Source organism: Ochrobactrum sp. SSR, assembly GCF_030067775.1.
GTDB lineage: Bacteria > Pseudomonadota > Alphaproteobacteria > Rhizobiales > Rhizobiaceae > Brucella > Brucella teleogrylli.
This window is the reverse complement of record NZ_CP125971.1, coordinates 1,152,459-1,347,070: the sequence shown is the minus strand read 5'-3', so window position 1 is coordinate 1,347,070 and position 194,612 is coordinate 1,152,459. Positions and strand designations below refer to the sequence as shown.

Genomic DNA, 194,612 nt, shown 5'->3' with positions numbered 1-194,612 from the left:
CACAAGCGGGCAGCCGCCCTTGTCGAGCGGACGGAATGCCTCGTCACCGGGGATGGTGCGCAGAACTTTGTAATAGTCCCACGGACCTTTGGATTCCTCAGGTGACTTGACCTGAACGAGATACATGTCGTGAACCATACGACCGTCGGCGCGCAGCTTTGCATTGCGGGCGAAGAAGTCGTTGATATCCATCGTGCGCATCTTGTCGAGCACGGCCTTGCCGCTGGTGGATTTTGCCGCTTCGGACGCCTTGAGGTAATTCATGACAGACGAATAAACGCCTGCATGAACCATCGTCGGCATTTTACCGTTCATCCGTTCCCCGAAACGCTTCGACCAGGCACGGGTCTGGTCATCATAATCCCAGTAAAAGCCGGTGGTCAGTGTCAGGCCTTTTGCAGTTTCGAGACCAACGCTATGAACGTCGGAGAGAAACAGTAACATGCCTGCGATCTTCTGGCCGCCCTGGGTAATGCCATATTCACTGGCTTGCTTGAGGGCGGTCATCGTATCGCCCGACGAATTTGCAAGCGCTATCACATCGGCACCCGATGCTTGCGCCTGTAGCAGGAAGGAGGAAAAATCAGTGGTTTCACGCGGATGACGCACCGCGCCCACCACTTCGCCACCGCTTGCCTTGACGGCTTCCGCTGTATCGCGTTCCAGCGCATGGCCGAAGGTATAGTCAACGGTAATGAAGTACCACTTCTTGCCCCCCTCCTGCGTCATGGCGCGACCGGTGCCATTGGCGAGCGAATAGGTGTCCCAGGTCCATTGCGCCGTCGTTGGCGAACAGGCTTTGCCGGTCAGGTCCGAGGAACCTGCCGTGGACGCCAGAAACGCTATGTCCTTGTCACGCGTGATCTCTTGAACCGCCATGGCGACCGATGATGTCGGCACGTCGATAATGGCTTTGACGTTCTTCTCGTCGATCCAGCTGCGCGCCAGCGTCGAACCGATATCCGGCTTGTTCTGATGGTCGCCGACGATGACCTCGATGGGCTCCCCATTCAGCTTTCCGCCGAAATCCTCCACCGCCATTTTTGCGGCCACGACCGAACCTTCGCCTGCCAGGTCGAAGTTCATGCCGGACATATCCGTCAGCACGCCCAGCCGAACCGGTTCTGCCAAAGCCGGACTTGCGAGCATCATGGTGGCAAACACACCCGAAAGCATCATTGATTTCATTTTCATGTTTTCCTCCTCCCAAATTACAACGGTGTCAGCCCGACTGGCTGCTGCTTTCCGCAATCAGTCTCGCCAGATAAAACTGGTCGGCTTCACAAGGCGCAGCCCAGTTGGCGCGGTGTTCTTGATCAATGGCTCTTTTCGTCATCCGCAAGGCCAAGGGTGGACATTCAGCGATGGTCTGCGCGAAGAGTTTGGCGGTTTCGACCGCGCCGCCCGCAGGGGCAATCTTGTCACAAAGCCCCAGATTGAGCGCGTCCTGCTCGCCGATCCGTTCATTGGCGAAGAGCGCCCGCTTGGCGCGCGTCGGACCGATTAGCGATGACAGGAGGGGCAGCCCGCCCCAACCCAGCGTCATGCCCAGACGGACTTCCGGAAACTGAAAGAATGCTCCGTCCGCCATAACGCGGAAATCTGCTGCCAAGGCCAGGATGCCGCCACCACCAACTGCCGGACCTTCAACCGCTGCAATGGTGATCTGCGGCAACAACCGCCACCGATCGCACATGACGCCGCCGAGCGACATGGCCGTGTGGCGTGCAACGGCGCCCGCACTGGTGCGCCACAGGTTCTCGTCCTTCAAATCGACGCCGCCGGAAAAGCGGCTTTCGGTTCCGGCGATGATAACGACCTGAACACTGTCATCCGCCGATAACTCGTCCGCTGCCTGGATAAGCGCCTTGATCGATTCTTCATTGAGAGCATTGGCCTTGCCGCCACGGTCATAGCGCGCCACCGCAATCGGTCCCTCGCGCTTGATATCGACTATGGCCATTTCCATCCTCCCAGATGTTTTCGCTTTGACATACTACCGAGTATGTTGCATATTCCAAACAGGTTTGCAACTGCCCTCTTTTGAAGGTTTAGTTGTGGCCGGGTAGGAGGAATTCAGAACATGACGCCAGACCAGCGCGCGCTCAACCGTAACCATTCCGTGTTGCGATATCTTCTCGATCAATATGCAGCCGAGCGCCCCACGGCACCATTCGTGCATTTTTGGCCGTCGACGGAGTGGGATTACAAGACGACCCGCGACCGAGTTCGCCAGCGCGCGGCAACGCTGCAATCCCATGGCGTAAAACGCGGCGATCACGTGCTTTGTTTTATGGGCAACGGCCCGGATCTGCTCACCACCTGGTTCGCGATCAACTATATCGGTGCAGTCTATGTGCCAATCAACACCGCAGCACTCGGTCGCCCTCTGGAACATATTCTGGACGATGCGGATGCACCGTTGATGATCGCCCACGCCGATCTGGTGGAACGATTGCTGGATGTCGCACCCGGCAAACTGCGCAAGGTTCTGGTGGTCGAAGGCTCTGTTAGCTGTGCAGTCGATGGTGTGGAAATTCTGCCTTTGTCTGACGTGGAAACAGTCAGCGAAACCGAACTTGTTCTCGACAAGCCGATTGAGCCGTGGGACACGCTTGCCATCATGTACACCTCGGGTACGACGGGCAACGCCAAGGGCGTCGTAACCTCTTATGTGCAGCTTTATACGATGGGCCCGGACGCCTTTGACTGCGTCGATGAAACGGATCGCTGCATGATCTGCGGTCCGATCTTCCATTGCGGCTCCACCCTTTATGTCTATGCGATGCTGGCGCGTGGCCTTTCCATCGGTATGATGCGCGAGTTCAAAACCCAGCATTTCTGGCAGGCCGTTCGGGATACGAACTCGACCTATTGCCTGTTGCTGGGCGTCATGGCGAGTTTCCTTCTGAAACAGCCGGTTTCATCGGATGATCGCAACCACCCGCTGCGGCGCGCCTTCATTACCCCGTTCGGCGAGGATGGCCCATTATTTGCGGAAAGATTCGGCGTCGAGGCATGGACCATCTACAACATGACCGAAATCGCCAGCCCGCTTGTTGCTGGACCCGGCATCACGCAAAAGGGAATCGCCGGAAAGCCGCGCCCCTGGTATCAGCTGCGCGTAGTTGACGAAAACGACATCGAAGTGCCGGATGGCACGGCTGGTGAACTGGTCATCCGCTCCGACCGCCCCTGGGCGTTGATGAAAGGTTATTACAACAATCCGAAAGCTACCGTCGAAGCCATGCGCAATGGCTGGTTTCACACTGGAGACAGCTTTCGCAAGGATGAAAACGGTGTCTATTTCTTCGTGGATCGCCTGAAAGACGTCATCCGGCGGCGCGGTGAAAATATCTCGTCCTTCGCTTTGGAGGCCGAAGTGCTTTTCCACGACACCGTCAAGGAATGCGCAGCTATCGCAGTCCCGAGTGAACTGAGTGAGGATGAAGTTCTGATCGCCGTAACCCCTGTCGAAGGGCAGGAAATCGTTGCGGGGGAACTGCTGGAGTTTCTCGCAGGTCGTCTGCCCCGCTTCATGGTGCCGCGCTATGTACGAATTTTGGAATCTCTTCCAAAAACCTCGAGCGGTAAAATTCAGAAACATGTACTACGCAGCGAAGGCATTACCGGAGATACGATTGATCGCGAGCTCAAGGTGAAGCGCGCGAGTTGATCTATCAAAATCGAAAGACCTGGACATCATGGAAAATTTCATCTTCAACACAACGCCATCCATCGTGCTGCAAACCGGCGGGCTGGCGAAGATTGTCGATATTGCCGGACACCTATTGGGCAAGCGCGTTGTTATCGTCACCGACAAGGGATTGCGTAAGCTCGGACTGCTGACCCCGGCCACAAACGCCTTGGAGCAGGCGGGCATTGCCATCTCGATCTTCGATGATGTGCAGGCCGACCCGCCGGAAAGCAATGTTCTCGCGCTGAAAGACCAGATCGTCGCCCACGAAGCGACTGGCGTTCTCGCCATCGGCGGTGGCTCATCAATGGATGTTGCAAAGGTTGCCGCCCTGTTGGCAAAAAGCGGTGAAACGCTGAACGACATTTACGGCGTGAACATCGCGCGCGGGCCACGCCTGCCGCTCGTGTTGGTACCAACGACGGCGGGCACGGGATCGGAAGTCACACCGATATCAATCATCACCACGGGAGCATCGGAGAAGAAGGGCGTTGTCTCCCCGCTGCTATTGCCTGACATGGCAATCCTGGATGCGGATTTGACTGTCGGCTTGCCAGCAGCGGTAACCGCTGCCACCGGCATCGATGCGATGGTCCATGCCATCGAGGCTTATGCTTCAGCTTCGGCCAACAACAATCCTTTGTCGCGTTCGCTGGCGCGCAACGCCCTGCAACTGCTCGGCGCCAATATTCGCACTGCGGTCTTTGAGGGCGGCAACCGCGACGCACGCGCCGCTATGTTGCTCGGATCGTTGCTTGCCGGTCAGGCCTTTGCCAATTCTCCGGTTGCTGCTGTGCATGCACTCGCATACCCGATTGGCGGGCATTTCCATGTGCCGCACGGCTTGTCCAACGCGCTCGTGCTTGCGCATGTATTGCGCTTCAACTTGCCGGAAGCCAGCCACATTTATGCGGAAATTGCAGCAGACGTTTTCCCGGAACTGAGCACCGTGTCGGCAGAAAAACGTGCTGAAGCCTTTGTCGAAAAACTGGCGGATCTCAGCCGTGAGCTCGGCGTGCCGCAGACATTGCGCGAAGTGAATATTACGGAAGACGATCTGCCCCTGCTTGCGCGCGACGCAATGAAACAGACGCGGCTTCTGGTCAACAATCCGCGCAAGGTCACTGAGGCGGATGCCTTGGCGATTTATAAAGCCGCTTATTGATAGCGCCGCTGGTAACATCATGAAAAAGGCCGGTTTGACCGGCCTTTTTCGTATCTATCAGCAAATTTCGAACAGGCCCGCAGCGCCCATGCCGCCGCCAACGCACATGGTCACCACCACGTAACGTCCATTGCGCCGCTTGCCTTCGATGAGGGCATGCCCGGTCATACGCGCGCCCGACATTCCATAAGGATGGCCAATCGAAATAGCGCCGCCACTTACGTTCAGTTTTTCATTGTCGATACCAAGCTTGTCGCGGCAATAAAGCACCTGTGCCGCAAAGGCTTCGTTCAGTTCCCACAGATCGATATCATCGACCGTCAGGCCATGCTGTTTTAGCAGTTTCGGTACGGCATAAACCGGGCCGATACCCATCTCGTCAGGTTCGCATCCGGCGACCGCCATTCCGCGATAAATACCAAGCGGAGATAGGCCCCGCTTTTCCGCTTCCTTTGCTTCCATCAAAACAGATGCCGAAGCACCATCAGACAATTGCGAGGCGTTGCCAGCGGTAATAAAGCCACCCTGCGCTATTGTCTGCCCCCCGGAAAAGACCGGCTTCAACCCGCGCAAACCTTCCAGTGTGGTTTCGGGGCGATTGCCTTCGTCCATGGCCAGCTCAACGCTTTTTGCGGAGACCTCGCCCGTGGCCTTGTCCTTGACCAGCATGGTGGACTGGATCGGGACAATCTCGGCGTTCAGGCGGCCTGCGGCCTGTGCAGCCGCGGTGCGTTGCTGCGATTGCAGCGCATATTCATCCTGCGCCTCACGCGATATACCATAACGCGCTGAAACGATCTCCGCCGTCTCAATCATGCTCATATAGGTGGCGGGCAGATGCTCCGTCAGCCAGGGATCACGCCAGCGATAGACATTCATATGCTCGTTCTGCACGAGTGAAATCTGCTCCACACCACCGCCAATAGCAATCGTCATACCATCGCCGGTGATCTGCTTGGCTGCTGTTGCGATAGCCATCAGCCCCGACGCGCATTGACGATCCATAGACTGACCCGGAACTGAAACCGGAAGGCCAGCCCGCAACAAGGACGTGCGGGCGATATTCATGTGGGTCGTGCCTTGCTGAAGCGCAGCACCAAGAACCACATCCTCTACTTCCGCGCCATCAATGCCCGCGCGCTCAACCGCAGCGGCAATCGCGTGACCCGCCAGCGCTGGCGCAGACGTGTCGTTAAAGGCTCCGCGATAGGCTTTGCCAATCGGTGTGCGCGCAGTTGATACTATGACAGCTTCTCTCATCAAAACTCCTCCACTGACGCCGAAACGTAAAGCCTGTCGGCCAATTCTTTCAATTCCGGAGTCAGCGGAACCGGCCGTCGCGTGTCTCGGTCTACATAGACATGCACATATTCACTTACAGCGGCGGTCAACTCTTCGTCATCCTTGAAGATGCCAAAACCCCACAGCAGACTGGTATTGCCGATATGCTCGACGCGAACCCCGACAACGACATTGTCAGGATAGGAAATTTCGGAGAAATAATTCGTTGAATTGCGCGCAACGATACCAATGGGTGTAGAGCCGTTCAACTCCAGAGCACCAGACGCAATCAGCGACCGGTTCAATGCCGCATCGCAATATTGCATATAGACGACATTGTTGACGTGGCCGTAAATGTCCATGTCGCTCCAGCGCGTCTGCATATCGTAGAACTCCCGATAGGCTGACCGGGGTTCAGCCTTCGGTCGGGGTTTTGACGCCGTCATTCGATAACCTCATTGGCGCGGGACGTCGCGATGATGCGGTCCACATGCGCCAAACCGGCATCCGTCTCGATGAAATTAGTCATGTCATCGATCTTTGAGAAAGCAGCCGCAACGGCTTCCGGTGTCCGCTCGCCTTTCGGCAGATAAACGCCTTCACTTTCCACAATCGCCATACGGGCCACAGTTCCCGCACCAGCCAGAAGCACAGTGCGGCTTGGCGCCTGTTCACTGACGAGGAAGAGAGCAGCCGGAACGACGTTTTCGGGTGCGAGGCGCACCAGCATCTCGTCATCCAGCACATCGCCGGTCATGCGCGTTGCAGCAGTCGGGGCAATCGCATTGACATGAATGTCGTATTTGTCGCCTTCAAAATGCAACACATTCATCAGGCCGACGAGGCCTGCCTTGGCCGCACCATAGTTGGACTGGCCGAAATTCCCATAAACGCCAGACGTAGAGGTCGTCATCAGGATGCGGCCATAGTTCTGGCCTTTCATGACGTCCCACACCGCCCGGCTGGCATTGGCCGAGCCAATAAGATGCACGTCAACCACGGCGCGAAAATCGGCCATATCCATCTTCGCGAAGCTCTTGTCGCGCAAGATCCCGGCATTGTTGATGAGAATATCGATGCGACCGAATTCTTCGACCGTGCGCTTCGCCAGCGCCTGCATGTCTTCGAACTTCGTGACGTTGCCAGCGTCGGCAATGGCGACACCGCCCTTGGATCGAATTTCCGCAACGACCTTTTCGGCTGCCTCCGATGCCCCCCGGTGCCGTCGCGGCTGCCACCGAAATCGTTCACGACGACCTTTGCGCCGCGCGCTGCCAGTTCGAGGGCATAAGCGCGCCCAAGCCCGCCGCCCGCACCCGTTACAATTGCAACACGATTTTCAAAAGAAATGGCCATGTGATCTTCAACCTACTGTCAGTATGAGCCAGTCAGCGGCGAGTGCTGGCTTGGTTTCGTCTTTGATTTCAACGGTCGCTGCAAGAGTCTGGAGCTGACCGTTACCCTTCGGCTGCACCGATTTGGAACTGAATACGCCACGGATGGAAGACCCCACCTTCACCGGCGCAAGGAAGCGGACTTTGTCGAAGCCATAGTTGATTTCAACCGTACCGGCTGCAACTTCCGGCAAAACCTCGCGGCTGAGCTTGGTCAACAGGCCGAGCACAAGAAACCCGTGTGCGATGGTGCCACCGAACACACTTTCAGTCGCTGCGCGTTCGGGGTCTGTATGAATGAATTGATGATCGTCGATCACATCCGCAAACCGATCCACAAGCTGCTGATCGATCTTGATCCAGTCCGAGTAGAGGAACTGGCTTTCCGCGTCTGCGGAGAGCGCAGACGCAGCAGAATTAGGCTGTATTTCCAAATTTATGTCCTCCAAGCGCTGAAAAATGGAACGCGGTCGCATTAATCAACAACATACTGAGTAGTATGCACTTGAACATCGCTTTGTCTAGTGGCATTTTCCTTACGAAATTTGCTAGGCTTGGTTGCCGCTTACCTACGCATAAATCGGAGTAGCAGATGGCTGACAGCCGCCGATCTAACCGCACGGACAGTACAGGGAATGTCGTGATCCTGGAAACAGCCGCCCAGTGTTTCATGGAACAAGGCTTTTCGACCACAAGCATTGATGATGTGGCGCGCAGGATGGGCTCCACCAAGGGGCGTATCTATCACTACTATTCTTCCAAGACGGATTTGTTCTTCGACGTGCACCGCGAAGGCATGGAACGACTGTTCAAGGCCGTTGAGCCGGTTATGACGCTGAATGGCTCAGGCCTGTACCGGCTTGAAGAGATGCTCACCGCTCACGCGCTTGCCATGATGAACAACGTCGCTTTCGAAGCGGTGGTGGTGCAAGGCGTTCACATGCACAAGCTCGCGGCGACCACACCCGACCAGCGCAGAACGCTCAACGAGCTGATCTCGATCAGACGCCGGTTTGAGGATTTGTTCAAGCAGGTCATTCGCGAAGGCATCGAGGACGGCAGCATTCGCCATGTCGACGTGTCGATAGCGGCCAAGGCCGTGCTCGGCGCCATCAACTGGCTGTCGATCTGGTATCAACCCAGAAGCGTCGATACCGACGCCGACAGGATTGCCCTGGCCAAAGAAATTGTGGGCATACAGATCAAAGGGCTGCATTCGTAAGAGACGACCGACCGCCTCCCACGAATGCGCCATCAATTGCTTTAAGAGCTGAACTGGCGAATTTCATTTCGTTGTGACAAAACGATCCAGTTTGCCGAGTGTCTCCATCCCCAGCTCGATCGCTCCGAAGCCCTTGGCATCCTGGAATTCAGCCGCTGTACTGAAGACCATTCCCAGGGTCACTTTCGTAAACCCGTCCTGATCCTCGAACGCGGCCCATGCATCGGCATGTTTCGGCCCGTTCTCACCCCACAAAAGCGTATAGCCCAGCCGTTCCTCCGGCCTGACCTCACAATAGCGGTGGTGGTTCGGATAGGCTGTGCCGTCCGGGCCGATCATGTCGAAAACCCATTCGCCGCCCTGACGAAGATCGATCCTCTTTGTGCGACACGAAAAACCTTCCGGCCCCCACCAAAGCGGCAACGTCTCGGGGTTCATCCATGCCTTCCAGACAACCGCTCGCGGTGCCCGTATGATTTTCTGCAACACCATGGTGCGCTCGGCGGCTTGTGCCAGATTGTCTAGACCCGCGCCGAAGCCTTCGCTATAGCCCGCCTCCATATTCCCGGCCAGCGAAGACAGCTGAACCGTCACCGCCACACTGCTGCGTTCGCCCTTATCGGCAAAGGTAGCAGTAACCAATGCTGCCGATTGCTTCACGCTTTCGCTTGAGATCACTTCATAATTCACGCTGCGCAACGCGGGCTGCAATTCGAGCCAGCCACATTCGCAGCGAATGTCGGGCTGACCTTTCACCCTGCATAGAGAAACCTCGCGACCGCCGATCCGGGTGTCGGCTTCCAGAAATTCCACTTCGACGGCAGAGTTTGGCGCAGCCCAGACCGCCCGCGCGGCGGGAGCGGTCCACGCCTGCCACAGAACGGATACCGGCGCCGCCACGTTCCGCTCAAAGGTAAGCGTTGCAAAACGACTGTCACCTGTTGCCGCTACGCCCATGCTACCGGGCTTCTCAATCCGTGTCATTCTTGCGCTCCTCCATCACATTCATCACAAACGCATCCAGCCGATCCAGACGTGCTTCCCAAATGGCGCGCTGTTCATCCATCCAACTGCGCGCTGGCTCCATAGCTTCAGGGCGGATAGCGCAAGTACGTATTCGTCCATCCTTCGATGACACGATCAAACCAGCCTCTTCCAGCACGGAAAGGTGTCGCATCACCGTCGGCAGGCGCAGCCCCGTCGGACCAGCCAATTCCGTCACCGCTGTAGGCCCACCGGCCAAACGGGTCAGGATCGACCGTCGTGTCGGGTCTGCCAACGCGTGGAACAATAATGAAAGATCTGGATCATGCTTAGCCATATTGCTAACTATTCAGATATCGGAACAATGCGCAAGAGAAAACTTAGCTGATTGGCAAAGTTTCTCTTGCGCTGTTAATTTGCTTCCCAGCTATGAGAAACAGCTAGCCGCAATATGCACGACTGATTTTGCCGGTCGTGGTGTCTGTTTCGATAGTTATGCGCTCCTGCCTGAAATCCATTGTAACCGGGTCGCCGGGCTTCACTTGGCGGACGATGGTTGCGCCTGTCAGCTGCATGGCGGCGTCGTCGGTAAGTCTATCCTTGCCAGCGAGGGTTTCTGCGACATCTTTTTTTGCAAATTCCAGCCTGAGCTTCGGGCGCAGCCGGGACTTGTTCTTTTTGACATGCGGATACCGCAAGCACCAGCACCGCACCGGACAACAAAAATGAGCGACGCATGAAATCCATGATCAAGATATCCTTTCAGAACAAACCATCTGCCACCGGAATAGCGCTATTGCGAAACACCAGCAGCCCTATGACCGTTGATAATCTCGCTCAGATGACTGGAACCTGAACGCAGGACGATTTCCTGTTGGCGCAGCAAATCAGTATCGATATGTTTTGCCGGAATAGCGATCGGTATCAGGATGGAACTATGAACCTGCATAATGGAAGCATATGGGCGCGGTTCCGCTCTGCCTTGCTCCCATTTATCATATGGCTTCTGCTCAATTTTCTGGTGATCAGCGGCCTTGCAGTCTATCAGCGATCCGAATTGTTGTCCGAACTCCAGGCGGCCAGTTTCACGTTACATCGTGAAGCTTCTCAACGTGCGGTTCAGCATGATGCCCATTTGACTGCGCTTTCGACGATTGCGCAATCCAAGGTGCGGACTGCCGAACTCTCACAAGACGACGTGTTTCTCGAAGTCGCTACGACCATCACACGTTTCTATCCACGGATCGATGAAATTCAACTTGTGCCGATCGACCCGTCAGCGCCTGTTACCGGCACAAGAGAGCTGGAACCGGAGCTGACCGCAACCATACGAGCGGCGGCACTCTCATCGAGCGGCGTTCCGAAACTGATCACACCAGCGGCGCGTCCCGGGCATTACCTGATTATAAAGCGCAGCCCGAATAACGACGATCCCCACGATGGGCTGGCGCTATCGATCAATGCTGACGCCCTGATCAGCTCGGACGATGCATTCTGGCGCCGTAGCGGTGTTGCGCGCCGTCTTCTGATGCCGGATGGAACAATTCTTTTCAGCAACCCAGTATCATTTGGCGCAGCGCTCTTTTCCAAGCAATTGGGAAGCGCCTCTCAGCCGCTTCTTTTCGAAACCGCCATGAAGGTGGGATGGGCCGCTCTGCTGCCTCTGGACCAGTTGATCCCGATCCTCATTCTCATAAATCTGCTTTTCTTCGGGGGCTGGTCATCATTCGCCAAATGAAACGCACACGCCATGCGGAGCGTCGCGCAGAACTGAGCGGCCTTGAAGCCCGCCTGGCCCATGCGTCGCGCGTCAACACGATGGGGGAAATGGCAAGCGGCATGGCGCATGAATTGACGCAGCCGCTGACGGCGCTTCTCGCTGGGGCGCAGGCCGGACGCCGCCTGTTGAGCCGCAACAACACAACGGCGCTTGCGAGTGCGCTTGACGATATGGTGGATCAGGCGCGCCGCGCTTCGGCCATTCTGGATCGGTTGCGCAACTGGTCGCGTCCGCAACGCAGGGAAAACATCAAAGCCGACCTGCGCCTTTCACTGCAAAATGTACAAACCTTGCTGGCCTCAGAAGCAAAACGGCAAAGTGTCGGGTTAGACCTCCTGATGCCTGAAAGCCCTTTGTTGGCCGCAGTAGACCCGGTGGAAATGGAGCAGGTAATGTTCAATCTTCTGCGCAATGCCATCGAGTCTTTTCGTGACACCGACGATGATCGTGATCGGCACGTAACAGCGTCGCTTAAAACGGAAGGAACCATGGCGGTTCTGGAGGTTCAGGATAACGGCCCAGGTGTCGCGCCCGAGCTGCTGCCTCGCCTTTTCACGCCGTTTACGACAAACCGTCCCGAGGGAACCGGCCTTGGACTTGCGCTGAGCCAACGTCTCGTTGAACGCTTCGGCGGCGAGATTTCCTATATCCCACAGGAACACGGCGCGCTATTTCGCGTGGTGCTTCCGATGGCTGCCGACAGAGAAAGTTGAAATTAATGGTTCAGCCTGTTTACCTCGTCGATGACGATGCAGCAGTCAGAAAGGCCCTCAGCCTTCTACTCTCGACCATAGATATCGAGGTTAAAACTTTTGCAGATCCGTCTGCATTTCTGGCGCAATTGCCACGACTGACGCCCGGATGCCTGATTTTCGACATTCGTATGCCGGTGATGACGGGCCTTAAACTGCAGGAGGTTTTGGCTGCGCAGGAAATCGACTGGCCTGTGATCATTATTTCCGGCCACGGCGATATCGAAGCCTGTCGCCGCGCTTTTCGCAATGGCGCTGTAGATTATCTATCCAAACCCGTCGATGAGCAGGACCTGATCGATGCGATCCAGAAAGCCCAGCAATTGCTGGACCACAAGCTGGGCAGCAAGGCGCTGAGAGCCGAAACGCTTGCCTTGCTCGATATGTTGACAGCACGCGAGCGCGAGGTGCTGGACCGTATTGCGCAAGGCTTCACCACCCGGCAGATTGCGGATGGTCTTGGGTTATCTCCACGCACCATCGACAGTCACCGTGCAGCCATTGGCGTAAAACTAGGCACCACATCGCAAGCGGAAATGACTCGCCTGTGGCTCGAAGGAAGTGCAAATCCGTAGAACTACGGATAAGATCGCAAAGGCTACGGATTCAGTTTCAGGGCGGGCAGAGTTAGATCACACCCATCGAAACCGAGGAACGACCATGATCCGCAAACTTGCTATTATCGCTCTGTCGCTGGCTCCGGCTACCGCTTTCGCTCAGACCCTTCCCACGACGCCCTATCTGCCGCTCGATCTGGCAACCAAAGCCGCTCAGGCTGCACTCGATGCATGTGTCGCCAAGGGCAACAATGTGAGCGTCGCAGTTGTTGCGCGTGATGGATCGACGAAGGTGCTGCTGAAAGCCGATCTTTCCGGCCCGCACACTGGCAACAGCGCCACAGGAAAAGCGTTCACGGCGGCAGCTCTTGGCCGTGACTCCGGCGAACTCGCAGAATTTATCGCGTCGAAGCCAGCCAATAGCGGCATGCGGGATATGGATTCACGCTTCGTCATCCAGGCGGGCGGGCTGCCGATCAAGATCGGCGATGCGCTAGTGGGCGGAATTGGCGTCGGCGGCGCACCGTCGGGCGCAACGGATGCCGAATGTGCACTCGCCGGCATCCAGGCAATCGTTGCTAAATAAAGAACAGTCGGGGCCGCAGCTAAGCGGCCCTAATCTTTTCTGGCAGGTGAGCCATTGTTGCCTTGAAACGAGGTTCCTTTTCATAGATGAAGGCGGGATAATCCGCGCCTACGGACTCTGAACGGGACGGCGAACAGATCACCTATCAAAGAAAATAACGGTGAAGCGTTCTGATCAGACGTTGGCGAAGCTATGCCAGTTGCGCGCGACATTTCACCCGAGCACTTGATTAAAAAAGCCACTTTGGTACTAAAAGAAGGCCATTACGCAATCAGGATGTGATCCAGAATTTTGATATGACGAATATTTTTCAAATCTTGCTCAATATTTCCAACGGTTTGAAGAATGTGTCGGCATTTCCTCTCATGATGGATGCCAGATCAGACGATGCCATCGGGTTGCTGCACACATAAGTTTGCAGCGACCCCGACACTCCCATCACTACGAAACACCTAGTTCGCACTGGCAGGGCCAGTCGTTCTTTTCAACGTTTGGGTTTTTAAATGGCTATCTGGACTGAGTTGGCGCGCGCCGGCAATGACGCTGGCGACGAAATATTGTTGCGACAAAGAGGCGATATCTATGAAATTCGATATAACGGGTTGGAATTGATGTCGAACGTCAATTTCCAATCGGAGATTGTTCTCGCTGAACGTTCACTGCGCTTCTTAAATCACACGCCCAAGAGAATTCTCATCGGTGGGCTTGGCATGGGTTTCACGCTTCGAGCAGCGCTCGATTTTGTTCCGCAGGACACGCAGATAACCGTGTGTGAACTCGTTCCTGAAATTGTCGAATGGAACCGTTCCGTCATCGGTCATCTGGCCGACCATCCAATTCGGGATCATCGTGTTGAACTTCAGGTTGGCGACGTCATGGAGACGTTACGACAGCGGCCTGCGGCATATGATTTGATTTTGATGGATACCGATAATGGTCCTGATTTTCTCGTAAGAGAACAGAACAATGCGATTTACTCTGGAAGCGGCCTCGCCGTCCTGGGAAGAGCTCTGATCCCGACAGGGGCGGCAAGTTTCTGGTCTGCAACCACATCGTCAAAGTTCGAGAGAATGCTTGATGCGGAACGATGGAACTGGAACCGTCACGATATATGCCTGATAGGTGGCAGAGCCGATGCATTTCATTATGTTTATTCTGTCAATCGAAGCGCAAAAACGGTTCTTCAATCCCAAAAGAATAGCAGCCCGCGCCAACCAGTCAGTGCCTGACAACTCCATGGGGAGGAAGGCGGCTTACCGCTGTCTTCCTTTCATCATCTGCATATCTCGCACTGCTGCAAAGGCGAGGTCGGCGAGCGGCCCGGTCGCAAATTCTACTTCCACAGTATAATACGCTAGGCGTTCAGCGCATCGGATGCTAAATCCTCCATAGAAAGACATGACGACCACGGAAGCTCGAGACGCAGCGATGATGAATCACGAATCCCATGACCCAGGCGGCAAGGTTCGCTTGAAGGTTAAACCGGAGATCAGAGGCGACGCAATCTTTTCCGAATGCGGTCGATACCGTCGTCTTCTGACGCGCGAATGGGACGGTGGAGATAAAGACGGATATGTGCTCTGGATCGGCATGAACCCCAGCACTGCGGCCTATGATGTGGACGATCCAACGGTTTTCAAAGAGCAGAAGTTTACGCGCCGCTGGGGCTACAGCCGCTATGTAAAATGCAACGTGATGGATTATCGCGCCACGCATCCAAAAATGTTGCTGGAAGAAGGTGTTGTTCCTTGCACCGAGGAGAATGTTCAGACAATTCTCGAACAGGCCAAACATGCAGCAATCGTGGTGATGGCCTATGGATCACTGCACAAGAAGTTTGCGCATCATGGCGAGCTCATCACGAATGCGCTGCGCAACAACAATATCAAGCTCCATGCGCTGAAGATTACAAATAATGGCTCGCCCGGCCACCCGCTTTATTTGAAGGATACGAGCGAATTGATCGCTTATTGAAACACGAACGATGTTCGGCTGGACACAAAAAATATTATCGATCCGGGGAGCGGTTGATGCGCAAAACCGGCACCACAGACCAACGATAGAAAGACGGAAAATTGGCCAAGAACCTTCCCCGCAATCAGGCTGGTTTTGCAACGCGCGCGATCCATATCGGTCAGGAACCAGATCCTTTGACCGGAGCCGTGATCCCTCCGATCTACCATGCAACGACATATGTGCAGGACGGGATTGGAGCGAGCAAAGGTTTCGACTACACCCGCAGCGGCAATCCAACCCGAAATGGTCTGGAACGCTGCCTCGCAGACCTTGAAGGTGCAGAAGCGGCGTTCGTTTTTCCGAGCGGCCTTGCTGCAGCGGCGACATTGATTGAAGCGCTCCCGGCGGGATCGTCGATATTGGCGCATAACGATCTCTATGGCGGTGTCTATCGACTGCTTGCCGACGTCAAGCCGATCACGGCGGCGCATAATGTCAGTTTCGTGGATTTTTCCGACGAAGCCGCTCTTCGCCAGGCCGTCGCCGATCACAAGCCCGCTCTGCTCTGGTTTGAAACACCATCCAACCCAACACTGCGCATCGTTGATCTTTCTCTGGTCGCGGAACTCGGCAACAAGGCTGGAGCGATCACGGTTTGCGACAGCACCTTCTCCTCGCCAGCTGGCCAGCGCCCGATCGACTACGGAATTGATGTGGTCGTCCATTCGGCAACGAAAATGCTGAACGGGCATTCCGATCTTCTCGGCGGCGTGGTTGCGGTCTCTTCGAACGCTCCCGCCGGGCTTGCGGAACGCGTCAAATATTTGCAAAACGCGCTCGGTTCCGTGATGTCGCCGACCGATTGCGCTCTTTTGCACCGCTCGCTGAAAACCTTGGAAATTCGCAGCATCCGGCAATCGGAAACCGCGCTGAAGCTTGCAACCCATCTCGAACAAAGAGCTCAAGAACTGGGGCTGACCAAGGTTGTATATCCCGGTCTGGAAAGCCACCCGCAGCATAAACTGGCGGCGGATCAGATGATCAATTTCGGTTGCGTCATCTCCATAGAAGTCGCAGGTGACCTTGCACGCGTCGAAAGCATTTTGACTTCGACCCGCTATTTCCACTTCGCTGTCAGCCTTGGAAGTGTGGAAAGTCTCATTCAGCATCCGTTTTCACTGACACATGCGGTTGTGCCAGAAGACCAGAAGAATGATCTGGGCATTGGCGCGCAGCTCATTCGCATCTCTATCGGTCTGGAAGACCCGGAGGATCTGGAAGCCGACCTTGTGCAGGCATTGATAAATAACCGCTGATCGGTTTTTCGAATAGAAGCAAAGTAGCGAGGCGGCCCCAGCAATCCGCCCGCCATTTTGCTTCACTGACAATTAAAACCCGCATCAGCGACTCTGTGGGTGCATCGCACCTGTCGGAACATTATTCCAGCGAGACTGTTGATCTACTCATCTTGCAGCGATGAGGATAGAGCAATGAAACAGTTCATTATCGCGTTAGTTTTTGCAGTCGCCTCGACTGCAGCGTCTGCGCAAACACCCGGCATGCCGACCCAATCGGGTGGACAGGAACCTGAGGTGCCGGGAAACCCGCCGCCTTCGTCCAATCAGCAGCCTGCTGCACCAGAGAACGTACCCGTTCCTGAAAAAGCGCAACCACCAAAACATGATCGTAAAGACCGGATTGAGAAGCACACAAAGTGTGTGCCAGGTCAGGACGCGAAGAAATGCAGGGACGAACAGCGCGGTCGCAAGTAATCGGCTATCTGTCGTCATTCCTTTTGGAACAATCTCCGTATCGCGCGGTTTGGTAGGGCTATTTCGCTTCGCGTCTGTGCGTAGCGGACCAAGCACTCCATTCCAATGAGCGCATTGATGCCGGAGGAAAAGACATGCCCGCAAAATCGAAAGCACAGCAACAGGCCGCCGGGGCGGCCCTCGCCGCAAAACGCGGAGACAAAGCCAAAAGCAGCTTGCAAGGCGCGTCCAAGCAAATGGAAAAATCCATGAGCGAGACGGAACTCGAGAAAATGGCTTCCACCAAGCAAAAGGGAAAGCCGAACCACGCATCCAAGTCCTGAACGTCAACCTGCAAGAATTATCAGGACGATGAAACATTTAGCGGCCTGATGGGTTGGGCAGGCCTGTCGCTGAACGGAGCGGCATCAACGTCTGAAACCCCAAAGGGAGAGTTGGAAATGGCCAGAACCAAGCAACGCACACTTGAGGATCTCTTTTACGATACGCTGAAAGATATCTACTATGCTGAGCGGAAGATATTGAAAGCGCTACCGAAAATGGCGCGCGCCGCCGAAGACGAAAAGCTCAAGAATGCTTTCATGAAACACTATGAGCAGACGGAAGGGCATGTCGAACGCTTGCAGCAATGTTTCGAGATTCTCGGAAAGCGCGCGCAGGGCAAAACATGCGAAGCGATTGAGGGTATCATTGCCGAGGGCGAAGAGATTATGGATGAATTTTCCGAGACCCCCGCTCTGGATGCAGGCCTGATCTCTGCCGCACAGGCGGTTGAGCACTATGAAATAACCCGTTACGGCACCCTGAAGCGTTGGGCACAAACATTGGGCTACAATGATGTGGCCAAGCTGCTCGATCAAACCTTGCAGGAAGAAGGCCAGACAGACAAGGACCTGACCCAGCTTGCTGAAACGTCAGCCAATCGTCACGCCGAAGCTGCCTGAGTTTAATGGACAGCTACGAGAAAATTTGCGTCGTCAGCCAGTCTTCCGACAGTCGGCATAATGTTGCCAGTGTCGAGGCCATCGCTGAACGGTTGGCGAAACTGACGGGCATCCGTCTCGGTTCCACTGTGCAGCATTTCGACGACGCAGACCGGACATTCTTTGTTCCGACTTTCTCGCTTATCCGACAAAGCCACCCCGAACTCGATGCCGATCAGTTTTGGGGTGGCTGTGTGGATCAGGAATTCATGACGACCAAACTGGCGACACACCCCGCCTGGACCGAAGAAGACGCTCTGCCGACCGGCTGGATGCCCCAATTCGCGAAGGATCTGGAAGGTTCTGCCCTCTCCGGTTACTCCGTTTTCTCGCATGACCATGCTGCGCAAGCGGGTGCGTTTCTTCTCGACAAGCGAAAGATCCGATTGAAAGATCCCTATGCATCGGGCGGCAAAAAGCAAAGTGTCTTTCAAAACAATCACGAACTGGACCTGTTTCTTCAAACGCTTTCGGAAAGCGATATCGCTAGAGGAATGGTAATTGAGGAAGATATTGAAAACTCATCGACCTATTCGGTCGGGCAGGTCAGTCTTGCCGGTCTGACCATGAGCTATCTCGGTCGCCAATATACCGCGAGCGACCTCAACGGCGAGACCGTTTATGCGGGAAGTCGGCTCTATGTGGCACGCGGCGGCTGGGATGCATTGCGAATTCGACTGCGCATGCCTGTCGCCCATCGAATTATCGAAGGCGCGCAACGCTACGATACCGCAGCCGAGCAACATTTCGGCCTCGTCGCTTCGCGTAAAAACTATGACGTTCTGGTCGGACCCGTGACGGAAGATGGCTTTTGTTGCGGAGTGCTAGAGCAATCATGGCGAGTGGGCGGGGCTTCTCCTGCGGAAATCCTCGCTCTGGAGGCGATGACTGCGGACAGTTCCGTCAGCGCCTTGAAGGTTGCCGCACGCGAGACTTACGGTGCAGAACCGCGGTTCGCAGCCGATGATTTTGTTGTGTATGCAGGCGAGGACGATATCGGCCAGCCGCTCTATAAATATGCACGAATAGAGAAACTCTATCATGATCCGTAATGCTACCACCATTGATGTAGACCAAGTCCAACTGGACGCCACGGTCATCTCACCGGACACAACCATTCCAGGCGTTTTGTTTCTCCACGGCTGGGCTGGGAATCAGGAACGCGATATCGAACGGGCTAAATCAATTTCGGAACTCGGTTGCGTTTGCCTGACATTCGACATGCGCGGTCACGGACATACAGTCACCAGCAACAAGACCGTAACGCGCGGAGAGAATCTCGATGATGTCATTGCCGCCTATGACCGGCTGGCAAGCTTAAAGATCGTCGAGGATGGTTCGATTGTCGTCGTCGGAAGCAGCTATGGCGGTTATCTGGCGACGCTATTGACGGAATTTCGGCCCGTCAGGTGGTTGGCTCTCAGAGCCCCTGCCCTTTATCGCGACAGTTATTGGCAATTGCCGAAAGCGCAACTCGATAGGGTTGATCTCCAATCCTATCGCTCGGCGTTGGTCGGAGCGGAGGACAATCGGGCGCTCCGTCAGGCACGGGAGTTTCGCGGGGACGTCCTGCTCGTTGAGTCCGAACACGATACAATTGTACCTCATCCAACCATCGCCAGTTATCAAAGCGCTTTCATCCATTCTCATTCACTGACCCTGCGTATGCTGGATGGTGCAGACCACGCTCTTGAGGACGCTGTTCACCAGAAGACTTATAACCATCTTCTGACACGTTGGATCAGGGAAATGGTTCTCGGCGCCCGTTAGAATACAGCGTAAAAGCAGAAACTTACGGCCATTATCCAACTCTGTTGGATCAAAACACAAGGCAGTGGAACATCCTAGCCTCTCGCTGGTTAGGACACCTCTCACGATGAAGGGAGGAATTCCATGAAAAGCTCAGTCCGATATCCAGCAGCCGCTGCTTTTGATCTTATTGCCACCACTGCCTTCGCCCAAACGGCGCCCTCTGATGAGCCGCAAACCCCTGCGGTTACAACGCCAGGCGAGACCAATCCGAACGCACCCGTTCCGGGCAAGAACAGTTTCACCGAAGAGCAGGCAAAGCAGCGTTTCACCGACGCAGGTTACACCAACATCATGAACCTCAAACTGGGCGAAGATGGCATCTGGCGCGCCGAAGCGGCGCGTGATGGACAGCCCTTTAAAGTTCAGCTCGACTTTCAGGGCAATGTAACCACGCAATAATAACGCAGCCCTAACCGAACGAAGGAGATGACAATGGTACATGTCACCGGTCTTTTCGATAATCATGACGAAGCGCTCGACGCTGTCCGGGCACTGCAAGAAGCAGGTATTTCAGCTGACGATATCAGCCTGATATCCAACAATACCAACGGCCAATATGCCGATGATGCTGTCAGAGAAGATCAATCCACCATTGCCGGGGTGGAAACTGGCGCTGGTGTCGGAGCTGTTGCGGGTGGTGGAGCCGGACTGCTGACGGGGCTGGGACTGCTTGCAATTCCCGGTGTCGGGCCCGTCGTTGCTGGCGGCTGGCTCACAGCCACCCTCGTCGGGCTGGTCGGTGGTGCCGCCGCAGGCGGTGTTGCAGGCGGTATCGTTGGCGCGCTGATGGAAAGCGGCATTCCGGAGGAAGAAGCGCAAGCCTATTCCGAAGCGATCCGCCGGGGCAGCACGCTGGTCGTCGTTCGGTGCGACGAAGAGGACCGTCCGAAAGTGGAAGCGATTTTCGACGAGTGGGCGCGTGTGGACATCCGGAAACGGCGCAATGCTTATGTCGATGAAGGTTGGGAAGGATTCAGCGCTTCTGGCGCGCCATACACATCCGACCAGATCGAGCAAGAACGCCGCCGATGGACATAATTTAGAAGTGGAGCAGCCAGCATGAAGGAGGTTACTCCCAAGGATGCCCGGCAAGGCCGGAAGGGAAGCCGGATTTTCCTGATCCTTATTGTCAGTCTGGTGCTGGCGATGATTGTCTGGGCAGCGGTCGAATTTTACGGCCAGTTGACCCCCGGCAGGGGTTTCATGGATGACAACAGCAAGCCGCCCGCATCCACGGAATCGAAACCTCCTGCTTCTGCAACGGGGGCGCAATGACACGCCCGGCGACAAAAATTACGGAGGCTACCCTGGCCTCCGTTCGGCATGAAGCGCTTAGCTGTCGGCGTTGCGAGCTATACAAAAATGCGACGCAAACAGTCTTTGGCGAAGGGCCGGTGGGAGCCGGTATCATGTTCGTTGCAGAACAGCCGGGAGATAAGGAGGATCAAGGGGGGCGCCCCTTGATCGGTCCGGCAGGGCAGATGTTTGAACGCTGCCTCGCGGAAGCAGGCCTTTCACGCGATCGTTGCTATCTCACCAACGCGGTCAAACATTTCCGACATATTCAGCGGGGCAAGAAAAGGCTCCATCAGCGCCCTTCGACCAGCCATATAGAGGCGTGTCGCTGGTGGCTCGAGCAGGAGATCGAACTGGTCCACCCGCAACTTATTGTGGCGCTGGGAGCGACCGCCGTGCAATCCCTGTTGGAGAAGACAGTTCGGATAGCGGACATGCGCGGGCGGTTGCTCGCTTACGGTGAGAATACCCAATTGCTCGCCACCATCCACCCTTCTTACCTGCTGCGGCTACGAAGCCGACCGGATTTCGAGAAAGAACGCGCCTTGTTCCTCAAAGAGCTCGCGATGGCTGCGGATTTTGCCAATTAATCCGGACTCTGGACAAACGTGAAGTTTGTTACACCAATAGCGCGGAACATCGGCGCGCCGGTCGGGTTAGGCTTATGTCACGCGCGACAGATACCTTGGAAAGCATGAAACCCACCGGAAGGAAAGATAATGGCCCAGAGTCATACACCAAGCCATACCCAGGGTGGCACCCACGAACAACATGTCAAGGCTGGTCAGCAAAGCCATAAGAACGACGGCAAGCAGGCTAGCGGTGGCAATAATCAGCAGTCTTCCTCACGCGGCGGCTCACACGAGAAGCATGTGAAGGCGGGGCAGCAAAGCCACAAGAACTCGTGACAAAAAAGGGCGGCATAAGCCGCCCCACACTCAAACCGAACCGTGGTTCGGAAAGGTCAGACTGATGTCTTGCCCCCTCCATTCCGACTACACGTTGGAACCGGACGAGCTTGTTGATATGATCCCGGCATTGCGCGCATTTGCGCGCACTTTTTATAGCCAACGGGAAGATGCCGAAGATCTCGTACAGGAAACGCTCGTTAAAGCCCTAGCAAACCGGGAGAAATATATCCCTTATTCCCCGCTGAAATCCTGGCTTTTCACCATTATGCGCAACACATTTTGCACCCGCATCCGGTTGCAAAAGCGAGAAGCGCCCGGTGTTGCCGAATGTATATCGCCGACCGCAAGCGTCGGTGCTTCACAGGAATATACGCTCGAAGCACATGATGTGCAGATCGCGCTTGAAACCTTGCCACAGAAATATCGCCGTGTGCTTTCGCTGGTGGTGCTGGAAGGTAAAAGCTATGAACGTACAGCTGAAATTTGCGCTTGTTCGATTGGTACAGTGAAAAGCCGTCTGCATCGCGCCCGCCATAAGCTGCACGATATCGTCGATAGTTGATGAACGAAAAACTGTCGAACTGCCTATTCATAGCGTTTTGATTGAAGCGCAAAACCATCGCCCGATATCTTGCGTTTTGCCTTCGGACATGACTAACTAACTACTTGTTATGATAAGTCTAAATGATAGGGCCATGTATTCATTTTCGGGCAAGCGCATTCTCGTTTTCGAAGACAGTTTTCTTCTTTCGGAGGAAACCGGTCGCAAACTTGGTGCGATTGGTGCTGTAATTCTTGGCCCCGTCAACACGACCGAGCAAGCGCTCCATTTTCTCCAAAACGAAGAAGTCGACGCCGCTATACTTGATGTGGCGCTGGAGCCGGCAACTGTATTGCCGCTTGTCGATGCGCTTGAAACGCGATCGACGCCGTTCATTTTCGCCCTGTCCATGAATCCGGCGAGTGATAACAAGGGCTTTACCGGCTTCGTGCTGAGTAATCGTGACAATGATCTGTCGGTCATTGCCGAAGCTCTTTTTCGTCGTCGCGGTCTGGAACAGTAGTCCCGAACGTCACGGACACATTCTACGCCACATGATGGGAACACCGGAGGATTCCGGTGGTTAGATCCGAAGCGATAATAATGCTGAGGAAGGACAACCCTTTATGAATAAACAATATCCCACCCCTCCCTTCGATACGCCGCATCAGGCCATGCCAGGCTTGACGGAAAAGATGAATCCCAAGCCTGATCATGGCGAAGCAAGCTACAAGGGTTCCGGCAAGTTGGAAGGACGAAAAGCCATCATCACGGGCGGCGATAGCGGGATCGGACGCGCCGTAGCTATCGCCTTTGCACGAGAAGGTGCTGATGTTCTGATCGCCTATCTTCAGGAAGAGGCCGATGCGCTTGAAACGCGGTCGCTGATCGAGGCAGAGGGCCGCAAGGCCGTTTTGATGAAATGCGATATTCAGCGTTCCCAGACCTGCCGGGAAATTGCAGAGCGCGCCGCCAAAGAATTTGGGCAGATCGATATCCTGGTCAATAATGCCGCGCATCAGGCCAGTTTTAACGCGTTGGAAGATATCAGCGATGAAGAATGGGATCTGACCTTCCGTGTGAACATCCATGCAATGTTCTATCTGACAAAGGCCGCCCTGCCTCATATGAAACCGGGATCCGCGATCATCAACACGGCTTCGATCAATTCGGACATGCCCAACCCGACCTTGCTGGCTTATGCAACGACAAAGGGCGCCATCCAGAATTTCACTGCTGGCCTTGCGCAATTGCTGGCTGAAAAAGGCATTCGCGCCAATGCGGTTGCGCCGGGGCCGGTCTGGACGCCCCTGATCCCTTCCACATTGCCGGAAGAGGCTGTTGCATCATTCGGCAAACAGACGCCGATGAAACGACCCGCCCAGCCTGCGGAACTTGCCTCCGCCTATGTCATGCTGGCAGATCCACTATCGAGCTATACGTCAGGCGCAACCATTGCAGTCACGGGCGGAAAGCCAATCCTCTAAAAGAAAGCGCCCGCTTTAAGCGGGCGCTTCAATCGGGAGGATCTGTCTGTAAAGAATGGGGCGAAGGCTGCGTTCCAGCATCGTCATCGGTGGAAGGATAAAAGAGAGACCCTACCACCAGAAGCAACACCACACCGATGGCCAATAGAAGGAGCGTTCTCATTTGTCTGGCACGCGTTGCGCGTAGAGCCAATGCTCCTTGTCACCGCGGTCCTTCGGACGGTCGGTAGCCTTCTGGTCCTTCGACTTTTCTGAAGTCTTATCAGGCATTGTTGATGCCTTTCTATGCTCTTGTCGGAGTTGCTTGGGGATATGATGATCGTCCATCTCGTTCTCCTTTGGGCCAGTTTTTCGGGCTCAGACCGGCACCTAACCGACAAGCGCAGTTTATGTTCCCACAAAATTAGGCTCGATGATCGGTATCGAGGGACGCAATGAGGCTTATCAATTGCGGCTCGTCCACCAGCAGACCCGCCTCATCCGGCGAAAGCCATTTGCGCTGGCGCTGCTTCTGTTCTGGCCAACGGGCGTTTTCGCATTGAACATGCAACGGATAGACCCTCACCTTAACCGGGATGAAAACTCTTTTCAGGCGCTTCCAATACAGATAGTGGCCGATCGTAGAACGGCTGACTTTTCCTTCAATCCCCGCTTCTTCGAGGGCTTCAATACGTGCAGCGTCGGCGAGACTGCGCTTTTTCATCGGCCAGCCTTTCGGCAAGGTGAAGCGATGTGTGCTGCGCGACGTGACCAGCATGATCTTGAGGTGGCCATTTTCAAACCGATAGGGAAGTGCTGCCGCCTGCTCCAGCTCGTGGCCAGCCTTGGCCCGACGGATTCGCTTTTTCCATTTTCCACTAGCCATCGGCTCTCCTCCTGGAGCATCCCGATGCATAACCGCAAAAATACGCTTCTGTTCCATTTGAAACAATAACGCCATTTCATGGTTTGGGGTTCGAACATGTCAAAGGAGGAACGGGAAAATGCACGACGCAAAGCAGACTGAATGCATCACCGCCTGTCTCGACTGCTATCGCATCTGCACCGAAATGGCGTCCGACCATTGTCTGGAACGTGGAGGCGCACATGTCGAACCAAAACATTTCAGAACCATGCTGGGCTGCGCCGAACTTTGTCGTACTGCGGCGCACGTGATGATGCTTAAGAGCCCCATCCACAATGAGCTATGCAGGCTCTGCGCCCGGATATGCGACGACTGCGCGGAAAGCTGTCGCGCGCTGGATGATATGGAAGAATGTGTGGCGGCTTGCCAACGCTGCGCCGCATCCTGCAGGGAGATGGCAAATCATCCTGTGGAATGAGTGGCCTCTACAGCGGCTTCTCCTGCGGTATCCAGTGGATCGCGTCGGGATTAATCCCCAGAAGCAACGCCACGGCTACCGCACGGGCCTTCAGTTCCTCGGTGAGAACTGTGGATCGGGAAAGCACCCAGAAATAGTTGCGGCTTGACCCGACGATGATCGCCCACTCGTAATTCTCATCGAGATCAACAATGTTATAGCCGCCATAAAATGGGCCGAAGAAGGACACTTTCAACGCACCTTCGTCGGACGCGCCTACAAATTTTGCAGTACCGGTCGCACTTGTCGTACGACCTTTCCATGGATCAAACCCGCTATTGACGACGCGGACGGTTCCATCAGCGTTCAGAGAATATTCCGCCGTTGTGCGCGTGAGACCGCGTTCGAAGCGGTTTTCAATACGGCCAAGCTCAAACCATTTTCCAAGATAGCGGGAAAGATCGAACGGTTTCACCGGCACAACGCCTTTGGGCACTTGCGGCGATGCTGCCCTTGCCAGAGCAAATCCCAGTGCTAGCCCTGAAATTCCGAGCAGAAACTTGGCCGTTTTCATAATTGCGTCCTTCCTTGTCAGTTCATGACTAACCAGATGCGGGAGAAATAGTTCCGTTATTCAGGCATTCGCCATCAGCCATTTCAGCGTATTGCGTTCGGCTTTGCTCAGCCGAGGCGCCACAAGCCGGTTCGCTCCGGCGGCCTCCACTTCGCCAGCCAGCGTTCCCCGCTCCCAATGCTCGATAACGCCCGGATGAATATAGGCGCTGCGGCAAACCGCACGCGTATTGCCAAGCGATTGAGCGATACCGTCAATCACTTGATTGAGCACGCGCTTTCTGGCCGCTTCGCTTTCAGGTAATTCCGTCGAGCAGAGTGCTTCAACTGCCTCTGCGGTCGCAGCCCAGGTGCGAAAATGCTTGGAGGTAAATTCTGCCCCCATGGCGTCTCGCAGATAATCGTTGATATCCTGCGAGCAAACGGCGCGCCGGGCTCCCTCGTCATCGATATATTGGAACAGTTGCTGCCCCGGCAGCTCCTGTACTGACCGCACAATCCGTGCAATCCGCCTGTCGGACAGTTTCAGGTTCCAGCTCTTGCCCGACTTGCCCGTGAAAACCAGACGCAAGCCTGCTCCGTCGTCCTTGACATGGCGATTGCGCAAGGTGGTGATGCCAAAACTGTTGTTCTCCCGCGCATAGTTAGGGTTGCCAACGCGCAGCAACAGTCTGTCCATCATCCAGATGACGGTTGAGACCACCTTTTCCCGACCGAGGGAACGTCGCCGTATGTCTGCGTCGATCTTTTGCCGGAGACCGCTGAGCTTCTGACCAAAAGCCTGCAAGCTTGAAAACTTGCTCTGTCCGCGCTCTGCCATCCACGCAGGATGATAGATATACTGCTTCCTGCCGCGTGCGTCGCGGCCTGTAGCCTGTATGTGGCCATGCTGGTCGAGACATATCCAGACGTCCTTCCATGCGGGCGGAATGGCCAAGGCCGCTATCCGCACCTTTTCCCCCGCACTGACCGCATGTCGATGGCAATCGAGATAACGAAAGCCCGTGCCGCAACGAATGCGCTTTAGGCCCGGCTCGGTATCAGTGACATGGATCAGGCGATGCGGGATCGGCGATTTTTCGAGCAATGGTGCTTCCCCGAAATGGCTGTGGCGGAATCTCCTTCGCTGATAACCACCCAAACGCCTAACAGGTTCCAGCGCGGCCCTGAACCGGAACCTTCCAGCCTTCAATTGGTTATCCTCCACCTGAAAGGGGATGAAACGGTGCCGCACGCATTCTGGAAAGGCTATCTGAAACTGTCGCTCGTCACTTGTGCCGTCGAGTTAATGCCGGCGACCAGCGACAGCGAGAAAGTGCGCTTTCACACGCTCAACGCCAAAACAGGCAATCGGGTCATCAGCCGCTATGTCGATTCAGTGACGCACAAGCCTGTGCGCGATCAGGACGAGATCAAGGGCTTTGAGAAAGCGGAAGGCGACTATATCCTCCTTGAAGATGATGAGCTGGAAGCGGTGGCCCTCGAAAGCACACGCACCATCGATATCGATAAATTCGTAGAACGCGATAGCATCGGTTGGATCTGGTACGACAAGCCCCATTATCTCTCACCCGCTGACAAGGTTGGGCAGGAAGCCTTTGCAGTCATTCGGGAAGCGATGGACAAAAGCGGCGTCTGCGGCTTGGCGCGACTGGTAATGTACCGGCGCGAACGAGCCGTCCTTCTGGAGCCACGTGGTCCAGGTATTGTCTTATGGACCTTGCATTTCGGCGATGAAGTGCGAAAACCTGAGGATTATTTTTCAAATATCGGGGGCGAAAAGCCCGATAAAAAGCTGTTTTCCATGGTTCGTAAGCTGATCAAGGACAAGACGGAAGACTGGAATCCGGATTTGCTGAAGGACCCGGTTCAGAGGAATCTGAAATCGATGATAGCCGCCAAGAAGAAGAAAACAAAAGCACCCGCAAAGGCCAAATCCAGCGCCACGCCCCCGCCGACCAGCGGCAATGTTATCAACATCATGGATGCTTTGCGCAAAAGTCTCGCCAACGAGAAAAAACAGCGCTAACTGCTTATTTTGGCGCGTTCTCTTACCACTTCGGCAAAGGTTTTGCCGCTTTGCGGAAATCCTCCCATGGATCGTTCTTTAAAGCCGCAAGCCGCGTCGGCGTGTTCACTATGGTGAAATGGGTCGGACCGATTGCCGGGCTTACTTCATTCCATGCGAGCGGCATGGAAACCGCTGCACCCGGACGAGCGCGAGGCGAGTATGGCGCAACCGCAGTCATACCGCGTTGATTGCGCAAGTAATCAATGAGGATTTTGCCTTTGCGTTTGGCTTTGGAAATGGTTGATACGTAGCGATCAGGATTATCCGCCGCCATCTCGTCGGCGATTGCCTTGGTGAAAGCCTTCAGACTTTCCCAGTCGGCCTTCGGTTTTAACGGCACAACGACATGCAGCCCCTTGCCGCCCGACGTTTTTACAAAAGTGGTGAGGCCGTGTTTCTCAAGCCGCTCCTTTGTTTCAAAAGCGCCTTCGACGACGCGCTCCCAGGCCACACCGTCTCCGGGATCAAGATCCATGGTCAATATATCTGGCAGTTCCCAGTTTTTAAGGGTCGATCCCCATGGATGTATTTCCAGCGTGGCGGCCTGCACCAGCCCGATCAGACCGTCGAAATCCTTGATTGCTATGTACGGTTCTTCATCCTTCTCAGACGGATCATCAACCTCAACAATATGTTCGTTCAGACCCTTCCACGCGTGTTTCTGGAAGAAGTGCTGGCCGTCGATGCCTGTGGGACAGCGCAGCAAAGCCAGTGGCCGATTGATGATAAACGGCTCAATGCGCGGCCAGACCTCGGCGTAATAATCCGCCAATCCCTGTTTGGTGATACCCTCTTTCGGCCAGTATACACGGTCCGGGTGGGTGAGCTTCACATCGGCTTCTTCGGGAGCTGCTTTTTCGGGCCGGGCTGGCATGGCACTTTTCTCCAAGATGACCTCCTTCGCGGCCTTGTCGTCCCGCAAGCCGCGGAAAGACGCGTGGCGCAATCTCCTGTCTGCGGTCCATGCGCGAAACTCGATCTCTGCGACGAGCTGCGGTTTGACGAATATCGCGCCGCGCTTTTCTTCAGCTGTCAGCGTCGTGGCAAAGGGGCTTTTCTCCTGACGCATCGCGTTGAGCTTTTTATAAAGATCTTTGGCCAGTTTGACCGAAAATCCGGTTCCGACCCTCCCGACCGAAACGAGACCTTTCTTTTCCTGAACGCCCAGCAAAAGCGAACCGATTGCATCGCGCGTTGCGCTGGAAGGTACAAAGCCGGCAATGACAAATTCCTGTCGTCCGATGCATTTCGATTTGCGCCAGTCTTTGCTGCGTCCCGAACTATAAAGGCCCTCGCTCAGCTTCGAGACAATGCCTTCCAGCCCCAGACCGCAGGCATTGTTCAACACAGCTTCCCCGTCGGCATCAAAAGCCTCGCTATAGCGTAATGTGGCCATCGAAGGGGAGATAAGCTTTGCCAGCAGCGCCTTGCGCTCGACCAACGGCACCTGACGCAGATCGTTGCCATTAAAATAGAGGAGATCAAAGAGATAATAGGCGAAGCGATCCGAACGCCCCTCGCTCAAATCGCTTTGCAACGCGGAAAAATCCGACAAGCCCGCGCCGCTTTCCACCACAATTTCGCCGTCCAAAATGGCATTGTCGACGCCGGTCGCCAGAATATCTTTTGTGATCGCTTGGCCGAATTTTTCGGTCCAATCCAGCCCACTGCGCGAATAAAGCACGACATTGCCGTTTAAAACGTGCGCTTGAATACGATAGCCATCAAACTTGATTTCGTGAATCCAGCGGCTCCCTTCTGGAGCAGCGGATACCAACGTCGCCAATTGCGGTTCGATGAACTGCGGCATCGCAGCCTTTTTGGCGAGCTTCGGCAGAGGTTGCGCCTTTTCTTTGGCAACGCGGGTTTTAGCGATAGGCCCGGTTTTGGATGACCAGCCCGGCGCTTCATCTTCCACCTCGGCAATAACCCGCCCGGTTTTTACCGATTGCGGTTCTTCCTCGAGAATATCCGGATCGTTTGCCTCCCGCGCAAACTCATCCTCCCCCTTTATGAGCAGCCAGTTTTCGCGCTTTTCACCGGGCTTTCCATGCATTCGAACGAGATGCCAACGGCCCTTGAGCTTTTCGCCATCCAGTTCGAATTCCATGTGCCCATTATTGTACTGTTTGTGTGGATCGCCGATTGGCTTCCACTGCCCATTGTCCCAGACAATGACTGTGCCGCCGCCATATTCGCCCTTGGGGATTGCGCCTTCAAAACCGGCATATTCGAGAGGATGATCCTCCACATGGACAGCCAGACGCTTTTCACCGGGCACCAGACTTGGTCCACGCGTGACCGCCCAGCTTTTCAACACGCCGTCCATTTCGAGCCTGAAATCATAGTGCAACCGGCGCGCGTCGTGTTTCTGCACCACAAAAAGGTCGCCCTTGCTCCGCCCCGCCTTGCCGCGCGGCTCTTTCGTCAGGCTGAAGTCGCGTTTCTTGTTATAGGTTTCAAGCGGCTGTCCCATCATCCGGCCTTTCGGGGCTTCGCTTTGCTTGTCGCAGTTTTCGCCGGTTTTTTCTTCGGCGCGCTCATGGCTGCGCTCTTACGCAAGGCTTCCTTCAGATCGATCACGTCAGCAGTCTTTGGAGCGGCAGGCTTTTTGAGCGGCTTGCCTTCGATCTTCGCTTTTATCAGCTCGGCAAGCGCCGCGTCATAACGGTCGTCGAAGCTTGAGGGATCGAAACGGCCCATCTTGGTGTCGATGATATGCTTGGCCAGATCGAGCATTTCCCGGTCGAATTTGAATGCTTCGAGATTTGAAAATGCTTCGTTCGCAGAACGAACTTCATAATCAAAATTAAGCGTCGTTGCGATCAATCCATCGCCCTCCGCCCGGATAAGAATTTTGCGCGCGCGGCGGAAAAGCACCGCCTCTGCAACCGCCGCAACGTTTTCAGCTTTCAGGCCGTCGCGAAAAAGCGAGAAGACCTCGTCATCATCAACAGGCGCCAGATAATAGGGGCGGTCCAGATAGACATCATCGATATCACCACATTTGACAAAATGGGTGATGTTCAACGTTTTGTTGCTGTCCGGGATGGCCGACTGGATTTCATCATCATCGAAACTCACATAACGACCGGAAGAGATTTCATATCCCTTGATCTGCTCTTCGCGCGGAACAGCTTTGCCTGTATCGCTGTCGACAAATTCGCGGCTGAGACGATTGCCCGTTTTGCGATTGACCAGATGGAACGAAACCCGCTCGGAGGTTGATACCGCCGTATAAAGGCCGACAGGCATCAAAAGCTGCTCGACTTTCAACTGGCCTTTCCAGTTTGCGCGGATAGCCATGGCTTCCTCATTCCGTGTCAGATTACCTGCTCGGGTAAACTCGCAGAACCGCGAACTTGTTCCAGACAGCCGCTTCCCGAAAGCTGCACTAGCTCTCCGCCTTGAACTTTTTGGCCTCTGCGAGAAGCTTCTGCCGGTCACGGTGTCCCAAACGTTCGATCAATTCCCGTGCCTGTAGCGGCGAAAGATCCGAGTTCTCGGCGAGAAACTTGATATCCTCATCTTCAGTCAATGGAGCCGGGTTTTGCTCTTGCTCAGTCATGATGGTTTCCTCAATCGATTGGCTTTTGATAAGCTTGTGCGGCTGGGCTTCCTCGTCATATCCAGAACGTAGTGGCGTAACCGATGCAGATGATCGCGAGAATGACCATCCACCAGATCAGATAGATACGGCCTTCCTGCAATCCACGGCGCCGTTCAGATTCCACTTTCTGACCGCCCGGCGCTCGATAGACACGGGCACTATCGGTGGTTTTGTTGGGTGTAATCATCGCCATAAACCTCCCTGGCCCAACGATCTCGTAGAGCAAATGTTCCGGCGACCTCTTGCTGATTTCTTCCGGAGCCTCGGAATTCGACAACGCCGTTTTACTTTATAGACTTCGCCACGAAGGAACCGATCCCAGTCAAATAAGTTTCAATGGAGCGCTGTGTCGGCTTCCACTATCCTGGAGGAGGAATTGCCATGGAAAAGTTCTTCACTCGCCTTTCCCAGACTATCGCTGAACTGGCAGGGACATCCTATGCGTTCGGTGTTGCTTTGGGGTTCATACTCATATGGGCCTGTTCGGGTCCGATATTTGGCTTTTCCGACACCTGGCAGCTTGTCATCAACACAGCCACAACGATCATCACTTTCCTGATGGTCTTTCTGATCCAGAATTCGCAAAACCGCGATTCCACGGCAGTGGAGGCGAAGCTGGACGAAGTCATTCGTTGTCTGGAAGGCGCGCGTTCACAGCTTATCGGCATTGAACACCTCACCGAAAGCGAAGTCGAAGCGATACGGACGGCAATTGAGGACGAAAACGGAGATCAAACTACCAAAGTGAATGTTGAGGAATTGCTGCGTAGTGCGACCCGAAGAGCAAAAAGACACCGCCCGAAATAGACTGCGTTCCCGCAAGTCTTTCGACAGAAACCGATTTGGTTCGAAACATATGTGGTTTTGAGAAGTTAGACCTCCCTAATTAATGGAGGCTGAACAATGGCAAATCCTTCACCGAAGCCCGGAACGACCGATCAAAAACCGAAATGGGAAGGTCCACCGGAAAATCGACCGCGCGGTTATGAACCGGCAGAAGATAATCCCGACAAACAACGCGATGCAGCGGGACACAGCCTGTCAGATCCCGACCGCAAAAATCTCTCCGATGCTTTAAGCGAGCCAAAGTCCAACACCACGAAGAAAAAAGGAGATACGTAATGACGACGACTTCTCCAAACCCTATCCCCCTCAAGGCTCTCGCGCTGAATGCAACATTGAAAGGCAACGCGGATCATACGCCGTCCTCGACAGATGAACTGTTACGCTATCTGGATTCTCATCTCATTTCATATGGGGTAGAGACCGAACATCTGCGACTGAACGCATTCAATATCGAGCCGGGTGTGACATCCCGCGAAAGAGACGAGGATGAATGGCCCATTGTGCGGCAAAAGATTTTGGTATCCGACATTTTTATTCTCGGCACCCCGATCGGGCTCGGACAGCCATCCAGCATCTGCAAGCGTGTTTTAGAACGCATGGATGCCTTTCTTTCCGAAACAGAAGACAAGAACCGGACGCCTTCCTATGACTGTGTAGCTGCGGTCGTTGTGGTTGGTAATGAGGATGGCGCCCATCACGTATCCGCAGAGCTATATCAGGCTTTGAACGATGTTGGTTTGACCTTGCCAGCGAATGCCGTCACCTATTGGGTGGGCGAGGCGATGCAATCAACCAACTTCGTCGATCTCAACACAATTCCCGAAGTCGTTGTTTCAACGACGAAAATGGTCGCTGCAAATTGTGTCCATCTTGCCCATCTATTGAAGAACCACCCCTATCCAGGTAGCCATTAAAACATCATGGGCTGACTTGGGTTGTCCGGTTCCGGCGAAGGTGGCCCGGGATCGGGAAGCGGCGGTATTTGTTCCGGTTCGTCTGGGCCAATTGGATCACCATCGGGCTGGGGTATGGTGTCCGGTGGCCGTTGGGGGACTTTTTTCGGGCTCAGGCGATGGTATCTCCGGGGGATCGCCCGATTGCAATTCCAGAGCGTTCTTCTTGAATTGGGCAGCGTTTGCGGTATTGGGTTGCAGCGTTTTCATCGGATTTCCTTCCTCTTTTCCAGAAGGGCCGAACCTGTCGCAGAGGCGATTGTTCCGCCAGCTGTCTAACGTTACTCCGGCTTTCCGTAAGCACTGCGCAATTCAGTTTTCGCCAGCTCCAATATTCGTTTGCGCTCTTTCGGCAGCTTTGTGCCAGCGCGATTGATATAAAACGTCAACATCGACATCGCCGATTGGAATGGAGTGGTTTTGCGCTTTCGACTGTGATCGGCGGAACGTTTCAGGGAAAGCGCGATCTTCTTCGGATCATTATCTTCGAAAATATGCGGTTCCAGTGTCAGCGCATCGCTATGCTCGGTCACTTCTGCAGACCACTTTTTGGACTTGGTCATGCGTGCTCCTCGATGATTTTAAGGGAACTGTTTGCCCTCAAAACCTATTACCATGGCAGATGTTCCAGCTTTTTTAGTCCGCGATCAGATCAATGGCTGCCGCAAACGCTTATAAATCCCGTTCTCAAGTATCATTGGAGGAGATTGTTCATGGCAGATCATGATGCTGCAACCCGCAAAGACAAATTGCGAACCGGAATCCCCTTCTGGATAAAAACTCCGAATTCCACGGTGCAAGCGGACCGGCATCTTCCCGATCAGTCTTTTGACGTTATCGTCATCGGCGCAGGCATCTCCGGGGCTTTGATGGCGGAAGCACTGACCCGCAGTGGAAAAAGCGTGTTGATCGTTGACCGCAGGCCTCCTGTACGCGGATCAACCTCGGCGTCCACATCGATGATCCAGCATGAAATCGACATACCTCTCACGCAACTGCGCAGGAAAATCGGCGCCGCACCAGCCAATGCGGCCTGGATTCGGTCAGCACAAGCTGTGCAGGACTTGATCGATTTGTCCGCCCGGCTTGAGATCAACTGCCAAATGCATCGCAAGTCAGCGCTCTATCTCGCAGGCAACGAGATGAGCGCACAAGCATTGGCCAAGGAGGCGGCGGCGCGTAACGAGATCGGCATCAAAGCCGACTATCTCAACCGCGCAGCTCTGACTGCGCGCTTCGGACTGGATCGTCCCGCCGCGATTTTGTCGGATGTTTCCGCATCTGCCAATCCAGCACAGCTGACCGCCGGGCTTCTGCACAAGGCGCTGACGCGCAATGCCCATATTGTTTCTCCTGTCGAGATCACCGATATGGCTGAGTTGCCGTCCGGCGTGGCTCTGGCAACCCGCAAGGGCGAAGTTCTGGTTGCGGAACATGCCGTGTTTTGCACCGGTTATGAATATCTCCCCCAGATGGAAACCAGATGGCACAGCATCACATCGACCTGGGCAATCGCTTCGAAGCCTTTGCTTGATGTGCCCCATTGGATGCGCAACATGCTCGTCTGGGAAGCTGCGGATCCCTATCTTTATTTGAGAACTGATGCATTTGGGCGCATCATCGCCGGGGGTGAAGACGAGCAGGCGCAAGAAAGCAACCACGATCCAAAGAAGCTGGCATATAAAGCGGCCATCATCGCGAAAAAGCTGAAAGACCTCACCGGAATTGCGATCGATAAGCCAGACTATATATGGTCTTCGCCATTCGGAATTACGCAAGATGGCTTGCCGATCATCGACCGTGTACCGGGATATGAACGCATATTCGCAGCCATGGGTTTCGGTGGCAACGGAATTACCTTTGCCATGATCGCATCGCAAAACATCACAGCCGCGATAACCGGCAAGCCGGTTCCTGATGGTGAACTTTTCCAATATCGCTGACGCGCGGACCTACAAAGGTATATCATAACGGAAGTGGGGAACCGAGCATTGTCAAATTAAAGGCAGGCGAGACCGTTGAGTGGGCAAATAACGACCCGATGGCTCCTACCGTTGCAGTTCAAGGTGGATGGGAAATCATGATACCACCCGGGAAACGGGCGAGTAGGGTCATCACGGACAAAGCCAACATTGATTACTATTGCCGGTTTCATCCCAATATGAAGGGGCGAATTGAAGTCGTGTAGCTAAAACCCGCTTGTGCCAGTCCCTTTGATATCGTTGAGTCTGTTTAAATATAACGAGGGTGAACACAGTGCTGGAAACAGGCTGCGTTTACCCAAAAACTGTCCCGTATAGAGGTTATTCTCGGCTTTCCTGCCCGCCGATTTGCGGACGGCGATTTTACCGTAACGTACTTCCCGTTCCGAATTTCATCATGCAGCCTCGGGTGACCGACCATAATCCCAGTGTTTGAACGCTCCCTGCATTTAGCGATGAAGTCAAGCAGCCTATGTTCTGGACAATTGGTTTTTTAAACCGCCGCTCCAATAGTTCAACTTTCAACATCTGGCAAAAAGCCAAGCGCAATGAATCAAAGTGAAATGCGCCGGGTAATACCGGCGCACCTGTCTCTTAGCTGCGAATAAAGGCGAGCAAATCGGCGTTAACCACATCTGCATTGACCGTTAGCATTCCATGCGAGAAACCCGGATAGATGATCAACTTGCTGTTTTGCAGTAGCTTGTCTTGCATAAGCGCGGCAGTTTTATAGGGAACGACTTGGTCATCATCGCCCTGAAGCACAAGCGTTGGAACTGTAATCGCTTTCAAGTCCGCAGTCTGATCAGTTTCCGAGAAGGCTTTTATGCCCTCATAATGCGCCTTGGCACTGCCCATCATGCCCTGCCGCCACCAGTTATCTATCACGCCTTGTGAAGGCTCCGCTCCCGGGCGGTTAAAGCCATAGAAAGGGCCGGCGGGCACGTCGATGAAAAACTGAGCGCGATTGGCGGCGAGAGCGGCGCGAAAGCCATCGAACACCTCGATCGGAGTACCCTCAGGATTATTCTCTGTCTTCACCATCAGTGGTGGAACAGAGCTGACCAGCACGGCTTTGGCGACACGACCTTGTGGCTGGCCATGTTGCGCGACATAACGAGCAACCTCGCCGCCGCCGGTTGAGTGGCCTATATGAATGGCATTGCGAAGATCGAGATGCTCCGCGACGGCCGAAGCATCGGCGGCGTAGTGATCCATATCGTGTCCTTCACTGACCTGGCTCGACCGGCCATGGCCACGACGATCGTGAGCAACAACGCGGAAGCCTTCCTTTAGGAAGAATAGCATCTGATTATCCCAATCGTCGGCGCTTAATGGCCAACCATGGTGGAAATGAATCGGCTGCGCATCCTTCGGGCCCCAATCCTTATAAAAAATCTCTGTTCCATCCTTGGCTTTAACAAAAGTCACAGCAATTCTCCTTTGTTGTCGGGGATGATAAAGACGCATGCTATTCAGTTTTATGCACTGCACCGCAATTCAAACGTCAACCACCAACAAGTCGCGGATGAATAGAGCTCAATGATTGTGTTGGTGCCAGTTAGTGCGTACGCTACCCGCCCGACGGCGAACCGTCAGCGAAACTCTCAAGCCGATTTGAACCAATTATCTGTGACGCAAGCTCAGTTTGAGCTTTCATGCTTTGGTCCTCCGGTCAGGTGTATACCTTTGATATAGAGCGGACAGATGCAGCATTCCCTTATTTAAGCTACACCACATAAATTGAAATTGGCAAGAGAGACATTAATTAATTGCAAAACTAACACACCAACGAAGGCTTCCGTCTTCATCACGCAGTAATTCAAATATATTTTATAGATTCCAACAAAATATATTTAAAATATAATATTTGATGAATAAATATTACACTTACTTCTATTTCCAGAAAAGCAAATATATCGGAATATGTATGTCTGGAGCAGACGCGGCAGAAAAATCCGCACTCAATGCGAACTTACGACGGAATTCACCCGAAACGGTCGATCACTTCACATATAAGTCGCGTGAACGCTTCAGATGGGCCAGCATTGCCGCCTCGGCGCCTTCAGCGTCATTTTCGGCCAAACGGTCTAGAATTTCGGTGTGCTCGGCAAGCGTGTATTTTTCCTTGCCGGTCCAGATCAGCATGTGTGTGTGGTATTCCTTCAGCCACGCCAGCATGGCTTCGCTGACCGCCACAAAGATCGGATTATCCAGAATCTTTGCTATGCGAATATGAAACTCCATATCCGCAGCGATGAACGCATCGGCATCACCCAATGACTGCCGTTGCCGTTCAATAATATCCCGCAATTCCGAAATATCGCGCGCAGTCACCTTTTGCGCCGCCTCACGTGCAACGCCGCGTTCAAAAAAGATACGCGCGCTCTTCAGATGCTCGAGCGTCTCCATCGACTGCGCGAGCATGATCTTCGCCGTGGGGTCCACCTGTTGAAATATCGACCTTGCGGTGAGCTTGAGAACCTTCGCGCGCTCTCCATGCGAAATGCTGACCAAACCCATTTTTGCAAGCGACTGCATTGCCTCGCGGATCGCCGGACGACCTACGCCGAAGCGTTCCATCAAAACCCGTTCGGATGGCATTTCATCGCCCGGCAGCAATTCACCCGACGTGATCATGGTTTCAAGCCGGTCAAAAACTTCGTCTGACAATTTACGGCGAACGATAGGTTCGATTGGCTGGGTCATGGCATCTCACTAGTCATGAGCTTTGTTCCCTTATGCATCTTCAACGGCGCAGATGAAAGCCGTTACCCACATCCATGTGCAGGGGCTCACAATTTTTCCTCTTGCACATATTGGAATACTCATTATACCAGTTTGCATTCAAACGCCATGCGCTTTTCGCTGGCACGAGTAAAACAGCGAGTGACGGCAATTCCGATGAACATCCGCTTGACCTATCGCATAGAAAGCACCGGCAACATTGAGAAGATGGCGGCCAAGATCGCCAGCGATCAATCCACCGGCACTTTTGTTGCTGTTCCCGGTGAAACGGAGGAATTGAAGGCCCGCGTCGCCGCCAAGGTGCTGGATATACGCCCTCTGGAAGACGCGCAGGTTCCAGCCTGGCCAGAACTGGAATGCGATCACGGCCCGATCAGGCGCGCCGATGTTGATATTGCTTTTCCGCTTGATGCGGTCGGCACCGATCTCGCCGCTCTTATGACCATCGCCATTGGCGGGGTCTATTCGATCAAGGGCATGACCGGCATTCGCATCGTCGATATGAAGCTGCCACAGGCATTCCGCGACGCCCATCCCGGCCCGCAATTCGGTATTGAGGGAAGCCGCAAGCTCGCCGGCGTTGAAAAGCGTCCGATCATTGGCACCATCGTCAAGCCCGCGCTTGGCCTGCGTCCCCATGAAACGGCGGAATTGGTGGGCGAGTTGATTGAATCCGGCGTGGATTTCATCAAGGACGATGAAAAACTGATGAGTCCTGCTTACTCCCCGCTGAAAGAACGCGTTGCGGCAATCATGCCGCGCATTCTCGATCACGAACAGAAGACCGGCAAGAAGGTCATGTATGCCTTCGGCATCTCGCATGCCGATCCCGACGAGATGATGCGCAATCATGACATGGTGCTCGAAGCGGGTGGCAATTGCGCCGTGGTCAATATCAACTCCATCGGCTTCGGCGGCATGAGTTTCCTGCGCAAGCGCTCGGGTCTTGTCCTGCATGCGCATCGCAACGGCTGGGACGTTCTGACCCGCAATCCGGGCGCCGGCATGGATTTCCGCGTCTATCAGCAGTTCTGGCGCCTGCTCGGCGTCGATCAGTTTCAGATCAACGGCATTCGCGTGAAATATTGGGAGCCGGACGAAAGCTTCGTCTCGTCGTTCAAGGCGATCAGCACACCGCTATTCGATCCTACCGATTGCCCGCTGCCGGTTGCAGGCTCCGGTCAATGGGGCGGGCAGGCGCCGGAAACCTATGCCCGCACGGGCCGCACCACGGACCTCCTCTATTTGTGCGGCGGCGGCATCGTCAGCCATCCCGGCGGACCCGCAGCAGGGGTTCGCGCCGTGCAACAGGCATGGGAAGCCGCAGTGGCCGACATCCCGCTTGAGGTTTACGCAAAAGACCACCCCGAACTCGCGGCCTCGCTGGCGAAATTCGGCAATGGAGGCGAAGGATGACCAGCCTCGCTCCGCTGCTTTCCTATTACGGAGATGATCTGACCGGTTCCACGGATGTGATGGAAGCGCTCAGTTCGAATGGCATCGAAACTGTCTTGTTCATGAACAAGCCGGATGACGCTCTTCTATCGCGCTTTGGACATTGCCGGGCCATTGGTCTTGCAGGCACCAGCCGCAGCGAAACCCCGGATTGGATGGATGCGCATCTGACCCCCGCCTTCGCCTGGCTGCGTAGCCTCAATGCCGCAATTTGCCACTACAAGGTCTGTTCCACTTTCGATTCCGCGCCGCATGTCGGCAATATCGGCAAGGCGATCGAGATCGGCAAATCGGTCTTCCAGCAGGCTTATGTTCCGCTGATCGTCGGCGCGCCGCAACTCAAGCGCTACACATCCTTCGGCAATCTCTTTGCCGCCTATCAGGGTGAAACCTACCGCATCGACCGCCATCCAGTGATGAGCCGTCACCCTGTGACGCCTATGCATGAAGCCGATCTGCGGCTGCATCTGGCCAAACAAACGACATTGAAAGCCGAATTGGTTGATAGCGCAGCGCTGGCCGCATCTGAAGCGGATAAGCGTATCGACGCGATCACGCAAAAGGCGACCGGCATGGTGCTGTTCGATGTGGATAGCACCGAAAGCCAGTTGCGCGCAGGTGAACAACTCTGGCGTTTACGTGCCCGCCAAGGCTGGTTTGTCGCCGGTTCGTCCGGCATTGAATACGCCCTGTTATCCGCGTGGCGGGAGGCGGGCCTGATCGGCGCTCGGAAAGATTTTCCCCTGCCGGGCAAAGTGGATCGTATCGCCGTGGTGTCGGGCAGCGTTTCGCCGACAACGGAAAGACAAATCCGCACCGCAACCGCAGCCGGTTTTGACGGCATCAATCTCGATCCGCTCGAACTCCTTGGCGAAAATGCTGCGCAGGCGATGGAAACCGCCGTCGCACATGCGCAAAAAACCTTGCAGGCTGGCAGAAGCGTCATTCTCAACACGGCGCTCGGCCCCTCTGCTGATCGCGGTCGCGAAATCGACCGTATCGCCGGGAGCCGCCATCGACTGGCGCACATTCTGGGCTCGATCCTGCGCAGTCTGGTTGAGCGCGAAAAACTGCCGCGCGCCGTAATAGCTGGTGGCGACACGTCCAGTCACGCCCTGCGCGAGCTGCATGTCGATGCGCTGACCACGCTGCTGCCGCTTCCGCAAACACCCGGCTCGCCGCTTTGCACGGCGCATGGTGGCGATACTGCGACCCATGGCCTGCAAATCGCACTGAAAGGCGGACAGGTCGGCGCTGACAATTATTTCAGCCAAATACGCGACGGTTTACCCAACTGAAATCTGGAATACTCATTGACTGGTTATACCAGTTAAGTTACCAAAGACACCGGAGGAAAATTCAACCATGACAGCAATCGCTTTGTTCGGCGCAGGCGGCAAGATGGGTTACCGTCTGGCCAAGAACTTGAAGGGCTCGCGCTTCGACGTCCGCCATATTGAAGTCAGCGATGCAGGCAAGGCGCGTCTGAAGAACGATCTGGGCATCGACACAGTCGATGCCGATCAGGCCTTGCAGGCGCCGAGGTTGTCATTCTGGCCGTGCCGGACACCCTCATCGGAAAAGTGGCCGCAGGCATTATCGACAAGCTGAAGCCCGGCACCATGGTGATCGCGCTTGACGCGGCAGCTCCCTTCGCAGGTCATCTGCCCGAACGCGCCGATCTGACCTATTTCGTCACCCACCCATGCCATCCGCCGATCTTCAACGACGAGACCGACATGCAGGCAAAGAAGGATCATTTCGGTGGTCTTTTCGCCAAGCAGCATATCGTTTCGGCGCTCATGCAGGGGCCGGAAACGGATTACGCGCTGGGCGAAGAAATCGCAAAGGTGATCTGGGCCCCCGTCATGCGCTCGCATCGCGTCACGGTCGAACAAATGGCGATGCTGGAGCCGGGTCTTTCGGAAACCGTCTGCGCCTCACTTCTCGTCGTCATGCGCCAGGCAATGGACGAATGCGTGCGGCGTGGCGTACCGGAAGAAGCGGCCCGCGACTTCCTGCTCGGCCATATGAATGTTCTGGGCGCGGTCATCTTCAAGGAAGTCGACGGCGTATTCTCGGATGCCTGCAACAAGGCAATCGAGTTCGGCATACCCGCGCTGATGCGCGACGACTGGAAAAACGTGTTTGAACCGCAGGAGATCGCCGAAAGCATTCGCCGTATCACCTGATAATCAACGGGAGGGTCAAGCGCCCTCCTTCACTGCCCTGCTGGGAACAGGGCTGAACACACTGGGAGGAAATTATGGAATTCACACGCAGGAAACTGACGCGCGGTATCGCGCTGGCCATCGTCGCTGGTGCGCTGTCGGCAGGCACAGTCATGCCAGCCTGGGCGGCGGACCTCATCGCGATCATTACACCCTCGCACGATAACCCGTTCTTCAAGGCCGAAGCCGTGGGCGCAGAGGCAAAAGCCAAGGAACTTGGCTATGAAACGCTGATCCTCGTTCACGACGACGACGCAAACAAGCAATCTCAGCTCGTCGATACGGCAATCGGGCGTGGCGCCAAGGCGATTATTCTGGACAATGCCGGTTCCGAAGCGTCTATCGCTGCCGTGCAGAAGGCGAAAGATGCAGGCATTCCATCCTTCCTGATCGACCGTGAAATCAATGCGACCGGCATTGCCGTCTCGCAGATTGTGTCCAACAACTATCAGGGCGCCCAGCTCGGCGCGGAAGAATTCGTCAAGCTGATGGGCGAAAAAGGCAATTACGTGGAATTGCTTGGCCGCGAAGCCGATCTCAATGCGGGCATCCGCTCCAAGGGCTATCACGACGTTATCGACGACTATCCAGATATGAAGATGGTCGCACAGCAGTCGGCCAACTGGAGCCAGCCGGAAGCCTTCACCAAAATGCAGAGCATTCTGCAGGCCAATCCGGACATCAAAGGCGTGATTTCAGGCAACGATACGATGGCGATGGGCGCTTGGGCGGCTCTCGAAGCTGCCGGTCGTAAGGACGTGATCGTCGTCGGCTTCGACGGCTCCAACGATGTACGCGATTCCATCAAGGCTGGCGGCATCAAGGCCACCGTCCTGCAGCCAGCTTACGCGCAGGCGCAAACCGCTGTCGTTCAGGCTGACGAATTCATCAAGTCGGGCAAAAAGCCTGCTGAAGAGAAGCAGTTGATGGATTGCGTTCTGATCAACGGCGACAACGCGGAAAAGCTCGAAACCTTCGCTTTGAAGGATTGAGCCCCGGAAAGTTGAGAGCCGGGAGCCGTAATGCTCCCGGCATATTCCCCATACCGAGGATATCTTCATGTCAGTGCTGAAGTCAGCGTCCCTTGTTGTGCTGGCCTGTGGTGTTGCGCTTTCGGGCTGCAAGATCATCAAGACGCCAACAGCTGAGGAAGCCGCAGCTGCCCGCGGTGACAATTTCAACCCGGACCGCTCGGTTGCCGACATCTGGGATTCCAAGGTCAAACCGTTCTTCGCGGAAAAGACCGTGACGCTTGATGAAGTCATGACGGCAGCCAATACCGACGCTGACGCGGCGGGAAACAAATTCGGCCACCGCGAAAAGCAGGGCAACGCGCCTTGGACCTTTGCAACCAGGCTGGAAGGTACGGTTGTTGGCGCCGAGACCAAATCGCGGGCTGCCTATGTCGATGTGGACAGCAATGGCGATGGCAAGGCGGATGCGCGTGTTCAGATCGGGCCAACCGTTCGCGGAACGGCCATTCGCGACAGCTTGAGCTTTGTGAACTTCAATGAATTCCGCAACCAGATCGAATGGGCGCAGTTCGGGAAATCGTTCAATACCCGCGTCAACGACGAAGTTTTGTCGAAGCTGCCACGCGAAAATCTGGTCGGCATGAAAGTAAAGGCCAGTGGCGCCTTCGCCATGCCATCCAAGGGCCAGTTACCGCTTTTCACGCCCGTATCCATTGCGCTGGAGAAGTGAGCCATGGAAACGGAGCAGCCAATCAAAAACGATATCGTCCTCAAGCTTGAAGACGTATCGAAAGTCTATTCGGGGATCGTCGCCGTCAAACGCGCCAATCTCGAATTGCGACGCGGATCGGTCAATGTGCTGGTGGGCGAGAACGGCGCTGGCAAATCCACATTGATGAAAATCATCGCCGGTGTTGAGCGTCCGACCATGGGCAAGATCATTCTCGACGGTGAACCGGTTGTTTTCGACAGTCCTGCCGATGCGCAAAAGTGCGGCATCGCGATGATCTTTCAGGAACTCAATCTGTTCGCCAATATGTCCGTGGCCGAGAATATTTTCGCCACCCGTGAGATCATGCGCGGAGTACGCGGCATCGATCACAAGGCGCAGGTCCAAAAGGCCAACGAATATCTCAGGCGTCTGGATGCTGGCATCGATGCCAATATGCTGGTTTCCGATCTTCCCATCGGCCAGCAGCAATTGGTGGAAATCGCCAAAGCCATTTCGCTCGATGCGCGCATCGTTATCATGGACGAACCGACATCCGCGCTCTCAGCCGCCGAGGTCGATATTCTCTTCAAGGTCATCGCCGAGTTGAAAAGTCAGGGCGTCGCTATCGTCTATATTTCGCATCGTCTGGAAGAACTGATGCGCATTGGCGATTACATCACTGTGCTGCGCGATGGCAAGATCACCGGCCAGGAAGAAGTCAGGAACATCGATACGCAATGGATCGTGCGTTCCATGATCGGCTCCGATGCCAAGGATTTTGCCAAATCGGTGAACCACACGATAGGCGAAGAGCGGTTCCGCGCCGAAAACATCACCCTGCCCCGCGCCACAGGCGGCCTTGCCGTCGATAATGTGTCCTTGTCGGTCCACGCCGGTGAAGTTCTGGGAATATACGGCCTTATGGGTGCGGGCCGTTCCGAGTTTTTTGAATGCGTCATGGGTCAGCACCGCCATTCGACCGGCCAGATTTTCATAGACGGCCAGAAAGTGACCGAGCGCGATACGACACGCCGCATAAGGCGTGGACTTGCGCTTATTCCCGAAGACCGTCAGCGAGAGGGTCTGGTGCAGGTTCTGTCGATTGCCAGCAACCTGACGATGGCCAGTCTCGACCGGCTTGCGAAACTGTTCCACATCGCGCCGAAGCTTGAGAAGGAAGCCGTCAGGCAGGCGATCAAGGATCTCGCCATCAAAGCCCCGAACCCGGATTTCGAAGTGACTTCGATGTCGGGTGGCAACCAGCAGAAGGTTGTGATCGGCAAAGCGCTGATGACCAATCCGAAAGTTCTTTTGATGGACGAGCCATCACGCGGCATCGACGTTGGCGCAAAGGCGGATGTTTTCCGCACCATGCGCCGCCTCGCTGGCGAAGGACTGGCCATCCTGTTTTCAACCTCCGATCTGGAAGAAGTCATGGCCTTATCCGACCGCATCGCCGTGCTCAGCAATGGCAAGCTGATTGCCATCTTTGACCGCGAGCATGCGACGGAAGCCGATATCATAGCGGCCTCGGCCAAGGGCCACGGCCATAACCACGATCTGCAAACCAAGGAACTCGCGTCATGACAGCCAAAACCGCCACGGCAGCCACTGACCCAACCTTTTCGAGCGGATCGGCCTTGCTGACGCTGATGAAGCTGCGGACATTCATTGCGCTTTTTGCAGTTTTCATCTTTTTCTCCTTCGCCGCACCGAACTTCCTTTCGACAGCCAATCTCATTTTGATGTCGAAACACGTGGCGCTGAACGCCTTTCTCGCCATGGGCATGACTTTTGTCATCATCACGGGCGGGATCGACTTGTCTGTCGGTTCGATTGTCGGCCTGTGCGGCATGGTCGCTGGTGGTCTTTTGATCTACGGCATCGATCTGGGGATCGGTTATACGATCTATTTCAATGTGATCGAGATATCGCTCATCACACTGGCTGTGGGTGTCGCGGTCGGCTTCATCAACGGGCTCCTGATTACCAGACTCAACGTGGCGCCATTCATCGCAACACTTGGAACCCTATATGTCGCGCGCGGCCTTGCTCTGTTGTCGTCTGACGGCCAGACCTTCCCGAACCTCGTCGGGCGAGAAGATCTCGGCACCACCGGCTTCGGCTTTCTCGGCGCGGGCAGCATCCTCGGCTTGCCGGTTTCCATCTGGCTTCTGATCGTCGTTGCATTGGGCGCAGCCTATGTCGCCCGGTACACGCCGTTGGGACGACAGATTTTCGCGGTGGGTGGCAATGAGCGCGCAGCGCGCATGTCCGGTATCCGCGTCGACCGCGTAAAAATGTTCGTCTACATGTTTTCGGGCTTTTGCGCCGCCATTGCCGGACTTATCATTTCGTCTGAACTGATGGCTTCGCACCCGGCAACTGGAAACTCCTTCGAACTCAATGCTATCGCGGCGGCCGTTCTGGGTGGAACCTCCATGTCGGGCGGGCGCGGTACCATCGGTGGAACGATTATCGGCGCTTTCGTGATCGGGATTCTTTCTGATGGTCTGGTCATGATGGGGGTATCGTCCTTCTGGCAGATGGTCATCAAGGGCCTCGTCATCATCATCGCCGTGGTTGTAGACCAGGCACAGCGCCGCCTTCAGCAGCGCGTCACGCTCATGCAAATGGCAAAGGCAGGATAATGGCAGAATTCAAGGGCGCGCTCATCGGCTGCGGCTTCTTCGCAATCAATCAGATGCATGCCTGGAACGATGTTTCCGGTGCAAAAATCGTGGCGATCTGCGACCGCGACCCCGAGCGACTGAAGATCGTTGGCGATCAGTTCGGGATCGAACGTCGCTATACCGATGCCGAGGCGCTGTTTGCCGATGGAAATATCGATTTTGTCGATATAGCCACGACAGTTGGAAGCCATCGCATGCTGGTTGAAATGGCCGCTGCTCATAAAGTACCCGCCATCTGCCAAAAGCCTTTTGCCAAGAACCTCGATGACGCCAAGGCCATGGTGAGAACGTGCCAAGATGCCGGTATTCCCTTGATGGTTCACGAGAATTTCCGCTGGCAGACACCGATACAGGCGGTGCGAAAAGCACTCGATAGTGGTGCGATAGGCGATCCCTTCTGGGGGCGTTTTTCCTTCCGGTCGGGCTACGATGTCTTCTCGGGCCAGCCTTATCTTGCGAAAGGCGAGCGCTTCATCATCGAAGACCTTGGCATCCACACGCTCGATATTGCACGCTTTATTCTCGGTGATGTAGCAAGCCTCGTCGCACGGACCAAACGCGTGAACCCGAAGATTAAGGGCGAGGACGTCGCGACCATTTTGCTCGACCATGAAAATGGCGCCACATCCGTCGTCGATGTCAGCTATGCTACCAGACTTCAGGTCGACCCCTTCCCGGAAACCCTCATCGAACTGGATGGCACGGCAGGCTCAATGCGGCTTCATCAGGGATACCGTCTGGAAGTCATCAATGCTGGAGGTACAACCGTTTCGGACGTTTCACCCAAACTGCTGTCCTGGGCATCGCGTCCCTGGCACAATATTCAGGAGAGCGTCTTCGCGATCCAGCAACACTGGATCGACAAACTTGCCTCCGGCGCGGAAACGTCAACGTCGGGTGCCGATAATCTCAAAACCTTCGCGCTGGTGGATGCAGCTTATGACAGTGCGGCCAGCGGCAACCGCGTCGATGTGAAGGCTATGCTGGGATGAGCAGCGTCGATCCGTTTCTGCTTTATGGCACAGAAGAAACCGCTGCCCGGCCACTGCACCTGCAAGCTGGGCGTCTCGCAGTCGATCTGAGCGATGGTAATTTGCGCACTATCACCTATGATGGTGTCGAGGTGCTGCGCGCGGTGTCTTATCTCATACGCGACCGCGACTGGGGGACATATGCCCCTTCTATCCGCGACCTGACCGTAGAGAGAAACGCAGCTGGTTTTACTGTCGCCTATCAGGCCTATGTCAACGGTCCCAGCGATAGCGAGCTAATGGTTGCTGTGACCATATCGGCGAATACTGGTGGCACACTAACATTCGACGCTGTGGCTACAACGACAACCGGCTTCGAAACCAACCGCTGCGGCTTTTGTATTCTGCATCCGATTGTCGGGCTTGCCGGTTCGCCGGTTACGGTGGAACATGTCGATGGAACGCATGTACAGACCCATCTGCCCGATCTCATCGAGCCGTGGCAACCATTTAAGGATATGCGCGCCATCACCCATGAAGCCCTTCCGGGTGTGTTGGCCGAATGCCGTATGGAAGACGATGTCTTCGAGATGGAGGATCAGCGCAACTGGTCCGATGCCTCCTATAAAACCTATGTGCGCCCTCTCGCGCTGCCTTGGCCCTATCGGATTGAAGCCAACGAACCAATCAATCAGCGGGTCGTATTGACCATCCACGATAAGCGGTCGAGTGCATCCACTGCCGTCACTTCAAACACCGAACCAGTGTTCATTACGCCTGACGACGCGCGCGGCATCATGCCAAGTATCGGCATCATCATCACGCCGGAAGAAGCCAAGGCGAGCCTTGCTTCGTCCGGCCTGCTAAGCGAAATCTCTCCGCAGGATTTGCTGTTCCATTACGATCCACATGCCGGACATGACGCAACAGCATTTGCAGACTTTGCTGCTCTTGCCGCTGGATATAAGGGGCGCACATCGCTGGAGATCGCACTTCCCTGTGAAGGGTCACTCATCGACGAAACCACCCAGATTGCGACGCAAATGAAAGCAGCAGGCTTTGCGCCCGACGCTATCATTGTCTCACCGTCAATAGATCGCCAGTCCACGCCGCCCGGCAGCGCTTGGCCGCCTTGCCCACCACTGGAAGAAGTCTATAACGCCGCGCGCACCGCTTTTCCGGATGCTAACCTCGGCGGCGGTATGCTGAGCTATTTCACGGAATTGAACCGCAAGCGCGTGCCGGGCGCCCTGATCGATTTTGTGACGCATTGCACCAATCCAATCGTGCATGCCGCCGACGACCTGAGCGTCATGCAAACACTGGAGGCGCTGCCCTTCATTACGCGTTCGGTACGCGCCATTTATGGCGACAAACGCTATCGCATCGGCCCATCGACCATTCCCATGCGCCAGAATCCCTATGGCAGCAGGACGATGGACAACCCAAACAGCAAACGTATCGCCATGGCCAATCGCGATCCGCGCCATAACGGTAAATTCGCGGAAGCATTTGCCTTTGCCTATGCAGCGCGGGTGCTAGATGCAAATCTCGACTGTCTGACGCTATCAGCATTGACCGGTCCCTTCGGGCTGGTTGCGCATGAAAACGAACCAACGCCTGCGAGACAAACACGCCCGATTTTCAACAGCGTGAAAGCCTTGTCCGCGCTGGCCGGAAAAGAATGGCGCGCCTATCGTTCTACTTGCCCGAGCCATGTTCTAGCGTTTGCAGTGGAGAGTGGACTTTGGCTCGTGAATGTCACGCCAGAAGAGCAGAGTGTCAGCATAGAAGGTAAGAGGGCGTTTTCGCTCGAACCCTATAGAGTTCTATCAATACCGCTTTAAGCCAAAGCGCGGAAAGCAGCGGATACGCGACATCCTCCCGGTCGCGTATCTCTGGAAAGGTTCAGCGCCGCTTTGCGGGCCTCTCCGCCAAAATGACATTGTGACGCTTGGCGAGTTCTGCGGTCACCGCTTCAATTTCCTCAGCCTTGCGCGCTTCGTCCCAACCCAGTTCCAGCGCCAGAATATCCGCAATCGCAGCCAGATTATCGGCGGTCAGCGCGCCGTCAATGGCAAGCGTTGTGCGACGCAGCACGACATCAGCCAAATGAACCACCAGTTCGTTGCGAGCGATCCAGGCAATCTCGGTGCGGCTCACCGTATCCGTTTCGGGCAAATAGGTGACACCGACTTTGGCTTCGTCCCTGATGATGGAGCCCGCTGTCGTGCCGTAACGCTTGAGCAATAGCTCGACACGCGCAGCTTCAAGGCCCGTTGTACTTGCCTGTTTTGCGACCCACGCACGGCGCGCATTGTCATCCAGCGGGTAATCCTTACCGCCGCCGATTGCGAGATTGCGCGTCGAGCGGAGGCGCGTGCGTTGCAACCGTTGCAAGACCGTGTCCGCAACCTCTTCGGCAAACCCCCGGAACGTCGTCCATTTGCCCCCTACCAGCGAGATGATTGCGAATGGACGCGCCGGATCGGGCTCAATCACCGGCGCCGAGTGATCGCGACTGATCAACCCCGGTTCTGAGGCATTGGACGCAGGCAGCGGGCGGATGCCGCTATAGGTGTAGACAATCTGATTGCGGTCGAACTGCAATTTCGGCAGCAGTGAACGCAGGCTTTCAATGAAATAATCCGTTTCATCGTCCTCGCAGCGCACATTGTCCGGATCGTCGGAAGGAATGTCGGTCGAACCGACCAGCGCAAGACCATGATAGTCGTAAACAAGGCAGATACGACCGTCATCGGCCTCGAAATAAATCATCCTTCCAGCAAGGCTTTTCACCAGTTCGGGATGGTCGATCAGAATATGCGACCCCTTAGTGCCGCCGATCATCTTAGTGGGTTTACCAAGCGCAGAATTCACCCGGTCAATCCACGGGCCAGCAGCGTTGATCACAAGCTTCGGCCTCATTGAGAACGCCGCGCCGTCTGGCCCCTCAAAGCTAATTGCACCGTCAACGGCATTGACCAAGGCGGTGAAATTCGCAGCTGCACTTTTTGAATTGGCCTGAAGTCCGTCACTGACCAGTTCATAGACCAGCCGCTCGGGTCGGCTGACCTTGGCGTCATGATAGATACCGCCTGCAACAATCGCAGGCGTTATGTACGGCATTTCCTGCGTTGCGGTCTTCTTCAGGAGAAAACGGTGGTGCGGCATAACGCGCTCACGCGCACCGAAATAATCATAGAGGCCAAGGCCGATCTTGATCAGCACGGCACCGCGACTGCGCGGCGCAGTCGTGGAACCGAACAATGTGCGCAAGGCCGCGGTGATCCCTTTGGTCCACGAGAACACAGGAATAAACGTCGGCAGCGGCTCAACATTATGCGGCGCGTTTTTCAAAAGCAGATTTCGTTCCAGCGTGGATTGCGCAACCAGACCGAATTCCCCGGTTTCCAGATATTTCAAACCACCATGGATCAGCCGCGACGGTGCGGCACTGGTGCCCGATCCAAAATCGCCTTTGTCGACGATAAGGCAATTCACGCCTTGTTCGCACAAATCCCGGTACAGCCCCGCACCGTTGATGCCCGCGCCAAGAATAAGGACGTCAACACCATCCGCTTCCAGTTGGGCGATGCGGGTCTTCATTTCGGCAGGGCCTACGAAACTGTTCATTTCACCGTCTTTACATCTGTTGTCTGCGCAATCGCGCAACATGCGTTCGTTCTGTCGTCAATCCGAAAGAGCTTCAATTTTCGGCCATAATGGCCCAAGCGCCGAGGCAATTTCCTTGAACAGTGCGAAGCGTTTTTCATATTGCGCGCTGCGCTCCGCATCTGGAGTATAAGTGCAACCGATGGCATCGAGATCGCGCGGATCGCTATAAACGTCAGCAAAAACACCCGCACCTTTGCCCGCGCAAAGCGCTGCGCCCCAAGCTGCTGCCTCATCCGTCTCAGTGACGGTCACCGGCATCCCAAGCACATTGGCAAACATTTGCGCAAAGGCCGGGCTGCGCGATACACCGCCCGTCAACCGCGCAGCGGAGATGGCGAACCCTTCCTTGAGATGATCGACATGGATGCGGTGATTAAAGGCAATCCCTTCCCATACGGCGCGCAGCATATCACCGCGTTCCTGCCAGCCGCGCAGACCAAAAAAAGCGCCGCTTGCCAGTGGCGCCATAAGGCGAACCAAAAAGATAAGGATGGAACAATGCTGTTGAGGGCTTTGCCAGTGCAGCATCTATTTCCGGGCGCAACATGTCGTGGATCGAGCGACCTGTCTCTTCCGATAGATGCCGCTCGGATGGGCAGAGCTTATCGAGAAACCAGTCGTAATTCGCCGTTGACGCTGGCGAGATCGACATGTTGTTCCATTCCCCCGGCGCGATACCGTTGCGGCAAAACCAGTTCGGATTCACATGCGGTTCGGAGGATAGTGTCTCGTTGATCGAATAGGTTCCCGCGACCACCGCCACAGTGCCCATCTTCAGCCCGCCGACGCCAAGCGCCGATGCCGTAACATCATGCAGACCACCAACAACCGGCGTACCGGCAACAAGACCGGTGCGCGCCGCGCAAGCCGCAGAAACGCCACCCACGATCTCGTCCGAACGCGACATGGGTGGCAACGCGTTCCAAAGGGCTTCCAGTCCGAACAATGCAAGCGCGTCGCGTGAATAATCCTGTCTCTGCACATCCGTGAAGGAGGTGGACGCTTCAGTCCGATCCGTTCCGACCTCGCCGGTCAGGCAGAACCGGAGCCAGTCCTTGCAGGCGATGACATGTGCGATACGACTGAAGCGCTCAGGCTCGTTTTCTTTCACCCAGGCGAGAATGGCCGAAGGTGCGGAAGCATGCGGCAATTGTCCGGTAATGGCGATGGACTGTTCTGCGACGGCACCGTTCACCCAGTTTTCCGCAATATCGACAGCGCGGCTATCCAGCGACAGAATGCCCGCGCCGAGCGGGCGGTGTTCACTGTCGAGCATATAAATACCGTCGCCATGAGCAGTGGTGGCAATGGCCAGAATATCGGAAGCAGGCCTGCCGCTCGTGGCAATCGCTTCGGCAATCGCGTCCGCGGTGGCATTCCAGAATTCGTCCATGTCACGCTCGACGTGACGGGGATGCGGAAACGACTGGGCGACACGGCGGCGCGCGACTGACAGCGTCCTGCCGTCAATGTCGAACAATACGGCTTTCGTGACGGTCAGTCCGCTATCGATTCCCAACAGGCAGGGCATGGATCGTATTCCTGGTATGTAAATGCAGGCTCGGCAAAACGCGTTCGCCGCGATTTTGTTATTCTTTCTGACCGCCCGAACGGGCGATGACGACATTTATTTCCTGGGACTGCATATGTTCGATATGCGCCTCGGGCGTGTTTTCATCGACGATAACCACATCGAAATCACTCAGGGCGCCGAAATTATGCAAAGCGCGCCGTTCGAATTTTGTGTGGTCGGCCAGAAGCACACTTTTCGCCGCGCATTCGCGCATCGCTCTTTTGGTTTCAACCATTTCTGTCGATTGATGAAACAACAGATCGTCGGTGATTGCGGCGATCGAGATGAACGCCACATCGGCACGCAGGCGACGGATTTCATGGATCGTCATGCCGCCGACAAAGGCGTTGCACCAGTTGTAAAGCTGCCCACCCAGACCGATCAGCGTGATGTCCTGCATATCGCGAACTTCGTTCATCAGGATCAGCGAATTGGTAATAACGGTCAAAGGCGTCTTGGCCTGAAGATGCGGCACCATTTGCAGAACGGTGGTCGAGTCATCCAGAAAGATGGCTTGCCCCGGTTCGACAAATTGCATCGCGGCTTCCGCGATCAGTTTCTTTTCTTCCGACTGTCGCGACACCCGGTAAAGATCGCTTGCTTCGATCAGGCTGGTAGGTGCTGCGGAAACGACCCCACGCGTCTTGCGAAAAAGTCCCCGGCTGACAAGTTCATCGACATCACGATGCGCCGTCATCAGGCTGATGCCGAAACGCTCCGTCAAATCTTCGATCCGCATCGACCCCTCGGCCATCACAGTCTCGGCAATCTGCTGGCGGCGCACCAGCTGACGCGCATGCCGACTGTCGTTCGGCACTTGATCTGTCATCAGATTGTCAATGCTTGCCTTGTTGCTCACCGTCATGCCTGCCATCCGTTCCCAGCCATTATTTCGTTGTCACTGACAGGTTCTGGCGGACTACGCCAGACAAAAAGGGGAACGATATCCAGAGCGCCGGTTAGAGCCGGCGCTCCGGTCTATGCTCTTACTGCTCGAGAACGAACGGAGCCGTATATTTGTCGACATTATCCTTGGTGATCAGGAAGCAATCGAAAAGCTGCTTTTCCTGCTCAACACCGGTCTTGCCGGTCTTGATGAAGCTGTCAGCCTGCTTGACGGCAGCTTCCGAGAAAATGGCAACCGGCTGCAGCACGGTGTACTGAAGCTCACCGGCCTTGATCGCAGCGACCGCATCCGGCGAACCGTCGAAACCGCCAACCTTGACCTGTTCCAGCTTGCCAGCCTTCTTCAGAGCAGCGATTGCACCAAGAGCCATTTCGTCGTTACCGGAGATGACACCGATAATGTCGGGATTGGCCTGCAACAGGGCCTGCATCTTGTCGTGGCCCTGGGTGCGGTTCCAGTTGGCAACATCTTTACCGGCCTTCACCAGATCCGGATACTGCGACAGGACCGTTTCGTAACCATTCGAGCGGGTTGCCGCATTGTTGTCCGATGGTGCACCGAACAATTCGACATATTTGCCCTTGTCGCCAACGCTTTCAACCCACTGGGTTGCGCCGATTGCAGCGCCCTGCGCGTTGTTGGAAACGAGCTGTGCCTTGGCAAGACCTTCCTGATTGATTTCGGCGTTGACGAGGAACACCGGAATGCCTGCTGCGACAGCGCGCTTGACCGCCCCAACCGAGCCGTCAGCATTGGCCGGATCAAGAATGATCGCAACCGACTTGTTGGTGATCGCAGTGTCGATCAGGTTGCTTTCGGTGTTGGTGTCGCCCTTGTGACCGCCAACGACAGCCGAATAGCCCAGGCCTTCAGCCGTCTTCTTGGCGATTTCACCTTCGGTGTACCAGTATGGGTTCGAAGGGTCGTTGACGATGATCGTCATCAGACCTTCAGCCCAGGCAGCGCTGGCGATAAGCGGCAGTGCCGCTGCAGCAGCGAACAGAACGCGCATACCCTTCTTAAACATGTCTCACTCCCGTAACATTATTGTTTGTGTTGTGCCGGTTGCCCGGCGGGTATCATTTCCATTGGGCGAGGCTTTTGAGGTTGATCGCCGTCTTGGAACCTTTCGATACGCCCTTGGAATACGGCCCATCCGCAATCGGACCTGGCCCTATTCCTATCGTCGGGAGTATTGAATGCTGTTGAGCAGAACCGCGAGCACGATCACCGCGCCGGTAAAGACGGTCTGCCAATAGGAGGATACGCCGATGATCACCAGACCGTCGGAGAGGAAGCCGATAACGAAGGCGCCGAGCAGCGTACCCTGAATGGTGCCGCGTCCGCCTGTCAGCGCCGCGCCGCCGATGACGACAGCCGCGATTGCCGTCAATTCGTAGGTTGTACCGGCGGTTGGACCAGCAGAGGTCAGCTGCGACGACAGGACGAGACCGGCAATGGCAGCGCAGATGCCCGAAATCACATAAACGGAAATCTTGACCCGCTTGACCGGAACACCTGAAAGTTCTGCCGCCCGCTCGTTTCCGCCCGAAGCATAGAGCCAGCGACCGAACGCAGTGCGATTGAGAACGACCGCGCAGATGATCGCCAGCACAGCCAGAACCAGAACGCCAATCGGAACGCCGAAAAGCGTGTTGAAACCGAGCCAATCAAAGCCGGTATTCCCCAGTTCCGGACGGCCACCAAGATTGTTGTAGGTCAGACCATTCGTCATCAGCAAGGCGACACCGCGAGCACAATAGAGCACGCCAAGCGTGGCCACGAAGGCTGGAACCCGCAGATAGGCAATCAGCACGCCATTAACAGCGCCGACAAACGCCCCCAATGCACAGGTGATGATGACCACGGCCCAGACAGGGAAATACAGAATGATGCCGAATTCCTGCAGCGTCACGCCCTGCATCAGGAAACCCGCAACGACGCCTGCAAGCCCCAGTGTGGAACCGACGGAAAGATCGATGCCACCATTCAGGATCACCAGCAACATGCCAATCGCCAGTAACCCGAAAATGGCCACATGCGAAGACATGATGAGGAAATTGTCGACCGTGAAATAATAGGGCGATAGGAACGAAAAGGCAGCGATGATTGCGATCAAAGCAAAAAATGCACGACCTTCGAGCAGCAGATGCACGATATTGGTTTTCCGCTTCGCCCCGCCTGGGGTTGCCGCTTTGTCTTTTGTGCTCGTGACTGACATTCTATCAGTGCTCCATAACTAAAGCATTCCAGCGATCTGGTAACATCAGATCAGGTGCTCGAACTTTTCGACTTGCGCATGCCCGCTCGAAAACCGAAGACATGCAGCAGTTTCTCAATGACCAACCATGGCTTCGCCCGAGGCGGCCATGATCTTCTCCTTGGAGACATCCGAACCAAATTCGGCTGAGATGCGCCCGCGATGCATGACCATGATGCGATGAGCAATGCTGAGGCATTCACCAACTTCGGAAGTCGTATAAATGACCGCCAGCCCCTGCTTGGCTTTCTCGGCCAGCAACTTGAACACCTCGGCCTTCGCGCCGATGTCGATGCCCCGGCTCGGTTCATCCAGCAGGATTACTTCGGGCTCGGTGGCCAGCATCTTGCCGATCACGACCTTCTGCTGATTGCCGCCGGACAGCGAGCCAATCGCCGCATCACCGCCATCGGTCTTGATATGAACATTCTTGATCGACTGATCGATGATGTTCTTCTCGCTCTTTCGGGACGTGAAGAGGCCTTTGGTGATCTCGGCTATGCTGGCCAGTGACAGGTTCTTTCCGACAGTCATCGTCTGGACCAGACCATCACGCTGGCGATCTTCCGGAACCAGAACCAGCCCCTTTTCGATGCGTTGGGCGATGGAAAGACCCGAGACGTCGGTGCCCTTGAGAAGCACACGACCGTCACTGGCCTTCAAACGACCGGCAACCGTTTCCAGAAGCTCGGTGCGGCCCGCACCCATCAGCCCATAGATGCAAACGATTTCGCCTGCCCGCACATCGAGCGACAGCCGGTCGACCAGCGCGAAATCCGCGCCAGCAGGATCTGGAACCGTCAGGTTCTCTACGGAAAGGGCAACGTCGCCCAATTCATAGCCGTTTGGAGGAGACCCAAGATCGAAGTTCTCACCCACCATGTTACGAACGATCCATTCCAGATCGATTTCGTTGCGAGGCGCATAGGCCGTCATCGTTCCATCGCGCAGCACGACGGCATGATTGGTGATCTGCAGTGCTTCTTCGAGATGGTGCGAGATATAGACAATCGCAACGCCACGCGATGTCAGATCGCGGATGACCTTGAACAGCACCTCGACTTCCGATGCACTCAATGCGGAGGTCGGTTCATCCATGATGAGAATGCGGGAATTGACCGAAAGCGCGCGTGCAATTTCCACAATCTGCTGCTGGCCGAGACGCAACTCTTCAACCGGCGTCAGCGGGTCGATATCCTCTTCCAGTTCCTTCATGAGTTCGCGCGTGAGGCGTTCTTCTTCGGCGAAATTTACGCCAGTCGGCGTGCGGATTTCACGCCCCATGAAGATATTGTCACGCACATTCATGTTGGGTGCGAGGCTCAGTTCCTGATGGATGATCGAGATGCCTCGGTCACGCGCTTCCGTCGACGAATTGAATGTCACCGGTTCGCCGTCCAGCACAATCGTGCCGGATGTCGGCTGAATAACTCCCGACAGCACCTTCATCAAAGTCGACTTGCCGGCGCCGTTTTCGCCGAAAAGCGTGGTGACCTGGCCGCGACGTATCTCGAAATTCACACCCTTGAGAGCGTGAATGCGACCATAAGATTTGGCGACATTCTGCGCGGCGAGAACGACATCACCGTTCTTGCCTTCAATTCTGGGATTTTCGATTGTTGCGGCGGCGCTCATTTGACTGCGAACTCCACCGGCGTGACGAGCCAGTTCTTTGGATTGACGAGCTTGAACACGCCGGTCACCGAAACCGTCTTGCCGACGAGATTGTCGGCATCCACGCCTTGCAGAACCTGCTTCTTCATTTCGTTGTTGAGCGCAGAACCTGCATTTTGAAATTCGATCTGGTTCTTGAACTGACCAAATTCAATTGTGCCGGTCGCATCGCGCAAATCCGTGCCATTGACGGCGGGACCTGTCTGGACCCGGATCGACATGCCTTCAGGCAAGCCATCGACCTTGATCACATTATAGTTCGATTTGCGCTCTTCAACGACGCCGATGAACTTCACAGGAATGACTGGATTGACGCTGCCAACACCATATTTCTTGCCTGCCGCAGCCTTGTCGGCTGCAAGCGCCGTTCCAACTTCGGCTGCATCGGCGGCACGTTCGATAATGCTCGACTTCACCTTCGGAAACTCTGAAGCGCCATAAGCCTCAGGCGAAAATGCTTGCTGACGCACATCGGAATCAGAACCGATCTTGACGATCTTCGTATCGAAGCCAATCGCGCCTATAACGACCACAGCCGCAATCACACTCCAAAGAATGGCGCGGTTTTGCTTGGGCGAAGCTCGCGAAACTTGATTAGTCTGTGCACTCATTATTCAAACCTGCCGAATTGTCGGAACGGATCGCGCCCAGTACTGGCCGCCGTGAACACTCACCTGTTTGCGAATAGCCCTGCCGTCAGATCGGGCCAGCGAAATTCTCCACTCGCGCGGCAACCGGGACAACGGACAAAATCATGACATCCTCCACGCGGTCCCAGGGCTCCGCTCCTCCGTGCCTACTGGAAACAGGCATCGCCCCATGCATTATGATAGCGACGTGTTATTAACTCCAATTATGATGTTATAAACATAGATAACTGTCAATCCGATGTTTTGGAACAGACGGGGGAAGTTCGTTTTTCGGCGAGAAATCCGCCCGTTATGGCACCAGAAACGACTGTTTCAATCCACATATTTAAAAGCCATCGCGGCTGTTGACGACCGGATTGAGGCTTAGCTCTCTCGTAGAGAGATTCAATAAAAAAACATGCTATTTCAATATATTATATCATAAAGCGCGAACGATTTCCCGCTGCCAAAGGGTCAAAAATCGCCTCACTTCTTGAAGTGGCTTCCTCTCGGCTAACAAGTTTGTGAAAAATAATTCGTACACATAAAAATTTTACAGACATTGCCGAGCCGCTATGTTATCTCAGTTACACGCGAATGCCCGATTTCATTAAAAACAGGGTTGCGGCGACGCATTTCAGTCGCGGGAGGAATCCAGATGTCGATAATTACGTGTAGCGGCCATGCGTCATAAAGGTGATCTCATCATCGGAATCGATGCTGGCACGTCCGTTCTCAAAGCAGTCGCGTTTGATTTCAGCGGACGCCAGATCGAGTCTGCGGCCGTACGCAACAAATACGATACCGGCGATCACGGTGCCGTGACCCAGTCCCTGTCACAAACCTGGAAAGATTGCGCCAGCGCCCTGCTCGGCCTTGCAGAAAAAGTTCCAAACCTGCGCGAGCGCGCGGCGGCGATCGCCGTCACTGGTCAGGGTGACGGCACTTGGCTGGTCGGAAAGAACAACCAGCCCGTAACTGACGCCTGGATCTGGCTCGACGCACGCGCCGCCACAACTGTGACGCGGCTTGCCGCTGGCCCCATGAACCGTGCGCGCTTCGAAGCGACAGGCACGGGACTCAATACATGCCAACAAGGCTCGCAGATGGCGCATATGGATAGCGTTGCGCCAGAACTGCTCGACCAGACCGAGGTCGCGCTTCACTGCAAGGACTGGCTCTATCTGAACCTCACCGGCATTCGGGCCACCGACCCATCGGAAGCAAGCTTCACCTTCGGCAATTTTCGCAACCGCCAATATGACGATGTCGTCATTGAAGCACTGGGCCTGCAAAAACGCCGCAAGCTTCTGCCTGAAATCATCGACGGCACACAGACCATGCATCCGTTGAGTGCAGAGGCGGCAGCCGCAACCGGCTTGCTGGCCGGAACGCCCGTCAGCCTCGGCTATGTGGACATGGCCATGACTGCACTCGGTGCTGGCGTTCGTGGCGGAGCCTCCGATGCTGGCTGCTCCACCATTGGCTCCACAGGCGTGCATATGCGCGCAAAGCGGGTCGCAGACATTCACCTCAATCGGGAAGGCACCGGCTATGTTATCGCATTGCCAATTCCCGGCATTGTGACGCAAGTTCAGACCAATATGGGCGCGACGATCAATATCGACTGGATATTGCAGATGGCCGCCGACCTCATGTCCACACCGGACAAGCCTGTTTCGCTGAATGACCTTATCCCGCGCCTCGACGTATGGTTCAATGCAAGCCGCCCGGGTGCAATCCTCTATCATCCGTATATTTCAGAGGCAGGAGAACGCGGACCTTTCGTCAATGCCAGCGCGCGCGCAAGCCTCATCGGTCTTTCGAGCCGTGATCGTTTCCCCGAACTGGTGCGATCCGTGGTCGAAGGACTGGGCATGGCAACGCGCGATTGTTATGCCGCCATGGGCGACATGCCAGCCGAACTGCGCGTCACGGGCGGCGCCGCGCGATCACGCGCTTTGCGCAGCACACTCAGCGCTGCCGTCAATGCGCCGGTTCGCGTTTCCTCCCGCGAGGAAGCTGGCGCCGCCGGTGCGGCGATGATGGCGGCTGTCGCCATTGGGGCCTATGCGACGATGGATGACTGTATCGCCGAATGGGTGGAGCCTCTGCTTGGAACCCCGGAAGCACCCGACGCTTCCCGCGCACGGCATTATGAAGAGCTTTATCTCGCCTATCGGGAATCCCGGCTGGCGCTGGCGCCGGTTTGGGACCAACTGGCCGCCGACAGGTAAGGCCGGGCGGATTGGCGCAATATGATGAGACGTGCCGAAACATCGGCATTCCAAGGAGCATGCAATGGCTGAGACGGAAACTTGTGACCTGTTTGTGATTGGCGGCGGCATCAATGGCGCAGGCGTTGCGCGCGATGCTGCCGGGCGCGGTCTCAAGGTCGTTCTGGCCGAAAAGGACGATCTGGCGGAAGGCACTTCGTCACGTTCCGGTAAACTTGTCCATGGCGGCCTGCGCTATCTGGAATATTACGAATTCCGTCTTGTTCGGGAAGCGCTGATCGAACGCGAGGTGCTGCTCAATGCAGCACCGCATATCATCTGGCCGATGCGTTTCGTTTTGCCCCACAGCCCGCAGGACCGTCCGGCATGGCTCGTGCGGCTTGGCTTGTTTCTCTACGATCATCTCGGCGGACGCAAGAAACTTCCCGGCACCCGCACGCTCGATCTCAGGCGCGACCCGGAAGGCACACCGATCCTCGACCAATATACCAAGGGCTTCGAATATTCAGACTGTTGGGTCGATGACGCCCGGCTTGTCGCGCTCAATGCGCTGGGCGCCGCTGAAAAAGGAGCGACCATCCTCACCCGCACGCCGGTTGTGTCGGCGCGCCGCGAAAAAGGCGGCTGGATCGTTGAAACGCGCAACCGCGATACAGGCAAAAACCGCAGCTTCCGCGCCCGCTGCATCGTCAATTGCGCAGGCCCCTGGGTAACGGATGTTATCCACAATGTGGCCGGATCGAACTCAAGCCGGAATGTGCGTCTGGTCAAGGGTAGCCATATCATCGTGCCCAAATTCTGGGCCGGTTCGAATGCCTATCTCGTTCAGAACCACGACAAGCGCGTGATTTTCATCAACCCTTATGAAGGCGACAAGGCGCTGATCGGCACCACAGACATTGCCTATGAGGGCCGCGCGGAAGACGTTGCCGCAGAGGAAAAGGAAATCGATTATCTGCTCGCTGCGGTCAATCGTTATTTCAAGGAAAAGCTGCGCCGGGAAGATGTGTTGCACGCATTCTCAGGCGTGCGCCCATTGTTCGATGACGGCAAGGGCAACCCTTCGGCTGTCACGCGCGACTATGTCTTCGATCTGGATGAAACCGACGACGCGCCCCTTCTGAATGTGTTCGGCGGTAAAATCACGACATTCCGAGAATTGGCCGAGCGCGGCATGCACCGCCTGAAACATATTTTCCCCAATATGGGGGGCGACTGGACCCATGACGCGCCGCTACCCGGCGGTGAAATACCCAACGCCGATTACGAAACCTTCGCCAATAGCTTGCGCGACAGCTATCCCTGGATGCCACGTCAGCTTGTGCACCATTACGGTCGCCTTTATGGCGCGCGAACCAAGGATGTCGTCGCCGGTGCGGTTGGACTTTCAGGTCTTGGCCGCCATTTTGGCGGCAATCTTTACGAGGCCGAAATTCGCTATCTGGTCGCAAAAGAATGGGCGAAGACGGCACAAGATATTCTCTACCGCCGCACCAAGCACTACCTGCATCTGACTGAAGCCGAACGTGCTGCCGTCACGGAGTGGTTCGACAACAAACATATTGCTGCCTGAGGACGACATGGCCCTTACGCTCTCTTTGAACACCAACCCGCTGGTCAATCGCTTTGCCGAGCCTGATGATCTAATCGAAACAGTGGCCCGCGATCTCCGCCTGCGCGATCTTCAGCTGACCCATGAATTCATCAATCCCAGCTGGCAGGCCTCCACGATCCGTCGCCTGACGCGCACGATGGACAAAGCCCTGCAGCGAACAGGCGTTCGCGTAACATCGGGCATGACAGGGCCCTATGGTCGCCTCAATCACTTCGGCCATCCCGACAGCGAAGTGCGTCGCTATTATGTCGATTGGTTCAAGACCTTTGCCGATATTATCGGCGACCTTGGCGGCAAATCGGTCGGCACACAGTTTGCGATCTTCACCTATAAAGACTTTGACAATCCCGCGCGTCGCGAGGAGCTTATAGACATTGCAATCGACTGCTGGGCGGAAGTGGCCGACCATGCAGCCGGTGCCGGTTTGGATTATGTGTTCTGGGAGCCGATGAGTATCGGTCGGGAATTCGGCGAAACCATCGCCGAATGCATGAAACTTCAGGATCGCCTGACCGCTGCACATATGACGATCCCGATGTGGATGATGGCGGATATCGACCACGGCGATGTCACATCGGCCAATCCGGACGACTTTGACCCCTATGCCTGGGCACGCGCGGTGCCAAAAGTTTCGCCGATCATCCACATCAAGCAGAGCCTGATGGATAAGGGCGGCCATCGTCCGTTCACCGCGGCCTTCAACGCCAAGGGTCGCATTCAGCCGGAACCTTTGCTGAAGGCTTTCGCCGAGGGCGGTGCCCAAGACAATGAAATCTGCCTTGAACTTTCATTCAAGGAACGCGAACCGAACGACCGCGAAGTCATTCCGCAGATTGCGGAAAGTGTGGCTTTCTGGGCCCCGCACATTGACACCGGCGTCAAGGATTTGAAGATATAAAGAACGCCAGAATCCGACCGAAGCACCACGACGTTCGACAGGATAATGCTTCAAGTGAAAAACCTTAAGGCGCGCGCCTCTGATAAGATCAGATTAAAACGCGCCTGACCTGCGAAGGGACCGGACAGCTCGAAATGGCAGATGCAGACGATTCCCTCGCCCTTCGTGCAGCCTGGCTCCACTTTGTTGCAGGCATGACCCAGTCGGCTGTTGCCAAGCGCCTCGGGCTACCTTCCGTGAAGGCGCATCGTCTCATCGCCAAGGCGGTTGCGGATGGTGCCGTCAAGGTCACCATCGACGGCGACATTACCGAGTGTATCGATCTGGAGAACCGTCTCGCAGATCGATACGATCTCGATTATTGCGAAGTCGTACCCGATATCGGTGAGGAAGGCCTGCCCCTCACCGCGCTTGGCCACGCGGGCGCGGATTTTCTTCGCCGCGAAATCGAACATGGCGACCATGAGGTAATCGGTATCGGCCATGGCCGCACCCTGTCGGCTGCGGTCAACTATATGCCGCGCGTTGTGGCAAATGATTTGCGCTTTGTCTCGCTTCTCGGCGGCCTTACACGCAATTTCGCCGCCAATCCCCATGACGTGATGCATCGCATCGCGGAAAAACCGGCATGCCCGCTTATGTGATGCCGGTGCCGTTCTTCGCCAACACGGCTGAAGATCGCGAAGTGCTGCTTGCCCAGCGCGGCGTCACCACTGTTTTCGATATGGGATGCCGGGCAGAATTGAAAATAGTCGGGATCGGCACTGTGGATTCGCAGGCGCAACTCGTGACATCCGGCATGATCGAACTCGCCGAAGTCGAAGAAATCGCCTATCTCGGTGGCGTCGGCGAAATGCTCGGACATTTCTTCGATGCTAATGGCAAGCGACTGGAAACCGGTCTCACCGCACGCACCATCGCCGCGTCGGTTGAAAACGCGGATATGAGCCGCATTATCGCCCTTGCGGGCGGCTTGCCGAAAGCCGAAGCCATTCGAGCAGTCCTGAAAAGCGGGCGTCTTTACGGGCTGATCACCGATGAGCGCACAGCCAAATTCCTCGTCGAATAGCGAACGTGAAAATGTCACAAAATCACATTTATTGTAGATTTTTTTGTGATTTTGTGATTTATCGTCGTTGAATGTTTCGCGAGACAGATCGGACACAAGCGTGAAGCGCGACGACAGAAGACAGGCGATCATAAATTTACTGATTGAAAATCAGTCCGTCGATCTTGACGATCTGTCGGATCGCTTTGCCGTGTCCAAAATGACAATCCATCGCGATCTGGATTCGCTGGAAGAATCTGGTGTTTTGCGCAAGGTTCGTGGCGGCGCGACAATGGATGCAGGCTCGCAATTCGAAAGCGATTTTCGATTTCGCGTGCGCCAGGACAATGAAGCCAAGCTTCAGATGGCCAGAGCGGCACTAGAACTGATCGAGCCGGGCATGACCGTCATGATCAATGACGGTTCCACGGCTGCGGTTCTGGGCGGGCTTTTTCCCGAAAAGCGGCCGCTGACCGTCATCACCAATAACGCGGTCATCATCGATGAGCTGAAAGGCGAAAGCGGGATCAATCTCATTGCTCTCGGCGGTGTTTTCTCGCCCAAGTTCAACGCTTTTTTCGGCCTGCTGACGGAAGAGGCACTGTCGCATCTGAGTGCCGACATCGCGTTCATTTCGACACCCGCCGTCAATGGCAGGCTCGTCTACCATATGGACGAAAATGTTGTGCGCACCAAACGCGCAATGACCGCTTCGGCGACACGCACCTGCCTTCTGGTCAATCATCAGCGCTTCGGGCGTCCCGCGTTACATGTCATGGCCGACCTCGCCGATTTCGATGCCATCATCACCGATACATCCCCTGGCCGCGAAATCACAGCCGAGCTGGAACAGGCTGGGATCAAACTGACAATAGCAGACTAGGAAAGAGCATTTGGGCATGGCCAGATTTTGGGTTGGAACGAGCTGGAAAATGAACAAGACGCTGGCGGAAGCGCGGGCCTTTGCCGACGCGCTGAAGGCCGCTGACGGCGAACGATCTGCTGATATTCAGCGTTTCATCATTCCACCGTTCACGGCTGTGCGCGAAGTGAAGGAAATCCTGTCCGACACATCCGTAAAGGTCGGCGCACAAAACATGCATTGGGCTGATAAAGGCGCATGGACCGGTGAAATTTCTCCGCTGATGCTCAAAGACTGCAATCTCGACATTGTGGAACTCGGCCATTCCGAGCGGCGCGAGCATTTCGGCGAGACCAACGAGACTGTTGGCCTCAAGGTTGAAGCTGCGGTGCGCCACGGGCTGATCCCGCTGATCTGCATCGGCGAGACCTTGGAGGACCGTGAAAGCGGTCGGGCGGCAGAGGTTCTCGCGGAAGAAGTGCGCGGCGCGCTGTCCAAATTGTCGGACGAGCAAAAGCAGGCCGAAATCCTGTTCGCTTATGAGCCCGTCTGGGCCATCGGCGAAAACGGCATTCCCGCTTCCGCCGACTATGCCGATGCCCGACAGGCAGAAATTATCGCCGTCGCTGAAGGCATTGTCGGTCGCCGCGTTCCCTGCCTTTACGGCGGCTCAGTCAATCCCGGCAACTGCGAAGAACTGATCGCCTGCCCGCATATTGATGGCCTCTTCATCGGACGCTCCGCCTGGAACGTCGAGGGCTATCTCGACATTCTGGCCAAATGCGCAGCCAAGATTCAAGTGAATTGAGAATTCAGACTAGTTAAGGAGTGAGATCATGAAAATTGCAGTAGCAGGAGACAGCGCTGGCGAAGGTCTGGCCAAGGTTCTCGCCGACCACCTCAAGGACCGTTTCGAGGTTTCGGAAATCTCGCGCACCGAGGCTGGCGCCGACGCGTTCTACGCCAATCTTTCCGACCGCGTTGCATCGGCTGTTCTGAACGGCACCTATGACCGCGCCATTCTCGTCTGTGGCACCGGTATCGGCGTCTGCATCGCGGCCAACAAGGTTCCCGGCATTCGCGCAGCGCTGACGCATGACACCTATTCGGCTGAACGCGCCGCCTTGTCGAACAACGCCCAGATCATCACCATGGGCGCGCGCGTGATCGGATCGGAAGTCGCCAAGACCATCGCCGATGCATTCCTCGCCCAGACCTTTGACGAAAACGGTCGCTCGGCTGGAAACGTGAACGCCATCAACGATGTCGACGCCAAGTACAACAAGTGCTGATTTATTCGTCAGAACATGACAAAAAAAGCGGACGGGAAACCGTCCGCTTTTATTTTTACAGCAAGCTAAAAGCTTAGCTGAATTTCGGATCGAGAGAACCATCAAGATAGCGCTTCGCCATATCGGCTAGCGGGATCGGACGGATCGAAGATGCATGTCCGGCGGTGCCGAACTGCTCGAAACGATCCTTGCAAAGCTTGGTCATCGCGGCCATCGCTGGCTTCAGATATTTGCGCGGGTCGAACTCGCTTGGGTCTTCCTGCAGGATGCGGCGGATCTGGCCGGTCATTGCCATGCGGTTATCCGTGTCGATATTGATCTTGCGCACACCGTGCTTGATGCCGCGCTGGATTTCCTCGACCGGCACACCCCAGGTCGGCTTCATCTTGCCGCCGAACTTGTTGATGATTTCCTGAAGGTCTTCCGGCACAGACGACGAACCATGCATGACAAGATGCGTGTTCGGCAGCTTGCGATGAATTTCTTCGATCACATTCATGGCCAGCACGGAACCGTCCGGCTTGCGGCTGAACTTATATGCGCCGTGCGAGGTGCCCATGGCAATTGCCAGTGCATCGACCTTGGTTTCGCGGACGAATTTCACCGCTTCATCCGGATCGGTCAGAAGCTGATCGTGCGAGAGCTTGCCTTCCGCGCCGTGGCCGTCTTCCGCATCACCCATGCCGGTTTCCAGCGAACCGAGAACACCCAGTTCACCTTCCACCGAAATACCGCCGAGATGCGACATTTCGCTGACGCGGCGGGTGACCGAGACGTTATAGTCCCAATCGGCAGGCGTCTTGCCGTCAGCTTTAAGCGAGCCGTCCATCATCACCGAGGTGAACCCGGCCTGGATGGCCGTCATGCAGGTAGCAGCTTCATTGCCGTGATCGAGATGGACGCAAACCGGAATATGCGGATAGATTTCCGTCACTGCATCCATCATGTGGCGGAGCATGATATCATTGGCATAAGAACGCGCACCGCGGGATGCCTGCAAGATAACCGGCGCATCGACGGCATTTGCCGCTTCCATGATCGCCAGCGCCTGCTCCATATTGTTGATGTTGAATGCCGGAACGCCATAGCCTTTTTCGGCTGCATGATCGAGCAATTGACGCAGTGTGATGCGTGCCATTTTTCAGTCTCCCTACCAGTCGCGGTCAGATGCGCTCACGCGCGTAATATTCACCCAGAACATCCACCTCTTCAGCAACGCCAAACACGAGCGCGCTTCGCTCATGGTAGGATTGCGGCAGAATATCAAGAATAGCGGTCGAACCGTTGGTTGCTTTTCCGCCTGCTTCCCGGCAAAGGAAAGCGATCGGATTTGCTTCATAAACGAGCCGCAGGCGGCCCTTTTCGTAGCCCGCACGGCGATCATCCACATAGAAGAAGAGGCCACCGCGCTGCATGATGCGATGCATGTCGCCAACGGCCGCGCCGAGCCAGCGCATGTTGAAATTGCGACCGCGCGGCCCGTCCTTACCGAGGAAGACGTCATTCACATAGGCCTGCATGCCCGCAGAAAGATGCCGCTGAACGGATGCATTGAACGCAATATCCGACGCGCGTTCCGGCAGAGTCACGTTGCGGCGCGTAATCTGGAATAGTTCGCTCGCCGGATCGAAGGTGGCGAAAATCACGCCATCGCCAACCGAAAAGCAGAGATCGACAGAATTGCCGTAGGATACATATCCTGCTGCAATCTGCCTGTTGCCCGGCTGCAGGAAGGGTTCGTCCGTATCAGCGGGGAAGAACGAGAAAATCGTGCCAAGCGGCGCGCCGAGACCAACATTGCCGGAACCGTCCAGCGGGTCGATGGCAACCGCAATCAGACCATCAGCCTTGCCTGCCACGGGCAGATCGGCTTCTTCCGATAAAACGGAGGCCGCACCCGCTTCGATCAGCAAATCAACAAACAGATTGTGCGAACCGACATCGATGCTTTTCTGCTGATCCTGATCGCTGTTGACGCCAACAAGCTTTCCCGGATCACCCGGCAACGAACCGAGTGCAATGCGCCCAGCGAGCCTGCTCGACCCCGCGAGAATGGCCTTGATCGCATTGGCTGTCGCCAGTCGCAGAACGTCTTGCCCTGCCCAGCCATCGAGATAGTCTCCAACGGTATCAGCCTCGACGCGGTCATTATCGCCAGCCAGAACCAGCGGCGCAAAATTGCCAGCCATTATTATTCACCTTGCTCCAGAAGAAATTTCGCCGAGCATCGACGCGGAAGCGCCGAAGCAGTTCGTGCCAATCACTTTCTCTCCGATGCAGTTTGCCAGTTGCAGCATGTCGGATAAGGGCGAGCCGAAATTCATGGCGGCAACCTCCTTGCCAATCACTGATTTTTTGCCTGCCGCACGCATATTCGTGAGAAAGGTCAGCAGGCCTGAGCCCACTAACATCATCCTGAGATATTAACAACGTGGCTATAACATTATAACGATTTAAATGTGATTTTGTGTTCAATTTTTTTATTTCGTGATCGTTGGCAATTAGCCATCTCCTTGTAATCATTATGTTTCGGCGACACCGCTCCTTTCCGGAGATTCCGGGCCGCATCATGTTGCAAAGCGATTCGCCGCCTCATTGCGCCCGATACCGCCTTTGAAAGAAGTCATGTTCCATTCCATGCCTGAACAAGCGTCCTGCCTTTGCGAAACTGGCCGGTTGCCAGCATTGATATGCCTGCTATGAGTGGAGATACTGTTTCGAGATAGATTGCAGCTGAAGGCGCGCGCAATGTGCAAGGCACGGAAATGAACGAGGATTTCGGATCGCTGGATGACGAGCTGGAGCGCGCGCGCGTTGCCTGGCTCTATTTTATCGGTGGGCAGACCCAGCAAGAAATTGCACAGCGGATGAACATCACCCGGCTCAAGGTCAACAAGATCATCGGGCATGTGCGCGAGTCGGGACAGGTGCAGGTCAACGTCAACCTGCCATTGACCGACTGCATTGAACTGGCTGAGAAGGTTGCGGCGCGATACGATCTGGTCGAGGCGGTCGTCGTGCCCGATCTCAACGATTATATCGAGCAGAAGCGGGTTATCGGCGAAGCCGCAGGCACAATGGCGTCGGAACTGATTGAAGGGCGCGACATGGGCGTCGGGATCGGCTCTGGCAGAACCTTGAGCTTTGCGGTTCGCAGGCTCCATCTGCGTCCCAAGCCCGAGAGCTGGGTTGTCGGATTAACAGGCGGCGTCACCAGCGGTTCAGCGACAAACACGTTCGAAGTGGCAACGGATTTTGCCCGCGCATTGGGCGTGGAATGTCACTACCTGACCGCGCCGATCTATTGCGCAAACCCGGAAAGCCGCAATGCGCTGCTGCTCAATGATGAGCTGACCGATGTTCTGGCCAGAACTGAGATTGCCGATATCGGGCTTGTTTCGTGCGGCCCGCTGACGCAAGAAACGTCGCTGACACATATCCGGGTTGTCAAAGATAATCTCGATACGGTGCTGAAACTTGGCGCAGTCGGAGAATTCATGGGCTGCTTTCTCGACGCTCGGGGACGACCGATCGAACATTTTCTCAATGATTCAATTATCGCTCTGCCGCCGGACAAGCTGAAACTCAAACCCGTCTCGGTTCTTGTTTCTGGTGGTCTCAATAAAATTCCAATCATCCGCGCCATATTGCGCGGCGGATATGTCAATCGCCTCGTCACCAATGAAGGCGTCGCCCGGGCTTTGTTGCAGGGGCCGCGTTAAGCAACCCCTGCAAGCAATTGCTTATTTCTTCGCGGTGCTCTGCAAGGCTTCCGTCATGGCGCGCAGCGTCACAAATGTCGATGCTGCGCCGGGGTCGATATGGCCAACGGAACGCTCACCGAGTTTTGCGGAACGACCGCGACGCGATTCCATGGCAGCCGTCGATTGCATACCAGCCTCTGCACCCTTGCGGGCCGCAAGGAGGACATCCAGCGTCGAGCGGCCCTGCTTTACGGCCTCCGCAGCGGCAGCGACAGCCGGAACCCATGCATCGATCATGGTCTTGTCGCCCGGTTCCGCGCGACCACGATCGCGAATGCCCTGACACGCCGCTGCCAGCCAATCGGCCATGCCCGCACCATCAAGATTCAACCGGTTGCTGACCGCAGTACCAGCGCGCAGGAATGCCGTCGCGTAGAGCGGCCCCGAGGATGCGCCCACTGCATCGAGAAACGCCTTGGCCATGCGCTTGCAGATGGCTTCGATGGTTTCGTCTTCCGGCGCGTCTTCCAGCGCGTGCTGCACTGCCTTCCAGCCGATTTCCATCGTGATGCCATGATCGCCGTCGCCGATAACGCCGTCCAGCTCCGATAGCCAGTTTTTCTCGGCGATGATTTGCTCGCCGACATTGGCCATCATGATCTTGAAAATGGCTGGCGTCACATCACCATCCTTGATCAACTCACGCGGCGCGTCTTGGGCAGGATCGCGAGTTTCTGCGGCATGCTCCACCTTATGGCTGCGACTGGCCAGACGCTCCTTGGGCTGCACGGCACCGACCGTCACCGCAGGCGTATGACACGGATGGTCGAGCAGCGCCTGCAATGTATCGTCGAGCTTCATCAGCGTAATGGAAGCGCCAGCCATTTCGAGCGATGTTGCATATTCGCCCACCCAGGACGCGTGGATGCTCACGCCCTTGCCATCCAGCAACTGCTTGACGCGGCGGAAAACCAGATAGAGCTCGATCTGCGATGTCGCACCAAGTCCGTTGACCAGAACCGCAACACGGTCACCACGCTTGAGAGCCAGTTCCTCCAGTATGGACGCCATCAATTCGTCAGTAACAGCATCGGCAGGCGCAAGTTTTTCGCGACGGATACCCGGCTCGCCATGCAGCCCCATGCCGATTTCCATATCCTCGTCGCCGATGGTGAAATTCGGCTTGCCGGTCTGTGGCAAGGAACATGGGCTCAGCGCAACACCCATCGAGCGTGTCGCTTCGTTCGCCGCCTGCGCAAATGCTTCAACGCGCGCCAGAGGTTCACCGAGATCCGCGGCAGCGCCTGCAACCTTGAATACGAAGAAATCACCCGCAATGCCGCGCCGTTCCGTCTTCCGTTCAAGCGGTGCGGAGGCCACATCGTCGGCAACAGCCACATGGCGCACATCCATTCCGCTTTGCGCCAGCTCTTCCGCTGCCATTGTGAAGTTGAGCACATCGCCGGTGTAATTGCCGTACAGCATGAGAACACCGACACCACCATCCGCCGCGCGCGCCGCTTCGGCAATATGCGATGGCGATGGCGAGGCAAAAATATTTCCAACCGCCGCGGCATCGGCCAGTCCGCGACCGACGTACCCGGCAAAGGCAGGCTCATGTCCCGAGCCCCCACCCACAACGATACCAACCTTGCCGTCGCGGGGACCATCAACGGCCACTACGGCACGTCCGGTCTCGCCTTCGACACGCAGCATATCCGGATGAGCGCCAACCATGCCTTCAATCAATTCCGCAATGATGTTTTCCGGCGCATTAATCAGCTTTTTGGTTCTGACCTGTTCATTCATTTTCGTATCTCTCATCAAACTTCAGCGGCGGATTTAGTTGGCATCGCGTCGCAGATAGCGGCGCGAGATTGCATCAAAGGAAATAGCGAGAACCACAATCGCACCGGACACAATCCCCTGCCAGTACGGCGAGACGCCAAACAGCACGATGATGTTTTCGATGATGGCGATGATACCCGCGCCAAGGATCGCTCCAATCGGGCTGCCGATGCCGCCCGTGGTGGCGACACCACCAATGACAGAGGCTGCAATCGGGGCCAGAACCCAGCTATCGCCGATGGACGGTTGCGCCGTTCCCAGACGCGCCACCATCAACACGCCGGCCAGTGCCGCGATGGCGCCCGCCACGACGAACACCAGAAGGCGTACCTTGTTGACGCGGATACCCAGCATACGTGCACCGTCGCGGCTGTTGCCAATGGCATACATATAGCGACCGAACGGCGTTTTCAGCATTACGAAGGTTGCAACCAGAAGTGCGGCGATCATCACCAGAAACGGCACCGGAACGCCGAAGAGGTCGCCACGTCCCAAAAACTGTACCTCACGCGGTATGCCGGTAATCGCGACACCACGCGTCAGCACCAGATTAGCGCCGCCGAAAATACCCGCCGTACCGATAGTGAGAACCAGCGAATGCAAGCCGAGAACGGTAACCAGCAAGCCGTTGAGCAGGCCGAGGCAAGCGCCCAAACACAGCGCCAAAAGCATGGCGGTATATGGTTCGATTCCCAATTTGACCATCAGAATACCGGAGACGACGCCGCACAGGCCGCCAATGACGCCAAGCGACAGATCAAGTTCTCCCAACACCATGAGCATGGACTGGGCAATGGTAATGAGCCCCACAAAGGCCAATCCGCGTGCCACGACGGAAAGGTTATATGGCGTGAGGAAGTAAGGTGAAATCACCGCCGACAGGACGAAAATCACCAGCAGGGCAAAGAAGACGCCTGCAAGCGGCGTGCGTATCAAGTTGGAAAGCGGTTTAGTTTGCATCGGCTTTTACCTCTGTTCCAAAGATCGCGCCTACGAGTGTTTCGTTGTTGGTTTCGGTGGCGTCGTACTCGCCGGTAATGCGCCCGTTGTGCATCGTGATGATACGGCTTGCGCATTTCTTGAGTTCGTTCAGTTCCGAGGAAACCAGGATGACGCCCACGCCTTCCTCGGCCAGATTCTTCATGATGCGATAGATTTCGGTTTTGGTGCGGATATCGATGCCCTTGGTCGGTTCATCGAAGATCAGCACGCGCGGCCGCGTTGCCATGGCGCGCCCGATAATCGCCTTTTGCTGATTACCGCCTGAAAGTTGCGATATGCGCTTGCCCATGCCGGAGGTGCGAATACCGTAATCGTCGATGATTTTTTGAACAATGTTACGTTCGCGGCGGTCATTGATGCCGAGCGAGCCGCTGGTCAGTGAAAGCACGGACAGACCGATATTCTCGCGCAGCGACAGCAGCGGGAAAATCCCGTGATGCTTGCGCTCTTCCGAAAGATAGAGCATGCCGCCGGCCACGGAACGCGACGTATCGTTCAATGCCCAATCCTTGCCTTCGACCGTCACGCTTCCGGCGCGCGCCTTGAGAAATCCGAAGATGGTTTGCATGACTTCCGAACGCCCAGCGCCGACCAGTCCGGCAAAACCGAGAATTTCGCCCTTACGCAGATCGAAGCTGACGTCTTCAAATCGCGGGCCCGAAAGTCCACGAACTTCCATGATCGGCGCGGCGATCTCGCCCGTCGGTCGGAAATGCTCGTCCAGCGCGAGATCGCGACCAGACATGGCGCGGATGAGATCCGCCTCCGTCACGTCGCTGATCTTGCCGCTCTCAATCTTTGTGCCATTGCGAAGGACCGTGTAATCATCACCGATCTGGAAGACTTCATCCATCTTGTGACTGATGAAGACAATCGCATGGTCACGATCGAGCAGGCTTCGAATAACCTTGAAAACGCGCTCCACCTCGACACGCGTCAGTGACGATGTCGGTTCGTCCAGAATGAGAACCTTCATTTGAGAATTGGTGCAGGCCCGCGCAATTTGCAAAAGCTGCTGGTCGGATACCGATATATTGGCAACCAGCTGATGCGGATGCGCTTCGATACCGAACCGGTCGAGATATGTCTTGGCCTCTTCCATCAACGCCGTGCGATTGACCAAAAAACCGCCATGACCTGTCCGGCTGAATGGCATGAACAGGTTTTCGGCTACGCTCATCTGCGGAAACAGAGTCAGTTCCTGCGGGACATAGGCCACATTCTTATAGAGCGTCGGATCGGACGCAGGATCGCGCCCATCGATCAGAACCTGACCGCGCGATGCGTGATCGGTCCCGGTCAGAATTTTCACGAGGGTGGATTTACCCGCGCCGTTCTCGCCAGCAAGAATATGGGTGCGTCCGAGCTCAACCTGGAGATCGACCCCATCCAGAGCGGTCACACCGGGAAAATCCCTGCCGAGGCCGCGCGTTTCAAGATAAGCCATAGAGGGACATCCTGGACAGCATTGGACAAAGGAAGCGCGGAGAAACCCCGCGCTCCTGTAGCGTGATCGGTGGGATTAGTTACCCACGTTTTCCTTGGTCAGGAATGCGTTGCCGGTATCGATATAACCCGGCACCGGAGCGCCGGTTGCCTGGGCCCAGAGCACCATGACCGACCAGTAGCCCTGCAATTCCGGCTGCGATGCCGAAGAACTGTCAGCAACGCCGTTGCGGATCATGTCGAGCATTTCCGGCAGGTTATCGAGACCGACGAGCGTGACCTTGCCCTGCTTGCCAGCTTCGACAATAGCCTGACCGATGCCGATCGGACCTGCGGCATCCGATGCGACCCAGCCCTTCAGATTTGGGTTGGCCTGCATGATTGCGGCTGCCTGCTGCTGAGCGGTTTCGATGCTGTCATTGTCGATGCCTTCAGCAACAACCTTGATGCCCGGATGCTCGGCGAATACCTGACGATGGCAATCGGCGCGGATGGAGTGATTAGGCGCCGTCGGCACGCCCATCATGATCGCGACTTCGCCTTCACCGCCAAGCACCTCGACCAGACGGCGCGCGGCGATCTTTGCCTGCTCGCAGAAGTCGGAACCGATATGGGTAATAGCCATGCCTTCCGGCGGCACGGAATCGAACAGGACGAGCGGAATCTTCTGTCCCTGCGCTTCTTCGAGGGATGCGCGATTGCCGGACGGGTCGAGCAGATCCAGCGCCAGACCGTCAGGACGGGTTGCCAGCGCACTGTCGATGATCTGGTTTTGCTGTACGACATCCGCGCTCTGCGGAGCCGAATAAACGATTTCAACATTCGCGCCAGTCTGCGCCTTGAGCGCTGCCGCGGCCTGTTGCGCGCCATCATTAACCTTGTCGAACCAGGGATGAACGACCTTCGGCACGATGACGAAGCGATAGCTATCCTTCTTCGTCGTTCCCGGCGCATCCTGCGCGATTGCGACAGTCGGCAATGCAAAGGCGGCAAGCGCCAGCAAAGTAGCGAGTTTTTTCATTAGATTCCTCCCTAAGCAAAATCAGGCCAGGCAACCTCACCTGCCCGCAAATCGATGTGCGAAACGCCATGAATTTCGCTCCGCACATTAAGATCTTCGGCACATTTACAACTGTATTTTTAAAATTACAAGAGTTTAATCCCGTTGTTCACGGTGGTCCACATCGTCTCGGCTCGATGAGACCGCTTTACGGTGTGATGTTCACCGAATTCGCGGAAAAGCCTGATGGCGTCGATAAGATTGACCCAAACTGATTCAGCCGCATGCTGCACGCAGGTCTGGAGGGCGCTCAGTCCATTGGTTCGGCGAAAGTCGGCGACAAGACTCGGCTGGACACACTTGTCCCGGCCATTGAGGCCCTCGTTGAAGCGGCCGAAAGGGGCCGCGCTTCCGCAATCTCGTGGCCAAAGTTGGCAAAGCGAGACCCCTTGGCGAAAGATCGTTGGGGGTGTGAGATTCAGGAGCGACCTCATGCGCAATCATCTTGAAAGAGTTGTCGCTGGGCACCCGCGAACGTTCGGACTAACCGTGATCCAATGAGCGGAGGGACGGTCTGATAGCGCTGGCGATGCTGAACGAATACAAGTTGCCGCTGCCAATCACATCGCGGATCGACAGCGGTTTTATCAGAGTTCGGGTTTTCAGGACCGGCTAAAACGACCCTATTACCACTTCACGCGCAGGCCCACCTGTCCCGCGACAGAATAGCTGTCGCCGAAGTTATTCAGGCTGGTGTTGACCAAACCCTCGCCATAAATGGAATATTTATCATCATCCCAGTTATAGGTTCCGCCGATCCCCAGACCGCCCCATACGCGATCATTACGGCTGGCGAAACTCACGCCCTGGACATCGACCCTGGTTCCCTCAAGGAACTCATAATAGAGATTGGCGATGCCGTAGACGTGGGTGCGATTGAGCAAGCCCTTGTCATTCTGCCATGAGTTCTCATGGTCAAGCGTCAGGCCGAGACGGCCCTGCAGGCTTTCGCCCCGGTCGAGGCTGACACGTGCGCCGAATGCATCGGTGAATGCATCAAAGTCGACATTGGAATAAACCAGCTGGGCCTGCGGCGTGACCGACCAGGCGGGATCGATGGCTATGCGCTTGCCGCTTTCCAGCGACAGCGTATAACCGAAGCCGTCATTGCCATCGGCAAGATTCCTGCGGGCAAGAATAGAGTCGAGATCGCTCGTGTACCAGGTCACCTGGCCCTGACCATCCAGATAGAAGCCATTCTCGCCATACCAGGTCAGCGTGCCGCCAAAGCCATACCCGTCCGTCTTGATCTCACCATCGCCATAAACAGAATTGGTGTCGGTTTTGCCATGGGCGTAATGGACTGTGACGCCGCCAATCAGCTTGCCGCTTTCCGTTTCAGTCAACAGCCCATCAATACCGGCCTGAAGTTTGAAGACATTCTGGTCGTAATCGGTGCCAGAGGTCGAGAAACGCGGTTCGATGCTATTATGGGCGCCTTCGATACGGCCCCATACACCATTGCCTTCAATCGCAACACCAGCTTCTTCGGGCGCGGCATAAGGTGTGCCGACCGGATCAAATCCTCATCCGCCGTGACCGCCATCGACGGCTACCAGATGGCGCGCCGTGGGCGCGCGGGTGCAGCGCTTGCAATCGCGGCAATCGGGTCATTCTTCGCCGGTACAGTCTCTACCTTTCTGGTGGCGGTCTTCGCTCCACCGCTGACTGAAATCGCACTGAAATTCGGCTCGGCGGAATATTTCTCGCTGATGGTCGTAGGGCTGGTATCGTCCGTAGCGCTGGCACATGGTTCGATCATCAAAGCTTTGGCCATGGTCGTTCTGGGACTTCTGCTTGGCCTTGTCGGTACGGATATATCTACACCGGCGCGCCGCGTTTCACGCGGGGTATTACGGAATATGCCGACGGCCTTAATTTCGTAGCCGTTGCGGTCGGCGTGTTCGGCATTGCCGAAATTTAGCGCAACCTTGAAAGCGAACATTCGCGCGAAGTGCTGATGGCGAAGGTCACGGGGCTGATGCCGACGCGAGACGATTTCAAACGCATGGCCGCCCCGATCCTGCGTGGAACGGTCATCGGCTCGGCACTTGGAATCTTGCCAGGTGGCGGCGCCATTCTCGCCTCCTTTTCTTCCTACACCGTGGAAAAGCGCATCTCCAAGACGCCAGAGGAATTCGGCAAAGGCGCGATTGCAGGCGTTGCAGGACCGGAATCCGCCAACAATGCCGGTGCACAGACATCCTTCATTCCCATGCTCACGCTCGGCATTCCGGCCAATCCGGTGATGGCATTGATGATCGGCGCCATGATCATTCAGGGTATCGTTCCGGGCCCGAATGTTGCAACAGAGCAGCCCGCCCTGTTCTGGGGCGTGATCGCGTCGATGTGGATCGGCAATCTCATGCTTATCATCCTCAATCTGCCGCTGATCGGGCTGTGGGTGAAGCTTTTGACGGTGCCCTATTATGTGCTGTTCCCCATTATCATGACCTTCTGTGCCATCGGAGTTTATAGCGTCAATTCTAATGTCTACGACCTCTATGCGGTCGCCTTCTTCGGCTTCATCGGCTATCTGCTGGCTAAACTGCGTTGCGAACCGGCTCCCCTGTTGCTTGGCTTCGTGCTCGGACCGTTGCTGGAAGAACATCTGCGTCGCGCCATCATCCTGTCACGCGGCGACCCGGCAACCTTCTTCACCCGGCCAATCAGCGCAATTCTGCTCGCCATAGCCGCAACGGTTCTCGTGGTCGTGCTGCTTCCATCAATACGCAAGAAACGCGACGAGGTGTTCGTTGAGGAGGGTTAAAGCGCGCCCTCCAATTTCTCTGTCCGTGACAGCGCCAAAAGCGTTCTCAGAAATGCTCTATCGGAAGGCCACGCTGTTCATGTCCTGACAAGGCAAAGCTGGCCTGCTCGGCTTTCGTCCCGCCGTTCATGCGGTTGATCATCACGGCCACTTCGGTTCTGTTATGGACACCGAAACGTTTGATCAGATCATCGACATAATCCTTTATCGTATGGGGCGAAAGTTCCAGATGCCGTGCAATCTGCTTGTTGGTATTGCCAGCCGCCAGCAACCGGGCGACTGTCGAAAGACGCGGAGAAAGGCTGGTCAGATTGGCGCCGGGCGTCTTCGCCGGATGCCCTTCCTGAATGTTGCGCAAGGCAAGCGCCGACGAGCGGCACAACAATGAAACCTGCTCTTCAAGCTGCGTTGCATGCATCTCGAAACCAGCGGCATAAATCAGTGCCTGAATATTGCCGCCGACATAAATCGGGCAGCACAAGTTATCATTGTAATTCCATCGATAGAGCAGCGTGCGCATCAGCGGCACATTGCCTGCTGCATTCTGGGGCAATCGCGAGCCCGCAACCGCGCTGGCATTTTGCACCACGGCTGCAATCATCGGATCTGAATCTGCCAGCCCGTTCTGATATTCGAGAAGAAAGCCTGTGGGCGTGTTGATGCTGTGAAAAAGGCGCGGCCGATTATTCTCCAGCAAATAAATTCCAAGCGAACGCACGCGCAGCACATGCGCGGCAAAATAATCGCAAGCTATTGTAAAATCGTCATAATTACGGCTCTCCGCAACAGACAGCGCTGCAGAGACCCGTTGGTCTATCGATAGTATTTCCCTGGGCATTCAATCTCCCGAATTCCCAAGCCCCCCATTCGGGGGGAATGTTTGTTCCCGCTCTTGTTCGTATCATTCCCGCTTACAACGACTAAATCAAGGGGAACCGTTTTGGATACCAGCGTGCACCGGGCTCACACCGCCGACAACTATTCCGCAGTCATTCAGGGCTTCAACGATCGCCTGCAAGCCATTCTACCTTTGATTGAAGAAAAGGCGGAAGAAGCGGAACAACTCGGGCGGATGCATGATGACGTCGTGGACGCAATGCGCAAGGGCGGCTTCTACACGATGCTGTTTCCGAAGGAAGTCGGCGGCGCAGAATTGCGACCCATCGATGCCATGAAGATCATGTCCGCGCTTTCCTATGCCCATGCATCGTCTGGCTGGTGCACCATGGTCAACAATATGGAAGGCACGACCATGGCGATCTACCTCGACGACGAGGGGATTGCCAATGTATTCAAGGACGGCGTCGATGTCACCATTGCAGGCAACGGCGTGCCGCGTGGCTTCGCCCGCAAGGTTGATGGCGGCTACATGATCCGCGGCAACTGGGCCTATGGAAGCTCCATCTTTCACGCGGAATGGATTCATTCCGGCTGTTTCCTGCTCGATCCCAAGGACCCGAGCGGCAAGGCGCTGCTGAAAGACGAAACCGGCGCACCGCAGATCATCGTCGCACATCACCCGCGCACGACAATCCAGCTGCTCGGCAACTGGGATGTGCTGGGTCTGCGCGCTACCGGCAGCTTCGACTACACGCTGGCAACCGACGAAGACCTCTTCGTGCCGGATTCCATGGTCTATAGTTTCACGCAATCCGCGCCGAAACGCGGTCAGACGCAGGGCCATCTCGGGCTGGCGGGCTACAGCGCCCTTACCCATACGAGCTGGGCTATTGGTGTTGGTCGCCGGATACTCGACGAACTCGCCAAGGTCATCCGCCAGCGGCAGGACCCATTCGGCAAGAGTGCGGATAGTGCCAGTCTGCGGTTTCAGTTTGCCAATGCGGAAGCCCGCTATCGGGCGGCGCGAGCACTTGCGATGGAAACATGGGAAGATGTCTCACAGACCACCACATCCGGCGGTGTTCCGTCGCTCGACCAGATGACGATGGTGAAGCTCTCGCTGCGCTATATGCATGATATCGTTTCCGATGTGGCGACGTTCGCGCATCGTGCAGCGCGCGGTGCATCGCTGCACAACACGGCCATGCAGCGCTTTTACCGCGATATCCATTCCGGCACCCAGCATATTCTGCTCGCTGACCAGATCGTGGAGGAATGCGGCAAGGGTCTGCTCGGCCTGCCCGGCCCCGATGCGCGATGGACCGTTTTCGGCATCAGCGAAAACTGAGACCAGCCATGACGCGAAATATTGTCAGCTTCGTCGGGTGTGATCGCCCGACGAAAGTTCACCGGCTAACCCAGGCGATTGCCGCAAAGCTGGAAGCGGAAAACGATGTGTCAGTCACGCATCTGGACCTGTCCCATGCCGGGCCGAACCTGTTTACCGTCAATCGCAAGGCACTGGACCGGCAGTCCGAAAGCCTCATTTCGGAGATCGAGCATTGCGATGCTCTGATCGTCGGCTGCCCGGTCTATCAGGGAAGCTATCCCGGTCTTTTCAAACATGTGTTCGATCTCGTGCATCCATTTGCGCTGCGCGGTCGCCCGACCGTGCTGTGCGCGGTGGGCGGCGGGCATCGTCACGCATTGGTCGTCGAGCATCATCTGCGTCCGCTATTCGGCTTTTTCGAAGCCGGAACCGTCGCAACCGGTATTTATGCCTGTTCGGCGGAACTGGAACCGGACGGGCTGTTGCCTCCGGCCCTCGAAGAGCGGATCGACAGCGCCGTCGACCAGATAAGAAAGCAATTGGTCCAGTCACACCAAGCCAGCGGCATAAGGTGGAAAGATGTTGAATTACTCGAGCAGTTTTGAAAAGCGCACGGTCGAAATCCGAGGCAAAACCATCACTTATCTTGTGAAGGGTGAAGGCAAGGACATCGTTTTTCTGCACGGAACCGGGACATTTCCCGGCTTTAACAGTCTAACCGACATTGCTTCGCGAAACCGGCTCATCATTCCGTTTCATCCCAATTTCGGTGAAAGCGACGATGATGCCGATATCGTGCAGATCGGCGATTATGTGCTCCATTACATGGATTTCTTCGATGCGTTGGGGCTGGATCAGTTCGGCCTTGGCGGCTTTTCGCTGGGGGGCTGGATCGCAGCCGAATACGCGATCAGGCAGCCGGACAGGCTCACCGCGCTGTTTCTCGCGGCACCTGCCGGACTCGATCTTCCGGCAATCCCTCTTCCTGATCTGTTTCAAGTCGCGCCAGCCGATATCCCTGCCCATCTCACGCATGATCCGGCAGTCGCGCTCCGCTATTTTCCATCTGCGCCCGATAGCCGGTTCGATGCAGCGCTCGGCCGCGAAATGGGCGCGCTGGCGCGGGTCCACGCGACCGATGGGCGCGGCAATAAAAAACTTGGCCAGTGGCTGCACCGGCTGAATATGCCGACCCTGATCCTCTGGGGCGAGGAAGACCGGGTTATCCCCGCGCAATATGCCGAAGAATGGAAGCGCGGGATCAGTGGCGCACGTCTGGAGACGCTCGACGCGACCGGCCATCTGCTGTTTGAAGAGACGCCAGCGGCGGCGACACTTGTGCGCGATTTCCTGTCGACGGTCTGAGGTCCGTCTTCAAGCATTGGGCACCGCACGCTCCCGCCTGGGAGCATCATGAAGTTGCAGGTAAAAATAAGGGGAACCAGACCATGCAATGGGAAAGCCTATCGGACTTCGATCAATCCAGAATAAAGCGCTGGCAATGGGGCATGCTGGCGCTGGCGCTGTTATGCGAGATGTTTCTCGCCGCCGACTGGTACGCCTTTGCGGCGGTGATACCGTTCATTTCGGAAACACTTCAGCTCGATTCCGCGCAGGCCGGTCTGGCGCAGGGGATATTCGCGCTGACCTATGGTCTCGGCATGATTGTCTGGTCGCAATTGAGCCGTCGCATGAATGCGCGGTCGCTGTTGCTGATCGGCCTGTTCTGCACCGCCATCGGCATGGTGGCGCAAGTCTATGTCCAGACCTACGCCCAGCTGATTGCCCTCCGCCTGTTCATCGGTTTCTTTGATGCAGCAATCTTCCTCGGTAATATGAAACTCATCATCGGCTGGTTCCCGCAGAAGCGGCGCGGCAGCATGATCGGCTTGATCCTCGCGGCCTATAGTCTTGCGATCACGCTGGACTTCGCGATTGGCATTCCGCTTTCCATCACCTATGGCTGGCGCACCTTCTTCGCCATTCTTGCCATCGGAACGCTGGTGACGGCGGCTGCCGTGCTGCTCTTCACCCGCAACAATCCGGCTCATATCGGCTTCAAGGATTTTCGCTGGGAACCCGAAAAGCAGCAGACCTCGACGGCGTCACTGGCCAGCATCTTCCGCTCGAAATGGATTATCGTCGGCAGCCTGGGCATTTCGGCCTGCACGATGGCCATTGCCGGAACCGCCACCTGGGTCATTCCCGGATATATTGCTGTGCATCAGATGCCCGTGGAAGATGCGGCACTGATCGGCACCTTGATGGGACTGTCGCAGGTGGTGTTTCTCGTCATCGGCGGTTACGCCGCCGACCGCCTGAACAAAACAGGGATGATCAAGTTCGGAACCGTGCTCGCCGTCCTCGTCGCGGTAATGTTCACCGGCGGCATGGCGATACCGCTTGGCTTCGGCTGGCTCATCCTGATGGCGCTTTTGAGCGGCGTGGCCCTTTTCGGCGGCGGTGCGATCTTTGCATTCCTCAGCGAAAAATATCCTGAAGAGCTGGCGACGGCAGCGGTTGGCTATGCCGAGATTTTCGCCATTCTTGCGACCTTCATATCGCCCTGGGTCATGGGCGTGGTCATCAAGGTTTCTGGTGGGTCTTTTGTCAGCGCTTTCCTGACCTTCGCGATCATGGAAGCGATCATTCTGGCCATCATTCTGGTTGTCACCCGCGAGAGCTTCAGCCTGAATAATGACAAGGTTGCGGTCGCCGCCAGCGGTAACGGCAGTTCTTGATCTGACCGGCCCTAAGGAGTGCCGGTGTCCCAAGGTAAGCAGACAAGGCAGCCGTACTCGCCGCACTGGCGGCAACCCGTGTCACCGAACTTTCTGGTCGACCGGTGGACGAACTCTCCGGCGGCCAACGTCAACGCGTATGGGTTGCAATAGTCCTGGCGCAGGAAACGCCGATCCTTCTGCTCGACGAGCCGACCACTTTCCTTGACATCGCCTACCAGATCGAACTGCTTGATCTTCTGGCCGTTCTCAATGAGAGGGGGCGAACAATCATCGCGGTGCTGCATGATCTCAATCATGCTTGCCGCTACGCCACGCACCTGATCGCCATAAAAGACGGCGCAGTCCTAGCAGAGGGCGCCCCGGCAGACATCGTCGATGCCGAACTGGTCGAACGCGTTTTCGGATTGCCAGCCATGGTCATCCCCGATCCAGTCGCTGGTACTCCGCTCATCGTACCGAGAGGGAACATGAAGACAAGCGCATCACGATCTCCGGCCACACCAAACACGGCTTCTTAATCAGCTTCCACCGGAAAAATTTGTCGGACCATACCGTTGTTCGCAACATTTACTGCAAGACACCAAACGAAAGGGATCCGGTTTGGCTGGCCTGTTAAAACGCTTCGCATCCTATTATAGGCCACACCGTGGGCTGTTCGTGCTGGACTTTTCCAGCGCCGTCGTAGCCGGACTACTGGAACTGGCCTTTCCGATCGTAGTAACGCTATTCATCGACCGCCTGCTTCCCACCAACCAACTGGGCATGATTGCGCTGGCGTCTCTCGGCCTGTTCCTGATCTATCTGGTCAATGCCGGTCTTCAGGTCATCGTCACCTATTGGGGCCATATGCTTGGTCTCAAGATCGAAACCGGAATGCGAAGGAAAGCCTTCGACCATCTGCAAAAGCTTTCCTTCGGCTTCTTCGACAACCAGAAAACCGGCCACCTTGTCGCAAAACTGACCAAGGATCTCGAGGAGATTGGCGAGGTCGCCCGTCACGGGCCGGAAGATCTGTTCATCGCGCTCATGACGCTGATCGGCGCGTTTATTTTGATGATGTCGGTGCATGTGCCGCTAGCGCTGATCACCGCAACCATTGTGCCCGTGACTGCGATCTTTTCCACTCGTTACAGCAAGCGTATGACCAAAACCTGGCGCGCGCTTTACGGACGTGTGGCAGAGTTCAATGCCCGCATTGAGGAAAACGTCGGCGGTATCCGGGTAGTGCAGGCCTTCACCAATGCGGATCATGAACGGAAACTGTTTGCTGAGAACAACCAAAACTATCTGATGACCAAGCTGGAAACCTACAAGGCTCTGGCGGCGTCCATGTCACTGTCCTACCTGTCAACGCGCTTCGTGCAGGTCGTTGTGATGCTGGCAGGCGCATGGTTCGTGGTGCGCGGCGAACTGTCGGCGGGCAGCTTCGTCGGCTTCCTGCTTCTGGTTGGAGTATTCTTCCGACCGATCGACAAGATCAATGCGATCATTGAAACATACCCGAAGGGCATTGCCGGCTTTCAGCGATATACGCAGTTCCTGGATACGATACCGGATATCGCAGACCGGCCACAGGCGCGCTCCATCCAGAGGCTGACTGGTGACATTGACTATCAAAATGTTCGCTTCGGCTACAGTCCGGAGAAACTGACACTCGATGGAGTAAACCTCTCCATCCGCGCCGGAGAAACTGTCGCTTTCGTCGGCTCGTCGGGCGCGGGCAAGACAACGATATGCTCGCTTTTGCCTCGCTTCTATGAGGTGACGGGCGGTGCGATCAGCATTGATGGCATAGATATTCGCGACATGAGCTTGAGGTCCCTGCGCTCTAACATTGGCATCGTGCAATAGGATGTCTTCCTGTTCGCCGGCACGATCCGTGAGAACATCGCCTATGGACGCCTCGACGCCACCGAAGCCGACATCCTGGACGCGGCTAGCCGTGCAAGGCTCGACACGATGATCGCCTCACTTCCGAATGGTCTGGACACAGTCATTGGCGAGCGTGGCGTGAAACTATCGGGCGGACAGAAGCAGCGTCTCGCCATCGCACGCATTTTCCTGAAGAACCCGCCGATTCTGATCCTTGATGAAGCGACCTCCGCGCTCGACACCGAGACGGAGCGGGCCATCCAGCAATCGCTTGCCGAACTGTCGCAGGGCCGCACGACGCTTGTGATAGCGCACAGGCTTGCAACCATCGTCAATGCTGATCGCATCATAGTGATCGAAGACGGACGAATTGCCGAACAGGGCAGCCATGCCGAACTCATCGACCGCAAGAACGGTCGATACCGAAAGCTTCGATCAGATCAAGTTAGCGATTACAGCGCTATAAACGGTGGCTAGAACTCATTCTCTGTACCGCTTGCACAGTGAGTAGCTAAGCGAACTGGTGTATTTAGACGGTCAATACGAATATTTTAAAGATTCTGGACACGGGCAGCGTTTTGAGGGGTTTCTTCTGATCCAAGGTTACGGACATCTTGGGGCAACGGCACTCCCCGTGTTCAGATTGGAATTCAGAATTCCGCTTGCCTGAAACAACTTTTCACTACTCGAAGAAGGGCAAGATTGATGCAGTCCGTCAGGTATGGACGATGCCGCTTGGCACCCGACGGTTTGCCGCGCGCAAAAGTTATTAGCAGAGTCCAATGGAAGCCCATTGCGCACTCAACGAAATCAGATGCTGGATCACATCCTTTCGCAAAGAGACAACAATTCATAGTCCTGTAGTGCTCAAAACCACCGTATTGAATCCGGACCATAGCGAGCGGCAAGGCCCGCTATGTTTGGTCGCCCAGTATATCGAACTACACTCATCCGCGCCGTGTGCCGGAAGATACGATGTCGAGATATACAGCCAAAACAAGAATGCTGCCCTTGATGATCTGCTGCCAGAATGTATCGACGCCGAGCATGGACATACCGTTGTCAAGGCTCGACATGATGAGCGCGCCCACCAATGCACCCAGCACGGAACCGACGCCGCCGCGCATGGAAGTGCCCCCGATGAAGCAGGAGGCAATGGCGTCCAGCTCTCCCCCCATACCTGCTGATGGCGTGCCTGCCGCGAGGCGCGAGGTTGTCGTCAGGCCAGCCACCGCCGCCATCAGTCCCATCAAGGCGAAGACTGCCATCTTGACGAAATTGACATTCACGCCTGAAAAGCGGGTTGCTTCGGTATTGGAGCCAACCGCATAGATGTGACGACCGAACACCGTCTGTTTTGCGATAACAGTGAAAACGCCAAGGATCACCAGCAGGATCAGCACCGGGACCGGTACGCCCTGATAGCTGTTGAGGATCAGGATGAAGCCCAATATCAGGATACCGATACCGAGAAGCCTCGCGACTTCCATAGCGGGAGAAAGTGTCTGGAGGTTATGTTTGCTCTTGCTGGCCCGCGTACGTAGCGTCATGAGGATAAGAACGCCGAACAGCGCAATTGCGCTGAGATTGCCAAGCCAACCCGGCAGGTAACCCTGCCCGATATATTTGAATTCTGGCGAGATCGGCGCGATTGTGACGCCGCCCATGATACCCAGCACTATACCGCGAAAGACGAGCTGTCCGCCAAGTGTAACAATGAAGGAGGGTATGCCAAGATAGGCGGTCAGCCAGCCGTTGAAAGCGCCAAGCGCCACACCCAGAACCAGAACGGTGCTGATCGTCGCCCATAGCGGCCATCCGTAAACGACATCGAGTACGGCGGCGATGCCGCCTAGAAGCCCCAGAAGCGCCCCGACCGAAAGATCAATTTCACCGGCGACGATGACGAAAACCATCGCGGACGCCAGCATTCCCGTGATCGCCATCTGGCGCAGGAGATTAGAAAAATTGCGCGCTGTCAGAAACTGCGAACGCCCCATCTCCGGATCATAGGTGAGTACTGCAAACAACGCCCAGATGAGCGCGACCACGATCAGGAGAGCTACGATCTTATATTCCGCGAGAAACTTTCGGAGGCCTTTGCCCGTCAATGTCATATCATGCACCGGTCAAATTTGAGTATTCCAGAAAGGAGTTGAACAACTGGCGCCCGAAGAATGCGGGATAACCAATCGTTATTCGAGGGTCAGGCGACATTGCTCATGGGGTTGCCTATTGCGGCTGCAAGCACCTGCTCCTGCGTGAGATTTTCATTGGCGAAGTCGCCGCGCAACCTGCCCTCGCCGATCACCAGTACGCGATCGCTAATGCCGAGAACCTCCGGCATTTCCGAAGAGACCATCAGCACCGCAACCCCCTGTTTCGCGAGCGCGAAGATCAGTTTGTAGATTTCATATTTCGCGCCAACATCGACGCCCCGTGTCGGCTCATCCAGAATGAGCACCTTGGGATCGGGCAACATCATCTTCGACAGCACCGCCTTTTGCTGGTTACCACCGGACAGGGACGCGATTTCCAACATTGGATCGGCAGTCTTCACCTTGAGACGCAAAATCTCACGCTGGATCGTCGCTAGTTCCGCTTCCTTGTCGAGCAATCCGCGCAAGGAAAAACGATCCAGCACCGAGACAGTCATATTATAGCCCACCGGCATGATGGGCAGAATGCCGTCCTTCTTGCGGTCTTCCGGCACCATGCAGATGCCCTGTCGAACAGCATCGCGCGGCGTGCGGATTTTCAACTCCCTGCCTTCCAGAAAGACCTGCCCCTCATGCGCTCCGGGCCAGACACCGAAGAGGCTTGACACCAGTTCGGTCCGCCCCGCGCCCACGAGTCCGGCAATACCGAGGATTTCCCCGCGCCTAAGCGCAAACGAAACATTGTCGACCACCTTGCGATCGGGATTAGTCACCTCCCAGCAATTTATGTTGCGGGCCTCGAAAATGACTTCGCCAATATCGTGCGGCTCGCGCGGGAACAGGTTTTTCATCTCGCGCCCCACCATCATGGTGATGATGGCTGGCGTGGTGAGTTCCGCCATGGGCTTGGTGGCGATATGCGTGCCGTCGCGGATGACTGTCACCGTATCGGAAATTTCAGCCACTTCATCCAGCTTGTGGGAAATGTAGACACAGGCCATTCCTTGCGCCTTGAAGTCCTTGATGAGATCGAGAAGAACGCGCGTTTCGGCTGCCGTCAGCGCCGATGTCGGTTCATCCAGAATGAGAAGCTTCGCATTCTTGTTGATCGCCTTTGCGATCTCGATCAGTTGCTGCTTGCCACCTGAATAATGATAGACTGGAAGTGCTACATTGATGTCGTGTATCTTGAGGCGCGCCAGAAGTTCCGTCGCACGCGCATTCATCTGGTCATAATCGATGAAGCCCCCGCTCGTCGGCTCCGATCCCAGAAAGATGTTCTCCGCAACCGATAGATGCGGCACCATCATGAGTTCCTGATGGATGATTACGATGCCAGCCGCTTCTGTATCGCGAATACCTGTGGCCTTCAGCTCCTGGCCTTCCCACAAAATCTCGCCGGTCCAGGCGCCATAGGGATAGACGCCAGAAAGCACTTTCATCAGCGTGGATTTACCCGCGCCATTCTCGCCGCAAAGGCCGACGCACTCGCCCGGACGCACCTTCAGGTAAATACCGTCAAGCGCTTTCACGCCGTTAAAGTCCTTACCGATATTGCGCATCTCTAGAAGATATTCGGACATCGCATACGACCTTGCAGTGTTGCAGCAGAATAAGCCATCCGAAGACCGCCGACACCATCTCCCACGGCGGAATTACTCCAGACAACGCTGTCACAGACAGCATCGATACATTGGCGGGACCGGAAGCTGAACATTGTTTCAAAACTTCTGATCGCACTATTCTGTTGTGCTGATCGCCGGAGTAGGCTCCAGCGATCAGCACAAAGACTTATTTGCCGGATATCTGCTCCTTGGTGTAGAAGCCATCCTGGACGTAAATGTCAATATTGTCCTTGGTCACGGCAGTCGGCGTCAACAAAAGCGTATCGACCTGCTTGCCGCCATTATCGAGCTTGGAATTGAACTCAGGCTTTTCGCCCTTGACCATCTGGACGGTCAGCTTGGCTGCTTCCGAAGCAATGAGTTTCAGCGGCTTATAGACGGTTACGGTCTGCGTCCCGTCGATCAGGCGCTTGACGGCGGCAAGGTCGCTGTCCTGTCCCGAAACAGCAGTCTTCCCGGCCAGCCCCTGCGCGGCGAGCGCCTGGATGGCGCCACCTGCGGTGCCGTCGTTTGAAGCGACAACCGCATCGATTTTGTTCTGCGCGGCGGTCAGAGCGTTTTCCATGATGGAGAGTGCTTCAGTCGGGCTCCATTCCTTCACCCACTGCGAGCCAATCACCTTCACCTTGCCGGAATCGATGGCTTCCTTGAGAGCCTTTTCCTGACCGGCGCGGAGGAGCTTGGCGTTGTTATCCGTCGGCGAGCCGCCGAGGAGATAATAATTGCCTTCGGGCTTGGCCTTCAGGACGGCTTCCGCCTGCATGAAGCCGACGCGCTCATTGTCGAACGAGATGTAGGCATCAATATCGGCATTGAGGATCAGGCGATCATAGGAAAGAACCTTGATACCGGATGCCTTCGCATCGGCAACGACCGCATCGAAAACCTTCGAATTCATCGGCACGATGACGATGGCGTCAACGCCCTGCGCAATCAGGTTTTCAACCTGCTTGACCTGCTTTTCTTCGTTACCGTCAGCAGATTGCACATTGACCTTGGCGCCTAGCTTTTCTGCCGCCTCAATGAAATAGTCGCGGTCACGCGCCCAGCGCTCGACGCGAAGATCATCAATGGAAAAGCCGATGACCGGATTTTCCGGCGAAGCATAAACCGGCGTGGATGTCATCGCGCCTATGCCCAAAGCTGCGGCAACCAGCGCGCCGGTCAGAAAATTACGACGTTTCATGCAAACCTCCTCCAAACAACGCCGGCTTACGACCGGCTGATACCAAACCGCGCCCCCGAACACATTGCCCCCCGGAGTTCGGCACAACAAAACAGCCCCCTTTTGAGCTGTTTATTCTTTGAATGACTGATCGTCCCAAAGGCATTTTGCGCCCAGATCACCCCATCGGACAGCATGCAAAAGACATACCGCCCTATCCTCAGGAACAATTGATACGTGAAGAAAAACGAATAGCAAGCATTTTTTGATTTACGTACCTCATTTTGATCCTGATTGTCCGGAGCCTGACAAGGTGTCTATAAGATTGGCTGAATTCGCTTCAGGCAAGCTTAAGATGGTGAGTAATGAAACCAGCAATCGAGCAACTCTTCCCCGGTTTCGAAATGCAATATGTTGAAACGGACGGGGTCTGTTTTGCTGTCACGACAGGCGGACAAGGTATGCCGATCCTGCTGCTGCACGGTTATCCGGAAACCATGGCCGCATGGCACCGGATCGCACCGGTATTGGCGCAATCCTACACTGTCGTTGTCCCGGATTTGCCGGGCTATGGGCGCAGTCGCATCACTTCCAATCCAACTGGTGCAGGATCCAAGCGACGCATGGCCGCAAGTCTGGTCGAGTTGATGCAGACGCTCGGTCACGACCGGTTTGTTGTGGTCGGGCATGATCGCGGCGGTCGGGTCGCCTATCGTATGGCACTGGACCATCCGGGCAAGGTGCTTGGGCTCGTATCTGTCACGGTCGTACCGACACCCGAAATGTGGGAAGGTGCGAGCAAAGCATTCGGTATGGGTGCCTGGCATTGGTTCATGTTGGCCCAGCCCGAGCCACTGCCTGAAATGCTATTGTGTGGCAATCCGCGCTTTATGATCGATACCACCCTACAGAAAATGGCGCACGGTCTCGACAAGCTGCATCCACTTGCACTTGAAGATTATCGAAAAGCCTTTGACAACGCTGACGTCCGGCATTGGATATGCGAGGACTACCGTGCCGGCGCTGGCGTGGATGAAACCGACGATCTTGCTGATCGGGTAGCAGGTCGGCGTATTCACGTGCCGGCGCTGGTCTTCTGGGAAGAGGGCCGACGCTATGGCGGCGGGCGTGAATCGTTCGATATCTGGGCGGATTGGGCCAGCGATGTTGACGGCGAAGCTCTAGCGGGCGGTCATTTGCTGCCCGAGACCGCATCGGCTTCCATATTGGCACGATTAGCTCCATTTCTGCTTAAAATCGATGCCGGTGCATCGATTATCGCGAAGGAAGTTAGTCGTTAATCTTATTGAAAATCCCCCCACGTGGCTTTATGCGAAGCAATCTTCCATATTTTTCATGGTAGAGACGTAATGAAATTTTGTTTGTCGGGCTTAGCGGGAAATCTATTGTGCCGGGCTAACATTCGCATTGGAGGAGAGCCAGAATGGATTTCACCCTGACACGCCGTCAGACATTGATGGGATTTGGTGCATTGGGCGTCAGCACGGCTTTCGGGTCGCCTGCCCGCGCCGCGACACGTAATCTGGCGGTGCTCCATCTGGCGAGCCACGCGCCGAGCTATATCGCGTATGAGCGAGGCTATTTTAAAGATGCCGGTCTCGATATCGAATTGAAGTTCTTCGAAGCCGCGCAGCCGATGGCCGTCGCCATCGCATCTGGCGATGCCGATTTCGGTGTGACGGCGATGAGTGGCGGTCTGATCAGTCTCGCCGACAAAGGCGCGATCAAGGTGATCGGCGGCGCGCTTGCAGAAGAAAAAGGCATCACCGGAAACGTCATTCTGGCCTCCAACAAGGCCTACGAAGGCGGACTGACTGAACCGTCCAAACTGGCAGGACACAGTTTCGGGATCACGACGGCGGGATCGTCATTCCATTTCATGGCGCACAAGATCGCCAAGGCCAACAATATTCCGCTTTCTGAAATCCAGCTTCGCCCCTTGCAGAAGCTCGGCGCTGTTGTTGGTGCTCTGTCGACCGGGCAGATCGATTCCTGGGCAATCCAGCCCAACATCGCCAAAAAGCTCATCCGCGAAGGCGCGGCAAAGCAGATCGGCCTCGTCTCCGATTATGCACCGGATTATCAGGTCACAACGGCATTTACATCCACCAAGAATGCGAGTGATGAGCGCGCCATGACGGAAGCCTTCGTCAAAGCCTATTCCAAGGCAATCGATGATTATAATGCCGCCTTTGTAGACAATACGGCAGACGATGCAGCACGCGACGATATTGCGAAGATCGTGCACAAATATGTCGAAAGCGACAGTCCGTTCGAGACCGCAAAACAGAACCTGATCGATGGCGCGATGCGCATCAACAAAGGTTTGGCCCTATCGCTCAACAGCTGCGTGGAGCAGTTGGACTGGTTCCGGTCTGAAGGCATGGTGAAGGAAGCGGTCACGCAGGAGAAGCTGTTCGACACATCCTACGTCAAGACGATCTGAGATCGAGCAAGACCGAACATTCAGTGGCCGGCGGTTGGTCGGGCACCAAGCCTGAAGTCCCTTATCTCAAACCGGGATGCTATTGTTGGAGGGCGGACTTTCCGACTGGAGTTGAAATGGATTTGCAGCTTAAGAACATCGGCCATTCTTATGGTGCGGTCGAAGTTCTAAAAGATGTCTCGCTCACCATCCCGCAGGGACAGATCGTCTGCCTGATCGGCCCGTCAGGTTGCGGAAAGTCCACTCTTCTGCGTTTTCTGGGCGGTCTTGAACGACCATCTTCGGGTGAGGTGCTGCAGATCGGTTCGCCGCCGAAGGATTCACTCAATCCCCTCACCTATGTTTTCCAGCATTTTGCGCTTCTGCCATGGCGCACCGTGGAAGGAAACATCAAACTCGTGCTGGAGGACCATGGACTTGGCCGAGCAGAGATGGACTGGATCATAACCAATGTACTGGAACGCACCCGGCTTTCAGATTTCCGGCAGGCTTTGCCGAAGCAATTGTCGGGTGGTATGCGTCAGCGCGTGGCAATTGCACGCGCCTTATCGGTGCGCCCCGCCGTCATGTTGATGGATGAACCTTTGTCCGCGCTCGACAGCCAGACACGGGAACTGTTGATGGACGACTTGGTTGCGCTTTGGACACGCCAGCCTTTCACCTCCGTTTATGTCACGCACAATCTTAACGAGGCGGTGCGGCTCGGCCATCGGGTCGTGGTACTTTCACGAAGGCCAGGACGGATCAGAGAGATTGTCGATATCGATATCCCCCTTTCGGAGCGCCATCTTGGTGATCCCGTCCTTGAAGAAAAGCAGAAACAGCTCTGGGAGTTGATGCGGGCTGAAGCGCAGGCAGCGGATCAGGAGTTGATCAATGGTTGAAGTCGCAAAGATAAAGCAGCCCGACCAAAGTGTACGCCCGGTTCCCTTCCGGGGTGGCGGCTTCGCACCCCAGCCGGTGCGCCATATGGCATTGATCCTCTTCATAACGCTGCTCGCACTGGCAGAAATCGGAACTCGCAGCGGCTTCATATCCAATCTGACACTGCCGCACCCATCTGCTGTGCTGGAAACCTTCTTCCAGCTCTGGCAGACCGGCCTTCTATGGCAGCATCTGCTGCCATCGCTGCGGCGGCTTGTCATCGGTGCGAGCCTTGGCATCGCAATCGGTGTCAGTCTGGGCGTAATGATCGGCTTATTCAGCTATGTCCGCGCAGGTCTGGTGCCGCTCGTCGCCGCTCTTTTTCCGATCCCGAAGATCGCGCTTTTGCCGCTCTTCGTAATCTGGTTCGGCATCGACGAAATGTCGAAATATATGCTCATCGCATTTGGCACCTTTACGCCAACCGTGGTTGCCACGTACGGCGCAGTCGATAATGTGGATCGTTCGCTTGTGCGTATGGGGCAAAGCTTCGGACTTGGATGGTGGTCTATCGTGCGCAAGATCATCCTGCCCGCTGCCTTTCCGGCAATCCTGTCCGGATTGCGAGTATCGATCTCCATCGCCATCATTCTGCTGGTCGCAGCCGAAATGCTCGGTGCCCAGTTCGGCGTCGGTTCATATATCCTTGAAGCCGGATCGCTCTATGATCTTGAAAAGCTGTTTGCCGGCGTCACAATCCTTTCTGTGATGGGACTTATCGTCAACTTCATCATCGGACAGATCGAGAAGCGCTTCCTGACTTGGCGGGGTTGATTCAAGCAATATTTGCCGCCAGTTTGGCGTGCCGCAAGCAACGCTGACATATATTCCGTCCTGAACGGCATTAATAATGCCGCGCTATCATTTTTTTGAAGGCAAACCAAGGATTTGACGAACACCATCCTTCGAGAAAGGTTGTGCCAATTGAGCGAGAAATCCCTTTGCGACCTGTCCTTTGATGCCGATGTCTGCGGATGACGGTCGATCCGGATTGTGATAGGTCCTGAATATTTGGTCGAACAAGACAATGTTCTCGCCGTAATTGGTGTTTCCTTCGCGAATGTCCTTCGAGTGATGCCAACGATGGAGGCGAGGCGTACTAAAGACATAGTCAAATATCCCCGTCCTCATGTCGACATTGCAGTGGGTGAGAATGCCTGCAAAGGCGGTGACGGCACCTAACCACCAAAATATCTGTATTGGCGCACCCAGGAAATAAAGCGGAGCTTGGCTTAGCCCGACCTTGAACAGGGAATCGATGACATGAAACCTACCGGTATTGACGACCCAAAGCCGGGTCACGGAGTGGTGCAGTGCGTGGAAGCGCCAGAAGAACAGCCGCTCGTGCGCGATGCGATGCGACCAATACAGGCCGAACTCTGCAATTATCACGGCTAATGCCACCTGTAGCACAAAAGGCAATGTGGTCGGCCAAAAGCTGAACTGAAGCGTAGCCAGCGGCTGCAGGAAGCTGGCAGCTATCATAGGGAACAGCGCCGCAGCAAGTGCGGCGAGTTGAACAAGTCCCTTGGTCAACAACGTATGAGCGATATCATTCCAGGTCTCACCATCCGCCTCAAGCCAGCTACCTTCATACGGAATAATGCGTTCCATAATAAACAGCATAGCGACAGCGACAGCGTACACTATGGTGAACAATGCCATAGGGTGTTCGCTGTCGAAGGCGAATTTCGCGCCAATCAGCCCGGAGAAGAAAACCAATGGCCATCCGCAGTATCGCAAAGTCCATTTGAATAGCTGGAAATTCAACATCGCTTTGAAGCTCCTGTCCCGGCGAAGTTTTAATCGTTCCGGGCGGCCTGTGCGTGATTGGCTGACCCCATAAACTTTATCAAACAACTTAAAGCCAGAGGCCTTTATCGTCAAACCACACCATCACATGACGGAACCAAACACCCAACTCCGTTACAAAGACAGCCTTACATCTGATAGCCCGGTCTATCGCCATTTGCACAGCGCTAAGACGTTACAAATTCCTCTCCCAAATTTGGTTGTTCCCGCTCAGGTCGACAATCATGTATTTTTCTAATGAATTAATACCTTTTCGTTCCGTTGTTTCGGGCCACCGTTACTGTTTGATTGTCGTTGTTGTGGATCTCAAACTGGAGCCGCCGCCGTAAAACGCGCCCGCCACGGTGCGCTATTCAAAAAAATTGAGGGAACAGCATGTCAATCATTCGAAATCTAATCAACGCCGCCTTTTGCGGCCTTGCCTTGACTGCAACAGCGGCGAAGGCGGAAACGCTGACCGTCGCGCTTGGTACGGATCCTGCTTTCATCTCGGTTTATGTCGCTGAACAGCGAGGGCTCTTTGAAAAGGCCGGTCTCGACGTCAAACTCTTACGCATGGCGCAAGGAGGCGACGCAATGGACGCCGTCGTCGCGGGTCAGGCGACCTTTGGGATCGCAGCCGACCAGACTGTGATGATACGGCTGGCCCGTGCCGACATCAAGCCGCTCGCTGTCGTCAGCGAGTCAGGGACCCATCTGGAACTCATCAGCCGTCCTGACATTGGCGATCCCAGCCAGATTAAGAAGCTCGGCGTGATCAAGGGGACGGTGAGCGAATATGCTGCCGTCATGTTACTCAAGAAGTATCAACTCGATCACTCCGCTGTAATACTTGTGCCAGCCGGCGCTCCCGATCTTCCGGCCCTGCTCCAGCGCGGGGATGTGGACGCATTCTTCGGCTGGCCGCCCTTCAACGAGCAGGGAAGGCAGCAAGGCGGCAAGACGCTTCTGACAAGTGGCGACGTAGGATACGTCTATACTATGTGGCTTAGTGCTCAGGGCGAGTGGCTAAAGACGCATCAAGAAGAAGCCAAGAAGTTCCTGGCTGTCGTGGCCGAAGTCAATCGCGATATCACCACTGATCGGAACGCCGCTGCCATCGACTTCCAGAAAGCAACCAGAATGCGCGCAGCTGACACGGTGCCTCTGATTGAACGCCTGTCCTTCCAGACGCGAGACTTCTCCGAAGCCGACCTCGTCAGCTTCGCTGGCATCGCCGATTTCCTTTATGAGCAGAAGCGCACACCGCAACGCATCGACATCGAGAACTACGTTCAAAAGGGATTTTTTAAGGAATGACCGCGATGTCGAGAGGAAATTCAGTCACTATCGAGGGCGTTGGCATTCAAATCGGTGATCATGTCGTTACTAGCGGTGTCGACCTCATGATCAAGCCTGGCGAATTCGTCTGTCTGCTTGGCCCCTCCGGCTGCGGTAAGTCGACCTTGCTGAACGCTATCGCCGGCTTTGTTCCTGTCACCGGTCAGCTGGTCGTCGATAGTCAACCTGTACACGGCCCCGGCATTGATCGGGGTGTCGTCTTTCAGAGTTCGGAAGCGCTCTTTCCCTGGCTCACGGTCCAGGAAAACGTCGAATATGGCGCGCGTGCGCGGCGTATCAAAGACCCAACGAGCCGCCAAAGCTGAAGCTTATATCCGCATGGTCGGGCTCTCGCATGCTGCACAAAAATTCCCAAGTGAACTTTCAGGGGGAATGCGACAACGCGCCCAGATTGCGCGCGTACTTGCAAACGAACCGTCGGTGATCCTGATGGATGAACCATTTGGCGCCCTCGACGCCCAAACACGCGAGGTGCTGCAACGGGAAGTGGATAAAATCTGGCGTGAGACAGGCGCGACAATCATCTTTGTCACGCATGACATTGGCGAGGCCATTCTTCTGGCCGACCGGGTAGTGACAATGACGGCGGGACCAGCGGCTAAGGTGAAAACGATCTTGAATATCGATCTCCCGCATCCTCGCGACCTGTCGCATCCCCGCGCGGCTGAACTTATCGAGAGCTTGAGACAGGACATTGCAGCGGAGGTCAACCGTACATTGATCGCGCAAGGACTTTTGACGGAGGCAGCGGCATGAGATTGAACGAAGTCTCCCGTTCTGTCGCCGATAGGGCCCCCAAGGTCCCCGGAGCGCAATCGGCGCGCGCGCGCCTTTCACATGGAGTAATCGTCGCTCTTTCGATTCTGGGCGGCCTGCTTGTGTGGCAAATCCTGAGTCTCAGGATGTCGCCGCTTTTCTTTCCCTCACCGGCCCTCACAGCAATCGCCTTCTGGGAGCTGGTTGAAGATGGAACGTTGTGGACCTCTATCACCGCCTCCAGCTTCCGGATTTTCTGCGGCTGGGCGGCAGGCGTTGCGGTAGGCATTCCCCTCGGTATGACAATGGGTTATTTTCGCCTTGTTCGGCAAATATTCGATCCCTACATCGAATTTTTCCGCTTCATTCCACCGATTGCATTCGTCACTCTAAGCGTAATCTGGCTCGGACCGGGCGAAGCTTCAAAAATTGCGCTGATCTTCTACACGACCGTCTTCACCGTTACGCTCAATGCGCTCGCAGGCTCTATGGCGGTTTCCGATCTGCGCATCAAGGCGGCTGCCAGCCTCGGCGCGACCAGGGTTCAGACGCTCCTAACAGTCGTCGTTCCCTCCACGGTGCCCTTTATGATCACCGGCGCGCGGATCGCGATGGGCAACTCGTTCCTCACCATCGTCTCTGCTGAAATCGTCGCGGCCCAGGAAGGGCTCGGCGCCCTAATCTGGAACGCACGAAACTATGGACGGACGGACTGGGTTTTCGTGGGCATCATCGTCCTTGGCTGCCTCGGGTTTCTTTTCGATCGCATCTTGCGCGCGGTGGCGGCAAAAACGCTGAAGCGATATGGGGTCAACATGTAAGCGAGTGGTCCTCCGGGAACAATTGGATGACCGACCTGAAAGGGGCGTGGAAACAGCGCCCCTTTTCCTTCGCATATGCCTCGAATATTTGGATCGCGGCGAAAAGCGCGAACACAACGGAAGACCCGCCCCAGCTGTCTGCTGTGCGGGTCCATTCGTTGGGAATAGGCCGAAGCGAGCCCAGCGCCATTTCTCAAGGTGCGTAGGCGCTCTCGAAAGTCTTGATCGCGCCTTCAAGCGCCTCACCATTTTCGTCGAGCATCGCAGCCTGCCTAATGCGGCTAAGCCAAATGGCACCGTCGGGCTTCTGCACAAGCTGCGGAACCAAGGCCATAATCCGGTCGAATTTGGAATTCCCGCGCGCATGCGTGTCGGAATAGCCCTTCACCAGACGGCGGCATGTCACAGCCTCACAGGCAAGTTGATAGTTGATCGACAGAAGCGGCAGAGCGACACCCAACCAGGCATCAATGTGCGCCATTTCCCGCTTATATCGCAGGCTGCCGCGACGAAAGCGCTTCGTCGCGGCCACCGCGTAAAGCGTCAGGAACCACCAGACGGTGCCGGTCTGCACGCGACGGTCTTTGTTGATTATGCGGTCCAGCGCCTGATAAAGCCGCGGTCGGCGTTCAATCATCCCGCCGAGCCAGGCTGGCAGCGTGCCCGCGACTTCCTCCATGCGCGGATGCATGTATTCCGTCATATAAAGGATTTGGTCATCCTTGGCGCCAATCTCCTTGCGCACACGCTCGAAACGGCTGCTGCGTGTCTTAAGATCGGCAACGCGCACGACGTCGTCATAGGCCATCGCGACCGCGAGATATTTTGCCACTTCACAGGTGAAGCCGAAATTCTGTATTGAGCCGCTATTGACGATATCCTCGCCAAGAATCCGTTCCATCCGATCGAGATATTGCATCGCGTAGGCAGGGTCCTGATAGTCTACCAGCCGACATACGCCCGCAAACAGTATCCCCTGCGCATGCTGGGGGAATTTACCGCGAATGCGCGCCACGATAGCGTCTAGCTCGGTGTTTGCGGTTGTTACCGGTAGCGGCAAGAAGCTCTTTTCGGGCGAACGGGTAATCGGATCACGACGATCTTCGCGCGCGCGATCGTAGGCGGCTGAAAACGCCTTAAGGCTCGGCTCAACCCCTTTGCCACCAGCGCGGACTGTATCTTCGAAAGCCGAGCGCGGAAACGGTAGGACCTCGGCCGCTGCGAGCGCTCCGAGCATAGCCGAGGAAACGACGCTGCCGCTCTTTTCGGCAAGTGTTTGCATATCGAACGCAATGATTTTCTTGGCCGCGATACCGGCTGCTTCGACGACGGCGACCGGATCGCCAGTTCCATCGCCAGGAGTTTGCTTCTCGACAACCGCGTAAGAGCGATGGCTCGAAGCTATCAGCGTCGTGCGATCCGGCGTGACAATGCCACGGAGCATGGCACGCCCGGCCTCCATGAACTCGGACGCCAGCACTACGTCGACGTCACCGGGGGTCGGCATCAGCGAGAAGATTGGCCGCTTTCCCTCAAAATCAGGAAGCATTTCGATGTAGTAGATCGTCGCACCAGTGCGCTGTGCTACGCCTGGCACCGAAGTGGATTGCGCCGCCCAGCCTTGGGTCTCTGCCATGTTGACGATCCAGTCGGCGAGTACGCCCCCGCCTTGACCGCCCATGGCAAGGATCGCGATCGAGATCGGTCGCTTGAATGGAACTCCAGTAAGTTTCGGAGAGGTTACGTCAATCATGATGATCTCACGCAAAGGTTACACGCCGGCGGTCGGCGCGACGTTGAAAGAAGCCGATCACTGCAGTCCGGATCTTAGCCATAAACCGGTCGCGACGGGTCGGGTTGTGAATGACATCGGCGCGGTAGAAGGAGGGGCAAAGCACAGCGGCTTCGGAAACCTCGCCGCAATTGCCACAGCCGACGCAGCTGTTGTCGATCGCTGCCACCGGATCGTCCTTCAATGGATCGTCAGTGTGCTTGACGGAGAGCGAGGGACAGCCGGAAAGGCGGATACAGGCGTGATCGCCGGTGCACACATCTTCGTCGACGCCGAAGCGCTCCTTGACCATGCGCTTGCCGTCTTTTACCGCCTTATTGAACTGCGGCTTCACGCGGCGCTGCTTGTTCAGCATGCATTCGGAAGAAGCGATAATAACTTTCGGACCCTTTTCGTCAGTCGTCAGAGCTTCCTTCAACGTGTCGCGCATCTTGGCAACATCGTAAGTGCGATCAATCTGGCGCACCCATTTCACGCCCACACCCTTCACGGCATCGGTGATGGCGTTGTTGGTAGAGCGATCGGGATTTTGAGCGCGCGACGACAGGATGTCCTGGCCGCCGGTGGCCGCTGAATAGTGGTTGTCGACTATTAGGATGACGCCATCATGCTTATTGAAGACGGCGTTGCCGATACTGGTCGAGAGACCGTTGTGCCAGAAGCCGCCGTCACCCATAACAGCGATCGAACGCTTGTCCGCCTCAACATTGAAGGCGGAAGCACCCGCGCCGGATAGGCCGTAACCCATCGTATTGCCGCCTATATTGAACGGAGGCAGGACGGAGAAGATATGGCACCCTATGTCGCCTGACACATGATGCTGGCCGAGCTCTCGCTCAGTCAGCTTCATGGCGGCAAAGATTGGGCGTTCGGGGCAACCGGTGCAGAAACCAGCCGGGCGAGGCGGAACGATCTCTTGGAGAGCCTTTACCTTCTCGTTTTCGAGTATCAGAGTTGCGTCCGGCGCTTCAGAACGGTTACCCAAAAGCTTATGCGCGTGGGTATTGAGGAATCTGCGCAGCCCTTTTTCAATCACTGACCCAGTGTAGTCGCCGCCGAGTGGCAGTATATCCTTACCGTGGACCTTGGTGTTGATGTCCTTGCGATGGAGCGCGGTGATGAGCGCCTGCTCGATGAAAGCGGGATGGCCTTCTTCGATCATGATGACTGCCTTCTTATCGACGCAGAATTCGGCCACTTCGTCATCGATCATCGGATAGGTGACATTCATAACGTAGAGCGGAATGAGCGATCCGCCATAAACGTCTGCGAGCCCAAGGAATTGCAGCGCGCGCATGACACTGTTGTACATGCCTCCCTGCAGGATGATGCCGACGTCACCGTCGGCAGGTCCCAGGAACTCGTTGAGCTTGCGCGTTCGGATGAAGTCCACTGCGTTCGGCCAACGCTGCTCGAGCTTCTCCTTGTCATGGTAGATAGAGACGGGTGGCAGAACCACACGGCTGACATCGCGTCGCGGATTTTCAAGCGCTTGCTTCAAGGTGAACGCGGGCCGCTTGTTTGCTTTCGTGACGAACTGTCCATGCACATGGCAGGCGCGGATGCGGACCTGCAACATGACCGGCGTTTTGGAGGCCTCCGAAAGTTCGAAGCCATCTTCCACTGACTTGACGATTGATTCTAGATTGGGACGTGGATCCAGAAGCCACATCTGTGACTTCATCGCGAAGGCATGGCTGCGCTCTTGGGGGATGGATGATCCTTCGCCAAAATCTTCACCCAGAATGATCAGCGCCCCGCCCATGACGCCACCGGAGGCCAGGTTAGTAAGCGCGTCCGAGGCGACGTTGGTGCCCGCTGTCGATTTCCATGTGACCGCGCCGCGTAGCGGATACATCACCGAGGCCGACAGCATAGCCGCCGCTGCCGCTTCCGACGCCGACGATTCGAAATGGACGTCCAGTTCGTTCAAGACGTCCTTGGCATCGGCCAGCACATCCATGAGGTGTGAGATCGGCGAACCTTGATAGCCACCGACATAGGAAACGCCTGACTGGAGTAAAGCCTTGGTGATAGCGAGAATGCCCTCACCCCTGAAAATTTCCCCCTCACCAAGGCGCAGGTCCTCGACTTCTTTGGCAAATGAGCGTTCCGCCATTATTCTTTTCTCCCTCAATGCGATATATGATTATTCATATTTTATCGCGCAGTTCGCACCGGTTCGGTACGGCACGGCCGCTGTTGGTGCCGCTAAGCTTCAAGTTGTAAGGCAGTTGTCTTTTTCATATTTATATGACAAATCAAATTTATGTGTCGAGTCCGGTAGTCAGCTTTATTTTGACGCAGCTACCCAGCGGATCGCCTCGTCGGCGGAAAGGAAAATATGTCGGGATTGTTCTTTGACGACATCACTGTCGGGCAAATTTTCGAGGCAGGCCCTCATACCGTAAGCCGCGAGGAAATTGTGGACTTCGCTCAGCGTTTCGATCCCAATCCGTTCCACCTTGAGGATGCTGCAGCACTTTCGGTGGGACTTCCATCGGTTATCGCATCGGGGTTTCATACCCTATCGCTAAGCTTTAAAATATTTTTCGATCTGCACCTTTGGGACGATGCAGTCATGCCTTCACCGGGCCTTGACAAGATTCGCTGGCACAAACCTCTGCTTTCTGGCAACACGATGAGAATACGCGCTACCGTTATAGATAAGACATTGTCGCGTTCCAAACCCGACCGGGGAATTGTGACCGTTTTGCATGAGACCCTGGTTGTGGGAACAGACGCCCCATTGTTGACGGTGGAAGCAATGCATCGGTTGCGGACGAAAGACGGCTTCGCTACGAACAGACATAGAAAGTAGGAAGTGAGGCAAGGCACCATGGTTGAGAAAGACTCCAAGATTTCCGCCCGGCCAGTATCGCGCACGCTGGAACTGGAAGAGTTCCTTCCCTCACTTTTTAATCTGATAACGGCGGGTCTCAACCAACAGTTTTTGGAGCGACTGCGCCCCTTCGGCGTAACCGTTCAGCGCTGGCGAGTGTTGATGGTCATCATGAACAAAGGCGCTCGCAATATGGGCGAACTTGTGCAGCTGACCTTGATTCCACAATCGGCCCTCAGCCGGCTGATTGATCAGATGGAGAGGGATGGACTCGTTGTCCGTCGCATTTCTGATCACGACAGCCGCGTGGTCCAGGTCGAACTGACCCAAGGTGGACGACATATCTACCACCAGCTCGCTCCGGCAGCGGCTAGCCATGCGAAGGCCATCACTGCGGATTTTGACGAAGCAGAAACGGCGCAACTCTTCAGTTTGTTGCGCCGTGTCCTGAGTAATCTCGACATCCGCACCTTTGCCGATCAAGAACCGTCTACCGAAAGTTCCCCACAAGAGGGACCTGGAAACGCCTCGCCTGTGCCCCGCACAGCCGCAACCCGTAGAATGCGGACCAGAGCATCAACAAAAGTATGAACCGGGTTCCATGATCGTCGGTTTTTGCTGAGACTAAACTGGTGGGAAAGACATGGCGCGGCCATAACGGACGGTGCGGCCAGAACCGCACCGTACATCGGCGTCAGGCCGCAACATGCAGCGGTCTGTAATTGCCCCGCCAATAGGCTAAAGTCCCGCCCTCATCTTTGGTGCCCACAGCTTTGACCGAGCCGATAATGATCGAATGTGAACCGCGATCGATCATTTCATCGAGCTTACAGTCGAACACCACGACCGCATCCTTGAGCAGCGACGCGCCGGTGGCCATAGTCATCCACTCCGCGCCCTCGTAGCGATCGGCGCCATTGATGCCGCCGAAGCCCGAAAAACGTTCCGCCAGTGCTTGGTGTTCCGGTCCGAGCGCGCTCACGCCGAAATGACCGAAGCGCTCGATGATCGGCCATGTCGAGGACGATCGGTTGATACAGGCAATGACTTTCGGCGGTTGTGCCGACAAGGACACCATCGAGATGACGACAAGGCCCGACCGGTCTGTCCCCACACCAGCGGTAATAAGGCTGACATTGCCAACGACCAGCCGCATGGCAGCGCGAAACGCAGCCACACTCTGTTCGCCGGACATGTCGTGGAAGGTAAGTCCATCCGACATGATATGTCTCCCCGTCGCGTTACGCAGCCGCTTCGACCGAACGGTGCGCCGGGCGAATACCGCGCGCCTCGAGGATCGGCAGGACGTTGTCGCGGAAATAAGGAAACTCTTCAGCGTAATCGAAGAAGGAAAGCGTGGTTCCGCGAAAACCCGCCTGATGCAGCGCGGTGATGCCGTCCGCAACCTGCTCCGGCGTACCGACGAGAGGAAACCCTCCGTGACCGGCCGCCATGCGGTCGCGAATGAGTGCGAGCAGATCATGCGGGAAGGACTGCGCATGGCTAAACAACAGTCGCACGAGGTTGTCCACAGCCGCCCAGTCAATGTTGTTCTTACCGGTGTATTCCAAAAACTCCCTAGCTTCTTTTTCAGTCGGGCGACAGACGACATGGGAGAAGGTCAACACATTAACGTCACGGCCAGCATCACTGCCTTGCTGCTTCAGTGCGGCAATCTCTTCCGCGGAGCGGGACAGGTCTATAGCTGGAGTGAACAGGAAATCGGCATTGCGGACCGCAAAGGCTCGCCCTTCTCCGGAACCCGCGGCATTCAGAATCGGCAGTTGCCGCGATGGACGAGGGTCGCCCAGAATATTCTTCAATTTGAAATGGGTGCCATCCCAGTCGAAAGCTTCGGTGCGGGTCCAGAGCGCCTTGACGATATCATACCATTCCTGCGCATACCCATACCGGGTCGCGTGGTCGTCGGGCAGTGTCAGTCCCAGCGCCTCATATTCGGGCTTGTTCCATCCCGCGACGATGTTGAGACCGACACGACCATTGCCAATTTGGTCGATCGTGGCGAGTTGCTTCGCCACCACCATCGGGTGGTTGGCGGTGGTGTGGACCGTCGCAAAAATCGTGATGTTGCGCGTCATGGCAAGCAATCCCGCTGCCCAGGTCATGGTTTCAAGAACGCCGCCATGAAAATTCGTTTCACCGCCGTAACCAACCCAGCGGGCGATCGGCAGCATAAAGTCGATACCGGCGTCATCGAGCATCCGCGCCAATCGCAGATTGTTGTCCCAGGAATTATTCCAACGCTCCGGTAGTTTCGAAACCGTCAACCCGCTGGAACAGTTGGTGGCAAAAGTCCCAAGTAGGAACGTATCCGAATTAAACATGCGGTTTTGGGAATTTGTCATCGTTCTCCTCCTTACGATGAATTTTATAATAGAAAATCTATTTGATATTTTATGTAGACGCAAGAGGAACGCTGCTGCATCCTCCTGGAAGGGAGATTCACATGGCGCGCAGAAGCAAGAACAAGAGCATGGACAAATTCGACCGCACCTGGCACTTGGCCCATACCCCACTGGAAATCGACGTCGTAGAATTTGAATACGCCTTGATGCGCACATTCGAGGCTTTTGGCCGTTGGCAGACCGAATGCCTTTCCTCGGTTATAGATTTTGCAGCGAGCGGGCCGGAGAATGCTCTACTCCACACGATCAGAATGAACGACCGGCCCAAGAGCATACATGATCTTGCATATATGACCAATCGCGAGGATATCCCGAACATCCAATATAGTCTGCGCAAGCTGATCAAGAGCGGACTGGTCGAGCGCAATGGAAGTGGTCGCGCGGGCGTGACCTATGAAGCTACCGCGCTGGGAAAGGACGTTACCGACAGATATGCCGAAGTGCGGTCGGCCCTGCTGATAGATGCGGTGCAGCACGTACCGGAACTGGGTCAGCGCCTGGAAGGCGCGGCGCGCACGCTGGAACTGATGACGGGTATTTTTGCGCAAGCAGCACGGAACGCTGCGACCCATCGGCGACGCCCCGGCAGTTTCGCCGTCCCTACTCAGCCCAAAGCTGCAGCGACACAGTCCAACGAATGACCAGCAGCACAATGGGTTTAGAAAGTGCCGCCGTTCGGTCAAATCTTCTTGGTCTTTGAGTCAGGTCCGGGAATTTCGGGAATCATCTGACGAAGAAGGTTCCGCAAGATCGCACGAACTGCGATAGTGGCCGCAGATTGTTCACGATCTCGGGGAGCGATGAGACGAACTTCACGTACAACAGCCGGATCCGTCAGAGGGCGAGCTACAATGCCACGACCGCGCAAAGCAGTAAAAGCGTAGGCGGGCAGAACGGCGATACCGGCATTGACCTCGACCAGCGAGAGAACCGTATGAATCTGGTTGACTTCTATATGGGGCCGCAGTGCCAGTTTCGCCTGTTCAAAGCCAAGTTCGGTCAAAAGTCGAATATTGCTCTTCTGGGTGAGCGTGATGATTGGCTGATTGTCGAGTTCGGACCAGCCGACCTGCTTATATCCAGCAAAATCATGTTCTGGAGATACAAAAACCATCAACTGATCCCGAAGCGCAGTCTGGCTCTCGACATCCGAGTCTTCACCAGAAAATGTGCCTATGCCAAGATCGCAACGCCCATTGCGCACCTGTTTTATGACGGTTTCAGGCCCCACATCGTCAATCTTGATAACGAGATTGGGATATTCATCAGCCACCCGGCGAACGAGACGTGGAAGCACTGTTGTGCACAGCAAAGGTGGAGCTGCGATACTGACCTGGCCCCGCCGTAACTTTCCCAAATCGCGCACTGTTTCGGCGGCGCGATCAATTTCTGCGAGACCGGCGAGCGCGCCTTCGGCAAAGGCACGGCCCGCATCCGTCAGACTGACGCGCCGTGTCGTCCTGTCGAAAAGCCGCGCATCCAGCACGGCCTCTAGATCCCGGATTGTATGTGAAAGATTAGCCTGGGTCGTTCTGACACGCTCGGCTGCGCGAGAAAAGTTGCCTAGTTCGACCACGGCCTGGAAACATTCAATTTGGCGGAGAGTGGGGCGCATTGGTTCACTTATGAGTTTTTTATTATGAATATATTCTACTTACAATACTTCTCGAATGAAAGAAAGTCGGGCTCGATCAGGAAGACGCGGGTTTTGATTTGACCCGCCCCCGAAGCGAGGTTTCCGATGAAGTATGACCGTCAGAACGCCAAAGCCCACTCGCGCGCTACGATGCGCGGTATCTGGGCTGCGGCAAACACGCCTTTCAATGAGGATGGATCGATCGATGAAGGCGGCTTCCGCAAGAATGTAGACCACTGGGTCAACGATCTCGGCATTGACGGACTTTTCGTCGCGGGAAAGCAGGGCGAATTTTTCTCCATGTCGGTTGACGAACGCAAACGCATGTTCGACCTGGCTGTCTCGGCAGTTGGTGACAAGGCGCAGACGATCATGTCCTGCTCAGACCAGAACATGGATGTGGTCATCGATCTGGCAAAGCATGCACAGGCCTGCGGCGCCGATTATATCGTCGTCCATGCGCCTGTCCTGCACTTCCTGCGCGCGCAAGACGACACACTGATGCGCTATTATGAAACGATCGCCTCAAAGGTGGATATCGGCCTTGCGCTCTGGTCGCATCCCGATAGTGGTTATCTGATGAGCCCCGAACTCTGCAACCGTCTGGCCGACATCGAAACCGTCGTCGCAATCAAATATTCGGTCCCGCGCGACATGTATCGCAAGCTCACCGAACTGGCGGGCGACCGCATTCTGGTTTCGACTGCATCGGAAGATGAGTGGCTGGACAATATTCTCGAATTGGGCTGGCAGCTATATCTCTGCTCTTCGCCGCCCTACACGCTGCAGACAAGTGTTGATCGCCGCATGCGCGATTATACCGATCTGGCCTTTGCTGGCAAAGCTGATGAGGCACGCGCCGTCTGGCAAAGTCTGGAGCCTGTCCGGCACGCCTTCAAGTCGTCACGACCGGCTGAAAAGCCCACCTCGCACCAAAAATACTGGCAAGAGCTGCTCGGCCAGGTCGGCGGGCCTGTTCGTGCGCCGATGCTTGAGTTGACCGATGCCGAGAAAAGGGCAGTCCGGCAGGCATTTGATGGCTGCGGTCTCAAACTATCCTGATCGAACCGAAAAGGGGAACGAGAATGACAAAACTGAGCGCCTTTAATTTTCAGAAATGGATCGATGAACACAAGCACCTGCTGAAGCCACCTGTCGGCAATCAGTTGGTGTTTAAGGACGCAGACCTGATGGTTACGGTTGTCGGTGGTCCAAACAAGCGCACCGATTACCACGACGATCCGGTCGAAGAGTTCTTCTATCAGCTCAAAGGCGACATGCTGCTGAAGCTACATGATACGTCGACGGGTGAGTTTTACGATGTGCCGATCCGCGAAGGCGATATCTTCCTTCTGCCTGCGCATATCCGCCATTCGCCGCAGCGCCCACAAGAAGGCTCTATCGGTCTGGTTATCGAACCAGCTCGTCCTGAAGGCGCTCTTGATGCCGTCGAATGGTATTGTTTCGAATGCAGCGGCCTCGTTCACCGTGCTGAAGTTGATCTGGAATCCATCGTGGACGATCTGCCGCCTCTTTACGCCGCGTTCTACAACGATGAGAAGCTGCGTACCTGCCCACATTGCAAAACCGTTCATCCCGGAAAAAACCCGCCGGAAGGTTGGGTGGCGCTCTGACAAGAGCACGCCCGGCGATACTACCGGGCGCCCGTGCACAAGCTTAAAACATAAGGGGAATTGAAGTGAAAAAGAAACTTCTGATGATCGGCCTGCTGGCAGGGCTGACAACTGGCGCGACTGCCGCTGAACCAGTCAAGATTGGCGTGATAACGACCTTGTCAGGTCCAGGAGGCTATCTCGGTCAAGACGTGCGCGATGGCATGAAGCTTGCCATCGATGCAGAAGGTGGCAAGCTCGGCGGCGTACCGGTTGAACTGAAGGTCGAAGATGATGCGGCCAAGCCCGGCAACGGGCGTCAGATCGCCGAACGGTTCATGTCGGAAGACGGCGTCAAGCTCTTTACCGGCATCATCTTCTCGAATGTTGCCGGCGCGGCGGTGCCGGATATCGTCGACAACGACAACCTCTATATCAGCGCTAATGCTGCGCCGTCCAACTTGGCGGGCAAGGCCTGTGACGCGAATTATTTCGTGGTTTCGTGGCAAAATGACTCGCTTCATGAGGCATCCGGGATCGCGGCGGAACAGGAAGGCTTCAAGCGCGCTTTTATTCTCGCACCAAACTATCAGGCGGGCAAAGATGCGCTGGCCGGCTTCAAACGTCGGTTCAAGGGGGAGATTGTCGGTGAAATCTACACCCAACTCGATCAGACCGATTATTCAGCCGAAATGGCACAGATACGTGCCGCCAATCCTGATGTGGTCTTCCAGTCTCATCCGGGTGGCATGGGCATCGCATTCCTGCGCCAGTATCAGCAGGCTGGTCTTCTCGGTAAGATTCCAATGGTTCTGTCCGAGCCATCCAGCGATGCTGTGATCCTTAAATCATTGGGCGATGCTTCGGTCGGCCTCATGGCTACCAGCCACTGGAGCCCGGATATGGACAATGCCGCAAACAAGGAACTCGTCGCTAAGTGGAAAGCCGCTTACCCTGACCGCCCGCTGACATATTACGGAACGCAAGGCTACGATGTGGCTCGCCTGATTGCTTCTGCGTTGAAGAAGACCGGTGGCGTTGACGATATCGATGCAGTGCGTGAAGCGCTGCGGAAAGCGGATTTCCAATCGGTGCGCGGCAATTTTTCCTTCGGCCCGAACCAGCACCCGTTGCAGGACTGGTATCTCCTCGAGATCGTGAAGGGTGACGATGGTATGCCGACCACCAAGATCAAGAAGAAGCTGATCGAAAATTACGGTGATTCCTATTCTGCAGAATGCAAGCTCTGACAGCCACCGCCCTGCGCGTGTGAAAGTACGCGCAACGCTTCTTTTTATTTTTTATGAAGGTCGTTTCCTCCAATGACACTCATCTTCGAGCAACTTTTGAATGGCCTTCTCTATGGCGTCATGTTGTTCCTTCTGGCAGCAGGGCTAACACTGATCTTTGGGATCATGGGCGTTATCAACCTCGCTCATGGCTCGCTCTACATGATCGGCGCTTTCATCGGGACCTGGGTGGCTGTGCAGACAGGAAATTTCTGGCTGGGCCTGCCGGCAGCAGTTCTGGCGGCAACGCTTGCCGGTATCGTGATCGAGCTCGGCGTCATGCGAAAACTCTATCAACGCGATCATATGGATCAGGTGCTTGCGACTTTCTCGCTTATTCTGATTTTCAATGAACTGACCGTGCTGATTTTTGGTCGCCAGCCAATTTTCACGCAGTTGCCTGCATCGCTCTCTCAACCGATCGAGCTGTTTTCAGGCCTGAGCTACCCCCCGTTTCGACTGCTCATCATTGCAGCGGGTCTGATGGTGGCTGGCGGGCTTTACCTGCTCATAAACCGCACCCGCATTGGCATGCTGGTCCGCGCAGGCTCGACCAATCGCGATATGGTGCGTGCTCTCGGCGTCGATATCCGTCTTCTCTACACAATGGTGTTCGCGCTCGGGGCTGCTTTCGCGGGCCTTGCCGGCTTCATGACCGGGCCGATCCTCGCCGTTCAAGTCGGCATGGGAGAGCAGATATTGCTTGCCACTTTTGTGGTTGTCGTAATCGGCGGCGTCGGCTCGATCAAGGGAGCCTTCATTGCTGGTATTTCGCTCGGCATCATAGATACATGCCTGCGTGCATTTCTGCCTTCAATACTGCGCCAGTTCATGGCGGGCGCCGAGGCAGACGCGCTCGGCGTGGGCATCGCCTCCATGGGTATCTATCTGTTGATGGCTATCGTTCTTCTGTTCCGCCCGAGAGGCCTCTTTCCGGTGGGAGCCTGAAACATGTCATATCGCTTTCTATTCGTTCTTCTCGGCTGCGGGGCGCTTGCATTATTTCCTTTCGGCGCCGACGCATTGGGGCAGCCGGCTGCGTCAAGCCTTGTCGCCCGGATCATGATCTATGCTATCGCTGCGGCCAGCCTCAATCTCATCCTCGGCTATGGCGGGATGGTGTCTTTTGGTCACGCCGCCTTCTTCGGGATCGGCTCCTACGTCGTCGGGATTCTCTATTTTCACCATGCCGAAGAAACGCTGCTCTTCGGTTTTATTCCGGGTTCTGATCAATTTCTGATCACTGTTCCTGCAGCAATGCTGGTAGCGGGACTTGCGGCACTGATCATTGGAGCTCTGGCGCTGCGTACTTCGGGCGTGCAGTTCATCATGATTACGCTCGCCTTCGCCCAGATGCTCTTCTTCCTCTTCGTTTCGCTGAAGACCTATGGTGGCGAAGACGGGATCATTGTCCGCCGGGCAAACGATTTTTTCGGCTTCAGCCTGCGGGAAAAGACGACGATGTATTATGTCATCCTCGTCTCGATGATCTTATATTTCGGCTTTCTTTGGCGGGTCGTGCATTCGTCCTACGGCGCGGTGCTGTCCGGTATTCGGCAGAGCGAGCGACGCATGACCGCCATGGGTATCGAAACCTATCGCTACAAGCTCTACGGCTTTGTTCTTGCCGGAATGGGCGCGGGTCTGGCTGGAGCGCTTCTCACCATCTTCATGCGGTTTGCAAGCCCAGACACACTGCATTGGACTAAATCGGGCGAGTTGATGGTGATGGTCATTCTGGGTGGCGTCGGCACTTTCTTCGGTCCCATCTGGGGTGCAGCCGCATTCCTGATCCTGCAGAATTATCTCGCCTCCTGGACTGAGCATTGGCAGCTCGCCATGGGTATCATTCTGCTTGTCCTCGTCTTGGGAACCAAAGGCGGCATTGTCGGTGGTTGGCGTGCGCTTTGCCGTCTGTTTCGCAAGGACCGCAAAGTGGAGGTGACCGCATGACTGCGATCTTACAAGTCCGTGATCTGGTGAAGCGTTTTGCAGGGCTGGTCGCGACGGATCATGTCACACTCGACGTCACGGAAGGGCATATCCATGCCCTGATCGGCCCGAACGGCGCAGGAAAGTCTACACTTATCAACCAACTTTGCGGTGAGCTTACGCCCACATCAGGGACGATCAGCCTGATGGGGGAGGACATTACCACCTTGCCCGCCGCGATACGTGTCGGTCGCGGGTTGGGACGCACATTCCAGATATCGACACTTCTGAATGAAATGAGTGTGCGCCAGAACATCGCCATGGCGGTGCAAGCGCGCGAGGGACATAATTTCAGGATTCTCGACAGTCTGAAAGGCCGCAGCGCCATCTGGCATGAGGTTGATGTAATTCTCGCCCAAAGCCGACTGGCCAATCACCCGGAAAAACTAGCAGGCGATCTGTCAAGTGGCGGGCGCAAGCAGCTTGAACTGCTCATGGCGCTCGCCGGTAAGCCGAAGCTTTTGCTTCTCGACGAACCGATGGCCGGTCTCGGCCATGTCGAAAGCCAGGAAATGATCGAGCTTCTGCAGGGATTGCGGGGAACGGTTTCGATGCTGCTTGTCGAGCACGACATGGAGGCGGTGTTCGCGCTGGCCGACCGCATATCTGTGCTGGTCTATGGCCGCGTCATCCTAACGGGCACGGTGGAAGACATACGGGCGAGCGAAGCTGTGCGGGAAGCCTATCTCGGTGGAGAGGAGGAACTGTGCTAAAAATCGATGGATTGCAGGCCGCTTACGGCCACTCACAGGTATTGTTCGACGTTTCGCTCGAAGTAAACGAAGGAGAACTTGTAACCCTCATGGGCCGTAACGGCATGGGCAAGACGACCACGATACGCACGTTGATGGGTCTCCTCGCCCCCAAAGGGGGGAAAGTCCAGATTGCAGGGCGAGACACGACCAGCTACAGCCCAGAAAAGGTGGCGCGTCTTGGTGTCGGCCTTGTGCCGGAGGGACGACAGATTTTTCCGACATTGACGGTGCGGGAAAATCTGGTTGCAACCGCTTCAAACCGATGCAAGCGGCAGTCTCCGTGGGATCTCAGCAAGATATATGCGCTTTTCCCACGTATGCAGGAGCGGGCGGACCAGACGGCCGGCACACTGTCGGGCGGCGAGCAGCAAATGCTGGCAATCGGGCGTGCGCTGATGACAAATCCGCATCTTCTGATCCTTGATGAAGCGACGGAAGGACTTGCCCCCGTCATCCGCACGGAAATCTGGCATTGCATCATGCAATTGCGCGAAATGGGCCAATCGATCCTGCTAATAGACAAGAATATCGCCGTTTTGAAGCGGCTGGCGGATCGCCATTATATTGTCGAAAAAGGCCGGACGGTCTGGCGTGGAACGAGCGCAGATCTCGAACGGGACCAAGATCAGGTGCATGCTTATGTCGGTATCTGAGTCAATCGTCCTGATTGGATGGGGCGCTATCGGCAAACGGGTTGCGGAACTCCTCGCCGAGCGAAAAAGTCCAGTCAAAATCGGTGCAGTCGCGGTGCGCGACCGGTCGGTCACTCGTGACGGACTGCCTGTCGGCGCCATACAGATCGAAGATCCCGCCGAACTCGCAGCCACCGGCGCAAGACTTGTCGTGGAAGTTGCGGGGCGCCCAAGCGTCTTGCCATGGGGTGAAGCAGCTCTTTCCGCGGGAATGGATTTCGCGGTTTCATCGACATCGGCGTTCGTGGATGATGCGATCTTTCAAAGATTGAAAGACATCGCGGCGATCCGCGGTGCGAAACTGATTATTCCACCCGGCGCGCTCGGGGGGATCGACGCGCTTTCGGCAGCAAGCCGTCTTACCATTGCAAGCGTCGAACATCGCATCATCAAACCTGCAAAAGCCTGGGCGGGGACACAAGCCGCCCAACTGATACCGCTCGATGAAATCACGGAGGCAACCACGTTCTTTACGGATACGGCCCGTAAGGCTGCAGACGCCTTTCCGCAAAATGCCAATGTCGCCGTGATTACCTCGCTTGCTGGGATCGGTCTCGATCGTACCCGTGTCTCATTGGTCGCAGACCCGGCAGCGCGCCTCAACATGCATGAAATCATTGCCGAAGGCGATTTCGGCAGGATGCAACTGCGTTTTGAAAACGGCCCGCTCGCGACCAATCCGAAATCATCGGAAATGACGGCGCTAAATCTCGTCCGCCTTATCGAGAACCGGGTCGCCACCACGGCAATTTAGAAACACACTCTCCCAAAGCGAGAAGCAGCCTTGGAATGAAGACATGAACAAGAACCAACATTACATACGGCATCTGGCTGAAGAAACGGGTTTAGACCCCGCTCGCCTTGATCGCGATTATAATGCCAAAGCTACCGTTTCGCCGGAAACCTTTGCCGCCGAAATGAAACGCTACCGCCAGGCAAGTGTTGAGCCGCGAGTTCATTGGGGGCAGCATTTCGACGTGGTTTACGACGAAGAAAGCGGGCAACGGATCGATATTTTCGGCCCTTCGTCAAGCGGCGGACTAAATCCGGTTTTTATATTCATTCACGGTGGCTATTGGCGGGCGCTGTCCAAGGAAGATTCCGCCATGATGGCTGGAATGCTTGCGCGCGAAGGCATTGCCACGGTCGTCGTCGACTATCGTCTGGCACCCGAAGTATCTCTTGCCGAAATTACGCGGGAGGTACGCTCTGCTCTGGCCTTCGTTTGGCGTCACGGTCGGGACTATGGTCTTGATCCGAACCGGATAACGGTCGGGGGAAGCTCTGCCGGCGGTCACCTTGCGGGCGCGCTCCTTTCTGAGGGATGGCAGGGCAAATTCGGTTTGCCAAAGGATGTAGTCAAGTTTGCCATGCCGGTCAGCGGGCTTTTCGAGCTTGCCCCTGTGGCTGAAACTTTCCCGCAGGGGTGGCTGAATCTTAGTCCTATTGATGTCGATCAACTTAGTCCCATCCGGAGCATTCCTGTGGGTGGGTGTCCGATAACCGTAGCATGGTCAGAGCATGAAGCGGACGGCTTCAAACGCCAGTCACGCGCTTATGCCGATTGCTGGGCTGTGGCTGGCGGAAGGGTGAAGGCAATCGAGGTCGCGAACCGAAACCATTACAATATTCTGATGGACTGGTGCTCGCCAGAAACCGAGATGTCGCAGGCCCTGCTCGCCGGGATTCGCAACATCGGTTGACTGGCTTCTACAAAAAGTTTTGCGGTCGCGCGGCTCTGCGCGGCTGGCAGTTTGGTGCGTGAAAAATTCGCCGACACTCATACAAACTCATGTGATAAAACTCATGGATATATAGTTTCAATATGAATTGTCACATGAATTAAACCCCCTCATTCTATCCGTAACGATAATCTGGGCTTGGCCCAACTAGTAGATTGCAGAGGCTTTCTGATGCAAAAATCCGACGTACAGCTTTTCATAGGCGGCGAATGGCGCAAGTGCGCCAATACGCTTCCAATTATCAACCCTGCAGACGAGACCGAGATCGGCCAGGTTGCGGTGGCAGAACGGGGGGACCTGGAGGCTGCACTTCAGGCAGCCTGGGACGGATATCAGGTCTGGCGCAACACTGCGCCGGCGGCCCGCGCTGCGATCATCATGAAGGCGTCGGCGCTTATGCGCGAGCGGCAGGAAGAGATCGCACGCGCGATCACGCTCGAAAACGGAAAGCCTATAGCTGAAGCCCGGCTTGAGGTCATCCGGGGCTGCGAATTTTTCGAATGGGATGCGGGGGAATGCATTCGTTTCTATGGCCGTGTCATACCAAGCGCGCCCGGTATTCGCTATATTGTTGTGCATGAGCCAATCGGCCCAGTCGCTGCTTTCGCACCATGGAATTTTCCAATGAGCCAACCTGCACGCAAGATTGCGGGCGCTCTGGCTGCCGGTTGCTCCATTATTCTGAAGGCATCCGAAGAAACGCCGACTGCAGTTACGCATATTGCGCGCGCATTTGAAGATGCAGGGCTGCCAGCAGGTGTGTTGAATCTGGTTTTCGGCGTTCCGGCGGATATTTCGCAATTTCTCATCCCCAGCCCCGAAATTCGGGCCATCGCATTCACCGGATCAACAGCTGTCGGCAAGCATTTGACCGAAATCGCCGCGCGTCATATGAAGCCCGCTCTTATGGAACTCGGCGGCCACGCCCCGGTCATCGTTTGCGAGGACGCCGATCCGGTTCTGGCGGGCATCGCATCAGCACGCCGAAAGTACCGCAATTCAGGCCAGGTATGTACCTCCCCAACACGCTTCTTCGTTCATGAAACCCATTATGAGCGTTTTACTGCAGCTTTTATTGAAACGGCGCAGTCAATCCGTGTCGGTAACGGACTGGAGGAAGGGGTGCAGATGGGGCCTGTTGCAAATGATCGTCGCATTATGGCGCTGGAAGAGTTGGTCAGCGATGCCGAAGCCAAGGGTGCAAAATTGCTTTTTGGCGGTCGCCGTCTGAAGAACAACGGTTATTTCTTCCCGCCGACGGCTCTGGCGGAATTGCCCAGCGATGCCCGTGCGATGTCCGAGGAGCCTTTCGGTCCGCTGGCCTTGATCAATCCAGTGCCGTCCCTTGATGTGGCTATTGAAAAGGCGAACTCGCTGCCCTTCGGTCTTGCCGCATATGGCTTTGCGAACTCCGCGGAAAATGTGGACCGTCTTATGTCGGGTCTGGAAGCTGGGAACGTCTCGATCAATACGCTCGAAGCATCTGTCGCTGAGACACCGTTCGGTGGTGTCAAGGATAGTGGGCTTGGCCGCGAGGGCGGAGCAGAAGGATTGCATCACTATACGGTCGTGAAGAACGTCTCGCATCGTTTGGTCAATAGTCTCTAGACCATTGCGGGACCGCCAGTCCGGCATCTCTCCTATGACAGTGGATAATGGTTCGACATATGATGGAATGCAGCACTATCGAATGATGTTGGTGTTCTTGCCGGTTGCTACTTCGATATGCGGCTAACTCGCCGCATGCTCTTACGATTATGGTCAAATGAGGAACTGAATGGATGCGACTTTCTAAATTGCAACATATCGCGGGCGCCTTTCTGGTATCGTCTACTCTTGGGGGCACTTACGCGCATGCGGCCGACGCCGTGAAAATAGGTTTTATTACCACCCTGACCGGCGCTGCAGGCTATCTCGGCGAAGACGTGCGCGACGGCTTCAATCTCGCGGTTAAACAGGGCAATGGTCTTCTGGGTGGCCAAAAGGTCGATGTTGTTATCGCCGACGATGGACTGAAGCCATCGACAGGCCGCCAGTTGGCGGACCGGTTCCTATATGACGAGCAAGCCGATATCATAACCGGTATGATTTTTTCGAATGTGGCCTCGGCTATCATTCCCGAGGTAATCGACGCCGGTAAGATCGTGATAAGCCCTAATGCCGGGCCCACTGAATTTGCCGGTGTTAACTGCAATGCGAACTATTTCGTCATGTCATGGCTCACCGACAGTATGCAGGGCAGCGCGGGGCGCAATGCAAAGGCTCTCGGCTTTAAGCGAGCTATGGTGCTTGCTCCGAATTTCCAGGCAGGTAAGGACGCGGTCGAGGGCTTTCGCCGTACTTTCGAGGGAGAAATTATAGAAGAGGTCTACACAAGTCTGGACCAGATCGACTATGCAGCGGAAATGGCGCGCATAAGGTCTGCAAAACCTGACGTAGTATTCCAGTTTCACCCCGGTGCTTTGGGGATTGCGTTTCTTCGTCAATACCAGCAGTCAGGCCTGTTAAATGAGATACCAATGGTGGTTGCTGAGCCATCCATGGATCATGCCATCCTGCGTTCTCTTGGAGGAATTACAGAGGGCCTCAATGTCTCGGGTTCCTGGAATGTCGATCTGAACAACGACGCCAATAAGCAGTTCGTTGCCGCATTTCAGGGCGAGTACGGCCGGACCCCCACCATGTATGCAGCGCAAGGCTATGATACAGCGCGGGCTATCGGAGCGGCACTGGCACATACCGGCGGTGATTTTAAGGACCCCCAAAAGTTTCGTTCTGCAATGTTGAAGGCTGATTTCTCATCCGTTCGAGGTAACTTTGCGTTTGGCAAAAATCAGCACCCGGTTCAGGATTGGTATGCTATGCGCGTCGAAAATGATGGGAAGGGTGGGTACAGTTTGGTGACGAAAGATAAGATCGCTGAGATGTCCGGAGATGTGTTTGCCGATGAATGTAAACTTGAGCCCGCATTATGAAGCACAATCACATCTGGATTGCCAGTTTGGGCATCAGCCTTGAACAACTGGCACTTGAGGACGGGACGCTTGTAACTTGCATTCCGGATCTCGGTCCCGTTCAATGGAGGCGTGATAAGCTTATTGGTGAGATGCAATTCACTCGGAACGAGCCCTATCCGACATCTCCGATGAATAGCGCCGATAACGGACTTGCCGATACATTATCGCTTAGTTTCAATATCTATCTTGTCCAATCCCGTGCTGGAAATGTTTTAATAGATACTGGGATCGGAAATGGTAAGTACCGCCCCGATCGACCCGCATGGGATAGGTTGAATGGTCCGTTTCTTGCCATTCTGGAAGGACTTGGTTTAGATGCCGATCATATTGATTTCGTCATCAATACCCATTTACACGCCGACCATGTCGGCTGGAACACCATTGCAGACTCTAGCGGGGTCTGGCGCCCAACGTTTCCTTCGGCGACTTATGTTACGCCGGCACGAGAGCTTGAAGCAATGTTGGCTAAAGCCCAAGCAACGTCCAATTCGTCGAATCTACTCCATGGCGCCTGGCAAGATAGTGTCATGCCAATCATCGACGGCCCCGGCTATTTGGCGGTGCAACCAGGCGAAATCGTTGCCGGTCTTCAAACAATTGCATTGCCTGGACACACTTCCGGAATGATCGGTCTGATCTTGGGCAGCGGCGATGAAACTATTGTCTTCACAGCAGATGCGATACATCACCCTATCCAGTTGCCTAATAATGCTCCGGCATCGAATTTTTGCATGAAGCCGGAGGAGTCGGTCCAAACGCGGATCAAACTTCTGGAAACCTGTGCGCTGAACAACTGGATCATCGCGCCCTATCACTTTCCGGCTCCGGCCTTCAGCCACATCAAGCGAAATGAAGCAAACGGATATGAGATAAAACCCTTCGTCTTGCCTGGGTGATCAAAAGACCTGAGTGGAACCCCTGATAAGAATTGGGACAATAAACTCGCGCAGTAGCTGCTGCAACGCATTGCCGAGGAGTTTGCAAGGGCTGATCGGTATGATCGACGTCGATTGCAAACTTTCGTCAAATCCGACAATGTCGACATTCCGTCCTCTTGGAAGCTCTGCCTTCGTTGCCATTTATGCGCCCGGGATTTCCCATCACGGATAACTCCCTTATTGTTTTGCATTTATAATTGCGAAGAATGGCGTCTCCACTGTGCACTCCCACCGCCGACGATGCCACCCGCATCTTAGTTTGGTGCCCACTATGAACCGCTACAACATCGCTGAACGACGTACAATTGCGCGCTAGCGACCCCCTCCGCTTGAAATTAATCCTGTCACGATGTATATACTCGTGTATATACAAAGGAGGCCAATATGCCACAGCTCCGACACTCCGAACCTACACCAGCCCGCGAAGCAAAACTCTTCCGTAACAATAAGAGTCAGGCCGTACGCATTCCAGCTGACTTCGAACTTCCGGGCGACCGGGTGATGATCCATCGCGATGGAGATCGACTTATCATAGAGCCGGTGCGTCGCCAGAACCTGTTGGAAGTGCTTGCCGGGCTGGAACCGCTTGGGCCGGAAGATCAGTTCCCTGATATTGACGATACCCTGCTACCGTTGAAAGAATTCGACCTGTGAGCGCGCTCTACATGCTTGACACCAATGTCGTGTCCGAGCTTACACGAAACCCCAAAGGTGCTGTCGCCATACACATTGCTGAGGTCGGACCAGAAGCAGTTTGCGTCAGCATTATCACGGCAGCGGAGTTACGCTATGGATGCGCCAAGAAAGGATCGCCGAAGCTACTGGCGCACATCGAGGCCATTCTTGGAAGTATGCAAGTGCTCGCACTTGATGTGCCTACCGACGCCGAATATGGACGAATCCGAGCCGAATTGGAAGCCGTTGGCCAGCCCATCGGTCCGAATGACCTCTTCATCGCTGCCCATGCTTATGCGCTCGGGGCGGTGTTAGTCACGGCCAATACCGGAGAATTCTCACGCATCCGTGCTCTGAGGGTCGAAAACTGGCTACGCGACTGAGCCGTGCTGTTGTTCCTTCAAAGAGGATCTGCCGCTGAAGGGACAGATCACAAAAAGTGCATTTATAATTGGTAGATTGTACCTTGGTCTGCTCATGCCTCGGATAAAGACTGGTTTTCCGCTGATGGCTGCTATGAATGTAGGCACCGAATCTGAACAACAATTGATGCCTTGACTGCTGATGATGACCAACCCGATCCACATTCTCAAAACCGTTTATGGATACGATGCCTTCCGTGGGCGACAAGCTGAAATCATATCGCACGCGATAGCAGGCAATAATGCATTCGTCCTGATGCCGACAGGCGGCGGCAAATCCCTATGCTATCAGATTCCCGCCCTTGCGCGACCAGGCATGGGGATCGTGGTGTCACCGCTTCTTGCGTTGATGGCCGATCAGGTGTCCGCGCTCCGGCAGGCAGGTGTGAAGGCTGCGGCGCTCAATTCCGACCTTGCTGGCGATGACAGGCTAGCCTTGTGGCATGATATCCATGCTGGTGTGCTTGATCTGCTCTATGTCGCGCCTGAAACACTGCTCAGACCAGATACATTGCAACGCCTGAGCGACGTGCCTCTCTCGCTGATCGCTATCGACGAAGCACATTGCCTGTCGCAATGGGGGCATGATTTCAGACCATCCTATCGACAGCTCGATGTGTTGATGACGCAGTTTCCCAATACGCCACGCATGGCGTTGACAGCAACCGCCGACGAGCCGACACGTGCGGAAATCCTGTCGCATCTGCAGATTGACGAGCGCGATGCCTTCATCGCCGGTTTCGACCGCCCCAATATTCGCTACACGATCATGGAGAAGAACAATCCCCGCGCGCAATTGAAACGTTTTCTGCAGGATCACCAGGGTGAAAGCGGCATCGTCTACTGTCTTTCAAAACGGAAGACGGAAGAAACGGCCGAATGGCTGCGCAGCCTGGGCTATGACGCTCTCTCCTATCACGGCGGCATGGAGAAGCCTGCGCGCGAGGCGAACCAGGCACGGTTCCAACATGACGAAGCGATCATCGTGGTGGCGACGATTGCGTTTGGGATGGGCATCGACAAACCGGATGTACGCTTCGTCGCCCATGTCGATCTGCCGGGAAGCATCGAAGCTTATTATCAGGAGACAGGGCGTGCGGGGCGCGACGGACTGCCAGCCGAAGCGATGATGCTCTACGGTTATGAAGATATCGTCCTGCGCAGCCGCTTCATCGAGGAATCCGACGCGCCCGATCAGCGTAAGCGGATGGAGCGGCAGAAACTCGACACCCTCCTCGGATTGGCCGAAACGGCGAACTGTCGCAGACAGGTGCTGCTGTCTTATTTCGGTGATAGATGCGAACCGTGCGGCAATTGCGATACCTGCGCCGAACCACCAACCCTCTTCGATGGGACAATAGCCGCACAGAAAATATTGTCCTGCATTCACAGAACCGGGGAGCGGTTCGGACAAGCCTATATTGTCGATGTCCTTCTTGGCGTCGAGGATGAACGCATCAGCCGCTTCGGTCACGATCAGATTTCGACTTTCGGAATCGGCCGCGAGCATGACAATCACACCTGGCGTGCGATCATACGGCAGTTGATCGCGCAGAGGTTAATCGATGTGGACTTTGCCGGGCACGGCGGTTTGTCGATCTCGGAAGCAGGTCGGCAGTTTTTTGCGCGCAAAGCATACGCTCATGTTGCGTGTCCCGTCGAAATCGAAGCCATCGCGTGGTACTGTTTCACGTGGGAAATCGGCAACATCCGCCCTTTCGGAGCGTGATGAGGCGCTGTTTCAGGCACTGCGCGAGAAGCGGCTAGAGATAGCGCGCACGCAAAATGTCCCACCTTATGTGATCTTCCACGATCGCACACTAATCGAGCTGTCCACTGCCAGGCCAGCCTCACGCGCCCAGATGGCCGATGTGCCCGGTGTCGGCGATACAAAGCTCGAACGCTACGGCCCGGCCTTTCTGGCCGTCATCAACGCACACGGTTAAATCCGCCTCAGCATTTGGCGTTCAACAATACCGACCTTAGAGTCTGTCAGCGCTACTCGGGATCGCCATGAGATTCCCTCGGGCTTGACATTGCGATTCAGGATCATTGCTGGATTGGAGGCCAGCGTGATGACGCAATCTCTTGTACTGTGACGTGCCCCTGTTAAAATGGTTCGGCTTTAATGTTAGTCTTCCCGCCTCGCTTCTTCCATGATAAGTCCTTCCTGATTATCATTAAGCCCTCGCGCACCATGGCGCTTATTGCCCTTATGTGCTCAGGGTTTCCACATCATGGATAAATTCGTGATATCAGTTTTCTCATAACCGATCCCGACCGTTCGTTCTTTCCCGGGTCAAATGCCCCCGATCTTCTTCACGGCCTTCTATCGTCAGTCAGACATTCACCCTCGGCTACGATTTCTATCGCCCGACGCACCGCATCCTCTGCGGCAAAGGTGGCGATTTCAGCTTCGTGCGCGGAACAAGGAGGAATTCCTAAACCCCACACTGTGTACATCTCATTTTGAGCTAGCGTCGTGTTACCTGGGTCCACCACTTTTAATGCGTATTTGGTTGCAGATGGGGTCATCGGGGTGCTTCCATAGAAGCTCCCGCTAATGACTTCCAGCTGACCAACCTGGCAGCGCACGCCATCGAATTCTTCCAGCGCCGGCGGTAAACTACCGGCAAGGATAATCGCATCATTCCGGGAAAAACGGCCGTACAGCGAATAGCAGTATTCGGTGTCAAGATCGAAAATGCGCAGCCGTGAGATCAGCCGATCGACACCTTCATAGTGCAAGATGCAAAAATACGCACACCCGCCACAAACCGGAATGTCCGCTTCATCAAGAACTTGCGCGTTCTCACCGAATATGTCCCATGGAATTTCTTTTAACATTTTATCATCTCTCACCAGCCAATAGACATATTGTGAGGCCAATCAGCCGCCGGCGCAAACGGACCATGAACACCGATGAAAATTTTTAACGTGGCACGTTGAACGGTATTATGCGACTGGATAGATACGACCGTTGTGACAAGCACAACTGGCAGGTTTGGGCCGTTAAAGTTTGACAAACAGCCAAGAGCGCAAATCCTGAGGCAATCGGCCGACCATCTGGATCGCGCTCGAAGAAGCGTGTCGTCACACCCGCCAAGTCTGCGACGACCATACTGAATGGCTGATTCCGGGTTTTACCAGGCCTGACGAATTGGAGCCGGCAACCCAAATAAGAAAACCGGGAGCACGTATGGCGCATGCTCCCGGTTTTCTTATTTCGATAGACTGTGGGTTGCCAAATGGCCGCTTACGCGAGTGCCATTCTCATTTCGCCAATATATTCTCCGCGCTCCCAGAAATGGCCCCATGCGGTGTTTTCGTAGTTTGCCCTGGGAAGTCTGTAAAGCGTCAACCGGACAGAACCTTGCTTTCCAAGTGCGAGCAACCGCTCGCGATAGGTTGTGGCTACGTTGATTGCGAATGCATTCGCGAATTCGAATTCATACTCACCATTGATATCAACGCTATCGACAAAACACTCGTTGGTGTCGTCAACAATCACCACACATCCATTGAGCGTGGAATAAGCGCGACAAGCTCGCTTGAAATCGTGCCAGACCGAACCTTGTCCTGATTGATTATAGCGTTGTTCGACGGTTGACTCATCGGCAAGGAACGAAAAATGTCCCTCCTCAAAATCCTTGAGCATGCGCGCTGCAATGCCGTTGCTGGCTTTGTCGATACCGTAGTCTAAAGGCGAAGTTCCAATCATTGAAAAATCCTTTCCTGAAAATGATTGTCTGTCAGCTTCAAGAAACGCTGGCTTCTATAGTAAAGCACAATATTACAATAATATCAGATGCTTATGCTTTTTTAACTGGTCCAATTGTGCCCAAATGGCCCCCAAACGGCTTCATTTCGAAGTGCTTTAATGCCTGTTTCATGACATAATGTCGCATATTGGGACGCGTCAGTGGTATCCGCAATCAAATCGCGGATTTTAGTACCTGGAAGAGCCGAAAGCGCTATTTATCCGGGCAATGCCAGAAATACTTCTGACCAAAACATCGGGCTCGATTGACCTCGGCTTAGATCTGGGTAGCAGACACAGGAGGCGTTCATGCGATTGGCTTTGGCCCTCCTTTTGCTACAGGCTTCCTTGTCGCCCAATACCTGTTAGCTCCCTGTCGGTCACGATTCTGTGCTCCGGACAGGCGGTTAATCCACGACTATCACCCAGTCCCAGCGAAACCCATTTCTGCCCTGCTCCCACCAGTAACCGTAAGGATTGCAGACGATGCGGCTTTGACCGATCTGAACGTCAAAGGCATGATGAGTATGGCCACAGATCCATATATCCGGGGCCTGTTCGGAATGCAGGATGTCATTGAAGGCCTCTGCGCCACAGGCAAACAGAAAATTTGCCTCTTGCCCCGCATAAGCCGGCGGCGAAATTATAGTTTCTCATCAGATTCTGATCCCATAATCGGGAGCCGGCGGGGAAGCATCGCCAAAGGCACAAGCAAGCATGTTCCCTTTTTGTTTCGAATGCTCTAGAAACCACGCATGGACATGTCAGCCGATTATCCGCGGTCCCGTGTTCAAAACCACTCATGCGTGACGAGGACATATGGCAGCGGCCCATCTGGAAAAACTGAATGATCGCCAGCGAGAAGCGGTCGAACATGGCGTCGCCATGCCGGATGATACGATCGGCGGTCCACTTTTGATCATCGCGGGTGCTGGATCGGGCAAGACGAACACATTGGCGCATCGTGTGGCTCACCTGATCGTCAATGGCGCTGATCCGCGCCGGATATTGTTGATGACATTCTCGCGTCGCGCGGCGTCCGAAATGGCCAGGCGTGTCCAGCGTATCTGCAAACAAGTGCTTGGCGATCATTCGTCCGTCATGACGGACGCTCTGGCCTGGGCGGGAACATTTCATGGAATGGGCGCGCGTCTTTTGCGCATTTACGCCCAACAGATCGGGCTCAGCGCCGACTTTACCATTCATGACCGAGAAGACAGCGCCGATCTCATGAACCTCATTCGTCATGAACTGGGTTTCTCGAAAATGGAAAGCCGCTTTCCAACCAAGGGCACCTGTCTCGCAATCTATTCGCGGGTCGTCAATTCCGAGAGTACAATCGGCGTGGTGTTAAAGAATGCCTATCCTTTTGCCCTTGGTTGGGAAGAGCAGTTGAAACAGCTCTTTGCCGCCTATGTGGACGCCAAACAGCATCAAAATGTGCTCGATTATGATGATCTCCTGCTTTACTGGGCGCAGATGATGTCGGATGCCGCGCTTGCCGAGGATGTCGGTCATCGTTTCGACCATGTTCTGGTTGATGAATATCAGGACACAAACCGCCTTCAGGCATCGATCCTGTTGGCGCTGAAACCGAGCGGGCATGGTCTGACGGTTGTTGGTGATGATGCGCAGTCGATCTATTCCTTCCGCGCAGCAACCATTCACAACATCCTCGACTTTCCCAAGGAATTTTCTCCAAAGCCAGCCGACGTCATCACACTCGATCGCAATTATCGTTCAACACAGCCCATCCTTGCTGCCGCGAATGGAGTGATCAGTCTCGCCCGCGAACGGTTTACCAAGAACCTCTGGACCGATCGTCAATCGGAGCAACGGCCCATGCTTGTAACGGTTCGGGACGAGAGCGATCAGGCGAACTATATTGTCGAGCAGGTCCTGGCGAACCGTGAGGTGGGCGTCAGGCTCAAACAGCAGGCGGTGCTGTTTCGCACGTCGAGCCATAGTGGCGCTTTGGAAGTCGAACTTACCCGTCGCAACATCCCCTTCGTGAAATTCGGCGGACTGAAATTCCTCGACAGTGCGCATGTGAAAGACCTGCTCGCTACATTGAGGTTTGCGCAGAATCCACGCGACCGTGTTGCGGGCTTCCGCCTTTTGCAGATGCTATCCGGCGTTGGCCCGCAAACGGCTGGCAGGATTCTTGACACCATTGCCCTGGACCCGGAACCTTTGCAGTCGCTTGCAGAAATTCCGCCACCGCCAAGAATTGGGGACGACTGGCCAGCTTTTATTGATCTCCTCTCCAGCCTTCGAAAAGCCGAAGGCGGTTGGCCAGGAGAAATCGGCCTGGCGCGCGTCTGGTACGAGCCCCATCTTGAACGTCTTCATGAAGACCACGATACACGCAAGGCGGATCTGGTTCAGCTCGAACAGATCGCCAACGGCTATCCGAACCGTGAACGCTTTCTCACCGAGCTTACGCTTGATCCACCGGATGCAACGAGCGATCAGGCTGGCGTACCGCTTCTTGATGAGGACTATCTCATCCTTTCCACCATTCATTCCGCCAAAGGTCAGGAATGGCGCTCCGTTTACATGCTCAACGTCGTTGACGGCTGTATGCCCTCTGATCTGGGGGCGGGAACGACGGCCGAGCTGGAAGAGGAACGCCGCCTGCTTTATGTCGGCATGACACGGGCCCGCGACAATCTTGCTCTCATTACACCGCAACGTTTTTTTACCTATGGGCAAAATGCGAAGGGCGACCGGCATGTATATGCTTCGCGAACGCGATTCATCCCCGCCACACTCCTTCATTTATTTGAGACGGCGAACTGGCCAAAAGTAGCAGCAACCGCCAGCGAAGCCAGCGCGCGCAATGTCCGCATTGATGTCGGCGCACGGATGCGAAGCATGTGGAAGTGATGTTCCGCGTTCCATACGCGCGCGAATGGACAAACACTTTGTATGAAACCATTCCTGTCTCATGCAACCCAGCTAGCTTCTGACAATCTGGTCCATTGGTCTTTTAGGTCGGATCGCGTCGATTCCATTCTTTCATCGGCGACCCAAGAGAAGGGTCGCCCGATCGGTTAGGTTTCTATCGTAGTCTGAGGCGTAATGCGGTCCATCCTTTAACAGTTGGAGGATGTTGTCAGACATGGGCCGCTTTTCCGACGCTTCGCGCAAGCCAGATCTGAAACCGTGGTGCTACATCACAAAGCTCGCCAAACGCCTCTGCTGGCAGTTTTCGCTCGATGCTCGAAAGGTCCTCCTCCGACGGGTCTTTTTTTGACCATTGGCCCCATGTTGATGAACGCGGATTGACCAGGAGTCGAGCAGATGGAGAACGCCGTCGTAAGCTTCTGATATCGCGTTGCGAACGCGCGCCCAGCGCCCGGCATGGCACCATCTGTCGAAGCGATCTACACAGGTTATAATGGACCGCAGCGGGCTGGAATTTCTGCCCAGCTTGCTATCGCGACGTTTTATCGCCGGTGGGCCAGCGCCTGATTGGGCTGGCGCAGGCTCGGATCGAACGGGCTGATCTTGTGGGAAATGATCGCCGCTTCCCGGCGCAGCAGTTCAACGACAGTTTGCAGCCGCTGTTCGGTCAGGCGTGAGGCCAGCGTGCCGACGCTGAAGGCCGCCACGGCTTCGCCGCTATGGTCGAGAATGGGCACGCCGACACCAGCCATGCCGTCGATCATATTAAAGTTGAAGGTTGCAGCGCCTGTCTTTCGCACGTCATCAATCATGATACGCAGATCAACTTCGTCGATGGTGGACTTATCCAGAATGCGGGGCATGTTGAAGCGGATGATCGCTTCCCGCTCTTCTTCCGGCAGGAAGGCGAGAATGGCGAGACTGCCCTGACCGATACCAAGCGGAACCTTGCCGCCAATATCGCCGGTATAGGAGCGGATCGGAAAAGGTCCCTCGACACGATCAAGACACACAGCATCAAAATTGCTGCGCACCAGCAGGAAAACCGTATCGTTGAACGTGGTCGACAGCCGTAGCAGCGCCGGGCGCGCAATATTCAGTATCCCGTCGCGTTGCCGGGCCTGCGCTGCCATGGCGAAAAACTCCAGCGACAGGCGATAGGCCTTCTTGTCGGCGATCTGCTCGACAAGGTTTTCGGAAATCAATGTCTTCAGCAGACGATGGGTGGATGGCTGGCTCAATTCGAGATCACGGGCCAGATCGATCAGCCGCACGCCGTCCTCGGCGCTGGCGGCCAGACCTTTCAAAATATGGATTGCCTTCACCAGACTTGAGTTGAGAGCGGCGCCAGATTTCGAATTCTCTGATATATCATCCATAAAACTGCTTCCAAATTCTGTATTTTAAAAGATGTATATAATTTCTTCCGGATTTGAAAATTATAATTTGTAATCGCAGAATTTTTTCTGCCATCTGAAAGCGTCGCCAAATGGGAAGGTCCGGCGAGGCACCGAAAAAGTGCTGCAAACGGATCGGCGGTTTTGCTTCAGGCGTTGTTCAGGGAACGATGCGGCCGCGAAAGCGGCTGGCCACTAAAGTGTTGCTGCGCAACCGAGCATGAATGACCGCCCCGCCAGCCAGCCCTGTAAAGAGGCGACGTGAGATAACATCACGGCGCTTCCGCTCCCCCGCACATTTCTGCGGAAGTCAGGCCGAGAGGGAGACGCAATGAGCTTTTTGACCCTTTCCGGAATTTCCCGCCACTACGGCAAGTTCGCGGCTGTCGATAAATTCAATCTGACGATTGAAAAGGGGGAGTTCATTTCGCTGCTCGGCCCTTCCGGGTGCGGCAAGACCACCACCTTGCAGATGATCGCCGGACTGGTGCCCCCGACCGCCGGTTCGATCACGCTTGATGGTCGCGATATTACCCGTCTGGCCCCGGCCAAGCGCGAACTTGGTGTCGTCTTCCAGAGCTATGCGCTGTTTCCGCATATGACGGTGGCACAGAATGTCAGTTTCGGCCTTGAAATGCGCAATGTGGCCAAGGCCGAGCGCGAAAAGCGTGTGCGCGAGGTGCTGGAACTTGTGCATCTTGGCGCTCTGGCGGATCGCTATCCGCGTGAGATGTCGGGCGGTCAGCGCCAGCGTGTTGCGATTGCCCGCGCGCTGGTCATCAATCCGCCAGTGCTGCTTTTGGACGAGCCGCTCTCCAATCTCGATGCGCAGCTGCGCGAGGAAATGCAGTTCGAACTGCGCCGCATTCAGCGCACCGTCGGCATCACCACCATCATGGTGACCCACGATCAGGCCGAAGCGCTGTCGATCAGCGACCGAGATCGTCGTCATGGAAAAGGGTCTCATCACGCAGGTCGATGCGCCGTACAAGCTCTACGAGCATCCACACAACCATTTCATTTCCAATTTTGTCGGCAAGTCCAACTTCCTCAAGGCGCGCGCCGAAGGCGAGATGATCGCGCTTGCGGGGACGGCGATCCGCTTCCCGGCAGGCGAAACCAAGCTTTCCGGCGATGTCTCAGTGTTTATCCGCCCGGAAAAAGTGCAGTTGGTGAATGACGGCGAGGGTCATATCGCCGGTGAGGTCGCAACGCGCTATTTTATGGGTAGCCAGTGGTTGCTCGGGGTCAATACGGCAGCAGGCCCACTTTCGGTGGCACTGCCCAATCTCGGTAATCCGCCGCCAGCCGAAGGCACGCAGGTCGGCCTCAACTGGAACCATGAAGACTGCCGTATCCTCACCGCAGGGGTGAACTGAGCATGGCTTCGGTGACTTCCCAGGATATTTCCGCAGCCCCGAAGGAACCGCGCAATCTGATGCCGCTTTTCCTGGCCGGGCCGTCGACGCTACTTTTCTTCGCGCTGGTGCTTTTGCCGCTGGGGCTAACGATCCTGCTGTCGTTCAATAGCTACAGCTATGACAAGGGCATCGAGAACGTCTATTCGCTCGCCAATTACGTGCAGGTTCTCAAAGACCCCTATTACCTGTCGATCTTCTGGCGGACGCTCAAGCTGGCGCTCATAACAACCGTCATCACGGTGCTGATTGGCGTGCCGGAAGCCTATATTCTTTCGAATATGCGCAAGCCGTGGCGCTCGATCTTTCTGCTGGTGATCATCGGACCGCTTCTGGTTTCGGTCGTGGTGCGCACCTTCGGCTGGAGCATGCTTCTCGGACGCAATGGTCTGGTGAACAGCCTGCTGCAACTGGTCGGCCTGCCGACGACACAGATCCTTTATAGCGAGACCGCCATTGTGATCGGTCTGGTGCATATCATGCTGCCCTTCATGGTGATCCCGGTCTGGACCGTGCTGCAAAAGCTCGATCCGTCGGTGGAAGCGGCCGCGCTTACGCTTGGCGCATCGCGCCTGACAGCATTGCGCCGCGTGGTATTTCCGCAGGCAGTGCTGGGCATTCTTTCGGGCAGCCTCATCGTCTTCGCCCTGTCGGCAAGTTCGTTTGCCATTCCGGGCCTGCTTGGCGGACGCCGTCTCAAGATGGCGGCAACCGTTGTCTATGACGAATTCCTGATCGAGTTGAACTGGCCGCTGGGTGCAGCCATCGCCATCATCGTTCTGGTGGCCAATCTCATCATCATGATCGCCTATAATCGCCTGCTCGAAGGGCAGGCCAAGAAGAAACTGGGGTAAGCACCATGGTCAAGAACGGTCCTTTTGCCCTTTTCTTCCACACGCTGGTCGTCATCTTCATGCTGGCGCCGATGCTGGTGGTGTGTCTGGTGGCTTTCACCCCGGAAAACACGCTGACCATGCCGTGGAACGGCCTTTCGCTTCGCTGGTTCAAGGCTGTGTTCGAGCATAACGACTTTATGACGTCGTTCTATAACAGCGTGAAGCTCGCCTTCTTCTCGGCCACGATCTCCACATTGCTGGCGGTGCCGTCCGGGCTTGCCATTGCGCAATATAATTTCCGTGGCCGCGATGCGCTCAATGCGCTGTTTCTGTCGCCGCTGATCATTCCGCATCTGGTGCTGGGCGTCGCATTCCTGCGCCTGTTCTCCCTGATGGGCTTCACGGGTTCATTCGTCTGGCTGGTTGCCGCGCATTCCATCGTGATCACGCCTTATGCGCTGCGCCTCATTCTCGCTTCGCTCGGCAGCATGGACCGCAATGCGGAAAATGCCGCGCGGACGTTGGGTGCCGGAGAATGGACAGTGTTCCGCCGCATCACCTTGCCGCTTTTGCTGCCGGGTCTGTCGGGCGGCTGGCTGCTTGCCTTCATCAACTCCTTTGATGAGCTGACCATGTCGATCTTCGTCACGTCGCCTTCGACGGTCACGCTGCCGGTCCGCATGTATATGTATGCAAGCGAATCCATCGATCCGATGATGGCTGCGGTTTCCGCCTTGATGATCCTCGTCGCGACCCTCACCATGATCATCATTGACCGCATGTTCGGCCTCGACCGTCTTCTGGTAGGCAAGGGCTGATCCGATCATGACGATCCCGGTTTCACCTTCGGCGGCCCAGTTCCGCAGACGGTATCGGCTGGCCGAACAGCCGCTCAGCTTCTCGCTTGACGGCGTGCCTTGCGAGGGACGCCGTGGCGACACCGTGTTGACCGCCATTCTGTCGGTGCAGGGAAAGCTGCGTCATACCGAATTCACCGGCGAACCGCGCGCAGGCTTCTGCCTGATCGGCGCTTGTCAGGATTGCCATGTCATGACGGCGGAAGGGCGGCGGCTACGCGCCTGCACAACACTACTGGAAGAAGGCATGGCGTTTGTGACGGAGCCTTCGACATGAGCGCTGTTGCGTCCCCTCTTTTGGCACCCGTCATTGTCGGCGCAGGGCCTGCGGGCATTCGCGCCGCCGAAACTCTCGTCAAGGCTGGTCTTCGGCCTGTCGTGCTGGACGAAGGCATGCGCTCCGGCGGGCAGATTTATCGCCGCCCGCCGATTGATGACGGGCGCAGTTATCGCAGCCGTTATGGTTCCGAGGCTCCCAAGGCCGAAGCGCTGCACACGACATTCGACACGTTGCGCGGTTCTATCGATTATCACCCGGAAACGCTGGTCTGGAATATTTCGCGCAACGATGGCGATCATCTCGATCTCCTGACGGATGGCGTGCATGGTCAGCTGCCCTATAGCCATCTCATTCTTGCAACCGGCGCAACGGATCGTGTGCTTCCCTTCAAGGGCTGGACGAAGCCCGGCGTCTATACGCTTGGCGCATCGCAAACTGCGCTCAAGGCGCAAGGCTGCACCGTTGGCGAACGCGTCGTGTTCATGGGTTCCGGCCCACTGCTTTATTTGGTGGCTTGGCAATATCACCATGCAGGCGCCAAGGTGGCGGCTGTTCTGGATACGGCGCGTTTTGCTGCCAAGTTTCATCTCGCGCATCTGGCGCTGTACGCGCCCCGCATTGTGGCGCTTGGGGCCTATTACGGCCTGCGCCTGAAAATGGCGGGCGTTCCGATCCACTATGATGTTCGGCCCGATTGCGTGCTGGGCGACGACCATGTCGAAGGTTTGCGTTATCGCACGGGCAAGAGCGAACACGAAGTGGCCTGCGATGCGCTGGCCTATGGTTTTGCGCTCCGCCCGGAAACGCAGCTTGCCGATCTTGCCGGTTGCGATTTCCGCTTCGAGGACCGCGACCGCGCCTGGTTGCCGATGACGGACAAGCTTGGCCGCACCAGCCGCATCGGCGTCTATGTCGCCGGTGATGGTGCTGGTATCGCCGGTGCCGATGCTGCCGAAATTCGCGGTCAGCTGGCCGCTATCGCGCTTCTTCGCGATCTTGGATTGCCATTCGATAACGGGACCGAACAGCGTCTCATTCGCAAACGCGATGGCATTTATCGCAAACGCCTGATTGTCGAAAAGGCATTTCCGTTTCCGCTCGACTGGTTTCAGACGGTGGCAGGCGATGTCACGCTTTGCCGTTGCGAAGAGATCAGCCTTGCCGAAGCGCGGGATGTGATCGGCGCAGGCAACACACAGGAAATCAATCGCCTCAAGGCCTTGAGCCGGGTTGGCATGGGGCGCTGTCAGGGCCGTATGTGTTCGGCAGCCGCAGCGGAACTTCTGGCTTCCATGCGCGACAAGTCACCCGCTGATGGCGGACGCATCCGCGCCCAGGCACCGGTCAAGCCGATCCCGCTCGGTTTTGGCGCTGCGGCCAGAGAGGACGTTGCGTCATGAGCCGGCGTCTTCAGGCCGATGCGGTCGTTATTGGCGGCGGCATTGTCGGCGGTTCCGCAGCGCTTTTCATGCGTCAGGCTGGTCTGTCGGTTATCCTGCTCGACAAGGGCTTTTGCGGTGCGCAGGCAAGCGGCGTCAACTATGGCGGTGTACGCAGGCAGGGCCGTGCGCTCGAGCAGATCGCCCTATCGCAGCGCGCGCATGAAATATGGGCGCGGCTGCCGGAGCTGATTGGCATCGACGGTGAATATATCCGCAGCGGCCATTTGAAACTGGCGCGCACCGAGGAACATTTCGCAAGTCTGGAAGCCTATGCGGCGACTGTTCGACCATTAGGCCTTGCGGTGGAACTGATCGGCGGCAATGCGGTCAAGGACCGGTTTCCATGGCTCCCTGGCAATGTGGCCGGCGCTTCGCTTTGCGCCGATGATGGTCACGCCAATCCGCGTCTTGTGTCGCCTGCTTTTGCACGCGCTGCCAAGGCGGCAGGCGCGACGGTGCTGGAAAATACGCCAGTGCATGACGTGCAGGCGACCGGCGACGGCTTTGCCATTCTGGCGGGAACCGATCTTGCGGGTGAACGGATCGAAATCCGGTCGCGTCTGCTCTTCAACTGCGCCGGTGCATGGTCTGACCGTTTTGCGGCTTCGTTCGGTGAGCCTGTTCCGTTGAAGCGCGTTTATCCATCCATGGTCGTGACCGAGCCGATGCCGCTTCGATTGCCGATGAGCCTTGGCGAAGAAGGCGGCGGCTTTTATGGCCGTCAGGTGACACGTGGAAATTATGTGATGGGCGGCGGGCGCGGCACAGCGCTTGAGAACCCCGATTTTTCGCGTCCGTCGGTCAATGCAGCGTCATCGGTGATGTTGCGCGCCATTGAGCTCTTTCCACACCTGAAAAATGCCCAGGTTATCCGCTTCTGGTCTGGCACCGAGGCCGAAATGCCGGATGGAAATCCGGTGATCGGGCCAAGCAGCCGGATCAAAAATCTCTATCACGCCTTCGGTTTCTGCGGCGCCGGTTTTCAAACCGGGCCGGGGGTCGGAGCCGTGCTGGCCGATTTCGCCGTGAACGGAGAAACGAAAACGCCGATCGGCGCTTTCGCCATCGACCGTTTTGCGCCCGAAAACAATCCAACCTCAAACCACAAAGGGGAGTAGCATGAACACCAACCGGATTACGAAAACCGTTGCAGCCGCGCTTGGCCTGTCGGTCGCTTTCGCTTCCGCCGCATCGGCAGAAACGAAGACGCTCTATATCGGCATGAACGGCGGCAACATGGAAAAGGCTTATACCGAGCACGTCCTGCCGGAATTCGAAAAAGCCAATGACGTGAAAGTCGTGGTCGTGCCGGGCACGTCGGCAGACATTCTCGCCAAGGCCACCGCCCAGAAAGACAATCCGCAGATGCATGTCATGCTGCTCGATGATGGCGTGATGGTTCGCGCCATCAATGGCGGCCTGTGCCAGAAAATCTCCGACGATCCGGTTCTGGGCGATATCCAGCCCGCCGCCCGCATAAAGGATGATATGGCTATCGGCGTTGATATGGGCATGACCGGCATTGCCTATAACAAGAAGCTCTTCGACGAAAAGGGTTGGGCTGCACCGACCTCGTGGATGGACTTCGCTGACGAAAAATACGCCAATGCCGTCGTGTTCCAGTCGGCTTCGGCCTCGACATTCGGACTACACGCATTCCTGATGTTCAACCGCATTCAGGGCGGCGACGATAAGCACCTCGAGCCGGGCTTCGAGAAGTTCCCCGACATGATCGGCAAAAATGTTCTGGAATATATCCCGTCTTCGGCCAAGATTTCGGAAATGGTCCAGACCGGCGAAGCCGCACTCTTCCCGTTGACGCCAACTGGCGTGAACAACCTGAAGGACAAGGGCATTCCCGTTGAATATGCACAGCCGAAGGAAGGTTCGGTCGTTCTCGCCGTGACCGAATGCGTGCTGGCAGGCAACGGCGAGCCGGAACTGAGCCAGAAGCTGGCGCATTATCTGCTGTCAGCGGATGCGCAGAGCAAGGCGCTCGACCATGGCAATGTCATTCCGTCGAACGAGAAGGCCAAGGCCGGTACGCCGGAAGCACAGGCCAAGCTCGATGCGTTCCGCGGTTATATGCAAACCGCGAACACGCTTGATTGGGATGCTGTCAATGAAGGCCGCCAGCAGCTCAACAGCCGCTGGAATCGCACCATTGAGAAGTAAGCTCTTGTCGAAGGCCCGTTCCGGTAAACGGAACGGGCTTGGCTCCGTAACGTTAACTTCGTCGTAAAGCTCTGCCGTGGATAACAGGGTCTGCACTGGCGACCAGTACATCGTCCCGCCGCTGGCGATCCTGGTCACGGCGGGCGCCTGATTTCCAATCGTTTCCTATTCGGATACCGGTGATCTTCGCACCGCAGCGTCGAGCACACTGAGCCCTCATGCATTGCTCATTCAGCAGTGCCAACGATTCTTTCCCACTAACCGAACTTAAAGCAGCATAGGTACACGGGGTAAATTGGTTGGCACCATTCTGATTTAGAGCAAGAGTCATTAACAAGCTCGACCAGTTCCTTGTAAAGGACTTAGCTCCAATTCCAGATTGCCAGTCAAAATTCTTGGTAGTGGTCCCCCTCCATCGGCGAAAAGGCTGGTACGCTTTGAAAGGGTATGAACCGCTGCCCCCTGCCATTGGTAGATGCGCTGATTGCCAGTCAGAGTTTCGCGTATCTCGCTCCTGTCCGGATCGCGTTCCAATAAAGAAGCGCTGAGTTACATACAGATTCCAGTTGAATGCACATAAATATGCGCATATAATAATCAACCAGAGGAGCATGTGTTATGCCACGATCGGAGTCTGCCCGGACATTCAAACGCGCGACCAATCTTTCAATCGATAATGAGCTTCTTTCTGAAGCGCGCCAACATAAAATAAATATTTCGCGTGCAGCCGAGAGTGGAATTGCGCAGGCGATAGCTTCTGCCAAGTCAGCACTTTGGAAAGACGATAATCGTCCAGCGATACAAAGTTCTAATGCTTACGTCGAATCAAACGGCTTACCTCTTGAACGTTATCGTCAATTCTAATGGCGAGATATGACGTTTACTCCAATCCGAGTGGCGGCTATGTGCTCGATGTACAGGCTGATCTACTGGATGAGCTGAAAACACGTATCGTCATCCCTCTAATTATTAAAGCGCTGGCCCCCATCCCGGCGAAGCGGCTCAATCCGAGCTTCGAGATTGAAGGCGAGGAACATGTTTTGGTTACACAGTTTATGTCGGCAATTCCGGTGTCGGTATTAAAGGAACGAGTCACAAACCTTTCTGCTTCACATGACGATATCGTATCCGCGCTCGATATGGCATTTCACGGGTTTTGAACTCTACAGTTCAGTTATTCAACTGAGTGACAACATTGATAACCAGTCAGGAAATTTCCCGCTTGGCACCGGCGAACTGCTTTCGTTCATAGTGACGACTGACAAGTGCCGCACCCAATCTAATCATAATAGTGCCGCAAGTCTCACCACAACACCCAAAACTAAACTGGAGCCAAAAGCGGGGCTTTGGCAGTCGGTTGTACAAATTGGGGCAGAAAGGTCACAAAAAGATAGATCAATCCTGGGATTGAGAACCTCAACAATAGTGCTATCTCGAAACGTCTTTGATTGCGGGTTGCCGGAATGATCGTTCGTCTTGTTCTACTCAAAGAAGATGACCAGCCCAAGCCAGACGAGATAAGCAGAGCCGATAGGTCTTATGATCGCATAAACGATCGAATCATGTTCTGACAGCGAGGCAAGGCTCTTCGTAGCCGCGGCGGCCTTCAGCAACAACGCAAGAACTGGTTATCCAGTTCAATATATAGTCAAGCTCGCGCAGGGGTTAATGAGCTAGTTAGCTTTGGGTGCCGTAAATACGGGAAGCGGGTAGGTTTGCCCCAAAACAACCCCAGCTTCTCGCAAAATCTGCTCTGGCGCCGCAAATGGCTTGTGGATCCAGCGATCCGGGATTGCGGCGATCTCTGGAACCCATTTGCGTACGTAGACGCCATACATGTCAAATTTGTCGCCCTGCAAAACCGGATTGAACACACGGAAGTAAGGTGCCGCATCCATACCACAGCCAGCGACCCACTGCCAACTCCCCGGGTTGCTGGCTATATCCGCGTCCACCAACGTATCCCAGAACCATTTCTCGCCCTCACGCCAGTCGATCTGCATATTCTTGCTTAAAACCGATGCCACCAGCATTCTTACACGGTTGTGCATCCAGCCTGTCGCCCAGAGCTGACGCATACCAGCGTCAATCAGTGGGATACCGGTCTTGCCTGTCTTCCAGGCATCAATCGCCTCCGGATTGTTGAGCCAGCGGATATCAGCCAATGTGTCGCGCATGTCGTTTTCGGCAATATCAGGACGATAATAGAGCTGATGATAATGGAAATCGCGCCAGATCAGCTCAGAAAGAAATTTTTCACCGCCAGCGTGAGTGCTTTGATCATGATCCATGAGTGACAGTGTAGCATGCCATGCTTGTCGTGGACTGATTTCGCCAAAACGGAGATGGGGCGATAGTTTTGATGTACCTTCAACGTCCGGACGATCACGATCTCCGGCATAATCGCGAATAGTTGTATCAAAGAAATGATAAAGTTGGTCAATGGCAGCCGTTTCGCCGATCTTCCAAAGACCGCTCATCTTTCTGGACCAGACAGCCTCTTTGTAGTTTTTCTGCTTGGGCTTGTGTTTGACGGTCGTCGTCTCGACTCTTCGGTCTGGCGAGGGTAGTGGTCTGCTCACACCATGCTGGCGCAGTGATTTGGCATATGGTGTAAAAACTTGATAAGATCCGCCGTTGCCGGATTTGATCTCCCAGGGTTCCACCAGCAGATTGCCTGCAAAAGACTCCACGCGCAGTCCTTTGTCCTTAAAGCTGGATTTGATGATTGCATCGACTTCTCGCTCTTGAGGAGCATAACGACGGTTCCAGAAAACGGTATCAAAGCTGTTTTCCTCAATTAATTGTTCGATGATATTGAGCGCTTCGCCGTCGGCAACAATCAACTCTATATTTCGTTCATTGAGACTTTTTGCCAGCAAGTCCAGGCTCTGTTCCAGCCACCAACGGACGGCAGCGCCCGGGACACGCAATTGCGGATTGGACTCATGCACAAAAAGGACCGTGATCGCGCCACCCAGCTTGAATGCGGCATGAAGGGCAGGATTGTCAGCAAGGCGCAGATCGTTGCGCAACCATACAAGCGCTTTGGCAGTCATTCATTGATCCTTCGTTAAACGGTTGCAGGACATGTTTTCAGACGCAAAAATCTCACCATATTCATGACGAACGCTGTAATCTTCCTGGGGTTTTTCGGGGACCAGGGAAAAACGCGTTGACCTGGCCTTGCAGAGCACGGAATTTTTCACCCCGCGATTTCAGCATATGTTCTTCAAGCGCAGGGATGCCGGAGACATGCACCAGCAGCCAATACATCTGGATCGGAGCAAGAAGCGACAGCCAACTCCATGGCGATCCGGTAATTGCCATCAACGGCCACGCGCACCAGAACAGCCATTCAAAGAAATAGTTGGGATGTCTGGAATAAGCCCAAAGACCGGTTTCGCAAACTTCTGTTTTGGCTTCTGGAGTCATGCGAAACTGCGCAAGCTGCGCATCAGACAGCGCTTCACCAATCAACGCTATGGCGATGATTGCAACCCCGACCATATCCCAGACATATGGAAAACCGGGGCGACCAACCACAGCGAGATAGACAGCCAGAACCAAAATGAAGGCTGCGAGAGCCTGTATCTGCAAAAACCAATATAAGCGAACGGAAGCGTTTTCGCCCCATTCTTTTAGCAGCTTTGCATAACGCGGGTCTTCGCCATGGCGCATGCTACGCTTGGCGATATGAAAGCCAAGACGCAGCGACCACACCAGAATGAGGATCATTATAGCTAAGCGCCGTTGCCATGTCGCATCTGCAAGAATAATGGCTATGACTGAGCCCACCCCCACTGAAAACGACCAGATAGCGTCGATCCAGCCGCTTTTGCCGGTCTTTCGTTCAAGCGCCCAGGCAAATGCCATGATGGCAGACAGGCTGATGGCAACAACTAAGAGCAGACCGGGTTGCATGGCGGACCTTTATTGGGAGTTCGCTTTTCCTCATGCAATACGTTCTGTTTGTCTGCTTGGTTTCTTAAGCGGCTCAAAAAAATAAAAAAAGTTTCGTCGCGGATTGAACCAAACTTCTTCTCAAAACGTAAAACGACGAAAATGTAGCACATACGCAGCTCAACGCGCGGTGAAGAGAGGGACTATGGATATCACGAACCGTCCGGGTAGCTCCAAACGTCTCAGCGTCGCGATCATCGGCAGCGGGATTTCTGGATTATCTGCTGCATGGCTACTGTCGCAACGGCATGATGTGACTTTGTTTGAATCATCGGACCGTATTGGCGGTCATAGCAACACCGTCGAATTTGAGAGCAGTCATGGTCCTGTGGCCGTCGATACCGGGTTCATTGTCTATAATGAAGTGACCTATCCCAATCTGACTGCCCTGTTTCGCGCGCTTGACGTTCCAACAGCCGCGTCGAACATGTCGTTTGCTGTTTCAATCGGAAATGGCGCTTACGAATATTCCGGCGGTACCGGCCTAGGCCTCTTTGCCCAGTTCTCCAATCTGGTCAGTCCACGCTTCTGGTCGATGATCCGCGATCTCTTACGATTTTATCGCAATGCGCCCAAAGACCTGAGGTTCATGGGCGATGTTGCGCTTGATAATTATCTTGCACGCAATGGTTATGGCCGGGCTTTTCGTGAAGATCATCTTTATCCGATGGCGGCAGCGATCTGGTCCACCCCTGCCATGGAAGTGGGGCAATATCCGGCTGCAAGCTTCGTCCGCTTCTGTTGCAATCACGGCCTTCTAGCTCTTCGTGACAGGCCAATCTGGCGTACGGTAACTGGCGGTAGTCGGGAATATGTAAGGCGGATCACAAAGCCCTATGCAGACCGGATCAGGCTCTCAACGCCGATCAAATCCGTGCAACGCGCCGAACATTCCGTCGAGTTGATCGACGGAAACGGTATTTCCCATGTGTTCGACGATGTTGTGATTGCCACACATGCCGATGAGGCTTTGCGGATGTTGGCCGATCCGGGCGCGGATGAAAGCCGCATTCTCGGCGCGTTTCAATATTCACGAAATGAAGCGGTGCTGCACAACGATATTTCGCTGATGCCCAAACGCCGTGCGGCGTGGTCGAGCTGGAATTACCTAACCAATGCAGCAACTGGCCAGGCGCAGCCATCCATCACTTACTGGATGAACCGTCTGCAACCGCTGGGCCAAGCGCCCGAGACTTTTGTGACGCTCAATCCTTGTCGTGCACCACGCGAGGAACTGGTGATCCGTCGCGTTATCTATGAACACCCGATTTTCGACATGGCAACAGATCGTGCGCAGAAAGAAATCTGGTCCTTGCAGGGGCAGCGCAGGACATGGTTTTGCGGCGCGCATTTCGGCTCCGGCTTTCATGAGGACGGCCTTCAGGCAGGTCTTGCCGTGGCAGAAGATCTGGGCGGCCTGCGCCGTCCATGGCAGGTCGAGCACGAAAGCGGGCGCATCGTTCGCCAGAGTTTCCCTATTTGGGAAAGGGCGCTGGCATGACCGAGAACTTCCAGTCCGCACTGTTTCCCGGCCATGTGACCCATGCGCGTTTACGACCGAAGGTTCATAAGCTGGCCTATAAAATCTACTCGCTCCTGCTCGACCTTGATGAGCTGGAAGCGCTTGATTGCAAACTGAAGCTGTTTTCGCTCGACCGTTTCAATCTGTTTTCTTTCTACAGGAAAGACAGAGGCGACGGATCCGCCCAGCCGCTACGCAAGCAAGTGGAACGCGCCATGGAGGCAGCCGGAATAGTACCTGATGGTGGTGCGATCCGCCTGCTCACAATGCCGCGTATTGCGGGCTGGGCTTTTAACCCGCTCAGTGTTTTCTTCTGCTATAATTGTGGCGGTGAGCTTGTGGCGGTCCTCTGGGAGGTTGATAACACTTTCCGCCAGCGCCACGGCTATATGATCCCGGTCCAGAACTGCGATAACGGACGCATCGTACAAAGCTGCGACAAGGCTTTTTACGTCTCGCCCTTCATGGATATGAAGCTGCGATATGAGTTTGAAGTCACGCCTCCCGCAGACCAGCTTTCCATCCGCATCAACAGTTTTGATGATGAAGGCCTGCTTTTGACGGCCCGCCATCTGGCACGCCGGGTTGAGCTAAGCGACGCCACCTTGTTGCGTGCGTTTTTTTCGATTCCGTTTCTCACCTTGAAAGTGATTGGCGGCATTCACTGGGAAGCGCTGAAAATATGGTTGAAGGGCATCGGTTTACGCAAACGACCCGCAGCGCCTGAGATTTCCATTACATCTGTTCGTAACGAGACCGCCCAGCAGAGGAACAAGGCCGCATGAGCCAGCTCGACGAATATCATCAACTATCGGCATCAACCCGGACTGAACGACCGGCTTTCAGCCCCTCGGCTATCGTGTTGAAACGCCTGCTGAAGCAGGTTCAGCATGGGCGATTGGTGCTTTCGCTGCCCGACGGTGAGGTCATTGCCGTTAACGGTCGATTGCCCGGACCGGAAGCCAAAATTGCAATTGTTAAATGGAACAGCCTGCGTCGCCTGCTGACGGGCGGGGATATCGGCTTTGCCCAAGCCTATATCGAAGGCGAATGGACATCGCCCCATCTCACATCGGTCATCCGTTTTGCGGCGCGCAATCGCGATACGCTTATATCCACATTACGCGGATCTGGTTGGACGCGAGCGCTGAACCGTATCGGCCATCTGCTCAATGCAAACACGCGTCGCGGCAGCCGGCGCAACATCGAAGCCCACTACGATCTCGGCAATGATTTCTATGCCCGGTGGCTCGACCACTCGATGCTTTATTCATCAGCGATCTGGACTGAGACGACCCATAGCCTTGAAAGTGCCCAGGAGCAGAAGTTGCAGTATATTTCTGAAAAACTGGCGCTTGTGGGCGGCGAAAGAATTCTGGAGATCGGTTGTGGCTGGGGTGCCTTAGCTGGCTATCTCGCAAACTGTCGTAATGCCCATGTGACAGGAATAACCCTGTCGCCGTCGCAGCTCACCTGGGCAAAAGCCGCAGTTGAAAACGTCGGGCTCAGCGAAGCCGTTGACCTTCGCTTGCAAGATTACCGCGATATTCAGGGCCAGTTCGACCGCATTGTATCAATCGAAATGTTTGAAGCCGTTGGCGAAGCCTATTGGCCTGAATATTTCGCAACCCTGAAGCGTTGTCTCAAGCCCGGCGGTCGAGCCGTCCTGCAAGTCATTTCGATAGAAGAAACACGCTACGAAAACTATCGTCGCAAGGCCGATTTCATCCAGAAATTCATCTTTCCGGGAGGCTTTCTGCCGTCGGATAAAGTGCTTGAACGCGACCTTGCAAAGGCCGGTCTGGTTTTAAAGGAGACCGAGCATTTCGGCCGTTCCTATGCGCTTACGCTTGCCGAATGGCGTCAGCGCTTTATCGCCAACTGGCCTGAAATCGAGAAGCTTGGATTTGACGATAAATTCCGGCGACTTTGGGAATACTACCTTTGCTATTGCGAAGGTGGGTTCGAGGAAGGTGCAATCAATGTTGGGCTCTACACGATTGAACACGCTTAGACTCCACACCTACTAATGAAGGAAGCGTCGATGAAATGGATACTGACGGTCGGCATGATGATGGTATTGTTTCCCTTCTCGGCGCAGCCGGCTGAGATCAACGGTAACTGGGCGCGCGGAGATGGCAACGCGCGGGTGAGAGTTGCGGGATGCGGCAAGGATATCTGCGCGACCAACACCTGGATCAAGCCCGGAACACCAAAAGAGAAAACCGGCGACCGGCTGGTGATGAGCATCAACGAAACTGCGGACGGGCAATATTCAGGTACGGCTTTCGATCCGCAACGCAACCTGACCTACAAGATCAGCGTGAAAGTTGACGGCGACACTATGACGACCAATGGCTGCGTTCTGGCTGGCCGCCTGTGTCGCAATGTGGGCTGGACCCGCATCAAGTAAGAGAGCGAGCTATCGATGAAAGATTATCTCATAGCCTATGTGGTCACAGCGGTTGCATTTCTGGCAATCGACTCCTTTTGGTTGTCCAATATGGCGAACGTGTTTTACCGCCCTGTCATGGGTGACATGCTTGCGCCGGGTTTTCGTCTCGCACCAGCTGTCGTTTTCTATGTGATTTTCGTGTTTGGACTGGTTTTCTTCGCGGTCAAGCCCGGACTTCTGGCCGGTAGTGGTACAGTCACACTCGTTCACGGGGCGCTTCTCGGATTTGTCGCTTATGCGACTTATGATCTGACCAATCAGGCCACTTTGAAAAACTGGTCGTGGACCCTGACAATCGCAGACATGGTCTGGGGCACTGTCCTGTCTACCGCGTCAGCCTATGTTGGCTATTGGGTTACGTCGCGGATCAGCGGCTAGGTTGGAGTAAGAATATGCAAAAATGGGGTCTTCTGGCCGCCTTCGTCCTGGTCATCATTGTTGTAGGAATGGCAATCGGTATGGGTTTTCCGCCGGGCGAATGGTATGCAGCGCTTCAAAAACCTTGGTTTACCCCGCCTAACGCTGCCTTTGGCCCCATCTGGACGATACTTTATATCTTCATTGCCACTGCAGGCTGGCGCACATGGATAAACGATCGTGGTTGGCGGCGGCGCGGACCGTGGTTTGGTCAGATGGTATTGAACTTCGTCTGGACGCCTATTTTCTTCGGCGCTCACATGACCGTGCTGGGGCTTGTCGTAATCATCGGCGTCTGGCTTTGTGTGCTTTTGTTTATCATTCGCGCATGGCAACCGGATCGCATCTCGGCACTGCTATTCGTGCCTTACCTCATATGGCTATCGCTGGCGACAGCCTTGAACACGGCAATTGTCGTGTTGAACTAATCAAATAGGCGGCAATCATGCCGCCTTTTCTTTAGATGCCAATCAATGGCTGCACAAGCCGCATAAGCCAACTCTGGAACTTGAGCGGTGCGTCGGTCACCGCAAGACAGATGCAGTCGCCATCCGACGAGGCAATCGGCTGATGCACGAGATCAGCGTCCGCTTCCTCAATGTCACCGCGCGCAAAGAGCCCGGTTCCATCATGGAAACTGCCGCTCAACACCAATGTCAGTTCGCGACCGCCATGCCCATGTTCTGGCACCGGCTTTCCTGCGGGAATTCGCAAAAGTCGAACCTGCGTTTCGCTGTCTCGAGTTTCAATTGGCACCTGATAGGCACCCCGGCCAAGAGATTTCCATTTCAGGTCCGGCAAATCGCCATCGACGTAGGATCGCAGTGGTTCCGGTATCACGGCAGGCTGCTTTATCTCGAAGCGCGGTGCAGAAGGTTCCCTTGATTGCGGTGTCTTCTGCAACCTGTCTTTGAAACTATCCCATGTGGATGCTTCGAGTTTCTGCGGCTCAACCGCGTCAAGAAGCTGACCGCCAATCTGTTCAAACTGCTTGAACCTTGAACGGCAGGCCGGGCAGAGCGCAAGATGCGTGGCGACTGCGATGCTCCAACCCTCGGCCAACGTGCCCGCAGCATAGCCTGAAAGGAGTTCGTCGCTCAAATGATGCTTGATATCCATCAATGCGCTCCCGAATTATCGAGCGCTGCGCGCAATTTGTTGAATGCCAGCCGCAGGCGGGATTTAACCGTACCAAGCGGGAGGTTCAGCTTCTTTGCGATGGCGCTATGCGTGCGTTCCTCGAAATAAGCGAGTTCAAGCAAGGCGGATTGCTCCTTCGGCAAGTCGGCCATTGCAGCGCGCAACTGGCTGGCGGATTGCCGCTCGGCAATCCTCAGGTCAGCGGGTTGTTCCTCATCGGGCACAAAGGCCGGATCGGTTGGGTCGAACTCCGGGCGCCGGGCGCGTCGCACTGCATCGATGCGTTGGTTTCGTGCAATGGTGAAAATCCAGGTGGACAAGGCTCCTTTGGCAACATCGAACTGATCTGCCTTGTTCCAGACCGCAATCATAGTCTCTTGCATTAATTCTTCCGCTGTTTGCGCATCAGCAGACAGTTTGGCCATATAAGCCTTCACCCGGGGTGCGAAATGCTTGAAAATCACCTCGAAAGCGTCCACATCGCGTCGGGAACTGACCGCCAGCATCAATTCCTCCATTGAGGGCTGGTCTTCAGGTGCGGTCTGTCCATTCATCCGTATTAAACCCCATCCGCTCAGAAGTAGCGAAGCCAGAACCTGTAAATTATGCTGAGCTTCCATGTGCCACTGTTGCGAGAGGAATGAAACTTTTGTGTTCATCAGCATTATACGCAAACAGATTTAATCTGGATCACACCAGATTTCAAATGTATGGCGTCATCGCAAGCAGCACTCTCGAACTCTGATTTTTTAGCAATAAATCATGCATCAGCTAAGTGAATTCATAACAGCTGAACAAGCTCTTATTTTACCCGCGATCTTATGGCTCACCAAATGCTTTCTCGTAATTGATCTCAAACGTACGAAAGCTGTAAATCGCCGCCTCGATGCACCGCTTTTCATCCTGTTTGTCGAGCGGTACGGATTCCAGCAAAGAAACGGACTTCTTCCATCCAGCTAGATTTCCGACCTGTTTTGCTAAATGACGCGCACCATACTCGTCGCCAAGACCAAGCAATCGAGCCTTTTGGATGAGAAATGTCGCCCCCAATGCGGAACCTTCGAGCACGTATAGCGTGCCAATCGCGGCAGGCAAATCAACAGGCGTTCCAACGGGGAACTTCAATTTCGGGCTCTTCAGTTCTTCCCCGTCGGACAGGTCCGCGTAATCCTGTTGAAGGTCAGATTGAATTTTATGTTTATCCCAGTCTGAGAATATTCTTTTCAGTTCACTTTCATCCAGCAATGTTTCCAGAATCAATCTGCTGTGCCAGGTGGCCTTTAGATATTTCCTGTAGGCATTCAATGAATCGAACATGCCATATAACGAACCAAGTCTGTCAATTCTGTCGTGGTGGGGCGCGGTAGCGGCTTTCAAATCCCAACGGCGTTGCGGGACAGTGTGTTGGGTCATTAGAAAAAATTCCATCGTTCGTTAGGCTCGTAAAGACTACGTAATATCGTTTTGCCGACATTGCCAGATAGGCTTTCTAGATGGTGAGCAGTTCAAGCAGTGAACGAGGAAAACGTCATGAATAAATTCCGTGCATTACGGCGTCGTAATGCTCCTCGATTTCCTGCGTACATCTGCAGGATTTGCGCTTCAAAGCGCTTTTATCATTTATGATGAACAATCCGCGTCTGGTGGCAATAATGCCCTCGTTACGCAATTGACCAATAATGCGCGTTACAAAAGTCCTGCCAACTCCCAGCATTTCTGACAACTGATCGTGCGTCATCTCAAATTGATCTGTGCCGGTTCGTTCTGCTGCTGCTAGCAGCCATTTGGCAGTTCGCTGGGTTATGGTATGGGTCGCGTTACACGCAGCCGTTTGAAATACCTGAGCCATCAGGCAATCAGAATAGCGGGAAAACCAGTGCCGAAGCGAAATGGAATCCAGCTTCAACTGTTCGAGTGCGGCCGTTTTGATCCTGACAAAACTTCCCGAGTTACGAACGATGGCAGTGGCATAGGCGGGCAGACTTCCGTTCGACACAATCCCCCCCACAGCCCCTTCCCTTCCTATCAGCGCGATTTCGACGGCGCTATTGTCTTCATCGACCCAGCGCTGAAAACTCGCGAGCGCTGCCCCGCACGGAAACCATGTGTGAACAACGTCATCTCCCGCCTTCTGCAAAACAGCCTCCGCTTCAAGTTCGTAGAAGACCGTATGCGGCAGCAGCTTTTGTCGGTCCTCCTCATTGAGCATCATCAGAAGCAAATTGCCCGACATCTCGTGGGTCGATGTTAAATTCATACAGTCGAGTTCCTCTTTTCGCGACCGTTGTGTCCAATAGTGGACGGACGATCCTTTCGGTCTATGTTACTTTTAGACGTAATTAACGTAACCCATTGAAAAGACGTGTTTGTTTGTGTGCTCCATCATTAATAATACAATCTCAATGGATGTTTTCGTTTGTCAGCGGTCACAACGTCTTGCCGTTTTCAGCTCTCAGATAATTTAGCAATCCTGGAAAAGGTGCGCTCACGAACGGTTAAGTCCGGGAAAGTTCTGCCGCAATGGATGTGTCCGAACCTGTCAATCTCACTAATTGTGACCGCGAACCAATCCACATTCCAGGTTCGATCCAACCGCACGGCGCAATGCTGGTTATGGATCAGTCTGGCCAAAATCTCCTTTTTGCTTCTGCCAATATTCCATGCATAACGGGCTATAGAGGGGATTTGATCCCTGGCATCGCCATTTCTTTGATTGTGGGCGAGAAAAATGCCCATGATTTCCGTAATGCAGCCGCAAAAGCGAGAGAGCCGGGCTTGTCATCTGTCGTACTTGGCCTGCGCTTTCCAGGCAAATCCCTGCTCTTTGACGCTGTGATCCATACACACAAGGGAAGAACATTCGTCGAAATAGAGCCCTGCGCGGATCGTGGGCAAAGTGCCCGTCAGGCGCTTGATCTCACACGCAGCGTCATTCATCGCATTGGTCGCGAGGAAACGGTAGACAAAGCTGCAGCAACGGGCGTGCGCCTTGTAAGAGCAATGCTGGGTTACGACCGCGTGATGGTTTATCGATTTCTCCATAATGGAGCCGGTCGCGTCATCGCAGAGGCAAAGTCTCCCGTGCTTGGCAGCTTTATGGGACAACATTTTCCGGCGTCGGATATACCGGTTCAAGCCCGGCGTCTTTATCTTATCAATACAATAAGGATGATTTCCGACACGTCCTATCAGCCGATCGCACTTTGTCCCTCACTGGCGGCAGACGAATCTGCTGTCGACATGTCCTTTGCACAGTTGCGTAGTGTTTCCCCGATCCATTGCCAGTACCTGCAGAATATGGGTGTCTCCGCTTCGTTGTCGATTTCGATTGTCGTTGATGGAGCATTATGGGGCCTGATATCTTGTCATCACGACAGCCCTAAAGTCACCCCTCTTCCCCTGCGCATAGGCGCTGAACTGTTCGGGCAGTATTTTTCGCTGCATATTGCCGATTGTGAAAGACGCAAAACATTGCAGCTCACCGCAGACGCACGAGCAAAGCTCGACGCGATCGTGTCCCAATTAAGCATCAGTGACGAAATTCGCGAGAGTCTGGGGGCACAACTCAGCCGGTTTTCCGAATTGGTTGGCGGCAACGGAGCTGCATTATGGATGAATGGGCAATGGCTTCAAAGTGGCGACGTACTCAACGAACATCAAACTCGCCAAGTGCTCGAAACCGCAAGCCGTCAATCACGACGCGAGCTTTGGGCAAGTCAGGAAATCAGGGCCCACTTGGCCGATTATGCCGGAAGCGTTGCAGGCCTGCTGGCAATACCACTTTCGATGGCGTTCAATGATTATCTTGTTTTGTTCCGCAACGAAGAGGCGCACGCTATCGAATGGGCGGGCGAGCCGGTGAAAACCACCGTTGAAACGCCTTTCGGCCCCAGATTAACGCCGAGAGGCAGCTTTGATACCTGGCGGGAAGAAGTTCGCGGGCGTTCAACGCCCTGGACAGCAACAGACCTTTCGGTAGCTCAGTCGATTGGCACCTATTTGCGTGACGTTATACTCCGGCAAAATGAGTTGTCTGAACAGGAAAGAGCGAAAACCGAACAGCGACGCCAGGTGTTAAACGCCGAACTCAATCATCGTGTGAAAAATATTCTTTCTCTGGTGAAGTCAATCGCGCTTCAGACGGGAGCTAACGCGACAAATGTTGCTGATTACGCTCAAACGCTTGAAGGACGATTACGTGCGCTCGCATCGGCACACGACCTGTCTTTGGACGGCAAAAACGGCGGTTCGCTAGCAGATTTGCTCAAAACCGAGGTCAACCTTTATGGTGATGCCCCTGGTCGCATAACTCTGGAAGGTCCACCGGTTCATCTCGATCAACGCGCATTCAGCGTTGTCGCCATGGTCTTTCACGAGATGATAACAAATGCGGCGAAGTATGGCGCGCTTTCAATTCCACAAGGACGCCTGACTATCAGGTGGAAACAGCAAGCCTCCGGCGACTGCGAGATTTTCTGGAGCGAGACCGAAGGGCCATCCGTTACTTGGCCCTCACAGACCGGATTCGGTAGCAAGCTAATTCGAAATTCTTTTGAGTACGACCTCCGCGGAAAAGCCAAGATCGAATACCACCGGGATGGACTTCGGGCACAGTTTTCTGTTCCATCTTTATATGTGACGAAATTGACCGATGAGTTAATTACGCCAGATCTTCAAAAAGGAGTTGTTGAGAAAGTTCATATGAACGGAATGAAGATTTTGGTTGTCGAAGACCAGAGCCTGATCGCTCTTGATATGGAAAACACGTTGCGGAGATTTGGTGCGGAAGATATTAATCTTGCCTCTAACGCTCCAGAGGCATTTGAGATTATTGAAAGATCGAAACCCAATCTAGTGATCCTTGATTTTAATCTGGGGGACCGTACTTCGGAGAATATCGCCGAATTACTTCTCAGACTGAAGATTCCTTTTCTGTTCACCACAGGTTATAGCGACAGGGTGCTCATTCCCGAAAAGCTTTGTGACATAACCATCGTGCGCAAGCCCGTTAGCGATGCTGCTATTGCAGCAGCCATCAACTCCGTTCTCGGATAGTGTATTTCCCTATTTCGCGAAGCCGAAAGAGTTGGAAGGCGTTTATGGCTGGCTGCCAATCGCTCCATTATGTTGAGAAGAGACCCGCCAGGCAACTTCTCTGCGCAACGGCGCTCCGTTCCGCGCATGGGTTCTGCCCGTTGCGATCTTGCAAATCCTGGATGCGCTTCGCCAATGAGCCGGTCGCCGACTGCGCCCGTTACGACAGGCTCAGGAGGATAAGTTGATGGAACGCACGCAAGTTCTAGAATTGATGAGCACGCTGAAGCTCTACAGAATACGCGGCGCCTACGACGAGGTCATGGGCAATGGCATCAGGAGGCAGCACGAACCATCGCGCGTCGTAGGCGACCTCCTGCAATTGGATCGACGAGAAACAGGCCCGGTCCATTCGCTACCAGCTCAGAATTGCCAAGCTGCCATTGGCAAAAGACATCGACTTCGCCGACACGCCGTCAATGAAATCCTGGTGCGGGAACTGGCCACCGGCACCTTCGTTGCCGATCAGCGCAACGTTGCTCTCGTCGGCGGCACGGGACCGGACAAGAGCCATCTAAAGCGTGTCGCATTTATTCGGCCTCATACCCAGCAGCCTTAAAGAAGTTCTGGCATTCATTGATGGAGAAGAGACTGATGACATCGCCAAGTGCTTTTGAGATGGCGTCGAAGCTGCGTGCTGCTCGCTTTCTCAGAAGTGCTTTGAGTTTTGAGAAAGCCATTTCGATTGGGTTCAGGTCCGGCGAATAGGGCGGCAGGAAGAGAAACCAAGCGCCCTTTGCCTTGACCAGTTGCTCAGCCTTCCGGCTTTTGTGGAAGCCGACATTGTCGAGGATGACTATATCACCGGCTGACAGTGTCGGCACAAGCTGTGTCTCGATCCAGGTTTCGAAGATGCGGCTGTTCATCGGTGCATCGACGATCCACGGCGCGGTCAGGCCATGGCAGCGCAGTCCGGCAATGAAGGTCTGTGTCTTCCATTTTCCGAAGGGCGCATAGGCGGCAAAGCGCCTGCCTTTGGCAGACCATCCGGTGCGTTTTGTCAGGCGCGTATTCGTGGAAGTCTCATCGATAAAGATGAGACGCGACAAGGCCTTGTTGAAGAACCGCTTTCGGCGATTGATCCAAAGATCACGCGCCTTGGCGATCTCTGGTCTACGCTGCTCGCTTGCCTTGAGGCTTTTTTTTATTGCTCAGCCCAAGTCGGTGTAGAAATCGCCCGACCGTGGCGCGGTGGACTTCAATACCGCGCTCCGCGAGCGCAATGCACAGTTCGTCCAAAGTCGTTTCGCCACGGGCGGACATCTGCTCGCGGACCCAATCACCATGAGCCAAAAGCTTCACACTACCAGGCGGGTGGCCCTGCCTGGCGGCGGCCAGACAGCCGGATGACCGATGCAGGATCATCATGTTGTTGACGAACCGAGGCGAAACACGGAAATGCCGAGCGGCTTCCCGGTGACTATTGCCCTCATTCACAAACGCAACGACACGCTCACGCAACTCAATTGGATGCGGCTTGCCCATGGTGCATCTCCTTCCATGAGACAAGTGAATCACAGATCAAGCCAAACGGGAATCCCGAATCCGGTTAACAGCGACATGCTTTAGCTATCGCGATTGCTCGGGCACTCATACGCAACAGCGCGCGCGACCGCTTGTTCAACGTCGTTGATCTGGTCGATCGACTTGAAACGGAAACGCGCAACGGCAAGCAGGGTCGAATAGCCGATTATCTCACACGCCTCGACTTTATCATCTTCGGCGAACTTGGCTATCTGCCGTTCGCGCAGGCCGGAGGTCAGTTCCTGTTCCACCTCATCAGCAGGCTCTACGAGCGTACCTCGATCATCGTCGACGAACCTGGCATTCGGTGAATGGCCGTCGGTGTTCAGTGACGCCAAGATGACAACAGCACTTCTCGACCGCCTGACCCATCACTGCGAGATCGTGGAAACCGGAAATGAGTCCTGGCGCTTCAAAAACCGCTCTCAAAGCTATAGCGAAGATACACATCACCCGCGCTTGGCCTACCCTCTGCAACCCCGGCCAGCGCCGGGCCGGCCAAGCGCTAATCGTCTACAATGGGGTGAAGATTGGACCCCGATAAGGGGTTAATATTGCGCGCTAATTGAGAGTCAACAAAGCAACTCAGTGGCTATTAAGAATTGGGGCCGCCGCATTTCGTGGCCGCATCGGCGCGGCCTTTCGTTTCGGCTTTGGCAAAAGGCCCTCGCGTTGCGCTCTCTTTTTTGCATCTTTGCGAGCGCGACGGATGGCTTCGTCTTTCTCGCGGATGCGTTTTTCTGACGGCTTCTCATAAGCGCGACGTTCTCTGATTTCACGAAAGACACCTTCGCGCTGCAATTTCTTTTTCAGTACACGGAGTGCCTGGTCGACATTGTTATCTCTAACGAGTACCTGCAATTTCTATCCTACTCTTTTGAAAATTTGGTGCGCTCGCGCTCCAAACGTGCAGCTCGGAGCCGGGCGGTTTTTGCGTTAACTGCTGCTCTTTCGTTTTCCAGAATGCCCTTGGCAGTCTTGTCGGTCACAGCGTTTTTTGTTTCCATACGTGTGCGAGGCTGCTTGAAGATCGTTTCTTTGGTAGGCTCGCCCATCTTATACTGTCCTTCCGGCTGTTGGATCCGCATTCGGGTCAGAAAAAAAGGACCAAATAAAAAAGGTCGGGCAGACCCGACCTTCCAATTGTCTCAACGAGCAATGCCAGTACATCCGTGGTCAAAGACCCGAGACAATATCATTGCTCCAATCAAATAGCCTGAAGATTATCGGCAGCCTTCTTGCCCGAGCGGCGATCCGCTACGAGTTCGAAGCTTACTTTCTGGCCTTCATTGAGTGCATGCAAACCTGCACGCTCAACAGCCGAAACATGAACGAATACATCCGGAGAGCCATCATCAGGTTGAATAAATCCAAAGCCTTTTGTGCCATTAAAGAATTTTACTGTTCCGTTGGTCATATTGAATATCCTTCAAATCGAACGGTTAAATAATAACGAAAATTAATTCGCTGCGAGTTTTACGATTTGAGAGAAAAAGAAGGGCTTTAAATTTCAGCCACGTCGTTCGATAACAAATTCGATGCGTATCATCTAGCGCTAACCAAGCATTTTTACAAGGTCTTGACTTTCTTTTTATTAAAACGTGATCTTGGCGCGGTAAAAAGAACCCCGTAGCGAAAACGTGCGAGGCTGGAAGTCATATGTCATTGGCAAACAAATTTTATTTTTAGAATCGAGAAAATCAAGCGACGGCTCACTCGCGATATTTTTTCTCTGCAGCGTCGAGGCGCGCCAAAAGCTCCGAAAACGTGTCTGCATTATTGTTGGAGAACCTCACTCTCAAACCGTCTTTCAACGCCTCTGCTATAACTTGCGACGGGAGATCACAAAGTCTCACGCCCGCAGCAAACTGTCTCGACGAATGGTATGGTTTTGTAAGATCTGTCATGTGCCCATTGTCTTTATCATTTTCTGCACAACAAACGGGTGGTGGCTATGTTCCAATAACGAGCACACTGTATTCTGCAAAAGCCCGTGAAATCTCGCAACCAGTAAGGCCACGCTTGGAAAAGGTGGTGCACTAGCAGTGGGAGTTTTCTCGGTTCGGAAAAATTATGTAAGCACAAAAAATTCAACTCGGCGCCGCAAGACAACTTAAAATTAAAATTTATATAGAATTCTCGCAAAAGTTGATTACATTGGTGCTATAATCAAAATCCAACGCATAATTATGTGCGTTCGATCACTGAAGATCGGATACCATCATGAACAAGTTTGATTGGTTAAAGCCCGCACTCGGCGGCGCATCGGTTGGTGCCATTGCGGCAATTGCTATCGGGTTCTCCGTAGGTGGGTGGGTCACACAAGGCACTTCTGAGCGCCTGATTGCATCCAACATGACCGACGGGGTAGCACTCGCTCTAACGCCTTACTGTCTTGAAAAATCGAAAAACGATCCGGCCGTTGTAAACATACTGGCTGACTTTAAGGCCGCACCAGCTTACTCCCGCGGTACTTTTATCGAGAAGACAGGGTGGGCGACACCGTTGGGAGCACAGCAACCCAATACCGCGCTCGCTACTGCGTGCGGCAACGAACTCGCCAAGGCGCTTTAATGTGGCCGGGAAACCGAACGAGGAGGCTATAATGAATAAACAACTTACCCATAGCATTAATTTGGAAACTGTTTCTGTACGTCCACGGCATGATGAGGACACGACGGCCAGCAGAAGCGATCTCAGAAATGCTCATGAACAAATGACTTCTCCATCTAAAGATTGGTCGCAGCTTGCGAATATTCTCCGGCGTTCTTGCGGCGGTTTCTCACGTACCCGGTCGCCACGTCATTCTTTACCGAGGAGCAAACGCAATGGCTAATGACACCACAGCTCTAGAACGAAAGGTTCTTGCACATGAGCAGATACTTCAGGTTCTCATCGGGCATCTAGCCGAGACCGAACCCAAATTTCTGGATCGACTTAAAGCAGTATTCACGCATCATCATATTCTTGGCTCCAATGAGCTGAACTACGTTAATACAGCGCAGTATGCGGAAAAATTCATTCATGAAATTGAGAAGATGCAAAAGTATAATGCAACGCTTTGATTTTCTCCGTCTCATGATTATCTGATAAAAATTCTGAGCCGATTATTTTTAAATAAATAAATATTACATGTCTGCTTGCGCTTTAATTCGAAAAGGCGCACTGTTTATTATGCACAGCAATTGAAACGGGCGCTATCGTTGGGAGAGAACAATCTCCTGCCCCAAAATGAAGGGGACATGCGATGTCTTCCGCTTCACGTCTATCCTACTTTGGCCCAGAAGATTTCCCTTCGCTACGTGCTTTCCTGCAACGTTCCGGATATTCGCTGGAGGGTTGCGAAAAGCCAGAGACTCGCATGGAAGCCGCCAAACACCTTTGTGAAATTTTCAGCGACGGAAGCCATAATCCTGTGCAGATGCTGGACATGCTTTTGGCAATTCGCGCCCAACGGCTATCACAATCTAATCAAAGAGAACTGGAAGCCTGGGAGAATGAGGGGGCTATACGGCCCCGCAAGTCACTGCAAAATCCTTGGTCTTGCGATGGCCTCCTCGAAAGCGGCTCCGATTGAGGTTGGCCCATGGCTGATAATCCGCGTTTCGTGACGTCGGGCTAAATACGGCGACTTCGAGTGGGGATCGAGAGGCCTGTTTCACGAGGAACTTACCGGGCTGGCATCGTCTCAATGACACGTGATCAATCTGGCGAGGATAGAATGTCAGCCCAAAAATCTTTGGATCGTAAATTGAGCGTGTATCTGATCGCATTTCTCATCATATGCATCGACATCGGATTGGTCGCGTGGGTGCTCGGTTCCTACGTCTATTAAGTACTGGTATGCGATGTCCTAAAACGTCTGCTTTCCAACTATAATGAAGTCAGAGTTTCCATGTATTCCGACGTTCTTTACATCCACGTTCAGCAAACCGTTGCCTTTTTCCGATGATAATTGAACAAGATCTCCTAGATAGGCCTGCCGGAGTATGTCCATGCTTGCCCACAAGACGCCCTTTGTAAACGTCTTCTCGCCTTCCGTGAGTATGGAAATACTGTAGCCAACAGAACCGAGGTTCTTTCCTTCGCAATACAAATTGCCTATTGAACTAAATGTAGACGTTGGCATGATTGTACCCCCGATAGGGGCTGTGTCTCCTCACCAAGAAAAGTGGGAGACACAGCTATAACTAATGCCGTTTGGTTTTGATCAAGTCATTGGCAGGAGTAGGAAAGCGACCTGAAACAACATCTGTTGACGCAGTTTTCTCCTTGACCTTATCTTTCTTTGGCTTTCTTATTTCTCGGTTACTTCTTTTCTGACCACGGGGCATTTTGAAAACTTCCTGTTTTTGAGGAATTAACTAATTCTTTCATACCGGACCAATCCAGTGATGGTTCAAATCACCGCTGGAGATACTTCCACATTCTTACAGGGATGTTGCCGAGAAAGCTGCGACATCGCTCGCGATGGTGGGTGCCCAGATTGAAATTCCTGAATGAGTAGCCTTGCTGCGGATATGTGAGCGGCACGGTTTTCTGCGGTATCGTAAAGCCGATAGCCGGCGCGTCGCAGTATTTCACGCATCATTCGAAAGTCGGTAGGGCCAAAGAAGGGCTTGATAATTTTGGAAGACATTTCGTCCTCCTTGTATTGGGGCTGGAGTATGCACTCGCAACCGACAGCGCCCGTTTCAAAAGCTGTCGAGACATGCACCATGCGCTTTAAATTTGAGCAAAGCAACTGAGGCTGAATTGCGACGGCAGATCGGGTCAATCATTGCATAAAAAGCTACTTCATGTCCTCCACGGTGATGCGATAGGAAGTTTGCCGAGCCTGTGAATAGACCTCGCGAGCAGCATCGTAGATCAGTTTCCGTGAGGCGTCGAAGGCGGCAAGAAGCGATGATTCCGTCGCTGCAATGACGCCATTATTCTCCAGGGCGGGCTTATCGATTAGAAATGGGACGGAGGTCATTCCATCGTAGCCGACAAATCGCACGCCCATCTCAAGATCATCGAAACTTCTGCTGGGGTTTGGAAATGAAAGGGCCATTACGTTTCGCTTTTTACTGCGTCGCCTTCGTCATCGCAACGATGGACGGCATTTGCCATTCTTCGATGTTTCTTGATAAATTGTGTCAGGGCGATCTGTAGTCGACCTTCGTCACGTGTTCCCTCCTGAAATCGACGTGTCAGATAACGTGCAGCATCAGTGCGCAAATCTTGTGTGTCGCCGGTTTTACGAGCCTCCCTTAGAAGTCGCGAAATCATAGTGATGTTTCTGGAATTCAACGCGATGGAAGACATTTTGTCCTCCTTTGTTGCGGGCCAGGTATTTGAAACCTGAACGACAGCACCCGTTTCACTTACTGCCGTTTTGAGCATCATGCGCTTTATGTAAGGAGAAAGCAAATATGGCTGCAGTTCCATCGCCGTTAACTCAGACTGGCTGCGTCGCTAAAAATGCTTCCTTGGTCATATAAGCTGCGGTTCTCAACAGCGATCCGCGGCTATCCATATCAATAATGCTGCCAATGTGTGAATACTGCTGTACCAACTATCGTTGTGACTTCCCCAACTGCTGCGCAATACGCCTCCGGGCGGCTTAGGGGCTGGACAGCCGGACCATTTTACGAACTGGCGACAACGTTTCGAAACAGCTTTGCCTATTGACAGTCTCTTTATATCTATTATTCTGGATATATGGAAAATGAAGAAGCAATAACAGCTTTCGCTGCTCTGGCCCAACCGACACGACTGGATACATTCCGGAGGTTGGTGCAACACGAACCTACGGGTATTCCTGCTGGTGAACTGGCGCGCATGCTGGATGTACCGCAGAATACAATGTCTGCACATCTGGCGACATTATCTCGCGCTGGACTTATAAAAGGTGAACGTCAGAGCCGTTCGATTATCTATCGCGCCGACCTCGACCGTTTTCTCGAACTGACCCTTTTCATGATCAAAGACTGTTGCGGCGGTAGTGCTGAACTCTGCGAACCTCTCATACAAAGCCTAACACCGTGTTGCGAACCGAAAGCGACTACACAATAACACGAGACCGACGAATTCGGCCTTCCACCAAACGGACTGATACAATGACAGCTAGGGTTTATAGCGTGCTCAGCTTGAGCACGGGTAATGTTGTGCGTTCAATTTTGAGCAAGGCAACCTGGAATGTGGAGAATAACTGATGTCCACATTCGAACGATATCTGACTGTCTGGGTGGCTCTTTGCATTGTCGCTGGCGTAGCTCTGGGGCACTTCTTTCCGACAGTATTCCATGCAATCGGATCTGCTGAAGTCGCCAGGGTCAATATTCCGGTTGCTATTCTCATCTGGCTTATGATCATCCCCATGTTGCTGAAGATCGATTTTAGCGCATTGAGACAGGTCACTGAGCACTGGCGTGGTATCGGCGTCACGCTCTTTATAAACTGGGCCGTCAAGCCATTCTCGATGGCGCTTCTCGGTTGGCTATTTATCGGCTGGCTGTTTCGCCCTTATCTGCCTGCAGACCAGGTCGATTCCTACATTGCCGGGCTGATTATTCTGGCGGCCGCCCCTTGCACGGCAATGGTGTTTGTCTGGTCGAACCTGACCAAAGGCGAGCCGCATTTCACGCTGTCGCAGGTCGCTCTGAACGATTCTGATCATGGTTGTCGCATTTGCCCCTATCGTCGGGCTATTACTCGGACTGTCGGCAATTACTGTCCCATGGGATACGCTCGTTCTGTCGGTTGTCCTCTATATCGTCATTCCGGTGATTATCGCTCAAATCCTGCGCAGAAGTATTCTCGCCAGCGGCGGACAACAATCCTTCGACGCAATGCTGAAGACACTACAACCGCTGTCTCTGGTTGCGCTTTTGGCGACGCTCGTTCTGCTATTCGGCTTTCAGGGAGAGCAGATCATCGCACAGCCCATGATCATTGCAATGCTGGCCGTCCCGATCCTCATCCAGGTCTATTTCAACTCTGGCCTCGCTTATCTGTTGAATCGCATTTCAGGCGAGCAACATTGCGTCGCTGGTCCATCGGCTTTGATTGGTGCATCCAACTTCTTCGAGCTGGCAGTAGCAGCCGCAATCAGCCTTTTCGGCTTCTCATCTGGCGCGGCGCTCGCAACAGTGGTTGGCGTTCTTGTTGAAGTGCCCGTCATGCTCTCGGTCGTCTGGATCGTGAACCGCTCAAAGGGGTGGTACGAACGCGGTGCCAATCAAAAGCCAGTCACTGAAACAGGAAAACCCTGATGTCAGTTACGATCTATCACAATCCGAAATGCGGCACGTCTCGTAACACATTGGCCTTGATCCGTGCCAGCGGCGAAGAGCCTGTCATCATTGAGTATGTGCAAAATCCGCCGTCACGAGAACGACTGGTCGAACTGCTTCAAGCAATGGCGATGACGCCCCGTCAGCTCCTTCGTGAGAAAGGCACACCATATGCCGAGCTGGGATTGTCCGATCCCAAATGGACCGATGATGAACTGGTCGATTTCATGATGGCGCATCCTATCCTGATCAATCGTCCAATCGTGGAAACGCCTCTTGGCTCCAGACTGTGCCGTCCGTCAGAACTGGTTCTCGACATTCTGGAAAACCCGGTGTCGTCATTCACCAAAGAGGACGGAGAAGTCATCACCTATGAAAGAAAGTCCCGCTGACATGGACCTACCGAACCTCGATCAGAATTCCTTCGCATTGCCCAACCTGGATGCTCTACGCGCCGACTTTCCAAAGCATAAGCCTCGTATCCTTTTGCTCTATGGCTCACTTCGTGATCGTTCCTACAGTCGGTTTCTGACGCTGGAAGCGCAGCGCCTTCTTGATGCGATGGGGGCAGAAACGCGTGTCTTTCATGCCAATGGTCTTCCCTTGCCAGACGACGGTTCGGCAGAGCATCCGAGGGTTCAGGAATTGCGTGAGGCAATGCTTTGGTCAGAAGGGCAAGTCTGGACCAGTCCAGAACGTCATGGAGCCATGAGCGCCGTCATGAAATCGCAGATCGACTGGATTCCTTTGCCGGGCGGAGCAATTCGTCCGACGCAGGGCCGAACTCTGGCATTGATGCAGGTTTCAGGGGGATCGCAGAGCTTCAACGCTGTCAATCAGATGCGCATTCTTGGGCGTTGGATGCGAATGATCACCATTCCAAACCAGTCATCCGTCGCAAAGGCATGGCAGGAATTTGACGACGATGGACGGATGAAACCCTCATCATTCTATGATCGTGTGGTCGATGTGATGGAAGAACTAATGAAGTTTACACTTCTGACGCGTGGCATCTCGGATCATCTCACAGACCGTTATAGCGAGCGCAAGGAAGAAGCGTCCAAACTCGAAAAGCGTGTTTCGTTGAAATCAATATGAACGCTGAACGGCTTCCCATTGCGGCCATTGCCGGTCTCGGACTGACCCAGAATATCGGTTACGGCACTTTATATTATTCCTTCAGCATTCTCGCGCCGTCCATGGCGCGGGACTTCTCCGTTTCCAACGAATGGATTTACGGAGCACTGTCGGTTGCCCTGCTAGCCGGGGGCTTTCTGGCTCCCTGGTTAGGCAAATGGATTGATCGTTACGGTGCTGGTCGCATGATGACGATAGGCTCGATACTGGCCGCCATCTCTCTCATACTGTGTTCGTTTTCTCCAAGTGCTTTAACGTTTGCAGGCGCGCTGACGATCATCGAAATCGCCGCCAACCTCGTCCAATATGGAGCAGCCTTTGCATTATTGGTGCAATTAGCGCCAAATGTTGCCCAGCGTAGCATCACCTATCTGACACTGATTGCAGGCTTTGCCTCGACAATTTTCTGGCCCATTACAACAACCCTTCAACATTGGCTCACCTGGCAACAGACCTATTTGCTGTTCGCTTGCCTCCATTTGTTTCTCTGCGTGCCGGTACACCTTTTGCTCGCGCGTTCTATTGCAAAGAATGGTCGGAAACGATCAACGAATGGAACAGTCACAACCGCCTTTTCAGGTGATTTGCCTGCCCATCAACGGCGCAAAGGTTTCGTGCTTATTCTCGTGGCATTCTCGACTCAGGCTCTCGTTGCAGCGGCCATTCTGGTCCATATGGTGCCGATGTTGGGCGCGCTCGATCTTGCAGGTTCTGCAGCATTTATTGGCGCGATATTCGGACCTTCACAGGTAGCCAGTCGCCTGATCAACATGCTTGGTGGCAAAAACCTCGCTCCGATCAGTCTGGCAGTAATCTCTGCCTCCTTGATGGGTCTAGCCCTCATTGTTCTGCTATTCGGAGCCCCATCCATTATTGCGACGATGATGTTTGCCTGTCTTTTTGGTTTCGGAAACGGTCTTTTCAGTATTGTCTCTGGAACGTTGCCGCTGTCACTATTCGGCAGTGACGGCTACGGTGCCATGCAAGGCAAGATCATGTCAGCCAGACTAATCATTTCGGCCACTGCGCCATTCGCGATGGCTTCCGGTATAGCGAATTTTGGTGCGAGCTGGAGCCTCACTATTTTGGCTCTTTCTTCCTCGCTAGGTGTCGCGATGCTCACAGGACTGAAGTTGCTTCGCTAATGTCAGCTTTCAGTCTGAAGCAATTGGGGGCGAGATTACGGCAATAGAGCGCAAAGCGGTCATGTGCGGATCTGGTTGCCAGTCAGAATCTTGATAGCCTGAAACAACATCTCCTCGTCCGTGCAGAGCAGTTTTATTTCGTTTCAAGCTACTTCGGTACTGAAGCGTAAACGCGCCATATACTCTTAGCTGAGGCGACTAAAACTCCATCTGAATTAAAATCCAGACTTACGAAAGCCAGGCTACGACCACGTTTTTGCAACGTGCATTTGCAGATTAACGATTTATCTGCGGTAGCGGTATTCAGAAACTGATATCAGTCTGCACAGTTGTATACCTAAACGTTGGATCGGTTGTGCGAAGAATCTTGGCCGCCGCAATATCAGCAAATGTCATGATAACACCGCCATGAATAAAGCCACTTCGGTTATTATGCCCTTCGTCAGGAATAAACTGGAACAACATTGCCCCTTTGTTTGTCTCGCTGAAATCGATCGGACCAAGATTAACCGAGAAAGCTAACAACTCCAGCGGCATCCAATTGGTTTTAGCCAGTGACCTCATCAATGCTCACTCACCGGTACATGGTGCGAAGACGCGTGGATTACTATCGCCGCTCTGTCTGCCGAGACAAAACGGCTGAAATTTCTGGTCGCCTTTCGCCCGGGCCTGATTTCACCAACCCTCGTTGCACATCAGGCTGCCACCTTTCAGCGTGTGACACAGGGTCGTTTGCTGCTCAACGTGGTGACCGGTGGTGATCGGTTTGAGCAGGCACGGTTTGGCGACCACCTTGATCATGACGCCCGTTATGAGCGGACGGCGGAGTTCATTCACGTGCTGCGCGGTGTCTCAGATGAAAATGCGACAGAGCCGTTTTCCTTCACGGGCAAACATTACGACATACGCGAAGCGCGCATCAATGCCGCCCCTTACGGCCTGCCGCAGATCTTCTTTGGTGGTGCAAGTGGCGCCGCAACCGAGGTCGCCACATCGCACTCCGATGTCTATCTGGTTTGGGGCGTCAGCCGGAACTGGAAGCAGACAACCTCAAAAAGCTGAAGGCACAGGCGGTGGCAAAGGGTCGTGACCTGAAATTCGGTATTCGCCTGCATGTGATTTCTCGCGAGACCGAGGATGAGGCATGGGTGGTTGCCGACAAGCTGCTAGGTTGGGTTTCCCCTGATCAGGTGGCAAACGCCAAAAGCCTTGCAGCAAAATCGGAATCGGTTGGCCAAAGCCATATGACAGCGCTGCATGCCGAACGGGATGGCCTGCCAAAATCAGCCCGTGAACTGCAAATCCATCCCGGTGTGTGGTCGGGTTACGGTCTCGTGCGCGGCGGTGCGGGGACCGCGCTGGTCGGCAGCCATGAGCAGGTGGCAGACCTGGTCGAGACCTACCACAAGGCAGGGTTTGATCATTTCATCTTCTCCGGCCAGCCGCATTTGGAAGAGGCCTGGCATTTCGGTGAAGGCGCTGCAGCCCGCATGAAAGCCCGTGGTCTGCTGGCCCCGGTGTCGTGATGTGAGACAGGTGTCCTGCCCTGAAGGACACCAAAGACGGCTGCCCATTCATAATGCAGGGCGCGTTCCTTGCTGCTTTCAATTTTTGGGATACTCCACATGACTGAACAGACCCGTCCCATAGAGGTTCGCGCCCTTACCAGCACGCAAGAAAAGCGACAGGCCTTTGCCCAGTTTCGTCAGGCCATGCTTGGCATTGGCGACATCGGTCACGCCGATGCGAAGGCCGAAACCGACTATCTGGAAAGCGGTTCGCCGCTCGGTGGATTTATAGACGGTGAACTGCAGGGCGTCGTCAATGGTTATGACGGTTCTGTTGCCCTACCCGGCGGCAATTACGTTAGTCACCTCGCAGTGACGCATGTTGATATCGCCCCGACCCAGATCCGCAACGGTATTGCCCGTACGCTGCTGAGCAAGCAATTGAGGCGCGCTTATACGCAAGGTTATGTGGTCGCGGGCTTGCGTGCATCCGATGCTCGTATCTATGGACGCTACGGATACGGAATCGCGTCTTGGTCTGTTCGGCAGGAGGTTGACCTTTGCAATGGTGGACGGCCAAAACTTGAACGGCGTAGTGATTTACGTATTGTCGATGCAGTTGAGAGCTTTGACTTGTTCCAGAAAATTGCCAAAGCGATTCCGACACCACGGGCAGCAACCTTGTCACGCTGGAACGCATGGTGGACAATACAGGAGTTACGTACCAGAAAGGCATCCACACCTCACCATGCGGCGGTGGTTGGGTCTGAGGGCGCCGAACGGGGATATATAAGGTTTCATATTCAATCATCGGACAACTGGTTTACTTCCGCTCAAAGAACAGCAATTGTCGATGATATGGTGGCTCACGACGACGACGCCTGGCGCGCACTAATCGGCCACTTATTTTCCCAGGATATCCTTCACAAGGTTATTCTGCCCCGCTCCTTCGATTGCGAGACGCACGCCCTGCGCCTTATGTGACGGCAGGTTGTCCATGATGACGATGTCGCCGGTCACCAAGGTTGGAATGAGAACCTGTCCGACATAGGCCTGGAATGCGACGCCGTTCATCGCACCGTCGAGGACCATGGGTGCGGTCATGCCGGATAGTCTGAGTGCACCGGTAAATGTCGTTGTCTTCCAATGGCCGTTTGGGACCGGTAAACGGCATCGATGTCCGCAAGGGGCTCGTCCGCGAAGCCGGGACATCTTCGTGCTCAGGCCGGTTTCATCAATGAAAACGAGGCGCGCTGGATCGAGATCGAGCTGGCCGTCGAACCAGTCCTGGCGACGCTTCAGCAGGTCAGGACGGTCCTGCTCCAGTGCATGTGCGGTGCGGAGCAGGCAAGACATGCTTAGCGATATTCATGCCCGCCTCAATGAAGAGGTGCCAGGAGCTTATAAGCCCATAGACTGCGTTGTCGCACCGATGGTCGAGGCGGGAGAATGGTAACAAAAGTAGCGAAAATCAAACCGCTCATCACTATTAAAGGATGAGGCATATGCAAAAAAGGCTCGCGCCGCTCGTATTGAATTGCGCGAGCCGCTGTAACGACTCGGGTAAAAAATTGCATCCTTGCTGAATGGCGACAAAGGGACCGCAAGCAAAACCCGTTCCAGCGGGTAGAGAAACGCCCACCATCGCGCTGTCTGATTGCCAGTCAATACTGTAGATCTCATCACAAAACCAATTGGGTTATGCATTGATTCGCAGTATAAAAATTTTCTCTGCGGATGATCGTTGTTCAAAAGCCGAAATAATCCGTCGTCATCTAGAATTATTTCATTTTGGTAAAAGATATCTTTGAAGTATTGACCGAAATTTTTCGTTCATCTTATAGCTTTCAAATCGCCTTTGTTAGACGTAATTTGCTCTGCGGCTATAGTCACATAGTACATTTAATATCAATATAAATACAAAAGAAACGCATCAATAGACGTTATTTCCTCATTCGTTATTTAACAGATAATCACGGGATCTGTTTCAAACAGGAGACACGCGGCGGCGGTCGCGATCAAGACTGAGAGATCGGCACCGGTACTTATGACAAGTGCTCCAGTACAGCCATAGACGTATGCCGATCCGAATAACACAGATCCGATCCGCTCTAGGTCAGCACGATACCACCATCCACATTCAGACTCTGTCCTGTCACAAAAGCCAGAATCATCTGATGCCAGGAACGCGACGGGTCCGACGACATCTTCCGGGTCACCAATGCGGCGCATGGCGGTCTTTTCCTGCCAGGACTGGCGCACGGCAACATCGTCCAGATTGACCCGCCCCATATCGGTCAGGATAATCCCCGGGCAGATGCAGTTAGCCGTAATCCCGTGAGTGCCAACCTCCTGTGCGAGAACGCGGGTAAAGCCCATGACGGCGGCCTTCGATGCGGAATAATGGGCCTGTTCCGGTGCGCCGTGCTTACCGCCGATGGAAGCGATATTGACGATGCGGCCGTATTTCTGCTGCTTCATGTAAGGCAACACAGCCTGAACGACGAGAAACGTTCCCTTCGCATTGACATCGAGAACACTATCCCAGTGCTCTTCCTTGAGGTGCTCCACATCGCTGGCGATGAGAATACCTGCATTGTTGACAATTGCATCGATACGACCAAAAGCATCAGCCGTCTTCTTGACCATCGCTTCAACATCGGCCTTGTTGCTCACATCGGCATAGACGGTCAGGGCGCGGCGACCTGTGGCTTGGATTTCCTGTGCCACCTCCTGCAACGCATCTTTCTGACGCTCGATGTCGTTGATCGCCACATCGAAGCCGCGCGCGGCCATACCAATTGCGATAGCTCGGCCAATACCACGGCTTGCGCCGGTGACCAGAGCAATTTTTGCCTGTTCAGTCATCTTATTCTCCCAAAATCAAAGCGCGGTGTAACCGCCGTCCACGGCAAGCACAGTTCCCGTCACGAAGCTTGCGGCATCGGACGCCAAAAACAGAACAGCATTAGCGATCTCTCGCGGTTCTCCCAGCCGTCCCTGCGGCGTCACGCGCATCCAGTTTGAAAACCACTCCTCATTGCTGCGGCCAGCAAGCGTAAGTTCCGTTGCGGTGTAACCCGGCGCAACCGCGTTGACCCGCACGCCTTGCTTTGCCCATTCAACAGCCAAAGACTTGGTGATGAGGTTTACCCCGGCCTTGGCAGCGTTATAGGCAACCTGCGGCTGCGGATAGACGACAATCTCGCCGCACATGGAAGAGATGTTGACAATGGCACCGCTCCCTACAGCAGCCATGCGTTTGCCAAAGGCCTGAGCACAAAAGAAGACGCCGTTGAGATTGACGTCGATCACCGCGCGCCAATCTGCTTCAGATGTTTCGCCCGCCGGGCCGTTCCGAACAATGCCCGCATTGTTGACCAGAACGTCGGGAACGCCAACCTCGGCAGCAATCGCTTCGGCTGTTCGCTCTGCTGCGTCACGATCCGTGACATCCAGAATGTAGAGGCTTGCAGATGAAGGACGGCGCGCATTGAGTTCCGCGGCTGTCTGCTTCCCGGCCGATTCATCGCGGTCCGTGATGATGACCGTCGCGCCGGCTTCAACGAAAAGCTCGGCAATGGCTCGCCCAATACCCGTTGCGCCACCGGTTATGACAGCGCGCTTGCCGGCCAGTTGAAAATCTTTGAGCATTTCGTCCTCCCACTACAATGCCTCAGGCAGCTTGTACGGCCTTCAGCGCCGGATAGAGTGCTCGATATTGCTGGTAGATTTCATTGTAGCGTGCGGTCTCGCGCGGACGTGGTTCGATACGCTTGCCCAGTCTGACCATCGCGGCAATGCCGTCATCAATACTCGCGAAATGGCCAGCCCCATGCGCGGCCAGAACCGCAGCCCCGACAGAAGGAGCATCACGCGATTGCGGCACGCAGACCGGCAACCCAGCCGTGTCGGCATGGATTTGCAGCCAGAGCGGCGATGCGCTGGCCCCGCCGCCAACCGTAATTTCCTGCCCGCGATAACCAGCCTCGGCCATAGCATCGAGAATGGCGCGTGTGCCGAAACTGATACCTTCCATGATGGCACGGAAGATATGATGCGGTTCATGCGCCAGCGTTAGACCGATAATTGCGCCGCGAGACAAGGCGTCGGTATAGGGCGTGCGGTTACCCTGAAAATGATCCTGCACCAGAAGGCCTTCTGCACCCGGCTCCAGCGCAGCCGCCTTGGCGTTCAACGCTTCCATATCCATGGTGCCGTTCATCATGCGCCCAAGCCATGCGATGATAGATCCGGTGGAAGTCTGCCCGCCTTCGATAATGTAGCGTCCCGGATAAACCATGTTGGGATAGCTGCCCCAAATGCCCGGCGCATGCAGAGGCTTATCTGCAACACCAAATTGCAAGTGAGATGAACCGGTTATCAGCGCAAGCTGACCCGGCTTGGCAACGCCAAGGCCGATCATGCCGATGAGTGCATCGGCCCCGCCCTGCACCACCTTTACGCGCTGCGAAAGGCCAAGTGCGGAAGCAGCAGATGCGCAAAGCCCGCCAATAACTTCGCCGGGCGCGACTACGCGAGATGGCCATTTCTGTAGCAGAGCTCCAAGACCAAGTTTCTCCAGAAGCGTAACCGGAAAGCCGCCGCGATCCGTCGAATAGTGCCAGCGAAGCGAGACATTATTGAGGCTCGCCGCCTTTTCACCGGTCAGACGCAAGGTCATGAAATCCTGATACTCGCAGATTGTATCTGCCTTCTCGAAGACTTCCGGCTCATTGCGCGCGATCCACAACGCTTTCGGGATCATCCATTCCGCGGAAACCGGCCCTCGCCCGCCGCCATTGGCCTGCAAGGCCTGATCGCCGGTTGCAAGTACGGCATCCGCTTCGGCACTTGCTCGGACATCCATCCAGATGATCGAAGGGCGCAGCGGCTTGCCGTCCGCATCCAAAGCCACGACCGTGCAGCTGGTCGTCGCCAGCGTGATCGCTTCAATTGCCGACGGGTCGACAGCCGACTCCGCCATCGCCTTGCGTGCGGCCTGGACGAAGCATGACCACCAGTCTTCCGGATTTTGCTCCGCGCGCGCGCCGCTGGAAAACTTCGTCTCATAGGGAACTGCCGCGCTTGCAAGGCAAGAGCCCGACAAGTCGTAAACCCGCGCCCGGATACTTTCCGTTCCTCCGTCGGCGGTGAGAAAATAAACCATTCAACTCCTCCCGAGGCGGCTGCGAAAACTCCTCCAGTCTTCGCATGCCTCATCGCGCGATTTTCAACTCAGGCCGCGAAATGCTTCCAGCGCCTTGCCCGCATACATGACTGCCGGGCCACCGCCCATTTCAACAGCGACTTCAAGCGCTTCGACCAGTTCTTGTTCGGTTGCGCCGTGCTGGATCGCCGCGTCCACGTGGTAGAGGATGCAATCTTCGCACCCCTTCACCACGGCAATGCTGACCGCAATCAATTCGCGCTGCGCCGATGAAAACGCGCCAGCGGCCGTTGCGGTCTTACTCACCTTGGCAAAGCCACTCATCAGTTCGGGTGCAGATTTTGCAAATGCACCAAGCCGTGCTCGCGCTTCTTTCAGACGTAGCCTGACATCGTCAGTCATGGGAGCTCCCCGTGGAATTTATAATCAGATCAAGCACATCTTGGGACTGATCCCATTGCGGCATATGGCCGGACCGACCGAGGAAATGCACGGCAATCGATGATGGCAATGCGGTCGCCTGTTGCCATGGGATGATGCGATCCAGCAGACCAACGAGAACACGAACTGGCTTTGCGTGAGAAAGCTTTTCTAGGGCCGGAACGATGTCGGAGGTTTGCCCCCAAGGACCCACAATCGCTGCCGAAAGCGCTTTGAGACGCCCCTTGGCCGTGGTGGTCGCAAATTCCGCCGCCAGTTCCGGTGAAAGCTCGACGGGCTTGGCTGCGATACGGCGCAACAGATGGCTGACTTCGCCAGCCGTCGTTGCATTGGCCATGCCGGAGATAAAGCCGGCATCGACTTCAGAACCAAGTCCCGCCGGCGCGATAAGCATCAGGCTCGAAATGCGGTCTGCATGGGCATCAGCAAATTGCGCCGCAGCGACGGCACCAAGAGAATGCGCGACGATGTCAACCTCGGCAATTCCCAGAGCATCAAGGAACGCAGGCAGGAAGGCGCTGAGTTCAGCCGCGTCCGCAGCATCGATTGTCGTTAGTCCATGGGCAGGCAGATCGGGCACGATAACACGGCATTTTGCACGCCGCAGACCCGCTGCAATGCCGCTCCAGGTCGTCCGGTCGCCGGAGAAACCGTGTAGCAAGAGGATTGTGCGGCCATTCTTCGGCCCCCGATCCAGATAGGCGACGCGACCATTTGCAAGATCGATAAAATGCACGGCGCCATTCGATTTCGAACCGCCAGAAGCCGCAAGCACATCTTCCTTCTCGATCCGCCCCCGGCGTCCGCTGCCCGAAAGCGAATTGATGTCGATGCCATTCTGGCGAGCAACCTTGCGAGCAAGTGGCGTTGCGCGAACACGATCACCGCTGTTTGTAGAAGCAGCAGGTTTGGTAACGGAAGCTTCCACAGCCCCTTGAATTGGTTCAACGTCTTGAGCAGTCGCCGCCGATGCTTCCGGCGCTTCATCTTCGCCGTCGCTGGTCCAGTCGGCTCCAGTGCCAATGTCGATGCGCGCCAGAGGCGCTCCGACAACCACATGGTCGCCAATAGCGCCGATCCACTCATTGAGCGTGCCGTCACCCAATGCCGGAAATTCGGCTACCGTCTTGTCGGTTTCGATTTCAATGATCGAATCCCCGCGCTTGAAACTGTCACCCGGCTTGACGAGAAAGCCGACAATCTTGCCTTCCTCCATCGTCTCGCCAAGGCGCGGCATTTTCAAAATCCGTTCACTCATGACAACATTCTCTCGGCAACGGAGCGGATGAAATCGGTCGTCGGAACGCTACCCGTTTCAAGCTCCTGCGAAACTGAAATCGGAATGTCCTCACCGGCAACACGTACCACCGGCTGTTCGAGGTAGTCGAAGCATTCCTCGGTAATGCGAGCGGCGAGTTCAGCCGCAACACCGGCGGTCATCACACCCTCCGAGACCACCATCGCCTTACCGACGCGCTCGACATGTTCGCGCACCGTGTCGAAATCCAGCGGGTTGAGCGTGCGCAAGTCGATGACCGTCGCCTCGATACCCTTAGCGGACAGCTTCTCGGCAGCATCGAGCGCATAGTGCAGCTGGCGCGAATAGGTGACTATGACGAGATCCTTGCCGGTACGGCGCACATTGGCTTTGCCCCATGCGAGCGGCTCGGCGTCGAGATCGACCTCTTCCTTGCGGGTGTAGAGAGCCTTGTGCTCGATGAAGACCACAGGGTCGGGCTTCGTCAGGCTCTGGCGCAGCAGATGGTAAGCGTCCTGAACCGTGGCTGGCATGGCCAGGCGCAGACCCGGCGTATGCATGACCCAGGCTTCAAGGCTCTGCGAGTGTTGGGCGCCGGCGGAACGTCCGGTGCCGCCTTGGGTGCGCAGAACCATCGGCACGCCAATCTGACCACCGAACATATAGCGGATCTTGGCCGCCTGATTGGCAAGCTGGTCCATCGTCATGCCCAGAAAATCAATATACATCAGCTCGGCAACCGGACGCAGGCCGGTCATGGCAGCGCCAACCGCAGCACCGACAATGGCCGGTTCGGATATCGGCGTGTCAATCAGGCGTTCAGGGCCGTATTTGCCAATGAGATCCTTCGTGACACCATAAGCGCCACCATAGCGCCCCACCTCTTCGCCGATCACGACGATGGTGCTGTCTTCCGCCATGGCATCATCCAGCGCTTTACGCAGCGCGTCGCGGTAAGTCATGGCAACCATTATGCTTCATCCTTGGAAAGTACGCGGTCGATACGGGTGCGAACGGGTTCGGGCTCAGGTTCGCCCACGGCATAAACATCCTTAAACATGGAGGTGAGCGGCGGCGCCTTGGACTCGACAGTGAAGTCGATGGTAGCGTCCATCTCGGCAGTGATGTCGCCATCCATGGCGTCGAGTGCAGCTTCCTGCGCCAATCCGGATGAAACGAGCCGATCGCGGGTGAACTTCACCGGATCCTTCTTGCGTCCTTCCAGTTCCTCTGCCTCTGCGCGATATGGGCTCTTGTCCATGCGCGCATGACCAAAGAACCGGTAGCAGGTGACCGACAGGAAGCCCGGCTTGCCGAGCCGCGCATCGTCGATCAACCCTTGAGCCGCATTCTTGACTTCCTCGACATCTATGCCATCGACAACAGCACCGTTAAGGCCGAATGCATGCGCGCGCTGATCGAAAGCCGTGTTGGCGGTCGCCTGATCGACCCGGGTTCCCATACCGTACTGGTTGTTGATGCAGACGAACACCACCGGCAGACCCCACAGGGCCGCCATATTCATGCTCTCATAAAGAATGCCCTGCTGCATCGCGCCGTCGCCAAAGAAAGCGAGCGAAACGGAATTCTTCTTCAGATATTTGCTCGACAGTCCTGCGCCAACGACGGCGGGAATACCGCCACCGACGATGGCGTTGGCGCCCAGATGACCGAGCGCCATGTCGGCAATGTGCATGGAACCGCCCTTGCCGTGGCAATAGCCTGTTTCCTTGCCGCCGATTTCGGCCATCATCTGCCTCGGATCAGCGCCACGCGCCAGAAAGATACCGTGGCCCCGATGGTGGGTTGTGAAGGTGTCCTGCGGCTGCATGGCGGCACATACACCGGCGGCAGCACCTTCTTCACCAATGGAAAGGTGAAGCATCGAACCTGCCGTCTGGCCGCGCACGAAGAGTTCGCCGACGCGTTCTTCGAAAGTGCGGATACGACGCATCGTTCTATAGAGTTCAAGAAGATTGGAATTACTCGGATTTTGCACGTGCGCCTCCGACAGACCTGTCTGTTGTAAATTTTTCATGATGTCCGGTTCAGTGCCCTCACAGGAGCTTTAGTTTGGTGGTACGCGAAACAACCGCGACCGCGACGAGAATGATGAGGCCTTTCACAATGCTCTGGATGTAGGTGTCCATGCCAATCAGATTGAGGCCGTTATTGATGACGCCGATGAACAGCGCGCCGAAGAAGGTTCCAGCGACTGTTGCCGTGCCGGGTCGAAACATGGTCATGCCAATGAAAACTGTTGCAAGACCGTCGAGGAGATAGCGCTCACCAGCATTGGGCTGGCCGGATCCGAGACGCGCCGCCAGAAGCGCACCCGCGACCGCTGCAAAGATAGAGCAAACGATCAGCGCAGCCGCACGATAGAAGCGACCATTGACGCCCGAAAGTTCCGCGGCCTTGAGATTGCCCCCGACAGCGTAGATGTAGCGGCCGAAGACGGTGCGCTCCATGATGAACCAGGCGACGAACACGACGATCACCATTGCATAGGCAAGCACGGGAATACCGAAAAGCTGTCCCTGTCCTAGCCAGAGATAGCTGGCCGGAAGGCCACCATAGATCGCCCGTCCGCCGGTCATCAGAAAGTTGACGCCATAAAGAATGGAGCCTATGGCAAGCGTGGCAATTAGCGAAGGCACACCGACAAGGGTGACGAGCGCCGCATTGACGGCCCCCACGACAAACCCTGCCCCCAATCCAGCAAGCAAGGCCAAAGGCAAGGGTGTGCCCGCGACCAGCAGCAGGGGCACCAATACACCGGCCATCCCGACCATATATCCGACCGAAAGGTCCATTTCGCGTGCGGCAAAACCGAAGGTCAGGCCCGCGCCGACGATGGTGAGCATGGCAATCTGCTGAAGAATGTTGAGCAGATTATTGGCTGTCAAAAACCGGTCCACCGTCAACGAGAAGCCCGCGAACAGTAGGAGCAACACGAAGAGCGTGGAATATTTCAGCAGCCATTCGCCCTTGAGCTTCTTGCCGAAGCTCTGCGCATGACGCGACGATTGCGGGGCAACAGCGGGGTTCTGTGTATTCATAGGATGACTCCTGCCATCGCGGCAATAAACTTCGCTTCGGAAAAGGCCTCACGCGGAATTTCCGTGCCCGGGGAGCCATTCACGAAGGGGATAACGCGGTCTGCGACGTCGGCAATTTCCAGAAGGTCGGACGAGGTGACCAAAATGGCCACGCCCTTGTCGGCGATCCTGCGCATCTGCGCGTGAATTTCACGCTTCGCGCCGATATCGACACCCTCCGTCGGCTCGATGAAAATCATCAGCCGGTAGTGATCGTCTGCGCCGTAAAGCCACTTGCCGATCGACACCTTCTGCTTGTTGCCGCCGCTCAGATCCTTCACGAACTGATTGCGCGAATGCGCTTTCACGTTCAGAAGCTGCATGGTGCGGTCGGCTTCCTGCGCTTCACGGCGCATCGACAGTACGCCTGTACCGCTCAAGGCCGCAAAGGACGGATGCACCATGGCAAGGTTTTCACGCACGTGCCAATCGCCGATCAGCGAATATTCCATGCGGTGATCGGGAACCAGCGCAACACCCTTTTTCTGCATGGTGCGCGCATCGATCCGGGTGATTGTTTCACCCTGAAAACGGCATGTGCCGCTGGTGACGCCGCTCGGCGTATAAAGCGAACGGGCAAAGCCAAAATGGCCAGCGCCAGTCAGGCCAATCAGACCGACGATCTCACCCGCACGGATGGAAAATTTGTCAACGTGCAGACCACCGGCATGCCAATTGCTGACTTCCAGCACCACAGGACCGAAACTGCGATTGTAACTGGCTTCCTGCGCCATCGCCGTCTTGCCGCCCGAGCGTTGCAGCATCATATCGATCAACCCGGCTTCGCTCGCTTCCGTGGCCTGAAGCGTCGCAATGTGACGACCATCGCGCAGAACTGTAATTCTATCGCTCAATGCCTTGATTTCAGAAAGGAAATGGCTGATCAAAACGATCCCGACGCCTTGCTGCGGCAGGGTCTTGATGATCTCCCAAAGGCTCTCTTTTTCGCGTGCAGGCAATGTCGCCGTGGGTTCATCGAGGATGAGCAAACGGACATTGCCACGCAGTGCGCGGACAATCTCGATGATCTTCTGATCTGCCATAGGCAGCATATCGACCTGCTCGTCGAGGTCGATGGAAACTTGAGGGAACCAGCGCTTGAGCAAGTCATTGGCGCGCGACAGCAGCTTGCGCTTGTCGATCACACGGAGGCCCATGCGAGGCTCGTCGCCCAGCAGAACATTCTGTGCACCGGTCAGTCCGGGAACGAGACTACCCTCCTGCGACACATGCGCGATACCCTTGCGCAACGCATCACCGGCACTTGCAAGCTTCACCTCGACGCCGTCAATGGTGATCGTGCCCGAAGTCGGGCTTTTGCTGCCGCCAAGAATACTGACCAGAGTGGTCTTTCCGGCGCCGTTTTCTCCGATCAGTCCATGCACCTCATCAAACCGAAATTCAGCGCTCACCTGATCCAGCGCCAGCGTTCCGGGATAGGACATAACGATCTGCGACAGGCTTACCGCCATCGGAGAACTCCCATGAATTCAATCTACTCTAAAGGGGCCGGAACGCGGAACGTTCACGCTCCGGCCAGATGCAGGCAACTTGGGGGGCTTGCCTACTTCTTCGGGAGGAAGTCCTTGCAGTTCTGCTTGGTGACAAGCGGCGCATCGAGATAAACAGTCTTCGACGGAATGACCTTTGCAGCGTCTTCCTTCCTGACCACAATGCTCTCGATCCATTCGCCGGTCTGCGCGCCCATCTTTTCGAATGGCTGCGAGACCGTTGCGATCATCAGGCTGTCAGGCTTGCAGACTTCTTCGATCGCCTGCGGATGGCCGTCGATGCCGATGACTTTGACATTCTTCAATCCGGCAGCGTTCAGCGCGTTTATGGCGGCCTGTGCAGGCTCATCCCAAGGCGCCCAGACGGCATTAATGTCTTCACCAAAGCGCGATGCATAGTCCTGCATGGTCTTGGTCGTATCTTCGAAGAAAGCCGTGTAATCGATATTGTGTTCGGCGATGACCTTCACTTCCGGATATTCCTTCAGCACGGTTTCCATCACATCGCCGCGCTTGCGCGTGCCGTGGTGCTCTGCCATGCGCAGGAAGATCAGATTGCCCATGCCGCCCATTTCATTGAGCAAATATGGCGACACATCAGCCGACATCGCCCAGTTATTGGTAGTGACATCGACCACAACGCCGTCAACCTGACCGCTATCGATGGCGAAAACCGGAATTTTGGCCGCAACAGCGGAATCGATAGCAGCACGCGAGGCACGCAGATCCGACATGCTGACGATAATTGCGTCTACACCACGCGAGGCAGCATCCTGAATGTTCGACGCCGTGCGTTCGCCCGAGCCGCCGCTATCCAGAACGCTGATGCTCCAATCCTTGTTGGTTTCCTTAAGCCAGGCATCAAAGCCAGTTTTTGCACGCTGCTCGGACTGCGCCGCAGCGTTGGAATGCACCCAGGCCACATTGGTAGCAGACGCGCTTGCCGTGCCCATGAGCATGGCCAGAGCTGCGACAGCCATGGTTTTCCTAAAAAGTTCCGAACCCATTTTTTCCTCCCGAAGGCCATGTGGTTGGCTCCACAACTGGCTTTGAATTACTGTTTCCCGGCACACATGCAGTTCAGTTCGAGCTGGCGCCTGTTACGGATGGTCCCATCGCCCTCCGCACTCCTCCACACCCGATGCACTGGCGAATGTCGGTCTCTGCTCCTCCAGAAACGCCATTCAGCTGCCTGTGCTTCAGGTTCCATTCCGATTGACCTGCCCGCTCTTTCGCGCTCTTGTCCCCCGGAACGATTGGTATTAAGCGTCGTCAAATTACAAATGTCAAATAGAAATACATTTGTAATTTAACATGCAGGAATTGAACGAGGGACAAATGAGCGAATCCGAAGATAGCCTCATGGTGCGCGTGGCGTGGCTCTATTACGTTGGAGGATTCAACCAGGAGGCGACCGCATCCCGACTGGGCCTGACCCGGGCCCGCGTGAACAAGATATTGGGTGAGGCCCGCGAAAGCGGCCTTGTCAGCATTTCCATCGACCATCAGAACGCAGGCACATTGCCCGTGGAAAACGAGCTGATGCGCCGCCATGGATTGGATTTTTGTATTTCAACACCGCCATTTGGCTTTCATGCCGATGAAGATACGGCATCCGAAATCCGCAAGCAGGTTTCATTCCGGGCCGTCGGTGTTGCCGCTGCCACCTATCTGAAAAGCTTTCTGGCCGACAATGAGGAAGCGATCATCGGCACCGGCTGGGGCCGAACCATCGAACAGATGACATTGCAACTTGCAGGTGTACGCGCCCCACAGGCGCGCTTCATCTCCGTCATGGGATCGCTGACCGCGAACTCCGCCTATAATCCATTTGAAGTTGTGCACATGCTGGCGCGGCGCACGGGCGGGCAAGGCTTTTTCCTGCCAGTTCCGTTCATTGCTGATTCCGCAGAAGATCGAAAAGTCCTCATCTCGCAACGTTCTGTGGCGCGTGCGCTGGAGATTGCCCGCACAGCCTCCGTCTGCTTCATTAGCGCTGGCGAGTTGACGGAGGACTCACTGCTGCGCCGCCAGAACATGCTCAGCAAATCCGAACTGGAAAGCCTGCGTGCCGCCGGTGCAATTGGTGACACCAATGGCATTTTCTACGACAAGGACGGGCAGCAGGTCGAGCACGAGATGAATCAGCGCACCATCGCTCTCAGCTTTGCCGAACTGAAGAAGGTTCAAGTCGTGCTGCTCATCGCCGGGCAGGAGAAAGCGCTTGCGGCCAAAGCACTTCTGAAAAGTGGCATCGTCAACGGCCTCATTATCGATGGTGATGCCGCTGTAGCACTGAACCAGCTATTATAATTAGCTAGACTAAACTCCAGCGCAGCAACTTTATCTATAACGTTTTTTGATGCGTCCATAAGCCACGGAGGAGGCGGTGGTTACGAGCCTTCTGCCGATTGCGACGATAACGGCTTGTGGGATAGCCGCGTTTGTTGATTCTTTGTGTGGCAGATTTCAGAACACAGATTGATATGCACTGGGCACGCAGCCCGGTGCACAAACAGGCTCAATACCCGCCGCCCTTCGCCGCAAACTTAAGGTTAATTGGTATTATTTTGCTGCCCACAGCAACGGGGCGCCTGACTCAGCTTGACCGCATAAAGCGACAAGCGGACAGTCACCTGATATCCAGCCAAGAAACCAACTGTCGTTAAAGCATTCGCTACGCCTTGAAAAGGTATGAACCGCTGCCCCCGTAATGGGCGATCCGCTGATAGTTAAATAAGAACAAGATGCTCTTCCGCACACAAGGCGGAAGAGGCTCTATGTCTTGCCACCTGATATAGTTGGCGCCAAGGCCATTGTTCTCGTCATTACTGAAAGCAGCATGACCAGGAGATCAATCCCTCTTAAGGACTGAATTAAATCCGTACCTTGGTGCCCGATTGCGCAACACGGCTACTACGTCTGCGAATACCTTGTTTCTCACCTCTGAATAAGACTGCTTGGAATAATGTGCAGCATGTGGAGAAAGAAGGAGGTTTTCCACGCTCAGAAGCGGGTTGTCCATCCCTACCGGTTCCTGAACCAGCGTATCAATGCCGGCGCCAGACAGGTGTGCCGATTGGAGTGCGTCAGCCAACGCTCCTTCATCCACAAGGCCGCCGCGGGAAACGTTGACTAGGATCGCACCCTTCTTCATTCGTGCAAGCACGTCTCGTGAGATGATATTCTGTGTTTCAGGCGTGGCGGGAACATGAAGCGAAACAATATCGGATTGAGTTATCACTTCCTCGAACGTGGCTGCTTCCACACCGGTCGCAGCAATGCGGTCCGCAGCCATATAGGGATCGTAAGCGATGATCTTATACCCGAATGCTGAGGCCTTGCGTGCCGTCATACGACCGATTTGACCAAAACCGATCAAACCGAGCGTTTGATGCGATGGCCGAATAATCCCCTCGCCGTCAACCATAGCTTGCCATCGGCCTTCACGCACTGCAGTGTCGTAGCGCTTCAGCCGACGAGCGAGAGCCAACATCATTGCCACGGCGTGAGTGCTGACCTCGTCCAGATTGGAGTCTGGCACATAAGTGACCTGCACTCCTGCCCGTGTACAGGCCTCGACATCAATGGAATCGAGTCCTACACCAAAACGACCGATGACTTTGAGTTTTGGTAGCGCCTTCAAAACACGCTCAGTCACCGGTTCCCGCAAGATCATCAACGCATCTGCGTCGTAGCATTCCTCAATCAGCTCCTCTTCATTGAGAAGTGTCTTTTCTATGAAGGCCGCATCGAGCTCTGCAAGATAGGCATGTTGTTCCGGCTCAACGGCGAGAACGCCATCACACTTGACGATCTTCATGCAGATTTCCTTTCCGTTTCAGTGAGCGCGGCTCGCGCTTGCGATATGCCTCCAGCCATTGCAGCGCCGAGAAACATCGTATCGCTTGCGAGCAGATAGAACGAGATTCCTTTCCCGTACCAAGCGGCTATGTCGCTTGTATCCGGGCGGAAAATGCCTACGGCTTTGTTCGTAGAAATTGCTGTTCTTGTGATCTTTTCAATCGCAGCAACAAGCTTTTCGCGACCATTCGGTCCCATCGCATCGATGGAAACGGACAGGTCTCCGGGGCCTATGAAAATCACATCGACACCATCAACTTCTGAGATCTCTTCGATATTGGCCAGACCTTCAGCCGTTTCGACCTGGATCGCCAAAGCGATGGCATCGTTTGCTGCGGTTAGATAGTCTGGAATACGATAGCCATAGGCCGCGGCGCGACCAGGTCCAACCCCTCGAGCGCCGATCGGCGGATAGCGCGTTGCCTGAACTGCGGCCCGTGCTTGGTGAGCCGTTGATACGCGCGGCACAAGAACACCTTGCGCACCGGCATCAAGCACAGCCGCAATCGCTTCCGGTGCATGACCCGGTACCCGGACCATAGCCGGCACAGCGTGAACATCGCAAGCCCGGATCAGATCCTCAATACGCTCACGACTGATCTGCGAATGTTCCCAGTCTATGCAGACGAAATCAAGCCCGGTGGCAGCCGTCACTTCGACCGCGACAGGATGGGGGATAGCGGAAAACGTTCCCATCAGCGGTGAGCGTGCCTTGCAGCGAGCACGAAAACTTTCCATGAATCCATTCCTTTTAAAAGCGTTAGAAGACTGAAATTTCTTTCCTTCCACGCAGTTTTAGCGGGCAGCAACAATTAGCGCCTCACGCCGCCGTGCAAGCCGGATGTTCACGAAACTCATGAGCCCTCCCGACAGAAGAAAAGCAGCCGCGACGAAAAGCGCATATTCATAATTACCGGTCGTATCGCGAATGATCCCGAACAGGTAGGGACCGGTGAATCCGCCGAGATTTCCAAGTGAGTTCGCCAGTGCGATCGCGGCCGCCGCCGCAGCGCCTGATACAGCAGGCCGCGGCAGCGCCCAATAGGCACTCCCGCCGGCATAAATGCCCGCCGCAACACAACAGAACGCGAACATCGAAATCAGCGGATTTGTCGTCAGAGCACCTATCACAAACCCCAATGCCCCAAGAGCACAGGGGATGAGCACGTAAAACAGGCGATCATCCGTATATTTCGTGTACCGGCTCCAGAAATAGATAGCGAGCGCGGCTGCTATATAGGGGACAGCCACCACCCAGCCCACCATCGAAGTCTGAACACCCAGTTCGCGAACGATTTGCGGAAGCCACATGTTAAGCGCATAGCCAGTTGTCAGGATAAGGAAATACTGGAACGCGAGCGCAAGTGTAGGCAAATCCATTAATGCAGACAGTGGCGAGGCATGCTTTGCAGCAGAATTGCCTTCCGCCTGCAACTGCGCGCGCAGTACGCTTTTCTGGCTATTGTTAAGAAACTTTGCGTCTTCAACGCGATCAGGTAACCTCAGAAAGACAACAATACCGAGGATGATGGCAGGTATACCCTCGATGACAAACATCCAGCGCCAGTCGAAGGCCTCGATCAACGCTGTTGACAGCGGTGCACCAACAGCATTCGCAATAGGCCCGAACGCGAAAAAGATCGCAGTTGCCCTGCCAATCTCACGTTTCGTGTACCACTGGTTCATATAATAGACGACACCGGGAACAAAACCGGCCTCGGCAAGACCCAGAAGGAAACGGACCGCATAGAAGGAATAAGGGCCTTGTACCAAAGCCATGCACATGGAAAGAAGGCCCCATGTGACCATGATACGCGCTATCCATCGGCGCGCGCCGACCTTCTGCAAAATGAGATTGCTAGGAATCTCGAATGCAAAGTAGCCAAGAAAGAAGATACCTGCGCCAAAACCATAAGCTGCAGCCGAAAGGCCTATGTCAGCGTTCATTGTTAGAGACGCGAATCCAACATTCACGCGGTCCAGAATAGATACGAAAAAGCTAATCCCGAGCAGCGGCATTATGTTGCGTGTCACTTGTCGAGCGGTATGTTCATCCATAATTTCCCCTCCATGGGAATCAATTTCCCTCTAAGTTCCCGATATGAAAGTGTCGACACTTTTTATTTTATTGTCGACACATATAGAAAAGATGGAGCCATGTCTAATAATTTTACGCCTTCAGACGAGCATAACGATCCGCAAGGACGTACCGGCGACATGGTGCAAATCTTAGCCACCAGTCTGCGAGGAAAAATTCTAAGTGGGGAATTGCCAGCAGGACAAAGGGTACGCGAATCGAGCATAGCATCAGACCTCAACGTCAGCCGCGCAACGCTGCGTGAGGCCCTGAGGCTAATCGAGAGGGGTGGATTGATCGAGAAATCACCCAACCGTTCCTATATCGTTGTTAGCTTCAATGAACGAGATATTTTCGAACTGGCCACCTTGCGTACGGCTCTTGAAGTCATGGGAGCCCGTTTAGCGCTTCAAAGAAGTTATACATCTTCCGCTTTAGCGGCGGCCATACCTGCTATCGCATCGGCTGCCGAGAACCGAGATCTCAAGTCGCTGGCAGCGGCCGACCGTCGCTTTCATGAGATATTGATCGAATGCGCTGATCACAGGCGTCTTCTGGAATCGTATCATGCATTACAGGATCAGATTGAACTGGCCATGCTGAATGTCCAGAAACATGAACTGAATATTGCGGGAATAGCAGACCGGCACGCGCGGTTAGTTGCACTTGCCACAAACCCGGACAAATTTGTTGAAGAACTCTATCGACACATCCGTGAGGGCATGGGCGTTAGCGATATATCGGTATTGATTTGATTCACACGGTATCATTTCGTACAAATCTTGGGGGTGGTGAACTGATTGCCAGTCAAGAAACCACTCGGCCAGGACCAGACGACCGCGTTTGCCGCGTCAATCAACGAACCTGGTTTAGCCCCGCCCCATGATTATCTCGCGTCAATCCATCCCATCATAATCTGAAGCGGTGGCCTCGGCATAGGTGAGAGCCCACTTTCTCACACAGTGAAACATAATGACTCTGCACATGAGATGAATTGGCTTTCTGCCTCTATTTTGTAGATTTTCGGCATGTAGAACGCAAAGTTATTATCTGCTATTGATCCAAGGGGCTGTTTTCAATTCTCTGATAAAACTTTGATCTCGATAGTTCAAAATTTTCGGCGAGAGCTGGGAAATTTTTCAAATTCATTTTGAACTCAACATTTATTCTGCTGCGAACTCATTCTGCTTCCAGTAGTAGACACGTTCTGGAATTGGCCTTAGAGCCTGAATCCGGTCGAAGTTAAAAGCACTGACATTGATGCTGAACGTCTTTCCATGAAGTAGCATTTCACTGACCGCCAGGCCCGTGGCAGGCGCATGCATCATTCCATGACCACTAAAACCAGCCACAATGAAAAGATTCTCGTTCTCAGAAACAGGCCCTATCACTGGACATTGATCAAACAGGTTATATTCGTACAAACCAGCCCAGGCGCGCAACAAACGTAACTGTTCGAAGCCGGGAATACGATGGGCAAGTTTCGGCCAAATGCGTTCATCGAATATCGCATAGTCAACATCGAGACTATAATCGTCAGGTGCATTCTCAAAGTCCGGCGTCGTTCCGCAAATATAAAGATGACCTTCGGGGCGGAACCAGGATCCAGACTGATCTATAACGAACGGGCAATCTGCGATTTTCTCGGGGCTGTCGAAAACGAAAATGCACCTTTTGCGAGGAACAATTGGAACTTCAACGCCAGCATTCCGCATTAGTGCACCGGTCCATGCACCCGCCGCAACCACAAATCTTCCCGCCTGAAAACTGCGCCCGTCACGAAGACGAACGGAGGTGATCTTATCTGACCCCTCGCGAGTGAAGCCAAGGACTTCACCTGTAATATACTCGACTCCTTGAACACGTGCTTTACGCCGAAATGCCTGATGCAACGCAGGCCCATCGAACCAACCTTCATCGTAGGGTCCGAACGAGGCTATCGACACATCTTCGGTGTTCATCCAAGGCGCACGAGCCTTCAGCGCTTTGGTATCAAGTAACTCTACCTGATAGCCGCAATCCCGTAGCGTATTCGCCCGGCTTTGGAACGCCGGCACATCTTTTTCTCCACCAAGATAGAGATAGCCTCTTTCCAGAAAGCCAATATCTGCCGGATAATTCTCGACAGAAAGATGGCGGATCGTGTCACGAATGAAGCCGATCCCGTATTGTGACAGCGCGATGTTTTCCGGTGCTGTAAATTGCTGGCGGATTGCACTGGCCGAAAGGGAAGAGGAAGCTGAAGCGTAGCTCGGATCGCGCTCGATGACAGTTACGCGTATTGGATGGGTGGCATCTCTCGTCAGGAAATAGGCAATGGCACTGCCGATAACGCCGCCACCGATGATGAGGATATCGCTGATGTCAGACATGATTTTTAGCCGGTTCAACTGCCCAGAAGGTCATATCAACTCGCTGACGTTGATTTCCTTGTGAACGTCCTGTGTTGAATGGGCTTCATCAAATCGATCAAAAGCGAAAGCTGGATTTTCCAGCCAGGAACAGCTTCCATGCACGGCAATGGTAGCAAGCCCCTGTCCGACCGCAGGCGAAACCTTGAAGCCTTTTTCGCTGGCGCCTGCACAAACCAGAAGCCCGTCCAGCCCCGACACTTTGCCATAGATCCCCTTGAGATCGGGCGTAAAACCATCCACACCCACCCAGCTACGCCCCCCGACCGCTCGACTGGCCGCTGGAATACGTACACTCAACCGCTTGATCCCGTCCCGAACCGCCTGTTCTTCCACATCATCGCGTAAGTTCGCCGGATCCATCGGTGACCCATATCGGGTATCGCGCATGGAGATCGTGGCAAGGCCGGTTGCTTCAGGCCGGAACGACGTATCGAATTCTGCATCGAGAAAAGTCGCCGGTGAAACAATCTCCTGAGGCAGGTGAACCCGCCCTATCGACAAACGACGCGGGATAACCGGCAGACTTAGCCCGATAGTGCGCGCCAAAGCGCTCGACCAGGCTCCTGCTGCCAGGATCACAGTTCTTGCTTCAATCCGGCCCTCTTGCGTATCGACGCCGATGACCTTCCCGTCGCGCTCCAGGATAGTATGCACTTCGTTACGCGTGGATAGTGTCACGCCCAAGCGCGCTGCAGCCGTAAAAAAGGAATCCGTCACATGCGCACCATAGGCGCATCCGCAACGCGGCTCCCAAGCTGCACAACTCGTTTCGGTATTCATGAACGGCTGCAGTTTCTTCAACTCAGCGCTATCCAGGAGATAAGCCTCCGCGCCCAATCGGTTGACCCGATCGATATTCGCCTGCACTGCCGCACGCCGGGAAACATTTTCGAGATAAAGAAAGCCCGTTTGGTTGAAGCTGCAATCGCCACCGACGATGTCCCCCCAATTCCGGAATATTTCATTGCTGCGAATAGCCAGTTCTGCTTCGGGATCATTGGCATGATATGTTCGCAGAAGGCCCATTCCCCGGCTGGAGGCTCCGGCTGCCGGCCATGCTCGATCCACGACAATAATGCTCCCGGCCCCCATTTTTGCCAGAAAGAAAGCGGTCGCAGCGCCGTTCACACCGCCGCCGATAATAACGACATCAGCCGTTCGGCTATAATTGCTATTCATGATGTTATTGTTCCTTCTTTTGCCCTGTCTTGGCCAGTTCGCACCAAAAATCCGGTACTGAACTGCCCCTCTGTGCAGCCGGCAAAGCCGCTTTAATGCCGCAGAATTTCACCGAGAAAATTTCGCGTTCGGGCATTGGCTGGATGCGAGAAAAAGCTTTGGGGATTGTTTTCCTCGATGATCTCACCGCCATCCATGAAGACAATGCGGTCGGCCACAGCTTTGGCAAATCCCATTTCATGGGTGACGCAAACCATGGTCATACCGTCACGCGCCAGCTCAATCATCGTTTCCAATACTTCACCCACCATTTCGGGATCGAGTGCGGATGTCGGCTCGTCGAAAAGCATGACCTTGGGCTGCATGCATAGCGAGCGGGCAATTGCCACACGCTGCTGTTGTCCACCCGACAGTTGGGCGGGATATTTATCGGCCTGATTGCCGATATGAACGCGCTGCAAAAAAGCCATCGCCCGTTTTTGGGCCGTTTCGCGCGGCACCCCTCGCACCCACATCGGCGCTGCCATGAGATTCTCCAGCACCGTCATGTGCGGAAAGAGATTGAAGTGCTGAAACACCATACCCACATCGGCGCGCACCTTGTCGATATGAAGCATCTTCGGACCCAGCTCGATGCCGTTTACGATGATATGTCCTTGCTGATGTGCCTCAAGCCAGTTCAGCGTGCGGATCAGCGTCGACTTACCCGAGCCCGAAGGACCACAGATCACGATACGGTCGCCGGGATCGACGGAAAAATTGATGTTTCTCAAGGCCTGGTACGAACCATACCATTTGTTCACGTTTTCCATTCGGATAATGGATTTATTCATGGCCCTGTCCTTCAACGCGACTTGGCTCGGAAATGTGCTTCAAGCCGGGCTTGCAGCAGTTCCAGCACAATCGAAAGCAGCCAATAGATCAGTGCCGCCGTGATGAGCATTTCAAGATGTTTGAAGTCCTTGGCTCCAAGGGTCCGGGCGAGGAACATCAGTTCCCATACGCCGATGACGGACACGAGGGAGCTATCCTTCAGCATGGAAATGAACTGGTTACCCGCTGAGGGAATGATGAGCGGCAGAGCCTGCGGCAAGATAATGCGACGCATGGTCAGTCCGAAACCGAAACCAAGTGAACGGGATGCCTCCCACTGGCTTTTTGGAACGGATTGGATACCCGCTCTGAATATTTCGGTCATATAGGCGCCGTAACAAAGGGAAAGAGCAAGAACGCCTGCCGGGACGGCGTTGATCACATATCCAAGCTGCGGCAGCCCGAGATAGATTATGTAGACCTGCATCAATAACGGCACACCGCGGAAGAACGAAGTGTAGAAGCTGGCAACCGCGTTTGCGAAATTATTGGATGACAGCTTGGCAATTGCTCCGGCGAGTGCCAGCACGGATGCAAACAGGATCGAAATACTCGAAATGTAGAGCGTCGTAAAAACACCCTGTGCGATCATGAACCACAGCTTGCCTCGAATAAAGCTGATGTCGAGGTTGAAACTATAGAAGAACGCCAGAAACAGCCCCGTCAGTTCGAGCCAGATCACGGCCAGTTGTACCGCTCTCGGCAGAAAGCTGATTGCGTATAGATTCAGAATGAACAGAAGTCCGAGAACCAGCGCGATGGATACGCGGCCGAAATAACCGGATAGTTCGGGCGCACCGATAGCGGGACGCATGATTTCACCAAACCCTGTATTGGTGAGATTCACGGCTGCGAAAAAAATCGTTGCACCGAGAAGCAATGCTCCGAGAAACAACGGCTTCCGGATCAAAGGTTCACGTTGGACAGTATCAGGATAAAGCATGTGGGCATTCTCCTCGAGCCCTATACGGCGTGCTTACACACACGGTTTGCCGACTTATTCAGCGACCGTGTAGTCGATGCCGCCGTACCACTTCTTTGAAAGTGCGCTGAGCGTTCCATCCGCATGCATTTTGGCAATGATACCGGCGAGTTTTTTGGAAAACTCGTCATCTCCGAGATCTATGGCCACGGCCATTGGTTCGTAGAAAACCGGCTTGCCAATCACCTTGATCGGATAGCCGCTGCTGATCGCTTGCTGGATCGAAGGCAACGCGTCCAGAAGCGCGTCGAGGCGTACGCCATCACCAATGCGCATATCGTCAAATACGGCCTGAACGCCTTGATAGGTAACCACTTCGCCGGGTTGCACGGCGTATTCAAAAGGCGGTGTTCCCGCAGCATCGATCTTGAGGTCATGTTCCAGATAGAACTGGAATGTGCATCCTGCGCACACACCGATCCGCTTTCCCTCCAAGGCAGAAATGTCATTGAGAGCGCTTTTTTCATGCACCGCGAAAGCAGCGGGCGAATAATAATAGATCGCCGGGAAAGCGAGCACCTTGGAGCGTGTGCTCGTGGGTGTCATAGAACCAACAGAAACATCCCATCGCCCTTGCCATTTGCCCGCCGTAATAAGCTCCCATGCCGGCGTCACGAACTCTACCTTGACGCCTAACCGCTTTGCGATCTCCCGCGCCACTTCGACGTCAAATCCATCCATCTCGTTTTTATCATTCATGAAGCTCTGCGGCGCCCAATTTGCAGAAGTCGCGACCTTGATCACGCCGGAAGAGGTAATGCGGTCCAACGCTTCCCCTGCAAATGCAAGCGCAGGCAGGAAAGCGAGAGAAGCGCCCGCGATTAAAGCGGCCATACTGTTTCTGATGTTCATCATGTTCCCCATTGTTGTGCCTCGCTGATTTCGGGAGGCTTTCATTGGTTTCTGTGGAGAATAGAACGGACCGATGAATGAAAAAAATGAATTCATATTATGCTGGTATAGCTAAATGGAATATACTGTCAGGCGCTCAGTGAAAGGAAACGGACGTGAATATCCGACAACTGAAATTGTTCAGCGCAATATACGAAACGCAGTCGGTCTCGCTTGCAGCCGAAAGGCTTTTCATATCCCAGCCTGCCGCGAGCAAGATGCTTGCAACGCTTGAGGATCACGTCGGCTACCAATTGTTCAGACGCGAGGGCGGACGGTTGCGCCCCACGCCAGAAGCACATCTACTCAGTGACGAGATTATTGAAGTCCTGCACGGTTTTGATCGTCTCAACTTAAGCTTTCGTCATGCGGGCCGCGGAATGCGAGGAGGTGTGCGCCTCGCCGCGGTACCGGGCCCCTCGCTAGGGTTTTTGCCAATTATTGTACAACAATTTCAACAGCATTGGCCGGAAACAAACTGCACTCTGAAAACACGCAATGCAGTGTCGGTGCGTGAAATGATCGAAACAGGACAAGCCGATATCGGCATCACTGACACCGGAATTGCCTCGCCCAAATATGATACGATGTCGATAGAGTTGGAATGCTACTGCGCCATCAATCGATCCCATCCGGCAGTCGGCGCGGCAATGCTTTCGCCATCCTTGCTCGGTGAAAGCAATTGGATCACATTCGGGCCCGAACATGAGACGTTTCATCCATTGCTCTCAGCATATAGGGAAGAAAAGCTCGCGTTCAAATCGAACCTGACAGTCGACTCATCCGTGCAAGTCTTGTTAATGGTGGAGCTGAATGCTGGTGTGGGATTGGTTGACCCACTCAGTGCCAGCCTTGTTCAGAGCGGGCAACATGTTCGTTTTCCCGATGTGCTGCTCAAACCGTTTGCACCGCGTATCACGGAATCGTACGATATTATATCGGTCAACTCGCGCCCCATGTCACAGGCTGCAAGTTCGTTTTTGAGTTACATTCATGATGCCCTCGCGGCTCGTCCCATTGGCTCATGATCGGCAACTTAAATATGTCGTGCAATACTCGCTGCCCGATAAGCACTCCAGGCTATAGGTGATCCTCGCGTGTGGCCTACTCCATCAAGCCTTGCCGAGTTCCATCGAACGCTTGCGCGCTGCTTCAACGGCCTCGGCAACCAGCGTTTTGAGACGGTCGCCACCCATCAGCACGTCAAGCGCCGCCGCCGTGGTGCCGTTCGGGCTCGTCACCTGCTCGCGCAGTTTCGACGGGGTGTCGGTGCTGGCGTCGGCAAGCGCGCCCGCCCCCATCACGGTCTGCATGGCAAGAAGTGCCGCCGTTTCGCGTGGCAGACCTGCCGTAACACCAGCATCGGTCAAGGCTTCGATGAAGTGGAACACATAGGCCGGGCCTGAACCCGAAACCGCCGTGACGGCATCCATCAGCGTTTCGTCATCGACGCTGGCGACCTTGCCCGACGTTGCGAGCAGGCGTGCGACGAACGCCTCGTTGTCGGCGGTCACATTGGCGTTCTTGAAGGTCACCATCATGCCCTTGCCGATGGCGGCAGGCGTGTTGGGCATGCAGCGGAGGATGGCGGCGTCGTTGCCCAGATGATTTTCAAACAGCGCAACCGGAATGCCAGCTGCAACGCTGACAAAGGTGGCGGCAGGCGCAAAGCGCTTATAGGCAGGCAGAACAGCGTTCATCACTTGCGGCTTGACGGCAACCAGGATCATGCGCGGCTTAAGGTCAGCAGGCAGCGCATCCGCGCTGGCATAGGCGTGAACGCCGGCGCCAGCTGCACGTTCGCGCAGCGCATCCGTCGGCTCGACGACGTGAACATCGCCAGCTTTCAGAATGCCATTGTCGAGCCAGCCTTTGAGCATGGCAAAGCCCATATTGCCGCAACCGACGAGAATTACCGTGTCCTGCATATCTGGCGCGTACTTAGCGAAAATTCGCTCTTGATCTGGTACGACATTTCAGATCGTTGAGTTGATTTAGTCTTATCGCCATGGCATTCTTAAAGTAGCCAATCCGCTTAACACGATGACAGCGGCTCCGAGAAGTGTCAGCGTATCCGGGATCGATCCGAAGACAAGATAGCCCAGCCCGATTGCCCATAATAGATGGGTATAGGAAACCGGCGCGAGCCGGGAGAGTTGTGCCTCCGGTCTGCGATAGGCAACAGCGATGGCCACATGCGCTGCAAGCCACAGCAAGCCCATCAAAACAGACATCGTACCTTCGAGAAGGTTGGGCACAACAAAGACGAAAGGCTGGCCGAGCGTGAGCACGACAAGTCCGCTCATTGCCGAATAGGCCAGCGTCGTTGCGAGTGTATCGACCAGCACTGCCTTGCGCGTCATCACCATGGCGGTAGCCCAACAGGCCGCAGAGGCGATGGAAAACAAAGCTGCTGGATTATAGGCGGAAAGGCCGGGACGCAGAATAACCATGACCCCGATCAATCCGCCCGCGACGCCAAGCCAACGAGACCAGTTCACCCGCTCCTTCAGCAGAAGAACGGATAGAAGCGTGACAAATGACGGAGATAGAAACACCAATGCCGTAGCTTCCGCCATTGGCTGCAATCTCAACGCCATAACCAGAAGGATCGTCGCACCCGCCATGCCAAACCCGCGTGTGATCTGCGCGCCCGAACGTGCACTTGGTCTAGGCAATCCTGTTCGCAGACATATGACAATAAGCAGCGCCGCAGCCGCCAGATAGCGAAACCACGCTATCTGAATGGGATGAAAGCTCACTGACAGTTTCTTTGCGATTGCATCCGAAGCCGCAAAGAGCGCCATTGCCAACAGGCACAGAAAAACGCTCTCGCGGCCACGCCAAATCGATCGACGATTGATCCCTTTACCGAGAGTGGCGATGTAGTGAGCAATCATGGCCAAATTTCAGGATTTTCGGACTTCGAGAACGACACCAGCCTCACTGCGCGTATCGAAATAGCAAAAGCCACCCCCATCTGTTCGCTTGCCACGGGCGATTACTGGTAGGCCCAAACCACGTCCATGGGCTTCGGCTGCATCGCGGTCCTCCACCTCGAAACCTAGGTGATAAACGCCCTCGCCATTTTCATCGAGAAAACGCTTTTGCGGAGAATCCAGCACACCAGGGTCACAAAGCTGGATCTGGACATTATCGAGGTTCGCGCACTTATAGCGCATGGCCTTGGATGCCGCTTTATTCGGGACATCAAACTCCAGATACTCGCCCGACTTCGGATAGTCTAACCAAGGCCCAACGCCGAGGCTCTCATAATAAGCCACGGTCTTCTCAAGGTCTTTGACGACGATGCAGATGTGGTGAAGCTTTTGGAAAATAGTGTTCATATGGGTTTCTCTAGAGGGGAAGGTTGACAATAGTTCTCGCTGCTCCCGGTTGTGAAAACCGGGAGTTGACGTTCATCAGTGGGTTCGAACTTGGTAAGATCGGGTTAGATCTGGATTGCCGGTTCGATAATGGCCATGGTCTTTTCGACGTGTTCGCGCGCAGCGCGCTCGGCCTGATCTTCATCACGTGCAATCAGAGCATCCACAATCCTGCGATGCTGAAGATTTGTCTCCTGCACTTCCTCATTGGAAAATAGGATCGGAACCCGCAGCATCCAGTAATGAAACTGTGTTCGCTCGTGGAACTGGGAGAGAAACATATTCTCTGCACCGCCCACAATGAGATTGTGAAACTCGTTATTGAGACGATTGAGTTCGGGACGGGTCAGCCCCTCCCCCGGCTCCATAGCATCGATCAACCGCTGAAGGTCATCGAAGGTTTGTGCTGGCGCATGGCGGGCGGCAAGCCTGGCTGTCGCCCCTTCAATGGCCGCGCGACTTTCAAATATGGCTCTTATCTGGCTGCGGTCGACATTTTCGACAACCCAGCCGCGTCCCCGGCCAAGCAATCCCTCGCCCTTCAGCAGCAGCAAGGCTTCACGAACCGGCGTGCGCCCGACGCCAAGCCGCTCGCACAGTTCTTCTTCAAGCAAGCGCTGACCTGGCTTCAATTCGGAGCCCAGAATCATACTGCGAATGCGAGTCCGAACATCTTTCGCGATGGGCTCGCCGCCCGAGTCTTTCTTTTCCGCCATTTTCAGTCTCCGAATCATCCGGGCATTGTAGAGGCAGGCAATACCCGCGCAAGAAACTGTCGCGCCCGCTCACTGTCTGGATTGGTAAAGAATTTCGCCGATGGCGCATCTTCCGCCACCTGACCACCTTCCATGAAGATGACACGATCCGCGACATCGCGTGCAATCGCCATGTCGTGGGTTGCGATCACCATGGTCTGACCTTCCTCGGCGAGTGCGCGGATGGTCACCACAACTTCCTGCGCCAGTTCTGGATCAAGCGCGCTTGTCGGCTCGTCAAGCAAAAGCACGCGAGGTTCCATCGCCAGGGCGCGAGCGATGGCAACGCGCTGTTGCTGGCCGCCGGATAGCGCCGAGGGATAAGAAGCCGCTTTGGTTTTCAGGCCAACCTTGTCCAGCAAAGCCATGGCGACTTCGGCAGCTTCAGCTTTTGGACGCTTCAAGACGTGCACAGGGCCGCTCATGACATTCTGAATTGCCGTCATATGACGGAACAGGTTGAAGTGCTGGAACACCATGCCGATTTTTTGCCGCTGGCGGCTCAGTTCGCGGTCAGAAAGCTCATGTAAAGCCATCGCGGTTTCCCGATACCCAATCAGTTCTCCATGGACATAAATCCTGCCCGAACTGATGCGATCGAGATGGTTCAGGCAGCGCAGCATGGTCGATTTTCCGGCGCCCGAGGGGCCGAGCAATGCAACGACCTGCCCCGTTGGAACATCAAAACTCACCCCGCTGAAAGCATTCACGGCGCCCCAGTTCTTTGACACATTTATCGCCGACACTGCTGGCATATTTTTAGCTGTCGCGCTCATCGTTGCGGAAATACCTTCTCTAGCGTGGTCTGGATCGCGGTCGCAAAGGCGGTCATCACGAGATACCAGAAAGCGGCCACTGCAAGCAGTTCCACCACGTGGAAATTGGAGGAATAGATATCTGTCGCCACACGCAACAATTCCAGGTAGCCGATGGCTGATGCAAGGGATGACGATTTCAGCAGCATAATATACTGGTTGCCTGCCGCCGGTATGATGATACGACCCGCCTGCGGAATGACCACTTGTGTCAGCACCTTGCGTTGCGTCATGCCAAGCGCCGTCGCAGCCTCGCGCTGCCCCCTGTCCACCGCCAGAATGCCGCCCCGAATGATCTCGCTCATATAGGCGCCTTCAGCCAGACTGAGACCTGCCAATGCGGCAAGGAAGGGCGTTACCACCGAAGTGGTTGGCGCATCGATCAATGGCATTTCCATAAATGGAAGCGCGATATAGATGCTTGGAAACATGATCGGCACGGCATTGAACCAGAATATAAGCTGGATCAGCATTGGCGTGCCGCGGAACAGATAGACATAGACTGCTGAAATGCCCGACAGAATAGGGTTGCCACTGACGCGCATCAATGCGGAGACAAATCCTATCAGCGTCGCGATAACCAGAGCCAGTGTTCCAAGCACGAGGGCATTGACCGCGCCCATGACGATCATTGGACTAAAAATATAGTCCTTGAAGATCACGAAATCGAGAATCTTTGCCCGCAATGACGCCCATGCGATGGACGCAACGCAAGCCAGGACAATGGCGCCTAAAACCCACGAGCCCCAGCGGCGCCGGTGAATGATTGGCAGGTTGGAGGTTGGGTGAATAGTACTGGCATCCATTGCCCTGATTCCAATGTCAATTACGTTTGCTTGCAGGCAAATTGATGGTGATTTCCGGAAGAACGCCGCCGCCTACGCCCCACTTGTCCATGATGGATTGATACGCGCCATCAGCCCGCATTTCTTCGGTCGCTTTCTTGATCGCATCCCGTAACCCGCTTTGGTTTTTTGCGAACCCCCAGGAAGTAATGTAAGGCGTCAGAATATAGTTGCCGCCGGCGATAGCGTATTTGCCGGGAAACTGAGACCCCATATAGACCAGCGCGGGGAAGTCGCCCAGATAGGCGTCGACGCGCTTGAGGTCGAGCTGCATGCGCGCATCGGGTGCAGAGGGCAACTGCTCTGCAACAATTGCGGCTGCTCCGTTCTTCCGACATGTGGCGGAGGATTCTTCGACTTTTGCCATGATCACCCGGCTGCCGAGAAGCGTCGCGACTTTTTTGCCGCAGAAATCAGCAATGGTTTTGTATTTGCTGTCGTCTTCAGCGCGCACCAGCATGCTGCCGCCCGACATCATGTAATTGACGAAATCGAGCTTCTGTTCGCGCTCTTCAGTGTCGCTGATACCGCCCGAAGCCATATCGAAGCGTTTTGCTTCAATGCCCGGGATGAGCGCCGAATATTCAGCTTGCACGAATTGCATTTTCAAATTGAGGCGCTTGGCAATTTCCCGCAACAGGTCAGCGCTGGCGCCGCTGACTTCCTGACTTCCCGGCTCGCGAAATTCGATGGGCGGAAATGTCTGCTGCGAACCGACAGTAAGTACGCCGCGATCACGGATTTCCTGCGGCACGAGCGATGCCGCGTCCTGCGCAAAGGCTTGGCCTGACGCCATCAAAGTCAAGGCGCAAACCGAGCTCATAAATGGAAGTCGACGCTTATTCATTAAAAGTTCCCCACTGTTTGTTTTTATCTTTGGTGTTTAAGGCGATGGCCGCCCATCGCCTTAAAATGCCTTTAGCGTGTTTCCGCACCCCGCCCCGGTATCTTGGATGGATTGGGACGATCGGCGCGTGGGCACTCACCAGCTACATCGAAAACGCCCTGCACTTTGTCGATATAGTCTTGCGGGAAGCCCCACTGCTTCAAGCCTGCCGGAATATGCTCCCAGTAGAAGTTCGGCGGACGCATTGCAATGCCAGGCGTAATGAGACGGTAAGTCCAGCAATCATACATCTTGCCGTCGTCGCCATAGACGGTGACGCAGCAACGTTCGAAGTCGTCATAATCTTCTTCGAAGTGCTTTTCATCATGCTCGAACACAACGCCGAAAGCCTTTTCGCCATAAGCTTCAGCCGTATTGAGAAAGTGGCACCAGCCTCGATCCTTGCGCTCACCCGCAGCATGAAAGCGCAGCGCATGATTGGCCGCATAACCCTTCGTGATCGACTTGGCCTCCGGCATATAGCGGCCGATTTCTATATCGTGCAGCCAGGTGCAGTAAGCGAAATAATACATCATTACCTCTTCCAGAATGACAGTAGGCCGACGACCACCGCCACCTAAGTTTATTTGATTCACAGGCACTGACATGCCCCGCGCAACGGATTTGGTTTTCACCTTTTCCGTATATTCTAATATATATTTTTGCGTATATTTTTGTCAAGCATGTTTCTCGCCGATGCTGAAAATATCGTTTCGGGCACCGAGAGGGAAAAGCGACGGTTGGCTCGAACGTCGTTCGGCTGGATTTTGAGATGCGAAAGAGCCAACCTGATGAACCTGTAGAAGGGAAACTGCTATGCAATTTGAATTCGCGCACACGCACGCCTATCCCGGATGCAAAGTCCGGGTCACTGACGCAAATGTTGGGACGGAGGCGGTCGTAAGGTTCAGCGACGGTGTTGTCACGCGGGGGAGATCTGAACGCCAGACAGATTTTATCCTTCTGGCCATATCTTCTTACGAAACAGCAAGAGGCACAAAAATAGCTGAGAAAGCATGGATATTAAGACATGATGTCAAACAGGGTTATTGGAAAGTCTCTGCCAGGGCACCGACATAACGTCCGACTGATAAGCCCCAGATTGCCAGTCAGTGTCTGGATGTTGTGAACGTTCCAATCTCAGCCGTTGGCCATATGTAGGGTTATTCTACTTCACATGTTCGGGTCTGCGTTCGAATTTGAGAGCGTCTCTTCAAATATTATAATTTTGAACATAAACGAAAATTTCCTGTCACCAACGGCGCTCAAACATTAGTATATCCCCAGATATGCTTTTCGAACATTTTCATTACCGAGGAGTTCTTCACTCGCTCCCGAAAGATGTATCTGCCCATTTACTATCACATAAGCACGTTGGGACAATTTTAGTGCGTGATTGGCATTCTGTTCGACCAGAAAAATAGTCTTGCCCATCGCGGCAATCTCTCCCAGCACCTCGAAGACGCGCTTCACGACCAGCGGCGCCAGCCCCAGCGAAGGCTCATCGAACAGGATCAGCTCGGGCCGCGCCATCATGGCGCGCGCAATGGCCAACATCTGCTGCTCACCGCCAGACATGGTGCCCGCAACCTGATTGCGACGCTCTTTGAGGCGGGGAAACAATTCAAACATGGTTGCGCGGTCGGCGTCGAAATGCTCCATACCGACAGGCGTGGTGCCCATCATCATGTTTTCCTCGACCGACATTTCCTGATAGATCTGCCGTCCTTCCGGCACCAGCGCCACGCCCCGTCTTGAAATACGGTTTGTCGCCAGACGCGAAATATCCTCACCCCGATGGACGATCTTGCCTTTCGATGCGCGCGGCGAGCCGAAGATCGTCGAAAGCAGCGTGGTCTTGCCTGCGCCGTTCGCGCCAATCAGGCTGACAATCTCGCCCTTGGAAATATGCACATTGACCGAGCGCAGCGCTTCCACCGCACCATAATGCGCGTGCACATCCACCAGCTCAAGAAGCTTGTCGGTTGCGCCCTGCCCGTTTGGTTCTGCCACCTGGCTCACGATTGCACCTCTTCTTCGCTGACACCGAGATAGGCCGCTATCACTGCGGGATCGTTGGCCACCTGTTCAGGCGTTCCATCGGCAATGACCTCGCCGTGATCCAGCACGACAATGTGGTTCGATATGCGCATCACCAGCCCCATATCGTGCTCGATCACCAGCACGGTCAGTTCCTGCTCAGCGCAAAGCCGCTGGATAATCTGGGAAAGCTCATGTGTTTCGGATGGGTTCAGCCCCGCCGCCGGTTCGTCAAGGCATATGAGTTGCGGCCCGGTACACATGGCGCGGGCTATCTCCAGTCGTCGCTGCCGACCATAGGGAAGTTCGCCAGCCAGCCGGTTGGCGTCTTCAAGCAGGTTCATCTGGCCGAGCCAGTAATACGCGCAGTCCACCGCC

The 194,612-nt window shown here is 55.0% G+C and carries 184 protein-coding genes and 18 pseudogenes (1 of these 202 only partly in view); 111 read left to right on the top strand and 91 right to left on the bottom strand.

The genetic code is table 11. From position 1 onward, the window contains the following. Both QLQ11_RS23870 and QLQ11_RS23865 read right to left on the bottom strand, forming a co-directional pair. On the bottom strand, positions 1 to 1,194 hold a 1,194-nt coding region (locus QLQ11_RS23870), incomplete at its 3' end, for an ABC transporter substrate-binding protein (RefSeq protein ID WP_371836038.1). Positions 1,195 to 1,222: 28 nt separating this feature from the next. Next, entirely contained in the window at positions 1,223 to 1,963 is a 741-nt protein-coding gene (locus QLQ11_RS23865) for an enoyl-CoA hydratase/isomerase family protein (RefSeq protein WP_371836037.1), read from the bottom strand. 120 nt (positions 1,964 to 2,083) lie between these two features. Between QLQ11_RS23865 and QLQ11_RS23860 the strand changes: the two genes are divergently transcribed. Together QLQ11_RS23860 and QLQ11_RS23855 are read left to right on the top strand one after the other, a co-directional pair. After that, a complete protein-coding gene (locus QLQ11_RS23860) occupies positions 2,084 to 3,676 on the top strand; it encodes an AMP-binding protein (protein ID WP_121538915.1) in 1,593 nt (530 codons plus the stop codon). Positions 3,677 to 3,704: 28 nt separating this feature from the next. Continuing rightward, positions 3,705 to 4,862, top strand: a complete 1,158-nt coding sequence (locus QLQ11_RS23855; protein WP_121538916.1) for an iron-containing alcohol dehydrogenase — start codon at positions 3,705 to 3,707, stop codon at positions 4,860 to 4,862. Between the two features lie 57 nt (positions 4,863 to 4,919). Here the strand turns inward: QLQ11_RS23855 and QLQ11_RS23850 are convergent, their stop codons facing one another. The 4 genes and pseudogenes from QLQ11_RS23850 to QLQ11_RS23835 all read right to left on the bottom strand — a co-directional run bounded on the left by QLQ11_RS23850 (position 4,920) and on the right by QLQ11_RS23835 (position 7,971). Beyond that, entirely contained in the window at positions 4,920 to 6,122 is a 1,203-nt protein-coding gene (locus tag QLQ11_RS23850; RefSeq protein WP_094513361.1) for an acetyl-CoA C-acyltransferase, read from the bottom strand. After that, positions 6,122 to 6,589 (bottom strand): thioesterase family protein, encoded by a 468-nt coding sequence (locus QLQ11_RS23845; RefSeq protein ID WP_094513360.1) that lies wholly within the window; start codon positions 6,587 to 6,589, stop codon positions 6,122 to 6,124. Before QLQ11_RS23845 ends, QLQ11_RS23850 begins: the two co-directional genes overlap by 1 nt. Continuing rightward, positions 6,586 to 7,499 (bottom strand): annotated as a pseudogene (locus tag QLQ11_RS23840) (SDR family NAD(P)-dependent oxidoreductase). The gene QLQ11_RS23845 and the pseudogene QLQ11_RS23840 overlap by 4 nt, the downstream one beginning before the upstream one ends. 7 nt (positions 7,500 to 7,506) lie before the next feature. After that, complete coding sequence (locus QLQ11_RS23835) at positions 7,507 to 7,971, bottom strand: MaoC family dehydratase (protein WP_371836036.1); 465 nt, start codon at positions 7,969 to 7,971, stop codon at positions 7,507 to 7,509. Between the two features lie 158 nt (positions 7,972 to 8,129). On the opposite strand from QLQ11_RS23835, the gene QLQ11_RS23830 reads away from it, so the two are divergent. After that, positions 8,130 to 8,759: a TetR/AcrR family transcriptional regulator gene (locus tag QLQ11_RS23830; protein ID WP_109365918.1), complete on the top strand. Its 630-nt coding sequence runs from the start codon at positions 8,130 to 8,132 to the stop codon at positions 8,757 to 8,759. A gap of 63 nt (positions 8,760 to 8,822) precedes the next feature. Here QLQ11_RS23830 and QLQ11_RS23825 read toward each other — a convergent pair whose 3' ends face one another. The 3 genes from QLQ11_RS23825 to QLQ11_RS23815 form a co-directional block, all read right to left on the bottom strand. Then, positions 8,823 to 9,743 (bottom strand): SRPBCC family protein, encoded by a 921-nt coding sequence (locus QLQ11_RS23825; RefSeq protein WP_283735303.1) that lies wholly within the window; start codon positions 9,741 to 9,743, stop codon positions 8,823 to 8,825. Continuing rightward, positions 9,730 to 10,080, bottom strand: a complete 351-nt coding sequence (locus tag QLQ11_RS23820; RefSeq protein ID WP_121538920.1) for a helix-turn-helix transcriptional regulator — start codon at positions 10,078 to 10,080, stop codon at positions 9,730 to 9,732. Before QLQ11_RS23820 ends, QLQ11_RS23825 begins: the two co-directional genes overlap by 14 nt. A gap of 103 nt (positions 10,081 to 10,183) precedes the next feature. Then, positions 10,184 to 10,441, bottom strand: coding sequence for an I78 family peptidase inhibitor (locus QLQ11_RS23815; protein ID WP_371836035.1), 258 nt, complete (start codon positions 10,439 to 10,441; stop codon positions 10,184 to 10,186). A 176-nt stretch (positions 10,442 to 10,617) separates the two neighbouring features. Between QLQ11_RS23815 and QLQ11_RS23810 the strand changes: the two genes are divergently transcribed. From QLQ11_RS23810 to QLQ11_RS23715, 20 genes are all read left to right on the top strand, one after another. Continuing rightward, positions 10,618 to 11,481, top strand: coding sequence for a hypothetical protein (locus QLQ11_RS23810; protein WP_283735304.1), 864 nt, complete (start codon positions 10,618 to 10,620; stop codon positions 11,479 to 11,481). Then, on the top strand, positions 11,478 to 12,236 hold the full coding sequence (locus QLQ11_RS23805; RefSeq protein WP_283735305.1) for a sensor histidine kinase: 759 nt from the start codon (positions 11,478 to 11,480) through the stop codon (positions 12,234 to 12,236). Before QLQ11_RS23810 ends, QLQ11_RS23805 begins: the two co-directional genes overlap by 4 nt. Positions 12,237 to 12,241: 5 nt before the next feature. Continuing rightward, entirely contained in the window at positions 12,242 to 12,850 is a 609-nt protein-coding gene (locus QLQ11_RS23800; RefSeq protein ID WP_121538922.1) for a response regulator transcription factor, read from the top strand. An 85-nt stretch (positions 12,851 to 12,935) separates the two neighbouring features. Beyond that, positions 12,936 to 13,418 carry a heme-binding protein gene (locus QLQ11_RS23795; RefSeq protein ID WP_109365913.1) on the top strand — a complete coding sequence of 161 codons (483 nt, stop codon included), beginning with the start codon at positions 12,936 to 12,938 and terminating at the stop codon, positions 13,416 to 13,418. Between the two features lie 503 nt (positions 13,419 to 13,921). After that, positions 13,922 to 14,647 (top strand): hypothetical protein, encoded by a 726-nt coding sequence (locus tag QLQ11_RS23790; protein WP_121538923.1) that lies wholly within the window; start codon positions 13,922 to 13,924, stop codon positions 14,645 to 14,647. Positions 14,648 to 14,816: 169 nt separating this feature from the next. Further along, on the top strand, positions 14,817 to 15,392 hold the full coding sequence (locus QLQ11_RS23785) for a DUF1643 domain-containing protein (RefSeq protein WP_235859006.1): 576 nt from the start codon (positions 14,817 to 14,819) through the stop codon (positions 15,390 to 15,392). 101 nt (positions 15,393 to 15,493) lie between these two features. Next, entirely contained in the window at positions 15,494 to 16,690 is a 1,197-nt protein-coding gene (locus QLQ11_RS23780) for a PLP-dependent aspartate aminotransferase family protein (RefSeq protein ID WP_121538924.1), read from the top strand. Between the two features lie 174 nt (positions 16,691 to 16,864). Beyond that, a complete protein-coding gene (locus QLQ11_RS23775) occupies positions 16,865 to 17,146 on the top strand; it encodes a hypothetical protein (protein WP_121538925.1) in 282 nt (93 codons plus the stop codon). Between the two features lie 134 nt (positions 17,147 to 17,280). Further along, positions 17,281 to 17,469 carry a DUF3008 family protein gene (locus QLQ11_RS23770; RefSeq protein WP_121538926.1) on the top strand — a complete coding sequence of 63 codons (189 nt, stop codon included), beginning with the start codon at positions 17,281 to 17,283 and terminating at the stop codon, positions 17,467 to 17,469. A gap of 117 nt (positions 17,470 to 17,586) precedes the next feature. Continuing rightward, positions 17,587 to 18,090: a ferritin-like domain-containing protein gene (locus QLQ11_RS23765; RefSeq protein ID WP_109365908.1), complete on the top strand. Its 504-nt coding sequence runs from the start codon at positions 17,587 to 17,589 to the stop codon at positions 18,088 to 18,090. A gap of 5 nt (positions 18,091 to 18,095) precedes the next feature. Continuing rightward, positions 18,096 to 19,181, top strand: a complete 1,086-nt coding sequence (locus tag QLQ11_RS23760; protein ID WP_121538927.1) for a DUF3182 family protein — start codon at positions 18,096 to 18,098, stop codon at positions 19,179 to 19,181. Next, a complete protein-coding gene (locus QLQ11_RS23755) occupies positions 19,171 to 19,899 on the top strand; it encodes a S9 family peptidase (protein WP_283735306.1) in 729 nt (242 codons plus the stop codon). Before QLQ11_RS23760 ends, QLQ11_RS23755 begins: the two co-directional genes overlap by 11 nt. 123 nt (positions 19,900 to 20,022) lie before the next feature. Further along, complete coding sequence (locus tag QLQ11_RS23750; RefSeq protein WP_283735307.1) at positions 20,023 to 20,340, top strand: PepSY domain-containing protein; 318 nt, start codon at positions 20,023 to 20,025, stop codon at positions 20,338 to 20,340. A gap of 33 nt (positions 20,341 to 20,373) precedes the next feature. Beyond that, positions 20,374 to 20,979: a hypothetical protein gene (locus QLQ11_RS23745; RefSeq protein ID WP_121538930.1), complete on the top strand. Its 606-nt coding sequence runs from the start codon at positions 20,374 to 20,376 to the stop codon at positions 20,977 to 20,979. Positions 20,980 to 21,000: 21 nt separating this feature from the next. Then, on the top strand, positions 21,001 to 21,216 hold the full coding sequence (locus tag QLQ11_RS23740) for a hypothetical protein (protein ID WP_109365903.1): 216 nt from the start codon (positions 21,001 to 21,003) through the stop codon (positions 21,214 to 21,216). Next, entirely contained in the window at positions 21,213 to 21,827 is a 615-nt protein-coding gene (locus QLQ11_RS23735; RefSeq protein WP_121538931.1) for a UdgX family uracil-DNA binding protein, read from the top strand. The genes QLQ11_RS23740 and QLQ11_RS23735 overlap by 4 nt, the downstream gene beginning before the upstream one ends. A gap of 129 nt (positions 21,828 to 21,956) precedes the next feature. Beyond that, the gene (locus tag QLQ11_RS23730; protein WP_121538932.1) at positions 21,957 to 22,145 is read left to right on the top strand and encodes a hypothetical protein; all 189 of its coding nucleotides are present in this window, start codon (positions 21,957 to 21,959) and stop codon (positions 22,143 to 22,145) included. A 64-nt stretch (positions 22,146 to 22,209) separates the two neighbouring features. Continuing rightward, complete coding sequence (locus QLQ11_RS23725; protein ID WP_121538933.1) at positions 22,210 to 22,710, top strand: sigma-70 family RNA polymerase sigma factor; 501 nt, start codon at positions 22,210 to 22,212, stop codon at positions 22,708 to 22,710. A gap of 133 nt (positions 22,711 to 22,843) precedes the next feature. Then, a complete protein-coding gene (locus QLQ11_RS23720; protein ID WP_235859007.1) occupies positions 22,844 to 23,212 on the top strand; it encodes a transcriptional regulator in 369 nt (122 codons plus the stop codon). 103 nt (positions 23,213 to 23,315) lie between these two features. Continuing rightward, a complete protein-coding gene (locus tag QLQ11_RS23715; RefSeq protein WP_121538934.1) occupies positions 23,316 to 24,176 on the top strand; it encodes an SDR family oxidoreductase in 861 nt (286 codons plus the stop codon). A 403-nt stretch (positions 24,177 to 24,579) separates the two neighbouring features. On the opposite strand, the gene QLQ11_RS23710 is transcribed toward QLQ11_RS23715, so the two are convergent. After that, entirely contained in the window at positions 24,580 to 25,098 is a 519-nt protein-coding gene (locus QLQ11_RS23710) for an NUDIX hydrolase (RefSeq protein WP_235859008.1), read from the bottom strand. A 61-nt stretch (positions 25,099 to 25,159) separates the two neighbouring features. Here QLQ11_RS23710 and QLQ11_RS23705 point away from each other — a divergent pair, with 61 nt between their 5' ends. Next, complete coding sequence (locus tag QLQ11_RS23705) at positions 25,160 to 25,498, top strand: four-helix bundle copper-binding protein (RefSeq protein ID WP_283735309.1); 339 nt, start codon at positions 25,160 to 25,162, stop codon at positions 25,496 to 25,498. Between the two features lie 7 nt (positions 25,499 to 25,505). On the opposite strand, the gene QLQ11_RS23700 is transcribed toward QLQ11_RS23705, so the two are convergent. Further along, positions 25,506 to 26,051 (bottom strand): lipocalin family protein, encoded by a 546-nt coding sequence (locus QLQ11_RS23700; protein WP_283735310.1) that lies wholly within the window; start codon positions 26,049 to 26,051, stop codon positions 25,506 to 25,508. 60 nt (positions 26,052 to 26,111) lie between these two features. Beyond that, positions 26,112 to 27,137 (bottom strand): DNA topoisomerase IB, encoded by a 1,026-nt coding sequence (locus QLQ11_RS23695; RefSeq protein WP_121538937.1) that lies wholly within the window; start codon positions 27,135 to 27,137, stop codon positions 26,112 to 26,114. Positions 27,138 to 27,275: 138 nt separating this feature from the next. Here QLQ11_RS23695 and QLQ11_RS23690 point away from each other — a divergent pair, with 138 nt between their 5' ends. Beyond that, a complete protein-coding gene (locus QLQ11_RS23690; RefSeq protein WP_109366411.1) occupies positions 27,276 to 28,079 on the top strand; it encodes a Ku protein in 804 nt (267 codons plus the stop codon). Between the two features lie 22 nt (positions 28,080 to 28,101). On the opposite strand, the gene ligD is transcribed toward QLQ11_RS23690, so the two are convergent. From ligD to QLQ11_RS23670, 4 genes are all read right to left on the bottom strand, one after another. After that, positions 28,102 to 30,597: a DNA ligase D gene (gene ligD, locus QLQ11_RS23685; RefSeq protein WP_121538990.1), complete on the bottom strand. Its 2,496-nt coding sequence runs from the start codon at positions 30,595 to 30,597 to the stop codon at positions 28,102 to 28,104. Further along, the gene (locus QLQ11_RS23680; RefSeq protein WP_121538938.1) at positions 30,597 to 31,427 is read right to left on the bottom strand and encodes a Ku protein; all 831 of its coding nucleotides are present in this window, start codon (positions 31,425 to 31,427) and stop codon (positions 30,597 to 30,599) included. Before QLQ11_RS23680 ends, ligD begins: the two co-directional genes overlap by 1 nt. 88 nt (positions 31,428 to 31,515) lie before the next feature. After that, complete coding sequence (locus QLQ11_RS23675; protein WP_167836116.1) at positions 31,516 to 31,689, bottom strand: hypothetical protein; 174 nt, start codon at positions 31,687 to 31,689, stop codon at positions 31,516 to 31,518. A 55-nt stretch (positions 31,690 to 31,744) separates the two neighbouring features. After that, positions 31,745 to 31,918, bottom strand: coding sequence for a hypothetical protein (locus tag QLQ11_RS23670; RefSeq protein ID WP_167836117.1), 174 nt, complete (start codon positions 31,916 to 31,918; stop codon positions 31,745 to 31,747). A gap of 194 nt (positions 31,919 to 32,112) precedes the next feature. On the opposite strand from QLQ11_RS23670, the gene QLQ11_RS23665 reads away from it, so the two are divergent. From QLQ11_RS23665 to QLQ11_RS23655, 3 genes are all read left to right on the top strand, one after another. Continuing rightward, positions 32,113 to 32,538, top strand: coding sequence for a low affinity iron permease family protein (locus QLQ11_RS23665; RefSeq protein ID WP_121538940.1), 426 nt, complete (start codon positions 32,113 to 32,115; stop codon positions 32,536 to 32,538). A 96-nt stretch (positions 32,539 to 32,634) separates the two neighbouring features. Further along, the gene (locus tag QLQ11_RS23660) at positions 32,635 to 32,853 is read left to right on the top strand and encodes a hypothetical protein (RefSeq protein ID WP_121538941.1); all 219 of its coding nucleotides are present in this window, start codon (positions 32,635 to 32,637) and stop codon (positions 32,851 to 32,853) included. Between the two features lie 23 nt (positions 32,854 to 32,876). Then, a complete protein-coding gene (locus QLQ11_RS23655) occupies positions 32,877 to 33,491 on the top strand; it encodes a flavodoxin family protein (protein ID WP_121538991.1) in 615 nt (204 codons plus the stop codon). A gap of 320 nt (positions 33,492 to 33,811) precedes the next feature. Here QLQ11_RS23655 and QLQ11_RS23650 read toward each other — a convergent pair whose 3' ends face one another. After that, the gene (locus tag QLQ11_RS23650; protein WP_121538943.1) at positions 33,812 to 34,093 is read right to left on the bottom strand and encodes a DUF3175 domain-containing protein; all 282 of its coding nucleotides are present in this window, start codon (positions 34,091 to 34,093) and stop codon (positions 33,812 to 33,814) included. A gap of 150 nt (positions 34,094 to 34,243) precedes the next feature. On the opposite strand from QLQ11_RS23650, the gene QLQ11_RS23645 reads away from it, so the two are divergent. Continuing rightward, a complete protein-coding gene (locus QLQ11_RS23645; RefSeq protein ID WP_121538944.1) occupies positions 34,244 to 35,473 on the top strand; it encodes an FAD-binding oxidoreductase in 1,230 nt (409 codons plus the stop codon). A 633-nt stretch (positions 35,474 to 36,106) separates the two neighbouring features. Here QLQ11_RS23645 and QLQ11_RS23640 read toward each other — a convergent pair. Continuing rightward, entirely contained in the window at positions 36,107 to 36,982 is an 876-nt protein-coding gene (locus QLQ11_RS23640) for an alpha/beta fold hydrolase (protein WP_209445994.1), read from the bottom strand. A 534-nt stretch (positions 36,983 to 37,516) separates the two neighbouring features. Beyond that, positions 37,517 to 38,221 carry a transcriptional regulator NanR gene (locus QLQ11_RS23635; RefSeq protein WP_121538946.1) on the bottom strand — a complete coding sequence of 235 codons (705 nt, stop codon included), beginning with the start codon at positions 38,219 to 38,221 and terminating at the stop codon, positions 37,517 to 37,519. Positions 38,222 to 38,416: 195 nt separating this feature from the next. Here QLQ11_RS23635 and oiaX point away from each other — a divergent pair, with 195 nt between their 5' ends. From oiaX to QLQ11_RS23590, 9 genes and pseudogenes are all read left to right on the top strand, one after another. Beyond that, positions 38,417 to 39,676, top strand: a complete 1,260-nt coding sequence (gene oiaX / locus QLQ11_RS23630) for a 3-oxo-isoapionate-4-phosphate decarboxylase OiaX (protein ID WP_121538947.1) — start codon at positions 38,417 to 38,419, stop codon at positions 39,674 to 39,676. Next, the gene (locus QLQ11_RS23625; RefSeq protein WP_121538948.1) at positions 39,673 to 41,013 is read left to right on the top strand and encodes a four-carbon acid sugar kinase family protein; all 1,341 of its coding nucleotides are present in this window, start codon (positions 39,673 to 39,675) and stop codon (positions 41,011 to 41,013) included. The genes oiaX and QLQ11_RS23625 overlap by 4 nt, the downstream gene beginning before the upstream one ends. 67 nt (positions 41,014 to 41,080) lie before the next feature. Continuing rightward, positions 41,081 to 41,907 (top strand): annotated as a pseudogene (locus QLQ11_RS23620) (phosphogluconate dehydrogenase C-terminal domain-containing protein). Positions 41,908 to 41,981: 74 nt separating this feature from the next. Beyond that, positions 41,982 to 42,938, top strand: coding sequence for a D-ribose ABC transporter substrate-binding protein (locus QLQ11_RS23615; protein ID WP_109365880.1), 957 nt, complete (start codon positions 41,982 to 41,984; stop codon positions 42,936 to 42,938). A 67-nt stretch (positions 42,939 to 43,005) separates the two neighbouring features. Further along, the gene (locus tag QLQ11_RS23610) at positions 43,006 to 43,650 is read left to right on the top strand and encodes a DUF2291 family protein (RefSeq protein ID WP_283735312.1); all 645 of its coding nucleotides are present in this window, start codon (positions 43,006 to 43,008) and stop codon (positions 43,648 to 43,650) included. A 3-nt stretch (positions 43,651 to 43,653) separates the two neighbouring features. Then, positions 43,654 to 45,219, top strand: coding sequence for a sugar ABC transporter ATP-binding protein (locus QLQ11_RS23605; RefSeq protein ID WP_121538950.1), 1,566 nt, complete (start codon positions 43,654 to 43,656; stop codon positions 45,217 to 45,219). Next, positions 45,216 to 46,283, top strand: a complete 1,068-nt coding sequence (locus QLQ11_RS23600) for an ABC transporter permease (RefSeq protein WP_109365877.1) — start codon at positions 45,216 to 45,218, stop codon at positions 46,281 to 46,283. Before QLQ11_RS23605 ends, QLQ11_RS23600 begins: the two co-directional genes overlap by 4 nt. Next, positions 46,283 to 47,317, top strand: a complete 1,035-nt coding sequence (locus QLQ11_RS23595) for a Gfo/Idh/MocA family protein (RefSeq protein ID WP_283735313.1) — start codon at positions 46,283 to 46,285, stop codon at positions 47,315 to 47,317. The genes QLQ11_RS23600 and QLQ11_RS23595 overlap by 1 nt, the downstream gene beginning before the upstream one ends. Beyond that, positions 47,314 to 49,143 (top strand): hypothetical protein, encoded by a 1,830-nt coding sequence (locus tag QLQ11_RS23590; protein WP_121538952.1) that lies wholly within the window; start codon positions 47,314 to 47,316, stop codon positions 49,141 to 49,143. Before QLQ11_RS23595 ends, QLQ11_RS23590 begins: the two co-directional genes overlap by 4 nt. Before the next feature lie 61 nt (positions 49,144 to 49,204). On the opposite strand, the gene QLQ11_RS23585 is transcribed toward QLQ11_RS23590, so the two are convergent. From QLQ11_RS23585 to QLQ11_RS23555, 7 genes and pseudogenes are all read right to left on the bottom strand, one after another. Continuing rightward, positions 49,205 to 50,932, bottom strand: a complete 1,728-nt coding sequence (locus QLQ11_RS23585; RefSeq protein WP_371836034.1) for a glycerol-3-phosphate dehydrogenase/oxidase — start codon at positions 50,930 to 50,932, stop codon at positions 49,205 to 49,207. Between the two features lie 57 nt (positions 50,933 to 50,989). Continuing rightward, positions 50,990 to 52,505 (bottom strand): annotated as a pseudogene (locus QLQ11_RS23580) (FGGY-family carbohydrate kinase). 58 nt (positions 52,506 to 52,563) lie between these two features. Beyond that, positions 52,564 to 53,412, bottom strand: a complete 849-nt coding sequence (locus QLQ11_RS23575; protein ID WP_121538992.1) for a DeoR/GlpR family DNA-binding transcription regulator — start codon at positions 53,410 to 53,412, stop codon at positions 52,564 to 52,566. Positions 53,413 to 53,533: 121 nt separating this feature from the next. Beyond that, complete coding sequence (locus QLQ11_RS23570; RefSeq protein ID WP_121538955.1) at positions 53,534 to 54,481, bottom strand: D-ribose ABC transporter substrate-binding protein; 948 nt, start codon at positions 54,479 to 54,481, stop codon at positions 53,534 to 53,536. Between the two features lie 153 nt (positions 54,482 to 54,634). Next, the gene (locus tag QLQ11_RS23565) at positions 54,635 to 55,675 is read right to left on the bottom strand and encodes an ABC transporter permease (RefSeq protein ID WP_109365871.1); all 1,041 of its coding nucleotides are present in this window, start codon (positions 55,673 to 55,675) and stop codon (positions 54,635 to 54,637) included. A 114-nt stretch (positions 55,676 to 55,789) separates the two neighbouring features. Next, positions 55,790 to 57,349 (bottom strand): sugar ABC transporter ATP-binding protein, encoded by a 1,560-nt coding sequence (locus QLQ11_RS23560; RefSeq protein ID WP_121538956.1) that lies wholly within the window; start codon positions 57,347 to 57,349, stop codon positions 55,790 to 55,792. Then, on the bottom strand, positions 57,346 to 57,999 hold the full coding sequence (locus QLQ11_RS23555; protein WP_121538957.1) for a DUF2291 family protein: 654 nt from the start codon (positions 57,997 to 57,999) through the stop codon (positions 57,346 to 57,348). The genes QLQ11_RS23560 and QLQ11_RS23555 overlap by 4 nt, the downstream gene beginning before the upstream one ends. 701 nt (positions 58,000 to 58,700) lie before the next feature. On the opposite strand from QLQ11_RS23555, the gene QLQ11_RS23550 reads away from it, so the two are divergent. The 7 genes and pseudogenes from QLQ11_RS23550 to QLQ11_RS23520 all read left to right on the top strand — a co-directional run bounded on the left by QLQ11_RS23550 (position 58,701) and on the right by QLQ11_RS23520 (position 65,969). Then, positions 58,701 to 60,254 (top strand): FGGY-family carbohydrate kinase, encoded by a 1,554-nt coding sequence (locus QLQ11_RS23550; RefSeq protein WP_283735314.1) that lies wholly within the window; start codon positions 58,701 to 58,703, stop codon positions 60,252 to 60,254. Between the two features lie 64 nt (positions 60,255 to 60,318). Further along, entirely contained in the window at positions 60,319 to 61,827 is a 1,509-nt protein-coding gene (locus tag QLQ11_RS23545) for a glycerol-3-phosphate dehydrogenase (RefSeq protein ID WP_121538959.1), read from the top strand. A gap of 7 nt (positions 61,828 to 61,834) precedes the next feature. Further along, on the top strand, positions 61,835 to 62,767 hold the full coding sequence (locus tag QLQ11_RS23540; protein WP_121538960.1) for a TIM barrel protein: 933 nt from the start codon (positions 61,835 to 61,837) through the stop codon (positions 62,765 to 62,767). Between the two features lie 134 nt (positions 62,768 to 62,901). Then, positions 62,902 to 63,836, top strand: a pseudogene (locus tag QLQ11_RS23535) (sugar-binding transcriptional regulator). A 100-nt stretch (positions 63,837 to 63,936) separates the two neighbouring features. Further along, complete coding sequence (locus QLQ11_RS23530) at positions 63,937 to 64,698, top strand: DeoR/GlpR family DNA-binding transcription regulator (RefSeq protein WP_109365864.1); 762 nt, start codon at positions 63,937 to 63,939, stop codon at positions 64,696 to 64,698. Between the two features lie 16 nt (positions 64,699 to 64,714). Continuing rightward, positions 64,715 to 65,485 (top strand): triose-phosphate isomerase, encoded by a 771-nt coding sequence (locus QLQ11_RS23525; RefSeq protein WP_124916037.1) that lies wholly within the window; start codon positions 64,715 to 64,717, stop codon positions 65,483 to 65,485. 28 nt (positions 65,486 to 65,513) lie between these two features. Next, entirely contained in the window at positions 65,514 to 65,969 is a 456-nt protein-coding gene (locus tag QLQ11_RS23520; RefSeq protein WP_121538962.1) for an RpiB/LacA/LacB family sugar-phosphate isomerase, read from the top strand. A gap of 73 nt (positions 65,970 to 66,042) precedes the next feature. On the opposite strand, the gene fba is transcribed toward QLQ11_RS23520, so the two are convergent. Genes fba through QLQ11_RS23505 form a run of 3 tightly spaced genes read right to left on the bottom strand, consistent with a single transcriptional unit; the run spans position 66,043 to position 68,374 of the window. Then, positions 66,043 to 67,107: a class II fructose-bisphosphate aldolase gene (fba, locus tag QLQ11_RS23515; protein ID WP_109365861.1), complete on the bottom strand. Its 1,065-nt coding sequence runs from the start codon at positions 67,105 to 67,107 to the stop codon at positions 66,043 to 66,045. A gap of 25 nt (positions 67,108 to 67,132) precedes the next feature. After that, positions 67,133 to 68,164, bottom strand: coding sequence for a class 1 fructose-bisphosphatase (locus QLQ11_RS23510; protein ID WP_283735751.1), 1,032 nt, complete (start codon positions 68,162 to 68,164; stop codon positions 67,133 to 67,135). After that, positions 68,165 to 68,374, bottom strand: a complete 210-nt coding sequence (locus tag QLQ11_RS23505) for a hypothetical protein (RefSeq protein WP_121538964.1) — start codon at positions 68,372 to 68,374, stop codon at positions 68,165 to 68,167. Between the two features lie 360 nt (positions 68,375 to 68,734). Between QLQ11_RS23505 and QLQ11_RS23500 the strand changes: the two genes are divergently transcribed. After that, positions 68,735 to 69,691, top strand: a complete 957-nt coding sequence (locus QLQ11_RS23500) for a sugar-binding transcriptional regulator (protein ID WP_109366406.1) — start codon at positions 68,735 to 68,737, stop codon at positions 69,689 to 69,691. Between the two features lie 21 nt (positions 69,692 to 69,712). Here QLQ11_RS23500 and dhaL read toward each other — a convergent pair whose 3' ends face one another. From dhaL to QLQ11_RS23480, 4 genes are all read right to left on the bottom strand, one after another. Then, the gene (gene dhaL / locus QLQ11_RS23495; protein ID WP_124916054.1) at positions 69,713 to 71,482 is read right to left on the bottom strand and encodes a dihydroxyacetone kinase subunit DhaL; all 1,770 of its coding nucleotides are present in this window, start codon (positions 71,480 to 71,482) and stop codon (positions 69,713 to 69,715) included. Between the two features lie 33 nt (positions 71,483 to 71,515). Beyond that, positions 71,516 to 72,481 (bottom strand): ABC transporter permease, encoded by a 966-nt coding sequence (locus QLQ11_RS23490; RefSeq protein ID WP_283735315.1) that lies wholly within the window; start codon positions 72,479 to 72,481, stop codon positions 71,516 to 71,518. Beyond that, positions 72,471 to 73,970: a sugar ABC transporter ATP-binding protein gene (locus QLQ11_RS23485; RefSeq protein WP_121538967.1), complete on the bottom strand. Its 1,500-nt coding sequence runs from the start codon at positions 73,968 to 73,970 to the stop codon at positions 72,471 to 72,473. Before QLQ11_RS23485 ends, QLQ11_RS23490 begins: the two co-directional genes overlap by 11 nt. Before the next feature lie 75 nt (positions 73,971 to 74,045). Continuing rightward, entirely contained in the window at positions 74,046 to 74,990 is a 945-nt protein-coding gene (locus QLQ11_RS23480) for a substrate-binding domain-containing protein (RefSeq protein WP_283735316.1), read from the bottom strand. A 170-nt stretch (positions 74,991 to 75,160) separates the two neighbouring features. On the opposite strand from QLQ11_RS23480, the pseudogene QLQ11_RS23475 reads away from it, so the two are divergent. After that, positions 75,161 to 75,516, top strand: a pseudogene (locus QLQ11_RS23475) (dihydroxyacetone kinase subunit L); the annotation flags it as partial. 139 nt (positions 75,517 to 75,655) lie between these two features. Here the strand turns inward: QLQ11_RS23475 and QLQ11_RS23470 are convergent. Next, positions 75,656 to 76,555 (bottom strand): annotated as a pseudogene (locus tag QLQ11_RS23470) (autotransporter outer membrane beta-barrel domain-containing protein); the annotation flags it as partial. On the opposite strand from QLQ11_RS23470, the pseudogene QLQ11_RS23465 reads away from it, so the two are divergent. Then, positions 76,550 to 77,799, top strand: a pseudogene (locus QLQ11_RS23465) (tripartite tricarboxylate transporter permease); the annotation flags it as partial. The pseudogenes QLQ11_RS23470 and QLQ11_RS23465 sit on opposite strands and share 6 nt — an antisense overlap. 46 nt (positions 77,800 to 77,845) lie before the next feature. Here QLQ11_RS23465 and QLQ11_RS23460 read toward each other — a convergent pair. Beyond that, on the bottom strand, positions 77,846 to 78,637 hold the full coding sequence (locus QLQ11_RS23460) for a LuxR family transcriptional regulator (RefSeq protein WP_210261492.1): 792 nt from the start codon (positions 78,635 to 78,637) through the stop codon (positions 77,846 to 77,848). A gap of 114 nt (positions 78,638 to 78,751) precedes the next feature. On the opposite strand from QLQ11_RS23460, the gene QLQ11_RS23455 reads away from it, so the two are divergent. From QLQ11_RS23455 to QLQ11_RS23430, 6 genes and pseudogenes are all read left to right on the top strand, one after another. Next, positions 78,752 to 79,987 (top strand): acyl-CoA dehydrogenase family protein, encoded by a 1,236-nt coding sequence (locus tag QLQ11_RS23455; protein WP_235859010.1) that lies wholly within the window; start codon positions 78,752 to 78,754, stop codon positions 79,985 to 79,987. Positions 79,988 to 79,995: 8 nt separating this feature from the next. Next, positions 79,996 to 80,574 (top strand): NAD(P)H-dependent oxidoreductase, encoded by a 579-nt coding sequence (locus QLQ11_RS23450; protein ID WP_121538994.1) that lies wholly within the window; start codon positions 79,996 to 79,998, stop codon positions 80,572 to 80,574. Then, a complete protein-coding gene (locus QLQ11_RS23445; protein WP_121538969.1) occupies positions 80,549 to 81,334 on the top strand; it encodes an alpha/beta fold hydrolase in 786 nt (261 codons plus the stop codon). Before QLQ11_RS23450 ends, QLQ11_RS23445 begins: the two co-directional genes overlap by 26 nt. An 83-nt stretch (positions 81,335 to 81,417) precedes the next feature. After that, complete coding sequence (locus QLQ11_RS23440; RefSeq protein WP_121538970.1) at positions 81,418 to 82,710, top strand: nitrate/nitrite transporter; 1,293 nt, start codon at positions 81,418 to 81,420, stop codon at positions 82,708 to 82,710. A gap of 41 nt (positions 82,711 to 82,751) precedes the next feature. Then, positions 82,752 to 83,231 (top strand): annotated as a pseudogene (locus QLQ11_RS23435) (ABC transporter ATP-binding protein); the annotation flags it as partial. Positions 83,232 to 83,313: 82 nt separating this feature from the next. Further along, positions 83,314 to 85,062, top strand: a pseudogene (locus tag QLQ11_RS23430) (ABC transporter ATP-binding protein). Positions 85,063 to 85,532: 470 nt separating this feature from the next. Here QLQ11_RS23430 and QLQ11_RS23425 read toward each other — a convergent pair. From QLQ11_RS23425 to xylF, 3 genes are all read right to left on the bottom strand, one after another. Further along, positions 85,533 to 86,702 (bottom strand): sugar ABC transporter permease, encoded by a 1,170-nt coding sequence (locus tag QLQ11_RS23425; protein ID WP_109365820.1) that lies wholly within the window; start codon positions 86,700 to 86,702, stop codon positions 85,533 to 85,535. An 89-nt stretch (positions 86,703 to 86,791) separates the two neighbouring features. Further along, positions 86,792 to 88,327: a xylose ABC transporter ATP-binding protein gene (locus QLQ11_RS23420; protein WP_121538972.1), complete on the bottom strand. Its 1,536-nt coding sequence runs from the start codon at positions 88,325 to 88,327 to the stop codon at positions 86,792 to 86,794. A gap of 208 nt (positions 88,328 to 88,535) precedes the next feature. After that, positions 88,536 to 89,555 carry a D-xylose ABC transporter substrate-binding protein gene (xylF, locus tag QLQ11_RS23415; protein WP_109365818.1) on the bottom strand — a complete coding sequence of 340 codons (1,020 nt, stop codon included), beginning with the start codon at positions 89,553 to 89,555 and terminating at the stop codon, positions 88,536 to 88,538. A 344-nt stretch (positions 89,556 to 89,899) separates the two neighbouring features. Here xylF and QLQ11_RS23410 point away from each other — a divergent pair, with 344 nt between their 5' ends. From QLQ11_RS23410 to QLQ11_RS23395, 4 genes are all read left to right on the top strand, one after another. Then, positions 89,900 to 90,835, top strand: coding sequence for an alpha/beta fold hydrolase (locus QLQ11_RS23410; protein WP_283735317.1), 936 nt, complete (start codon positions 89,900 to 89,902; stop codon positions 90,833 to 90,835). A 143-nt stretch (positions 90,836 to 90,978) separates the two neighbouring features. Beyond that, positions 90,979 to 92,001 carry an ABC transporter substrate-binding protein gene (locus QLQ11_RS23405; RefSeq protein WP_124916039.1) on the top strand — a complete coding sequence of 341 codons (1,023 nt, stop codon included), beginning with the start codon at positions 90,979 to 90,981 and terminating at the stop codon, positions 91,999 to 92,001. A gap of 116 nt (positions 92,002 to 92,117) precedes the next feature. Continuing rightward, positions 92,118 to 92,885, top strand: coding sequence for an ABC transporter ATP-binding protein (locus QLQ11_RS23400; RefSeq protein ID WP_121538976.1), 768 nt, complete (start codon positions 92,118 to 92,120; stop codon positions 92,883 to 92,885). After that, positions 92,878 to 93,699 carry an ABC transporter permease gene (locus QLQ11_RS23395; protein ID WP_121538977.1) on the top strand — a complete coding sequence of 274 codons (822 nt, stop codon included), beginning with the start codon at positions 92,878 to 92,880 and terminating at the stop codon, positions 93,697 to 93,699. The genes QLQ11_RS23400 and QLQ11_RS23395 overlap by 8 nt, the downstream gene beginning before the upstream one ends. Before the next feature lie 87 nt (positions 93,700 to 93,786). Here QLQ11_RS23395 and QLQ11_RS23390 read toward each other — a convergent pair whose 3' ends face one another. Further along, positions 93,787 to 94,698 carry a sterol desaturase family protein gene (locus QLQ11_RS23390; RefSeq protein WP_121538978.1) on the bottom strand — a complete coding sequence of 304 codons (912 nt, stop codon included), beginning with the start codon at positions 94,696 to 94,698 and terminating at the stop codon, positions 93,787 to 93,789. Between the two features lie 414 nt (positions 94,699 to 95,112). Here QLQ11_RS23390 and QLQ11_RS23385 point away from each other — a divergent pair, with 414 nt between their 5' ends. The 3 genes and pseudogenes from QLQ11_RS23385 (at position 95,113) to QLQ11_RS23375 (ending at position 97,655) form a co-directional block, all read left to right on the top strand. Then, on the top strand, positions 95,113 to 96,036 hold the full coding sequence (locus QLQ11_RS23385; RefSeq protein WP_121538979.1) for an ABC transporter substrate-binding protein: 924 nt from the start codon (positions 95,113 to 95,115) through the stop codon (positions 96,034 to 96,036). Further along, positions 96,033 to 96,834, top strand: a pseudogene (locus tag QLQ11_RS23380) (ABC transporter ATP-binding protein). The gene QLQ11_RS23385 and the pseudogene QLQ11_RS23380 overlap by 4 nt, the downstream one beginning before the upstream one ends. After that, entirely contained in the window at positions 96,831 to 97,655 is an 825-nt protein-coding gene (locus tag QLQ11_RS23375; protein ID WP_121538981.1) for an ABC transporter permease, read from the top strand. Before QLQ11_RS23380 ends, QLQ11_RS23375 begins: the two are co-directional and overlap by 4 nt. Positions 97,656 to 97,848: 193 nt before the next feature. On the opposite strand, the gene QLQ11_RS23370 is transcribed toward QLQ11_RS23375, so the two are convergent. Then, the gene (locus QLQ11_RS23370; protein ID WP_121538983.1) at positions 97,849 to 99,408 is read right to left on the bottom strand and encodes an indolepyruvate oxidoreductase subunit beta family protein; all 1,560 of its coding nucleotides are present in this window, start codon (positions 99,406 to 99,408) and stop codon (positions 97,849 to 97,851) included. Between the two features lie 7 nt (positions 99,409 to 99,415). After that, on the bottom strand, positions 99,416 to 101,566 hold the full coding sequence (locus QLQ11_RS23365; protein WP_283735318.1) for an indolepyruvate ferredoxin oxidoreductase subunit alpha: 2,151 nt from the start codon (positions 101,564 to 101,566) through the stop codon (positions 99,416 to 99,418). A 225-nt stretch (positions 101,567 to 101,791) separates the two neighbouring features. Here QLQ11_RS23365 and QLQ11_RS23360 point away from each other — a divergent pair, with 225 nt between their 5' ends. Further along, entirely contained in the window at positions 101,792 to 102,268 is a 477-nt protein-coding gene (locus tag QLQ11_RS23360; RefSeq protein WP_121538985.1) for a MaoC/PaaZ C-terminal domain-containing protein, read from the top strand. Between the two features lie 18 nt (positions 102,269 to 102,286). Next, on the top strand, positions 102,287 to 102,880 hold the full coding sequence (locus QLQ11_RS23355; RefSeq protein WP_124916042.1) for a MarR family winged helix-turn-helix transcriptional regulator: 594 nt from the start codon (positions 102,287 to 102,289) through the stop codon (positions 102,878 to 102,880). 103 nt (positions 102,881 to 102,983) lie between these two features. Here QLQ11_RS23355 and QLQ11_RS23350 read toward each other — a convergent pair whose 3' ends face one another. Both QLQ11_RS23350 and QLQ11_RS23345 read right to left on the bottom strand, forming a co-directional pair. Continuing rightward, the gene (locus QLQ11_RS23350; protein ID WP_235859069.1) at positions 102,984 to 103,511 is read right to left on the bottom strand and encodes a flavin reductase family protein; all 528 of its coding nucleotides are present in this window, start codon (positions 103,509 to 103,511) and stop codon (positions 102,984 to 102,986) included. Positions 103,512 to 103,530: 19 nt separating this feature from the next. Further along, positions 103,531 to 104,655 (bottom strand): LLM class flavin-dependent oxidoreductase, encoded by a 1,125-nt coding sequence (locus tag QLQ11_RS23345; protein WP_121539617.1) that lies wholly within the window; start codon positions 104,653 to 104,655, stop codon positions 103,531 to 103,533. 101 nt (positions 104,656 to 104,756) lie between these two features. On the opposite strand from QLQ11_RS23345, the gene QLQ11_RS23340 reads away from it, so the two are divergent. Further along, entirely contained in the window at positions 104,757 to 105,356 is a 600-nt protein-coding gene (locus tag QLQ11_RS23340; RefSeq protein ID WP_121539616.1) for a winged helix DNA-binding protein, read from the top strand. A gap of 38 nt (positions 105,357 to 105,394) precedes the next feature. Here the strand turns inward: QLQ11_RS23340 and QLQ11_RS23335 are convergent, their stop codons facing one another. Then, entirely contained in the window at positions 105,395 to 106,330 is a 936-nt protein-coding gene (locus tag QLQ11_RS23335) for a LysR family transcriptional regulator (protein WP_121539615.1), read from the bottom strand. A 126-nt stretch (positions 106,331 to 106,456) separates the two neighbouring features. Here QLQ11_RS23335 and QLQ11_RS23330 point away from each other — a divergent pair, with 126 nt between their 5' ends. The 15 genes and pseudogenes from QLQ11_RS23330 to recQ all read left to right on the top strand — a co-directional run bounded on the left by QLQ11_RS23330 (position 106,457) and on the right by recQ (position 121,432). Beyond that, on the top strand, positions 106,457 to 107,413 hold the full coding sequence (locus QLQ11_RS23330) for a dihydrodipicolinate synthase family protein (RefSeq protein WP_109365801.1): 957 nt from the start codon (positions 106,457 to 106,459) through the stop codon (positions 107,411 to 107,413). Positions 107,414 to 107,436: 23 nt separating this feature from the next. Beyond that, on the top strand, positions 107,437 to 107,985 hold the full coding sequence (locus tag QLQ11_RS23325; protein WP_109365800.1) for a 3-hydroxyanthranilate 3,4-dioxygenase: 549 nt from the start codon (positions 107,437 to 107,439) through the stop codon (positions 107,983 to 107,985). A gap of 65 nt (positions 107,986 to 108,050) precedes the next feature. Continuing rightward, the gene (locus tag QLQ11_RS23320) at positions 108,051 to 109,214 is read left to right on the top strand and encodes an ABC transporter substrate-binding protein (protein WP_121539614.1); all 1,164 of its coding nucleotides are present in this window, start codon (positions 108,051 to 108,053) and stop codon (positions 109,212 to 109,214) included. Positions 109,215 to 109,286: 72 nt separating this feature from the next. Continuing rightward, on the top strand, positions 109,287 to 110,201 hold the full coding sequence (locus QLQ11_RS23315) for a branched-chain amino acid ABC transporter permease (protein WP_109365798.1): 915 nt from the start codon (positions 109,287 to 109,289) through the stop codon (positions 110,199 to 110,201). Between the two features lie 3 nt (positions 110,202 to 110,204). Continuing rightward, entirely contained in the window at positions 110,205 to 111,206 is a 1,002-nt protein-coding gene (locus tag QLQ11_RS23310) for a branched-chain amino acid ABC transporter permease (RefSeq protein WP_121539612.1), read from the top strand. Next, positions 111,203 to 111,958, top strand: coding sequence for an ABC transporter ATP-binding protein (locus QLQ11_RS23305; RefSeq protein ID WP_121539611.1), 756 nt, complete (start codon positions 111,203 to 111,205; stop codon positions 111,956 to 111,958). Before QLQ11_RS23310 ends, QLQ11_RS23305 begins: the two co-directional genes overlap by 4 nt. Then, the gene (locus tag QLQ11_RS23300) at positions 111,952 to 112,653 is read left to right on the top strand and encodes an ABC transporter ATP-binding protein (protein ID WP_121539610.1); all 702 of its coding nucleotides are present in this window, start codon (positions 111,952 to 111,954) and stop codon (positions 112,651 to 112,653) included. Before QLQ11_RS23305 ends, QLQ11_RS23300 begins: the two co-directional genes overlap by 7 nt. Next, positions 112,640 to 113,446 carry an aspartate dehydrogenase gene (locus QLQ11_RS23295; protein ID WP_283735319.1) on the top strand — a complete coding sequence of 269 codons (807 nt, stop codon included), beginning with the start codon at positions 112,640 to 112,642 and terminating at the stop codon, positions 113,444 to 113,446. Before QLQ11_RS23300 ends, QLQ11_RS23295 begins: the two co-directional genes overlap by 14 nt. Positions 113,447 to 113,489: 43 nt before the next feature. Beyond that, positions 113,490 to 114,395, top strand: coding sequence for an alpha/beta hydrolase (locus QLQ11_RS23290; RefSeq protein WP_235859068.1), 906 nt, complete (start codon positions 113,490 to 113,492; stop codon positions 114,393 to 114,395). A gap of 210 nt (positions 114,396 to 114,605) precedes the next feature. Then, the gene (locus QLQ11_RS23285) at positions 114,606 to 116,042 is read left to right on the top strand and encodes an NAD-dependent succinate-semialdehyde dehydrogenase (protein ID WP_121539609.1); all 1,437 of its coding nucleotides are present in this window, start codon (positions 114,606 to 114,608) and stop codon (positions 116,040 to 116,042) included. Between the two features lie 173 nt (positions 116,043 to 116,215). Next, positions 116,216 to 117,409: an ABC transporter substrate-binding protein gene (locus QLQ11_RS23280; protein WP_121539608.1), complete on the top strand. Its 1,194-nt coding sequence runs from the start codon at positions 116,216 to 116,218 to the stop codon at positions 117,407 to 117,409. Next, a complete protein-coding gene (locus QLQ11_RS23275; RefSeq protein ID WP_283735320.1) occupies positions 117,406 to 118,347 on the top strand; it encodes an MBL fold metallo-hydrolase in 942 nt (313 codons plus the stop codon). The genes QLQ11_RS23280 and QLQ11_RS23275 overlap by 4 nt, the downstream gene beginning before the upstream one ends. A gap of 426 nt (positions 118,348 to 118,773) precedes the next feature. Then, the gene (locus tag QLQ11_RS23270) at positions 118,774 to 119,043 is read left to right on the top strand and encodes an antitoxin (protein WP_121539605.1); all 270 of its coding nucleotides are present in this window, start codon (positions 118,774 to 118,776) and stop codon (positions 119,041 to 119,043) included. Continuing rightward, positions 119,040 to 119,447: a type II toxin-antitoxin system VapC family toxin gene (locus tag QLQ11_RS23265; protein ID WP_283735321.1), complete on the top strand. Its 408-nt coding sequence runs from the start codon at positions 119,040 to 119,042 to the stop codon at positions 119,445 to 119,447. The genes QLQ11_RS23270 and QLQ11_RS23265 overlap by 4 nt, the downstream gene beginning before the upstream one ends. Positions 119,448 to 119,628: 181 nt before the next feature. Continuing rightward, positions 119,629 to 121,432, top strand: a pseudogene (recQ, locus tag QLQ11_RS23260) (DNA helicase RecQ). A 373-nt stretch (positions 121,433 to 121,805) separates the two neighbouring features. Here the strand turns inward: recQ and QLQ11_RS23255 are convergent. Together QLQ11_RS23255 and QLQ11_RS23250 are read right to left on the bottom strand one after the other, a co-directional pair. Continuing rightward, complete coding sequence (locus QLQ11_RS23255) at positions 121,806 to 122,333, bottom strand: hypothetical protein (protein ID WP_283735322.1); 528 nt, start codon at positions 122,331 to 122,333, stop codon at positions 121,806 to 121,808. Between the two features lie 409 nt (positions 122,334 to 122,742). Next, positions 122,743 to 123,207 (bottom strand): hypothetical protein, encoded by a 465-nt coding sequence (locus tag QLQ11_RS23250; protein ID WP_121539601.1) that lies wholly within the window; start codon positions 123,205 to 123,207, stop codon positions 122,743 to 122,745. An 858-nt stretch (positions 123,208 to 124,065) separates the two neighbouring features. On the opposite strand from QLQ11_RS23250, the gene QLQ11_RS23245 reads away from it, so the two are divergent. Beyond that, positions 124,066 to 126,135, top strand: coding sequence for an ATP-dependent helicase (locus QLQ11_RS23245; protein ID WP_283735323.1), 2,070 nt, complete (start codon positions 124,066 to 124,068; stop codon positions 126,133 to 126,135). A gap of 563 nt (positions 126,136 to 126,698) precedes the next feature. Here QLQ11_RS23245 and QLQ11_RS23240 read toward each other — a convergent pair. After that, entirely contained in the window at positions 126,699 to 127,535 is an 837-nt protein-coding gene (locus QLQ11_RS23240) for an IclR family transcriptional regulator (RefSeq protein WP_121539650.1), read from the bottom strand. Between the two features lie 349 nt (positions 127,536 to 127,884). Between QLQ11_RS23240 and QLQ11_RS23235 the strand changes: the two are divergent. The 9 genes and pseudogenes from QLQ11_RS23235 to QLQ11_RS23195 all read left to right on the top strand — a co-directional run bounded on the left by QLQ11_RS23235 (position 127,885) and on the right by QLQ11_RS23195 (position 135,721). Then, positions 127,885 to 128,932: pseudogene (locus QLQ11_RS23235) on the top strand (ABC transporter ATP-binding protein). Positions 128,933 to 128,934: 2 nt separating this feature from the next. Continuing rightward, on the top strand, positions 128,935 to 129,825 hold the full coding sequence (locus tag QLQ11_RS23230) for an ABC transporter permease (protein WP_121539651.1): 891 nt from the start codon (positions 128,935 to 128,937) through the stop codon (positions 129,823 to 129,825). A 5-nt stretch (positions 129,826 to 129,830) separates the two neighbouring features. Further along, entirely contained in the window at positions 129,831 to 130,625 is a 795-nt protein-coding gene (locus tag QLQ11_RS23225) for an ABC transporter permease (RefSeq protein ID WP_121539652.1), read from the top strand. A gap of 7 nt (positions 130,626 to 130,632) precedes the next feature. Further along, complete coding sequence (locus QLQ11_RS23220) at positions 130,633 to 130,941, top strand: (2Fe-2S)-binding protein (RefSeq protein WP_121539653.1); 309 nt, start codon at positions 130,633 to 130,635, stop codon at positions 130,939 to 130,941. Next, the gene (locus QLQ11_RS23215) at positions 130,938 to 132,344 is read left to right on the top strand and encodes an NAD(P)/FAD-dependent oxidoreductase (protein ID WP_283735324.1); all 1,407 of its coding nucleotides are present in this window, start codon (positions 130,938 to 130,940) and stop codon (positions 132,342 to 132,344) included. The genes QLQ11_RS23220 and QLQ11_RS23215 overlap by 4 nt, the downstream gene beginning before the upstream one ends. Further along, positions 132,341 to 133,504, top strand: a complete 1,164-nt coding sequence (locus tag QLQ11_RS23210; RefSeq protein WP_124916050.1) for an FAD-binding oxidoreductase — start codon at positions 132,341 to 132,343, stop codon at positions 133,502 to 133,504. The genes QLQ11_RS23215 and QLQ11_RS23210 overlap by 4 nt, the downstream gene beginning before the upstream one ends. 1 nt (position 133,505) lies before the next feature. Beyond that, complete coding sequence (locus tag QLQ11_RS23205; RefSeq protein ID WP_121539656.1) at positions 133,506 to 134,561, top strand: ABC transporter substrate-binding protein; 1,056 nt, start codon at positions 133,506 to 133,508, stop codon at positions 134,559 to 134,561. 618 nt (positions 134,562 to 135,179) lie between these two features. Continuing rightward, positions 135,180 to 135,425, top strand: coding sequence for a type II toxin-antitoxin system CcdA family antitoxin (locus QLQ11_RS23200; protein WP_283735325.1), 246 nt, complete (start codon positions 135,180 to 135,182; stop codon positions 135,423 to 135,425). Beyond that, positions 135,425 to 135,721, top strand: a complete 297-nt coding sequence (locus tag QLQ11_RS23195) for a CcdB family protein (RefSeq protein WP_171318171.1) — start codon at positions 135,425 to 135,427, stop codon at positions 135,719 to 135,721. Before QLQ11_RS23200 ends, QLQ11_RS23195 begins: the two co-directional genes overlap by 1 nt. Positions 135,722 to 136,234: 513 nt before the next feature. Here the strand turns inward: QLQ11_RS23195 and QLQ11_RS23190 are convergent. Further along, entirely contained in the window at positions 136,235 to 137,620 is a 1,386-nt protein-coding gene (locus QLQ11_RS23190) for a deoxyribodipyrimidine photo-lyase (RefSeq protein WP_121539623.1), read from the bottom strand. 61 nt (positions 137,621 to 137,681) lie between these two features. Further along, positions 137,682 to 138,485 (bottom strand): DUF1295 domain-containing protein, encoded by an 804-nt coding sequence (locus QLQ11_RS23185; RefSeq protein WP_121539624.1) that lies wholly within the window; start codon positions 138,483 to 138,485, stop codon positions 137,682 to 137,684. Between the two features lie 184 nt (positions 138,486 to 138,669). Between QLQ11_RS23185 and QLQ11_RS23180 the strand changes: the two genes are divergently transcribed. From QLQ11_RS23180 to QLQ11_RS23155, 6 genes are read left to right on the top strand one after another with little or no spacing between them, the layout of a single operon-like run. Next, complete coding sequence (locus QLQ11_RS23180) at positions 138,670 to 140,025, top strand: NAD(P)/FAD-dependent oxidoreductase (RefSeq protein ID WP_121539625.1); 1,356 nt, start codon at positions 138,670 to 138,672, stop codon at positions 140,023 to 140,025. Further along, positions 140,022 to 140,831 carry a DUF1365 domain-containing protein gene (locus tag QLQ11_RS23175; RefSeq protein WP_109365788.1) on the top strand — a complete coding sequence of 270 codons (810 nt, stop codon included), beginning with the start codon at positions 140,022 to 140,024 and terminating at the stop codon, positions 140,829 to 140,831. Before QLQ11_RS23180 ends, QLQ11_RS23175 begins: the two co-directional genes overlap by 4 nt. Next, positions 140,828 to 142,060 carry a cyclopropane-fatty-acyl-phospholipid synthase family protein gene (locus QLQ11_RS23170; protein WP_283735326.1) on the top strand — a complete coding sequence of 411 codons (1,233 nt, stop codon included), beginning with the start codon at positions 140,828 to 140,830 and terminating at the stop codon, positions 142,058 to 142,060. Before QLQ11_RS23175 ends, QLQ11_RS23170 begins: the two co-directional genes overlap by 4 nt. Before the next feature lie 30 nt (positions 142,061 to 142,090). Further along, positions 142,091 to 142,459: a DUF2147 domain-containing protein gene (locus tag QLQ11_RS23165; RefSeq protein ID WP_283735327.1), complete on the top strand. Its 369-nt coding sequence runs from the start codon at positions 142,091 to 142,093 to the stop codon at positions 142,457 to 142,459. A gap of 15 nt (positions 142,460 to 142,474) precedes the next feature. Then, positions 142,475 to 142,879, top strand: coding sequence for a DUF2177 family protein (locus tag QLQ11_RS23160; RefSeq protein WP_109365785.1), 405 nt, complete (start codon positions 142,475 to 142,477; stop codon positions 142,877 to 142,879). Between the two features lie 14 nt (positions 142,880 to 142,893). Beyond that, positions 142,894 to 143,346, top strand: a complete 453-nt coding sequence (locus QLQ11_RS23155; RefSeq protein WP_109365784.1) for a TspO/MBR family protein — start codon at positions 142,894 to 142,896, stop codon at positions 143,344 to 143,346. A 31-nt stretch (positions 143,347 to 143,377) separates the two neighbouring features. On the opposite strand, the gene QLQ11_RS23150 is transcribed toward QLQ11_RS23155, so the two are convergent. The 4 genes from QLQ11_RS23150 to QLQ11_RS23135 form a co-directional block, all read right to left on the bottom strand. Further along, the gene (locus QLQ11_RS23150; protein ID WP_109365783.1) at positions 143,378 to 144,037 is read right to left on the bottom strand and encodes a ChrR family anti-sigma-E factor; all 660 of its coding nucleotides are present in this window, start codon (positions 144,035 to 144,037) and stop codon (positions 143,378 to 143,380) included. After that, positions 144,037 to 144,576, bottom strand: coding sequence for a sigma-70 family RNA polymerase sigma factor (locus QLQ11_RS23145; RefSeq protein WP_114217186.1), 540 nt, complete (start codon positions 144,574 to 144,576; stop codon positions 144,037 to 144,039). The genes QLQ11_RS23150 and QLQ11_RS23145 overlap by 1 nt, the downstream gene beginning before the upstream one ends. Positions 144,577 to 144,877: 301 nt before the next feature. Further along, a complete protein-coding gene (locus QLQ11_RS23140; RefSeq protein ID WP_283735328.1) occupies positions 144,878 to 145,471 on the bottom strand; it encodes a biliverdin-producing heme oxygenase in 594 nt (197 codons plus the stop codon). Between the two features lie 115 nt (positions 145,472 to 145,586). After that, positions 145,587 to 146,315 carry a Crp/Fnr family transcriptional regulator gene (locus QLQ11_RS23135; protein WP_109365780.1) on the bottom strand — a complete coding sequence of 243 codons (729 nt, stop codon included), beginning with the start codon at positions 146,313 to 146,315 and terminating at the stop codon, positions 145,587 to 145,589. A gap of 263 nt (positions 146,316 to 146,578) precedes the next feature. Here QLQ11_RS23135 and QLQ11_RS23130 point away from each other — a divergent pair, with 263 nt between their 5' ends. Together QLQ11_RS23130 and QLQ11_RS23125 are read left to right on the top strand one after the other, a co-directional pair. Continuing rightward, positions 146,579 to 149,113, top strand: coding sequence for an HWE histidine kinase domain-containing protein (locus tag QLQ11_RS23130; RefSeq protein WP_283735331.1), 2,535 nt, complete (start codon positions 146,579 to 146,581; stop codon positions 149,111 to 149,113). 226 nt (positions 149,114 to 149,339) lie between these two features. Continuing rightward, positions 149,340 to 149,669: pseudogene (locus tag QLQ11_RS23125) on the top strand (ATP-binding protein); the annotation flags it as partial. Positions 149,670 to 149,682: 13 nt separating this feature from the next. Here QLQ11_RS23125 and QLQ11_RS23120 read toward each other — a convergent pair. Together QLQ11_RS23120 and QLQ11_RS23115 are read right to left on the bottom strand one after the other, a co-directional pair. Further along, entirely contained in the window at positions 149,683 to 150,201 is a 519-nt protein-coding gene (locus QLQ11_RS23120; RefSeq protein ID WP_244597141.1) for an IS630 family transposase, read from the bottom strand. 64 nt (positions 150,202 to 150,265) lie between these two features. After that, positions 150,266 to 150,637 (bottom strand): winged helix-turn-helix domain-containing protein, encoded by a 372-nt coding sequence (locus QLQ11_RS23115; RefSeq protein ID WP_283735332.1) that lies wholly within the window; start codon positions 150,635 to 150,637, stop codon positions 150,266 to 150,268. A gap of 80 nt (positions 150,638 to 150,717) precedes the next feature. Between QLQ11_RS23115 and QLQ11_RS23110 the strand changes: the two are divergent. Beyond that, positions 150,718 to 151,228, top strand: a pseudogene (locus tag QLQ11_RS23110) (ATP-binding protein); the annotation flags it as partial. A 33-nt stretch (positions 151,229 to 151,261) separates the two neighbouring features. Here the strand turns inward: QLQ11_RS23110 and rpsU are convergent. The 3 genes from rpsU to QLQ11_RS23095 form a co-directional block, all read right to left on the bottom strand. Continuing rightward, complete coding sequence (gene rpsU, locus QLQ11_RS23105) at positions 151,262 to 151,537, bottom strand: 30S ribosomal protein S21 (protein WP_121539629.1); 276 nt, start codon at positions 151,535 to 151,537, stop codon at positions 151,262 to 151,264. An 8-nt stretch (positions 151,538 to 151,545) separates the two neighbouring features. Then, positions 151,546 to 151,731, bottom strand: a complete 186-nt coding sequence (locus QLQ11_RS23100) for a hypothetical protein (RefSeq protein WP_109365777.1) — start codon at positions 151,729 to 151,731, stop codon at positions 151,546 to 151,548. Between the two features lie 152 nt (positions 151,732 to 151,883). Next, entirely contained in the window at positions 151,884 to 152,093 is a 210-nt protein-coding gene (locus QLQ11_RS23095) for a cold-shock protein (RefSeq protein WP_109365776.1), read from the bottom strand. An 806-nt stretch (positions 152,094 to 152,899) separates the two neighbouring features. Here QLQ11_RS23095 and QLQ11_RS23090 point away from each other — a divergent pair. The 3 genes from QLQ11_RS23090 (at position 152,900) to QLQ11_RS23080 (ending at position 154,253) form a co-directional block, all read left to right on the top strand. Then, positions 152,900 to 153,250, top strand: coding sequence for a hypothetical protein (locus tag QLQ11_RS23090; protein ID WP_121539631.1), 351 nt, complete (start codon positions 152,900 to 152,902; stop codon positions 153,248 to 153,250). Between the two features lie 254 nt (positions 153,251 to 153,504). Next, positions 153,505 to 153,741: a hypothetical protein gene (locus QLQ11_RS23085; protein WP_283735333.1), complete on the top strand. Its 237-nt coding sequence runs from the start codon at positions 153,505 to 153,507 to the stop codon at positions 153,739 to 153,741. Between the two features lie 182 nt (positions 153,742 to 153,923). Further along, positions 153,924 to 154,253 (top strand): hypothetical protein, encoded by a 330-nt coding sequence (locus tag QLQ11_RS23080; protein WP_371836033.1) that lies wholly within the window; start codon positions 153,924 to 153,926, stop codon positions 154,251 to 154,253. Between the two features lie 822 nt (positions 154,254 to 155,075). Here QLQ11_RS23080 and QLQ11_RS23075 read toward each other — a convergent pair. The 3 genes from QLQ11_RS23075 to QLQ11_RS23065 form a co-directional block, all read right to left on the bottom strand. Further along, positions 155,076 to 155,315 (bottom strand): hypothetical protein, encoded by a 240-nt coding sequence (locus tag QLQ11_RS23075; RefSeq protein WP_283735334.1) that lies wholly within the window; start codon positions 155,313 to 155,315, stop codon positions 155,076 to 155,078. A gap of 153 nt (positions 155,316 to 155,468) precedes the next feature. Then, positions 155,469 to 155,732 (bottom strand): DUF1488 domain-containing protein, encoded by a 264-nt coding sequence (locus tag QLQ11_RS23070; protein ID WP_121539673.1) that lies wholly within the window; start codon positions 155,730 to 155,732, stop codon positions 155,469 to 155,471. Then, a complete protein-coding gene (locus tag QLQ11_RS23065; RefSeq protein WP_121539672.1) occupies positions 155,732 to 156,109 on the bottom strand; it encodes a hypothetical protein in 378 nt (125 codons plus the stop codon). Before QLQ11_RS23065 ends, QLQ11_RS23070 begins: the two co-directional genes overlap by 1 nt. 273 nt (positions 156,110 to 156,382) lie before the next feature. Between QLQ11_RS23065 and QLQ11_RS23060 the strand changes: the two genes are divergently transcribed. The 5 genes and pseudogenes from QLQ11_RS23060 (at position 156,383) to arsK (ending at position 160,238) form a co-directional block, all read left to right on the top strand. Further along, positions 156,383 to 156,736 carry a helix-turn-helix transcriptional regulator gene (locus QLQ11_RS23060; RefSeq protein WP_121539671.1) on the top strand — a complete coding sequence of 118 codons (354 nt, stop codon included), beginning with the start codon at positions 156,383 to 156,385 and terminating at the stop codon, positions 156,734 to 156,736. Between the two features lie 139 nt (positions 156,737 to 156,875). Then, a pseudogene (arsB, locus tag QLQ11_RS23055) lies at positions 156,876 to 157,935 on the top strand (ACR3 family arsenite efflux transporter). Then, positions 157,935 to 158,348 (top strand): arsenate reductase (glutaredoxin), encoded by a 414-nt coding sequence (gene arsC, locus QLQ11_RS23050; protein WP_283735335.1) that lies wholly within the window; start codon positions 157,935 to 157,937, stop codon positions 158,346 to 158,348. The pseudogene arsB and the gene arsC overlap by 1 nt, the downstream one beginning before the upstream one ends. After that, positions 158,329 to 159,054, top strand: coding sequence for an arsenical resistance protein ArsH (gene arsH, locus QLQ11_RS23045; RefSeq protein WP_283735336.1), 726 nt, complete (start codon positions 158,329 to 158,331; stop codon positions 159,052 to 159,054). Before arsC ends, arsH begins: the two co-directional genes overlap by 20 nt. Continuing rightward, on the top strand, positions 159,051 to 160,238 hold the full coding sequence (gene arsK, locus QLQ11_RS23040; protein ID WP_124916095.1) for an arsenite efflux MFS transporter ArsK: 1,188 nt from the start codon (positions 159,051 to 159,053) through the stop codon (positions 160,236 to 160,238). The genes arsH and arsK overlap by 4 nt, the downstream gene beginning before the upstream one ends. A 303-nt stretch (positions 160,239 to 160,541) precedes the next feature. Here the strand turns inward: arsK and QLQ11_RS23035 are convergent, their stop codons facing one another. After that, complete coding sequence (locus QLQ11_RS23035) at positions 160,542 to 160,802, bottom strand: PaaI family thioesterase (protein WP_121539346.1); 261 nt, start codon at positions 160,800 to 160,802, stop codon at positions 160,542 to 160,544. 39 nt (positions 160,803 to 160,841) lie between these two features. Here QLQ11_RS23035 and QLQ11_RS23030 point away from each other — a divergent pair. Together QLQ11_RS23030 and QLQ11_RS23025 are read left to right on the top strand one after the other, a co-directional pair. Further along, positions 160,842 to 161,764, top strand: a pseudogene (locus QLQ11_RS23030) (LLM class flavin-dependent oxidoreductase). Between the two features lie 99 nt (positions 161,765 to 161,863). Beyond that, complete coding sequence (locus tag QLQ11_RS23025) at positions 161,864 to 162,730, top strand: GNAT family N-acetyltransferase (protein ID WP_121539347.1); 867 nt, start codon at positions 161,864 to 161,866, stop codon at positions 162,728 to 162,730. On the opposite strand, the pseudogene QLQ11_RS23020 reads toward QLQ11_RS23025, so the two are convergent. The 11 genes and pseudogenes from QLQ11_RS23020 to QLQ11_RS22970 form a co-directional block, all read right to left on the bottom strand. Continuing rightward, positions 162,686 to 163,087 (bottom strand): annotated as a pseudogene (locus QLQ11_RS23020) (transposase); the annotation flags it as partial. The gene QLQ11_RS23025 and the pseudogene QLQ11_RS23020 overlap by 45 nt on opposite strands. A gap of 770 nt (positions 163,088 to 163,857) precedes the next feature. Further along, positions 163,858 to 164,614, bottom strand: a pseudogene (locus QLQ11_RS23015) (SDR family NAD(P)-dependent oxidoreductase). A 15-nt stretch (positions 164,615 to 164,629) separates the two neighbouring features. Next, positions 164,630 to 165,400 carry an SDR family NAD(P)-dependent oxidoreductase gene (locus QLQ11_RS23010; RefSeq protein ID WP_283735338.1) on the bottom strand — a complete coding sequence of 257 codons (771 nt, stop codon included), beginning with the start codon at positions 165,398 to 165,400 and terminating at the stop codon, positions 164,630 to 164,632. 22 nt (positions 165,401 to 165,422) lie between these two features. Next, positions 165,423 to 166,916, bottom strand: a complete 1,494-nt coding sequence (locus QLQ11_RS23005; protein WP_283735339.1) for a ribulokinase — start codon at positions 166,914 to 166,916, stop codon at positions 165,423 to 165,425. 63 nt (positions 166,917 to 166,979) lie between these two features. After that, positions 166,980 to 167,318, bottom strand: a complete 339-nt coding sequence (locus QLQ11_RS23000; protein WP_121539351.1) for a carboxymuconolactone decarboxylase family protein — start codon at positions 167,316 to 167,318, stop codon at positions 166,980 to 166,982. Further along, entirely contained in the window at positions 167,311 to 168,615 is a 1,305-nt protein-coding gene (locus QLQ11_RS22995) for an acetoin dehydrogenase dihydrolipoyllysine-residue acetyltransferase subunit (protein WP_121539352.1), read from the bottom strand. Before QLQ11_RS22995 ends, QLQ11_RS23000 begins: the two co-directional genes overlap by 8 nt. Then, the gene (locus tag QLQ11_RS22990) at positions 168,612 to 169,586 is read right to left on the bottom strand and encodes an alpha-ketoacid dehydrogenase subunit beta (RefSeq protein WP_167836152.1); all 975 of its coding nucleotides are present in this window, start codon (positions 169,584 to 169,586) and stop codon (positions 168,612 to 168,614) included. Before QLQ11_RS22990 ends, QLQ11_RS22995 begins: the two co-directional genes overlap by 4 nt. Then, on the bottom strand, positions 169,586 to 170,614 hold the full coding sequence (locus QLQ11_RS22985; protein WP_113533912.1) for a thiamine pyrophosphate-dependent dehydrogenase E1 component subunit alpha: 1,029 nt from the start codon (positions 170,612 to 170,614) through the stop codon (positions 169,586 to 169,588). The genes QLQ11_RS22990 and QLQ11_RS22985 overlap by 1 nt, the downstream gene beginning before the upstream one ends. A gap of 58 nt (positions 170,615 to 170,672) precedes the next feature. After that, positions 170,673 to 171,677, bottom strand: a complete 1,005-nt coding sequence (locus tag QLQ11_RS22980; RefSeq protein WP_121539354.1) for an ABC transporter permease — start codon at positions 171,675 to 171,677, stop codon at positions 170,673 to 170,675. Further along, entirely contained in the window at positions 171,674 to 173,188 is a 1,515-nt protein-coding gene (locus QLQ11_RS22975; protein WP_121539355.1) for a sugar ABC transporter ATP-binding protein, read from the bottom strand. The genes QLQ11_RS22980 and QLQ11_RS22975 overlap by 4 nt, the downstream gene beginning before the upstream one ends. 92 nt (positions 173,189 to 173,280) lie before the next feature. Next, positions 173,281 to 174,207, bottom strand: a complete 927-nt coding sequence (locus QLQ11_RS22970) for a substrate-binding domain-containing protein (protein ID WP_235859041.1) — start codon at positions 174,205 to 174,207, stop codon at positions 173,281 to 173,283. Between the two features lie 358 nt (positions 174,208 to 174,565). On the opposite strand from QLQ11_RS22970, the gene QLQ11_RS22965 reads away from it, so the two are divergent. Beyond that, a complete protein-coding gene (locus QLQ11_RS22965; RefSeq protein WP_121539357.1) occupies positions 174,566 to 175,540 on the top strand; it encodes a sugar-binding transcriptional regulator in 975 nt (324 codons plus the stop codon). A gap of 541 nt (positions 175,541 to 176,081) precedes the next feature. Here QLQ11_RS22965 and QLQ11_RS22960 read toward each other — a convergent pair. The 3 genes from QLQ11_RS22960 to QLQ11_RS22950 are packed head-to-tail and all read right to left on the bottom strand — an operon-like array spanning position 176,082 to position 179,149. Further along, a complete protein-coding gene (locus QLQ11_RS22960) occupies positions 176,082 to 177,050 on the bottom strand; it encodes a C-terminal binding protein (RefSeq protein WP_109365765.1) in 969 nt (322 codons plus the stop codon). Next, positions 177,047 to 177,829: an HpcH/HpaI aldolase/citrate lyase family protein gene (locus tag QLQ11_RS22955; protein WP_121539358.1), complete on the bottom strand. Its 783-nt coding sequence runs from the start codon at positions 177,827 to 177,829 to the stop codon at positions 177,047 to 177,049. Before QLQ11_RS22955 ends, QLQ11_RS22960 begins: the two co-directional genes overlap by 4 nt. Before the next feature lie 57 nt (positions 177,830 to 177,886). Then, on the bottom strand, positions 177,887 to 179,149 hold the full coding sequence (locus tag QLQ11_RS22950) for an MFS transporter (protein WP_121539359.1): 1,263 nt from the start codon (positions 179,147 to 179,149) through the stop codon (positions 177,887 to 177,889). Between the two features lie 99 nt (positions 179,150 to 179,248). Between QLQ11_RS22950 and QLQ11_RS22945 the strand changes: the two genes are divergently transcribed. Continuing rightward, complete coding sequence (locus tag QLQ11_RS22945) at positions 179,249 to 179,923, top strand: GntR family transcriptional regulator (RefSeq protein WP_371836032.1); 675 nt, start codon at positions 179,249 to 179,251, stop codon at positions 179,921 to 179,923. 408 nt (positions 179,924 to 180,331) lie between these two features. Here the strand turns inward: QLQ11_RS22945 and QLQ11_RS22940 are convergent, their stop codons facing one another. The 5 genes from QLQ11_RS22940 to QLQ11_RS22920 all read right to left on the bottom strand — a co-directional run bounded on the left by QLQ11_RS22940 (position 180,332) and on the right by QLQ11_RS22920 (position 185,564). Further along, on the bottom strand, positions 180,332 to 181,540 hold the full coding sequence (locus tag QLQ11_RS22940) for an FAD-binding oxidoreductase (RefSeq protein WP_283735340.1): 1,209 nt from the start codon (positions 181,538 to 181,540) through the stop codon (positions 180,332 to 180,334). Positions 181,541 to 181,570: 30 nt separating this feature from the next. Continuing rightward, entirely contained in the window at positions 181,571 to 182,761 is a 1,191-nt protein-coding gene (locus QLQ11_RS22935) for an FAD-binding oxidoreductase (RefSeq protein ID WP_283735341.1), read from the bottom strand. Between the two features lie 92 nt (positions 182,762 to 182,853). Then, on the bottom strand, positions 182,854 to 183,594 hold the full coding sequence (locus QLQ11_RS22930; RefSeq protein WP_283735342.1) for an amino acid ABC transporter ATP-binding protein: 741 nt from the start codon (positions 183,592 to 183,594) through the stop codon (positions 182,854 to 182,856). Between the two features lie 11 nt (positions 183,595 to 183,605). Beyond that, positions 183,606 to 184,577 (bottom strand): amino acid ABC transporter permease, encoded by a 972-nt coding sequence (locus tag QLQ11_RS22925; protein ID WP_371836031.1) that lies wholly within the window; start codon positions 184,575 to 184,577, stop codon positions 183,606 to 183,608. A gap of 54 nt (positions 184,578 to 184,631) precedes the next feature. Next, a complete protein-coding gene (locus tag QLQ11_RS22920) occupies positions 184,632 to 185,564 on the bottom strand; it encodes a transporter substrate-binding domain-containing protein (RefSeq protein ID WP_283735343.1) in 933 nt (310 codons plus the stop codon). Positions 185,565 to 185,623: 59 nt separating this feature from the next. Here QLQ11_RS22920 and QLQ11_RS22915 point away from each other — a divergent pair, with 59 nt between their 5' ends. Further along, entirely contained in the window at positions 185,624 to 186,535 is a 912-nt protein-coding gene (locus QLQ11_RS22915; RefSeq protein WP_283735344.1) for a LysR family transcriptional regulator, read from the top strand. 84 nt (positions 186,536 to 186,619) lie between these two features. Here QLQ11_RS22915 and proC read toward each other — a convergent pair whose 3' ends face one another. From proC to QLQ11_RS22865, 10 genes are all read right to left on the bottom strand, one after another. Next, the gene (gene proC / locus QLQ11_RS22910; protein ID WP_371836030.1) at positions 186,620 to 187,435 is read right to left on the bottom strand and encodes a pyrroline-5-carboxylate reductase; all 816 of its coding nucleotides are present in this window, start codon (positions 187,433 to 187,435) and stop codon (positions 186,620 to 186,622) included. Positions 187,436 to 187,507: 72 nt separating this feature from the next. Then, a complete protein-coding gene (locus tag QLQ11_RS22905; protein WP_283735346.1) occupies positions 187,508 to 188,407 on the bottom strand; it encodes a DMT family transporter in 900 nt (299 codons plus the stop codon). 9 nt (positions 188,408 to 188,416) lie between these two features. Beyond that, a complete protein-coding gene (locus QLQ11_RS22900; RefSeq protein ID WP_283735347.1) occupies positions 188,417 to 188,854 on the bottom strand; it encodes a VOC family protein in 438 nt (145 codons plus the stop codon). Positions 188,855 to 188,958: 104 nt separating this feature from the next. Beyond that, positions 188,959 to 189,609, bottom strand: a complete 651-nt coding sequence (locus QLQ11_RS22895) for a GntR family transcriptional regulator (RefSeq protein WP_283735348.1) — start codon at positions 189,607 to 189,609, stop codon at positions 188,959 to 188,961. 14 nt (positions 189,610 to 189,623) lie between these two features. After that, on the bottom strand, positions 189,624 to 190,403 hold the full coding sequence (locus tag QLQ11_RS22890; RefSeq protein WP_371836078.1) for an amino acid ABC transporter ATP-binding protein: 780 nt from the start codon (positions 190,401 to 190,403) through the stop codon (positions 189,624 to 189,626). 17 nt (positions 190,404 to 190,420) lie between these two features. After that, a complete protein-coding gene (locus QLQ11_RS22885) occupies positions 190,421 to 191,269 on the bottom strand; it encodes an amino acid ABC transporter permease (RefSeq protein ID WP_283735350.1) in 849 nt (282 codons plus the stop codon). A 16-nt stretch (positions 191,270 to 191,285) separates the two neighbouring features. Continuing rightward, on the bottom strand, positions 191,286 to 192,155 hold the full coding sequence (locus QLQ11_RS22880; protein ID WP_283735351.1) for an ABC transporter substrate-binding protein: 870 nt from the start codon (positions 192,153 to 192,155) through the stop codon (positions 191,286 to 191,288). Between the two features lie 71 nt (positions 192,156 to 192,226). Next, positions 192,227 to 192,730, bottom strand: a complete 504-nt coding sequence (locus QLQ11_RS22875; protein WP_283735352.1) for a gamma-glutamylcyclotransferase family protein — start codon at positions 192,728 to 192,730, stop codon at positions 192,227 to 192,229. Positions 192,731 to 193,466: 736 nt separating this feature from the next. Beyond that, the gene (locus QLQ11_RS22870; RefSeq protein ID WP_371830845.1) at positions 193,467 to 194,216 is read right to left on the bottom strand and encodes an ABC transporter ATP-binding protein; all 750 of its coding nucleotides are present in this window, start codon (positions 194,214 to 194,216) and stop codon (positions 193,467 to 193,469) included. After that, a protein-coding gene (locus QLQ11_RS22865) for an ABC transporter ATP-binding protein (RefSeq protein ID WP_121539360.1) crosses the window boundary here: on the bottom strand, positions 194,213 to 194,612 show its 3' portion. Its footprint extends 419 nt past the window's final position; the window shows 400 of its 819 coding nt (coding positions 420-819); its start codon lies beyond the right edge, outside the window — the gene reads right to left on this strand; its stop codon occupies positions 194,213 to 194,215. The genes QLQ11_RS22870 and QLQ11_RS22865 overlap by 4 nt, the downstream gene beginning before the upstream one ends.

Excerpts from the sequence above, each read along its gene's own strand:
- QLQ11_RS23490 (WP_283735315.1), bottom strand. The coding sequence starts at position 72,481 with ATGCAAACTAAACCGCTTTCCAACTTGATACGCACGCCGCTTGCAGGC.
- QLQ11_RS22950 (WP_121539359.1), bottom strand. The coding sequence starts at position 179,149 with ATGGATGAACATACCGCTCGACAAGTGACACGCAACATAATGCCGCTG.
- QLQ11_RS23550 (WP_283735314.1), top strand. The coding sequence starts at position 58,701 with ATGCGTCATAAAGGTGATCTCATCATCGGAATCGATGCTGGCACGTCC.
- QLQ11_RS23560 (WP_121538956.1), bottom strand. The coding sequence starts at position 57,349 with ATGAGCGCCGCCGCAACAATCGAAAATCCCAGAATTGAAGGCAAGAAC.
- QLQ11_RS22990 (WP_167836152.1), bottom strand. The coding sequence starts at position 169,586 with ATGGTTGCCATGACTTACCGCGACGCGCTGCGTAAAGCGCTGGATGAT.
- QLQ11_RS23625 (WP_121538948.1), top strand. The coding sequence starts at position 39,673 with ATGACCAGCCTCGCTCCGCTGCTTTCCTATTACGGAGATGATCTGACC.
- QLQ11_RS23270 (WP_121539605.1), top strand. The coding sequence starts at position 118,774 with ATGCCACAGCTCCGACACTCCGAACCTACACCAGCCCGCGAAGCAAAA.
- QLQ11_RS23705 (WP_283735309.1), top strand. The coding sequence starts at position 25,160 with ATGCACGACGCAAAGCAGACTGAATGCATCACCGCCTGTCTCGACTGC.
- QLQ11_RS23385 (WP_121538979.1), top strand. The coding sequence starts at position 95,113 with ATGTCAATCATTCGAAATCTAATCAACGCCGCCTTTTGCGGCCTTGCC.
- QLQ11_RS23410 (WP_283735317.1), top strand. The coding sequence starts at position 89,900 with ATGAAACCAGCAATCGAGCAACTCTTCCCCGGTTTCGAAATGCAATAT.
- QLQ11_RS23315 (WP_109365798.1), top strand. The coding sequence starts at position 109,287 with ATGACACTCATCTTCGAGCAACTTTTGAATGGCCTTCTCTATGGCGTC.
- QLQ11_RS23735 (WP_121538931.1), top strand. The coding sequence starts at position 21,213 with ATGACACGCCCGGCGACAAAAATTACGGAGGCTACCCTGGCCTCCGTT.
- QLQ11_RS23635 (WP_121538946.1), bottom strand. The coding sequence starts at position 38,221 with ATGACCCAGCCAATCGAACCTATCGTTCGCCGTAAATTGTCAGACGAA.
- QLQ11_RS23710 (WP_235859008.1), bottom strand. The coding sequence starts at position 25,098 with ATGGAACAGAAGCGTATTTTTGCGGTTATGCATCGGGATGCTCCAGGA.
- QLQ11_RS23145 (WP_114217186.1), bottom strand. The coding sequence starts at position 144,576 with ATGGAGGAATTGATGCTGGCGGTCAGTTCCCGACGCGATGTGGACGCT.
- QLQ11_RS23070 (WP_121539673.1), bottom strand. The coding sequence starts at position 155,732 with ATGGCCCTTTCATTTCCAAACCCCAGCAGAAGTTTCGATGATCTTGAG.
- QLQ11_RS22970 (WP_235859041.1), bottom strand. The coding sequence starts at position 174,207 with ATGGCTGTCGCAGCTCTGGCCATGCTCATGGGCACGGCAAGCGCGTCT.
- QLQ11_RS23215 (WP_283735324.1), top strand. The coding sequence starts at position 130,938 with ATGAGCGCTGTTGCGTCCCCTCTTTTGGCACCCGTCATTGTCGGCGCA.
- proC (WP_371836030.1), bottom strand. The coding sequence starts at position 187,435 with ATGCAGGACACGGTAATTCTCGTCGGTTGCGGCAATATGGGCTTTGCC.
- QLQ11_RS23425 (WP_109365820.1), bottom strand. The coding sequence starts at position 86,702 with ATGACATTGACGGGCAAAGGCCTCCGAAAGTTTCTCGCGGAATATAAG.
- QLQ11_RS23345 (WP_121539617.1), bottom strand. The coding sequence starts at position 104,655 with ATGACAAATTCCCAAAACCGCATGTTTAATTCGGATACGTTCCTACTT.
- QLQ11_RS23080 (WP_371836033.1), top strand. The coding sequence starts at position 153,924 with ATGTCTTCCGCTTCACGTCTATCCTACTTTGGCCCAGAAGATTTCCCT.
- QLQ11_RS23650 (WP_121538943.1), bottom strand. The coding sequence starts at position 34,093 with ATGACCAAGTCCAAAAAGTGGTCTGCAGAAGTGACCGAGCATAGCGAT.
- QLQ11_RS23135 (WP_109365780.1), bottom strand. The coding sequence starts at position 146,315 with ATGAATTTAACATCGACCCACGAGATGTCGGGCAATTTGCTTCTGATG.
- QLQ11_RS23785 (WP_235859006.1), top strand. The coding sequence starts at position 14,817 with ATGACGACCACGGAAGCTCGAGACGCAGCGATGATGAATCACGAATCC.
- QLQ11_RS23665 (WP_121538940.1), top strand. The coding sequence starts at position 32,113 with ATGGAAAAGTTCTTCACTCGCCTTTCCCAGACTATCGCTGAACTGGCA.
- QLQ11_RS23405 (WP_124916039.1), top strand. The coding sequence starts at position 90,979 with ATGGATTTCACCCTGACACGCCGTCAGACATTGATGGGATTTGGTGCA.
- fba (WP_109365861.1), bottom strand. The coding sequence starts at position 67,107 with ATGGCACGCATCACACTGCGTCAATTGCTCGATCATGCAGCCGAAAAA.
- QLQ11_RS22965 (WP_121539357.1), top strand. The coding sequence starts at position 174,566 with ATGAGCGAATCCGAAGATAGCCTCATGGTGCGCGTGGCGTGGCTCTAT.
- QLQ11_RS23200 (WP_283735325.1), top strand. The coding sequence starts at position 135,180 with ATGCCACGATCGGAGTCTGCCCGGACATTCAAACGCGCGACCAATCTT.
- QLQ11_RS23605 (WP_121538950.1), top strand. The coding sequence starts at position 43,654 with ATGGAAACGGAGCAGCCAATCAAAAACGATATCGTCCTCAAGCTTGAA.
- QLQ11_RS23545 (WP_121538959.1), top strand. The coding sequence starts at position 60,319 with ATGGCTGAGACGGAAACTTGTGACCTGTTTGTGATTGGCGGCGGCATC.
- QLQ11_RS23600 (WP_109365877.1), top strand. The coding sequence starts at position 45,216 with ATGACAGCCAAAACCGCCACGGCAGCCACTGACCCAACCTTTTCGAGC.
- QLQ11_RS23760 (WP_121538927.1), top strand. The coding sequence starts at position 18,096 with ATGGACAGCTACGAGAAAATTTGCGTCGTCAGCCAGTCTTCCGACAGT.
- QLQ11_RS23340 (WP_121539616.1), top strand. The coding sequence starts at position 104,757 with ATGGCGCGCAGAAGCAAGAACAAGAGCATGGACAAATTCGACCGCACC.
- QLQ11_RS23395 (WP_121538977.1), top strand. The coding sequence starts at position 92,878 with ATGGTTGAAGTCGCAAAGATAAAGCAGCCCGACCAAAGTGTACGCCCG.
- oiaX (WP_121538947.1), top strand. The coding sequence starts at position 38,417 with ATGAACATCCGCTTGACCTATCGCATAGAAAGCACCGGCAACATTGAG.
- QLQ11_RS23830 (WP_109365918.1), top strand. The coding sequence starts at position 8,130 with ATGGCTGACAGCCGCCGATCTAACCGCACGGACAGTACAGGGAATGTC.
- QLQ11_RS23680 (WP_121538938.1), bottom strand. The coding sequence starts at position 31,427 with ATGGCTATCCGCGCAAACTGGAAAGGCCAGTTGAAAGTCGAGCAGCTT.
- QLQ11_RS22905 (WP_283735346.1), bottom strand. The coding sequence starts at position 188,407 with ATGATTGCTCACTACATCGCCACTCTCGGTAAAGGGATCAATCGTCGA.
- QLQ11_RS23150 (WP_109365783.1), bottom strand. The coding sequence starts at position 144,037 with ATGGATATCAAGCATCATTTGAGCGACGAACTCCTTTCAGGCTATGCT.
- QLQ11_RS23310 (WP_121539612.1), top strand. The coding sequence starts at position 110,205 with ATGTCATATCGCTTTCTATTCGTTCTTCTCGGCTGCGGGGCGCTTGCA.
- dhaL (WP_124916054.1), bottom strand. The coding sequence starts at position 71,482 with ATGAATGAACAGGTCAGAACCAAAAAGCTGATTAATGCGCCGGAAAAC.
- QLQ11_RS22980 (WP_121539354.1), bottom strand. The coding sequence starts at position 171,677 with ATGAATACACAGAACCCCGCTGTTGCCCCGCAATCGTCGCGTCATGCG.
- QLQ11_RS23010 (WP_283735338.1), bottom strand. The coding sequence starts at position 165,400 with ATGCTCAAAGATTTTCAACTGGCCGGCAAGCGCGCTGTCATAACCGGT.
- QLQ11_RS23845 (WP_094513360.1), bottom strand. The coding sequence starts at position 6,589 with ATGACGGCGTCAAAACCCCGACCGAAGGCTGAACCCCGGTCAGCCTAT.
- QLQ11_RS23305 (WP_121539611.1), top strand. The coding sequence starts at position 111,203 with ATGACTGCGATCTTACAAGTCCGTGATCTGGTGAAGCGTTTTGCAGGG.
- QLQ11_RS23500 (WP_109366406.1), top strand. The coding sequence starts at position 68,735 with ATGAACGAGGATTTCGGATCGCTGGATGACGAGCTGGAGCGCGCGCGC.
- QLQ11_RS23520 (WP_121538962.1), top strand. The coding sequence starts at position 65,514 with ATGAAAATTGCAGTAGCAGGAGACAGCGCTGGCGAAGGTCTGGCCAAG.
- QLQ11_RS23805 (WP_283735305.1), top strand. The coding sequence starts at position 11,478 with ATGAAACGCACACGCCATGCGGAGCGTCGCGCAGAACTGAGCGGCCTT.
- QLQ11_RS23400 (WP_121538976.1), top strand. The coding sequence starts at position 92,118 with ATGGATTTGCAGCTTAAGAACATCGGCCATTCTTATGGTGCGGTCGAA.
- QLQ11_RS23755 (WP_283735306.1), top strand. The coding sequence starts at position 19,171 with ATGATCCGTAATGCTACCACCATTGATGTAGACCAAGTCCAACTGGAC.
- QLQ11_RS23240 (WP_121539650.1), bottom strand. The coding sequence starts at position 127,535 with ATGGATGATATATCAGAGAATTCGAAATCTGGCGCCGCTCTCAACTCA.
- QLQ11_RS23350 (WP_235859069.1), bottom strand. The coding sequence starts at position 103,511 with ATGTCGGATGGACTTACCTTCCACGACATGTCCGGCGAACAGAGTGTG.
- QLQ11_RS23225 (WP_121539652.1), top strand. The coding sequence starts at position 129,831 with ATGGTCAAGAACGGTCCTTTTGCCCTTTTCTTCCACACGCTGGTCGTC.
- QLQ11_RS23025 (WP_121539347.1), top strand. The coding sequence starts at position 161,864 with ATGACTGAACAGACCCGTCCCATAGAGGTTCGCGCCCTTACCAGCACG.
- QLQ11_RS23335 (WP_121539615.1), bottom strand. The coding sequence starts at position 106,330 with ATGCGCCCCACTCTCCGCCAAATTGAATGTTTCCAGGCCGTGGTCGAA.
- QLQ11_RS23295 (WP_283735319.1), top strand. The coding sequence starts at position 112,640 with ATGTCGGTATCTGAGTCAATCGTCCTGATTGGATGGGGCGCTATCGGC.
- QLQ11_RS22875 (WP_283735352.1), bottom strand. The coding sequence starts at position 192,730 with ATGATGTATTATTTCGCTTACTGCACCTGGCTGCACGATATAGAAATC.
- QLQ11_RS23720 (WP_235859007.1), top strand. The coding sequence starts at position 22,844 with ATGTATTCATTTTCGGGCAAGCGCATTCTCGTTTTCGAAGACAGTTTT.
- QLQ11_RS22880 (WP_283735351.1), bottom strand. The coding sequence starts at position 192,155 with ATGAATAAGCGTCGACTTCCATTTATGAGCTCGGTTTGCGCCTTGACT.
- QLQ11_RS23220 (WP_121539653.1), top strand. The coding sequence starts at position 130,633 with ATGACGATCCCGGTTTCACCTTCGGCGGCCCAGTTCCGCAGACGGTAT.
- QLQ11_RS23565 (WP_109365871.1), bottom strand. The coding sequence starts at position 55,675 with ATGTCAGTCACGAGCACAAAAGACAAAGCGGCAACCCCAGGCGGGGCG.
- QLQ11_RS22975 (WP_121539355.1), bottom strand. The coding sequence starts at position 173,188 with ATGGCGGTAAGCCTGTCGCAGATCGTTATGTCCTATCCCGGAACGCTG.
- QLQ11_RS23360 (WP_121538985.1), top strand. The coding sequence starts at position 101,792 with ATGTCGGGATTGTTCTTTGACGACATCACTGTCGGGCAAATTTTCGAG.
- QLQ11_RS23075 (WP_283735334.1), bottom strand. The coding sequence starts at position 155,315 with ATGTCTTCCAAAATTATCAAGCCCTTCTTTGGCCCTACCGACTTTCGA.
- QLQ11_RS23820 (WP_121538920.1), bottom strand. The coding sequence starts at position 10,080 with ATGGCTAAGCATGATCCAGATCTTTCATTATTGTTCCACGCGTTGGCA.
- QLQ11_RS22920 (WP_283735343.1), bottom strand. The coding sequence starts at position 185,564 with ATGAATTCATTTTTTTCATTCATCGGTCCGTTCTATTCTCCACAGAAA.
- QLQ11_RS23005 (WP_283735339.1), bottom strand. The coding sequence starts at position 166,916 with ATGGTTTATTTTCTCACCGCCGACGGAGGAACGGAAAGTATCCGGGCG.
- QLQ11_RS23035 (WP_121539346.1), bottom strand. The coding sequence starts at position 160,802 with ATGAGGTCACTGGCTAAAACCAATTGGATGCCGCTGGAGTTGTTAGCT.
- QLQ11_RS23060 (WP_121539671.1), top strand. The coding sequence starts at position 156,383 with ATGGAAAATGAAGAAGCAATAACAGCTTTCGCTGCTCTGGCCCAACCG.
- QLQ11_RS23205 (WP_121539656.1), top strand. The coding sequence starts at position 133,506 with ATGAACACCAACCGGATTACGAAAACCGTTGCAGCCGCGCTTGGCCTG.
- QLQ11_RS23850 (WP_094513361.1), bottom strand. The coding sequence starts at position 6,122 with ATGAGAGAAGCTGTCATAGTATCAACTGCGCGCACACCGATTGGCAAA.
- QLQ11_RS23175 (WP_109365788.1), top strand. The coding sequence starts at position 140,022 with ATGACCGAGAACTTCCAGTCCGCACTGTTTCCCGGCCATGTGACCCAT.
- QLQ11_RS23245 (WP_283735323.1), top strand. The coding sequence starts at position 124,066 with ATGGCAGCGGCCCATCTGGAAAAACTGAATGATCGCCAGCGAGAAGCG.
- QLQ11_RS22890 (WP_371836078.1), bottom strand. The coding sequence starts at position 190,403 with ATGCCAGCAGTGTCGGCGATAAATGTGTCAAAGAACTGGGGCGCCGTG.
- QLQ11_RS23365 (WP_283735318.1), bottom strand. The coding sequence starts at position 101,566 with ATGGCGGAACGCTCATTTGCCAAAGAAGTCGAGGACCTGCGCCTTGGT.
- QLQ11_RS22930 (WP_283735342.1), bottom strand. The coding sequence starts at position 183,594 with ATGAATAAATCCATTATCCGAATGGAAAACGTGAACAAATGGTATGGT.
- QLQ11_RS23290 (WP_235859068.1), top strand. The coding sequence starts at position 113,490 with ATGAACAAGAACCAACATTACATACGGCATCTGGCTGAAGAAACGGGT.
- QLQ11_RS23555 (WP_121538957.1), bottom strand. The coding sequence starts at position 57,999 with ATGAGTGCACAGACTAATCAAGTTTCGCGAGCTTCGCCCAAGCAAAAC.
- QLQ11_RS23185 (WP_121539624.1), bottom strand. The coding sequence starts at position 138,485 with ATGCAACCCGGTCTGCTCTTAGTTGTTGCCATCAGCCTGTCTGCCATC.
- QLQ11_RS23540 (WP_121538960.1), top strand. The coding sequence starts at position 61,835 with ATGGCCCTTACGCTCTCTTTGAACACCAACCCGCTGGTCAATCGCTTT.
- QLQ11_RS23645 (WP_121538944.1), top strand. The coding sequence starts at position 34,244 with ATGGCAGATCATGATGCTGCAACCCGCAAAGACAAATTGCGAACCGGA.
- QLQ11_RS23230 (WP_121539651.1), top strand. The coding sequence starts at position 128,935 with ATGGCTTCGGTGACTTCCCAGGATATTTCCGCAGCCCCGAAGGAACCG.
- QLQ11_RS23210 (WP_124916050.1), top strand. The coding sequence starts at position 132,341 with ATGAGCCGGCGTCTTCAGGCCGATGCGGTCGTTATTGGCGGCGGCATT.
- QLQ11_RS23445 (WP_121538969.1), top strand. The coding sequence starts at position 80,549 with ATGTTGAATTACTCGAGCAGTTTTGAAAAGCGCACGGTCGAAATCCGA.
- QLQ11_RS22900 (WP_283735347.1), bottom strand. The coding sequence starts at position 188,854 with ATGAACACTATTTTCCAAAAGCTTCACCACATCTGCATCGTCGTCAAA.
- QLQ11_RS23165 (WP_283735327.1), top strand. The coding sequence starts at position 142,091 with ATGAAATGGATACTGACGGTCGGCATGATGATGGTATTGTTTCCCTTC.
- QLQ11_RS23730 (WP_121538932.1), top strand. The coding sequence starts at position 21,957 with ATGGCCCAGAGTCATACACCAAGCCATACCCAGGGTGGCACCCACGAA.
- arsH (WP_283735336.1), top strand. The coding sequence starts at position 158,329 with ATGAAAGAAAGTCCCGCTGACATGGACCTACCGAACCTCGATCAGAAT.
- QLQ11_RS22895 (WP_283735348.1), bottom strand. The coding sequence starts at position 189,609 with ATGGCGGAAAAGAAAGACTCGGGCGGCGAGCCCATCGCGAAAGATGTT.
- QLQ11_RS23180 (WP_121539625.1), top strand. The coding sequence starts at position 138,670 with ATGGATATCACGAACCGTCCGGGTAGCTCCAAACGTCTCAGCGTCGCG.
- QLQ11_RS23280 (WP_121539608.1), top strand. The coding sequence starts at position 116,216 with ATGCGACTTTCTAAATTGCAACATATCGCGGGCGCCTTTCTGGTATCG.
- QLQ11_RS23130 (WP_283735331.1), top strand. The coding sequence starts at position 146,579 with ATGGATGTGTCCGAACCTGTCAATCTCACTAATTGTGACCGCGAACCA.
- QLQ11_RS23085 (WP_283735333.1), top strand. The coding sequence starts at position 153,505 with ATGGCTAATGACACCACAGCTCTAGAACGAAAGGTTCTTGCACATGAG.
- QLQ11_RS23325 (WP_109365800.1), top strand. The coding sequence starts at position 107,437 with ATGACAAAACTGAGCGCCTTTAATTTTCAGAAATGGATCGATGAACAC.
- QLQ11_RS23775 (WP_121538925.1), top strand. The coding sequence starts at position 16,865 with ATGAAACAGTTCATTATCGCGTTAGTTTTTGCAGTCGCCTCGACTGCA.
- QLQ11_RS23570 (WP_121538955.1), bottom strand. The coding sequence starts at position 54,481 with ATGTTTAAGAAGGGTATGCGCGTTCTGTTCGCTGCTGCAGCGGCACTG.
- QLQ11_RS23800 (WP_121538922.1), top strand. The coding sequence starts at position 12,242 with ATGGTTCAGCCTGTTTACCTCGTCGATGACGATGCAGCAGTCAGAAAG.
- QLQ11_RS23460 (WP_210261492.1), bottom strand. The coding sequence starts at position 78,637 with ATGCCCAGGGAAATACTATCGATAGACCAACGGGTCTCTGCAGCGCTG.
- QLQ11_RS23390 (WP_121538978.1), bottom strand. The coding sequence starts at position 94,698 with ATGTTGAATTTCCAGCTATTCAAATGGACTTTGCGATACTGCGGATGG.
- QLQ11_RS23285 (WP_121539609.1), top strand. The coding sequence starts at position 114,606 with ATGCAAAAATCCGACGTACAGCTTTTCATAGGCGGCGAATGGCGCAAG.
- QLQ11_RS23795 (WP_109365913.1), top strand. The coding sequence starts at position 12,936 with ATGATCCGCAAACTTGCTATTATCGCTCTGTCGCTGGCTCCGGCTACC.
- QLQ11_RS22955 (WP_121539358.1), bottom strand. The coding sequence starts at position 177,829 with ATGGAAAGTTTTCGTGCTCGCTGCAAGGCACGCTCACCGCTGATGGGA.
- QLQ11_RS23745 (WP_121538930.1), top strand. The coding sequence starts at position 20,374 with ATGGTACATGTCACCGGTCTTTTCGATAATCATGACGAAGCGCTCGAC.
- QLQ11_RS23195 (WP_171318171.1), top strand. The coding sequence starts at position 135,425 with ATGGCGAGATATGACGTTTACTCCAATCCGAGTGGCGGCTATGTGCTC.
- QLQ11_RS23675 (WP_167836116.1), bottom strand. The coding sequence starts at position 31,689 with ATGACTGAGCAAGAGCAAAACCCGGCTCCATTGACTGAAGATGAGGAT.
- arsC (WP_283735335.1), top strand. The coding sequence starts at position 157,935 with ATGTCAGTTACGATCTATCACAATCCGAAATGCGGCACGTCTCGTAAC.
- QLQ11_RS23170 (WP_283735326.1), top strand. The coding sequence starts at position 140,828 with ATGAGCCAGCTCGACGAATATCATCAACTATCGGCATCAACCCGGACT.
- QLQ11_RS23865 (WP_371836037.1), bottom strand. The coding sequence starts at position 1,963 with ATGGCCATAGTCGATATCAAGCGCGAGGGACCGATTGCGGTGGCGCGC.
- QLQ11_RS22960 (WP_109365765.1), bottom strand. The coding sequence starts at position 177,050 with ATGAAGATCGTCAAGTGTGATGGCGTTCTCGCCGTTGAGCCGGAACAA.
- xylF (WP_109365818.1), bottom strand. The coding sequence starts at position 89,555 with ATGAAACGTCGTAATTTTCTGACCGGCGCGCTGGTTGCCGCAGCTTTG.
- QLQ11_RS23715 (WP_121538934.1), top strand. The coding sequence starts at position 23,316 with ATGAATAAACAATATCCCACCCCTCCCTTCGATACGCCGCATCAGGCC.
- QLQ11_RS23740 (WP_109365903.1), top strand. The coding sequence starts at position 21,001 with ATGAAGGAGGTTACTCCCAAGGATGCCCGGCAAGGCCGGAAGGGAAGC.
- QLQ11_RS23155 (WP_109365784.1), top strand. The coding sequence starts at position 142,894 with ATGCAAAAATGGGGTCTTCTGGCCGCCTTCGTCCTGGTCATCATTGTT.
- QLQ11_RS23660 (WP_121538941.1), top strand. The coding sequence starts at position 32,635 with ATGGCAAATCCTTCACCGAAGCCCGGAACGACCGATCAAAAACCGAAA.
- QLQ11_RS23440 (WP_121538970.1), top strand. The coding sequence starts at position 81,418 with ATGCAATGGGAAAGCCTATCGGACTTCGATCAATCCAGAATAAAGCGC.
- QLQ11_RS23065 (WP_121539672.1), bottom strand. The coding sequence starts at position 156,109 with ATGGAACTGCAGCCATATTTGCTTTCTCCTTACATAAAGCGCATGATG.
- QLQ11_RS23100 (WP_109365777.1), bottom strand. The coding sequence starts at position 151,731 with ATGGGCGAGCCTACCAAAGAAACGATCTTCAAGCAGCCTCGCACACGT.
- arsK (WP_124916095.1), top strand. The coding sequence starts at position 159,051 with ATGAACGCTGAACGGCTTCCCATTGCGGCCATTGCCGGTCTCGGACTG.
- QLQ11_RS23590 (WP_121538952.1), top strand. The coding sequence starts at position 47,314 with ATGAGCAGCGTCGATCCGTTTCTGCTTTATGGCACAGAAGAAACCGCT.
- QLQ11_RS23370 (WP_121538983.1), bottom strand. The coding sequence starts at position 99,408 with ATGATTGACGTAACCTCTCCGAAACTTACTGGAGTTCCATTCAAGCGA.
- QLQ11_RS23095 (WP_109365776.1), bottom strand. The coding sequence starts at position 152,093 with ATGACCAACGGAACAGTAAAATTCTTTAATGGCACAAAAGGCTTTGGA.
- QLQ11_RS23450 (WP_121538994.1), top strand. The coding sequence starts at position 79,996 with ATGACGCGAAATATTGTCAGCTTCGTCGGGTGTGATCGCCCGACGAAA.
- QLQ11_RS23330 (WP_109365801.1), top strand. The coding sequence starts at position 106,457 with ATGAAGTATGACCGTCAGAACGCCAAAGCCCACTCGCGCGCTACGATG.
- QLQ11_RS23090 (WP_121539631.1), top strand. The coding sequence starts at position 152,900 with ATGAACAAGTTTGATTGGTTAAAGCCCGCACTCGGCGGCGCATCGGTT.
- QLQ11_RS23610 (WP_283735312.1), top strand. The coding sequence starts at position 43,006 with ATGTCAGTGCTGAAGTCAGCGTCCCTTGTTGTGCTGGCCTGTGGTGTT.
- QLQ11_RS23255 (WP_283735322.1), bottom strand. The coding sequence starts at position 122,333 with ATGTTAAAAGAAATTCCATGGGACATATTCGGTGAGAACGCGCAAGTT.
- QLQ11_RS22925 (WP_371836031.1), bottom strand. The coding sequence starts at position 184,577 with ATGCTTTATCCTGATACTGTCCAACGTGAACCTTTGATCCGGAAGCCG.
- QLQ11_RS23700 (WP_283735310.1), bottom strand. The coding sequence starts at position 26,051 with ATGAAAACGGCCAAGTTTCTGCTCGGAATTTCAGGGCTAGCACTGGGA.
- QLQ11_RS23750 (WP_283735307.1), top strand. The coding sequence starts at position 20,023 with ATGAAAAGCTCAGTCCGATATCCAGCAGCCGCTGCTTTTGATCTTATT.
- QLQ11_RS23525 (WP_124916037.1), top strand. The coding sequence starts at position 64,715 with ATGGCCAGATTTTGGGTTGGAACGAGCTGGAAAATGAACAAGACGCTG.
- QLQ11_RS22885 (WP_283735350.1), bottom strand. The coding sequence starts at position 191,269 with ATGGATGCCAGTACTATTCACCCAACCTCCAACCTGCCAATCATTCAC.
- QLQ11_RS23860 (WP_121538915.1), top strand. The coding sequence starts at position 2,084 with ATGACGCCAGACCAGCGCGCGCTCAACCGTAACCATTCCGTGTTGCGA.
- QLQ11_RS23485 (WP_121538967.1), bottom strand. The coding sequence starts at position 73,970 with ATGGCTTATCTTGAAACGCGCGGCCTCGGCAGGGATTTTCCCGGTGTG.
- QLQ11_RS23725 (WP_121538933.1), top strand. The coding sequence starts at position 22,210 with ATGTCTTGCCCCCTCCATTCCGACTACACGTTGGAACCGGACGAGCTT.
- QLQ11_RS23825 (WP_283735303.1), bottom strand. The coding sequence starts at position 9,743 with ATGACACGGATTGAGAAGCCCGGTAGCATGGGCGTAGCGGCAACAGGT.
- QLQ11_RS23585 (WP_371836034.1), bottom strand. The coding sequence starts at position 50,932 with ATGAACAGTTTCGTAGGCCCTGCCGAAATGAAGACCCGCATCGCCCAA.
- QLQ11_RS23250 (WP_121539601.1), bottom strand. The coding sequence starts at position 123,207 with ATGATTGGAACTTCGCCTTTAGACTACGGTATCGACAAAGCCAGCAAC.
- QLQ11_RS23375 (WP_121538981.1), top strand. The coding sequence starts at position 96,831 with ATGAGATTGAACGAAGTCTCCCGTTCTGTCGCCGATAGGGCCCCCAAG.
- QLQ11_RS23480 (WP_283735316.1), bottom strand. The coding sequence starts at position 74,990 with ATGAAAAAACTCGCTACTTTGCTGGCGCTTGCCGCCTTTGCATTGCCG.
- QLQ11_RS23770 (WP_121538926.1), top strand. The coding sequence starts at position 17,281 with ATGCCCGCAAAATCGAAAGCACAGCAACAGGCCGCCGGGGCGGCCCTC.
- QLQ11_RS23420 (WP_121538972.1), bottom strand. The coding sequence starts at position 88,327 with ATGTCCGAATATCTTCTAGAGATGCGCAATATCGGTAAGGACTTTAAC.
- QLQ11_RS23615 (WP_109365880.1), top strand. The coding sequence starts at position 41,982 with ATGGAATTCACACGCAGGAAACTGACGCGCGGTATCGCGCTGGCCATC.
- QLQ11_RS23575 (WP_121538992.1), bottom strand. The coding sequence starts at position 53,412 with ATGACGGTGAGCAACAAGGCAAGCATTGACAATCTGATGACAGATCAA.
- QLQ11_RS23595 (WP_283735313.1), top strand. The coding sequence starts at position 46,283 with ATGGCAGAATTCAAGGGCGCGCTCATCGGCTGCGGCTTCTTCGCAATC.
- QLQ11_RS22945 (WP_371836032.1), top strand. The coding sequence starts at position 179,249 with ATGTCTAATAATTTTACGCCTTCAGACGAGCATAACGATCCGCAAGGA.
- QLQ11_RS23855 (WP_121538916.1), top strand. The coding sequence starts at position 3,705 with ATGGAAAATTTCATCTTCAACACAACGCCATCCATCGTGCTGCAAACC.
- QLQ11_RS23765 (WP_109365908.1), top strand. The coding sequence starts at position 17,587 with ATGGCCAGAACCAAGCAACGCACACTTGAGGATCTCTTTTACGATACG.
- QLQ11_RS23140 (WP_283735328.1), bottom strand. The coding sequence starts at position 145,471 with ATGACCCAACACACTGTCCCGCAACGCCGTTGGGATTTGAAAGCCGCT.
- QLQ11_RS22995 (WP_121539352.1), bottom strand. The coding sequence starts at position 168,615 with ATGAGTGAACGGATTTTGAAAATGCCGCGCCTTGGCGAGACGATGGAG.
- ligD (WP_121538990.1), bottom strand. The coding sequence starts at position 30,597 with ATGGGACAGCCGCTTGAAACCTATAACAAGAAACGCGACTTCAGCCTG.
- QLQ11_RS22940 (WP_283735340.1), bottom strand. The coding sequence starts at position 181,540 with ATGTCTGACATCAGCGATATCCTCATCATCGGTGGCGGCGTTATCGGC.
- QLQ11_RS23115 (WP_283735332.1), bottom strand. The coding sequence starts at position 150,637 with ATGGGCAAGCCGCATCCAATTGAGTTGCGTGAGCGTGTCGTTGCGTTT.
- QLQ11_RS23190 (WP_121539623.1), bottom strand. The coding sequence starts at position 137,620 with ATGACTGCCAAAGCGCTTGTATGGTTGCGCAACGATCTGCGCCTTGCT.
- QLQ11_RS23160 (WP_109365785.1), top strand. The coding sequence starts at position 142,475 with ATGAAAGATTATCTCATAGCCTATGTGGTCACAGCGGTTGCATTTCTG.
- QLQ11_RS23790 (WP_121538923.1), top strand. The coding sequence starts at position 13,922 with ATGGCTATCTGGACTGAGTTGGCGCGCGCCGGCAATGACGCTGGCGAC.
- QLQ11_RS23000 (WP_121539351.1), bottom strand. The coding sequence starts at position 167,318 with ATGACTGACGATGTCAGGCTACGTCTGAAAGAAGCGCGAGCACGGCTT.
- QLQ11_RS22935 (WP_283735341.1), bottom strand. The coding sequence starts at position 182,761 with ATGAATAGCAATTATAGCCGAACGGCTGATGTCGTTATTATCGGCGGC.
- QLQ11_RS23275 (WP_283735320.1), top strand. The coding sequence starts at position 117,406 with ATGAAGCACAATCACATCTGGATTGCCAGTTTGGGCATCAGCCTTGAA.
- QLQ11_RS23640 (WP_209445994.1), bottom strand. The coding sequence starts at position 36,982 with ATGCGTCTTTATCATCCCCGACAACAAAGGAGAATTGCTGTGACTTTT.
- QLQ11_RS23355 (WP_124916042.1), top strand. The coding sequence starts at position 102,287 with ATGGTTGAGAAAGACTCCAAGATTTCCGCCCGGCCAGTATCGCGCACG.
- QLQ11_RS23670 (WP_167836117.1), bottom strand. The coding sequence starts at position 31,918 with ATGATTACACCCAACAAAACCACCGATAGTGCCCGTGTCTATCGAGCG.